The organism is Bradyrhizobium elkanii USDA 76, assembly GCF_023278185.1.
Classification (GTDB): Bacteria; Pseudomonadota; Alphaproteobacteria; order Rhizobiales; family Xanthobacteraceae; genus Bradyrhizobium; species Bradyrhizobium elkanii.
Genome location: NZ_CP066356.1, coordinates 6,544,262 through 6,771,923, shown reverse-complemented (window position 1 = coordinate 6,771,923; position 227,662 = coordinate 6,544,262). Strand labels below are relative to the sequence as shown.

Sequence of the window (227,662 nt, the reverse complement as noted above, 5' to 3'; positions counted from 1 at the left end):
GAGATCTATGGCCGCCATTTCTTCTGGAAGCCCGGCGCAGAGGTCGAAACCGGCACCGTCGATCACAACATCCTGGACTCCCCGGAATTTGCCGTCAGCCCGCTGTCGACCGTCTTCAGGCAGGGCGTTGAAGTCCGCGCGCGGCTCGACGATCCCGCAAGCGCCCGGTTTCCGATCGTCGTGGACCTGCAGGCCGAAGGCGTCACCGACTACATTGCCGTGCCGCTGGTCTATACCGACGGCTTCGTCAATGCCTCGAGCTGGACCACCAGGCAGCCGGGCGGCTTCACCGACGAGCAGCTCGATGCGATCCGGTCGATCGCCGTGCCATTGGCGCGCTATATCGAGATCATCACCCTGCGCCGTACCGCCTCGCTCTTGCTCGACACCTATGTCGGCAACCGGGCCGGCGAGCGCATCATGGGCGGGCAGATCCGGCGCGGCCATGCCGATACGATGGATGCCGCGATCTGGCTGTCGGACCTGCGCGGCTTCACCGCGCTGTCGGACCGCCTGCCGGCCGAGACGGTGGTGGAGATCCTCAACCTCTATTTCGATTGCCAGGTCAGCGCGATCCGCGACCATGGCGGCGAGGTGCTCAAATTCATGGGCGACGGCCTGCTCGCGGTGTTCCCGATCGACGAATATCTCGGGGACGAGGTGCAGGTCTGCTCACGCGTACTGGAAGCCGCGCGCGCGTCCCGCGCCGGCGTCGAGGCGCTGCAATTCGCCAATGGCGATGCGGTCGAACGCTTCCGTTTCGGCCTCGCGCTGCATCTCGGGCGCGTGCTCTACGGCAATATCGGCGGCGGCAACCGGCTCGACTTCACCTGCATCGGTCCGGCGGTCAATCTCGCCGCGCGGCTGGAGAAGATCGCCGGCCGTCTCGGCCGCACCGTGGTGGCCTCGGAGCGCTTCGCCGGCATCAGTGACGGCGGCTGGAGCGATCTCGGCGAGTTTCCGATCGCGGGATTTGCCAAGGCCGAGCGGGTCTACGGCCTGTACGACGAGGCGCCGGTCGCTGCTGCGAGCTAGCCGCCGCGGGCGTAAGACTGCTTCAGGCCGAAGGTCAGGATCGACAGCGTGATCCACAGCCGCAGCATGGCGAAGCTGAAGATGAAGACGACGTAGATCAGGTTCTTGAGCGGCTGGCCCACCATCGAGATTTGCCAGAAGTGCCAGATCGCGGTGCGAACCAGGCCCTGCCCGTAGCCGAGCGCAACGTTGATCACACCTAGCAGGAGTACAGCGGCGCCAAGCCAGAGCGCGTGCCGCCCAAGGTCCTTGACCGCGGCAAACAGCGCGACCCGGCCGCCATTGCTTTCCGCGTTGACGATGATCAGCAGCACCAGTGCCGCGATCGCGGCACTCCAAAATCGCCCGAGATCGGCGCCCTGATCGAACGCCATGCCATCGAGACCCCACAGCAGGTGCGGTGCAAACGACGAGAAACCGATCGCGGCAGTGGCGAGCGTCGCGATGATTATCACGAGCACGATCCGCCACAGGATCGACAGTGACAGCTTGATTTGCTCGCCCAGCGTCAATTCGCCGAGCGATGATTGGCCTCCGGCAGCCTGGATCGAGTCCCGCGCCGTGGCGAAGAAGGCGAGCAGCACGCAGACGTCGGCCAGCACCAGGGCAGGCACGATCAGGCCAGGCTTGCCGAAGCCGACGATCCGTATCGCCGTTGCCATGACGAGCCAAGGCAAAGCGGGCAGAGGGCGAAACGGTCCGAAGGAGGTTTCCGGGCGGGTCTTCCGGAGTGAAAGCTGTTGGCGCAGTGCGACGGTCATGCCGCGTTCGTGCCACGCGAACCTTAAAGCGGGGGTCGCCGCGATCGCTAAAATTCGCGGCATGGCCTGCGGCAATCTGGCGCTGGCGCGCTATTCCTCGGGTTCGGTGGTGAACAGCAGCGGATAGCCCTTGGCGCGGCCGGCGTCGGTGGCGCGCGTCGCCTTGGTCTCGGCGACGTCCCTGGTGAACACAGCGACGACGCAGACGCCGCGCTGGTGCGCGGTCAGCATCACCTTGTAGGCCTGGTCGTCGGTCATGCGGAATTCACCCTTCAGCACGGTGACGACGAATTCGCGCGGCGTGTAGTCGTCGTTGACCAGGATCACCTTGTGCAGGCGTGGCCGCTCGACCTTGGTCTTCGTCCTGGTTTTCGGCTTGACGATGGTATCTGGCATCGCACTCCCTCGCGATTGCCCCGTAAGAATACCGTCTTCCGGCGCGCCTTGGAACCGTTCCATTTGCACGGCGTCGTTGCGGCAACGGCACGGCGCGTGTCGCCGCATTCGAGACAAGCGAAGTCTGACTTGAGTGTGGACGTCTAACCTGAATGTGAAGGACAGCTGATATCTGCGCTTTTCGCCGCCTGAATTGCGTGTCACCATGACACTCATACGACGGGAGGGCCGCAATGCGCTGGTATGTCTCGATCGGAGCGGTGCTTGTCGCGGGCATGTTGGCCAGCGGCGATGTGGCCGGTGTTGCCGCGCCCGGCCCGGGAACCCAGCCCGGCCATCGCCTGGCGGAAAAGGAATCCACGCCGAGCGTCGACATCGAGTTGATCATCGCGGTCGACGTCTCCTATTCGATGGACATGGACGAGCTCGCGATCCAGCGCGAGGGCTATGCGCAGGCCATCGTTTCCAAGGATTTCCTGCAGGCGCTGAAGGCAGGTCCGAACGGCAAGATCTCGATCACCTATTTCGAATGGGCCGCCTCCAACGATCAGAAGATCATCATCCCCTGGCGGGTGATCGACGGCCCTGAATCCGCCGATGCGGTCGCCGCCGAGATCATGAAGACGCCGGTGCGCCGCGCCTCGCGCACCTCGATCTCCGGCGCGATCTATTTCGCGATCCCGATGTTCGACGAGAATCCGCATCGCGGCCTGCGCCGCGTGATCGATATTTCCGGCGACGGGCCCAACAACAACGGCACGCCGATCACGCCCGCGCGCGATGCGGCGCTGGACAAGGGCATCGTCATCAACGGCCTGCCGATCATGGTGAAGGAGCCGTCCTACTCGACGATGGATATCGAAAATCTCGACTGGTACTACGAAGACTGCGTGATCGGCGGACCGGGCTCCTTCGTGGTGACGATCAAGGATCGTGAGAAGTTCAAGGAGGCGATCCGCACCAAGCTGCTGCTCGAAGTCGCCGGCCGCACCCCGGAGCGCCCGATCATGCGGACCGCCGATAAGGAGCCGCGGGTCAATTGCCTGATCGGCGAGAAGATCTGGCAGGATCGCTGGGGGCGGTAGCGATCATGTCGATCTCGTAGACGGTTCTAACTCACCCTACAGATCTTCTGGAGGTCACTCTCCAGCACGCGCAGCATCTGCAACGTGGCGGCGTGCTCGGCCGCGCCGATCTGCCGCCAGACCTCAGTGGCACGGCCAGCGAGGTCGCGAACCGTCACCGGAAAATTCGCGGCCTGCGCCAGCGCGCCCTTTTCGTTGATCAGATACGCCCCGTTCAGCGCAAACAGCACCTGCGCGATGCAGGCCAACGCGCGATAGGCGCAGCCGGCGATATGCGTGCTGTCGCCGCGCGGCACGGCGAGCTCGGCATTCTCGATGCTGAACAGCACTTCCCATTGAAAGCGCCGCACCAACGCGGCGCCATCCCGATAGTAGAGGCCGATATCGGTGTCGGAGGCATCATGCGCCGTGCCGCGCGCCCGCGAGCCGCCGAGCACGATGGCGGCGACGCCCGGTACGGCGGCGAGAACGGGAATGATGCGCGCGAGCAGCGGATCGTCGGACATGGAGCGCGGACTATAGCGGGACTGCCCGCGCTCAGCGATAGTCGCAGCGTCCCGTCAGCGCGCGAACCGCGCCACCAGCTCGACATGCGCCGTGTGGCGGAACTGGTCGACCGGCGTGACGGCTGCGATCTTGTAGCCGCCGTCGATCAGGATCTTCGCGTCGCGCGCAAACGTTGCGGCGTTGCAGGACACCGCGACGATCACCGGCACCTTGCTCGCCGCCAGCTGGGTGACCTGCGCCTGCGCGCCCTGCCGCGGCGGATCGAACACGACGGCGTCATAGTCGCGCAACTCCTGCGGCATCAGGGGGCGGCGGAACAGGTCGCGCGCCTCGGCCTTGAGTGGCTTCAGCCCCGGCGTCGTTTGCGCGGCCTTCTGCAGCGCCGTGATGGCGCCGGCATCGCTGTCGAAGGCCGCGATCCGCGCCTTCTCCGCGAGGCGCAGCGCGAAGGGACCGACGCCGCAAAACAGGTCGGCGATATGCTTGGCGCGTCCGCAATGCTCGCGAACCAGCGCTGCCAGCGTGTCCTCGCCCTTGACGGTCGCCTGCAGGAACGAGCCGGGCGGCAGCACGACCATCGCCTTTCCGATCGCAATCTCCGGGGAGCCGCGCTGCAGCACCAGTTCGCCATGGCGTGTCAGCCGCGCCAGCCGGTGCTTTTCCGCGACGCGCGACAAAGTGGTGATCAGGCTGGTGGGCAGCGCGCCGGAGCCCCGCACGTCGATGTCGAGGCCATTGACGGTTGCGGTCACCTGGATGTCGAGCGGCTTGCCGATCACGATCAGTGGCTCGGCTGTGGCCCAGGCTGCCTCGAGCGCACCGTCGAGCGCAGGATCGAGGATCGGGCAGCGATCGACCGGGATGATGTCGTGAGAACCTGCCGCGGCGTAGCCGACCTTGAGGACCTCATGGGTGCCCATGCGCCCGTGCAGCGTGATGCGGCGACGGCCCGCGCCATGGGCATCGATCAGCGGTGTGACGTCCGCCGCAATCTTCGCCTGCGCCAGCGTCTCGACCACGATGTTGCGCTTCCAGGCATGGTAGCCTTCGTCGTTCCAGTGCTGGATCGCGCAGCCGCCGCAGACGCCGAAGTGCGGACAGAACGGCGCGATGCGCTCGGGGCTTTGGCGCGTGACCCGCAGCAGTCGCCGCCGGTCGGGATGGTTGCCCGGGACGTCGTCGACCTCGACCGTTTCGCCGGCCAGCGCATAAGGCACGAAGATCGGTTGCGATCCCTCGATCGCGACGCCGTCGCCACGGTGGCCGACATGGTCGATGGTCAGAAGTTCAGCCACGGCGCGCGCCGAGGAAGAATTCGATATTGCCGTCGCCGCCCGGGATCGAGGACGGGAACACCTGAATGTCGGTGCAGCCCTGCGAGGCGGCAAAGGCGGCGATATCGTCGCAGATTTCCTGGTGCACCATCGCGTTGCGGATGACGCCGCGCTTGGAGTGTTTGCGCGCCGCCTCGAATTGCGGCTTGATCAGCGCCAAAAGATGCATCGGGGCGGCCGCCAGCGACAGCGCCACCGGCAGCACGAGCTTCAGCGAGATGAAGCTGACGTCGATCACCACGATGTCGGGCCGCGCCGGCAGGCGCTTGCCCTCGAAGCTCCTGATGTCGGTTGCCTCCATGGAGACGATCTTCGGATGTCCTTGCAGCGAGGGATGCAGCTGGCCGTGGCCGACATCGATGGCGAACACGAGGCTTGCGCCGTTGGCGAGCAGCACTTCGGTAAAGCCGCCGGTCGAGGCGCCGACATCGAGGCAGACATGGCCCTCGACGTCGATCGGATAGTGCTCGAGCGCGCCGGCGAGCTTGACGCCGCCGCGCGAGACATAGGGATGCGCCGGCTCGGCCGAGAGGGCCGCGCCCGGTGCGACGATCTCGGACGCCTTCACGATCTGCTTGCCGTCGGCGGTGACGAGGCCGGCGTCGATGGCGGCGCGCGCCCGCGCCCGGCTTTCGAACAGGCCGCGTTCCACCAGCAGCACGTCGATGCGCTTGCCGGCGGATGCGTTGTTGTCGTTGTCGCCCGCTCTGGTCACTTCGCCGCCTGCCGGCGCTGCGCGGCAGCGAGCCGCACGCAGGCCTCGAAGGAGGTGAGGTCGTGCCAGAGGTCGGCCGACGACTCGCGCGGGGTCACCAGCGGGCTGCCGTGCAGGTCGAGCGCGTGCATCATCATCAGATTGTCCGGTAATCCAAACTCTTCCACCGTCAGCCCCTCCGCATCGATCAGGCGTCCGTCGGATGCCGGCACGACCTGACTGAGCCGCGCCACGCGATTGGCGTAGGACGTGGGATCGTTGGAATAGGCGAGGCACAGTTTGCCGCGTCCCGCCATGTAGCCGAGTTCGTAAACCGTGCCTGCGTCGGCACTGGGGCCGCGAAACGGCGTCAAGTTGGCGATGATGGCGTCGGCGGACTCCATCATCGCCTCGTTGCTCTTGAAGATGGCGAGCGAGGCGCCGGCGGCGGTGGGATCGATGCTGCTGTCGAGCGGATACAGCCCGGTCAGCCCGTGATAGGCGCAAACCTCCGCCTTACGGCGGCCGATCTCCACGGCATCCGGCAGGAACACGTCAGGACCTGCCAGATAGATCTTCATGGACGTGCCGGGGCTAGTGCGTTTTCGAGCGAGAACCCGGAGCTTCGGTTCTGATCCAATCAGAACCGAAAATGCGCCAGTGAGCGCCGCCCGTAGCGATTAGGCGAGCTTGACGGTCTCGGTCTTGTAGTCCTTGCCGAGGGTCTCGAACACCTTGGCAACGATGCTCTTGGCGTCGAGACCGGCGCGGGCATACATCGCCGCCGGCGTGTCGTGGTCGAGGAACACGTCGGGCAGGATCATCGAGCGGAACTTGAGCATGCCGCTGTCGAGCATGGCGTTGTCCGACAGGAACTGCATGACATGCGAGCCGAAGCCGCCGATCGAGCCTTCCTCGATCGTGATCAGGATCTCGTGGTCGCGGGCGAGCTTCATGATCATCTCTTCGTCGAGCGGCTTCATGAAGCGCGCGTCGGCGATCGTGGCGGAGAGGCCGTGGGCGGCGAGCTCGTCGGCCGCCTTCTCGCACTCGGCGAGACGGGTGCCGAACGAAAGCAGCGCGACCTTCTTGCCCTCGCGGATGATGCGGCCCTTGCCGACTTCCAGGGCAACGCCGACTTCAGGCATCTCGATGCCGCGGCCTTCGCCGCGCGGATAGCGCAGCGCGCTCGGACGATCGTTGATCGCAACCTGCGTCGCCACCATGTGGACCAGTTCCGCCTCGTCGGCGGCGGCCATGATCACCATGTTCGGCAGACAGCCGAGATAAGCATTGTCGAACGAACCCGCGTGCGTCGCGCCGTCGGCGCCGACCAGGCCGGCGCGGTCGATCGCGAAGCGGACCGGAAGGCTCTGGATCGCGACGTCATGGACCACCTGGTCATAGCCGCGCTGCAGGAAGGTCGAGTAGATCGCGCAGAACGGCTTGTAGCCTTCGGTGGCGAGGCCGGCGGCGAAGGTGACCGCGTGCTGTTCGGCAATGCCGACGTCGAAGGTGCGGTCCGGGAACGCCTTGTTGAAGATGTCGACGCCGGTGCCCGACGGCATTGCCGCGGTGATGGCGACGATCCTATCGTCCTTCTCGGCTTCCTTGACGAGGCTCTGGCCGAACACATTCTGGTAGGCCGGCGCATTCGGCTTGGCCTTGGCCTGGGTGCCGGTCGCGACGTCGAACTTGACCACGGCGTGGTACTTGTCGGCGGAGGCTTCGGCGGGACCGTAGCCCTTGCCCTTCTGGGTCACGACGTGAACCAGGATCGGGCCGGTCTCCATGTCGCGGACGTTCTTCAGCACCGGCAGCAGATGGTCGAGATTGTGACCGTCGATCGGGCCGACATAGTAGAAGCCGAGCTCTTCGAACAGCGTGCCGCCGTCCATCATGAAGCCGCGCGAATATTCCTCGACGCGGTTGGCGCGGTTGGCGAGGATCTTGGGCAGGCGCTTGTTGATCTGCTTGGCGGCCTCGCGCAGCGAGCGGTAGGTCTTGCCGGAGTAGAGGCGCGACAGATAGGCGCTCATCGCGCCGACCGGCGGGGCGATCGACATGTCGTTGTCGTTGAGGATCACGATCAGGCGCGAGTTCATCGCGCCGGCGTTGTTCATCGCCTCATAGGCCATGCCCGCCGACATCGCGCCGTCACCGATCACGGCGATAACGTTGTTCTTGCCGCCGGAGAGGTCGCGCGCCACGGCCATGCCGAGGCCGGCCGAAATCGAGGTCGAGGAGTGCGCGGCGCCGAACGGATCGTAGTCGCTCTCGGTGCGCTTGGTGAAGCCGGAGAGGCCGCCGCCGGTGCGCAGCGTGCGGATGCGGTCGCGGCGTCCGGTCAGGATCTTGTGCGGATAGGCCTGGTGGCCGACGTCCCAGATCAGGCGGTCGCGCGGGGTGTCGAAGATGTAGTGGATGGCGGTCGTCAGTTCGACCACGCCGAGGCCGGCGCCGAAATGGCCGCCGGTCACCGACACCGCGTCGATGGTTTCCTGGCGGAGCTCGTCGGCAACCTGCCGCACCTGCTCGACCTTCAGCTTGCGCAGGTCATCCGGCGTGTGAATAGTGTCAAGAAGCGGCGTCTTACTAAATGTGGTCACAGCGAATTTCCAATTTTTGCCTGTCGGAACGAACCGCCCGACGCGAGATGGGATGGCGCGCACACCGCGCAGCGAATGCCAGACACTGGGTGCCGCCCCGGCAGGCCGGTGCCTGATTGTAAGCCTAGATTCACTCCGGATTGGACCACGTGATATGCATCACCTTGGTCGCTCTTCACCCGTCCCGGTTCAGTTTTATCGAACCATTTGAGATGCTTGCCGCCCGAAAAGTTCGGGCCGCCCGCCACCTTCAAATGCCCATAGAACTGGAAGCATTACACCAAAGCTGTAGCCAAAGCCAACCCGATAGGGGGTGCAGGGTTCCTATGCGCTGTCTTGAAAAACCTAGACTTTTCAATGCCTGGGCCGGAGCCGGGTTCCAATAACGCCCATTTTAGCGGCAGCCGGCCGGTACGGAGCGGGCTGATTCGCGCGCCGCGCCGATCGCCGCGGTCACTCCGCGGCGTGATGGATTGCTGGAAATAAACAGCAACAATTGCCCGCCGGGGCGGGCATTCAGTCGCATGACTGTGGGGGCTGGCGCCCGGAGCCTACTCCGTTTCGATGGAATCGGAGCGGGGCTCTACTGCACGTCGAGCGGCTCGGTCCCGGTCGGCTGGCCCGAGGCGTCGGTGGTGATCTTGTCGACGCGGGCTTCGGCCTGGCGCAGCAATTCCTCGCAGCGCCGCTTCAGCGCCTCGCCGCGCTCGTAGATCGCGACCGATTCCTCAAGCGGGACCTTGCCGTCCTCGAGCCGCTTGACGATCGTTTCGAGTTCCTCGATCGCGCGTTCAAAGGAGAGCTTCTTCACGTCGGCTTGGGTATTGTCGGCCATTCTTTGCGTTCCCGATTGCGTGGATCAGATCGCAACCTGATCTTGTCGTCCAAACATGACCTGTCGCAGGCCATGCTCGCCCCGGCGCAGAATCAATCGAATTTTTGCGGGCGTATTGTGGCGGGGATTTACCCGCCCATCAATGCGCTGACGTGAGATGCCACCGACTCTTTCAGGCCCTGCAGGTCGTAGCCGCCTTCCAGGACGGAGACGACGCGGCCGCCGGCGCTCCTGTCGGCGAGATCCATCAGCTTGCGCGTGACCCAGCCGAAATCCTCGCCCGTCAGGTTGATCGAGGCCAAGGGATCGCGGTGATGCGCGTCGAACCCCGCCGAGATGACGACGAGTTCGGGAGAGAACTTCTCGAGCTGCGGCAGGATCAGATTCTCGAAAGCCGAGCGGAACTTGGCGCCGCCGTCGCCGGGCGCCAGCGGCGCGTTGACGACGGTGTCATGCTCGCCGCGCTCGCCGGCGGCCCCGGTGCCGGGGAACAGCGGCATCTGGTGCGTCGAGCAATACATCACGGTCGGGTCGGCCCAGAAGATATCCTGCGTGCCGTTGCCGTGATGGACGTCGAAATCGATGATCGCGGCGCGCTTGATGCCGTATTTGCGCTGCGCGTGGCGTGCGGCGATCGCGGCGTTGTCGAAGAAGCAGAAGCCCATCGGCGTCGACTTCTCGGCGTGGTGCCCGGGCGGGCGCACCGCGACGAAGGCGCTTTGATGCTTGCCCTCCATCACCGCATCGGTGGCGGCCACCGCGCCGCCGACGCCGCGCATCACGGCTTCCCAGGTGCCCGGCGACATCGAGGTGTCGCCGTCGATATAGATCATGCCCGAGGTCGGCGCGATGTGGCGGAGTTCGCTGACATAGTGCTCGCCGTGACAGAGCAGCACGGTATCGAGGTCGCCTTCCGGCGCGGAATCGCGCACCAGCGCCTTGAAGCGATCCTCGCCGAGCACCTCGGCGACCGCCCGCAGCCGGTCGGGGCGTTCGGGATGTCCGGGAGGGGTCAGGTGGTCGAGACAGGCGGAATGCGTCAGAAGCAGTGTCATGCAAATTCCCGGCGCAATCGATGCGCGTGCGAGGACGCATGATCCGGAAAAGTGCGCAGCGGTTTTCCGAACAAGATCATGCAAGAGCAGGCCCTAATCTAGGCCGTTAGCGGCGTTCCGGAAAGGGCCGCGTGCCATGACGAAGACGAGTTTGCGGCTCAGTTGATCCGCTCGATCCGCTTGCCTGCCGTCGGGCCCACCGGGCTGTTGGCCTTGAAGTAGGCGTAGAGTGCATCGACGTCGTAGATGCCGAACTGCTGCGCGGTTCCTTGCTTGAACACCGTGAAGCCGTCGCCGCCCTCGGCGAGATAATTGTTCACCGTGACGCGGTAGCTCGCGGCCAGGTCGATCGGTTTGCCGTCCAGCGACATCCGTGCGGCGATGATGCGCGCGCCGTCGCCCTTGCTCGCATCCCACGCATAGGAGAACCCCTTCGAGACCTGGAGGGCGCGCGGCCGCTTCGGATCGGCCCATTGCTGCTCCAGCGCGTCCTTGAGCTGCTTGCCGGTCAGCGTCATCGTCACGAGCTGGTTGCGGAACGGCTGGCTGGCGAAGATATCCGCGTAGGTCACCGCGCCGTCCTCGCGCTTGACGATGTCGGTGCGCACGCCGCCGGGATTGGTGAAGGCGATCACCGCGCCGCCATTCGGCTCAGCGCTGGTTGCAAGCAGCTGTGCATCGGCGACGATGTCGCCAAGCGGGCTCTCGCCTGTCTCGCTCGGTGTGCGCGACAATGTTTCGGTGACCGAGCCTGCGGCGCGGCTTGCGATCGGTGCGGCCAGCCGGTCGTAGGATTCCAGCAGCGCGCTCTGCTCGGGGTCCTTGGCGGTGCCGGCGATCCGCACGATGGTGTTGGCGGCCCTGGCGCTGATCACGTCATGGCTGTTCGGATCGAGCTGAAGATCGATCGCGGTGACCAGGGTGCCGTATTTGTCGCCGGAGGTGACGAGCCGCCCGTCGATCTCGCAGACATAGGCCTGGTGGGTGTGGCCGGAGACCACGACGTCGACCGCGCGATCGAACTTCTTGACGATGTCGACGATCGGCCCGGAGATCCCTGGACATTCATTATAGTCGCCGGTCGGAAAGCCGCCTTCGTGGATCAGCACCACGATCGCCTCGACGCCCTTCGCCTTCAGCTCGGGGACCAGCGCATTGACGGTCTCGGCCTCGTCGCGGAAATCGAGGCTCGCGACGCCGGCCGGCGACACCAGGTTCGGGGTGTTCTTCAGCGTCAGCCCGATGAAGGCCACTGGAATGCCGTCGAACTGCTTGATCTCGTAGGGCGGAAACACCGGCTTGCCGGTCGCCTTGTCGATCGTAGAGGCGGCGAGATAGCGGAATTTGGCCCCGGTGAACGAGTGCGGCCCCTGGCATTTGTCGACCGGATGGCAGCCGCCATTCTGCATCCGCAGCAGCTCGTCCTTGCCCTCGTCGAATTCGTGATTGCCGACCGAGGAGATCGCAAGCCCCATCAGCGAGAGCGACTCGATGGTCGGCTCGTCGTGAAACATCGCCGACAGGAACGGGCTCGCGCCGATCAGGTCGCCGGCCGCAACGAAGATGTTGTTCTTGTGGCTCTCGCGCAGCTGCTTGACGACGGTGGCCATCCGCTCGGCGCCGCCGGCGGGCTCCATGATCTTCCTGGTCGCATCATTGGGATCGGTGATGCGGATGCCGCCCGGCGGCGGCCGCAGATAGCCGTGGAAATCGTTGATCGCGAGAATGCGCAAGTCGACCGGCTCCGCGGCCTGCGCCAGGCAGGGGCTTGCTGCGACCAGTCCGAACGCGCAGGCCGCGGCGAGAGGGGAAAGGCGGGGCTGTCTCATGACCTGTCCATGGAGCACGGGATCATGGCGCCGCGCCACTACAATTTTGCGACGCTTCGTTTCAATCCTTCGGGCGAGCCATGAATGCCTTGAACGCCTCGACTGCTTCCGTGGAGCGCATCCGTTCGCTGAACAGATGGTTCTCCTGCTCGATGCGGCGGGTGACGTCCTCCGGCGGCAGCCGGATCAGGCGCCGCGAGATTGCCACAGCCTCGGCCGGCAGCGCGCAGATCTCGCGCGCCACCTTGTGCGCCTCCACCTCGGCATGCCCCGGCGCCACCACGGTGTTGACGAAGCCGGCGACGCGGGCGTCGTCGGCCGACATGGTGCGGCCGATCACCAGCATCGCGAAAGCGCGCTGGTGGCCCATCATGCGCGGCATCAACAGGCTTGAGGCGCCTTCCGGCACCAGGCCGAAATTGGAGAACGGCGTCGAGAACAGCGCGGTCTTGCTGGCGAGGACATAGTCGCAGTGAAACAACATCGTGGTGCCGATGCCCATCGCGACGCCGTCGACGGCGGCGATGATCGGCTTCACATTGTGGGCCAGCGAATACAGGAACTTGACGAGGTCGGAGGCCGGCGGCGTCTCGCCGGTCGAGGTGCCCTGCGCGAGCAGGTCCTCGATGTCGTTGCCCGCGGTGAACACGCCGGAGCCGCCGGTGATGATCAGGCAGCGGATCTTCGGATTGTTCTGCGCCTTGTCGATCGCGTCGCTGATCGCGCGAAACATCTCCTGGGTGATCGCGTTCTTCTTCTCGGGCCTGCGCAGCCGGATCACGCGCGTGGCGGCTTCGTCGGTTACTATGACATGCGCGGTCATCGAGCGGTCCCAGGGTCGGCCGGCATCGTCGCCGGTGGAGGTCGTACCGCCATCCTACATGATTGGGTGCAAGCCCCAAGAGCTCCAGCGTGTTCCGGGCCGCTTTTCCCTGTGGGCGAGCATGAAAACGGCGCAATGCAGCTAACCGGAATTTCGCGATTCCGGGCAGGGGACGTTGGTCGTAGGCCGGACCTGTACGACGATGCGGCCGCGCAGGCCGGCCGCGCCTGATGGTGCTGCTGCCTCCCAGGAGCGGCTCAGGAGCGGCCGCGGCGCTCGCGACGAGTTTAACTTCCCCGCGAGAAACATTCCGCCGTTCGCGGCATTCTCCCTTTGCTGACAGGCCGAGCAGACCTCGACACGTCGTTGTCGTTGGTTCCGCGTCCGGCTGACTTGAGGAGAGCGGCGGCATGCAGATCTCCGGACGTTTGGAACTATCGCGGCGCCATCTGTTGATTGTTGGAGCTGCCTCGCTTGCGGCGTCGTCGATCGCGACGCCTCCGCCTGCGGCCGCCCAAGCTGCCCCGACCGGAGCGCCCGTGATGACGAGAGTATCCTTCGACGTGAACGGCGAAACCCACCAGCTCGAGCTCGACACCAGGACCACGCTGCTCGATGCCCTGCGCGAGCACCTGCATCTGACCGGCACGAAGAAGGGCTGCGATCATGGCCAATGCGGCGCCTGCACCGTGCTCGTCGACGGGCGGCGGATCAATTCCTGCCTGACGCTCGCCGTGATGCATCAGGGCGACGAGATCACGACGATCGAGGGGCTCGGTACGCCGGACGGCCTGCATCCGCTGCAGGCGGCGTTCGTCGAGCATGACGGCTATCAATGCGGTTATTGCACGCCGGGCCAGATCTGCTCGGCGGTCGCCGTGCTTGCCGAGGTCAAGGCCGGGATCCCGAGCCATGTCACGGCGGATCTGAATGCGCCGCTGCGACTGACCAATGCCGAGCTCCGCGAGCGCATGAGCGGCAATATCTGCCGCTGCGGCGCCTATTCCAACATCGCCGAGGCGATCAGCGAGGTCGCCGGGAGGAGCGCATGAGATCATTCAGCTATGAGCGCGCCGCCTCGCCGGGCGCGGCGGCCGCAGCGGCCGCCGGCACCGCGAACGCCAAGTTCATCGCCGGCGGCACCAATCTGCTCGACCTGATGAAGCTCGAGATCGAGACGCCGGCGCATCTGATCGACGTCAACGACCTGGCGCTCGACCGCATCGAGGAGACCGCGGACGGCGGCCTGCGGATCGGCGCGCTGGTGCGCAACACCGATCTCGCCGCCGATATACGCGTGCGGCGCGACTATGGCGTGCTGTCGCGCGCGCTGCTCGCCGGTGCTTCCGGCCAGTTGCGCAACAAGGCGACGACCGCGGGCAATCTGCTGCAGCGGACGCGCTGTCCTTATTTCTACGACACCAATCTGCCCTGCAACAAGCGCAAGCCCGGCAGCGGCTGCGCCGCGATCGGTGGCTTCAGCCGCCAGCATGCGGTGGTCGGGGTGAGCGATGCCTGCATCGCGACCCATCCGAGCGACATGGCGGTGGCGATGCGCGCGCTCGACGCGACCGTGGAGACGGTGCGGCCCGACGGCACCACGCGCAGCATCCCGATCGCCGAGTTGCATCGTCTGCCCGGCGACAGCCCCGAGATTGAAACCAGCCTGGAGCCGGGCGAACTGATCACCGCGGTGGTGCTGCCGAAACCGGTCGGCGGCGCGCAGGCCTATCGCAAGGTGCGCGACCGTGCCTCTTATGCCTTTGCGCTGGTCTCGGTTGCCGCGATCGTGCAGCGCGACGGCACCGGCCGCGTCGCGCTCGGCGGCGTGGCGCACAAACCGTGGCGCGTCGAGGCGGCGGAGGCGGAATTGCCTGCTGGCGCCAAGGCCGTCACCGCGCGCCTCTTCGCCGATGCGAAGCCGACCAAGGACAATGCGTACAAGCTGCCGCTCGCCGAGCGAACGCTGGCGGCGGTGCTGCGCGAGGCCAGAGCTTGAGATGAGGGCCTGACATCATGCGTTTTGAACATCCCGCCACCTTCAATCCGATCGACCAGCTCAAGGTGATCGGCCACCCGACCAGCCGGATCGAGGGGCCGCTCAAGACCACCGGCACCGCGCCTTACGCCTATGAGCGCCACGACGTTGCGGCCAACCAGGCTTATGGCTACGTGGTCGGATCGGCGATCGGCAAAGGGCGGATCGGTTCGATCGATCTCGAGGCGGCGAAGGCTGCGCCCGGCGTGCTCGCCGTCGTCACAGCGGACAATGCCGGCAAGCTCGGCAAGGGCGAGCGCAATGCGGCGCCGCTGCTCGGCGGGCCCGAGATCGCGCATTATCACCAGGCTGTCGCGATCGTCGTCGCCGGGACCTTCGAGCAGGCGCGGGCCGCGGCGCAACTGGTCCGGATCGACTACGTCAAGGGCGACGGCAAGTTCGATCTCGCCGCGGAGCGGGACAAGGGCATCACGCCGCACCCGTCATTCGGCGGCCCGGCCGACACCGCCGTCGGAGATTTCGCCTCCGCCTTCGCTGCTGCGCCGGTGCAGGTCGACTCCACCTACACGACGCCCGATCAGGGTCACGCGATGATGGAGCCGCATGCTTCGATCGCGGCCTGGGACGGCGACAAGCTCACGGTCTGGACTTCCAACCAGATGATCGCCTGGGGCGCCGAGGACATGGCGAAGACGCTCGGCATCCCCAAGGAGAACGTCCGTCTGGTGTCGCCCTATATCGGCGGCGGCTTCGGCGGCAAGCTGTTCCTGCGCGCCGAGGTGCTGCTCGCCGCGCTCGGCGCCCGTGCGGCCGGCCGTCCGGTCAAGGTCGCGCTGCAACGTCCGCTGATGTTCAACAACACGACGCACCGTCCGGCGACGATCCAGCGCATCCGCATCGGCGCCGAGCGCGACGGCAAGATCACCGCGATCGGCCACGAAAGCTGGTCCGGCAACGTCAGGGACGGCGAGCCCGAGATGGCGGTGAGCCAGACGCGGCTGCTCTATGCCGGCGCCAGCCGGATGACGGCGACGCGGCTTGCGGCGCTCGATCTGCCGGAGGGCAATGCGATGCGCGCGCCCGGAGAAGCCTCCGGCATGATGGCGCTCGAGATCGCGATCGACGAGCTCGCCGACAAGCTCGGCATCGACCCGGTGGCGCTGCGCATCAGCAATGACACCCAGGTCGACCCCGAGCATCCGGAGCGGCACTTCTCGCAGCGGCAATTGGTGCAGTGCTTGAGCGATGGCGCGGCGCGGTTCGGCTGGGACAAGCGCAACCCGAAACCCGGCGAGGTCCGCGACGGACGCTGGCTGGTCGGGATGGGCGTCGCCGCGGCGTTCCGCAACAATCTCGTGACCAAATCGGCGGCCCGCGTTCGTCTCGACCAGAACGGCATCGTGACCGTCGAGACCGACATGACCGACATCGGCACCGGCTCCTACACCATCATCGCGCAGACCGCCGCCGAGATGATGGGCGTGCCGCTCGAGAAGGTCACGGTGCGGCTCGGCGATTCCGACTTTCCGGTGTCCTGCGGCTCGGGCGGCCAGTGGGGCGGCAACAATTCCACTGCCGGTGTCTATGCAGCCTGCACCAAGCTGCGCGAGACCATTGCGCAGAAGCTCGGCTTCAATTCCGAGGAGGCGGTGTTTGCCGACGGCGTGGTCCGCTCCGGCAATCGCAGCGTGCCGCTGGCGCAGGCCGCCGGCGGCGGCGACCTCGTGGCGGAGGATGCCATCGAATATGGCGATCTCGCGAAAACCTACCAGCAGTCGACCTTCGGCGCGCATTTCGTCGAGGTCGGCGTCGATGCCGACACGGCGGAGATCCGGGTGCGGCGGATGCTTGCGGTCTGCGCGGCGGGCCGCATCCTCAATCCGAAGGCGGCGCGCAGCCAGGTGATCGGCGCGATGACCATGGGCGTCGGCGCTGCGCTGATGGAGGACCTCGTGGTCGACAAGCGTCACGGCCTGTTCATCAATCACGACCTTGCGGCCTATGAGGTGCCGGTCCATGCCGACATCCCGCATCAGGAGATGATCTTCCTCGACGAGACCGACCCGATGTCGTCGCCGATGAAGGCCAAGGGCGTCGCTGAGCTCGGCATCTGCGGCGTCGCCGCCGCGGTCGCCAATGCGGTCCACAACGCGACCGGCATTCGCGTGCGCGACTATCCGATCACACTCGACAAGCTGCTCGCGGAGATGCCGGTCTAAAGCGCGACGAGATTAGGTCGAATCGTCATCGCGCTCAGAAAACCGCTTCGCACTTTCCGGATCGTGCTCTAGCCGCGCCCGACGAACGAGCCGATGCCCCGGCCGATCGCAGCGCCGTGCTGAAACAGCGCGCCGAGGTGATCGCCGGGCACCGACATCGCATCGAGGCCGTTCTCTGCGGCGAAGCGCTGCATCGGCGCATGCGGTCCGTCGTCCTGCCCGTTCCACAGCAGCACAGGCACGCGCGAGGACAGCACCGCGTCCTTGGCGCCGTCGACCTGGCCGAGCGCATTGAAGCAGGCGCGCACGCCGCCTTCGAGATCCGGCGTCACCCATTCGGCAAGCTCCGGCACGGTGCGACGGGCAAAGGTGATGAAGGCGCCGTAGGTCAGCGGGCCGGCATTGCCGCGGGGCAGTCCAGTGAGAAAGTCCCAGCCGCCGATCGCCAACGACGCCAGCCGCGCCGGGAAAAACCGGGCGACGCCGACCGCGACCCACCCGCCCATCGAGTGTCCCACCACATGGGCGCGCTCGCCGCCGAGATCGTCGATCACGGCGACGATGTCGCCGGCGCGCTGCGCCTGATTATAGAGTGCCGGATCGGCGGGCTTGTCGCTCAGGCCATGTCCGAGCGAATCGACGCAGGCGACACGAAAGCGATCGGCAAGCGCGTCGACCACGCCGCATTGCTTCCAGCTCGCGGCGTCAAGCAAGAGGCCGTGCTGCAGCACGATCAGCGGCCCGGATCCCTCGACGGTGTAATGGATGCGCTGGCCCCGGTGATTGGCGAATGGCATTGATAGAGTTCCCCATGTTTCACCGACAGGTGAGCGTGGCAGCGCCCGGATTCAAGCCCTCGTTCCGGAACGGGAACCGTCCCGCACCGCCCGATCGCGGGCGGAACCTCGCCTTCAGCCGCCCCACACGGTGGCTTCGCTCCAGCCGAGATCCCTGAACTCGGCCGCCCGGAGCGGCGCTTCGCCGGCGGCGAAGAATTCGTCGAGCTGCGGCGGCTTCACTGTGGTCTCCGAGAGCATCGCGTGGGCCTGGCCGCGATGATGGATCTCGTGCTGAAACAGATGCATCAAGAGGCGGTCGCGTCGCTCGGTCTGCACCGAGGTGTCGCGGTTGACCTTCACGATGTCCTCGAGCCGCTCAGGCGTCAGCGCATCGCAGTGCACGATCAGCCGCTGATCGATCGCGCGCTGGGCGTCTTTCAGCTGCGCCACCGACGGGTAGGGCACCTCGTTCGCCCAGGCCTTCGGGCCGAGCCAGCCGCCTTCGAGCGCGTCGATATAAAACAGGTCGATGACATGAATGTGGTTCAGCGTCGCCTGCAGGCTCGGGAAGAACCCGGTCCGCGCGGCGGCGAACTCCGCCTGGCTGAGACCTGCGCAGGCCGTGAGCAGGCGATGATTGGCCCAGGCATTGTTGTACGCAAAAGCGCGAAAAGTCTGAACGAGGCCTGCTTGCATATCGGTCCTCACTGGATTGACTGTTTCAGCCGGGCTCGGCGGCCAGCCGGCCGATCCACGACAGCGATCGTGGTGCTTGCGTTGCTGACTTGATCCTCGCATAGCTAATCCATCGTGGTGCACTTCATCCGAGGACGGCAGCAGATGCAACTGGCAAAGAACGTGATCGACGTCGGCCTTTCCTCCAACGATCTCGAGCCGATGCTGCGGTTCTGGCAGCAGGATGCCGGACTTCGCTTCGATCACGTGCAGCCGATCCGCCGCGGGCAGAAGCAGTACCGGCACGACGCGCAAGGTTCGGTCATCAAGCTCAACCATCATGTCGAACCGCTGCCGGATGCGGCGCCGAGCGGCTATCGCGAACTGATCATTGCGCGCGCGGGCGTCGAAACGCCGCAACACATGCACGATCCCGACGGCAACCGGGTTTGCCTGGTTGCGCCCGGACATGACGGCATCACCCAGATCGCCGTCGCGATGGCGGTGCGCAACCTCGCCGCGCATCGCAGGTTCTACGGCGATATCCTCGGCTTCACCGAGCAATCATGGTCGGGCGGTCCGGCGTTCCGCCTCGGCGACAGCCTGATCCTGCTCGAGGAAGATGCTGCCGCGACGGTCGATCCGATCCGGCAGGCGCGCGGCTGGCGCTACATCACGCTGCAGGTCGCCGATATCGACGCCGTGCATGATGGGCTGCGCGCCAAGGGCGTGCGGGAAGGCCTTGCGCCGGTGACGCTCGGCGAGGTCGCACGGATCTCCATGATCCTCGATCCCGATGGCAACTGGATCGAACTGTCTCGTCGCGCATCGATCGTTGGGAGCCTGTCCAACCGCTAGGCAGCAAATTTTCTGCCCGCCCGCGCGGCGCCGATGATATGATCCCGCGAATGCATCCAATTTGATGATCGCTTTATGCAGTCGATTTTCGGGCCGCGGCGGGTTCATCGATCGATCTTGCCAGCGGCTGTCGGCTCGGCTTGCCTGCTGCTGTTTGTCCCCGTTGCAAGCGCTCAACCTCTCAGCAATCCAGCGGTGACGCCCGTCGCGCAGCGCGCAGAGCCGGCGCAGACAGAAACATCGCAAACGGAAACGTCTCGTCCGGATAGCAACGCCGGAGTGCGCAACGCTGAGGCCGATCGGTCGGCGTCCGATCAGCAATCGTCATCCGTTCCGTCGCCGGCGCCGACACCTTTGCGTCCAAAGCTCGACGGGCCGCAGCAATACTGCAAGGCGTTAGAGGAGGCTGCGTTAGAGAACGGCTTGCCGCCGGATTTCTTCGTCCGGCTGATCTGGCAGGAAAGCAATTTCGATCCCAATTCCGTCAGTTCGGCCGGTGCCCAGGGGATCGCCCAGTTCATGCCCGGTACGGCGCGGTGGCGCGGTCTGGTCGACCCGTTCGAGCCATTGCCTGCCTTGCAGGAATCGGCGCGCTGGCTCCGCGAACTGCGCGCGCAATTCGGCAATCTCGGCCTTGCGGCGGCCGCCTATAATGGTGGTCCGCGGCGTGTTCAGGATTGGTTGGCGGGACGCGGAAACCTGCCGGGCGAAACACGCGCCTATGTCAGGATCATCACGGGCAAGTCTGCCGAAGAATGGGCGCAGGGTTCGCTCGAGGACCGGGTCCACACCGACGCGGCCATGGCCTGCGGCGACATCGTGCGCGGCATGCTCGTTCGGGCGCTTCCCGCGGGCCCAAGAGAGTTCGGGACAATCGCACAGCAAGCTGCGTGGGGACCCTGGGGACTTCAATTGGCCGGCGGCCCGTCGCAATCGAGGGTCCTCGCCGACTACCAGCAACTTCAGAAACGATTTGCATCCGTGCTCGGCGATCGCGCACCGCTCGTTCTGAGATCGCGCATGGCCGGACCAGGCTCGGCCACCTGGTATCTGCTCCGGGTCGCCGAGACGACCCGTGAGCGGGCTAACCAGCTGTGCGCCCGATTGGAGGCAGTCGGCGGGCGCTGCCTGGTGTTTCGGAATTAGGTGGCGCGACGTTGCAGGTCGCCTGCGATCGACGGCGTGATCAGGCTAATTGGCGACAGAGCCCTCGACCGCAAATGTGTGGTACCTGGCGTATTTCTCGCCGACGGCCCGAACTTGCACGTAGGCTGGATCGTGTCGCCAGGCCCAAAGCGCGTCCATGCTCGGATACATATAGATGACGACGCGCTTGGGTGGATTTCCATCGACGGCAACGACCTGCGAACCGGTTGCCGCAGCGCCTGCAGCCGCAATCAGCTTTCCGCCATGTGCCTTGATGATCTCCTTCGCCTGCGGGAGATAGTCCCTCGCATAACCATCGGGATCGGTGACCTCGATTTGGCCGATCAGATAGGCGGGCGGCCTGGCTTCGCCGTGCAGTGCTTCGCTGCCAAGCGCGCCGATCGCGGTACAACCCAACATGACCAGAGCCATCCTGCCTCCAGAATTCATGGGAGCCTCCTCCGCTGCCGTGCCGGTGCCGCAAGCCGCAGCCTGACAGGACTTTCCACGAGGCTTCGAAATACGTCCAATACATATATTTTCTCAAATCTTATGCTCGAATGGTATAAGCGGGCATGAACCTCCAACAGGCCCTCACGTTCCTGACGGTGGCCGAGCTCGGCACCGTTTCAAAGGCTGCATTGCAGTTGCGTGTCGCCCAACCGGCCTTGTCCAGGCAAATCATCGGTCTCGAACGGGAGCTCGGCTTGCAGCTCTTCGATCGCGTCGGGCGCCGGCTTCTATTGACTGGCGAAGGCGAGCAGTTGATTGCGGGCTGCCGTCTGCTGCTCAACAGCGTCAATTCGCTGAAGCAGCAGGCTCAGTTGCTCCGTCAAGGAGATACCGGGGTCCTGAGGATCGCTGGCTCGCCGCAACACATCGAGAGCGTGCTGTCAGAATTTCTCCACCGGTACGCGGAGCGATATCCCGGGGTCGAGATCAGGATCAGGGAGGGGACAGGTAGCGAGATATTGGCGATGCTCGAACGCGGGGAAGTTCATCTCGGCCAAAATCTACTGCATGCCGTCAGACTGAATGAGCAGCACTTCGGCAGCCTTCCGCTTGGATCCGTGCAGTTACTGGCTGCTTGCCATCCGTCGATGCCGCTTGGTCCTCGTCGCACGATCGAGATCGCTGACCTCGCCGAACTTCCGTTGCTGCTGCTGGACAGCGGGTTCGGATTTCGGCGTGCTTTCGATGCGGCAAGCCGTATGGCGGGGCTGAAACCCAAGATCATGTTCGAGAGTCGCAGTCCGCACACCTTGCTGGCGCTCGCCGAGGCGGGACACGGCGTCGCGATCGTTCCCTCCCAGCTTCAGTGCTGGCGCTACGAACTAAGAATTGTCGGTCTCACGCACAGGCGCCGTGTGTTGCAGGAGCCCCTGACCATCTCATGGGACAAGCGGCGTCCGTTGCCTCGTTTCGCGACCGACTACTGTGCAATGCTGGCAGCGCATATGCGGAAGACGTTTCCGATCACGCGCCCCACGGAGCCGGCTGTAGCAAAAGCAAGCGTTCGGTCCCGCGCAAGGCGAGTTCCACGCAAGGCGAAAAGTCCGAGTGGTTGAATATTGCGATTTGTGCCCGCGTCATCAATCACTGAGTTCCCCGCCGGCGTACGCCCTTACGCGAAGCATGGTTCGGTTTATCGGAACGACAGCTCGGTGTAATTCCGCTCATCCGATCGACGACGCTTCTGAGCTTGTCCTAGCGGATTAAGTGTGTATGCTTGCAGCGTTCGATTTGCCGTTGTGCCTTGTTGAATGGTCAAAGCGGCCCTTTTCCAAAGAACATCGTCGGTTGAAGGATGATGCGGAACCAAGCGCGAATTCACGTGCGTCCGCTTTGGAGAAGACAAATGCCTACAGGTACTGTGAAGTGGTTCAACGGCCAGAAGGGCTTCGGTTTCATTCAGCCCGATGATGGCACGAATGACGTGTTCGTTCACATCAGCGCTGTCGAGCGGGCCGGACTTGGCGGTCTCGCCGAGGGCCAGAAGCTGTCGTTCGAACTCAAGATAGACAAGATGCGTGGCAAGACCAGCGCCGAAGATCTTCGGCTGGCTTGAATCGATCTGTCATTCCACGGATGTACTGGGATGACAGCCGCGGCCCGCTCGATCCTCTGATGGGTTGAGCGGGTCTCGCTGCTTTTCAAAGGGCTCATTCGCTCATGGCCAAGAAGCCGGAAGAACTTTCTGCCGAGCGCCTGGCCAAGGCCCAGCGCCAGCGGCTTGCCGCCGAGGCCGGCGCGCAGGCAATCGCTGAGGTCGAGCGCGACGCGATCGCCGTGCGCAAGAACATGGTGCGTCTGCGGGCTCTCCGTGAAGCGCGTGACGCCGAGGCGGCCGCGCAGGCTGGCCCTGCACCATCAGCGCCTGCAGCCAAGAGGACCAAACGGATCAAGCGCATCGTGCGCTGAGCTGCGCACTCCCCGCATCCTCGATCACGTCGCTGAAGCTGCCCTGTTTTTTGACCGCCACGCTGGGATCGCTATGGGAAGCAGCGTGGACTGGTCATGACTCTCCGGGGCGACTCTCGCCGTCTGCATCGAACTTCGTCGCCACATTTCGCAAGGTCGGCAGGAACGATCGAGAGCCGGGCCATATTATCATGGCGATGAAGTACTATTTCGATCTCCGTGACGGTTGCGGCTTGGCCCTCGACGAGGAAGGTCTGGTGCTGTCCGATCTCGCGGCGGTTCAAGAAGAAGCCGCGCGTGCTTTGGCTGACATGGTTCGCGATTCCGTTCGCGGTCACAATTTCGATCAGATTGCGATCGAAGTCCGGGACGACGACGGGCCCGTGCTTGAAGTGCGGATTGCATGGCGCATTCGCCGGTCAAATTCCTGAGTTTGGTTGCGCGCCGACGCCCTAGCACCTTGTGATGCCCAGACTGAGACTGACCTGAAACAGCGGCCCTTCGTCCGTGCGGACCTCGAACGCCAGCAGCCTTTGCTTGTCCAAAGACGGGTTGTCTTTGGCTATGCTAAGCAGTGACTGCATCGCTTCGTGCGCGGCAGTTTCCTCGTCGCGTAGCTCGATGCCCTGTTTGTCGGCATAGAGTTGCTCGCCGTTGCGGATATCGAAATAGAAGCGGGTTGCCATCTTCGGCTCCCTTTTGTGGCGGGAGCTGCCCAGGCTCTCAGGTGCCGGCGCTCAATAGTCATCCGGCAGCGCCGTACTCTGCGCCTGTTGGAGCGAATTTGCTACGCGGCAACGATGGAGATTTTTGGGGAACCGCTTTTCGCGTTCGCGGTCAAGCCGCCGTCGCCGTTCAGCCATGATCTCGCCGTGGCTGAACCGTCGGATATAATTCTCACGATCTGCGATCGCGTCTTGCATAGCTGAGATAAGTGCATAGGTGTGGTGGATCGACTGGCCTTGAGCCTTGTAGATCGGTCCCGCAGGACCTTTTTCCAAAGACATCGTCGGATGAAAGCGAGGACGCGTGCTGGTAGCACCGCGGCTGAAGCTTCCGCGACGTTGTCGGTCGGCTGCCGTTCCACGGATGTACTGGAATGGCAGTGCGGCCCGCTCTGTCACTGATAGAGCGGGCTCTTGTTCATTCAATGTGCGTTGTACCGCGAGAGAGGTAATCCGTTGCAAGTTCTTGTCAGGGACAACAACATCGACCAAGCGCTTCGAGTTCTAAAGAAGAGGTTGCAGCGCGAAGGCGTATTTAGAGAGATGAAGCGCCGCAGATCGTTCGAAAAGCCATCGGAAAAAAGGGCTCGAGAGAAATCCGAGGCCGTGCGGCGAGCCCGCAAGCTTGCCCGCAAGCAAGCGATACGGGATGGATTGATCGCGGCGCCTCCGCGGAAACCCAAATTCCCGGCGTCCAAACCTTCGGCGCCAAGGCAATCACCACAATCGCCACAGCAAGCAGGCGGCACACGGGAGACCTAGCCCGTACCGATCCTGCTGGAAGGATCGTGCAAGATGACGCGGCGAACTTATCGAGGCAACGGATGCCTCCAGGAACGCATCTCCGATGAGATCTGTCGTCGGCGAGCCGTGGATCGGGATGTTCGATCGCGGCACGACGACCGACGGCGACGTGCGCAAAACCTGGCCGGAACGACCATTAACGCAATGGCGGATCATGCCGCCAGCCAGTTCGATCAGGCCGCTCGCAAGCGTGACTTGCTCGACGGCCCCGAGGAGTTTCGCGCGTTTCGCGCGTTTCGCGCGGACCGCTGACAGACGTATGATTCGGCGGTAGACGCAAAATTCGATGTCGTCCCGGGCAAGCGAAGCGCGACCCGGGACCCATAACCACAAATGCCGATTGGTTTGCAAAGCTGGAGCCACAGCTCGTTTTAAAACGGAACGCTGTGGTTGTGGGTCCCTGCTTTCGCAGGGACGACAGTTGTGATGAGGCACGTCGTGTGCATCAAACGTGCGAGAAGGACCCTTGGCGAGCACAGCGCTTTGGGCCCTCTCACTTCGCAATGACGGTGGAAAGTATCTTACCCCGCCAGCACCGCATCCGCGCCGGTCACCGCCTCGGCGCTTTCGGTCACGGTCTTTTCCAGCGACGGCGCCTGCACGGCGATGTTCTCGGCGAAGAAACGCGCCAGTGCGACGTAGCGCTGCGGCTCGGCTTCGCCGTTCGCCTTGGCGGCCAGCGCCTCGCCGGCGAGCATGCAGCCGCCGAGCGTTGCGGCGAACAGCCGCAGATAGGGCGTTGCGCCGGCGAGTGCCTCGTTCGGCGCTGAGGCGAGGCGCTCGAGCAGCCATCTGCTGGTGCGCTCCAGCGCAGCGTGCGCGTCGCGCAGCTTGGTGCCCGTGGTGCCGAACGCCGGATCGTTGGAGGTCTCGACCTGCTTGATGACGGCAGCGAGCTCGTCGAGCAGCGCCCACACCGAGGCGCCGCCATTGGCGCCGAGCTTGCGGGTGACGAGGTCGATCGACTGGATGCCGTTGGTGCCTTCATAGATCGAGGTGATGCGGGCATCGCGGTAATGCTGCGCGGCGCCGGTCTCCTCGATGAAGCCCATGCCGCCATGGACCTGCACGCCGAGATAGGCGACCTCGTTGCCGATGTCGGTGGAGAACGCTTTCGCGATCGGGGTCAGCAGCGCGCCGCGCGCCGCAGCGTCAGCGCGCACCTTGGCGTCCTTGGCGCGCACCGAAACGTCGAGCGCGACCGCGGTGGCGTAGCAGATCGTGCGCGCCGCCGCCGTCATGCTGCGCATCTGCATCAGCATGCGCTTGACGTCGGGATGCACGATGATCGGATCCATCCCGTCGCTCTTGTGGCCGATAGCTTTCCCTTGCCGACGCTCCTGCGCATAGGCCAGCGCCTGCTGATAGGCGCGGTCGGCAATGCCGACGCCTTCGAGGCCGACGCCGAGGCGGGCCTGGTTCATCATCGTGAACATGCAGCGCATGCCCTGGTTTTCCTCGCCGATCAGATAACCGATCGCGCCACCCTTATCACCCATCGTCATGGTGCAGGTCGGCGAGGCGTGCATGCCGAGCTTGTGCTCGACGCCAGAGGCATGGATGTCGTTGCGCGCGCCGAGCGAGCCGTCGACGTTGACCAGGAATTTCGGAACCAGGAACAGCGAGATTCCCTTGGTGCCCGAGGGCGCATCGGGCAATCGCGCAAGCACGAAATGCACGATGTTGTCGGTCATGTCGTGCTCGCCATAGGTGATGAAGATCTTGGTGCCCTTGAGGCGGTAGGTGCCGTCATCCGCGCGTTCGGCGCGGGTGCGCAGCGCGCCGACGTCGGAGCCGGCATTGGGCTCGGTGAGCTGCATCGTGCCGGTCCACTCGCCGGTGACGAGCTTCTCGAGATAGGTCTTCTTCAGCTCGGCGCTGCCATGGGCATCGAGCGCCTCGATCGCCGACAGCGTCAGCAGCGGGCAGAGGCCGAAGGCGACATTCGACGCGCTCCAGATCTCGGTGCAGGCGGCGTTGACCGCGAGCGGCAGGCCCTGGCCGCCGAACGCTTCCGGCCCCGACACCGCGTTCCAGCCCGCGGCGGTCCAGCGCTGATAGGCGTCGGGCCAGCCCGGCGCGGTCGTCACCTTGCCGTTGTCGAGCTTGATGCCGTGCTCGTCGCCGACACGATTCAACGGCGCCAGCACATCGGAGGCGAACTTGCCGGCTTCTTCCAGCACCGCAGCGGTGATGTCGCCGTCGAAATCGCCGTAGTGGCCCGCCTCCACGGCGGCAGCTAGCCCCGCACCGTGATTGAGGGACAGCAGGATATCGTTGATCGGCGCACGGTAGGTCATGGCGTTACTCCCGACGAGGCGTTTGCGAATTGTCATCCCACGAAACAAGCGGCCCCTCAACTGGCCGAGCGGACATCGCGCGGTCTGTTTCGGCCACCGCGGCGTCGCCCTATAATGAGAGTACCGCCATCATCCTGCGGCTTTCGCGCCTTTTCGACCGCCGCCCTGTTGAAATGGCGGGACTCACCCTATAGACCGACGTGGCCTTCGATCGGCGCGTTGGGGCGTAGCCAAGCGGTAAGGCAGCGGATTTTGATTCCGCCATTCGGAGGTTCGATCCCTCCCGCCCCAGCCAATGAACAAGCCATTGATTTCGATAGACGAATCGATTTTTCCAGCCGGCCCCCCGCCGCCATTTCGGGCGGATTGGGCCGGCCAGCTAGAAATCGGTGCCGCTTTCGTTTCCATGGCGGCGGGCGACAAGCCCCGAGTCGCCCGGAGATCCAGGTCAACGGGCGATGACTCACGACACAACGACGGATCTGACGTGGCGAATACCAAGAAGGCCCGCGCTGCTGCTGGCGCGAAGAAGAAAAGCAAGGGATCGGCGCGTTCCCCAATCTCGTCTTCCTCACCGCTCGGCATGCTGGCGCTCCATCTTCTCGAGCAATGGAAGAAGTCCGGGCGGGACGGCGTCGTTTTCCTTGCGGAAAGCGAGAACAGGGCCGAGCGCCTCGGCAGCGTGCTGCATTCGCTCGATCCCTCGCTCGAGGTGCTGGTGTTCCCGCGGCTGAACACCTTGCCCTTTGACGGGCTGGAGCCGTCACGAGAGATCGCCGGCAGGCGCAGTTCGGTGTTGAGGCGCCTCGCCAGGAGCAAGAAGCCGGTCTTCCTGGTGTCGACGGCGGAGGCGATCATGGAGCGGTTGCCGTTGCCCGCGAGCTCAGCGCGCCTCAGCATCAGCTTGAAGGTGGGCGCGGGCTACTCCGAGCAGGAACTCAAGGATCGTCTGGAAGCTCTGGGATACGATCTCGACGAAGAGGCGGATTATCCCGGCAGCGCTCTCTTCCACGGAATGACGTTCGAGGTATTTCCGGCGGGCGCGCTGGGGCCGTTCAGAATTGAGCATTCCGGTGGCGTGATCCGCAGAATCGCAGGTGTCGATCCGGACGAGCACGACGTCGTGTTCGACGCGGAGGAACTGCACATCGACCCGATGTCCGAACGGATCGCGTTGGAAGGCAAGCGGGTCCAGCGGGCGGCGCTGCCGGATTATTGCCAGCGCGCGCACTGGATCGCGGACGCAGGGGTTTCGGGCCACGCCGATAGCTGGCTGAGCACGATCAAGGAGGCGGCCGGCCGCAGGGAGGCGGAGCGCGAGTATCTGGGGCCCGCTGACTGGAAACGGCTGGCCAAACGGATGAGCTCGCTGCCTCGAAAGGCGGCCTTCATCGCCACGCCCGACTTCTCGAAGGTCGCCTCGTCGCGGAAAGCTCTTCGCGCATTTGTCGCCGACACGCAGCGCAGCGGATCGCGGCTGCTCTTTGTCGCGGCGGTCGAGGACGATCTGCGCGCGATGGAGCGAATGAGCGGGATCAAGGCGGAGCGCTTCGCCGACTGGAACGAGGCGGCGAAAGGGCGGGGCGGCGAAGGCGGGCTGTTGGCCGACTTCGACACCGGCTTCATCGGCTCAGGGCGCAAGCCGCTCGTCGTCGTGACGGCGACCGACGTGCTCGGCAGCAGGGCGCATCATCCGCAGCCCATGGCCAGAGCATGGAGTTCGGCTTTCGATCATCCCGACGTGCCGGAGCGCGGCGCGGTCGTCGTGCATCTGCAGCGCGGGCTGGCCGTGCTCGATGGCTTGCAGACCCTCGATATGGGGAAGGGATCGTCGCGCGAGATGATCAGGCTGGCCTTTGCGGGGGATGATGCCGTCCTCGTTCCGCCGGCCGATCTTGCGCTGATCTGGCCGTATGCCGCGGAGCTCGGCAAGCTGGCACTGGACAGGGCCGATGGCAGTACGTGGTGGACGCGCCGTACCAAGGCGGAGCAGGAAATTCAAACGGCCGCCAAGGCGCTTGCCAAACACATCGCGCAACGGCGCCGCCGGCGCGCGCCCAAGCTGGTCGCTCCCGGTCCCGCATATGAGCGGTTCGTCGCGCGCTTTCCCTATTTCACGACAGTCGACCAGGCGAAGGCAATTCGCGACGTCCTGGATGATCTTGCGTCCGGTCATCCGATGGATCGGGTCGTCTGCGGCGACGTCGGATTTGGCAAGACCGAGGTGGCCTTGCGCGCGGCGGCGGCCGTTGCGTTGTCGGGCAAGCAGGTTGCCGTCGTCGTGCCGACGACTGTTCTGGCAAGGCAGCACGTCGCAACCTTCCGCAAACGGTTTGCTCCGCTCGGGATCGAAGTGGGAAGCCTGTCGCGGGCGACGTCGTCTCCGGAGATTAAGGAGACCAAGGAAGGCCTGCGAAGCGGAAAAATGAAGGTCGTGGTCGGCACGCAGGCGATCGCATCGAAGGACGTGAAGTTCGCCAAGCTGAGCCTGATCATTGTCGACGAGGAACAGCACTTCGGCGCAGCCGAGAAGGCGAAGCTTTCAGGGCTGGCGAAGGGCGCCCATACGCTGTGGATGAGTGCCACGCCGATCCCGCGCACGCTTGCGGCGGGCCTTGCAGGATTCAGGGAGCTTAGCGTGATCGCATCCCCGCCCGTTCATCGGCTTCCGGTCGCGACCAAGATCGCTCCGCTCTCGGACGCTGCCATTGCCGCCGCATTGCTGCGCGAGCAGCGACGTCACGGGCAAAGCTTCCTGATCTGTCCGCGCATCCAGGATCTGGATCCGATGCTGGCGCGCGTGCAGTCGATGGCCCCGGAGCTCCGCATCGTCTGCCTGCACGGCAAGCTACCCGCCGACGAACTGGACGATCGAATGATGAGTTTCGTCGAAGGCGAGGCGGACGTTCTGCTGGCGACCAACATCGTCGAAAGCGGTCTCGACATCCCGAGGGCGAACACCATCGTGGTCTGCTGGCCGGAAAAGTTCGGTCTGGCACAGCTCCATCAACTGAGAGGCCGGGTGGGACGCGGCGGGACACGCGCCTTCGCATACATGCTGACCGAATCCAGTTCGGAACAATCCGGAAAGCGTTTGGCCGTTCTGGAGGAGTTCAGCAGACCGGGCGCCGGTTTCGCGATCAGCGAGCGGGATCTCGACCTCAGAGGCGCCGGGGATCTGCTTTCGGAACGACAATCCGGCCACGTGCAGGTGTTCGGGCCGGTGCTGTACAGCCACCTTCTGAAACAAGCCTCGGAGAAGACCAACGACCGGTCCGCCGATCTGTGGGTGCCCGATCTCAACCTGCCGCTCGCGGATTTGCTGCCCAGGAGCTATGTGCAATCGGAATCCGTGCGGCTTGAAATCTACGGCCGTGCCGCGAGATGCTGGAGCGAGGACGATCTGGAAGATCTCGAGGAAGAGACCTCGCGCCGCTTCGGCAGGCTGCCGTCGGCGGGTCGGGATTTCTTCGCCGCGGCGAGGCTCAGGATCGATTGCAAGCGGCGCGGGATCGTGAGGCTCGACGTCGGGCCGGAGGCGGTCGCGGCGACGTTCCTCCCCGGACGGCTGCCCAAATCTAAGGCACGATCGCTCGAGCGCGACGGCGATCGCGTTTTCTATTCGGACAACATACACGAGCCGCCTTTCGAGCGGATCGATGATCTCCTGGATATTCTGGATGAGTGAGTACGGTGTTGCTCCGGCGCCTCGTTGCGCTTAACCGCGTCCTTCGACCGATTGAATGCATTGCGTTCCCTGATGCGGAACGTCACGTTGGGCCACTCGACTCCTGTCAAATGCGTGCCGCGCGCCTGCATCGCGCGCAGTAAAGATATTTCAGCGCGCGGGGGCTCAGGAGAACAAATCGACCGATCGTGCGCGCTGACATCCCAGTGACATGTAGCCTCGTTACTGGACACATTGCGGTGGTTTGGCCGCCGTCTTTTGGCCTGCTCTGCGCAAATCGGAATGCCCCCTTCCAGGCGCGAGTCGGCGGTATCCGGAGCGGGCTATCCTGTTCAGATACCGTTGTTTTTGAGCCGAAATCTCCCGGCTGGAGGCCGGAATCAGCGGCGTCGAAACGGGCATTGGCTTTCGCTTTCTCCGTAGGACTACCCGTTTTGCGCACCGTTCCGCGCGGTGTTGCCCAACCTTGTGCCCGATAACGGTAACTGGAATATTCATATTGTATTTCAATAACTTGCCGAAGTGTCGCAGTTCAAATGCCCGTGATATTTGTGCAACATTTGCCCGAAAACAGCCGCAACTCGCCGCAAACCGAGCGGTCTTTTGTTGCGTGATCGGGGGCCTTCTGTCTCATATGGAACTACGACGGAGGGGGGCATCCCGAGGTCGTCCCGTTCTAGGTGGTTCGCTTAAGTCCCTCGCGTTCATGCGGGTGTGTCCGAAGGCGCGAAGCGACTAAGCGGGGATTTAAGGGACAAGGGAACCAACCTGAGGGTGTTCTACCCGGCGGATCCGGAACCTTCCCTGAGATAGAGCAACTTGGAGGTTTAACATGAAGATGGTTAAGAGCCTTATCCTCGGCTCGGCGGCGGCTCTCGTCGCGGTCGGCGGAGCTCAGGCGGCCGATCTTCCCGTCAAGGCCAAAGCGGTCGAGTACGTGAAGGTTTGCTCCCTGTATGGTCCCGGATTCTACTACATCCCGGGCACCGACACCTGTATAAAGCTGGGCGGCTACCTGCGCGTCGACGTTCTGGCGAACACCAACTCGGACCACACCGGCAACACCTCGGGTGCTGGTGGTGCGAACAACCGCTTCACCAACGGCTACACTTGGCGTTCGCGTGAAGACCTGAACATCGATACGCGCACCGCGACCGAATACGGCGTGGTCCGCACCTTCTTCGATGCGACGTTCTCCTGGACGACGGACAACTACGCTGGTCAGGGCAACGGCGCGACCGTCTATTCGCCGATCGGCACTGTTCAGGCTCCGAACAACGCCAGCTCTGGCGCAGTTGCTGGCGGTACGGTCGGCGTCTACTACGCCTTCATCCAGTTCGCGGGCTTCACCATCGGTAAGGCGGTCTCGCAGTTCTCGGCTCCGTGGGCCAACTACCCGGGCAACAGCTACGACGGTCTCGTCGGCGGCGGCGGCACGATCACTGGTGTGAACCAGTTCACCTACACCGCACAGTTCGGCAACGGCGTGTCGCTGTCTCTGTCGGCTCAGGATCAGACCCAGTATTATCAGGCTGGTGTGGCCAACCTCGGTGCTCCCGCAACCTTCGGCGTTGTCGGTAACACCAACACGTTCGGCCTCAGCGACTACGCTGGCACGATCGCTCCGGATCTCGTCGCGATGCTGCGCGTCGACCAGGCCTGGGGTCTGTTCCAGGCATCGTTCGCCGCGCATAACAACCACGCGGCCTACTACGGCGGCACCGAGTTGACCGGTCATCCGGACGACAAGTGGGGCTGGGCTGGTCAGTTGGCTCTGTCGATCAAGAACATCCCGACCGGACCTGGCGACACCATCAACTTGCAGGGCGTCTACACCAACGGTGCCACGCGCTACAACATCCAGGACCTCGCCGGCTCGGCGGGTGCGAACACCATCTTCGGCGGCACCAACGTTCCGGGTGCCTACCAGAGCATCGGCTTCGGCCTCGCGCCGGACTCGATTTTCGTGACCGGCGGTCAGCAGCAGCTGATCACGACCTACGGCTTCCGCGGTGCCTACGTGCACAACTGGAACCCGAACTGGAACACCAGCATCTACGGTGCCTGGGCCCAGGTTAACTACAACGGTACGGCCAAGAGCTACCTCTGCGGCCCGACCGGCACTGGCGTGGGTGGTTCGCTCAGCAACTTCTTTAGTGCCGCTTCCAACCTGACGTCCTGCAACCCCGACTACAGCATCGCGCAGATCGGTACGCAGACCCAGTGGACCCCGGTGAAGAACCTGACCTTCTCGGCCGACTTCACCTACACCCGTCTGGACCAGAGCTTTGCCGGTACGCTCACTTTCCCCGGCGCTGCAGGGATCGGCAAGCCGGCCGCTGTGTACGAGCTGAAGGACCAGAACACCTACATGTTGCTGCTCCGCGCTCAGCGCAACTGGTAATACCGGTTGATCTGATTGCGATCTAACAGGGCCCCCGGCGCCAAAACGCCGGGGGTTTTGCTTTGTCATGCCGGTTCTGGCGCGTCACGCGGCGAGCATGTCGCGCACCATCGGCACCACCTTGCTGCCGTAGAGCTCGATGCTCTTCATCAGCTTGTCGTGCGGCAGCGGGCCCGCCGAGTATTTCAGCTGGAAGCGCGCCGCGCCGAGCGCCTTGACGGTCGCCGCGATCTTGCGGGCAACGGTTTCCGGCGCGCCGACATAAAGCGAGCCGTGCTCGGCCTCAGACACGAACTCGTCGCGGCCCATCGGCGGCCAGCCGCGCTCCTTGCCTATACGGTCGCGCATGACCTTGTAGTCCGGCCACAGCTCCTCGCGTGCCTGCGCGTCGGTCTCGGCGACATAGCCCGGCGAGTGCACGCCGATCGGCTTCGGTTCGCGGCCGAACTGCTGGTAGGCGCGCTGGTGCAGGTCGACATAGGGTGCGAAGCGTTTGGGATCGCCGCCGATGATGGCAAGCATCAGCGGCAGGTCGTAATGCGCCGCGCGAACCACCGACTCGGGACTGCCGCCGACGCCGATCCAGGTCTTTAGCCGGCCATGCTCGACCGGCGGATAGACCGACTGGCTCTTGAGCGGTGGCCGCAGCTTGCCTTGCCAGGTCACCGGCTCCTGCTTCAGCAGTTCGGTGAACAGGTCGAGCTTCTCCTCGAACAGCTCGTTGTATTGCCTGAGGTCGAAGCCGAACAGCGGGAACGACTCGGTGAAGGAGCCGCGGCCGAGGATCACCTCGGCGCGGCCGTTCGAGACCGCGTCGACGGTGGCAAAGCGCTGGAAGACGCGGATCGGGTCGTCCGAGCTCAGCACAGTTACCGCCGAGCCGAGGCGGATGTTTTCGGTGCGCGCGGCGATTGCCGCCAGCACGGTCTCGGGCGTGGAGATCGCAAAATCGGCGCGGTGGTGCTCGCCGAGCCCGATGAAATCGATCCCGAGCTGATCGGCCAGCACCGCTTCGTCAACGACGTTGCGGATCACCTGGGCATGCGGCAGCGGCACGAGGGCGGCGTCGTTGGTGACGTCGCCAAACGTATCAAGCCCGAATTCGACGGAGGTCGTCATAGTCAGTCCGGTTGTCGGCGTGGCGGAGCATCCGCCACGGGCCACCCATCGCACGCAGGCCGAAAGGTCGGGTTGCTGCGGATCGATCCGCAAGCCTGCGCTGTGGAGCCTTGGGTTGGAGATACCTTCGAGCTATTGCCGGTTCAGGGCGCCGGCAAGGTCACGCCGCGAAACTCAGCGTTTCCAGGCCCGCTTGGGAGCAGCCTGCGGCAATCAGCCCGGGACCACCAGGAAGCCGGCGCGCGGGAAATGCACCACCACCTCGCCGACGCGCTCATCCGACCGGCGGATCGCAATGTGTTGCGCCGACAGCGAGACGATCTCGCCGTGCACCGGGATCTTGCCGTAGTCATCCGGCATCACGGCAACGACGTCGCCGGGCTTGCGACCGTTCGGGTCCGTGGGGTCGCCGAACACAGGCGACTGCGGCCGCGCCTTCGCCGCGATCTCGAGCGCGGCGGCCGACGACATCTCGGTGCGCGTACCGTGGCCGATGGTGCGGACGCGCTCCTCCCATGCCGCAGCGCGCGGAAAGGACTTCATGATCTCATCCATCGTCGCGAGACTCTGCCGCGCGTACCACACGTTCATGTAGGCGCTGACGTCCGCGAGGCTGAACTCGCCGAACAGCCACGGCCGGCCGTCGCCGAGTTGCGCCTCGATCCAGTCGACATTGGCGCGGAACTGGTCACGCATCTGCGGCAGCGCCGCGGTCATGGCGGCGACGTCGAATTTGCCGCCGCGAAACTTCTCGCGATCCTCGATGAAATCCCGCGGGACCTTGTCGCCGATGAAGCCGAACACGAGGCTGACCGTGTTCTGAAAGAACGGCCGGTCGGTCCACATGCCGAGCGCCCAGGGCATGCCGGCATTGCCCGCCGGAAACAGCGTCGGCGTCGGATAGCGCCGTTCCAGCTCGCGGATGATGATCTGGGTGTCACAATAGATGTCCGAGCCGATCTGCATCGTCGGCGTGCGGCGATAGCCGCCGGTCATCGGCACCAGGTCCGGCCGCGGCATGATCCGGGAGATCCGCACCGAGTTCCAGGCGAGCTTCTTGAATCCGAAGATGATGCGGATCTTCTCCGAGAACGGCGATTGATCGAAATGATGCAGGATCGGCGTGGGCTGCGACATGGCCTTCTCCCGGGACAGGGTGCGATCTCTACGGACCTCGTCGCATAAGCTGACAAGATTCCGGCAGATCGCAACCTATATTCATCGGCGAGAAGGGCGGCGCAGCGCGCTCAGAACTGCTCCGCCCACGGCCGCAGGTCGAGCTCCAGCGTCCAGGCGCTGCGATGCTGGTGATGCAGCACCCAATAGGCGTCGGCGATGGCCGCGATGTTGAGCATGCCATCCGGTCCGCGCTCATCCTTCAATTGCGGACGCATGCTCAGCAGGCGGTCGCCCTCGATACCGCCATCGACCACGACATGGCCGACATGGATGCCCTGCGGCCCGAATTCCCGTGCCACGCTCTGCGCCAGCGCGCGCAGCGCGGCCTTGGCGGCGGCGAACGGCGAGTAGTTGGCCTTGCCGCGCAGCGAGCCGCTGGCACCGGTGAACACCAGCGTGCCGCCGCCGCGCGCAAGCAAAGCGGGGATCGCGGCCTGTGCGAGCTGGAAACCGCCGAGCGCATGTTCGCGCCAGTGTTCCTCGAAGCGCTGCTCGCTGACCTTCAGAAACGGCGCCGGCCGGTTGGAGCCTGCATTGTGCACGGCCATCGCGAGCGGTGCGAGCCTCTCGGCCGCCTCGACGAAGCGCGCGACATCGGCCGCCCTGGAGGCGTCGCCGACCACGTGCGCGACCGTCGCGCCGCTTGCGGCCAGCTCGGCCGCCGTCGCGGCGAGCTTGTCGGCGTTGCGTCCGGCGATCGCGACGGGATAGCCGCCGGCGGCAAAGCGACGCGCAATCGCGGCGCCGAGGCCGTTCGACGCGCCGACGCCGGCGATGAGCACGCTTCCTTGCACGGCGGTCGGCTCGAGGGCGGATCGGTCGTTCATGGCTCACTCCATCAAGGTGCCCGCGGCGCGGGCGAAATCATTCGTCGGATGCCATCGCGACGATGGCATCGCGCACCGTGCGCAGAACGGCATCGGACCGCTTCTGGTCGGTGAGGACACGCGAGATCGCCAGCGCCCCGACCATCGCACTCACGGCGACGATTGCCCGGCTGTCGTCATCGTCGCCGAACGTCTCGGCGACCTTGGCGATGAAGGATTCGATGTGCGGTTCCATCACCGCGCGGCACTGTGCGTCGGCGCGGCCGACATCCGAGATCAGCGCGCCGATCGCGCAGCCCGACTTGGGCGCGTCGCGATGGGCGCGGCTGAGATAGCTCCGCGCCAGTGTGTTGATGTTGACCGGCTTGTCGGGATCGCGCGCCGCGTGAGCCGATGCTTCGCCCGCATTCAGCGCCTGTTCGAGCGCCGCGGCGATCAGGTCGGAACGTGAGGCGAAGTGCCCATAGAAACCGCCATGGGTCAGCTTCACCTGCTGCATCAGGCCGCCGATGCTGAGCGCGTCGAGGCCCTTGCCGCGGATCTGTGTCGCAGCCTCGTTCAGAATACGCTCACGGCTCCTGGCCTTGTCGGCCTGGGAATGGCCCATCTCGGTTAGCCCCTGTTTGACTCTCTTTCTGGATTATGACCATCATGCATATGAATGACAACCATCATCCAGAAATTATCCAGTCACAAAGCAGGGAGGAACAGATGTCCGGCAGCGCGAGCGAAGGGCGGGTCCGCCACGAGCGGCACGACCGCATCCTCAAGATCGTCATCGACAATCCCGCGAAGAAGAACGCCTTCAGTCCGGAGATGATGACTGAGCTGTCCGACGCGCTGACGCTGCTCGACAATGACGACGGCCTCTGGGTCGGCGTGCTCTGCGCCGCCGGCGGCAGTTTCACCGCGGGTCTCGACATGCCGAAATTCTTCGGTCCGACGGCGACGCGCAAGCCGCTGCCGGAGGGCAACGTCGATCCCTTCGGATTGTCGAAGCGCTGCCGGAAGCCGATCGTCACGGCGGTGCAGGGTATCGTGTTCACCGTCGGCATCGAGATGATGCTGGCAGGCGATATCGTGATCGCCGCGGACGACAGCCGCTTCTGCCAGATGGAAGCCAGGCGCGGCATCGCGCCGCTGGCGGGCGCGCATTTCCGCTATATCAGCCGCGCCGGGTGGGGCGATGCGATGTATCACCTGTTGCTGTGCGACGAGTTCACCGCCGCCGAGGCGCATCGGATCGGCCTCGTGCAGGAAGTCGTGCCGGCGGGCCAGCAGGTCGAGCGCGCGATGGCGCTCGCGGAGATCATCGCGCGCAATGCGCCGCTGGGAATCCAGGTGACCAAGGAGGCGGGCCGCAAGTTCATCGAAGCCGGCGAGCAGGCGGCAATCGCGATCATTCCGCAGATCCGCGAACGCGTGCTCAACACATCAGATGCGGCCGAGGGCATCAAGTCGTTCGTGGAGCGCCGCGCGGCTGTGTTTCAGGGACGCTAGTTGCGTTCACGATACGTGCCCGGATTGCGGTTGTGACAATGTTGTCGCAGCCGCATCAATTTCAATCACGACGATCGTGCGACGACTCTTGTCGAGATTCGTCGAATCAGGGAGATTCGAGCCATTCATTAAATTCTGTTTCGTCCTGCTTTCACTCAAGCGTCCGGTATGGATTCCCATGACAAACGCACGAGTAATAGTTGTCGGAAATAACAAGGGCGGCTCCGGCAAGTCGACAATTGCCATGCACGTCGCCGTCGCGCTGATCAAGGCGGGTCAGCGTGTCGCCACCATCGATCTCGACAACAAACAGAAGTCGCTGACGCACTATGTCGAGAACCGGCGGGACTGGGCGCGGGAAACCTCGCTGGATCTCGGCATTCCCGCGCATATGTGCTTCGAAACGGTGAGCGGCAGGAGCAGCGAGGTCGAGACGCTCGGGCGCAGCGCGCTTGCCGAGATCGTCGAGCGGCTCGGCCGGTCGCACGATTTCGTCGTCATCGACTGTCCCGGCCACGACACCTATCTGACGACGTTCACGCATTCGCTGGCGAACACGCTGATCACGCCGCTGAACGACAGCTTCCTCGATTTCGACGTGCTCGGCACCGTCGATCCGAACGACTTCAAGGTGACCGGCATCAGCCATTATTCGAAGATGGTGGAGGAGGCGCGGCGCGAGCGCAGCGCACACGACCAGCCGGCATTCGAGTGGGTGGTGCTGCGCAACCGTCTCTCCATGCTCGGTTCACGCAACAAGCGCTTGGTCGGCGAAGCCTTGAGCGAATTGGCCAAGACGCTGAATTTCCGCATGGTCGATGGCCTGGCCGAACGCGTGATCTTCCGCGAATTCTATCCGCGCGGACTGACCGCGATCGACGACGTCAGCCAGCTCGCACTCGGTGGTCGGCCGACCATGTCGCATGTCACCGCACGGCTCGAGATGGAGCGGCTGATGACCGCCATCATGCTCGGCCATCTTGTGGCGCGCCCGGCGGAGACCTCCGACGCCAGCCGCGACGCGGCGTAGGGCGCCGCCGGATCGTTACCGGCAGTTGGCGTTGTCCGCATTGGCAACGGTCAGGAACGTGATCGTTGCGGGAGCAAAGACGATCACTCCCGCCGCTGTGGCATCACCGCTCAGAGCGGGAAGCTGGTCGGAAGCGCCAAGCGCGAGCGTGCTGCCATTGAGCTGAACGTTGCCATCGGCGGGCGTTGCACTCGCCAACGTGTAGCGTTGCGAGGCGGCCGACAGCGTGAGCTTGCGCCGCATCCGCCGATCGTTGTTGATCACGAGCAGGGCCACTCCACCCGGCACGTCACGTGCGCAATGCGCGTAGACATGGAAGCCGGGATGTTCGCCGACGCCGGCATCGAGCACGGTGGTTCCCAGCAGCCGCCGCCACAGCAGTGCGGCCCAGTAGTTCGGCCGCGGCAGATGGGTTTTTTCGTCGAGCAGCCCGTAGTCGCTCGCGGCAAGGGTGTTGTGCATGACAACCTGAACGCCGGCCTTGGCGAGCCGCCCGAGTTGATCGAGGTAGCGGAACGTATCGGTGAAGGTCGCGGCCCAGCGGTTGCCGCCGCATGCGGTCTCCGCGGTCTCGGTCAGCCAGATCGGCTTGCCCGGCGCAAGCCGGTCGCGCAGCGCCTGATAGAAGGCGAGGGTCTTGCCGGTTCGCGCCAGCCATTGGTCCGACAATGCCTGGTTCGCCGTGCGATCGCCGCCGCATCGCGCCGAGAGCGCGCCGTAATGATGGTAGGAGACGATATCGACGCCGGCTGCCGAGACCGCGAAACGCGCGTGTGCGTCCGTGCCGGTGCCGATCATGCCCGGGCCAAGGATCGTCACGTCGGGTGCGGTGTCCTTCACGAATGCGCGGAAGGTTGCAAAATCTCGGCCGTAGGCTGCGGCGTCGTAGCGGTCGGGGGCGCCGCCGATCGCCGGCAGATCGGGCTCGTTCATGAACTCGGTTGCGGCGATCTGGCCGCCGGTCGATTTTGTGAAAGCGAGAAGCTGTCGGGCCTGTTCGGAGGTCCACCGCCCCTCGGCGTCACGCGTGCCAGTGCTGATCGCAAAGGATGTGACGATGGGCGCGTCGACGGCGTGCGAGAAGTCGATCACGTCCCGCCACTGCTGTCGCGTCAGTGTGCCCTTGAATCCGGTCTGCGGCGCAGTGGGTGGCGTCTCGGCATTCGCAAAGAACGTGCTGTTGGCCCAGGTCCCGCTCACACGAAGGTATGCGGGTGAGAGCGCGGCGGCGAGCTTGCGCAGTCTGCCATCGTGCAGGTCGATCGGGGCGCGAGCTGCGAACCGCTCCGTTTCTGCACGCCGACGCGCGGCGGCGGTTGCATAAGGCTTCCAGAACCGTCCGCCGGTCACCTCGACCATCTCGATGTTGTAGGACTGGAAGCGCGGGCCGATCAGCCCGACGCGCGGCATGGTCGCGACATCAAGCGTCAGTTCTGCCGCGGTCGCCTTCGTGCTGACGAAGGCCGCAATCGCCAGGACAACGACGCGTGCGAGGCGTCGACGAGCAAGAACACAGTGGACGCGCATGAGGGCTTCGTGGCGTTCTGAATGGCGCTTCCTCTCAGAATGCCGCCGAGGCTGCTCTGAATCAACGCGGCAGCAGATCTTGCGGCTCGTTCGCGATGCGATCCCACAGCGCGCGGATCATGTCCTTCATGACCAGCGCGTCCTGCCAGCGGTCGGACAGTTCCCTGCCGTCAGGTCCGGTGATGGCATAGGGCGGAGGACCGAGCTCGCACAGGAAGGTCAGGGTCGCGTCCGGTCCGGCGCGCTTGCGCCATGAACGGATGGCGTAGTCCCACCAGCCCATGAACAGCGACACCCAGCCCTGGTGCTGCGGAAAGCCGAGCGAGATCTGCACCTGCTCGCGGCTCGCGATGCGGCCATGGAGGCCCCAGGCATTGTCGAGGATGCGATGGATCATCGCGTGGTTGACGTCGTCGACCGGCCAGGCGAATTCGCGGCCGACCAGGTAATGCGAGAGATCGGCGGTGAGCCGCAGATCGGGAAAGCAGTCGAGCAAATCGAGCATGAAGAACAGGTCGGTCGTCATGCGGTCGCGATGGGTCTCGACATGCACGGCGACGCCGGCCTCCGCGGCAAGCTGCCGCCAGCCTTCGAGCAGGGGAATGCAATCTGCGAGCCGGCGCGGTCGAACGTCCGGCTGCAAATTGACATGATCGGCGCCGAGCCGGGCGACCAGCTCGAGCACCGGTTTCAGGTCGTCGACCGTTCTCGGGTAGCATTGCGCCTGCCAGATCATGCCATGCGCGCGAAGGAAGCTCGTCACCTCGCGCGCGAAGGCGGGATCGATGAAGCGCACGCCGGCGCCGTCAAACCCGGCATCGCGGATCATCGCGAGCTGGGTATGCAGCGGCCATTCGCCCTCATCGGCCAGCCGCCGCTCCATCGCCCAGAGCGACTGCAGGACACGCAGCTGCTGCGCCACCGATCAGGCCCGCGCCGGGATCGCCGTGGACAGCTCGGCCTGTTCGCTCGCGTCGGCGGCGATGTTCTCCTGGTAGGTCTCGGGCCCGATCCAGATCGCAATCACGGTGCAGGCCGACAGGAACATCGCGTAGCAGGCGACCGGCCACCAGGTGCCATAGGCTGCCACCAGGGCGGTGGCGACGAACGGCGCCGGACCGCCCGACAGCAGCGAGCCGAGCTCGCGCGCGAAGGCAAAGCCGGCGAAGCGGCGTTGCGGCGGGAACAGCTCGGCGAAATACGCCGCCTGCGGCCCGAACATCGCCGCCGTCACCACGGCGCGCGCCAGAATGAAGGCGAGCGCGATCATGATCCATTCCCTGGTGCCGACCATCCAGAAGAACGGGAAGGCGAGCGCCACGCCGGCGAGCGCGCCGAACATGTAGACCGGCCGCCGTCCGATCCGGTCGGACAAGGCCGCAAAGCCGAGAATCGCGAACAGCTCGACCGTGAATGCCAGCATCAAGGCGCTGAGCGCCTCCGCCTTCGGCACGCCGAGCGTGGTGATCACGTAGCTGAGGCCAAACACCGGAAAGAAATAGCCGAGCCCGTTCTCGGCCATGCGGGCGCCGAGCACGACGAAGAAGTTGCGCGGGTGCCGGCGCAACGCTTCCATCGCCGGATTGCTCTCGACCTTGCCGCGCGCGACCACCGCCTCGGTGTAGACCGGCGTCTCGGTGATGCGCATGCGGACGAAGATGCCGACCACGATCAGGAGGAAGCTCGCCAGGAAGGGCAGCCGCCAGCCCCAGCTCATCAAATCCTCGCGCGGCAGCATGGTCACCAGCGCGAAGGCGCCGGCGGCGAGCAGATTGCCGACGGAGACGCCGAGTGGCGCGAAGCCGCCCCAGAAGCCGCGATGTTTCGGCGGCGCGTTCTCGACCAGGTAGATCACCGCACCGCCATATTCGGCGCCGGCGCCGAGGCCCTGGATCACGCGCATCGCGACCAGGAGGATCGGCGCCCAGATCCCGATCTGCCCATAAGTAGGCAGGAAGCCGATCGCGGTGGTGCCGATGCCGATCATCAGGAGTGTGGAGACCAGCACCGGCTTGCGGCCATAGCGATCGCCGAGGATGCCGAATAACAGGCCGCCGAACGGCCGCACCACGAAGCCGACGCCGAAGGTCAGGAACGACAACAGCGTGCCGACCACCGGATCGCTCTTCGGAAAGAACAGCTCGCCGAACACCAGCGCCGCTGCGGTGCCGTAGAGGAAGAAGTCGTACCATTCGAGCGCGGAGCCGATGCTTGCGGCCAGGATCACACGCAGGCGCGATGTGCGAGCGCCATCTCTTGCCATCTCGGTCATTCGTTTCCCCGTATTTTGATTTTTATGGTCGTTTGATCGGGCATGATCTCCACGTTTGTCGCGAGGGATCACGCTCGTGAAAGCAGCAATGCCCGCGGCCTGGCCGCGGGCATTGTCTCAGTTCTCAGGCGGCGCGCGTGAAGTAGGATTTCTTCGACGCCGATTGTGTCTCGTAGATCGATCCCTGCCGTTTCGCCGGCGGCAGTGGCATGCGCACCGGTACATCGGTGAGCCGCGGTGCGACCACCGGCGGGCCCGCCAGCAGGCGGCTGTTGAACTCGTCGAAATCCTTCACGCCCGTCAGCGGCCAGGCGTCGCTGGCGGCGACTTCATAGAGCAGGAGGTTGCGCGGCCGGTTCGACGTGTTGGTCGCCGAGCCGTGCAGCGCGCGCACGTGATGGAACGACATGCTGCCGGCCTTGCCCATGCATGGCACCGCGCGCTTGATGTCGTCCGCGATCTGGTCCGGATCGATCAGGCCGGCGAAGTGGCCGTCCTCGCCGTGATGGTCCCACATCGTGGCGCCGGTGTGCGACCCGGGCGTCACCAGCATCGGACCGTTCTCGATATCGCAATCGTCGAGCAGCACGCCGATCGCGAGGATGTCGTCATTGGTGTGCGGATAGAACGCCCAGTCCTGATGCCACTCGACCGGCGAGCCGTATTGCGCCGACTTCATGTTGAGCTTGGAGCCGTGCAGGCGAAGCCCGGGGCCGATCAGCTTGGTGAGGATCGAGATCACGGCCGGGCTGCGCACGATTTCGTCGAAGATCGGGTGCACCTTGTGCGGCGCCTTGATGCGGCGGACGCGCGGATTGTCAGGCGAATGGCCCGGCTCGAGGTCGTAGACGTCGGTGTGCTCGCTCACAGCGGCGGCGCCGGCCACCAGCTCCGCGAGGACCGTGCGCACCTTGCCTAAGGTCTCCTGGTTGAGCACCTCGGGGACCACGATCACCCCGTCGCGCTTGTAGGCCTGGGCCTGTTCGTCCGAAATCATCCCATTTCTCCCTTTTTGTTCCATGTTAGCGCTAACATGAGCTAATGCTAGCGCTAACATCGTGGCTTGGCAACCCGGAATCGGGCAGGCTCCAGACCATGAGCTCCGAACTGACCGCCCCCGGGACCGCCCCGGCCGGTGCCGCGCCCACCCTTTCAGAGGTGGCCAAGCGCGCCGGCGTCTCCTCGATCACGGTGAGCCGGGTGGTGCGGATGCCCGACCTGGTTGCCCCGGAGACCCGGGCGCGGGTCGAGCGGGCGATGCGCGACCTCGGCTATGTCCCGAACCTGGTGGCGGGCGCGCTGGCGAGCGCGCGGACCAATTCGGTCGGCGTGCTGGTGCCGACCATCGCCAACGCGATCTTCGCCGACACGGTGCAGGGCCTGTCCGACAAGCTCGAGCCGCTCGGCTTCTCCGTGATCCTGGCGCAGTCGCGCTATGACGCGGCGCGCGAGGACCGCATGCTGGCGGCGCTGCTGTCGCGGCGGCCCGAGGCGATCATCATGGTCGGCTCGCCGGCGACCGAGGAGGGCAGCCGCCTGCTGCGCAATGCGCGCATTCCGATCGTCGAGACCTGGGATCTGCCGGCAAACCCGATCGACGCGGTCGCGGGCTTCGACAATTACAAGGCCGGTGTCGCCGTCGCGAGGCATCTGGTCGCGCAGGGCCGCAAGCAGCTCGCCTTCATCGGCGGCGACGATCCGCGCGGAACGCGCCGCTGGTTCGGCTTCAGGGACGAGGCACTGGCCAGCGGCCTTGCCGAGCCGCGCCGGTTGATCCTGGACCGCAAGGATTCCGGCAGCGTGGCGGCGCATGCACGGCTGCCCGATGTCGACGCGGTGTTCGCCGCCAACGATGCGCATGCGATCGGCTTCATGTCCGGGCTGCGCAAGGCCGGGCTGCTGCGCGACGGGCCTGCATCGGCGCAACCGGTCGCCGTCATCGGGCTTGGCGATCTGGAAATGGGCCAGTTGATCTCGCCGACCCTGAGCACGATCAGCGTGCATGGCGACGCGATCGGCCGCACCGCGGCGACGCTGACGCTGGAGCGCGGCGGCGAGCGCCGCGTCGATCTCGGCTTCGAACTGGTGCTGCGCGACAGCGGCTAGCGCGGCTCCGCCAACGGTGCGCGCGGAGGTGCTCGTTTCTTTCCGTGCCTTCACCTTGCCGCGACCCCGGAGTCGACCGCCTCGAGCAAGCTCACCAGGCCACGCAGGATGGCGATCGGCGAAGGCGGGCAACCCGGAATGTGGAGATCGACCGGAACAACCGCGGAGACTCCGCCAACCACCGCGTAGCTGCCGGCGAAGCATCCGCCATCCCTTGCGCAGTCGCCCGCAGCGACGACCCATTTGGGATCCGGCGTCGCAAGGTATGTGCGCTCCAGCGCCTCGCGCATGTTCTTCGTGACCGGACCCGTGACCAGCAGCACGTCGGCGTGGCGGGGCGAGGCGACGAACCGGATTCCAAACCGTTCGACGTCGTAATACGCATTGCTCAACGCGTGAATTTCCAGCTCGCATCCGTTGCAGGAGCCTGCATCAACCTCGCGGATCGAGAGGCTGCGGCCGAGGCGTCGTCGTGCGCTGCCGCCGACCATGGCCGCGAGCTCCGCGAGCGCAGTGTCGTCCGGGCGCGGCGCCTGTTCCGTCAATGGCTGGCGAAACAGGCTCTGGAACAGAAGTTTGCGCATCGCCTCAAGCCCTCAGAGATCCTGCCCGGAATAGGAGCAGTTGAACGACTTATTGCAGAGCGGGAAGTCCGCCACGATGTTGCCTTCGATGGCCGCCTCGAGCAGCGGCCACTGAAACCACGACGGATCGCGCAGATGGCATCGCTCGATCCGATCGCCGTTCAGGCGCAGCCAGGCCAGGATGTCGCCGCGAAAACCTTCGACGAGGGCCATGCCTTCGCAAGGCTCTGCCGTATTGTGCAGTGGCACTTTCACCGGGCCGGCCTCGAGGCCAATGAGGATCTGGTACGCCAGCGCAAGACTCTGCTCAACCTCGCGGATCCGGATCCAGACCCGGGCGTTGACGTCGCCGTCGCCGAGGACGGGGACTTCGAAGCGAAGGCCATCATAGGGGAGATAGCCGGGCCTGCGTCGGGCGTCATGGTCGCGGCCGCTCGCACGCCCGACATAGCCACCGGCGGCGAATTGCTTTGCGAGCGCGGGGGGCACGATGCCGGTGCTGACGGTGCGGTCCTGCAACGAGGCGGTGTTGTCATAGAGCTCGACCAGCGCAGGGAAATGCCGGCGGATCCGGTCGAGTACGGCCCGGATTGCGTCGGCTCCATCGCCGGCGATATCGCGCGCGACGCCGCCGGGAACGACGAGGTCGCGCATCAGGCGGTGGCCGAATGCTGCGTCGGCCGCGCGCAGCACGGATTCGCGCAGCACGGCGCAATGCGCCTGCATCAGCGCAAATGACGCATCGTTGCAGATCGCGCCGATGTCGCCGAGATGGTTGGCCAGCCGCTCGAGCTCGGCCATCAGTGCGCGCAGCAACAGCGCGCGCGGCGGCACCGCAATCCGCTGCGCGGCCTCGACGGCTTGCGCGAATGCCAGCCCATAGGCGACCGTGCTGTCGCCGGAGACCCGGCCGGCAAGCCGCGCGGCCTGCTCGATCGTGCTGCCTGTCATCAGCCCTTCGACACCTTTGTGGGTGTAGCCGAGCCGCTGCTCGAGGCGGACCACCGTCTCTCCGCTCGCGGTAAAGCGGAAATGCCCGGGCTCGATGATGCCGGCATGCACCGGACCGACTGCGATCTGATGCAGGCTGTCCCCCTCGGCCGGGAGGAATTGATAGGGCGCTGCGTCCGCCGATGCATCGCGACGTTCGCCGAGCGGGAAGCGCGTTTGCCAACGACCATGATCGAGCCAGGGGCGGGGATCCGGTGTGCCTGTGGCCTGCAATCCGAACAGGTCGTGGAGGGTGCGCTCCAATCGAAGCGCCGGCGGATGATAGGCCGCGACCGACGGGAATTGGCGATCGGGACAATCCAGGCTGATCACGCCGATATCGGACGTGCGGTCGTCGAGGATGGCCATGTGCACGCGCGACGGTTCACCCCACAGCCCGAGCAGGCTGAGGCCGCTATCCGCAAGCGCGTGAGCGGCGGCGCGCCAGGTATCGCCGTCGACCACGGCGCGCGGCCATGGATGATGCCGTTCGATCCTGTGGTCCGCTCGGATCAGATCGATCAACCTTGGCATGTCCCGTTCTCCCTCGCGCTAACCGAGCAGGTGGGCGACGTGCTGGAACCAGACGACCAGCGGTCCCGGAAGATAGATGCCCGCAGTCAGCACCAGCGCGAAATGCGCGAACATCGGCAAATAGGACGCATCCGCCGGCGCGGCATTGCCGCGCGGCTCGCCGAACGCAAGGCTGGTCAGGCGCAGGATCAGCGCGCCGAAGGCGAGCAGCAGGCCGAACACCAGCGGGATGGCGAGCAGCGGCTGGCGCGCGAAGGTGGAGCTGACGATGAGAAATTCGCTCATGAAGATACCGAGCGGCGGCAGGCCGGCGATCGCGACCACGCCGATCACGAGACTCCAGCCGAGTGCCGGATGCGACTCGGTCAGGCCGCGAATGTTGGCGATCCGCTGCGTGCCCTTCACCTGCGCAATGTGGCCGACCGCGTAGAAGATTCCCGACTTGGTGAGGCTGTGCATCACCATGTGGAGCAGGCCGGCAAAGTTGGCGAGCGGGCCACCCATGCCGAACGCAAACACGATGATGCCCATATGCTCAATCGACGAGTAGGCGAACAGCCGCTTGATGTCGCGGCGGCGGTAGAGCATGAAAGCCGCGAACAGCAGCGAGGTCAGCCCCATCGTCACCATCAGCGGCCCGGGCGATATCGCATCCGGATTGGCGGCGAGCAGGATCTTGAAGCGGAGCACCGCGTAGAGCGCGACGTTGAGCAGCAGGCCGGAAAGCACGGCGGAGATCGGGGTCGGGCCCTCGGCATGTGCATCCGGAAGCCAGGCGTGCAGCGGCGCCAGGCCGACCTTGGTGCCGTATCCGAGCAGCAGGAAGATGAAGGCGACGTTGAGCAATGCCGGATCGAACGTCGCCGCACGGCTGATCAGCACCGTCCACACCATGGCGTCCTGCCCCTCGCCGACCACCGGCAGCGCGGCCATGTACACCAGGATCGTGCCGAACAGCGCCAGCGCGATGCCGACGCTGCCGAGGATGAAATACTTCCAGGCCGCTTCCAGCGCCGCATGGGTCCGGTAGATGCCGACCATCAGCACGGTGGTGAGCGTAGCGACCTCGACCGCGACCCAGATCAGGCCGATATTGTTCGACACGAATGCGAGGTTCATGCCGAACATCATCACCTGATACATGGCATGGTAGAATCGCAGATAGCCCGGCGTCAGCCGTCCGGTTTCGAGCTCATGGGCGATATAGCTTGCGCTGAACACGCTCGTCGTGAATCCCACGAAGGTGTTGAGCACGATGAAGACGATGTTGAGATCGTCGATCAGCAGGTACTGGCCGGGTTGCGGGCGCTCGACCACGAGCAGCGAAAGCGCCGCCAGCAAGGTGCCGAGACTGGCCACGATATTGAGGCCCGCGGTCAAGCGGTAGCCGGGCAGCGCGGCCAGCACCGCCGCGGCGGTGATCGGTATCAACAGAACCCAGGTGACGGCATCCGACGCGGCAGTCATCGGCGCTCCCCCCTGAATTCATCGAGCGCGCCGACGTCGACGGTGTCGAACCGCTCGCGAATGCGGAACAGGAACACGCCGATCACGATGAATGCGATCAGGATCGAGAAGGCGACGCTGATCTCCACGACGAGCGGCATGCCCTTGGCGCCGGTCGCGGCCAGCACCAGGCCGTTTTCCAGCGACATGAAGCCGACGACCTGGCTGACGGCGTTGCGCCGCGTCACCATGACGAGCAATCCCAGCAGCACCACCGACAGCGCGAAGGCGAGGTCTTCCCGCGCCAGCGGATCGGCCGCGCCGGTGACGCGCAGCATCAGCACCATGGACAGCGCGACGAGCCCCATGCCCGCAAGCATGGTCGGGCCGATGCTCACCGCGGTCTCGATATCGCGATGAATGCCGAGCTGCTTGATGATCCGATGCAACGCCACCGGGATGACGATCGCCTTGAAGACCAGTGCGATGGCTGCGGTGACGTAGAGATGCGGCGCATTCTGGATGAAGGCCTGCCAGGCGACGGAAGCTGCGAGCACCACGGCATGAAGTGCGAAGATGTTCAGCAGCGCATACAGGCGGTCCTGGTACAGCATCATGAAGCTGATCAGCACGAGCCCGCCGGCGAGCAGATGGGCGATGTCGAAGGCGAGGTTGTGCATCAGAAGCCCCGTGACACGAACCGAAGCAGCGTGCCGAGCAGGCCGAGCATCAGCGCCGCGCCGAGGAATTCGGGGACGCGGAACACCCGCATCTTGGCCGTCGCGGTCTCGAACACGGCAAGAAGGAAGCTCGCGATCGCAAGCTTGAGGATGTAGACAGCGACGCTGACGAGATAGGACAGCGGGCCCGCACCTTCCGTGGTGATCTGCCACGGGAAGAACACGCAGATGATCAGCGAGATGTAGAGCAGCAGCTTGAGGAAGGCGCCGAACTCGATCATGGCGAGGTGACGCCCGGAATATTCGAGGATCATCGCCTCGTGCACCATGGTCAGCTCCAGATGCGTCGCCGGGTTGTCGACCGGGATGCGCGCGTTTTCGGCGAGCGCCACCATGATGAGGGCGATCATCGCCATGCCGAGCGAGACGCGCAGTCCGACTTCCGACGACGCCATGAAGGTCGCGACCGTCGACAGCTGGGTCGAGCCGGCAATCAGCGCGACGCAGAACACCATCAACAGCATGGCCGGCTCGGCGAGCGCGGCAATCATCACCTCGCGGCTGGAGCCGATGCCGCCGAAGCTGGTGCCGACGTCCATGCCGGCAAGCGCGAGGAAGAAGCGCGCACTGCCGAGCAGGGCGACGATCGCGATCAGGTCGGCGCTCCAGTTGAATTGCAGGCCGGTCGCAAAGGTCGGGACCAGCGCCGCCGCGACCCAGATGGCCGCGAATGTCACATAGGGCGTGACGCGAAACAGCCAGGACGCGTTTTCGGCGAGCACGACCTCCTTGCGCAGCAGCCGCAGCAGATCGCGGTAGGGCTGGAAGATCGACGGCCCTTTCCGGCGCAACAGCCGCGCCTTGATCTTGCGCACGACGCCGGTCAGGAGCGGCGCGAGCAGCAGCACAAGCGCCATCTGGCCGAGCTGAACGAGAATGTCCGAGATCACGACCATATCGCGAGCGCCAGCAGCAATGTGACGAGGGTTGCGAACACCAGGCTGAGGTAGCGGCGGATGGTCAGGAACTGGAGCTGGTTCAGCCGATCGGCGAAAAACCACACGAGTTCAGTCACGGGTGTGTAGAGCCGCTCCCAGACCAGGTCGTGCATATCGACCCTGAGGCGGGCCGGCCGCAGTTCGCCCGGCGCGGGCATGTCGACATGCTCGCGGGCCTGGAAAACCAGCGTGCCGAACACGCGGCGGATCGGCTGCACAAAGCTCACGCCGGAATACTGCGCCGCCGGTGTCGGGTCGGAGAAGCCGCAACCCCAGGCCGGTCCGCGCCGGATCGCGCGCGACGCAAAGCGATGGATAAAGTACACCGCGAGCGACGCCGCGGCGGTGATGAAAGCAAAGACGAGCAATCCGTTGTAGGAACTGCGGCTCTCCGCAATCGGCACGATCGAGAGCCAGGGATCTTCCGCCTGAAGCGGCATCCGGTGGCCGATCACGGCCTGCGCGACGGGCGAAAGCGCGTCGATCACCAGGCCGGGCAGAATGCCGGCGAGGAAACAGAGCACGGCGAGGCTGAACATCGCGGCGAGCGAATAGCGATCGACCTCGGCGGCGGCTTCCGCGGCCCGGCTCCGCGCGCGGCCGAGAAATGTGATTCCGAAAGCCTTGACAAAGCATGCGGCGGCAAGCGCCGCGGCCAGCGCCAGCAAGGCGCCGACCGCGGGCACCATGATCTTCAGCAGCCATTGCGGCAGGTCGGGGCTCTGCAGGACGGCCTGGAACATCAGCCATTCCGACACGAACCCGTTGAACGGCGGCAGCGCCGAGATCGCGACGCAGCCGACCAGAAAGACGAAGCTCGTGAGCGGCATGCGGTGGATCAGGCCGCCCAGCTTCTCCATGTCGCGTTCGCCGGTCGACGTCAGCACCGCGCCGGCTCCGAAGAACAGCAGGCTCTTGAAGAACGAATGGTTCAGCACGTGGAACAATGCGGCCGTCAAGGCGAGGGCGGCCGCGAGGCCGAGGCCGTTCGCCTGAAATGCCAGCGCAAGGCCGAGGCTTGCGAAGATGACGCCGATGTTCTCGATCGTGCTGTAGGCGAGCAGGCGCTTGAGATCCTTCTCCATCAGCGCATAGAGGATCCCCATGACGGCGGTGGCGCCGCCGAGGATGAGAACCACGACACCCGCCGACCAGCTTGGCGGCCCGAGCAGATCGAACACGACCCGGATGAATCCGTAGATCGCGACCTTGGTCATCACGCCGCTCATCAGCGCCGAAACATGGCTCGGCGCGGCCGGATGAGCCAGCGGCAGCCACACGTGCAGCGGGATCAGGCCGGCTTTCGACCCGGCGCCGAGCAGCATCAGCGCGAGCACCAATGCGGCCTCGGACGGGGTGTGCCGGGCGGCGCGGATGGCCGCAAAGCTGTAGCTGCCGCCGGCTCCCGCCAGCAGGCCGAAGGCAAGCAACAGAGCCAGCGTCCCGAAGCTTGCCATCACGAGATAGACGTAGCCTGCGCGGGCATTGTCTGCGTCACGGTGATGCGCCATGACGAGCGCCCACGAGACGAGCGACATGAATTCCCAGCACAAGAGGTAGGTGAACGCATCGTCGGCGAGCACGACGAGATTCATCCCTGCCAGGAACGCCGGGAAAAACGGAAGGATGCGCTGCGGCGCGGATTCGTGACTGCCGTAACCGAGGCCATAAAGACTTGCGGCCGCACCGCCGAGATTGACCACGACGAGAAAGAATGCGGCGAGCGCGTCAAGGCGGAAATGCGATCCCAGCCAGGGCAACCCGATCGGCAGAGCCAGTTCCGTCGCGCCGGTACCGGAGATGAGCGAAATCACGGCCCCGGCCAGCGCGATCAATGAAATCGCGAAAGTCGCGCCGTAGACGATGGATGTCGATTGGCGCGATCTGCTCGTTGCAATCGCGAGAGCGGTCGTTCCCAGCAGGGCGGCTACACACCAGATCTGCTGAGTGACCGCCGGGATCATGTCCGCACCTTCGGTGAGCCTGATCCGGCCTTCAATCGCACCCCGCGGCCGCCGCCGCTGCTGATGGCGCCCTCATTGATGACCTCGACGCCGGCTGTGCCGAGCGCGTCGATCAGTTTCACGAGCGAGTCGACGTTGCCGCGAATGGTGCCTTCGCTCGTCTCCATCCGCTGGATGGTCGGCACCGAAAGTCCGGACAGCTCGGCGAGCTGCCGTTGGTCGATGCCAAGCAAGGCTCTGGCAGCTCGTAGCTGCGCCGCGGTGATCATCGATTGATGGCCGTCGATGTGAGGAGTCGGGTCTATTTGAATGTCATTTATGCACATCAAGTAATGATGGCACAAGGGCAATAAGTGATGTTTTATACATCATTTATGGGCGTGGTCATTGACGCGAGCCGCATCCGCCGCGTCGACGAAGTTGCGCTGACGCGCGCTCAGCTGGAGATTTTTCGATAGACCGCCGCGGCGTGGCGCAGCAGCCGGCTCTTGCGCTTCCGCTCGTGGACGCGCTGGTGCTTGGCCTTGCGCTCGTGGGCGCGCTGCGCGGGTGCATCGACGCTCTCGAGCAGCCCGCGACGCACCTCGTCATCGTTCAATTCGCCGAGCAGTTGCTGTCCCTTGCGCAGGTGCTTCAGGATGATCCGCCATGACGCGTATTCGTCCGGGGGCAAGCCGCCCTCCGAGAACTCGATCGCGTAGCGCAGCCGTTTGCTGGCGAGACGGACGCGGTGCCGCTTGTTCTTGCCCATCCCTTGCAGCCCGCGGCTCTTCTGGCACAGCTTGCCATGCCACCGCGCCAGCCGGCGCGCGTGAAAGACCGACACCGGCACCGCGCGCCGTTGCGCGGCACGGGGATCCTGCCGCGTGGTCCAGGGGCCGCTGCCGACCCAGTCCCACATGCCATCGAACCACTGCCAGTAGCGGTCGCTTTGCAACGCCTCCCTGAGGGCGTCGAACGCATCGGTTCGCGCCGTCTGGAGCATGCGTTCTTCGGGCAAGCCCTTGCTGTTCTCGATCGCGACGTCGAGGTCGCGCGTTGCGCCGAGATGTGCGCTCAGCCATTTCAGTTCGGATTTCAGTCGCGTCCACTCGCTATCCGCCACCATCGGGCCGTAGAACGCGATCGCGGCTTTCAGCCGTGTCAGTGCAATGCGGGTCTGATGGAGCGCGGCCGGATCGCCGGAACTCAAGGCCTCGTGATTGGTCGCGACTTCTTCGAGGCATTCGGACAGGATCAGGCGAAAGGCGGTCTCGCAACGCATGGCTTCGCTGAGATGGCGTGCCCGCTTCGGGCGGACAACGCGCTCCCTGTCCGGACTTGCCGCTAACGTCATGACACTCTCGTGACCCCGCTAGGGCCGCAACGCGGCTCCCGGATGCAAAGACTTCCCGTTTGATCGACGTCGATCAAGGGTTTTCTGCCGAGCTGCAGCGCAACGATCGGGCGGCGGGATCAAAATGTCGCAGTTGCGCCGATGGGAAGGGCTTGTTCCGGCGCGAGCGCGTGCTGTTTGGGTGAGTGCGGGGTTCTGAGGCCGCCGAACGCAATGACGGCTCCCCGCCAATGGCCGGATATTTCGTGCACGAAATATCTTGATATTTCGCGTACGAAATATATAACGGCGCTATGAAAGCGGAACACCGGCTGATCTTTCTTCTGACCGTGGCCTATCGCCGGTTGCAGCGCGCCATCGATCAGGAGACGGCCGCCCACGATCTGACCTCGGCTCAGGCCGGCGTGCTGTTCTCTCTCGGGCGCAATGACGGCGCGCTGATCGGCGACGTCTCGCAGGCGCTCGACATCGTGCCGTCGGCGATGAGCGGGCTCGCCGACCGGATGGAGCGTGCAGGCCTCGTGAAGCGCCGGCGCGATGGCGAGGATGGGCGCAGCCAGCGGCTCTATCTGACCGCGGCGGGGCAGGAGCTCGGCAAACGTGCCGCAACGCGGACGAGGGTGATCAACAACCGCCTGATGGACGGGTTCTCGGACGCTGAAATCGACGTGGTGGCGCGTTGGCTGACCAGCCTGCAAGACAAGTTTCCGAAAGACAAGGACAGCTAGAGCGTCTTCAAGCGAAGTGGGTACCGGTTCGCGTGAAGAAGGCGCGTCAAACAGAAAGCAAGCAACAGGAGTGCGGCATGAGTGAAGTGGTCGTAGCGCTGGACGGCGGTGTGCTCACCGTGACGATGGCGCGCCCGGACAAGAAGAATGCGATCACCAATGCGATGTATGGCGCGATGGCCGACGCGCTCGAGCGCGCGGAGGGCGATTCCGCGATCCGCGCCGTGCTGCTGCAGGGCGACGGCGACAGCTTTACCGCAGGCAACGATCTCGCCGACTTCGCGGCAGTGTCGCGCGGCGTGCAGGGCGAGCGCCACGTGACGCGCTTCCTCGCCGCCCTGGCCAAGGCGACGCGGCCGCTGGTTGCCGCCGTGCAGGGCAATGCGGTCGGCATCGGCACCACCATGCTGCTGCATTGCGACCTCGTCTACCTCGCGCCGACCGCGCGGCTGATCACGCCGTTCGTCAATCTGGCGCTGGTGCCGGAGGCGGCTTCGACCTATCTGCTGCCGCAGCGCATCGGCTATGCGCGGGCCTATGCGATGTTCGCGCTCGGCGAACCGGTCGAGGCGGAGACTGCGGTCTCGATCGGCCTCGCCAACGCGGTCGTGCCGCTTGCGGAGCTACGCGCCAAGGCACGCGCGGCGGCGGACGCGCTGGCAAAGCGGCCGTTCGGCTCGCTTCAGCACACCAAGGCGCTGATGCGCGACCCCGCCAGGATCAGCGCGCAAATGGCGCGCGAGGGTGAAATCTTCCAGGAACGGCTGATGAGCGCGGAAGCACGCGAGGCCTTTGCCGCCTTTGCCGAGCGCCGCCAGCCCGATTTCTCCAAGATTGCCGGCTAGGCCCGGAGCGTGGGCCGCCACGCAAGGGCGGCCCCCTTGCTTTGGGGTTGACGGCTTCGCCGGCTTCGAACATCTGCTGTCGGGGCATGGCGCAACCCGGCGAGGCGAGGCATGAGCGACAGTCACACGCTGCGCGGCGACGGAATCGCCGCGACCATTTTGGCGCAGGGCGCCGAATTGTCGTCGCTCGGAAATGCCGACGGGACCGAACTGTTGTGGCAGGCCGGCCCGCAATGGCCGCGCCATGCGCCCATCCTGTTCCCGATCGTCGGCCGATTGAAGAACGATGCGCTGCGCCACAACGGCAAGACCTATCCGATGACGCAGCACGGCTTCGGGCGGGATCGCCGCTTTGCCTGGGTGGAGCAGGGGCCGCGATCCTGCAAGCTCGCGCTCACCGACGATGCTGAGACGCGTGCGCGCTATCCCTTCGCGTTCAGGCTCGAGGTCACCTATAGCGTTGATGGCGCCGATCTCGATGTCGCCTTCGACATCGTCAACACCGGCGCCGAGACGCTGCCGGCCTCGCTCGGCGGTCATCCCGCCTTCAACTGGCCGCTGCTTCCGCGGCTGCGGAAGGAGGCCTACGTGCTGACCTTCGAGAAGGATGAGCCGGCGCCGATCCGGCGGCTGACGGGAGGACTGATGCGGCCGCAGGCCGCGCCGAGTCCGATCAAGGGCAGGGTGCTCGCATTGTCGGAGCAGTTGTTCGACGACGACGCCATGATCCTCGATCAGGTTGCGAGCGCATCGGTTCGCTTTGCTGCTGCGCAGGGGCCTGCGATCGAGGTGTCGTGGCGCGGCTTTCGCGAACTTGGCATCTGGTCGAAGCTCGGCGGCGCAGCGTTCCTCTGCATCGAGCCGTGGCACGGCTTTGCCAGCCCGGTCGAATTCGACGGCGAGTTCGCCGGCAAGCCCGGCCTCATGCACATCGCGCCGGGCGCGCGGCGGTCACTGGGCTATCGCATTCGCGTGAGCTGACGAAGCACAGGTCAATGGGCGCGGGGGCTGAGCGCACTGGTGATCGCGCCGACCGATGGCGGGTTCTCGTTCGCCCAGGCCTCATGCGCGGCCAGGTCGCGGTAATGCTCGGCCATGCGCAGCAGCCGCTCGCGGATGCCGGCATCTTCCTCGCCCTTGGCCTGATCGGTCAATTGTGCGGCGCGTTCGAGAAGCGTTTTCGGATCGATCACGGCAGGCTCCAAATCCGGTTTTCGCCAAGCGGACAACTGCTGCAGGCAAGCACAGTTCCTGGCATGGTTTGATGACGGCGCATTCAGAGCTGGAACACGCCGAGTCCCGCCATCACATCGCGCTTGGTGCGCTCGGTGATCTCCCGGGCTTTCAAGGTTCCGCGCCTGATCACGTCAGCGACATGGTCGCGATTGGCCGCCAGCTCGGCGCGCCGGGTCCGGATCGGTGCGATCAGGGCTTGCAGGATGTCCTCCAGCCGCCGCTTGACGGCTGCGTCGCCGAGACCGCCGCGCCGATAGCGCGCCTTCAATTCCTCGACGGCGTGCTGATCGTCATCGAACGCGTCGAGATAGCTGAAGACGACATTGCCCTCGATCTTGCCGGGGTCGGCGACGCGCAGATGATCGGGATCGGTGAACATCGCACGCACCGCTGCCGAGATGTCCCCGGGCGAGGCCGAGAAAGCGATCGCATTGCCGGCGGACTTGCTCATCTTGGCGCGCCCGTCGACGCCCGGCAGCCGTCCCGCGCGCGGTATGACGGCCACCGCCTCCTGCAGGATCGCACGGCCGGCGAGTGCGTTGACGCGCCTGATGATCTCGTTGGTCTGCTCGATCAGGGGAGCCTGGTCCTCGCCGACCGGCACGACGGTGGCCCGAAACGCGGTGATGTCGGCGGCCTGCGCCACCGGGTAGCACAGGAAGCCCGCCGGGATGTCGCGTCCGAATCCGCGGGCACGGATCTCGTCCTTGATGGTGGGATTGCGCTCCAGCCGCGCGACGGTGACGAGGTTGAGATAGAGCATCGACAATTCCGCGAGCGCCGGCAGCTGCGACTGCAGGCAGATCGAGGTTCGTTCGGGATCGATGCCGACGGCGAGATAATCCAACGCGACCTCGATGACGTTGCCGCGGACCTTGCCGATGTCGTGCGCGTTGTCGGTCAGCGCCTGCATGTCGGCGAGCAGCAGGAACTGCTCGTGACTGTCCTGAAACGCGAGGCGGCTTCGAAGCGAGCCGACGTAATGGCCGAGATGCAGCGGCCCGGTGGTGCGGTCGCCGGTGAGGATGATCGGTTTGGTCACGGCTTGTCTCCATTCGGTTGAATGGGGACACCGCATGCGGGCCGGATAAGGTGAAAGAAAAAGGCCGCCCTATGCGGCGGCCCCGAAATGCATGAACGCGTTCGGCCCGCCTGTCAGTCGGCGAGCCACCAGAGATTGGCGATCAGGATCGAGCGGTTCATGGCGTGAGGCCTAAGGCAATCCAGCGATCCGGTCAAGACGGCGTAGCCAAGGTGCGTACTCTTAGAGTCGGTTGCTGCGAGCCGGCCACCTGATGTCTGCTTCTCCCCAACAGCGGTGTGGGAGCGGACATCGCGGCACCTCGCCTTCGGGCCAGGAGCGGAAATAGCCGAGTGCCCGGCGTTCATGGATTCGGAGTAGCCAAGGTCGATACCGAAACGCTCCTTTATTGCGCGCACTGGACCGACGCGCCGATGCGGTGCGCGTCGGTCAGCGGTGTACTGCGCTCGATTCGGCGACCTGACGGCTGTCGTTGCGCAGCCTGCCGGCGAGCTCTGTAAGTGAGCTTTCCGCTGGTTGCGCGTGGGGTGCCGGGTCAAGATTATCGATACCGGTCGCCACTACCGAGACGCGGACGATACCCTCCAGGCTTTCATCAAACGATGCGCCAATGATGATGTTGGCGTCCTGGTCGGCCTCGTCGCGAATGCGGGTAGCAGCTTCGTCGACCTCGAATAACATCAGGTCCTTGCCGCCAGTGATGGAAATGATGAGGCCGCTGGCACGCTTGATCGAGGGGTCCTCGATCAATGGATTTGAAATCGCGGCTACGGCGGCGGTGACCACGCGGTTTGCGCCGGAAGCCTCGCCTCTGCCCATCATGGCCTTGCCCTTCTCCCGCATGACGGCGAGAACGTCGGCAAAATCGAGGTTGATCAGACCTTCCTTGACTATGAGGTCGCTGATGCAGGCCACACCCGAATAAAGCACCTGATCGGCCAACACGAAAGCATTGGAGAACGTGGTCTTTTCGTTAGCCACCCGGAATAGGTTCTGGTTTGGGATGATCAGCAGAGTATCTACCACCTTAAGTAGTTCCGCGATGCCGGCCTCGGCAAGGCGCATGCGGCGCTGGCCCTCGAAGTGGAACGGCTTGGTGACTACACCGATGGTGAGAATGCCAAGCTCTCGCGCGGTCTTGGCGATAATCGGCGCTGCGCCGGTGCCCGTACCGCCGCCCATGCCGGCAGTAACGAACACCATGTGTGCGCCGGTCAAAGAATCGCGGATCGCGTCGATCGTCTCTTCGGCTGCGGCGCGCCCCACTTCAGGATGCGAGCCAGCGCCGAGACCTTCCGTCACCCGCGTGCCCATCTGGATGAGTCGCTCGGCCTTCGACATGGTAAGCGCCTGTGCATCGGTATTGGCGACGATGAAGTCGACGCCTTGCAGCCCGGCGGCGATCATGTTGTTGACTGCATTGCCACCGGCACCGCCGACCCCAAACACGGTAATGCGCGCCTTCATCTCGCAAATATCGGTCATTCTTGCCTCACAATTGCTCTACCGAGCTGGGGAATGAGAGCTATACACCAGGATTTTGCTCCTAAAGTGAGCGCGGCAAGCGCAGTCGCTTAGCAAGCGACGAGCGGCCACTGGCGAGATTTTCAGGCGCGCACCTGGCGCGGCATATGTCAGCGTCTTGGCGGACACTGGCTGTTCCTGGAACGAACCGAGCGGCAATCGGCTGATGATGACCAGGCTATGAGGTTAGGCTAGGCCGCGATGGTTAACGAATTCCTAACGGGCGAGCAGCGGTCATAATTCCGCGCCGCCGCAGTGTCCGATTTGGGCCCGAAACTGGACATCAACAGGACGATGGCAAAGTCATGGTCGCTTGTCGGCGGCCATAGCCCGATGCACTTTTTCGCTTTGCCTTGATCGCGGCTTCAATCTTGATCCATCCCGGCAATGACGCCAAGAAACCAGCCGCTGAAGAAAGAGGCGCTAAGCATCATGAGATTGGCCTTTGCGGACAGACCAAGCTCATCTTGAAGATGATCAAATCCGATCAGAACCAGCAGCGTGCAAATTAGAGCGCAGAATGCGGGCCAAAGCGCCCGCCGCCGCGCTGCGAGCCGCTGGGCCGGGGCAGCCCCCCGAGAGTTTCGTGATAGAATCCAGGCCCGACGGAACGATACCTCGAAACTCAAGACGACCACGATCAGACAGGCGGCCAGGAAGTACATGGAAATAATCCTTCGTGCCTGAAGGGTTTATCGGCTCGTTCCAAAGAAAGACTTGCCGAGCAGATCGAAGTTTATCAATTGCGATATTGGTTCCGTAACTGAGCTCGATGCGCACAAGGTCCGCATTGGGTCAAAAGGCGTCCATGGCGGCCAGAATAGGCCAGGTCCGCTCCGTACCATTGAGCCGACATTGTGCTGGTTAAAGCGATCTTCGGCTGCGGGCCAAGCCCCGGCTCATGCGATGCACACAACAGGAGACGGGGATTCGTTCATGCGGCGGGTGCTTCCGAGGCGGTCTGTTTGATCATGTTGCTGCCAGGACGCGATTGGGCGTCACCAAGTCCGCGTTGAACCGTCATCAATCCAGCGGGGACTAACCATTCAGCGCGGCTGGTCCAACCGCAAGCGGGACAAGACCGCGAAGCCGCCGCAGCCGAATGCCTTATATGGACCCTCTCCATGTCCGACACCCATGTCCGCGATCCCTCGTGGAAAACCGATTTAATCTGGCACTATTTCCACACCGTCACGACGGCGGCCAAGGCACCCGCCGCCTATCGCAAGTTCTACAGCAATCAGGACGCCGGCGACGAATTGGACAGCCGCCATCGTGTCTATGAAATGCTGGTGGATGAACAGCTGCACACCCTTCCCACCCTGGCGGCGACCGCTGACGCGTCGATGCAAAACTACAAGAAGAGCAAGCTGCCGTGGAACCAGAACAATGACGGTTTCCTCAAGGCAGTGAACAATGAATATTGGTGCGGTTCGATCATCAAGATCGTGTTTGTCCGCTATATGGGCTGGAAAATGGCCGAACCGACCGCGCGCGACCAGGTGAGCGCGGGCCGCGATCCCGGCAAAGCGGTGGACTGGACAATCAAGAATCTCGAAAACAAGGTGCCGGTGCGGGCCTCCCTCGGCGGCGCCCATTATGTGGGCATCGTCGGCCACCGTACATCGGGAGCCGACGGCAAGATCATCGAGTTTCTGTGCCTCGACCCATGGGCCTATGGCATCGACGGGGGCAATCGGGACATGAAATACGCCGGTACAAAGACCGCCTTTCTCGGGATCAGCAAACGCGACGGCGCGATATGGACCTACAGCAATAAGGCCGTCGCCTTCGTCGAACGGCCATCCTAGAGCGTTTTCGAGCGAAGTGGACACCGGTTCGCGTGAAGAAAACGCGTCAAAACAAGAATCTAGAGCCCCGTTCCGAGTCCATCGGAACGGGAAAAGCTCTAGGAAATCATATCCGGCCGGCGGCGCCGGAACGTCGGTCAGGACCCGGACGCAGACGTTCCGATAATGTGCGACCAGTCTCTATGCGCTCCGCCTGACCTCAGCAATGATGAGGCTTTCAAGCTCCTTGACGGCTTCTTCTTCAGTAACGCCGCTAACGAGCGCCACTTCTCCGGACAGGCGTTCGACTGCCGCAGCGTACAGCTGTCGTTCGCTGTAGCTCTGCTCGGAATTGACCGCGGGCCGATAGAGATCGCGCATGACCTCCGCGATAGCGACAATATTGCCCGAATTGATCTTGCTTTCGTATTCTTGAGCAAGCCGCGACCAATTACCCCGCGCCTTGTGCGGCGCCTGCCCCAGGATTCGTCGCATGTGCTCGATGGAAACGGGATCGGACAGTCGACGCATTCCGGCGTTTGCCGCCTTCCTCGTCGGAACGCGTAGCGTCATCTTGCTCTTCGCGAAATAGACGACAAAGAACTCGAGGCAAGCCCCCGCCACTGTCTGTTCCTCAATCGCTACAATTTGGCCGACGCCATGCGCAGGGTATACGATCAAGTCCGTTGCCCTGAATCCAAAGCGTGTCTCGCCGTCCTGGCCCTCATTCGCTTTGTCGGCGGAGGTCGCTGATGCTGAATGTGTGCGGTTCGAATAACTCGATCTGGTCTGATTATAGAAATTCATTTCGCGACAAGCTCCATGGCTTCCGGAATTGGCTCATGGCAATTCCAGCTCTGATCAATCACGCGTCTGAAACAAACTGCCGGGCTGGAAATGATTCATGTTGCCCGATCTGATCCCCAACAAATAAGCCGCGAGCGCGTGGGCCGCCACGAGAATGACGCCTCCAATGTCCATTCCCTTCGATCGCTGTGGCTTCTTGGCAACGTGTTCCCACTCGGCGAAATCAATCGTTCCGTGCCGATGAAACGAACATTTGCCAAACCCAGGCGACGGGACACCGGAGCAATCGGTGGAACCGGCAGGGATGCACACGTCTGCGACGCGCGATGACAAGCTCGCCGCGAGCTACCTTGCCCTCGTTCATGGCGCATCGATCAGGCTATGGCTGCGCGCTCCGATGTCCGCTTCCGGAGAATAAGCGGACATCGCGAAGCCACGTTGAAATCGGTCGAGAATGACCAATGGAGACACTGAAGGCTCGCTTCGACAGGCAACTCCGGCTCGCGCGCGACCAAAGCAATTCAGTCTTCCGAGCGCAGGGCCGCTTCGATGCGCTGGATCAGCCGCTCCCGCAGCGAAGGCACCGCGTTGCCGAGAACGGCGAAGGTGCGGACGACCGGCAAATACGGCTCCATTGCCGCCGTTAGCTCCGCGAGAGATATGCCGGCCAGCCGAGCATATTCGGATTGCGCCGCCGCATTGATCGCGCGCGGCCGCTCCGGATTGTCGGCGACTTCCGGCCCGAGCTCCGACAGGATCACGTGCAAGAACCCAAGCTCGAGGACGGCGGGCCCGCGCATCGCGCTGACCCAGTCGACCAGCTTTGGGCCTTCCGCTGTCATGATCACGTTACCGGGGCTCAGGTCGGTATGGCAAAGCCCGTCGCCCGGCGGCAAGCGATCGATCAGCGCGAGGATTTCAGTGGCGATGTGCTTCGGGAGCTTGCCGTCGTCGTGCCCCAACTGAACCTCCATATACTCGCGCATGGAGAGGACCTCCGGCGGCCGGGGCGTCTTGTGAATGGACAAGGCAAGAGCCGCGACGATCGCGCCGGCCTGTTCGAACGTCACCGCGCCGGTTCGGGTTAGCTGCAGCAGGGTCGGTCCGTCGAGGCGCTGCAGCACGATGCCGAAGCGCCCGTCCAGGGTCACCTCGCCGAACACCTCGGGCACCGGAACGCCGACGGCGTGGACGGCACGGATCATGCGCACCTCGAACCAGGGCATCCGCCGCGGCAAGCCGGGCTTGAACAGTTTGACGACTTGCCCCGGTGCCCAGGCGTAGGCTTCGGAGTAGGCGCCTTCACCGATCTTTTCCCCCAGCGATCCCTGCATCTTTAGCCCCCGTGTTGCTGTGACCCTCACCCTATGGTCACTCGTCATAGGCGGTGCGAAGCGACGCCGTTCTTGGAACGGCTATGGCCGGGCATGCCGCCTTCGCTGAAGCTTCGGCGGCCGAGCGAGGATGTTGGCCCGGCGTAGCCTCGTAAACGGGATGACCGAGAGCAATCACCCCGCCGCGCGCAGGGCCGCCTCGACGCGCTGGATCAGCCGCTCCCGCATGTCAGGCATGGCCCCGCCGAGCAAGAGGAAGACGCGGACGATCGGCAAATAGGGCTGCATCGCCGCCGTCAGCGCCGCAGGGGCTATGCCGGCCAGCCGCGCATACTCCGCCTGCAGAACCGAATTGACCGTGGCCCGCTCCGGATCGTCGGCGTATTCCGGATCAAGCTCGGCAATCAGGACATGGCACTGTGCAATCTCGTAGGCGGCGGGCGCACGAGCCGCGCCGAGCCAGTCGATCAGTCTCGGACCCTGCGCCGTCATGATCACGTTGCCGGGGTGAAGATCGGAATGGCACAGCACGTCATCGGGCGCGAGGTGCTCGATCAGCGCGAGGACGCCGGTGGTGATGCGCTCCGGAAGCACGCTGCCGCCGAACCGCAATCTGGCGTCCATCGCCTCGCGCAGCGAGAGTGCGTCCGGCGGCGGTCGCGTCTTGTGAACGGCAAGGCAGAGCGTCGCAAGGATTGCGCCCGCTTGTTCACGCGTGATGGCGCCGGTGCGCGTAGCCTGCGTCAGGGTCGGCCCATCGAACCGCGGCAGCACGATGCCAAAGCGGCCGTCCAGGGCGACTTCGCCGAGCACCTCCGGCGCCGGGCCGCCGGCGGCGAAGACCGCACGGGTCATTTGCGTCTGGTGCTGGACGACCCACTGCGGGATACCCGGCTTGGACAACTTGACGACCTGACCGGGCGCCCAGGCGTGGACGTCAGCGAAGACGCCCTGGCCGATCTTCTCTCCCAGCGATCCCCGCATGCCCGTTCTCCGCCGTGCAGAGGAAACTCCGGCGGCGAGCAAAAAGGAACCCCTCCAGTCGCGGCCGCCGGACACTATGATCGCGTTTCAACCTGCAGAGACCTTCGTCCACTCCGCTAAATGCTGCTTAGTCCGGTTGCGGCCCAAAACCGACATGCCGTAGTCACCCAGCGATGTCCGGTTTTAGGGGTAGAGCCGGCATGGCGGATTCATGAGTCCGCCTAGTTGAACGCCATGCCGCCGCTCATCGCGATGGTCTGTCCGGTCATGTAGGGATTATTGACCAGCAGCATCACGGCCTGCGCGACCTCCTCGGCGGTGCCGAAACGGCCCATCGGAATGCGGCTGACCAGCTCGCTCTGTCCCCTCATCATGTCGGTCTCGATCAGCGAGGGCGCGACGGCGTTGACGGTGATGCCCTCCTTGACGAGGCGCGCAGCGTAGCCGCGGGTCATGCCCTCCATGGCCGCCTTCGATGCATTGTAATGCGGCCCGATCGAGCCGGCGCCGCGCGCGGCGCCGGAGGAGATGTTGACGATGCGGCCCCATTTCCGGGTGCGCATCATCGGCAGCACCGCCTGCGTGCAGAGAAACGCCGATTTGAGATTGACCGTGATGGTGCGGTCGAAGTCCTCTTCGGTGAGGTCGTCGACACCCCTGACGATGGCGATGCCGGCATTGTTGACGAGGATGTCGACCGGGCCGAGCTCGGATTTGGCGCGCTCGACCAGCGTGGCGACGGCGGCCGCTTCCGAGACGTCGGCGGCGATCGCGACGGCGCGGCCACCGGCGGCGGTGATGCCCTTCGCCAGCGTCTCCGCCGCGGCCGAGCGCTCGCGATAATTGATGGCGACGGCGGCGCCGGCATCCGCCAGCATCTTGACGATCGCCGCACCAATGCCGCGCGATCCGCCGGTCACCAGCGCCACATGTCCGTGCAGACTGCTTGTTGTCATCTGGTCACCCTGTTCGACGTATGCTCGCAGGCTCGCAAACGAGAAGGCGCGGCGCAACGCAACTCTGCTCAAATCTGCGTTGCGGGGGGCGCCGAGTGGCGAAAAACCGGCTTCTTGGGCCGGAATCGGCCTTGCGTCCGGCCCGGGCCGGCGGCAATGGTTGGGGCATCACTTCTTGGCCCACCCACGAGAGATCGATGAGCAAACTGATTGTCCGCGCCGGCGAGTTCACCTTTGACGCCCGTTTCGAGGAGCAGCTGGCGCCGAAGACGGTCGCCGCGTTCCGCAAGGCGATGCCGTTCGAGAGCCAGGCGATCCACGTGCGCTGGAGCGGCGAGGGCGTCTGGATGCCGCTCGGCGATCTCGACTTCGGCGTGTCCTACGAGAACCACACCAGCTATCCGGCGCCGGGCCAGATCATCCTCTATCCCGGTGGCATCAGTGAGACCGAGATCCTGCTCGCCTATGGCGGCGTGCATTTCGCCAGCAAGATGGGCCAGCTCGCCGGCAATCATTTCATCACGCTGACCTCGGGGCTGGAGAACCTCACCGCGTTCGGCAAGACCGTGTTGTGGAAGGGCGCGCAGAATATCCGCTTCGAGGAAATCTGATGTGACCGAGGCCCGCTATCCGCGCGACCTCCGCGGCTACGGCCGCAATCCGCCCGATCCGAAATGGCCCGACGCGGCGCGCATCGCCGTGCAATTCGTGGTCAATTTCGAGGAGGGCGGCGAGAACAACGTCCTGCACGGTGATCGCGCCTCGGAAGCGTTTCTGTCCGACGTGCTCGGCGCGCAGCCCTGGGTCGGCCAGCGTCACGCCAATATCGAAACGATGTTCGAATATGGCTCGCGCGCCGGCTTCTGGCGGCTGTGGCGGATCTTCACCGCGCGGAAGCTGCCGGCCACGGTGTTCGGCGTCGCGATGGCGCTGAAGCGCAATCCGGACGTCGTCGCCGCGATGCAGGAGGCGGGCTGGGACATCGCGAGCCACAGCCTGCGCTGGGTCGAGCACAAGGATATGTCGGAGGACGAGGAGCGTGAGGAGATCGCCCGCGCCATCGCCGTCCACACCGAAGCCACCGGCGCGCGGCCGCTCGGCTGGTACACCGGCCGCTCCTCGATCAACACGATGCGGCTTTTGATGGAGGCGGGCGGCTTGCGCTATCTCTGCGATTCCTATGCCGACGATCTGCCGTACTGGATCAAGGCAGCCGGCACCGAGCCGCATCTCGTGATTCCCTATACGCTGGATGCCAACGACATGCGCTTCATCAACGCGCAGGGCTTTGGCGGCGGCGAGGAGTTCTACACCTATTTGAAAGACAGTTTCGACGTGCTCTACGCCGAAGGAGCGACGTCACCGAAGATGATGTCGATCGGCCTGCATTGCCGTGTGGTCGGGCGTCCCGGCCGCGCCGCCGCGCTGATGCGCTTTCTCGACTACATCCAGAAGCACGAGCACGTCTGGGTGCCGACGCGGCTTGCGATCGCCGAGCATTGGCATGCCAATCTGAAGCATCTCGCCGCGGAAGCGTTCGAGATCGCCTAGTTTGGCGTTGATATGACGCGGAGCGCTGATAAACCGGCCTCGTCGTTGCAATGGCGGGATTTTGCCGGGATCGCGCGCCACAAACTCCGGTGTCGTCCCTGCGAAAGCAGGGACCCATACGCCGCGGCGGATGTAGTGGACGGGATTCGTCGTTCCAGCGCTGCACAACAATCAGCATTCGTGGTTATGGGTCCCTGCTTTCGCAGGGACGACATCTTCGTGTGGCCAGAGCTGTTTGTCATTGCGAGCGAAGCAATGACGCGGATGGTCAGTGCCCCGCCATGTGCCGGCCGATCTCGGTGAGGTCGGCCTCGCTGGCGCGGGCCTCGTGGACGAAGGCGCCGTGGAACATCACGACCAGCCGGTCCGACAATTCCAGCAGCTCGTCGAGGTCCTCGCTGACCAACAGCACCGCCGCGCCGCGGTTGCGGGCGGCCATGATCTCGGCGTGGATCTGCGCCACCGCCGCGAAGTCGAGCCCGAAGCACGGATTGGCGGCGATCAGCACCTCGACGTCGCCCGAGAGCTCGCGCGCCAGCACCGCGCGCTGCACATTGCCGCCCGACAGTGCCGCGATCGGCGTCTCCGGCGTGCGGGTCTTGATCTTGTAGCGGTTGATCTTGCGCTCGGCGTCGTTGCGGAAGGCGGCACGGTTCAGCCACCAGCCGCCGCGCGCGAACGGGGCGCGATCGAACTCGCGGAATGCGATGTTGTCGGCGACGCTCATGCCGCCGACGCAGGCGTTCTTCAGCGGCTCTTCCGGCAACAGCGACATCCTGTGGCGCCGCATCTCCGCGCGGCTCGCCGCATAGGTCTCGCCCTGGACGCGGATCACGCCGCTCTCGGCCTCGCGCTGGCCGGCCAGGACCTCGACGAGCTGGCGCTGGCCGTTGCCGGACACGCCGGCGATGCCGACGATCTCGCCGCTCTTCACGGTCAGCGACACGCCGTGCACGGCGATCGCGCCGGCATCGTCGAGCGCGGTGAGCTTGTCGAGCTCGAGCCGCGGCGCGCCGGTCTCGCCGGTGCGCGGCGGTTGCACCGTCAGCTGTTCGGCGCCGATCATGGTGCGGGCCATCTCGTCCGGCGTCAGGTCGGCGACCCGGCCGCTGCCGGCAAGCTTGCCGCGACGCAGGATGGTCACCTCGTCGGCAAAGGCCATCACCTCGCGGAACTTGTGCGTGATCATCAGGATGGTGAGCTCGCCCGCGACCACCATCGCGCGCAGCATGCCGAGCACCTCATCGGCTTCGCCCGGCGTCAGCACCGAGGTCGGCTCGTCCAGGATCAGGAAGCGCCGCTTCAGGTACAGCTGCTTGAGGATCTCGCATTTCTGCCGTTCGCCGGCGGAGATGTCGGCGACCTTTGCGTCGAGCGGCACCTTGAACGGCATCCGCGCCAGGAAGGCATCGAGCTCCTTCTTCTCCTTGCGCCAGTCGACCATCGCAGGCACGTCGTCGCGCGCCAGCACCAGATTCTCGGCGACCGTCATCGCCGGCACCAGCGTGAAATGCTGGTAGACCATGCCGAGCCCGAGCGCATGCGCGTCCTTCGGATTGGCGATGGCCTGCTGGCGGCCACCGACCAGGATGTCGCCTTCGGTGGCGTGGTAATAGCCCATGATGCATTTCACCAGCGTGCTCTTGCCCGCGCCGTTCTCGCCGAGCAGCGCGTGGAACGAGCCTGGACGCACCTTGAGCTCGACATTGTCGAGCGCTGTGAAATCGCCGAACCGCATGGTCATGGCGATGGCGTCGACGCCGAACGCGCCTGACGGTGCGGGCGGCTCGCCGATGATCACGACAGCGCCCCGATCAGGTCGGCGGATCTGGTCACTGCGCCGAACACGCCGCCCTGCATCTTGATCATCTTCACCGCGTGGTCGTGGTTGCTCTTGTCGGTCGCGCCGCAGCAATCCTCGACCAGCACGCATTCGAAGCCGCGGTCGTTGGCCTCGCGCATCGTGGTGTGCACGCAGACATCGGTGGTGATGCCGGTCAGCACGATGTTCTCGATGCCGCGCAGCCGCAGCATCAGCTCGAGGTCGGTGGCACAGAACGAGCCTTTGCCGGGCTTGTCGATAACGGGCTCGCCCGGCAGCGGCGCGAGGTCCGGAATGATCTCCCAGCCGGGCTCGCCGCGCACCAGGATCCGGCCGCAGGGGCCGGGATCGCCGATCCCGGCGCCGATCTGGCGCGAGCGCCAGCGCTTGTTGGCGGGCAGGTCGGCCAGATCGGGCCGATGCCCCTCGCGGGTGTGGATGATGTGAAAGCCCTGCGCGCGCATCACCGCGAGCAGCTTCCTGATCGGCTCGATCGGCGCCCGGGTCAGCGAGAGGTCGTAGCCCATCTTGTCGACATAGCCGCCGACGCCGCAGAAATCCGTCTGCATGTCGATGATGATGAGCGCGGTATTCTCTGGCCGCAGGTCGCCGTTGTAGGGCCAGGCGTAGGGCTCGGATTTGACGAAGCGCTCGGGCATGGAATGATCTCGCGGTCTATCGGGTGATGGACAATTCGGCGGGCGCGCCGGTCAGCGTGCGCTTCGGCGAGCAGGTGATGATCATGATCGCCAGCGTCAGGATGTAGGGCGCGGCGTTGAAGAGGTGATAGCCGGAGGTGATGCCGACCGATTGCAGCGCCGGGCCCAGCGCGGCGGCGCCGCCGAACGCGAGCGACGCCCACAGGCAGAGCATCGGGTCCCAGCGCGCGAAGATGACAAGTGCGACCGCAGTGATGCCCTGTCCGGAGGAGAGGCCTTCATTCCAGCTGCCGGGATAGAACAGCGACAGGAATGAGCCGCCGATGCCGGCGAGGAAACCGCCGACCATGGTGGCGCGCAGCCGGATCAGCAGCACCGAATGACCCATCGCGCGCGCCGCATCGGCGCTCTCGCCGGCGGTGCGGATCAACAGGCCCCAGCGCGTGGTCCTGAACGCCCAGTAGAGCAGCGGCGCGATCGCGACGCCGATCAGGAACAGCACGTTGATGCGCAGCGCCGCGCGCACCTGTGGGATGTCGCTCCACCAGCCGAAATCGATCGCCGGCAGCCTTGCCGCCGTCGGCTCGATCAGCGGCTTGCCGAGGAAGAACGCGAGGCCGGTGCCGAGCAGCATCAAGGCGATGCCGACCGCGATGTCGTTGACCCGCGGCAGCGAGCAGATCCCGGCATGCAGCGCGCCGAACAGGGCGCCGGTGATGCCGGCCGCGAGCACGCCTAACCACGGCGAGCCGGAGAGATAGGAGATGCCGTAGGCGCTCATCGCGCCCATCACCAGCGTGCCCTCGAGGCCGAGATTGATGCGGCCGCTTCGCTCGGTGATGCATTCGCCGAGGCTGACGAACAGGAACGGCGTCGAGACGCGGATGGCGCCGCCGAACACGGCGAGCGGGACGGTCCACAGCCCGAGCGATGCATCCGCCATGTCAGGCCTTTCCCTTCAGGAAGCCGAGGCGCCCGTAGAGCGCATCGCTCGCCAGCACGAACACGAAGATGATGCCTTGCAGCACCAGCACGGACGCATCGGGCAGGCCGAGCCGCCGCTGCAGCAGGCCGCCGGAGGCCGAGATGCCGCCGAGCAGGATCGCCACCGGAATGATCGCCAGCGGATTCTGCCGCGCCAGGAACGCGACCAGGATGCCGGTGAAGCCGTAGCCCGCCGCGAGGTTGGCGTTGGTGCGGCCCTGCACCGCCGCGACCTCGATCATGCCGGCAAGCCCGGCGCAGCTGCCGGCGAGGAAGCAGACGGTCAGGATCAGCTTGCCGACACTGAGGCCGACGATCTTGGCGGCGCGGATGTTGCCGCCGGCGACGCGCGCGGCGAAGCCGAAGGTGGTGTGATAGATCAGGATGTAGGCGGCAACGGCCGCGACGAGGCCGAACACCAGGCCCCAATGCACGTCGGTGCCGGGAATGGTGCCGATCATGTTGGCGGCGCCGATCTCGCGCGTCGACGGCTTGTTGAGGCTCGCCGGATCGCGCATCGGGCCCTCGACCAGATGATTGAGGATTGCAAGCGCGATATAGACCAGCAGCAGGCTCGAGATCGTCTCGTTGACCCCGCGATATTGCCGCAGGCCGCCCGACAGCGTGATCCAGAGGCCGCCGCCGATCATGCCCGCGATCACCATCGCGATCTGCACCACGATCGGCGCCGCGCCCTGCAGCGCCAGCGCCGCCGCGGTCGCCGACAGCGCGCCGATCAACAGCGCGCCTTCGCCGCCGATGATCACCATGCCGAGCTGTGCCGGCAGCGCCGTGCACAGCGCGGTCAGGATCAGTGGCGCGGCGCGGGTCAGCGTGTTCTGCCAGGAGAAGGCGGTGCCGAACGCGCCGTAATACATGTAGAAATACAGATCGAGCGGGTTCTTGCCGTACAGCGCGACAAAACCGCCGAACACCGCGAGCGCGCCGACCAGCGCCGCGCCCGGGATCAGGATATATTCGATGCGCGCGCCGTGGCGCTGGAGGAATCCGGGATCGGCGGCCGGAGCGATGCCGGCCGCCTCCACCGATTCCGCCGCCTCGGTCGTCACGCGGTGGCTCCGATCACGCCCTCGACGAGATAGTCCATCTTCTCGAGTTCGGGATCCTGCTGGCCGCGATCGGTGCCGGAAGCGATCACCGTCTTGCCCTTGTTGTCGACGAGCGGGCCCTTGAAGATGGTGTATTCGCCGGCGATGATCTTGGCCTTGACGTCGTCGGCATGCTTGCGCGCCTCGGCCGAGACCATCTCGCCATAGGGCGACACCTTGACGATCTCTTCCTTGAGGCCGCCGCGATAGAAGTTCGGGATCGCTTCGCCCGCGGTGATCATCTTGACGAATTTCGGGTAAAGCGCCTCCCAATTCCACTCGGCGCCGGTGAGATAGGCCTTCGGCGCCAGCGGCGACTGGTTGACGTGATAGCCGCATACGAAGGCGCCGCGGCGCGCGGCGTTCTCGACCATCGTCTTCGGTCCGTCGACATGGCAGGTCAGCACGTCGACGCCCTGGTCGATCAGGCTGTTGGTCGCCTCGGCTTCCTTGACCGGCATCGACCAGTCGCCGGTGAAGATCACCTGCGTGGTCGCCTTCGGATTGGCGAGCCGGGCGCCGAGCGTGAACGCGTTGATGTTGCGCAGCACCTGCGGGATCGGCTTGGCGGCGACGAAGCCGAGCTTGCCGCTCTTGGTCGAATAGCCGGCGACGATGCCGGAGATGTACTGCGCCTCGTCGATATAGCCGAAATAGCTGCCGGCGTTCTTCGGGTCCTTGTCGGACCACAGGCCGCCGCAATGCTCGAAATGCAGTTTTGGAAACTTGCCCGCCATCTTGAGGACGTGCGGGTTGTAGTAACCGAACGAGGTCGGGAACATGAGCGTGGCGCCGTCGAGATTGATCATGGACTCGATGGTCTTCTCGACGGCATCGGTCTCCGGCACCTTTTCTTCCTCGACGACCTTGATGCCGGAAAGCTTCTTCACCGCCGCGGCTCCTTGCGCGTGCGCCTGGTTGTAGCCGTAGTCGTCGCGCGACCCGACATAGATGAAGCCGACCGTGGTTTCGGCTGCCGCCGCGCCGCGAATGCCGAGCGTGCTGCCAAGCGCCAATGCCGCGCTTCCCTGCAACAAATGCCTTCTTGAAATCCTGCCAAAATCCATCGCCTGCTCCCTCCGGCGGGTCAGGCCCGCCTGTCCTTGTCGCAGCCGCCCGACGGCGGAGCTTGGGGGAAGTGTCGCAAGCTTCATGCCAGAGCATGTTTGGCGATCATTGCGCCGTAAGCGGTTGAATTCGAACGGAAACGGTGAACGACCTGATAGGCTTCGGAAGTCGATCGGGATCGTTCTGCCTATTTTATGAGCGATCAATCGTCGTTGTATGCAATGCCGTTAAGCAGTCGCTAACCGGTGGCGGGCCGATGCGAGCGTCGTCCGGGGTCGGCGCCCGGAGCGTCATTTGCCGGCTGGTGAATCGGATCGGGCCTGCTACGAGTGAGACCGGCTCGGGTGCCGGGTTGGACTGATGGGAAACAGCATGAGCGAGACAAAACCGTCCCCTCTTGGCGGCGAGATCGTGGCGCGGATCGATCAGCTCGCGACGATCTCCGAGACGCCGGAGCATCTGGCGCGAGTCTTCCTCACCGACGAGCATCGCAAGGCGGCCGATCTCATCCTGTCCTGGATGCGCGAGGCCGGCATGAGCGCGCATCTCGATGCCATCGGCAATGTCTGCGGCCGCTATGAGGGCGAGCGGCCGGGCCTGCCGGCGCTGATGCTCGGCTCGCATTACGACACGGTGCGCGACGCCGGCAGATGGGACGGCCCGCTCGGCGTCATCACCGCAATCGCCTGCGTCGCCGATCTGGACCGGCGCGGCAAGCGGCTGCCGTTCGCGATCGAGGTCGTGGGCTTTGCGGACGAGGAGGGCGTGCGCTTCGCCTCGACCCTGCTCGGCAGCCGCGCGGTCGCCGGCACCTTCGACGAGAGCGTGCTCAACACGCGCGACCGCGCCGGCACGTCGATGCGCGACGCGTTGATCCAGTTCGGCCTCGATCCCGCTCATATCGGCAAGGCAGCGCGCGCCCGCCGCGAGCTGCTCGGCTATGTCGAGCTGCACATCGAGCAGGGCCCCGTGCTGGAAGAGAAGGCGCTGCCGGTCGGCGTCGTCACCGCGATTTCGGGCGCGACCCGGCTGGCCGCCAGTCTCACCGGCGTCGCCGGCCACGCCGGCACGGTGCCGATGCCGCTGCGGCGCGATGCGTTGGCCGGCGCTGCCGAATGCATCGTTGCGATCGAGCAGTTTTGCAGGTCCGACGAGCAAGGCCTCGTCGGCACCGTCGGCTATGTCAACGCGATGCCGGGCGCCACCAATGTGATTCCGGGCAAGGTGTCCTTCACCATGGACATCCGCTCGCAGAACGACATGCATCGCAAGCGCGCCGTCGCCGACACCGTGCGGCAGATCGAGGCGATCGCAAAACGCCGCGAGCTCGCGTTGCAGATCGACGTCACCCACGAGAACCGCAGCGTGCCCTGCGCTCCGTGGCTCAAGTCCCAGATCGCCGAGGCCGTCGCGGCCGAGGGCCATGCCGCGTTCGAGCTGCCGAGCGGGGCCGGGCATGACGGCATGGCGATGGTCGACGTCGCCGATATCGGCATGATCTTCGTGCGCTGCCGCGGCGGCATCAGCCACAATCCGGCCGAGCATGTCGAGCTCGCCGATGCCGACACCGGCGCGCGGGTGCTGCTGCGCTTTGTCGAGAATTTTCGTCCGCACGTTGCAGTGAATAGCTAAAATTGCGCGCTTCGCAGGCCTTCGCTGAGGAGCGCTTGCTGTCCACGTTGCGTCAGCACGCCGCAGGCACCGGTCCAGGGGCCGCTGTCGGCCCCGACCCGTGCCGAATCCGCACAGACCAGACCGCCGTTTCCGGCTCAGCTGGCCTATTGCGGGCCGGGCGTGAAGCGCTAGACTTGGTGCAACGGGGGGTAGTGGACATGAGGTCGTCCGTCGTCCAGGACGTTCAGTTCCCAAAGCAACCGGCGCTGCAGCTGATCTATGACACTGCGCCGATCGGTCTTGCCTACCTCTCTCCCGATTGCCGTTACCTTCAGATCAACCAGCGTCTCACCGAGATCTGCGGCATTTCGGTCGAAGGTCACCTCGGGCGTACGGTGCACGATTGCGTGCCCGCACTGGCTTCGGCGGTCGAAGGTATCGTTCGGTCGATCATGGAGACCGGAGAGCCCGTGACCGACGTGGAGGTTTACGGCCAGCGCCCCGGCCACAATGACGAGCGATGCTGGATCACGCATTGGCATCCGCAGCGCGAACCGAACGGGAGCATCGTCGGCGTCAACGTTGCGGCCGAAGAGATCACCGATCGCAAGCGCAGCGAACGCGAGATCCGCGCCGCGCGCGATGCAGCCGAGAAGGCCCTGCACCATCTGCAGGAGACCCAGGCGTCGCTGATCGAGGCGGAAAAGCTCGCGGCGCTGGGCCGGCTGGTGGCCGGCGTCGCGCACGAGATCAACAGTCCGGTCGGCACCAGTCTCACCGTCGCCTCGGTGCTGGAGCAGAAATGCGCCGACTTCGCTGCCGAGGCCGCGCGCGGCAAGCTGAAGCGCTCCAGCCTGAGCGATTTCATCGAGGTCGTCGAAAGCGCCTCGTCGCTGCTCGTCGGCAACCTCAAGCGCGCGGCGGACCTGGTGCAATCGTTCAAGCAGGTGGCGGTGGATCGCAGCTATTTCGACCGCAGCCAGTTCGATCTCGGCGCGGTGACCGAGCAGGTTCTCTCGAACCTGCGTCCGGCCTTGCCGAAGAACAACCTGGCGCTCGAGGTCGACTGCCCGCCCGGTCTTGCCATGAACGGCTATCCCGGCCCCTACGGCCAGGTGCTGACCAACCTGTTCGTCAATTCGGTGGCGCACGCGTTTCCGGATGGCAAGGGCGGCATCATCACGATCCGGCTGCGCGCGTCAGGCGCGGACCAGGTCGAGATCCTGTTCGCCGACAACGGTTGCGGGATGGACGACGACGTGCTGCGGCAGGCCTTCGATCCCTTCTTCACCACGCGCCGCGACATCGGCCGCATCGGGCTCGGTCTCCACATCGTTCATAACATCGTCACCAACCGGCTGGGCGGAGAGCTCCATCTCGACAGTGCGCCGGGCATGGGGACACGCATGCGGATCACGCTGCCACGCGTGGCGCCGCAGCGCGTGACCGATAGTTGATGGCTGAAGGGGACGCCGAGAAGGAAATGCTCCCCGGCTTTCAGACCGGAAAACGTCATTCCAAGTAACCGCCGCAAAAGGCATTCCACGACCCTTGCTTCCGCCCCCGTCGTCGCGACATTCTCAGGGTATTCCTGATGGTTACGACGATGAGCCAATCCGCATTCGATCCCTTCGGCGAGCCGGTCCCCGCGGTCGATCCTTCGATCGCGAGCGAGGGCGTGTCGAAATGGCTGAAGACCGCGGGCACCAGCGTGTTCTGGGTGCTGGTGGTCGGCATCGTGCTGGCAAGGGCCGTCTATTTCGAGCCCGGCGTGTTCAGCTTCGAGCATGCCGTTGCCTGGGCGCAGGGTCTGTTCGCCGCGCTCTAGCCGCCGGCATCGGCGGCGCCGTCTTCGTGCCCTTTGTCTCCCGAATGATCCCCTCGAACGCCACCGCCGCCGGCACGTCCAGCCGGCCGGGCGATTTCAGTTGCCAGAGCGTGCGCTCGATATGGACGCCCTTGATCGGGATCACCTTCAGCTTTCCGAGCTTCACCTGATCGTCGATCGTCGCGATCGACACGATGGCGACGCCGACACCTGATGCCACCGCCTGCTTGATCGCCTCGGTGCTGCCGATCTCGAGCGTCCGCTGCGGCTCGACGCGGTGGGCGGCCAGCGCCTGCGCGACCACCTCGCGCGTGCCTGAGCCGGGTTCCCGCACGATCAGGATCTCGTCATTCAACGACCGGATGTCGATCGGCCCCTGGACCGCCGCGAAGCGATGATCCGGACCGGCGATCAGCGCCATCACGTCGGTACGCCAGGCTTCGCTGATCAAATTCTCGTCCTCGACCGGGCCCTCGACCAGCGCGATCTCGATCTCGTGTCCCAGCATCAGCGCGGCGATATCGCTGGTGTTGGCGCTGACGACGTGCAGATCGATGCCGGGAAAGGCGCGGTGGAACACGCCGAGATATTCCGGGATCATGTAGGTCGCGATCGTGGTACTGGCGCCGATCCGCAGCGAGCCGCTGTCGAGGTTGCGCAGCGCCTGCAGTTCGTCCTCGGCGGCGCGTTCGGCCGCGAACAGCGTCTCGGCATGCCGCGCCAGCGCCGCGCCCTCCCGGGTCGGCCGCACCCCCTTCGGCGTGCGGTCGAGCAGCCGGCAGCCGACCTGCAGCTCGAAATCCCGCACGCCCTTGGAGATCGCGGGCTGGCTGATGTGCAGGAGGTCGGCGGCGCGGGAGAAACTTCCGGTTCTCGCCACGGCCGCGAACAGGCGGAGCAGATGCAGGTTGAGGGACATAACTTCTCTCTATCGGGGCAGTCCGAAAATATATTAGCCAAGAGGTGCGCCTTGGCGCATAAAATCTTCTACGAAAAGAGGATTTTGTGCCGGAACAAGAACAAGACCAGGGGCAGAAGCAGGGGGCGCTGAGGCGCATATTCCAGCTCATTCCGGGGATTCTGCTCTGCGGGGTCGTCACCGTCATCTCGCTCGGCATCCAGGCCGCCGAGGAGCGCGTTTTCGACCACCCCTATATCGAGGCTCTCGTCGTCGCGATCCTGCTCGGCATGGCGGTGCGCACCGCCTGGGAGCCGTCGGCGCGCTGGCGCTCGGGCATTGCCTTCAGCGCCAAGCAGCTGCTCGAGGTCGCGGTGACGCTGCTCGGCGCCTCCATCAGCTTTGCCGCGATCGTGGCCTCGGGCGGGCTGCTGATCGGTGCCATCGCCGTGACCGTCGTGATCATGCTGGCGGTGAGCTATGGCCTCAGCCGGATGCTCGGGCTCAAGACCAAACTCGCGATCCTGATCGCCTGCGGCAACTCGATCTGCGGCAACTCGGCGATCGCGGCGGTGGCGCCGGTGATCGAGGCCGACGGCGACGACATCGCCTCGTCGATCTCGTTCACCGCCATTCTCGGCGTGCTGATGGTGCTCGGCCTGCCGCTGCTGATTCCGCTGCTCAAGCTGACGGCGACGCAATACGGCATCCTCGCCGGCCTCACGGTCTACGCCGTGCCGCAGGTGCTGGCGGCGACCGTGCCGGCCGGCATCGTCTCGACCCAGATCGGCACGCTGGTCAAGCTGGTGCGGGTGTTGATGCTGGGCCCGATCGTGATCGGCCTCTCGCTGCTGGTGGCGCGGCGGCGCAAGGCCGGCGCCGCCAGGGAGGGCACTTCAAAGGCCGCCTCGATCAGCCCGTTCAAGCTGGTGCCCTGGTTCATCATCGGCTTCCTGGTGCTGGCCGCGCTGCGCTCGTTCCAGCTCGTGCCCGACATCGCGATCGCGCCGGTGACCAAGACGGCGGCGATCCTCACCGTCGTCTCGATGGCCGCGCTCGGGCTCGGCGTCGATGTCCGCGTGCTCTCGACCGTCGGCGGCCGGGTGACTGCGGCCGTCACGCTGTCGCTGCTGCTGCTGCTGGGCTTGAGCATCGGCCTCGTGCACTTCTTCAAGTAGAGCATGATCCGGAAAAGTGTGGAGCGGTTTTCCGAAGAGATCATGCTCACATCAAAGGGCCGGCTACTCGGCGGCCTTCGCGGTCTTGCCGAACATCCGTGTCGGTGCGGCAAAGCCGCAGGACGTGCCGTCGGTGATCTTGACCTGATCTTCCCACGGCAGGCGGAAGCGGCCGGACACCATGTCCTGCATGAACGTGTAGGGGCAATCCATCGCGCCGCCCTTCACCGCGACATAGCCGCGGTGCCAGAGCTGATAGATGTTGTTCTCGACGCCCCAGTTGATCCGCGCCTCGCGCACGAGGTCGGGCCGCACCTCGGCGGTGATGATCTCGTCGGCCCGTCCCGTGGTGCCGTGCGCGATGATGCTGCCGTCGAAATTGACGATCATGCCTTCGCCCATCGAGTCGAACGACCCGTCCGAGCCGCACATGCAGACATTGGCCGTCACCATCAGGTTCTGGAACGCGTTGGCCTGGTTGGTGAAGCGCCAGCTGTCGCGGATCGGCGCGGTGTAGCCTGCGGTGCGGATCATGATCTCCGCGCCCTTGTAGGCGCATTCCCGCGCCATTTCCGGGAACATGCCGTCATGGCAGATGATCAGCGCGATCTTGGCGCCTTTCGGTCCGTCGATCACGGGAATGCCGATGTCGCCGGGCTCCCACGGCTCGACCGGAATCCAGGGATGGAATTTGCGGTAGTAGAGCTTGATATCGCCGCGATCGTCGATGATCAGCCCTGAATTATAGGGGTTGCCATGCGGGTTGAACTCCATGATGGAGAAGCAGCCCCAGATCTTGTTCTCGATGCAGGCCCGCTTGAAAGCCGCGATTTCAGGCCCGTCGAGCCGGCACATGATCTCCGGATTGGTATCCATCGAGAGGCCGTGCAGCGAATATTCGGGGAACACGACGAGGTCCATGGTTCCGAGGTTGCGCCGCGCCTTGCCGACCATCCATACGATGCGCTCCGTCTGCCGTGCCAGGTCGGACCTTGTCGCAACCACAGGCAACTGCAGCTGCACCAGTCCGATCACCACGCCGTTGGGTGATTTGTTGAGACCGCCAAGTCCATTCATGCCTGTCCTCCCGCCTGTTTGAAATGGGCTGTCATGTCGTGAACGATGATCTTCGTTCGGTCGGGCTCCCGTCTGGCTCTCAGCTAGCAACGATCATGCCAGCAAGATCGCAGAACGCGCAAATGCAGCGTACGGTCACATGCTGATCGGGATCGCCGCGATGCGCCGCATCATTGCGCAATGGCACGCGGTTTGCTTAATCAAACGCGGGTTTTCTCGCATTCGGGGCATGCGTCATGGCGAATTCAAGCGGGACGATCGCGGCGGAGCCGGCGCCGATCACGCTCGACTGGAGCAAGACCGCGCTCGTCATCATCGACATGCAGCGCGACTTCATGGAGCGAGGGGGCTTCGGCGAGACGCTCGGCAATGACGTCAGCCGGCTTGCCCGCGCGGTGAAGCCGATCGCAGCGGTGCTCGCGGCCGCGCGCGACGCCGGCTTGCTCGTGGTCCATACCCGGGAGGGCCATCTGCCCGACCTCTCCGACGCGCCGCCCGCGAAGCTCGAGCGCGGCGCGCCTCGCTTGCGGATCGGCGATCCCGGACCGATGGGACGGATCCTGATCCGCGGCGAGGCGGGGCACGACATCATTCCCGAGCTCTATCCGCAGGGCAGCGAGATCGTGATCGACAAGCCCGGCAAGGGCGCGTTCTACGCCACCGAATTCGGCGACGTCCTGCAGAAATACGGCATCGAGAATCTCCTGGTCTGCGGCGTCACTACCGAAGTCTGCGTCAACACCACGGTGCGCGAGGCCAACGACCGCGGCTACCGCTGCGTCGTGATCTCCGACGGCTGCGCGTCCTACTTCCCGGAATTCCACGAGATGGGCCTGAAGATGATCAAGGCCCAGGGCGGTATTTTCGGCTGGGTCACCGATTCAGCCGCGGTGCTGGAGGCGCTCGCTGCGTAGAGTGAGATGAGATTGGGACGCGGACTCATCAACGCGCAGCCATAGCCGGATCGAAGCGCCTAGCCCTTCGCGGCGGGTACGGGCGGCACCGGCAGAATGATTTCGGACGCGATCTTCCAGTCCTTTCCGACGCGAAGCCAATTGATGATCATTAGAAACGGCTTGGCCGTTCCATCCTGTCCCGCATAAGAGACCGTGATGTTCATCGGCACGTAGGACTCGGCGACGTCGCGCGTCAGGCCGACAACCTTGAGCTTCGAATAATCCGGCTCGAGCACGACGGGACCGGAGCTGCCGATATCATGCAGCTTTTGATCAATTGCCTCGTTGCCGGCGGTGAAGTGCAAGTGGTTCCGCAGACCGAAGAGATCAGGGACCGCAGGCGGAGTAGCCGCGGAAAGGCCCGAAATAATCCGCCGGCGCAGAGTACAGCCATGTTCAGGCGACGACTTCGATGACTCCCATCATGCCTTTGTCTTCGTGATCGACAGCATGACAGTGGTAGACGAACCGACCGACGATCACGGGGTCGGTGAACGGTATGACGACCTTGAGCACGCCGGGCCGCTGATCCGTTGCAGGCGGGACCGAAAAGGTGTCGCGCAAACTATCATCGCTCCAGGAAACGCCGCCAACCTCCGTCACCAGGAAGGCTGTCTGGTGAATGTGGAAGCTGTGATACTGTTGATCCGTGTTGACTACCGTCCACTCTTCTGTCTCGCCGAGCTTGACGGTTTGGTCGGTGCGCGCCTCGTCGACGACGCGGTCGTCGATCATGAACAGCTTGCGGTCTGCGGTTCGCGAATAAACCAGCGTCCGGCGTCGTGCGATCGGCGCGGCGCGAACCTCCTCGATCCATTGCGGCCCGGTGACTCGCTGACGCAGGATTTCATCTTCGAGCTTCGCACTCGATGACGAACCACTTGAGCTTATGACTGCCAATTGCAGTACCGGTTCGGGCGGCCGCCAGGCCTCGTTTTGGAAAGCAATGGTTCGCATCGGATATTCGCCTGCCGGCGGTCCGACCGCAATGGCGTCGATCCGCTCGCCGGGACCAATGAAAAATTCAGTCGTCTTGTGCGGCTGCGATAACGCGTGGCCGTCGGTCGCCACGACGTAGAGCGGCATGCCCTCGACGCGGAATTTGAAGAACTCCGAGGCTCCTATGTGCGCGATACGCCAGAATTGAATTTCACCGGAGCGCATGGCGACGGCCGGATTGATCTGACCATTGATCGAAACCAGTTCGCTTTCGTCGTCAAGCTTGACGTGCTTGATCAGGAAAAGCCGTTCCGGCAATCCGCGCAACAGCGGGAAAAGCTGCTCGATCCCGTCGACGATCAGAGCGCCCGACAGACCGCCAAGGATTTGATCATTGACGAAGCCGTGCGCATGGGGGTGATACCAGAACATGCCCGGACCTTGCCTGCCGGACGCCGGGATACGCACCTGGTATTGGAAGGTGTCATCGGGCTGAACGTGGACGAATACGTTGTCGCTGTTGCCTTGTGGCGACACGCTCATTCCGTGAAAATGTAAGTTCGACGGGGTGCCGGCCCCGGTACAGACAGGGCCGACATAGCCGGGACGATCGAGCCCGGAGGTCAGATTGTTGCGGAGAGTGATGCGTAACGTATCGCCCAGCCGCGCTCGCAATGTCGGCGGCACATAAGCGCCATTGTAGAGCAGGCCGGTAAACGCGCGATCGGCGAGCTGCACCGGTCCGGGAGCCGCCGTCATCGTCAAATCAAGCATGCCGTTAGCGCTGCGCGTTTCAGGCGGCTGGATCAGCGGCTCGGGCGTTGGCGCATTGGGCTGCGAGCGCGCTCGGGCCGTCGTCGTCGATGGGCCAAGCGACGGCAAACTTCCGGCGGCGGCCGTCCCGCCGACGAAGCGACTTGCGGCCTTGATGAACGAGCGGCGGTCTAGCGTTGAGGACTGGCGCATTGCATCCTCCATCACAGGCGCTCGGTTACCGGCAGGCGATATTAAAAACCCTGGAGCCGCGACCGAGCCGGATTTGCGGGTGGGATGCCCACGCTACTACTTGTTTCAGCCTTTTGCACCGGCGGCCCACCGCGATGAGCCCCAAAGTACGTCCCAGGCCGATAGCTCGGACTTCTGCTCATGGCCCATCTGCGACCTCGGGGGATGTCCGCTCTTTAGCCGCTGTCGGTGGGTGACCGGACATCAGTCGGCCGGCAGTTTAATGAGCACATGCCTGAGCTGCAGTCGCGAAGAAGGCGCGTTCGCTCATCCCCCTGCGACGTGGAAGCGTCAGTTTCAGACGCCTACGAATGCCATATGCGACAGCCTTGGGGTGACAGGCTGAGGAGCCTGCCAGAGGCGGGCGTCTCGAAGGATGGCCGCAGGGACGCTTCTCGCCAGATTTTTCCCAAATGCGATAGCCTTGGGGTGACAGGGATGCTTGCGCAATTTCGGAATATTAGAAGACTATCTCTGAGTTGCCCGACATGTCAAGCTGTTTGGTCGAACGCGGGCCGCCGCCGGCTCCTTTGCATGGGGTTGTTTTCGATATTTTGGGTAGCGCCCCTGCAACGGCCCTAGCCACCCTTCACCGCACCCGCCGTCAGCCCCGCCACGATCTGCCGCTGCGCCATCACGGTGAGCAGCAGCACCGGCGCCGTCACGATCAATGCGGCGGCGGCAAGCGGGCCCCAGCTCAGCTGGTCGAACGAGATCATGTTGTAGACCGCGACCGGCAGCGTGCGCGTCTCGCGCCCGGCCAGCACGATGCCGAACACGAAATTGTTCCAGGAGAAGATCACCGCGAGGATGAAGGCGACCGCGAGCCCGGGCTTGGCGATCGGCAGCGCGACATGGCGGAACACCTGCCAGCGCGTGGCGCCGTCGATCAGCGCGGCTTCCTCCAGCTCCGGCGGCGTGGTCTCGAAATAGCCGATCATGATCCAGATCACGATCGGCACCGTGACGACGAGGTGGATGATGATCTGCGGCACCAGCGTGCCGAGCAGGCCGAGCCACTGGAACAGCAGGAACAGCGGGATCAGATACGACAGGCCGGGCGTGATGCGCGCGATCAGGATCACGATCGCCGATTTATGCGCGGCCATCCGCGCGATGCCGTAGCCGGCGGGCACGCCGACCAGCATCGCAAGGCCCGTGGCGCAGCCGGTGACCACAAGGCTGTTGCTGAAATAGGTCAGGAAGCGGTTGGAGGCGAACACGTCGGCATAGTTCTTCCAGGCGATATGCTCCGGAAAGAACACCGGCGGGTAGGAGGCGTTGTCGATCTCGAATTTGAGCGACAGCGAGGCCATCCAGAGGAAGAACAGGATCGCCGGCGAGACGATGACGAACACCGACAGCCACAGCCCGATCCGCCCGAGAATCTGACGCGGATTCATGCCTCGCCCCCGAGCTCAGATGTCCACAGCAGGCGCTTGCGCAGGTAGAGCAGCAGCGCCGCCAGCGCCACGATCAGGAGGAAGAACACCACCGCGATCGCCGAGCCGTAGCCGAGGTCGTAATAGACGAAGGCAACGCTGTAGAGATAGACGTTGATGGTCTCCGACGCCGAGCCCGGTCCGCCCTGCGTGATCGCGAAGATGATGTCGAAGCTTTTCACCGCGTCGATCATGCGGATCATGCCGGCGATGAACAGGAACGGCATGATCAAGGGCAGCGTGATGAAGCGGAACACCTGCCAGAAGTTGGCGCCGTCGATCTGTGCGCTCTCATAGGGTTCGGTCGGGATCGCGGCGAGGCCGCCGAGCACGATCAGCATCACCAGCGGCGTCCATTGCCAGGTCTCGACCAGCACCAGCGAGGGGATCACCGTCGCGGGGTTGAACACCCAGAGCTGCGGCGGCAGGCCCACCAGCGACAGCACATAGTTGAGCACGCCAAGCTGCGGGTGGAACATCATGGTCCACACCAGCGCGATCGCCACCGGGGTCGCCATCATCGGCATGATGAAGATGCCGCGCAGGAAGCCACGCGCAGCAAATTTCTGGTGGAACACCACCGCCGCCAGCGTGCCGAACACCAGCGGCAGCACGACCGACAGCGCGGTGTAGGACAGCGTGTGCCCGACCGCCTCGACGAAGCGCGGATCGGTCGGCAGCCGCAAATAGTTGGCGAGCCCGACGAAGACGGTCGGCGAGCCGACCTTCCATTCCTGTAGGCTCATCCAGATCGTGAACACCCACGGAAAGATGATCACCGCCAGCACCACGACGAGCGCCGGGATCACGAACGGCCAATAGGACGGCGGACGCCATTCACGCGCCGGCGCAACGTCTCCAGAGCCTGCGGCTCTGGACTCTTGCTTGGACGCGTTTTCTGCACGCGAACCGGTACCCACTTCGCTTGAAAACGCTTTGCTGGCCGCCGCCGGCTCGGTCTGTGTCACCAGGCTCACGCTTTTTCGCTACGCTCCAGGATGGGGCGGAATTGCTCGTGCGCCTTCTTCAGCTCGGTGGCGGGATCGGCGCCCGACAGCGTCGCGGTCAGCGCCGCGCCGACGATGTCGCGGAATTCGGCGACCGGGATGATGACGGGCAGACCGAGCTTCGAGATCTTGGCGGAATCAACCACCGACTGCAGCCATTCCTTGGTCTTCACCCCTTTGGCGACCTCGGCATCGTCGACGATGGAGTTGCGGAACGGCACGCCGCCGCCGGCCTGCAGCAGGCGCGCGCCCTGGCCCCGCGAGACCACCCATTGGCAGAGCAAATAGGCGGCTTCCTTGTTCTTGCTCGCCGCGGCGATGCCGACGCCGTCGCCATAGGTCGAGGAGAACTTGCCCTTGGGACCGGCGGGCACCAGCGTGTAGCCGACCTTGCCGACGACGCGCGAGGCGGCGGGATCTTCCAGCGGCGGCGCCCAGCCGTCGGCGTCGATCCACATCGCGGACCTGCCTTGCGTGAAGGACGCCATCGACTCCATCCAGTTGAAGCCGGCGACGCCGGGAGGCGCGCATTTCGTCAGCAGCCGCTGATAGAGCTTGGTGGCCTCGATCGCCTCGGGGCCGTCGGTCAGGATGTTGCCCTTGGCATCAAGGAATTCGCCGCCATAGTTCAGATAGAAGTTGGTCCACATCGCCATGTTGGCGTTGCGCAGGCCGCGGCCGACGAAGCCGTAGATGCCTTCCTTCGGATCGGTCAGCTTCTCGGCCGCGATTGCCATCTCCTCCAGCGTCTTCGGGACCTCGACGCCCTTCTTCTGGAACAGCTCCTTGTTGTAGTAGAGGATGAAATAGTCCACCGACCACGGCAGCGACAGCATCTGGCCCTTGTCGTTGCGCGCATATTGCAGCCCGGCCGCCGAGAAATCGCTCTCGACGAGGTCCAGCGGCGTCATGCTCGGATCCTTCAGGTAGCCCGACATGTCGGCGAGCCAGCCGGCCTTCTCGAACTGCCGCTTCTGCACGTGATAGCTCAGATGCACGACGTCGAAGCTCGGCTTGCCGGAAGACAGCTCGATCACGCATTTCTGGCGCTGCTGCTGCTCGGGGATCTGCTCCGACTCGACCTTGATGCCGGTGAGCTCGGTAAATTCCTTGATGTATTTTTGCAGATTGTCGCCGCGCGGCCCTTTGGCGAGGATCACCTCGAGCGTGGTGCCGGAATATTTCTTCCAGTTGACGTCGGCGCGGGCCGGAAATCCAGTCAATCCAACCGCGCCGGCGGCGGCGGTGCCGGCCAGCATCTGCCGGCGCGAGATCAGGTGATGCGACATGTTTCTCTCCCTGGACGGTTCTTGTTTGGGAGAGATACTAGCGCCTCAACTTTCTGTGCCTAGTCCCACATGCGCGGCGCCGTTGCATAACGCTGCGCCGCGCATGGTATGGCAGCTATGCCTTGACGAAAGCGAGCAGGGTGCCGTTGCCGGAAGCCGGCGGCACGGTGATGCTGTTGCCGCTCTTCACGCCGGCCGAGCCCAGCGCCTTCTCGGTCGCGGCAAGATCGGCCGCGATCACGAGGCCGGCGCCGCCGCGATCGGGCAGGCCGTCCAGCGACACGCCGGGATAGCGCTTGCCAAGCTGATCCCTGGTCAGGAACACGAAGTCGGCGCGGGCGCCGCCGGACGGTACTGCAACCGCACCGTCGGCGTTGTTCCTGACGGCGACGTCGATCATCTTTGAGAGATGTGCGGCATCGGCGGCGGGATCGGGCGAGACGATCAGCACCTGCTTGAGGCGTTTTGCCCCATTGGCGTGCGCCATCAATTCGGGAATCCACACCGTCTCGCGAGTCTTGTGCTGGCAGGCGAAGATGCGGACGCCGCCGGGCGCCTCCGCGGTCGGCCACTGGAAGGTGCGGAATTTCGCCGCGGAGACCGTGCCATCAGGCAAGGTCACCGGGCGCTCGAAATCGGTCGGCCCGATCGGCGCATAGCCGCGCGCGCGAATCTCCTCGGCGCCGGCGGCGGAATCCACCGCGGTGAACGCGATGCGTTCGATGCCTTCGCCGCGCTTCTCGAGGAAGGCGCGCGCCGGCGCGTTGTGTTCGGTCGGCGTCAGCACGCCGAGCAATTCCATGTAGTCGGGGTCGAACATGATGGTGTAATTGCCCGATCCCATATGCGCGCTATGGGTGCCGCGCGGCGACACGGTGAAGCCGAGCCGCTTGTAGTTCTCGGCGGCCTTGTCGAGGTCCTTCACCATGACCACGGCGTGATCGATTCCGATGACGTTCTTGAGTGTCACTTGTTGTCTTCCCGGCTGGAATAGGAGAGTAGAATTAGCTAACCAGAATGACCGGGCGCCCGCAAGGAAGGATCATGATGAACAGCAATGCCGTGCGCTGGCCCAATTCGCTCTGGGCGGCAGTGACGCCGTCCGGCCCTGATTGTCCTGAACTGACCGGCGCGCAGCAGGCCGATGTCGTGATCATCGGCGGCGGCTTCACGGGTCTATCGACCGCACTGCATCTGCGCGAGGCCAATGTCGACGTCGCAATCGTCGAGGCCGCCGAGCCGGGCTGGGGCGCCTCGGGGCGCAACAACGGCCAGGTGATCCCGACGCTGTCGCGTCCCGATCCCGATGACATCATCGCAAGGCACGGCGCGGCCGGCGAGCGCTTTGTCGCGATGCTGCGCGACAGTGCCGCTGATCTGTTCGACGTCGTCAGGCGCTACAACATCGAGGCCGAGCAGGAGCAGGCCGGCTGGGTGCAGCCGGTGCACTCGCCGGGCCGCATCAAGATCGCGGAACGGCGGGTGCAGCAATGGTCGAAATTCGGCGCGCCGGTCGAATTGCTGTCGCGCGATCAGACCCGGGACATGCTCGGCTCGGATGCCTGGTACGGCGGCTTTTGGAACAGGACCGGCGGTCACGTCAATCCGCTGGCGCTGGCGCGCGGCCTTGCGCGCACCGTGCTCGGCCTCGGCGCGCGAATCTATGCACGCTCGCCTGCGACGAGTTTCGAGCGCCGCGGGGATCGCTGGGTGGTGAGGACGGAAAAGGGTGAGATCTCCGGTCGCGCGCTGGTGGTCGCGACCAACGCCTATAGCGGCGAGTTCGCGAAGTCGCTGGTGCCTGACATCGCAACCGAGGTGATGCCGGTGCTGTCCTGGCAGATGGCGACGCAGCCGCTCTCGGACAACGTGCGCAAGACCATCATTCCCGCCCGGCAGGCGATGTCGGACACCCATGGCGAGCTGTATTTTGCGCGCTACGACGCCCGCAACCGCCTCGTCACCGGCGGTGCCGTGCTCGGTCCGGGCGACAAGACCGGGCGGCTGAAGGCACGGGTGACCGAGCGGTTGCAGCGCCTGTGGCCGCAGATCGGCGACGTCTCCTTCGACTATGTCTGGAACGGCTATGTCGGGATGACCGCGGATTTCCTGCCGCGCATGCACCGGCTGGGTCCCAACGCCTATGGCTGGACCGGCTGCAATGGCCGCGCGGTCGCGTTGACGATCCCGCTCGGCCGCGAATTGGCGCGCGCGGTCCAGGGCGTGCCGGAAAGCGAACTGGCGCTGCCGTTCTCCGAGCCGGTGCAGTACATGGCCCACGGATTGCTGCGCAAGCTCGCGCCCTGGATGCTGGTGCTCTATCGGCGCCGCGACGCGCAGGAGCTGGTCAAGGGCGATCGTTTCGAGTTGCTGCGATGGGCCGAGTATTTCCTCGCCTCGCGCCGTTCACGATAAGCGCGGAGCAACGTCGCGCCACGCACGCGAGATAAGGGGCATGGAGGGGCAAGCCGCCCGAGGTGGGGACTGGTCGGAGAACGTCGCTGGAAGAGTGGGGGCGCAAGCAGGTTCGGCCGGGTGCCGCGATCACGAGGATTCCGCCGTTGGCGGATAGCGTTGTGGAAACCCCGACGCGACGCAGGCGTTATTGCCAGATAGCAACCCTGGGAGGTGGGCATGGCGAGGAAGCGCATTGGTATTCTCACGGGAGGCGGTGACGTCCCCGGCCTTAACGCGGTGATCAAGAGCGTGACTTATCGCGGCAGCGAGGACGACATCGAGGTTGTCGGTCTCCGCCGAGGCTGGGAGGCCCTCACGCACCTGAACCTCGACGACCCGTCGAGCAAGTCCCATTACATCATCCCGCTGAACCGCGAAAACACGCGCGTCATCGACCGGCGCGGCGGCACCGTGCTGCACTCGAGCCGCACCAATCCCTCCAAAATGAAGAAGTTGCCCGATCATCTGGCGGGCCGCGACTTTCCGGTTTCGCAGAGCACCAAGGGTGGCATCGCAACCACGACGTGGGACCTCACCAACGAGGTGCTCGCGAACCTCGCGGGGCTCGGTATCGAACATCTGATCGCCATCGGCGGCGACGATACTCTCAACTACGCGGACAAGCTCAACAGGCGAGGCGCCAAGATCATTGCCATCCCGAAGACGATGGACAACGACGTGCGCAACACCGAATACTGCATCGGCTTCTCGACCGCGATCACCCGTGCCAGCGATGCCATCCAGCGCCAGCGCACCACCGTCGGCTCGCACGAGCGAATCGGCATTTTCCGCGTCTTTGGTCGCGATGCCGGCTTTACGGCACTCTATACCGCATACGCAACCTCGATCCGATGCGCCATACCGGAGTACAAGGTCGATCTCGACAAGCTGATCCAGCTTCTCCTCGATGACAAGCACGGCAACCCGAGCAACTACGCGCTGATCGCGCTCAGCGAGGGCGCCGAGTGGGAAGGCTACAAGGTGCAGGAATTCGGCGAGCCTGACGCCTACGGTCACCGCAGGAAGGCGAGCGTGGCCGAAGCGTTCGCGGACGAGATCAAGCGGCGCACCGGCGAGGAGACCATCGTCTCTGACCTCACCTACGACCTGCGGTCAGGCGATCCGGACTTCATCGACAAGCTTGTGGCGCTGACGTTCGGCAACATGGCCTACGATGCGATCCTGGAAGGCAAAACCGGCCTCATGTCGGCACTGGTCGAGGGCCGCTACGACCTCGTTCCGATCCCCGACGCCAAGCTCGGGCCACGCAAATTGGACGTCGCAAGCGCTTACAACACCGAGCGCTACCGTCCTCTCTATTCCAACAAGCGGGGCCTGCCGATCTTTCTCAACCGCGCTTCATAGGGCGGGTGGTAACCCCATCGAGCATCACGAGTTATTCCAGATGCGTCGATAGCCCGTATCGACACGCGGTGACGGAGGGGCCATAGTTCCGCAAGAAATTTGCGCAGGGAACCTGTCGCACCACACGACGTTCTTTTCGCAAATGAGCGCGCCGTCGCCCCCCGGCGCAGCGAGCGCCGAGGCGAAGGCGCTGCGCTGCGGTCGGAGGGATGCTCATGAAACTCACCATTTCGGTCATCAAGGCTGACATTGGCTCCGTTGGGGGCCACACGAAACCATCTGCGCGCATGATGGCGGCGGTCGAAGGGGAGGTCGCGAAAGCGATCGACAACGGTCTCCTGATCGACGGTTTCGTGCGCCATACCGGCGACGATATTGCGATCATCATGACGCACACGCGGGGCGAAGGAAGCTCCGAAGTCCACCAATTCGCCTGGAAGACGTTTCTCGCGGCCACTGCGGTTGCGAAGACCTCCGGGCTCTACGGCGCCGGCCAGGATCTTCTCGTCGACGCCCCTTCCGGAAACGTTCGCGGCGCGGGCCCGGCCGTCGCCGAACTCAGCTTCGACCACAGCCTCTCGGGCGCGAGACCCGCGGAGTCCTTCATGGTGTTCGCCGCGGACAAATGCGGCCCCGGCGCCTACAACCTGCCGCTCTATCTGGCTTTTGCCGATCCCATGTATTGCGCCGGGCTGATGCTGCCCCCGATGATCAAGGGCTTCCGTTTCCATATCATCGATATGGACAACACGGCCGGCGACAGCGTGATCGAACTCGATGCGCCCGCGGACGGCTACCACATTGCGGCGCTGCTTCGCGACAACGAGCGCTTCGGCATTGATCGCATCGTCTCGAAAACCTATGGCGAGGTCGCCGTCGCCGTTTCGGCGCAGCGCCTTCACTCCATCGCAGGCAAGTACACCGGCAAGGATGATCCGGTCGCGGTCGTCAGGAACCAGGGCATTTTCGCGGCGCCCGAAGAAATCATCTCGCCCTTCGCCAAGGCGCACTTCGTGGGCGGCGACGCGCGCGGCTCGCATGTGATGCCGCTCATGCCGGTGCCGCTCAACACCCCGGTGACGGGGATGTACTGCCTGCCGATCGTTTCCTGCGTCGGCTTCTCGATCGACCGGGACGGGAAGTTCTCGGAGTCCTACACCGATTTCTTTGACAACCTTGCGTGGGACGAGGTCCGCCAGCGCGCGCAGCGCAAGGCGATCGAGATGCGCAGCCAGGGCTGGTCCGGCGCTGCGATGCTGCCCTATTCAGAGCTGGAATATGGCGGCTTCCGCGACACGGTATCCGGATTGCTGAAGCGCTTCCGGCTGCGCGAGGAGCCCAAGCCACAAGCGGCGGAGTAGGCCGCGCGTGCCCGGCTACATAGTTGCGGTGCCGTGCTCGCGCGCGAACGCGCCGCCGGGGATCGCCGACAGCAGGTCCTGCGTGTAGGGGTGCTGCGGCTTGCCGAACACCTCGGCGGTCAGCCCCTGCTCGACCACGGCGCCGTCCTTCATCACAGCGACGAGATCGCAGATCTGGGCGGCGACGCGCAGATCGTGGGTGATGAAGATGATCGAGAGGCCAAGCTGCTGGCGCAGCCCGGCGAGCAGCTTCAAGACCTGCGCCTGCACCGAGACGTCGAGCGCCGAGACCGGCTCGTCGGCGACCAGCACGTCCGGCTTCAACGCCAGTGCCCGGGCGAGCCCGATGCGCTGCCGTTGGCCGCCGGAGAATTCGTGCGGATAGCGATCCCCGGCGGACGGATCGAGCCCGACCAGCTCGAACAGCTTTCGCGCTTCCGCAATCGCGGTGGCATGGTCGGTGCCGTGCACGATCGGTCCCTGCGCCACCAGCTCGGCCGCCTTGCGGCGCGGATTGAGCGAGGCGAACGGATCCTGGAACACCATCTGGAAGTGGCGGGTCTCGCGCCTGATAGCGTCGCGGCCGAGCTTTGCCCAGTCCTTGCCGTCGAGCACGATCGAGCCGGTGTCGGGATCGATCAGCCGCACGATGCAGCGCGCGAGGGTTGATTTGCCCGAACCGGATTCGCCGACGATGCCGAGCGTCGCGCCGCGCGGCAGGTGCAGCGAGACGTTCCTGACGGCTTCCGTGATCCGCGCGCCGCGGCCGAGGAAGCCGCCGGTGCGGTAGGTCTTGGAGACGCCGTCGATGGTCAGGATGTCCTTGCCGGACAGGATGCGCGGCGGCGGCGCCTTCAGCGGGGGTACGGCCGCAATCAGTTGTTTCGTGTAGGCATGCTGCGGATCGTTCAGCACCTTGTCGGCCGCACCTTGCTCGACGATCGCGCCGTGCTGCATCACCACGACGCGGTCGGCGATCTCGGCGACCACGCCGAAATCATGCGTGATGAACAGCACCGCGGTCTTCTTGCGCTGCTGCAAGTCGCGGATCAGCTTCAGGATCTGTGCCTGCGTCGTGACGTCGAGCGCGGTGGTCGGCTCGTCCGCGATCAGGAGCTTCGGGTCGAGCGCCAGCGCCATCGCGATCATCGCGCGCTGGCGCTGGCCGCCGGACAGCTCGTGTGGGTAGGCCTTTGCGGCAGCCCTGGAATCGGGGATGCGGACGTCCTCGAGCAGCGCCAGCACGCGCGCATTGATCTCGGCCTTCGAGAGAGCGGTGTGGATCGCAAACATCTCGCCGATCTGATCGCCGATGGTGCGCAGCGGATTGAGCGCGGTCATCGGTTCCTGGAAGATCATCGCAATCCCGGCGCCGCGCACATCGCGCATTTCGGCGCTGTCGGCGGCGCAGAGGTCGCGGCCGTCGAACATCATCCGGCCCCGTTCGATCGTCAACTCGTTCGGCAGCAGCCGCATGATGGCGTTCGCCATCATCGACTTGCCGGAGCCGGACTCGCCGACCACGCAAAGAATTTCGTTCGACGCAATCGACAACGAGACGTCGGACAGCGCATGCGGCCGGTCGGCGCCTTTGGGCAGGCGCACCGTCAGCCCATCGAGCGAAAGGACCGTCTCGCTCATCGGCTCTTCAGCCTCGGATTGAGCGCGTCGTTGAGGCCCTGGCCGACCAGCGACACAGCGAGCACGGTGACGAGGATCGCAATGCCGGGGATCGCCGAGACGTACCACTGCACCCGGAGCACGTCGCGGCCGAGCCCGATCAGATTGCCCCAGGAGGCGACGTTGGGATCGGACAGCCTCAGGAAGGCGAGCGCGCTTTCCAGCAGGATCGCGACCGCCATCACCACGCTGGCGTAGACGATCACGGGCGGCAGCGCGTTGGGCAGGATCTCGCCGAGGATGAGCTGGACGTCCTTCATGCCGAGTGTCTTGCCCGCCTGCACGAATTCGCGGTTGCGCAGCGACAGGAACTCGGCGCGGGTCAGCCGCGCCGGCGCCGGCCAGGACACCACGCCGACCGCGATCGTGACCGTCGTTAGCGTCGAGCCGAACACCGCGACCAGGACCAGCAGCAGCACGAAATTCGGCAGGGTCTGGAACGCCTCGGTGATCCGCATCAGGACATTGTCGACCCAGCCGCCGTAATAGCCGGCGAAGGCGCCGACCAGGATGCCGATCAGGATCGCGATCACGGTGGCGACGCCGCCGATCAGGAGCGAGATCCGCGCGCCGTAGAAGATCTGGGCGGCGATGTCGCGTCCGGAATTGTCGGTGCCGAGCAGGAAGCGCGGGTTGGAGAACGGCCAGATCAGCGGCCGGCCGGCAAGGGCGAGCGGATCGCGCGGATAGAGGAGACCCGCGCTGATCGCCATCGCGATGACAAGCAGCAGCAGGATCAGGCCGATCACCGCGGCCGGGCTACGGAAATAGCGTTTCACGGCATCCATCGTCAGCCCTCCGCCGCGATGCGCGGATCGAGCCGCGCGTAGAGCAGATCGACGACGAAGTTCACGGATATGACAAGCAGCGCGGACACGAAGACGATGCCGAGCAGGGTGTTGAGGTCGCGCTGCACCACGGATTCATAGGCAAGGCGGCCAAGGCCGGGCAGTGAGAACACGCTCTCCACCACGACCGAGCCGCCGAGCATGGTGCCGGCCTGCAATCCGATCAGCGTCACCATCGGCAGAAGCGCGTTGCGCAGCACATGGCGGGTGATGACGTGGGTCTCGTCCAGCCCCTTGGCGCGGGCGGTGCGGACGAAATCGAGGTTCAAGACCTCCAGCATCGAGGCGCGCATGATGCGCAAATAGATCGCGAGGAAGATCAGCCCCAGCGTCAGCGTCGGCAGCACCAGATGGGCCGCGATATCCAGCACGCGCCAGATTCCGGTCTGGACGTTGCCGATATCCTCGAAGCCGCCCGGCGGCAGCCATTGCAGATAGACCGAGAACACCACGATCGCCATCAGCCCGAACCAGAACGAGGGCGTGGCGTAGATGATCAGGCCGAGGGTGGAGATCATCGTGTCCGGCCAGCGGTTGACGCCGCGCGCGGCGATCACGCCGAACACGAGGCCAAAGAAGAACGCAAATGACAGCGACGCCGTCATCAGCAGGATGGTCGGCGGCAGCCGTTCCAGGATCACGGTCGCCACCGGCTTGCCGTAGATCGAGGAGAAGCCGAGGTCGAGCCGGACCAGGTGCCACAGATAGTTGCCGAGCTGCGCCGGAACCGAGAGGTTCAGCCCGTAGAATTTGCGCAGCGCCTCGGCGGTCGCGGCGTCACCGCCGCCCATCTGCGCCATCAGCGCATCGACGGTGTCGCCCGGCGCGAGCTGCAGCAGCAGGAACACGCCGATCAGGATCAGGAACAGGGTCGGGATCGAGGCGGCGAGCCGCCGCCCCGCAAGGCTCAGGATACGCATGCCTTATTGTGGCCGATAAGGAGTTGGAGCGCGACGACTTTCGTCGCGCCATTTCGATCTGTTCGTCAAGACACTGATTTCAACGCGCCAGTCCGCGCCGGCCAATTCCTCATCCTGAGGAGCTTGCGGAGCAAGCGTCTCGAAGGATGAGGCCACCACCGGGGCCTCATGGTTCGAGACGCGCTTCGCGCTCCTCACCATGAGGTTGAGCCACGCCTCATGCACTCAGCCAAAGATCGTGCCAGCTCGTCGAGCCCCAGCGCGGCGTGTTGGAGTGGTTGCGCGCCTTGGCGGTGATCACGGTGACGAAGATCTGCTCGATCGGCATCCAGACCGGCAGCTCGGTGTTCACCTCCTTGACGAAATCGGCATAGAGCGCCTTGCGCTTGGCAGGATCGACTTCGGTGGCGGCATCGTCGATGGTCTTGTCGACGGTCTTGTCCTCCCAGCCCCACTGGTTGGTCCACGGCGCGCCCTTGGGCTGGCCGGAGCGGTACCACACCGTGGTCGAGACTGCGGGGTCGTTGCGATACTGGTGCCAGCCGGTCGCGAGATCGAAGGCGTGCTCGTCATAGACCTGCTTGAGGAAGCCGCCGCCGTCGTTGCGCACGATGTCGACCTGGATGCCGACTTCTCCCAGCGACTGCTGGATGAAGGTCGACCACAGCGAGATGTCCTCGCCCCACGGCGCCGGCAGGAGCTTCAGCGAGAAGCGGTTGCCGCCGGAGGCCTTGAAGCCGGCCTCGTCGAGCAGCGCGATCGCCTTGGCCTTGTCATAGGGATATTGCGGCGTGTTCGGCCCGGGGTAGAAGTCGGTCGAGGTCGAGGGGATCGGGCCGGTGCCGAGCTTGGCGAAATCGCCCAAAAAATTCTCGATGAAGAACGGCACGTTGATCGCGTGCGCGATGGCGCGGCGGACCCTGATGTCGGCCAGTTCCTTGCGGCGGAAGTTGAACTCGATGGTGTTGGTGCGGGCGTTGCCCTCATTGCCCTTGGTCTGGACGATGAAGCGCTTGTCCTTGCCGAGCCGCGCCATGTCCGAGATCGTCAGGCCCGAGAACGGGCTGTAATGCAACTCGCCGGCCTCCATCTGGGCGGCCGCGGCGGCGCGGTCGGTGATCACCTTCCAGACGATGCGGTCGAGATAGGGCGCGTTCGGCCGCCAATAGTCCGGGTTGCGGTCGGCGATGATGTATTGCCCGCGCTCGTATTTGACGAATTTGAACGGACCGGTGCCGACCGGCGCCAGATTGGTCGGGTTCTGCCTGATGTCGCCGCTCTCATAGAGATGCTTGGCGGAGACATAGCCGAGGTCGGGCAGGGCCCTGAGCAACAGGTTCAGCGGCATCGGCCGCTCGTAGCGGAAGATCGCGGTCTGCGGATCGGGCGTATCGACCGATGTGAGGAACAGCTGCAGGGTCGACCCGTAGTTGAGGATCTTCTTCCACATGTTCATCGCGGTGAAGGCGACGTCCTCCGAGGTGAACGGCTTGCCGTCGTGCCAGGTGATGCCCTTGCGCAGCTTGAAGGTGACGGTCTTGCCGTCCGGCGTCGCCTCCCAGCTCTCGGCGAGCACGCCGACCGGCTGGCCGTTGGCGTCGAGGTCGACCAGGTTCTCCTGGATCTTGCCGCCGATGATGTAGACGCCGGTCGAGGCCTGGATGCTGGGATTGAGCTGGCGCTGCTCGGCGCCGTAATGGACGTTGAACACGCCGCCCTTGCGCGGGGTTTCCTGCGCGAAGGCCCGCATCGGATTGATGACATTGGCCGCAATCGCGGCCGAGGTCAGAAGGGCCGTGCGGCGGTTGATCTCGAGGCGGCTCAAATCCATACGCGGGTCTCCAGCACATACATAAAGGCTTGCATCCGGCGGCCAGCCGATCGGTCGTGGCCACGCTTCGCCGATGTTACCTTGGATTGGGAACCCGAGTCATTTTCTAATGCCTCGGTCTTTTGGAGGATCGTTTCCAAAACCTGAAGTGGCCTGCCGCAGCGCTTCGCAACCCGGATTGCGCGCTGCATTGTCGCACTTGGGGCCGCGCGGGATGCGCCTGGTGATTCTCTCGAGGGGGCGTTTTCGGGAGCGCCGAAGCCGCGCAAACCCTGTAAATTCAGGGGTCGGAAGCGACTTGACTGGAAAAAACACTGGAAAAACCCCTGATTCGGGGGCTGTCCACAGCGATATTGCTGTGGGGAGTGCAGAAAACACTGTTTTTCTCGGCGTTTTCCGCCATATCGTGCCCACTCCAGAATCAATGGAGCAACCATGGCTACCCAACTGTCGAAGTCGCAAGTGATCGAGAAGATCGCGACCACCACCGAACTCTCCAAGCGCGACGTCAAGAACGTTTTGGACTCGCTCGTCGATGTCGGCCACAAGGAGCTGAAGAAGAACGGGGTGTTCCTCGTCCCCGGCTTCGCGAAGTTCGTTGTGGTCAAGAAGCCTGCGACCAAGGCGCGCAAGGGCACCAACCCCTTCACCGGCGAAGAGATGATGTTCAAGGCCAAGCCGGCCCGGAAGATCGTCCGCGCACGGCCGGTCAAGGCCGCCAAGGACGCGGTTTAAGATGAGAGGCCTCCGGTGACGGAGGCCTTTTGCTTTTGAGCCGTCGCTTCCTGCCGTTGGTTGCCCGCTTGAGCGTTTTCGAGCGCAGTGGACACCGGTTCGCGTGAAGAAAACGCGCCAAAGCAGAATCTGGAGCTCCGGTCCGGGTTGAACCGGGACCGGGGCTCTAGACCACCGGCGACCGGCCACCATCGACATTGATGGCGGTGCCGGTGATGTAGGAGCCTTGCTCCGAGGCCAGGAAGCAGGCGAGGTTGGCGAACTCCTCCGCTGTGCCGATGCGGCCGAGCGGCGTGCCCTTGGCAAGGCCCTTGGCGAATTCCCCGAAATCCGTGCTCGGCGCCTGGGCAGCATGCCGCTTGACCCACTGATCGCTCATGATCAGGCCGACCAGCAGCGCATTCACCAGGATGTTGTGCTCGCCGCCTTCATTGGCCATCACCTTGGTCAGGGCCATGCCGGCCGCGCGCGACACCGAGGTCGGCGCGGAATTGCCGGCCGGCGCCTTGGCGAAGGTGTTGAGCACGTTGATGATGCGGCCCCATCTGCGCTGCTTCATGCCCGGCCACACCAGCCGGCTGAAGCGGATCGCGGCGAACAGTTTCAGGTCGAGGTCCTCCTGCCAGGCCTCGTCGCTGATGCTCTCGAACGCCAGCGTGCGCGCGGTGCCGGCGTTGTTGACGAGAACGTCGATCTTGCCGAGATCGGCGACGATCTGGTCGTGGGCCTTGGTGATGTCGGCGGCCTTCGCGACGTCGCAGACGTAATCGCGCACCACGAGGCCATCCTTGGCGAGCGCTTCGCGCGCGGCTGTGAGATCGGCGGCGCCGCGGGCGAGGATCGCGACCTTGGCACCGGATTCGGCAAACCGCCGCGCCACCGCGATCCCGATGCCCTTGCTGCCGCCGGTGACCACCGCGACGCGGTCCTTCATTGATAGTTGCATGTTGCTCTCCCTGTTGTCGTTGCGGACGGCGTCAAAGAAATTCTGCCGCACCGATGCTGCGTGAAAGGCTTGAACCGGAAATCGCCCATCTTTGAAATTGCTGCGGTCAGCAAAATCAAACACGCTTGCCCTCTCCAATACTGTCTTTCGAGGGGGAAAGCGAGCATGCGAAACTGGCTGGGTCGAAGTCTTGCGCTGGCGGTGGCCGGCTTGCTTCTGGGCTGGAGCGCGCTTCCGTCCGCGCAGGCGAGAGACAAGGTCTTTCGCATCGCGTTCCAGAAGGGCGGCGGCAATCTGATCTTCCTCAAGGAGCGCGGTATCCTTGAGCAGAAACTGGCGCCGCTGGGCTGGACGGTGAGCTGGAACGAATTTCAGGCCGGCCCGCAGCTGCTCGAATCCCTGAATATCGGCGCGGCCGACTTCGGTCCGGTGGGCGAGGCGCCGCCGATCTTCGCGCAGGCCGCCGGCGCCAACATCGTCTATGCCGGCTACGAGCCCGCGTCGCCGCGAAACGAGGCGATCATCGTGCCGAAGGACAGCCCGATCAAGACGATTCCCGATCTGCGGAAGAAGCGCGTCGCGTTGAACAAGGGATCGAACGTCAATTATTTCCTGGTGCGCGCGCTGGAAGCCAACGGTTTGACCTATCAGGATATCGAGCCGGTCTACCTTGCCCCGGCGGATGCACGCGCGGCGTTCGAACGCCGCGCGGTCGACGCCTGGGTGATCTGGGATCCCTACTATGCCGCGGCGGAAATCGGCCTCGGCGCGCGCAGCATTGCGGACGCGAGCGGCCTGGCAGCCAATGTATCCTTCTACATCGCATCGCGGCCGATCGCCGAAGAGAATCCGAAGGTGCTGACGACCGTGCTGACGGCGATCGACGAGATCGATCTATGGATCAGGGACAATCGCAAGCAGTACGCGGCCGAACTCAGTCCGAAGATCGGTCTGCCCGCCGACATCATTGAGCACTCGGTCAATCGCGCCGAGCTCGGCGCCCGGCGCGTGGACGCTTCGGTGCTTGCGGAGCAGCAGAAGATTGCCGATGTCTTCACCCGCCTCAAGCTGATCCCGAAGGCGATCAACGTATTCGATGCCGAATGGAAGACGGAGTAAGGGGCGGCATTCCTTGAGCAGGGACCCCAGCGCGCTCCCCAGCAAGGGCGCTTGCTAGGAAACGCCGGTCTCATCGGGCAACTCGGCGACAAGGAAGCGATCAGAGCCGTCGGCAAATTCATCGGCGACGTCGCGATACAGCTTGGCTTCCTCGGGGGTGGCCGCACGGATATCGGCGGGCTCGCATGCCTGCGATGGCCGGCCGTGTCGACGATGAAACGCCTCGAAGGCCGCGGCGAGCCATGGCGTCCGCAGCAATTGCCGGGCCTGCGCAAGGCTCGCAGCCTCAAACGCGAACGCCGCATGCTGGCGTGTCTCGATCACAAAAACCGTTCGTTGCCTGATTGCCATTATGCGTATCGGGAGCTCTAGAGCGAAAGCATCACCAGCAGCGTCATGCAGGCAAGATGCGCTGCGACAATCAGTGCGAGATGGAGCGGACCGGACATCGGATGTCTCCATTGTGGTGAGCGGCTTGATGCTCGTTAGGTGGGCACTGCCCGCCTAGGCTCCCTCCCCCTGAAAGGGGGAGGGCGGGGTGGGGGTTTGCCCTCCACGGATGCTGGCGTTCGCGGAGGCAGGATCCCCGCCCGGTTTGCTGCGCAAGCCGACCTCCCCTTTGCAAGGGGAGGTGAAGAACCGCCGCTAGTTCAAGCTCGCGCTTGCCGTAAAGCTGCGATCGACGGCTTTGCCGACGTCGAGCGTCTTGCCGAGAATGCCGTAGCGCGTGGCGCGATCGGAGGCGGCCTGCACCTCCTTGACCACGCCCTCGTCGATCGCGATCGGGCTCGTCTTCTGCGCGGTGTAGGCGGCGAGCAGCACATCTTCCGGCAGCTTGGTCAGCTCGGCCGTGTTCCTGGCATACTCGGCGAGATGGTCGAGCGACCACAGCCGCGCCTTGTTGAGCCGCTGCACCAGGTCCTGCACCGCGGCGCGCTTGGTCGCGATGGCGTTGTCGGAAGCGACGATGAAGGTGATGGTCGGCGTCAGCCCTTCGCCGTCGGCGACGACGCGCGCCTTGTCCTTCAGCGTGGCGTAGGAAATGTAAGGCTCCCACACCGCCCAGGCGTCGATCGAGCCGGCGAGCAGCGCGATCTTGGCGTCGACCGGGCCGAGCGGGGCGAAGGTCGCGTCCTCGATCCTGCTGCCGGCCTTTTCCAGCGTCGCATTGATCAGGAACTGGCCCCAACCGCCCCGCGTGCCGGCAAGGCGCTTGCCCTTCAGATCGGCCGCCGTCTTGATCGGCGAATCTCCGCGCACCAGGATTGCCTGGGTCCGCGCATCGGAGCGCGTGCCGCCGATTGCCTTGATCGGCGCGCCCGACGCATAGACGGTGAGGAAGGACAGGTCGCCGGTGTAGCCGACGTCGAGCGCGCCGGCGTTGATCGCCTCCAGGATCGGGGCCGCGGCCGGAAATTCCGACCACTCGATCTTGTAGGGCAGGTCCTTGGCGAGGCCGGAAATCTCCAGCAGCGAGCGGTTGCCGCCCTTCTGGTCGCCGACGCGCAGCACGATCGCGTCAGCCGCGAGTGCCGCAGCCGACGTCGACAGCGTGATCACGGCTGTGATCAGCGCGGCCGCCGTGCGGCGGGTGAAAGTATAGGGAGAACCCGAACGGGTCAGTTTGCGCATTTGAAGTTTCTTTCTGATTCATTTGCTGCGCGGCGGAACGCGCGGCAGCGTTCGATCAAGTCTATGAGCAAGCCGTTCGCCGTCAACGAAACGGAAATCTGAATTCGCCGGCTGCGCGGCAAGGATGATCTCGTCAGGCATGCCGTGCGTAGAAGACATCGCGCATGCGACCGCAAAACGCTCAAATTTGATGCAGTCGCGGTGATCGCGCCGCGTCTCCATGTGGGACGATCGTGAAAATCCTTTCATCGCCGCGCGATGCGATCGTGGAGAGTTCGGCTGTGGCGTCGACAACATTCGAAATTCCATTTCATTGACGATGAACTTGTCGCGCCGCATCATTTGCACGTTGCTTTGAGTGCAATCGCGCCGGAGAAATCCGCTTTTTTCTGAAACCATGAGCTTCGAACGACGGGGCGCGCAGACACGCTTTGCGCGCGGGGCGGAGCCTTGCCGAAATGCAGGAGTGATGATGTCGAGAGATAACAAGAAGACGGTGATGGATCGCCGCACATTGCTGCGTGCCGGCGCCGCCGCGGCCCTTGCCGCGCCGATCGGGGCGTATAGTGCGCAGGCCTTCGCGCCGCGGGCGATCACGCCGGCGATCGACTTCTCCGAATTTCCGATCTGCAAGACCGCGTCCGATGCGCCGGTTTTGACCGGCGCGCCGCGCAAGCTGAAGCTGTCCTGGAACGCCGGCGCGGTCTGCCTTGCGCCGCTGCCGGTCGCGATCGACCACGGCTTCTTCCAGAAGCAGAATCTCGACGTCGAGCTGGTCAACTATTCGGGCTCGACCGACCAGCTGCTGGAGGCGATCGCCACCGGCAAGAGCGACGCCGGTCTCGGCATGGCGCTGCGCTGGCTGAAGCCGCTGGAACAGGGCTTTGACGTCAAGATCGCCGCCGGCACCCATGGCGGCTGCATGCGCGTCCTGACCCGCACCAATTCCGGGGTCGACAAGCTCGCCGATCTCAAGGGCAAGATCGTCGCGGTCGGCGATCTCGCCGGTCCCGACAAGAACTTCTTCTCGATCCAGCTCGCCAAGCTCGGCATCGACCCGATCAAGGACGTCGACTGGCGCGCCTATCCCGGCAATCTGCTCAACGTCGCGGTCGAGAAGGGCGAGGTGCAGGCCTTCCTGTCGTCGGACCCGCTGGCCTATCTCTGGTTGAAGGATGCGCAATACAAGGAGGTCGCCTCCAACCTCGACGGCGAATACCGCGACAAGAGCTGCTGCATCGTCGGCCTGCGCGGCAGTTTGGTACGGGAAGAGCCGCAAGTCGCGCGCGCCATCACCCAGGCGCTGCTCGATGCGGCGATGTTCACCTCGCAGAACCCGGACAAGGCGGCGAAATCGTTCCAGCCCTATGCGCCGAAGGCGGCGAGCCTCGCTGATCTCGAGGCAATGGCACGCTACCACACGCATCACCATCATCCGACCGGCGAGGTGCTCAAGCGCGAGCTGAAGGGCTACGCCGACGACCTCAAGACGGTGCAGGTGTTCAAGCAGAGCACCGACACGGCCAAATTCGCGGAGCGGATCTATGTCGACGTATTCAGTGTCTGACACGACGGCCGCGGCCGCGCCACGCGCGGCGGTCACGTTCTCGGACCTTTCCGGCAGTTACGGTGTCGGCCTTGCGGCGAGCCTCGTCTGGCTCGCCTTTGGCCTCTCATGCCTCTATTGGCCCGATGTCGGCGACTGGTCGCGAACCGGATCGCTCGGCATCGGCGCGATCGTCATCGCCGCCTTCATCCTGTTCGGCACATTCAGCGCGGATTATCTCGGCGGCGCCGGACAGGCGTTGCGCAAGCGCGCGCCGTGGCTGGTGGCGTTCGGCGCCTTCGTGACGTTGTGGGAGGCCGCCACCGCGAAATTTGCCTGGCTGCCGCTGCCGTTCTTCCCGCCGCCGCAGTCGATCCTCGAAGTCTATACCGACGATCTGCCAAAACTGCTCGACAGCGTGTTCGCCTCGATCAAGCTGCAGCTCGGCGGCTACCTCATCGGCGCAACCGTCGGCTTTATCACCGGCGTCTCGATCGGCTGGTCGCAGAAGATCGGTTACTGGGTGCATCCGGTGCTGCGCTTCATCGGTCCGCTGCCGGCCACCGCCTGGCTGCCGATCGCCTTCTTCACCTTTCCGTCGAGCTGGAGCGCCTCGACCTTTCTGATCGCGCTCGCCACCGGCTTTCCGGTGACGGTGCTGACCTGGTCGGGGGTGGCGAGCGTCAGCAGCGCCTATTACGACGTTGCGCGCACGCTCGGCGCGAAGCCATCGTTCCTGGTGCTGAAGGTCGCAATCCCCGCCGCGCTGCCGCATGTGTTCGTCGGCCTGTTCATGGGGCTCGGCTCGTCCTTTGCGGTGCTCGTCGTCGCCGAGATGATCGGCGTCAAGGCCGGGCTCGGCTGGTACCTGCAATGGGCGCAGGGCTGGGCGGCCTATGCCAACATGTATGCGGCGCTGATCGTGATGTCGCTGCTCTGCTCCGGTGCGATCACGCTTTTGTTCCGCACCCGCGACCGCCTGCTGGTCTGGCAGAAGGGCGTCGTCAAATGGTAGTGCAGTCCGCCGCCGAAGCAATCACCTATCCTGCGGTCGGCGCCGAGCTCGATGTCGAAGGCGTCAGCCACGCTTTCGATATCGATGGCGCCACGCTGCCGGTGCTCGACAATGTCAATCTCTCGATCGCGCCGGGCGAGTTCGTGGCGCTGCTCGGCCCGTCCGGCTGCGGCAAGTCGACCCTGCTGCGGCTGGTCGCGGGGCTGGAAAAGCCGCGCGCGGGCACGCTGCGCGAGGATGAAGTCCGCATCGCCGGCCCGCATCCGTCGCGCGTGGTCGTGTTCCAGGATCCGACGCTGTTTCCGTGGCGCACGGTGTGGGACAATGTCGCGCTTGGCCTCGAAGCGCAGGGCATCCTGAAGGCGCAGCGCCACCGCGTCGATGACGTCATCGAGCTGGTCGGCCTGTTCTCGTTCCGCAATGCCTATCCGCACCAGCTGTCCGGCGGCATGGCGCAGCGCGTGGCGCTGGCGCGCGCGCTGGTCAATGATCCGAAGATCCTGGTGCTCGACGAGCCGCTCGGCAAGCTCGACTCGCTGACGCGGATAGCGATGCAGGCCGAGCTCGTCGCGCTGTGGCAGCGCAAGGGCTTCACCACGCTATTGGTCACCCACGACGTCGAGGAGGCGCTGGTGCTTGCCAACCGCGTCATCGTGCTCTCCGATCGGCCGGCGCGGATCAAGGCCGATATCGCCGTCGCCCGGCCGTATCCGCGGCATCGCGGCGATCCTTATCTCGCCGAACTGCGCAAGCAGATCCTCGGCCTGCTCGGACTGGAGGCGACATGGTGACATCTGCGGCGAGGGAGCTGCCGCCGGCAAATGCGCCGGAGCACATCGCGCGCGCGTTGCGGCTCGCCGAGGTGTTTGCCGCGCGTGCGCCGGCGCACGACCGCGACGCCAGCTTTCCCTTCGAGAATTTCGCCGATCTGTCGCGCGAAGGTTTGCTGGCGCTGACCGTGCCGGCAGCGCTCGGCGGCGGCGGAGCAGGCGCCAGCGACGCCATCCGCGTGCTCGGCATCATCGGCAAGGCCGATCCGTCGACCGCGCTGGTGCTGTCGATGCACTACATCCAGCATCTGGTGATGGCGCGCAGCACGCGCTGGCCGGCACGTCTGTCGCGCAAGCTCGCCAAGGAAACGGTCGAGGGCGTGGCGCTGATCAACGCATTGCGCGTCGAGCCCGAACTCGGCTCGCCCGCGCGCGGCGGCCTGCCGGCCACGACGGCGCGCCGCACCGAGACCGGCTGGCGGCTGACCGGCAAGAAGATCTATTCGACCGGCGCGCCGATCCTGAAATGGTATTCGGTCTGGGCGAAGACCGACGAGCCGGAGACCCGTGTCGGCTTGTTTCTGGTTCCGGCAGGGTTGCCGGGAACGCGGATCGAGGAAACCTGGGATCATCTCGGCCTGCGCGCCAGCGGCAGCCACACCGTGATCTTCGACGACGTGGTGTTTCCGCTGGATTACGAGATCGACGTCCGCAGGCCCGACGAGTGGAAGGTTCCTGACGTCACCCAGGCGACCGTGCATGCGATCTTCGTCGCCGCGATCTATGACGGCATCGCCCGCGCCGCCCGCGACTGGCTGGTCACATTCCTGAAGGAGCGGGTGCCCGCCAATCTCGGCGCGCCGCTCGCGACCTTGCCGCGGATGCAGGAGGTCGTCGGCGCGATCGAGGCGCGGCTCGCGGTCAATGCCCGCCTGATCGACAGCTTCGCCGCCGATTTCGATAACGGCTTCCAGCTGTCCGCGATCGAGTCTAACATCATCAAGCTGACGGTGACCAATAACGCCGCGGCAGTGGTGGAGGATGCCTTGTCGCTGACCAGCAATCACGGCCTGTCGCGCACCAATCCGCTGGAGCGGCATTATCGGGACGTGCTGTGCGGCCGCGTCCATACCCCGCAAGACGATGCCACCCGTGTCTCCGCCGGACGCTCCGCGCTGGGCGTCTGAAAACAATAGCCAACAACAACGGAGTAGTCAGTCATGCCGGTCGAGTTCATCGGCTTCATCACCAACAACAATGCCTCCGAGACCATCGTCCGCGCCGGCCCGGTGCTCGATCCGCCCTATATCGAGACGGTGGCCAAGGCCCATGAGCTCGCCGGCTTCGATCGCGCGCTGCTGGCGTTCCACTCGACCACGCCGGATGCGTTGCAGGTCGCGCAGCATGTCCTGACCATCACCAAGCAGCTCAAGGTGATGATCGCGCAGCGCCCGGGCTTCACCGCGCCGACGCTGCTGGCGCGCCAGCTCGCGACGCTGGATCAATTCTATGGCGGCCGCGTCTCGCTGCACGTCATCACCGGCGGCAATGCCATCGAGCTGCGCCAGGACGGCAACACGCTCGACGACAAGGACGAGCGCTACGCCCGCACCAGCGAATTCCTCGACGTGGTGCGGCTGGAATGGACCAGCGAGAAGCCGTTCAACTACAGCGGCAAGTATTACAACGTCGAGAACGGCTTCTCGCAGGTGAAGCCGTTGCAGAAGGGCGGCATCTACACCTTCGTCGGCGGCGGCTCGGACGCCGCGGTCGAGGTCGCCGGCAAGCACGCCGATACTTTCGCGCTGTGGGGCGAGTCCTACGCGCAGGTGCGCGACGTCACCGCGCGGGTGCGCGCGGCAGCGGCCGGGCACGGAAGGCCGACGCCGCGCTTCAGCCTGTCGGTGCGGCCGATCCTCGCCGACACCGAGGAGAAGGCGTGGGCGAAGGCGGAACATATCCTCGAGCGCGCCACCGCGCTGCAGGACCAGACCGGCTATCGCCGTCCCAACCACGCCACCGACGGCGCCAAGCGGCTGCTGGCGCTCGCCGATCAGGGCACGCGCATCGACAAGCGGCTGTGGACCGAGATCGCCAAACTGACAGGCGCCAACAGCAACACCACGGCGCTGGTCGGCACGCCCGAGCAGGTCGCCGAGGTATTCGGCGATTATTACGATCTCGGCGTCAGCCACTTCCTGATCCGCGGCTTCGATCCGCTGGTCGATGCGATCGATTATGGCCGGGCGTTGATACCGCTGACCCGCAAGCTGATCGACGCGCGCGACCAGCAGCGGGGGATTGCCGCCGAATGATCCGTCTCATTGTTGCGGCAGCGCTCGCGCTCGCCGCCGTCGATGGCGCCGCCGCGCAGACCACATTGCGCGTCGGCGACCAGAAGGGCAATTCGCAGGCCGTGATGGAAGCGGCCGGTGTGCTCAAGGACGTCCCCTACAGGATCGAGTGGAAGGAGTTCGCCGCGGCGGCGCCGCTGCTGGAGGCGCTCGGGGCGGGCGCGATCGACACCGGCCTGGTCGGCGACGCCCCGTTCACCTTTGCGGCCGCCGCCAAAATTCCGGTCAAGGCGATCGCGGCGGTGCGGCAGTCGCGCGACGGGCTCGCGGTCGTGGTGCCGGAGAATTCCGCGATCAAGAGCTTCGACGATTTGCGCGGCAAGAAGATCGCGACCGGCCGCGGCTCGATCGGCCATCAGCTGATCCTGGCGGCGCTGGAATCGAAGGGCTGGCAGGCGAGCGACGTGCAGATCGTTTTTCTCGCGCCGTCGGACGCCAAGGTCGCCTACACGCAAGGCGCGGTCGACGCCTGGTCGACCTGGGAACCCTATGTCAGCCAGGAAGAGGTGCTGTTCAAGTCGCGCCGCGTCATCACGGCCGACGGTATCACGCCCGGCCTCGGCTTCCAGGTCGCAACGCCCGATGCGATCAAGGACAAGCGCGCCGAGCTCGAGGATTTCGTGCGCCGCCTCGCGGCCGCGCGTGCCTGGTCGCAGAACAATGTCGAGGGCTACGCCGCGACCTGGGGCAGGCTGATGAACATCCCGCCCGCGGTGCCGCTGAACTGGCTGACGCGGGCCAAGATCCGCATCGCGCCGATCGACGACGGCGTGGTGGCCGACGAGCAGAAGACCATCGACCTCTACGACCGCTGGGGCCTGATCAGGCAGAAGATCAACGCCGCCGACATCGTCGACCGGTCGTTTGGCGCGGCCGTGGAGAAGGGCGCGGGGCTGTAGGCATTGCGCGTGATCACGCGCAACATGCGACGGACCCTTTCCCGTCAACCTGAGGAGCCGCGAAGCGGCGTCTCGAAGGGTCGACGGCCACGAGCGGGGCCACGCATCCTTCGAGGCTCGCTGCGCTCGCACCTCAGGATGACGTGGAGCAATGTCTTCCGCCGTTTCGCTACGCACCCACTCCCCGTGAGCAGATGCCTCCGCTAACGAACCCGTGATCTCAAAAACATCCATTCGTCCGCAGGCTGCCGCGCGGCAAGGATTTTCCCCGTTTGGCACATTCCAAAACCGCAACGTTGCTATTTTCGCCGCGGCCTTGCCACTGCGCCCGGCGCCGCCAAGATCAAAGGCACGAACAATCGAGTCCGGGAGATCACCATGGGCCTTCAACAAACTCGCATCGAGTCGCTGCCGTTTGTGACCGCTGAACTGAATTATCTCGCGCCGACGCCGGGCAAGCCCCGGACCTACGCCTTCGATCCGCCGCCCGGCGAGCCCAAATCCACCGCGCTGCCCGAAGCCCACAACGTTCCGATTTTTGACGGGCGGCTGATATCAGACAGCTTCTCGCTCGACCGCGAGGGCTTTGCGCTGGTCAAGCATCCGACCAGCGTCAAGGACTATTACGACGACAACGAAGTCCGCAACGTCTACTACCCCGCCGTCGAAGCCTTCCTGAAGGCGACGCTGAAGGCGGATCGTGTTTTCATCTTCGACCACACCGTGCGCAAGCGCGTCGAGGGTGCAGCGGATATTCGCGGCGGCGGACCGCGCCAGCCCGCGACCCGCGTCCATGTCGACCAGACTGCCGCCTCGGGCCGCAACCGGGTATTCGAGCACCTGCCCGACGACGCCGAGCAACTCGTCAAGGGCCGCGTCCAGGTGATCAATCTGTGGCGCCCGATCCGCGGTCCGTTGCGCGACTCACCGCTTGCGATGGCCGACGGCACGACAGTGGCGCCGGAGGATCTGATTGCCTCCGACCTGATCTATCCGAACCGCAGCGGCGAGACCTATTCGGTGAAGTACAATCCGAACCACCGCTGGTTCTACATTCCCGAGGTGACGCCGGACGAGGCGATCCTGCTGAAATGCTACGATTCGGCGACCGACGGCCGCACGCGGTTCGGGCCGCACACGGCGTTTGTCGATCCCACCACGCCCGCGGACGCCGCGCCGCGCGAGAGCATCGAGCTGCGTACGCTGGTGTTCCACAAGCAGTAGGACGAAGAACGTTACCGCGTCATAGGTGCGCTCCCTCTCCCGCTTGCGGGGAGGGTCGGGGTGGGGGCTCTCGCCGCGAGTCGTATCGTGGAGAGAGCCCCCACCCGGATCGCATCTGACGATGCGATCCGGCCTCCCCCGCAAGCGGGAGAGGCGAAGACGATGGGCGCGAAATCGCGCTGCCCCTCAAACTTGGCACCATCCGCCCAATAATGTTACGCCCGTCGCCAAACCGCTCGGGGAAGAGGCGATTCGTGGACGGCGTGGTGACGAAGGAAGAGGCGGGGATCGGGTTCCGCGCCCTGGTGCTTGCACTTCTGGCATTGGCCTCCGGCCACATGCTGTCGACGCTGCTGCGGACCATCCCGGCGATCAGCCTCGATCTGATGGCGTCGGATTTCGGCACCTCGCCGCAGGCGCTGGCGAGCCTCACCTCGATCTATCATTTCTCTTTTGCCGCCTCGCAAATCCCGGTCGGCGCTGCGATGGATCGCTTCGGCGTGCGGCCGGTGTCGCTGAGCCTGCTCGCCGGGACCGTGATCGGAACGCTGGTCTCGGCGCTCGCCACGGGGCCCGCGAGCTTCGTGCTAGGCCAGCTGATGCTCGGCGTCGCCACATCGGGCATGCTGATGTGCCCGATGACGCTCGCGGCCAAGCAGATGTCGGCGGCGAAGTTCGGCCTGTGGTCCGGTCTGATCCTCTCGATCGGCAATATCGGCATGCTGCTGTCGGCAAGCCCGCTGGCCTTCGTGGTCGATCAGTTCGGCTGGCGCGCCGGTTTCTGGGTTTCGGCCGGCTTCGGCATTGTGGTGCTGATCGCGGTGTTCGCGCTGGTGCCGCGGCAGCCCGCCGCGCACGCGGATGATTCCTCGCCGCTGCACCAGATGGCCGAGGTGCTCCGGCTCGGCATGTCACGTGGCCTGCGCGGCCTGATCGCGCTGTCGCTGGTGTCGCTCGGCGCGTCGCTGACCTTGCGCGGCTTGTGGGGCGGGCCGTGGCTGATGGACGAGAAAGGGCTGAGCCGGATCGAGGCCGGCAATGTGCTCGGCCTGTTCACGCTGGCGATGATCGTCGGCCCGGCCTGCATCGGCGCGTTCGATCGCAAGTTCGGGCACCGCCGCGCCATGGTGGCGGTGACGCACGCCATCGCCGCGCTGCTGCTCGTCCTGATGGCGGCCGGTGCACCGCATTTCCCGGTCTCGAACCTGTTCGGCGTCGCCGTGATGCCGACGCAATATGACCTGGCGCTGTTGATCCTGATCGGGCTCGCGACGTCGGCGCAGCCGCTGATCTACGGCATGACGCGGCAGCTCGTCGCCGCCCAGAACACCGGCAAGGCGCTGTCGTCGGTCAACCTCGCGTTCTTCCTCGGCGCGGCGCTGCTGCAATCGAGCACCGCCGGCGTCGCCGCGCTGTTCGGGTTGCCCGCGGTGCTGCTGTTCATCGCCGGCGCGCTGGTGATCGGGATCGTGCTGTTCCTGATTTACACCAGGCCCTAAAGCGCGATGAGATTGGGTTGAATCGTCATCGCGCCTTAGCTCTTTGTTTGAGCATGATCTTTTCGTAAAACCGCTTCGCACTTTTCCGGATCATGCTTTAGCGCGCCGTTCCGATCAGATCGTCTGCGCCTGCTTGCGAATCTCGTTGGCAAGCGGCTTCAGCTGTTCGGCCGCGCCCGGTCCCACGAGACTGTAGCCCGTGCCGCCGTCGGCCCAGGAGAAAACCGCGATATCGTCCCCCGAATGAGCGGCCATCGGCGCGTTCTGGTCCGACGTCATCGGACGGGTGAGGACGACAAGCCGGTCCCCCCGGTCATCGTCGTACATGAACATGGCCGCAGGACCATGTGCGGTCGGCACTACCCGTCCGCCCATCAAACGATATCCCGACCTGGTGAGATCCGGCAGCTTGACCGGTTGACGCAACCTGCTGGAGACCCATTGCACAAGCTCGGTGCTGTCACGCAGCTCCACCGGCCTTGTGTGATCGGAGGCGTACACCTTGTAGGAATCGCTTGCCTCCTCAGCGAGCGCTGCGAGCCCGCCGGCTGGCGCAAGCGTTGCGCCACGGATCATCCATCCGCCGAGGCCACCGATCGAGAGCATCAGCATCGCCGCGATGGCCCAGCGCAACGACGAAGGACGACGGCGCGGGCTCTCGATCATCCTGGCGAGGTTGAGCCGCGGCGGCAGCGGCTCCTCGGCGATCGGCAGCAGCGCCGATCGCAAAAGATTACGCTCATCGGAGTAGGCGGCGATGCGTTTGGCCACGTCCGGATGCTTGTCCAGATAGGCTCGGACTTCGGCCTCGCGTTCCGGTTCGAGCGCGCGATCGACATAGGCGTGCAGATCGTCTTCTGTAATGGGTCGGTTGCTCATGTCTTGTTCCGCAATTGCACGACATTATGATCCAGGTCGCCGGGCGTCCCTTCCAGTTCGTGATGCAGCCGCTCGCGGGCGCGCGCGAGGCGTGACATCACCGTGCCAATGGGCACGCCAAGCACCTTCGCGGCATCGGCGTAGGACAAATCCTCGACGCCGATGAGCAGCAGGACTGCGCGCTGGTCATGCGGAAGCTTGGCAAGCTTCGCCATGACGTCGCGATACATGACCTTGTGCTCCTGCGCCGCTTCCTGGCCGAACGAACCCTCGTTGGTTTCGTCGATCGCGACATGAACGCCGCGCACCGTTGCTCGGCGAAACTGGTTGATGGCGAGATTATGCAGGATCGCGAACAGCCACGGGCGCGGATTGTCCGACCGCCGCTGCTCCCAGTGGATGACGGCGCGTTCCAGGCAATCCTGCACCAGGTCGTCGGCCGCCGCGTGGTCGCGGACCAGGGCCCGCGCATACCGCCGCAAGGCGGGTATCAGCGGCTCGACCAGGTGCAGCATGTCGCTCATGGCGCTTGTACCTGCACGACCGCGCCGAGTTTCGCCGGTTCGCCGGATGCGATGACGAGGTAGCGCCGCTCGGTCCTGGCCGCGCTCTGCACGATCTGCCGGATCGGGCCGGCCGCGTTGACGATCGCGGAGCCGGCCGGATTGGTCATGAAGGCTGCCAGCGGCTCCACCATGCCGCCGCCGTCGGCGTGTTCGGCCAATCCCAGCACGTAGCGCTGCTTCGGCTCGAGCCCGGTCACGGAAGCCTGCAGCACCTGGATCAGCCCCTGATCGAACAGCGAGACGCTGGTCGGCGGCTTCTCGCCCTTGGCTTCCTTTTTCGGTGCGAGCGCGAGGTGAGCGGCCTGGCCGGCGACGCCGAGACCTTGCAGGTTCTGGCGGTCATCCGGATTTGGTGCGGCGTTCGGCACATACGCGATAGCCTGCGGCGCCTGGCCGATCGGGATGTTGGCGATCACCTTGTTGGTCGCGGTGTCGATCGCGGCCAGCGCGTCGGCATTTTCGAGACCGACATAGATCCGCGTGCCGTCGCCGGACGGCCAGACGCCGTGCGGCAGATTGCCGACGGGGATGGTCGCGACTTGCGAGAAATCATCGGTTCGAAACACCTTGACCTCGTTGGTGCCGCCGATGGTCACATAGGCGAAGGTCCCCTTTGAGGTCCTGGCGAAATTGACGTGGTTGGTGATCGGGCCGGTGTCGATGGTCTTGATCGGGTTGAACGGCGGCTTGGCGTTGAACACCTGCGTCCGGCCGACATCCTTCAGCGTGAACCACACCTGGTCGCCATCCGGGGTCGCCGCGATGTTCGGGCAGAACGGGCTCTCCTGCTTCACTTTCGCAACGATCTGATGGTCTGCGACCGACACCACGTCAGTCTCCGGATTGAACGACGAACAGATGTAGCCGTACTTGCCGTCGGGCGAGAAGATCTGCATGCCGGGTCCCGCGGGCACCTCGATGCGCGTCGTTTCCTTGAAGCTCTGCGCGTCGATGACCGAGATGTAGTTCTCGCCGCGCACGGTGACCCAGACTTCCTTGCCGTCGGGCGTGAAGAACGCCTCGTGCGGCGACCGCCCGATATAGGTGACGTGCTTGACCGAGCTGGTCGCCGTGTCGATGAAGCTCACCGAGTTCGAGCCGATCGAGACCACGGCGAGCGTGCGGTGGTCGGGCGAATAGCCCATGCCGTGGACCAGCACCTGGCCCTTGTAGAGCGGACTGAAATTGCCCGGCTGCGGGTCGCCGAGCCGGATCACGCCGAGCAGCTTGTTGTCGACCGGGTCGGTGACCGACACCGTGTTCGAGAACTGCTCGGCGGCGTAGACGCGGTCGTGATGGCTGATCGGAATGTCGGGCGCAGATGCAGCGCCCGGCGCCTGGCCGGCGAAGGCGGAACTCGACATCGCCAGCACGGTCGTGGCCAGCAGGCTTTTCAGGATATGACGGTTCATCGCTCCAAACTCCTAGTTCTTCATTCCGTGGGACATGTTCATATGATCGTGAGCGGCGGCGGGCGCCGGGCCCGGCTGCGTCGGGGCGGGCGCGGACGCCGTGACCGGATCGCCGATCGCGAGCTTCATGGCGTCGATCTCCTGCCGTTGCTCGACGATGATTTCCTGCGCGATCCGGCGCAGCTGCTCGTTCTTGCCGTAGCGGAGTTCGATCACCGCCATGTCGATCGCGCCTTGATGATGCGGCGCCATCATCGCGACGAAGTCGCGATCGATATCGCCGCTCGGCTTGGCCGCCATGTCGTTCATCATCTTGGTCATCGCCGCATCGTTTTCGGCGAGGAAGGCGCTCTCTTCGGCCGTCTGTGCGCTCTGGGCCGGATGATGGTCGTCATGCGCGAACGCAGCCGCGGCGGCGACGGCGAGCAGCGCAGCCGCGGCGAGCGGCGCGAGGCCGGGTCTGAGGAATCGAGGAAGCATTGCGTCACCCTGGGAGTTGTCGGGGAAGCCCGAGCGGTCCGGCCTCGGCATTGGGCCTCGGGGCCGGCTTGCATGGGTGGGACGCAGCAGCGCGAGTTCTATTCCGTCGCCAGGTCGCTTCCTGTCGATCACGACTTGCTGATCGACGGAATGGTCCGGTCCGGCCGAACCGGCCCGATTTGCGAACGGCGAGCCGCTGGCTATAAGAGGAAATCCGGTCCCGATCGACCGGTTCCCGGTCCTCTCTGCGCAATCCCATGCGCCCACAAGGGCAAAAATGTCCGCCAAGATCGATCCGATCACCCGCTCCGTCGTCCAGCACCGCCTGTCGTCGATCGTGAAGGAGATGGGCGAAGCGATGCTTCGCACTTCCTATTCGCAGATCCTCAATTCCAGCCGCGATTTTTCGCTGGCGATTTGCGACACCAACGGGCGGCTGATCGCGCAGGCCGACCACATTCCGGTTCATGTCGGCGCCTTGCCCTGGGCGACGCTCGCGGTCGAGGAGCGCTTCAAGGATGTCGCGCCCGGCGACGTCATCCTGCTCAACGATCCCTATCAGGGCGGCAGCCATCTGCCCGATCTCACCGCCTTTGTGCCGGTATTCGACGGGGGAAAAAGGCTGCTCTGGACCATCGTGCGCGCGCATCAGAGCGACATCGGCGGCGCCACCCACGGCGCCTACAATCCGGCCGCCACCGAGATCTATCAGGAAGGCATTCGCATTCCGCCGATCAAGCTCTACGAGGCCGGCAAGCCGCGCGAGGACCTGCTCGATCTGCTGGCTTTGAACATCCGCAACCCCCGTGAATTCCGCGGCGACCTCGCGGCGATGCTCGGAGCCGCGCATCTCGGTGAACGCCGCGTCTCCAAACTGTTCAGCGAGTTCGGCGCGGAGACGGTCGAAGCCGCGATCGAGGCGATCTTGGACGCGACCGAGCAGCAGGCCCGCGCCGTGGTGTCCGCCTGGAAGGACGGCGTATTCTACGGCGAGGCGCTGCTCGACGATGACGGCCACGGCCGCACCGACATCAAGATCGCCGCCAAGGTGACGAAGAAGGGCAGTGACATCGAGGTCGATCTCACCGGCTCCGATCCGCAGTCGACCAGCTTCGTCAATTCCTCACATGCCAACATGCAGGCCGCGGTCGCGATGGCCTTCGCCTATCTGATCGACGCCGACATTCCCAAGAACACCGGCGCGCTGCGGCCGCTGAAAGTGGTGGCGAAGCAGGGCACGATCGTCTGGGCCGATCCCGGCCGTCCCGTCACCTTGTGCACCAGCCATCCCTCCAACGAGATCGTCGAAGCCATCATCAAGGCGATGTCGGCGTCCTGTCCGGATCGCGTGATGGGCGGGTGGGGCCGCAGATTCCGCATCGCGATCCAGGGCGAGGACCCGCGCAACGGACGGAATTTCATCTGGCACATGTTCCAGGCTCGGCCCGGCGGCGGCGCATCGCCGGGCGGCGACGGCTATTCGTCGATCGGCGAATGGCACTCGGTCGGCGGGCTCAAATTCGGCAGCATCGAGGTTGCCGAAGTGCGCTTCCCCCTGCATTTCCGCCAGCACGAATTCCGGCCGGACTCCGGCGGCGACGGCCAGCATCGCGGCGGGCTCGGCGTGGCGCTCGACATGGTGCTGGAGACGCAGAAGCCGGCCAAGGGCAACACCGCCGGCGACGGTGCGCGCCATGGTCCCTGCGGCATGCTCGGCGGCAAAGACGGCAAGCCGCACCACTACCGGCTGCTCTCGGAAGGACGCGAGCCGCGCGTCCTGAAGACGAAAGAAGTCGGCATCGAGCTGCGCCCCGGCGACTGCCTCGAGATCCGCTCCTCCGGCGGCGGCGGCTGGGGGCCACCCGAGAAGCGCTCCGCGGAAGCGCGGGCGCGCGATCTTGCGCAAGGTTTGGTTTCGAAAGCGGTGTAGAGCAGCGATGTATACGATTGGGGTCGACGTCGGCGGCACTTACACCGACCTGGTTGCAACTGACAAAACCGGGCGCACGGTTTTTGCGAAATCGCCGTCCACGCCGGCCGATCAGTCGATCGGCGTCATGGCGGGACTGGAAGAGCTGGCGCGCCGGCTCGGCGTGACGCGCACGGCGATGCTCGCCGCGACCGATCGCCTGGTGCACGGCACGACGGTTGCGACCAATGCGCTGCTCGAGCGCAAGGGCGCGAGGGTTGCGCTCTTGACCACCGAGGGACACCGCGATGTCGTCGAGATGCGCGAAGGGCTGAAGCCGGATCGCTACGATCTGCGCACGCCGCCGCCGGAGCCGCTGGTGCCGCGCGAGCGCCGCTTTGGCGTGCGCGAGCGGCTGAAGGCCGACGGCAGCGCCGCGGTCGCGCTCGATGCCACAGCGCTCGGCGATGTCATCGCCGAGGTGAAACGCTCGGGTGCGAATTCGGTCGCGGTCTGCTTCCTGCACGCCTATCTCAACCCGGCGCATGAGCTTGCCGCCGCCGAGCAGCTCGCCAAGGAGCTGCCCGACGTCAGCGTGTCGCGTTCGAGCGACGTGCTGCCGCAGATCAAGGAATATGAGCGCGTCTCGACCACGATCGTGAACGCCTATGTCGCGCCGACGGTGCGGCGCTATCTCACCAATCTGGAGCGCAGCCTCGCGGAAGCCGGCTTTGCGGGCTCGCTGTTCGTCGTGCTGTCGCATGGCGGCATGGCGCCGGTGGAGGAAGCCTCGCGGCTCGCCGCGGGCACGGTGCTGTCGGGGCCGGCCGGCGGCATCTCCGGCAGCCGCCGCTGCGCGGATCTTCTCGGAATTCCCGATCTCGTGCCGTTCGACATGGGCGGCACCTCGACCGACATCTCGCTGATCGCAGATGGCCAGGCCTCGCTGTCGGCGGACGGCATGCTCGCCGGCCAGCGCATTGCGCTGCGCAGCCTCGATATCGCCAGCATCGCCGCCGGCGGCGGCTCGATTGCGAGCGTCGACGGCGGCCGCACGCTGCGGGTCGGGCCGGAGAGCGCGGGCTCGGTGCCGGGGCCGGCCTGCTACGGCAATGGCGGCACGGCCGCCACCATCACCGATGCCAATGTCGTGCTCGGCTATCTCGATGCCGCGGCCTTCATGGGCGGTGCGCGGCCGCTCGACCGTGCGGCGTCGGAAGCGGCGGTGGACCGGATCGCCGCAGCGCTCGAGCTGTCGCGGATCGAGGCTGCCGCCGGCATCTACAAGATGATCAATCTGAAGATGGCCGACGGCATCCGTCTGATGACGCTGCGCCGCGGCGTCGATCCCCGCAAATTCGCGCTGCTCAGCTTCGGCGGCGCCGCCGGCATGCACGCCGCCGAAGTCGCGCGCGAACTCGAGATCAAGCGCATCATCGTGCCGACGGTCGCATCCGTCCTATCGGCCTGGGGCATGCTGACCAGCGATCTGCGCTACGAGGTCAGCCGCACCCATTACGGCACGGGCCGGATTTCCGCCGATGAGGTGAGGGCGCTGTTCGCCGGGCTGGAGGCGCAGGCCGCCGGCCGGCTGCGCGACTGGTTCAAGGGCGACATCGCCATCGAGCGCTCGGCCGAGATGCGCTATGGCGAGCAGGTGTTCGAGATCGACGTCCCGCTCGGCGAGCTCGATCTCGGCGCCGCCGACCTGGTGGCGCAGATCGAGGAGCGCTTCCATCGCCGCCACGAGGAGCTCTACACCTATGCCTCGCGCGGCCAGGAGGTGGTGTTCGTCAACGCCCGCGTCGCCGCGGTCGGCAAGGTGGCGCGCGGCAGCAGTGATGCCGGAAAGGCCAGCTCGGCTGCGCCCTGCGCGCCGCGCGGCAAGCGGCAGGCCTGGTTCGGTGCATGGCGCGAGGTGCCGGTCTACGCGCTCGACGATCTCAAGCCAGGTCAAGCGCTGGCCGGTCCTGCGATCATTGAGGCCGAAACCACGACCGTCCTGGTCGACAGCGGCGACCGCGTCGCCGTCAACCCGCTCGGCTGGCTCGACATAACACTGCGCTGATCGCCATGCGGGAACTGCGCTCCCTCTCCCGCTTGCGGGGGAGGGCTATCGCATGTGCGCTCGATCCCTCCACAGACTCGTCATGCCCGGCCTTGTGCCGGGCATCCACGTCTTGGTTTCCGCGCGAAAAAGACGTGGATGGCCGGGACAAGCCCGGCCATGACGATGTGGAAATAGCGCCGCCAAGCTTTTCGCTGCCATATGCGATTGCCCTGCGCTTGCGGGGGGTGAAAGAAGGCCTGCCTCCGCCATCAACATTTCATTTTTCCGGCATTGGCTTGGGCGATAAACTCCGCTCGCTCGGGAGGAGCGCCGGCCAGCCGCCGGCGTTTGTGGCGATGTTGATGCAAACAAAAAGACAAACTGCGCTTTCGATATCCCTCGTCCTCGCAGCTGTCCTCGCGGCGGCGCCGTTGCGCGCGCAGCAGGCGCAGACGGCGGCCGGCAACGAGATCCGCATCGGCAACGTCATGCCCTACACCGGGCCGCTGGCCGCGTTCGCGACCATCGGGCGGGCGGAGGCGGCCTATTTCGACATGGTCAACGAGCATGGCGGCATCAACGGCCGCAAGGTCAGGTTCGTCTCGGTCGATGACAGCTCCAATCCGAAGACCGCGATGGAGCAGACCCGCGATCTCGTCGAGAAGCAGGACGTGCTGTTGATGTTCGGCTCGTTCGGCACACCGAGCAATCTCGCGGTCCGGAAGTACCTCAACGAGAACAAGGTGCCGCAGCTGTTCGTCGCCTCCGGCGACGAGGCGTGGGCGCATCCTGTGACTTTTCCCTGGACCATGGGCTGGCAGCCGACCTTCCGCGCCGAGGGGCGGATCTACGCCAATTACATCCAGGCGGCCTATCCCTCGCGCAAGATCGCGGTGCTCTGGCAGAACGATCAGTTCGGCCGCGACCTGTTCAAGGGATTGCAGGAAGGGCTCGGCGACACCGCCGGCATGATCGTCGCCGATCTCGCCTTCGACGCATCGGAGACCGCGATCCAGAACCAGATCGGAATTTTGAAGAACTCCGGCGCCGACATTCTGGTGTTCGACGGCGCGCCGGCGATCGCGGCGCGCGCGATCCGCGTCGCCGCCGACCTCGACTGGCATCCGGTGTTCATCCTCGACAACGCGTCGGCCTCGATCGCCAGCGCGCTGCGGCCGGCGGGCCTGCAGAATTCGCTGGGCGTGATCTCGACCTCGTTCCTCAAGGATGCCGGCGATGCGTCCTGGAAGGACGATCCGCAGATCAAGGCGTGGCTCGCCTTCATGGACAAGTATTATCCTGACGGCGACAAGGACGACATCTACGCCGTGTTCGGCTACGCCGCTGCGGATACGCTGATGCAGGTGCTGCGTCAGTGCGGCGACGATTTGTCGCGCGAGAACATCATGCGGCAGGCCGCGTCGCTGAAGGACTACCAGAGCCCGATCGCGCTGCCCGGGATCGTGATCAACACCGGACCGAAGGACTTCCGCCCGATCAAGCAGATGCGGCTGGTGCAGTTCGACGGCAATGCCTGGCAGCCGATCGGCGACGTGATCGACAGCGCGTTCACGGCAGTGCGCGAGGATAATTGAGGTTGGCGGTACACGGCCAACTCCATCACCGTCACCCTGAGGAGGGCGCGCAGCGGCCGTCTCGAAGGGCGAACGGCCCGACTGTGGCCGTGCATCCTTCGAGACGCGGCGAAGGCGCCGCTCCTCAGGATGACGGGTCTGGCAGTTTGACCGCCTACTTCTTCAACCCGTAATTCAACAGCCCGCCCTTGTTCTTCGGCGGGTGCGCGCGCAGGCCTTCCTCGTTCGGCTCGGTGCCCCAGCCCGGACGATCCGGGATCACGAGATTGCCGTCGACGAATTCAGGCACGTGGGTGAACAGCTCGTGGTCCCAGGCCAGCCGATCGATGTCGGTCTCCATGATGCGCAGGTTCGGCACCGCGGCGCAGAAATGCGCGTTCATCATGGTGCAGAGGTGGCCGTAGAAATTATGCGGCGCGACGTTGACTTCGAAATGCTCGGCGGCGGCGGCGATCTTCATCGATTGCCAGACCCCGTTCCACGGCGTGTCGATGATCGCGACGTCCATCGCTTGCTCGGTGAAATAGGGCAGGAATTCGCGCAGGCCCAGCAGCGTCTCGCAGGACGAGATCGGGTGCGGGCTCTGGCGGCGGATATAGCCGAGCGCCTGCGGGTTGAAGGTGTCGATCTCGACCCAGAACATGTCCATCTTCTCGATGGCGCGCAGGATTTTCAGATAGCCCTCGGTCTTGGCGTTGAAGTTGAGGTCGAGCAAAAGATCGACATCCGGCCCTGCGCCGTCGCGGATCGCCTCCAGATGCATGCACAGATTGCGCAGCACAGTGCGGTCGATGTTGATCTCGGGCTGGAACGGCGAGCCGAAGCCGGGGCGCCAGCCTTGCGGCTTGCCGTCGGTGTAGACGAAGATGTTGGTCTTCATCGCCGTGAATTTCTTCTCGCGCACCTCGGCCCCGATCGCCTTGACGCCGTCGAGATCGGTGATGGCCGGCTTGTACCAGTCGGGATGATTGATGCGCCAGGTCGCGCAATGCGACCAGTAGACCCGCACGCGGTCGCGGATCTTGCCGCCGAGCAGGTCGTAGCAGGGCACGCCGAGCGCCTTGGCCTTGACGTCGAGCAGCGCGTTCTCGATCGCGCCTAGCGCCAGCGCCACCACGCCGCCGGCGGCAGGGCGCGTCGCGGCGAACAGCTCGGCATAGATCCGCTCGTGCTCGAACGCGTTCTTGCCGACCACCCGCGCCGACAGCCGCTCGATCGCCGCCGTCACGCCGGGCGCGCCGAAGCCCTCGTCATATTCGCTCCAGCCGACCAGCCCGTCCGTCGTCGTCACCTTGACGAAGTGATAATTCCGCCACCCGGCATCGCAGGCGAGCGTTTCGACGCTTTTGATTGTGGTGGATTTGCTCATGGTTTCCTGCCCGGCTGTTTGTTGGTGTTGAGGACGTTCAACAACGGATCGGCGAGGGCGTCAATTCGCGCCAGGGCAAGGCGACAATGCGTATTGGCAAGGCGGCACTCGCCTCTTCTTTCACCGTCACCCTGAGGAGCGCGCTCTTGCGCGCGTCTCGAAGGGCGACGGCCCGGCTCCTTCCGCGCGGATCTCATGGGGCCGTGCATCCTTCGAGGCTCGCAAGAGCTCGCACCTCAGGATGACGGGGAGGGAGTGTTCGGGTCTACGGCCGGAACAGCGTCGGGCGCTGGCGTTCGAAGGTCTTGCGGCCGCGCTTGAAGCCCATCAGCACGTCGGGCAGTTCGGCGATCGCGTTGGTTCCGCTGTCGGCATCGAGCACGACGATGTCGGCGGGATTGCCGACCGCGATGCCGTAATCCTTGAGGTTCATTAGCCGTGCCGGCAGGTCGGTGACGAGATCGAGGCAGGCATCGAACTCGCCGATCCCGGCATGCGCCGCATTGGCGTAGAGATTGGCCATCCGCAGCAGCGATGCATCGCCGAACGGCGTGAACGGATTCTGCACATTGTTGGTCGCGACCGAGCACAGCACGCCATCGGCGACGAGCCGGTGCGCGGCGGTCAGCCCGCGCGGCGCGTTGTGGGTGGCGTCGCGTCCCATCAGATAGAGATCGGTCGCCGGCAGCACGGTGACCGCGACGCCGGCCTCGGCGAGCCGAGCGCCGGCTTTCTTCAACCGATCAGGCGGCAGCGCGGAGAGTTTGGTGGCGTGCCCGATCGCGACGCGCCCGTGATAGTTGCGCCGTTCGGTCTGCCGGCAGACCTCCTCCATGTGCCACCAGGAGGGATCGAGGTCGAAATCGAGATGGAGGTCGACATCGACGTCGAACTCCTGCGCGAGGTCGAAGATGCGCGCGATATGCGCGTTCGGGTCGCTGTCGACATAGGGGCAGCCGCCGACCGCCTCTGCACCGTCGTTGAGCGCCGCGACCAAGAGCGCGTCGGCGCCGGGATCGTTGATCAGGCCCTCCTGCGGGAAGACACAAAGCGAGAGGTCGAGCGCCCAGGCATAGTCGCGTTTCAAGGCCTTTACCGCCTCGAAGCCGCGCAGCCCGATCCGCGGGTCGATCTCGACATGCGTCCGCATCCGCGTGGTGCCCGCCGTGATCGCGCGCTCGATCACTTTTGAGCCGCGCGCATAGACATCCTCGACCGTGAAGTCGCGCTTCATCGCCGACACCGCGCGGATCGCCTCGCTGAGGCTGGCGTGATCGTGGCCGCAGCGGCCGAGCAGGCAGGCCTTGTCGAGATGGATATGGGTGTCGACGAAGCCGGGCAACGCCAGCCGGCCGTTGAGGTCGACTTCGACCGCCTCGCACACGAGGCGCGGCGCGATCGCGGCGATCCTGCCGCCGGCGATGCCGATATCGACCGCGGCGGCGGAGCTGCGCGTCACGGCATTGCGGAAGACAAGGTCAAAGGCAGGTGTCGCGATCATCGGCGAGCAAACATCAGGATGGTTTCAGCCTAGCGGAGGGGTGGGGATCCGGCAGCACCAGATTGTGTGCAGTTCTATGGTTCGATTGTCTAAAAAATATGCATACACTTTGGCGGCCAGATTGTAGAGTCCTGATTATCTCCGGAGGCCCCCATGTCCGCACCAGCCAAAGCCGATGCCCGCCCGATGTCCGACGCAGAGATCGTCGAGGCCTATTTGACGGCGTCGATGATTCCCGATCCGGATGCGGCCGCGGCCTATATGAAGCCGGGCACGGTGATCACCTTCACCGGCGGGCGCGAATTCGACCATCCGCGCGGGCCGACTGCCTTCAATGCGAAGCGCTATCGCTGGGTGAAGAAGAAGATGGATCGCTTCGATGTCTGCCCTGGCACGGACGAGACCGTCGTCTACAGCGTCGGGACGCTCTACGGCGAATGGACCGACGGCACGCCGTTCGAAGGCAACCGCTATGTCGACCGCTTCGTGGTGCGGGGCGGGCAGATCGTCAAGATGGACGTCTGGAACGACAGCGCCGAGCGGATTTTGGTGCGGCGGGGGATCGAGGCGTAGGGGAAGCAACCTTGTATCCCCGTCATCCTTAGGAGCGCGTAGCGCGTCTCGAAGGATGCACGGCCCGACCGGTGGCCGTCGATCCTTCGAGACGGCCGCGTTGCGGCCTCCTCAGGATGACGGTGATGGAGCGTCAGCGCCGCGCCGCCTTCGGCAGCTTCACCACCTTTTCGCCGGTTGCCTCGTCGGCATAGGGTGCCAGAATATCCAGCAGATCGCGCCCGCGCTGCGGGCTCGGCGCGACCAGCGCACGGTTCGCCACGGAATCCAGATGGCTGTGCATCAGCCCCATCACCTTGTCGACGTCGCCTTTCGCCAGCGCGGCGATGATCGCGCGGTGCTCGTTGATCGCGCATTCCGACGAATGCGGCCGGCTGTACAGCGACAGTGTCAGGCAGCAGCGGTAGGCGACCTCGCTGACATAGCGCACCAGGATCGGGCTGTTCGTCATGTGAGCAAGCAGGATGTGGAATTCGGTGGCGAGCCGGATCGACACCGCATCGGTGCCGTCGCGGGCGCGATCCTCGGCGTCGACGTGGGCGGTGAGCTCGGCGATCTGCGCCTTGGTCAGCTTGCCGGCGAGCTGCCGCACCACCAGCCGCTCGAGCTCGATGCGGATATCGAAGGCATCGCGCGCCTCCTGCCAGCTCGGCGTCGCCACCACGGCAATGCGGTTGCGGCGCAGCTCGACCAGGCCTTCCCCCGCCAATTGCCCGAGCGCATGCCGTGCGATGGTGCGGCTGACGCCGAAGCGCTCGCCGAGCGAATCCTCGGGCAGCTTGGCGCCGGGCTCCAGCGCCTGCTCGATGATCGCGCGCCGCAGCGCGCGGCAGATCACGCTGACCTTGTCTGACGATTCAGCCGTCTTGCTGCTGTCGGCGCGCCCCGCCATTGCCGCGAATCCCTCTCGAAGGTGCTTCGAACGCCTCTTTATCATACCGCCAAAGCAATCGGGCGCTCGAATTGCATGCAGTTTGAGCCACGGATTGCCCAAAAGGAATCCGGCCTTTGAAGCGCGGAACGCGCGATCTCCTTGATTTTCCACGCGGCCGCCGCTGGCATCCGGCTTGCATGCACTTTGCTCGTGATGCGCATGCAACCAAACTCCGAATTTGCCGGCGAACCGATGGCCGCCGGATCCGCGCCGACCGCGATCGAGCTGTCGGACGCCTCCGTCACGTTCGGCCGGGGCGCCCGCGCCGTGCCGGCACTGTCGACAACCACGCTGCGGATCGCCGATGGCGAGTTCGTCGCGCTGGTCGGCCCGTCCGGCTGCGGCAAGTCCACCATCCTGCGGCTGGTTTCCGGCCTGGCGCGGCCGACCACCGGCGTCGTCATCGTCGGCGGCCGCGAGGTCGCGGCGCGCGCGATGCGGGTCGGCATGGCGTTCCAGAACCCGACCATGCTGCCGTGGATGACGATCGAAAAGAACATCATGCTGCCGCTGAAGATCGTCGAGCCGTTCCGCTCGCAATTCCGCAAGCTGCGCAAGACCGAGTTCCGCGACAAGGCCAATGCGCTGCTCGAGCAGGTCGGGCTGAAGGGCTTTGGCGGCCGCTATCCCTGGCAGCTCTCCGGCGGCATGCTCCAGCGTGCCAATCTGTGCCGCGCGCTGATCCACGAGCCGCGCATGCTGCTGCTCGACGAGCCGTTCGGCGCGCTCGACCAGTTCACCCGCGAGGAGCTGTGGGGAATCCTTCAGCAGCTCTGGATGACCCACAGGCCGACCGTGCTGCTGGTCACCCATGATCTGCGCGAGGCCGGCTTCCTCGCCAGCCGCATCTGCGTGATGAGCGCGCGGCCCGGCCGCATCCTCGACGACTCCAGGGTCGATTTCGCCCGTCCGCGTACCGTGGCGATGACCTTCGAGCCCGACTTCATCGCGCTCAACCAGAAGCTCCGCGCCTTCATTGTCGATGCGCGCACCGCCGCGCGAGAAGGAGCCTGACCATGTCCGCGTCAGATATCAGGCAGAAGGCCTGGTCCGCGGCGCTGATCGTGCTGTTCTTCGTCGCCTGGGAGCTGTTCTGCCTGGTGACGGGGATGTCGGACCTCGTGCTGCCGCGGCCGTCGCAGATCTTCGTCACGCTGTTCGATAAACTCCCGATCCTGTGGCCGCACATCGTGCAGACCCTGGTCACCACCATGATCGGCTTCGTGCTCGGCGTGGCGCTCGGCGTCGCGCTCGGTGCCGTGATCGGGGTGTCAAAAACCGCCTACGACACCTGTTATCCGCTGCTGGTCGGCTTCTCGTCGATCCCGAAGGTCGCCGTGGTGCCGATCTTCGTGTTGTGGTTCGGCTCCGGCACCGTGCCGGCGGTGTTGACCTCGCTGTCGATCTGCTTCTTCCCGATCGTCGTCAACATCGCCACCGGTCTTGCCACCACCGAGCCCGAGCTCGAGGATGTGCTGAAGGCACTCGGCGCCAGCAAGTTCGACATCCTCTGGAATGTCGGCCTGCCCAGGACGATGCCGTTCTTCTTCGCCTCGCTGAAGGTCGCGGTCTCCTACGCCTTTGTCGGCGCGGTGCTGTCGGAAACCGTCGCCTCGAACCGCGGCATCGGCAACGTCATGATGACCGCGTCCTCCAATTTCAACGTGCCGCTGGTGTTCGCCGGGCTGTTCGTGCTCGCCGGCCTCGGCGTCGCACTCTACGTCCTGTTCTCGCTGATCGAGGGTCAGGTCACCGGCTGGGCGACACGCAAGGACAATGTCATCGCCACTTGAGACACTTCGTCGACCGTCAAGCAATGAAGCTTAAGGAGATCTCGATGCTGAGAAAAGTAAGCGCCGCGCTGTTGGGATTGGCCCTGATCGCCGGTCCCGCGCGCGCCGAGGACACCACCATCAAGTTCACGCTGGGCTGGAAGACGCAAGGCTCGGACGCCGCGTTCTTCTACGCCAAGGACAACGGCTACTTCAAGGAAGAGGGCCTCAACGTCGTGATCGACCAGGGCGAGGGCTCCGGCGCGACCGTGACGCGCATCATGTCGGGCGCCTATGACGCCGGCTTCGGCGACGTCAACGCGATCATCCAGAACGCCGCGACCAAGCCGCAGGATGCGCCCGTCATGGTCTACATGATGTGGAACCAGCCGCCATTCGCGATCGTCGCCAAGAACTCGAGCGGCATCAAGACGATCAAGGATTTCGAGGGCCACACGCTCGGCGGCGCGCAAGGCACGCCGACCACGCGGCTATTGCCGGTGTTCGTGCACAAGAACGGGCTCGATGGCGAGAAGATCAAGGTCTCCAACATGGCGCCGAATCTGCAGGAGCCGATGCTGATCAAGGGCGACATCGACGCCGCGCTGGTGTTCAACATCACGAGCTATTTCAACCTGGTGCTGAACCGCCAGGACCCCGACAAGGACTTCAAATGGTTCTCGTTCGGCGATTACGGGCTCGACCTCTATTCCAACGGCGTGATGGTCTCGCGCAAGCTGATCGCGTCGAACCCGAAGGCGGTGGCCGGCCTCGTCCGCGCCATCAACAGGGGCGCGATCGCGGTCGCCAAGGACCAGAACGCGGCCATGAAGGCGGCGCTGAACTACGACAATCTGATCAATGTCGATGTCGAGAAGCGCCGGCTGCAATATTCCTTCGAGAAGCTGATCGTCTCGCCGGAGATGAAGGACATCGGCATCGGCGACGTCAGGGACGACCGCATGGCCCGCGCCATCGGCTTCATCGTCGAAGGCTACCAGCTCGCCCGCACGCCGGCCCCGGCCGAAGTGTTCTCGCGGGAATTCCTGCCGCCGCGCGCAGAGAGGGAGTTGGTGTATACGGCGAATTGATTGAGCGAGGCCGAGCTCCGGCCGCATCGGAGGTTTGCTCCCTCTCCCGCTTGCGGGGGAGGGCCGGGGTGGGGGCTCTATCCACGAGTCGTATTGTGGTGAGAGCCCCCACCCGGATCGCATCTCCGATGCGATCCGACCTCCCCCGCAAGCGGGAGAGGTGAAGCAGGCCGTAATGAGAGGGATGACCATGACAGCAGACGTCACGGCAACCCGTCTGTTCTGCGGTGCTGACCACGGCATCCGCAACGACGTCGTGCTCCGTCACGTCGACGGCGTCATCACCGATATCTCCGAAGCCGCGAGCCCGGCGAAGGGCCCGCGTTCCTTCATCCTCCCCGCTTTCGTCAACGCCCACGACCACGCCCGTCCGCGCGCGTCGAGCTTCGGCGCGATCGGCATGCCGCTGGAGAGCTGGATCCTGCGCACGGTGGTCGGCACGCCGGTCGATCCCTATCTCTCCGCGGCTTCGGCGTTTGCCCGCGCAGCGCAGGCCGGCTGCGCCGCGATGATGGTGCACTACACGAGGCCGAGCGGCACCATGCCGCTGGTCGAGGAGGCCAGGGCGATCGCGCGCGCCGCCGCCGATGTCGGCATCCGCATCGCCTTTGCGATCGCCGTGCGCGACCAGAACCCGATCGTCTATGGCGACAGCGAAGCGGTGCTGTCAGACCTTCCGGCCCACGACCGCAAGACGATCGAACAGCTGTTCGTTCGCACCCCGATGTCGCCGCAGGCCTATATCGAGCTGACCGACGCCATCGCGGCGGCGATCGGCGGGCCGAAAGTCGACGTCCAGCTTGGGCCGGCCGGGGTGCAGTGGTGCTCGAAGCCACTGCTGCAGGCGGTCGCGGAGAACTCGGCGCAGACCGGCCGCCGCATTCACATGCATCTGCTCGAGACGATCTACCAGCGCGCCTGGGCCGACCGGCATTTTCCCGGCGGCATCGTCCGCTATCTCCGCGACATCGGCTTCCTCTCGGAGCGGCTGACGCTCGCGCATTGCATCCACGCCCGGCCCGACGAGCTCGAGATGATCGCGGCGTCGGGCGCGCGCATCGTCACCAATTTCTCCTCCAACCTCCACCTGCGCTCAGGACACGCACCAATCGCGGCGGCGCATAGCTGCGGCTGCGGGATTGCGGTCGGCGTCGATGGCCTTGCGCTCGACGAGGATGACGACGTGCTGCGCGAGATGCGGCTGGTGCAGATGATGCACGGTGGCCTCGGCTTCAAGCGCACCTGGACAGCTCAGGAGTTCTTCGCGCTCGCGATCCGCAACGGCCGCCGTGCCACCGGCGCGCCCGGAGCCGGCGAGCTCGCGGTCGGTGCGCCGGCCGATTTCGTCGGCATCGATCTCGACCGCCTCGAGCGTGATCAGATTCTCGATGCCGATCCGCTCGACCTCCTGTTCGCACGCGGCAATGCGTCGCTGATCTCAGAGCTTGTGGTCGATGGTCGCACCGTCGCCAAGGCCGGCCGGTGCCTCGGTGTTGACTTTCCCGCCATTGAGCAGGAACTGCGTAACATCGCCGGTGCGAGCGATGCCACATACGCGCATGTCTTGCGCGCATGGCCGCGATTGTCGAACTCAGTGCAACACTGGTTCGAAGCGCAACTCACCTGCAATTAGCTGCACAAGCCTCGCTTCGCGCTGAGCAGCAATTTCGGTCATACGCTCGCTAATTCCGTCAAGCGGAAGAAAATTCCACTTGCATCACACAGTCGGCGCGGCTTCAAGTTCACCCAACAAGAAAACTGAATCAGCCGCTGTCACCGGCTGGTCATGTGTCGCGAGGAAGCCTGATGGGCGCGTTGTCGCATCTGCGGATTGTCGAGATCGGAAGTGCTGCGGCGACGAGCTATTGCGCGCGGCTGTTTGCCGATTTCGGCGCCGATGTGCAGAAGGTCGAGCCGCCGCAGGGCGATCCGCTTCGCCGCACCGCGCCGCTGACGCCCAAAGGCCAGAGCGCGTGGTTTGCGTTCCTCAACTTCAACAAGTCGAGTGTCGTGCTCGACAAGCGCGACGTCTCGCGCCTGCGCGAGCTGATTGTCGGCTGCGACATCCTGCTCGACGGGCGCGGCATTGCTGCGGCGGATTGTCCCGAGATCGACCTCGACGCGATCAGGCGGGATCATCCCGGCCTGATCCATCTCGACCTCGCCTGGTTCGGCGATCGCGGTCCCTACGCCAATTTCGCGGCGACCGACTCCACGATCCGCGCGCTGACCGGACTGGTGAAGCTGGTCGGTCCGGAGCAGGGGCCGCCGATGCACGCGCCGGATTTCCAGATCGGCATCCTGGGCGGGCTGTGGGGTTTCATCGCCGCCGCATCGTCGGTGCTCGGGCGCATGCAGGACGGGCGCGGGCGCGCAAACCATCTCAGCCTGTTCGAGGCCAGCATCGCCGTCACCGAATACATCATGTTCGAGGCGTTCCAGCGCGGCGATATCATGCGGCGGATCGGCGTCAACCGGTTCTGGCCGACCTTTCCGGTCGGCATCTACGAGACCAGGCAGGGCTGGCTCGGCGTCACCACGGTGACCCCGGCGCAGTGGCGCGCGTTCTGCGAGATGCTCGGGCTCAACGAACTGCGCGACGATCCGACGCTGGTGATGGGTGTCGACCGGCTGCGCCATGTCGCCGAGATCGAAGGCAGGATCTTGCCAAAGCTGAAGCAGCGCACCGCGCAGGAGTGGTTCGCGGAAGGGCTCAAGCGCAAGATTCCGATCGTGCCGGTGCCGGAGGTAGCGGATCTGATCGCCGATGAGGAGAAGCGTGCGCGTGGCGCCATCGTCCCGATCACCGTCGGTGACGAGACCGGCTTTTCCGCCGGCACGATGCAGCGGCTGACCGCAACGCCGCCGCTGCGCGGCGGCCGGGTGCCTGATCTCGGCGAGCAGCAGGCGAGGCGCGAGGCTGCGCCGCGCGTGCCGGTGCCCAGGCCCGCGGCAGCCGATCGCTTGCCGCTCGAGGGCATCCGCGTCGTCGACTTTTCGATGGGCTGGGCCGGGCCGATCTGCACCCGCACGCTCGCCGATCTCGGCGCCGACGTCATCAAGATCGAGGCGACCCAGTATCCGGACTGGTGGCGTGGCGTCGATCGCCGCCCGGCCTATGTGCTGGAGCAGATGTACGAGAAGTCGGTGCGCTACTGCATCATGAACCGCAACAAGCGCGGCATCACGCTCGATCTGACCCGGCCGAGGGGGTTTGAATTGGCGAAGCGCCTGCTCGCCGATGCCGACCTCGTGGTCGACAATTATTCGGTCGAGGTGCTGCCCAAGCTCGGCCTCGGCTACGACGTGCTGAGCAAGATCAATCCAAAGCTGGTGATGATGTCGATGTCGGCGTTCGGCGCCGGCAGCGTGCATCGCGACTGCCGCGCCTACGGCTCGACCCTGGAGCAGGGCTCCGGCCTGCCCAGCGTGGTCGGCGATCCCGATGGTCCGCCCGTCATGAGCCATACCGCGTTCGGCGACGCCGTCGGCGGGCTCAACGGCGCGGCCGCGGTGCTGACTGCGCTGATCCATGCCAAACTGACGGGGCAGGGGCAGTTCATCGATCTGGCGCAGATCGAATGCATGATGCCGTTCGCCGCGCCCTGGATCGTCGCGCATTCGACCAGTGGCAAGCCGCCGACCAAATACGGCAACCGCCATCCCGATTTCGTGCCGCATGGCTGCTTTCGCTGCGCCGGAGAGGACAACTGGATCGTCGTCGCGGTGTCCGACGACGCGATGTGGCCAAAGCTCGCGCGGCTGCTCGGCCGCGAGGATTGGGCGGCGGACGAGACGCTCAAGACGGCCGCGGGCCGCCGCGCCATCGAGGCCGAGATCGAGGCTGCGATCATGGCCTGGACCGCGGCGCGCGATGCCGATGTGGCGATGATCGCGCTGCAATCTGCCGGCGTTGCCTCCGGCGTCGCGCGGCTGCCGATCGATCTCCTGGAGGATCCGCAACTCCACGCCCGCGGCTTCATCCAGCAGGTCGACCGCGCGTTCATCGGACGACATCCGCAGCCGTCGATGCCGTTTCGCGAGAGCGATGCGCCATTTGCCATTCGTTCAGTGCCGCCGACGCTCGGCGAGCATAACCGCGCGATTCTTGGCGGCATGCTCGGGCTCTCCGACGCCGAGCTCGATGAGCTCAGCCGCGAGGGCATCATCGGCACCGAGATGCTGATGGAGGAGCAGCTGGTGAAAGAAAAGAAGCGGGCGGCGGGCTGATGGAGGCAGGCCAACCGGCACAGCGCAGGGCGGAGGGTGCGCGCGACGGCGCGCGGCCGCTGCTGTCCGTGCGCGGGCTCGGCATCCGCTTCAAGACCGCGCAGGGCGTCTGGCAGGCGACGCGCCGCATCGACTTCGATATCGCGCCCGGAGAGCGCGTCGGCATCGTCGGCGAGAGCGGCTGCGGCAAGACCATCACCGGCCTGTCGATCCTGCGGCTGTTGCCGGGCAATTTTGCCGGCCTCGACGGCAAGATCCTGTTCGACGGCGTCGATCTCGCCTCCTGCAGCGCGCGGCAGATGCGCGCGATCCGGGGCAAGCGGATCGCGATGATCTTCCAGGAGCCGATGAGCGCGCTCGACCCGGTGTTCACCGTCGGCCACCAGATCGCCGAGACGCTGCGCGTCCATACCGATGTTTCCCATGAGGAGGCGCGCGCCAAAACGCTGGAGATGCTCCGCCGCGTCGGCATCGCCTCGCCCGAGCGGCGGATCGACGACTATCCGCACCAGCTCTCCGGCGGCATGCGCCAGCGCGTGATGATCGCCGCGAGCCTGATCTGCGGGCCGCAGCTCCTGATCGCGGACGAGCCGACCACCGCGCTCGACGTCACCGTGCAGGCGCAGATCCTCGAGCTGCTGCGCGACATCAGCGAGACCTCGAAGACCGCACTGATGCTGATCACCCACGATCTCGGCGTCGTCGCCGAGACCTGCACGCGGATGATCACGATGTATGCCGGCGAGGTGATCGAGGACGCCACGGTCGACGAGGCGCTGGTGCGGCCGTTGCATCCCTATACGTCGGGACTGCTACGCTCGCTGCCGCATTTGAGCCCGCGCCACGGCCGCCTGCCGTCGATCCCGGGCCGGGTGCCGTCGATCGCGGAGATGCCGGCCGGCTGCCGCTTTCGGGCCCGCTGTGCGCATGCGGCGAAAGGCTGCGAGGCCGAGCAGAAGCTGCAGGACGCCGGCGGCGGCAGAAGAGTGCGCTGCTGGCGCTTTGCCGAGCTCAATCTGCCGGGCGCGCTGCATCCGTCCGGCGCGCCGGCGGCTGCAAAGGTCGCGACGCAATGACCACAGCCGGTGCCGAGCCCCGCCGCGACGCCATCGTTTCGGTGCGCGACCTTCAGGTCCGCTTTCAGACCTCGGACCGCCGCGCCACCGTGAAGGCGGTCGACGGCGTCAATTTCGACGTCCGCCGCGGCGAGACCTTCGGCATCATCGGAGAATCCGGATCGGGCAAGACCACGATCGGCCGCGCGCTGGTGTTCCTGCTCAATCCCAGCGCCGGCGCCATCCTGCATGACGGCGTCGATCCAACGGCACTGCGACGCCGGGAGTTTCAAAACCATCGCCGCGACTACCAGATCATCTTCCAGGACCCGAACGCCGCGCTGAATCCGCGCATGACCATTCTGGCCTCGGTGCTGGAGCCGCTGGAGCTCGCAGGTGTCGGCAACCGTGCCGAGCGCGAGCGGCAGGCGCGGGAGGCGCTGGAGCGCGTCGGCCTGCCGCAGGAGTTCGGCGCGCGCTACCCGCATCAGCTGTCGGGCGGCCAGAAGCAGCGCGTCGTGATCGCCCGCGCGCTGACGCTGAAACCCAAACTGATCGTCTGCGACGAGGTGGTGGCCGCGCTCGACATGTCGATCCGCGGCGACGTGCTCAATTTGTTTGCCGATCTGCAGCGCGACCTCGGGCTGACCTATGTCTTCATCACCCATGATCTCGCCGTGGTCTCGCATATCAGCGAGCGCGTCGCGGTGATGTATCTCGGCCAGTTCGTCGAGCTCGGGCCGACCGAGGAGGTTGCCGAGCGGCCGCTGCATCCCTACACGATCGCGCTGCTGTCGGCCGAGCCGCGGCCGCTGCCGTCCACGATGCGCCAGGAGAGCCGCATCGTCTTGCAGGGCGAGGTGCCGAGCCCGATCGATCCGCCGTCGGGCTGCCGCTTCCGCACCCGCTGCCCGCATGCGCAGCCGCTCTGCACCGACCGCGTGCCGGAGTGGCGCGAGCTGAAGCCCGATCACTGGGTGGCCTGCCATTTCGCTGATCGCCCGAATTTTTCGCCGAGTTAGCGCGCGATGAGATCAGTTCGAATAGTGACCCGAAGGAACTGCACTCCCTCCCCCGCAAGCGGGAGAGGTGCAGCCAGTCTGCCGCCAAGCCGATTCAAATTGACGCCCTGGGATAATGGAGGACCTGCCATGACGATGACGACACGACGCGAGGTTATGGCGCTGATCTCGGGCGCACTGGCCAGCACCACGCTCGGCGGCCGCGCCTTCGCGGAAGGCCCGCCGAAGAAGGGCGGCACCTTGCGCATCTCGGCGCCGGCCAATCCGTCGAGCCTCGATCCTGCAACCGGCGGCGCCGGCTCCGACCACGCCTTCCTGTTCACGATGTACGACACGCTGACCGAATGGGAGTTCGATACGCTGAAGCCGAAGCCCGGCCTTGCCGAAAGCTGGAAGTTCACCGACCCCACCACGCTGGTGCTCAACATTCGCGCCGGCATCACCTTCCATGACGGCACGCCGCTCGATGCGGAAGCCGTCAGGTTCAATCTCGAGCGCAACCGCAGCGATGCGAAGTCGAACATCAAGGCCGATCTGCTCTCGGTCGCCGCGGTCGAGGTCACCGGCCCGCAGCAGGTGACGTTGAAGCTGAAGACACCCGATACCGCGCTGCCCGGGATTCTTTCCGACCGCGCCGGCATGATGGTGTCGCCGACGGCGCTGAAGGCGGCCGAGGGCGGTATCGTGACGCGCAAGCCGGTCGGCGCCGGCGCCTATTCGTTCGTCAGCTGGGCCGACGGCGAGAAGATCGTGGTCAAGCGCAACGAGAAATACTGGAAGCCGGAGCGGCCGCTTCCCGACGCCATCGAGATATCGATCATTCCCGAGCTCACCACCGGCGCCCGCTCGGTCACCGCCGGGCAGAACGATCTGATCTACCAGCTGCCGCCGCGGCAGAAGGTGATCATCGAGCGCGCCTCCAGCGTCAAGGTGGTGCACGGCCCGACGCTCTATGTGCTTCAGATCTTCCTCAACTGGGCCAAGCCGCCGTTCGACAATCTCAAGGTCCGCCAGGCGCTGAACTTCGCGATCGACCGCGAATCCTTCGTCAAGGCCGCGCTCGCCGGTCTCGCCGAGCCGGCCTACATGAATTTGCCGAAGGCGCATTGGGCCTATGATGCCGAGGTCGCAAAGCTCTATCCCTATGATCCCGACCGAGCGCGCAAGCTGCTCGCCGAGGCCGGCTTCAAGGAGGGCACCCCAATCGAGCTCGGCGGCTATCCGGACCAGGATTCGGTGCAGCGTCAGGAGATCCTGATCGAGCAATTGCGCAAGGCCGGCATCGGCGTGCGGTTCGTCAACGCCCCGATCGCGGAGGCTTCCGCCGCCTTCTTCGGCGCGGAGAAGAAGGGCGCCGGCCTGCTCTCGGCCTGGACCGGGCGGCCCGATCCGAGCCTGACCTACTCGCTGATGTTCACCAAGGACGCCTACTACAATGCCGGCCGCGCGCCAGTGCCGGGCGAACTCGAGGCCGCGATCAAGGAATCGCGTGCGTCTGAGGATATCGAGGTCAGGCGCAAGGCGTTCTCCACCGTGCAGCGGCTGGTGATGGAGAATGCCTTCGTGGTGCCGCTCGCGTTCCAGTTCGAGCTGGTCGCGATGAACAAGAAGGTGCAGGGCTATCGGCCGAACCTGCTCGGCAAGCCGAAATACGACGACGTCTGGCTCGGGAGTTAGGCGATGGCGCGACGGTCACCGGTCAAGGTCGTCGGCAGCCGCCTCGTGCAGGCGCTGCCCGTGGTCCTGCTCGCGACCTTCATGGTGTTCGCGCTGCTCAAGCTGGTGCCCGGCGACATCGCCGTGACACTGGCGGGCGACAACGCGACCGACGCGCGGATCACCGAGATCAGGAAGATCTACGGCCTCGACCGCCCGTTCCTGGTGCAATACGGCGCCTGGCTGGGCAATGTCGCGCAGGGCGATCTCTCGCAATCGCTACTCACCGGCGAGAAGGTCGCGGACTCGATCGGGCGTGCGTTTCCGAACACGCTGCTGATCGTCGTGATCGCGCTGGCGCTGGCGCTGGTCACGGGCATCCCGATGGGCGTGATGGCCGCGATCCAGCCGAACGGCTGGGTCGACAAGCTGATCAGCATGCTGGCGTCGCTCGGCGTCGCGGTGCCCGGCTTCTGGCTCGCGATGATCCTGGTGGCGGAATTCTCGTTGAAGCTGAACTGGCTGCCGGCGACCGGCGCGAAATCCTTCAGCGCCTCGCCGGTCGATGCGATCAGGCATGCGCTGCTGCCGGGCATCGCGATCGCGGCCTACGGCATGGCCGAGGTCGCGCGCCAGCTGCGCGGCGCGCTGCTGGAGGTGTTGTCGTCGCAATATGTCCGCACCCTGCATGCCAAGGGGCTGTCGATGTCGCGCATCCTCTGGCAGCACGGCCTGAAGAATGTGGGCGTCAATCTGCTCACCATCGTCAGCCTGTTGGTCAACCGCATGCTGGCGGCGACCGTGGTGATCGAGGCGGTGTTCGCGATTCCCGGCCTGGGCAGCCTGATCGTGCGCGGCGCGATCCAGCGCGATTTCCCGATCGTGCAGGGCGTCGTCTTCACCATGGTGGTGGTTGTCATCGCGGTGAACCTGGTCACCGATTTGCTGTGCGCCGCGGTCGATCCGAGGATCGAGCAATGACCGAGGTGGCGCTCGCTCCCCTGAAGGCACCGGCGCGGCCGACGCGGCTGCGGCGATTTGCGCGCTGGCTCGCCGGCGACCTCAGGGCCGGGCTGTCGATCCTGGTGCTTGTGGTGCTCGTCGTGGTCGCAATCGGCGCGCCCTGGATCGCGCCCTATGCGCCGACCGCGCAGGACGTCAACAACATGCTGGCGCCGCCGGGGCCGGCCCATCTGCTCGGCACCGACGATCTCGGCCGCGACATCTTCTCGCGTTTGATCTACGGCGCGCCGGCCACCGTCTATGCCAGCCTGCTTGCGGTCGGCGTCGCGGTCCTGATCGGGCTGCCGGTCGGCCTCATCGCCGGCTATTTCGGCGGTTGGATCGACGACATCATCAGCCGCATCATCGACACCTTCCTGTCGTTCCCCGCCATCGTGCTGGCGATCGCGGTCACCGGCGCGCTCGGCATCGGGCTCACCAACGGCATGATCGCGGTCGGCATCACGATGTTTCCGGCGCTGGCGCGCATCGTCCGCGCCCGCACGCTGATCGTGCGGCAGGAGCTCTATGTCGATGCCTCCAGAGGCTTCGGCGCGCCGACCTGGCATGTGCTGTGGCGCCACGTGCTGCCGAACACGCTGCAACCGGTCATCGTGCAGGTGACGCTCTTGCTCGCCGCCGCGCTGCTGGCAGAGGCCAGCCTGTCGTTCCTCGGCCTCGGCATCCAGCCGCCGGACCCGAGCTGGGGCGCCATGCTGGCGCGCGCCTATCAATACATGGAAATCGCCCCGGAGCAGATGTATGCGCCGGGCCTTGCCATTCTCGTCGTCTCCCTGGCGTTCAATGCGCTCGGGGAGTCCTTGCGTGTCGTGCTCGATCCGACCATGAAGGATCGCTAGAGCATGATCCGGAAAAGTGGGTACCGGTTTTCCCGCGCGACAAACGCGAAGCGTTTGCGCGGAGATCATGCTCAAACAAAAGAGCCTTTGGTGAAATTGTGATGTCGTTCAAGAAATTGCTGATTGCCAATCGCGGTGAGATCGCGATCCGGATTGCCCGTGCCGCTGCCGACAGCGGCATCGCGACCGTCGCGATCCATCCCGCCGACGATGCCGCCTCGCTGCATGTCCGATCCGCCGACGCAAGCCACGGGATTCCGGGCCACGGCGCCCGGGCCTATCTCGACATCGAGGCCGTCATCGCGGCGGCCAAGGCCACGGGTTGCGATGCGCTGCATCCGGGCTACGGCTTCCTCAGCGAGAACACGCAGCTCGCGCGGCGCTGTGCCGAGGAGAGGATCACCTTCGTCGGCCCGTCGCCGGAGGCGCTCGATCTGTTCGGCGACAAGGCCAAGGCAAAGGCGCTGGCGAAGAAATGCGGCGTCCCGATCATTGCCGGCACTTCGGGCGCGACCAGTCTCGACGAGGCAAAGGCGTTCTTCGCCGAACTCGGCGCCGGCGCCGCCGTGATGATCAAGGCGATCGCCGGCGGCGGCGGGCGCGGCATGCGCCTGGTCGAGGATGCCGCCAAGCTCGACGAGGCCTATGCGCGCTGCCAGTCGGAGGCCAAGGCGGCGTTCGGCAGCGATGCGGTCTATGTCGAGCGGCTGATCCGCAAGGCGCGCCATGTCGAGGTGCAGATCATCGGTGACCGCCATGGCGCCATCAGCCATCTCTGGGAGCGCGAATGCACCATCCAGCGCCGCAACCAGAAGCTCATCGAGGTGGCGCCGAGCCCGTCGCTGAGCGAGGGAATGCGCGCGCGCATCATCGAGGCGGCGAAGCAGCTCGCGTCCGCCGCACGCTACGACAATCTCGGCACGTTCGAATTCCTGGTCGATGACGAAGCCGGGGAGAGCGAGGGGGCGTTTGCCTTCATCGAGGCCAATCCGCGGCTCCAGGTCGAGCACACCGTCACCGAGGAGGTGCTCGGCATCGACCTCGTGCGTTCGCAGCTCGCGGTCGCCGCCGGCGCCACGCTGGTCTCGCTCGGCCTCGCCCAATCAGCGGTACCGCTGCCGCGCGGCTATGCGATGCAGCTTCGCGTCAACATGGAGGTGATGGACGAGAAGGGAGTGACAAAACCGACCGGCGGCACGCTCAGTGTGTTCGACCTGCCGTCCGGCCCCGGCGTTCGCGTCGATACCTTCGGCTATTCCGGCTACCGGACCTCTGCCGCGTTCGACTCGCTGCTGGCAAAAGTCATCGTGCATTCGCCGAGCCCAAAATGGACCGACGTGGTGCACAAGGCATCGCGCGCCTTGCGTGAATTCCGCATCGGCGGCGTCGCCACCAACATCCCGTTCCTCGGCGCGATCCTGGCGCATCAGAGTTTTGGACGGAACAAGATCAGCACCAACTTCATCGATACCCATGTGGCGGCGCTGGTCGGCGCGGCGCAGGAGCATGCCGCGCCGCTGCTCGAGGTGAGCGAGGCGGCTGCGGCCAAACCTGCCACTATCGAAGCTGCACCCGAAGGATCGCTTCCGGTGCCCGCGCCGCTGCAGGGCACCATCGTGGCGATCGAGGTCGCGGAGGGCGATCTGGTTCGGCCCGGCCAGCAGATCGCGGTGCTGGAATCGATGAAGATGGAGCATCTCGTCACCGCGCCGCATGGCGGCCGGGTGACCAGGATCGCGGGCGGCATCGGCGTCACGTTGATGCATGGCGAGCCGATCCTGTTCTTTGAGCCTGCCGAGGTCGACGGCCAGCACGCGGCGGAGGAGGCAGTGATCGATCTCGATCACATCCGGCCTGATCTCGCTGAGCTGATCGCGCGCAAGGCGATCACGCTGGACGAGAACCGCCCGGCCTCGGTCGAGCGTCGCCGCAAGACCAACCAGCGCACCGCGCGCGAGAACATCGCGCAGTTGGTCGATGAGGGCTCGTTCGTCGAATACGGCTCGCTTGCGATCGCGGCGCAGCGCCGCCGCCGCAAGGTCGAGGACCTCATCAAGAACACGCCGGCCGACGGGCTGATCGCCGGCGTCGCCACCGTCAACGCCAGGGATTTCGGCGCCGACGGCGCGCGCTGCATGGTGATCTCCTACGACTACACCGTGCTCGCCGGCACCCAGGGCCATATGAACCACAAGAAGATCGACCGCATGCTCGGCCTCGCCGAGCAGTGGCGCATGCCGCTGGTGTTCTACGCCGAGGGCGGCGGCGGCCGTCCCGGCGATACCGACCGGCTCGGCATGACCGGCCTTGACGGCCCGTCCTTCGTGCAGTTCGCAAAGCTCTCCGGGCTGGTGCCCGTGGTCGGCGTGGTCTCCGGCTATTGCTTCGCCGGCAATGCCGCGATGCTCGGCGTCTGCGACGTGATCATCGCGACCAAAAACGCCTCGATCGGCATGGGCGGCCCGGCGATGATCGAGGGCGGCGGGCTCGGCGTCTACCATCCGGCCGAGGTCGGCCCGGTCTCGTTCCAGTCGCCGAACGGCGTAATCGACATCCTGGTCGAGGACGAGGAAGAGGCGACCACGGTCGCGCAGAAATATCTGTCCTACTTCCAGGGCGCCGTGCAGGACTGGAAGGCGCCGGACCAGCGGCTGCTGCGCCGCGCGATCCCGGAAAATCGCCTGCGGGTCTACGATATCCGCAACGTCATCGACCTGATCGCCGACGAGGGCTCGGTGCTGGAGATACGCAGGGATTTCGGCGTCGGCATGATCACGGCCTTCATCCGCATCGAGGGCAAGCCGTTCGGCCTGATCGCCAACAATCCAAAGCATCTCGGCGGCGCGATCGATGCGCCGGCCGGCGACAAGGCCGCGCGCTTCATGCAGCTGTGCGATGCCTTCGACATCCCGATCGTCTCGCTCTGCGACACACCGGGCTTCATGGTCGGCCCCGAGGCCGAGAAGACCGCGATCGTGCGTCATGTCGCGCGGATGTTCGTCACCGGCGCGAGTATCACGGTGCCGCTGTTCGGCATCGTGCTGCGCAAGGGCTATGGTCTCGGCGCGCAATCGATGATCGGCGGCGGCTTCCACGCCTCGTTCTTCACGGTGGCGTGGCCGACCGGCGAGTTCGGCGGCATGGGCCTCGAAGGCTATGTCCGCCTCGGCTTCCGCAAGGAGATGGAGGCGATCGAGGATCCGGTCGAGCGCGAGAAGTATTTCCAGACCAAGGTCGCCGAGCTCTACGCCAACGGCAAGGCGGTCTCGATCGCCTCGGTGCTCGAGATCGACGAAGTGATCGATCCCGCCGACACCAGGCACTGGATCATGGCCGGCCTCCGCTCGGTGCCGAAGCCCGAGCCGCGGACCCACCGCAAGCGGCCGTGCATCGATGCGTGGTAAGGTGACGGCGCAACACACTCTGTGTCGTCCCGGCGAAAGCCGGGACGACGGCGGTGGGTGTGGCTCGCGCTTCGCCTCAATACGCACGTTAGCCCAACCTCAACTCCACATACCCCTTCGCCGCCACCTCGTCGCATCGCGCGCGATACGCCGGGGCGCTGCCGCTGTAGCGGGCGACGATGCGGGTCTGCTTGCCCTCGACATTGCGGTTGATGCCGGTCATCCAGGAATCGACCTCGTTGGAGAGCAGGCCTGTGCCGAGCGCCTTGACATGCTCGGTCCAGTCGGCGGTGCCCTCGGGCGTGGCATCGAGGAAGGTCAGGCCTTTCGCTTTCGCGAAGCGGATCAGCCCGGTGACCCAGTCGACGCTGTATTCGATGCTGCGCGGGATGTTGCCGAGCGCGGTGTGCGGGCCCATCAGCATCATCATGTTGGGGAAGCCGTCGACCATCAGCCCGAGATAGGTCGCGGGGCCGTGCGTCCATTTCTCCTTCAGCCGCGCACCGTGCGCGCCGCGGAAATCGATCTTGTCGAAGCTGCCTGTGATGGCATCGAAGCCGGTGGCGTAGATGATGATGTCGAAGGCGTAGTCCTTGTCGGTGGTCCGGATGCCCTCGGGCGTGATCCGCTCGATCGGCGTCTCCTTGATGTCGACGAGCTCGACATTGTCGCGGTTGTAGACCTCGTAATAGAAGGTCTCGAGTGGCAGCCGCCGCGTGCCGAAGCCGTGGTTCTTCGGGATCAGCATCTCCGCGACCTTGGGATCCCTGACGCGCTCGCGGATCTTGCGCGCGACGAAATCGCTGATCGTGGCATTCGCCGCGCGGTCGATCAGGATATCCTTGAAATTGCCCTGCCAGATGCCGAAGCCGCGCTCGCCATAGAGCTTCTCGTAGAACGCCTCGCGCTCCGCCTCGCTCACCTCGAACGCGCCGCGGGGATCGGGCGTATGCACGAAGCAGGCGAAGGTCTCCTTGCAGCGCGCGAAGATCTCGGGATAGCCGGCCTTGATCCTGGCTTGCGTCTCGGCGTCGATCTTGCCGTTGTGCAGCGGCGCCGCCCAGTTGGCGGTGCGCTGGAACACGGTGAGATGCCCGACCTCGCCGGCGATCGTCTGGATGGTCTGGATGCCGGTCGCGCCGGTGCCGATCACGGCGACGCGCTTGCCGGTGAAATCCACCTTCTGCTTCGGCCAGCGCGCGGTGTGGAACGATTGGCCCCTGAAATCGTCGCGGCCCTCGATGCGCGGCAGGGTAGGGGTCGACAACGGACCGATCGCGGTGATCAGGAAGCGGCAGGCGTACCGCGCGCCGCTCTCCAGCGTGATCCGCCAGCTTCGCGTGTCGTCCTGGTAGATCGCTGATGTGACGCGGCTCTCGAACTGGATGTCGCGGCGCAGGTCGAACTTGTCGGCGACATAATTGCAGTAGCGCAAGGTCTCGGGCTGGCCGGCGAAATGCTCCGACCACTCCCATTCCTCTAGCAGCTCCTTCGAGAACGAGTAGCCGTAGGAATAGCTTTCGGAATCGAAGCGCGCGCCGGGATAGCGGTTCCAGTACCAGGTGCCGCCGACGCCGGTGCCGGCCTCGAACACGCGCGCGCTAAGACCGAGCTCGCGCAGCCGGTAGAGCTGGTACATGCCGGACAGGCCGGCGCCGATGATGATGACGTCGTAGTCCAGCGCAGCCGTCTGGGCGGTGTTGTCCTGGCGCAATTCGGCCACCTGTCGTTGCTCCCTGATGGATTGATTGCCGGCAAGGCTAGCCGGTCTTCCCGCTGCCGACAAACATCGAACAGCGGGGCAGCTATCGGGATTTGCCGGGTGCGTGGGCCCGCGCGCATTCCGCGCGGCGGTCTGTCCGCCCCGTGGCTTTACTCGGCCGCGGGATTCCCTCTATCGTCGGCCCGACACAACGATCGCCCGCCAAGCGGCGACGGAACCTAACGGGAGTGAAGCGATGGGAGAGGCGCTGCGCAGGCCGACGTCGACAGACGTCAGCAATCCCCGGCTTTATCAGGACGACACCTGGCGGCCGCTGTTCGCGCAGCTCCGCCGCGACAATCCCGTGCATTATTGCGAGGCGTCGGCCTACGGCCCGTACTGGTCGGTGACGCGCTACGACGACATCTTCGCGGTCGAGCTGGATCACCAGAACTATTCGTCGGCCTCCGAGCTCGGCGGTATCCAGGTCGCGGACCAGCCGAAGGGGCAGGAGCGGCCGAGCTTCATCCGCATGGACCCGCCCGGCCACACCGCGCAGCGTCGCACGGTGGCGCCGATCGTGGCGCCGTCGAACCTTGCCAATTTCGACACCCTGATCCGCAAGCGCACCTCGGCCGTGCTCGACGCGTTGCCGCGCAACGAGACCTTCGACTGGGCCGAGCGGGTCTCGGTCGACCTCACCAACATGATGCTGGCGACGCTGTTCGATTTCCCCTCCGAAGACCGCGCCAAGCTGACCTGGTGGTCGGATGTCGCGATCGCCAACGTCGAATCCCCCGACGCGGTGGTGCATTCGGAGGCTGAACGCACCGCCGAACTGGTCAAGATGGGAGAATATTTCCGCAAGCTGTGGGACGCGCGGATCGATGCGCCGCCGACTTTCGATTTGATCTCGATGCTGGCGCATTCGGACGCGACGCGGAATCTGGAGCCGCGCGAGTTCATCGGCACGATCGGGCTCCTGATCGTCGGCGGCAACGACACCACGCGCAATTCGATGTCGGCCGGGCTGATGGCGCTGTGCGAGAACCCGGAGCAGTTCGAGCTGGTCCGCGCCAGGCCGGAGCTGATCCCGAACCTGGTCTCCGAGACCATCCGCTACCACACGCCGGTGCTGCACATGCGCCGCACCGCACGCAACGATGTCGAGCTTGCCGGCCGCCGGATCAAGAAGGGCGACAAGGTCGTGATGTGGTACATCTCCGGCAACCGCGACGAGGACAAGATCGAGCGCGCCGACGAATTCATCATCGACCGCGCCAAGCCGCGCCAGCATCTCGCCTTCGGCGCCGGCGTCCACCGCTGCGTCGGCGACCGCCTCGCCGAGCAGCAGCTGCGCATCCTCTGGGAGGAGGTTCTGGCGCGCGATCTGCGTTTTGAGATGATGGGCCCGCCGCAAAGGCTCTATTCCAATTTCATTCGCGGTATACGAAGCTTGCCGGTGAGAATCGTCAATTGAGCTGCATTATCCCGTCATTGTTATCGCTCCTCGCAATGACGAAAGAAGAGACTTCAAGGAACAAGAATGAAGAACGATCCCGTTGACGTCCTGATCATCGGCGCCGGCGCCTCCGGCGCCGCGGTGGCCTGGAGCCTCGCCGATACCAAGATGCATATCCTCTGCCTCGATCAGGGCGGCTGGATGAATCCGGCCGAATATCCGAGCACCGGGCGCGACTGGGAGGCGAAGTTCTACGGCGAGTGGTCGTCCAGCCCGAACGTCCGCCGCCGGCCCGAGGACTACCCGATCAACGACGACAATTCGCCGATCAAGGTCGTCAACTTCAACGCCGTCGGCGGCTCGACGGTGATTTACACCGCGCACTGGCCGCGGCTGCATCCGTCCGACTTCAAGGTGAAGACGCTCGACGGCGTCGCCGACGACTGGCCGATCGACTACGACGCGCTCACCCCGTTCTTCGAGGAGAACGATCGGATGATGGGCGTCTCGGGCCTGTCGGGCGATCCGCTGTCGCCGCTGAGCCACCCGCCGATGCCGCAGCAGCCGCTCGGGCTATCGGGCCCCTTGATCGGCAAGGCCATGAACAAGCTCGGCTGGCACTGGTGGCCGTCGGACACGACGGTGGCGACGATGGACTACGAGGGCAGGGCGCGCTGCATCAATCTCGGCCACTGCACGCCGGCCTGCGCGCAGGGTGCCAAGGCCTCGACCGACATCACCTACTGGCCGCACGCGGTCCGCGCCGGGGTCGAGCTCAAGACCCATTGCCGGGTGCGCGAGATCCTGACCAATGAGCACGGCATGGCCTCCGGCGCCGTCTATTACGACAAGGACGGCGTCGAGCAGTTTCAGCCGGCCGAAGTCGTCATCATCGCCTGCAACGGTGTCGGCACGCCGCGGCTGCTGCTCAATTCGGCGTCAGGCAAATTCCCGAATGGCCTCGCCAATTCGTCGGGCCTGGTCGGCAAGAACCTGATGTTCCACCCCTATGCGCAGATCTACGGCTTCGTGAAGGAGCCGACCGACAGCAACCGCGCGCCGCCGACCTGCCTGTGGAGCAAGGAGTTCTACGACACCGATCTGTCGCGCGGCTTCGTCCGCGGCTACGGCATCCAGTTCGGCCGCGGCGCCGGGCCGGTGTTCGAGGCGGTCGCGAGCGAGCAGAAGGGCATCCTGCCCTGGGGCAAGGATCATCACCGCGTGTTCCGCAAGCTCAACGGCCATCGTCTCGCGGTATCGGCGATCTGCGAGGATCTGCCGGAGGAGCACAACCGCGTCACGCTCGATCCCGTGCTGAAGGACAGCCACGGCATCCCCGCGCCGAAGATCGACTACACGATCAGCGCGAACAGCCGGAAGATGATGGATCACGGGCTGGCGCGTGGCCGGGAGATTCTCGAGGCCGCCGGCGCCAGCGACATCTGCATCAACGATCCGATCCCGTGGGGCGGCTGGCATCTGCTCGGCACCGCGCGGATGGGCACCGATCCGGCGCGCTCCGTGGTCAACGAATGGGGCCGCTCGCACGACGTGAAGAACCTCTTCATCGTCGACGGCAGCATCTTCGTCACCTCGGGCGGGGTGAACCCGACCTCCACCATCCAGGCCCTTGCGCTCTACATCGCCGACCAGATGAAGCAGCGCCTCGCCAATCTGTTCGACTGAGACCGCCAGAGACCGACATGTCCGATAGCAATCAACTGACCGCAGCCCAGCGCGCCGATCTGCGCACCGTCGCCGCGATGATCGTTCCCGCAAGCGACGAGTACAAGGTGCCGGGGGCGGACGATGCCGCGATCCAGGCCGACATGCTGGCGACGCTCGGCCGCGACACTGCGCTGGTCGCCCAGGCGCTGGATCATCTGGCTGATCTCGCGGGCAAGCCGCTCGCCGAGCTCGACGATGCCAGGCGCGATGCGGTGGCGCGGGAGTTTCGTAGCCATGGCGGCGCTGCCGCGGCAACGCTCGTCCGCGTGGTGCTGCAATGCTACTACCGCGACGACCGCGTGCTGCGCTCGCTCGGCCTCGAGCTGCGCGCGCCATTCCCGAAAGGCCATGTGCTGCCGGAGGGCGACTGGTCGCTGCTCGATCCGGTCAGGGAGCGTGGCGGGGTGTTGCGGCGGGCGACCTAGCCGATTGGGCAGGTATGGGCGGGCCGGGGGCGTAACCACTTGCGGCGGCAGGAACCGGTCACCATCTGAGGGGACCAAAGGACTCTCGCCATGCTGGATTTTACCTCAGATTCCGCCGCTGACGCGCCGTCAGCGGCGACGGCCGATGCTGCCCGGGATAACGACCGGGCGTTGCTGGATGCCTATTCCAATGCCGTGATCGACGTCACCGACCGCGTCGGCCCCGCCGTGGTCCGGGTCGAAACCGGACCGAAAGTGCGCAACGCGCGCGAGCGCGGCGGGCTCGGCTCGGGCATCGTGATCTCACCAGACGGCTTCGTGCTGACCAACAGCCATGTGGTCGGATCGTCGAAGGAGATCCGCCTGCGCGACACCGAGGGCTTCGTCACCGACGCCCATGTGCTCGGCGTCGATCCCGACACCGATCTCGCCTTGCTGCGGGCCGACGGCGCGCGCGATCTGCCCTATGCCTCGCTCGGCAACTCCAAGACCTTGCGGCGCGGCCAGCTCGTGGTCGCGATCGGCAATCCGCTCGGCTTCGAATCGACGGTCACCGCCGGCGTGGTCTCGGCGCTGGGACGCTCGATCCGCTCGGTGAGCGGGCGGACCATCGAGGACGTGATCCAGACCGACGCCGCGCTCAACCCCGGCAATTCCGGCGGGCCGCTGGTGTCGTCGAAGGGCGAGGTGATCGGCATCAACACCGCGATCATCAACGGCGCGCAGGGCATCTGCTTTGCGGTCGCCAGCAACACCGCGCAGTTCGTGCTGTCGGAGATCATCCGCCACGGCTATGTCCGCCGCGCCTATATCGGCGTCGCCGGCCAGACCGCGCCGGTGCCGCGGCGGCATGCGGTGCTGGCCGGCGTCGAGAACAAGATGGGCGCGCTCCTGATGCAGATCGAGCCGGACAGCCCGGCCGCGCGCGCCGCGCTGCTGCCGGGCGACGTCGTGATCAGGCTCGACGGCATCGAGATCAACGGTGTCGACGACCTGATCCGCGCGCTCGATCACAGCCGGATCGACCGCACCCTGTCGATGGACGTGCTCCGCCTCGGCCGCCTCCGCGCGATCGAGATCCACCCGATCGGGCGGAAGCCCGCGAAGCAGTGAGCGTGCGCGCTATCCGCGCGCGAGCTGCGCCCTCTCCCCTTGTGGGAGAGGGTGGCGAAATCGAGCGGAGCGAGGTGAAGCCGGGTGAGGGGTCTCTCTCCGCGGAGACAAACCCCTCATTCGTCGCGGATTGCATCCGCGCCACCTTCGACTGCCTGCGTGGTCGTGCTCGTAACCGTTCTTGGCTACGCGATCCGCGTGGACCTCGGCGTGTACTCATAAACCTGCAAAATGTCGGGTCTTGGAGGCGAAGCGGGACTCTTGTGCTCGTCCTGCGGTTTACTGGTTGTGGGTCCGAAGCTGAAGGTCCATTCGTCCGTCAGCAGGTCAGCTCCATTTGGGCAGAGCGGACGCGGCCCCGTTTGGCTGCCATGAGGCGGCTTTTGACCAAAACCGACATCCCGCTAGAAGCTTGATCCTCGTCAAAAATGCTCACATCAGATGAGCTTAGAAGAGGCGAACCTCACAGAAGTTGCGGGAGGTCCCGATGTCGCACTTCGTCATTTGCTTCATGAAAGATGTGCTCGGCGAGAACGGTCGGCAGGCCGAGATTTGCCAGAGGATCCTTGAGATCGACGCTCCGACTGAGGGGGAGGCCGAGGAGATCGCCAAGAAGAGATTCTGCGAAGCGGAAAGGCTTTGCGAATGGTCGCTGCATGCCGACCGTATTCAGGTCAAGTCTGCTGACTTTCCGTCGTAGAGCGGGGCGCAGAGCTTCAGGACTTGCCGGGCTGTCCTCCAGCCACACGGTTGGTGGCTTGGTCTGCTCTCTGGCGGGAGCACCGTAGTCATACGGCTGCGCTCCGGCGCGCCGCAGCGCTAACCTTGGAACCTCTTCCGTCAAGGTAGTTGCCCAAGCACATGCCTACGCAGGACGTTGAACGATACCGGCAGAAAGCTGCCGAATGTGAAGACGAGGCGGCCAAGGCCACGTCCGCGAGCGCGAAGGAAGCTTGGCTGCAGGCTGCCGAGGAATGGAGGAAACTCGCACGAGCGGCAGAGGAAAAGCCGGCCGGTGCTAAAGCCGTGTCCAATCCTGCGTTGCAAAGCACTGGTCACGATCCGTCATGATCAAGAGATAGCAAGTAGCCCGCATGAGCGAAGCGATATGCGGGATTGATCTTGCGCGTTGCATGTCGACCCCGGATGTCGCTTCGCTCATGCGGGCTACGCTTGCTGGGGCGATCAAGGTTGCCGAGCGCACTCTGAAGGAGGAGAAGTCACGAAGTCAGGCTGCGCATGGCGACTAGCATCAGCGCCGCACGCAGCTCGGCCGCTTTGCGCCACAGGTTCGGATTGCCCTGCCATGACGGCGGTTCGCCCTGGTCACGATGCCCCCGGATCCTGAAAGCTGCTGCCGATCCACCGCGACGAAGTCAATCGCGAGAATGGCGGGGTCGACATCTCGGCGCGGCGGGTTATCGTTCCCGCACTGGAGGTCATCAAGCAAGCGAGGGCAATTGCGACTACGCCTTCACGGGTCGCTCGGTAACTCGATCGCTCCCGTAGTTCGCCGGCTGGACCCAACGACCTACGCAGGTTTCCCTAACGTGGTCGCCCGGGATAGCCTGCCCGGCAAAACCGGGCAGAAGGGGCCACGTTTCATCCCCGAGACGTTACGTGCGTTCAATCCAGCGGCCTCTTCAGCGGCTGCCGGGTTTTGCCTGCGGGTTCTGGCAAGTGCTCTTCGTACCACCGCAACGAGGCGGCCGCATAACCTTCCATGTGCGGAGTCCACTTCAGCGCGTTGCATCGCGCCCAGTCTCACGCGGCGCGTTCACGCGCGATCTGGTCGGTGGATCGGTCACCGCTCTTGATGTGGCCCAGCTCATGCATCGCGACCGCATAGGTAATCTCCGACGCAATGCGCGGCGTTCGAATGAACTCCAGCTCACCGCTCAGCGCAAGCGCCTGCAATGGATTGTCGCACCATTGGACATCGACCTCTTCGTCGGCGCACAACTTCAGGAAATGCCTTTTGAGATCGGTGATGACCATATTGGCCTTAACATTAAGTGGCGGATTGGCAGCGCAACGCAGCGGTCACGCGACAAGTATGCCCGAGATATTCCAGTCGGATTCGCGAGCTTCTCGCGCAAACCGCAAGACCGCCCTGCAGGCCGGGCATTGATACGTGTTGCCGGTTGGCCCGGCGGCAATCAGTTCTCGTTCTACATCGCACGCCACGCATCTAGGCGGACCCAATTGTTGCAGCCTCTCCGGTAAGAAGATTAGCATCGCGGTTCTCCAAAGGCCTGGTGAGGCGCGTCGGCACGCAGCCGCTCGCAACAGAACTGGAGTAATTTTTGGACCGCCTCTTGTGCCGCAAGGGCATCCGCCTCGGCGCGAGCCGTCGGGTCGGCAAGACCATTTCGCAAACATTTGATTTTGTTGAAATGAACCTGACCATCCGCTGTTCTGCTCTCGACAAACTTCAGTTGGTCCGGATGGTGGCTCTGCTTGTCGAGTTGAAAGCGCAGCGGTCTGACGATAACGGTTCGCCTTACAGGATCGACATCGCTGTCGGCCAAGAGATCAAGAAAATGATCGATATTCGCGCGAGCTATGTACCTGTCCATCACGCTACCTGACGCAACATAATTGCTAGTTTTGTGGAGAAACTAGCGAACCTCCTTGCTCGACTTCGTTGCGCTAGCGCAAACAAAACTGAAGAATGCTGCAGGTGAGATCGGTCTGCAACTGCACGGCGGCCAAGCCATTGCTGAGACCAGAGAAGGAAGAGGCCGCCAGCGAGGCGGCCTCTTTCGGGCGACTGCTAGTAAGGGGGTTATCCCAACAGCCGCCCTTGTTGCGCTCCAAATCCGGGCCCCGCCCCGCGCGGCAACCCATTCCGCAACCGAACGAACCCTAATGATCCCTTCCACCTCATTCGTTGCGCTACATCAAATGCCGTGGGATTACGGGACCGCATTTGGTCTATGTGGATACGATCGTCGAGCCGACTCCTCCGAAGGGCTGACACGCTGCTCCATGATCGCGTCGTTCGAGCAGCCGTCTTAGATTGATCCAAGTCAGAACCTCAGCGCGTGCTCGGCCGTAGCCTTTCACGTCATCGCGAGAACTGGAGGCGAGCCATGCAAGTTCCAACGATAGGTGATGTGTTTCTTGTGACGATGATCACAGCTGTGGTCATGCTGATCGAGATCGGGGTTTTCGTAAGTCTTGGGCTGGTCTGAGCCGTCGCCGCGATATCCACGGTCGATTTTACTCCATCGGCGCGCGGTTACTCTCACGCCAACGCCGCAAAACAATGACGGTTCGATTTATAGCTGGGGCAACCCGATCAGAAAATTCGGCTCGTTTGCGTAGGGAATTTCCCGGAGCGAAACCGATTCGCCTGTGCCAGCTTCTTGCCTGTTCACCAGCCCGTGGCAAACCCTGTGTTCCCCGCACCGACGATCGCCGGACCTCGCCAGAGCGTCCTCATAGCCTACGTATACATACGTAGTTCCACGGGCCGTCAGCCTGTCACATATTGATGGCATGGCTCGCCCGATCATGTTCAAGTGTCCAAGTACCGGCATGAATGTCCAGCATTGGCTCGCCGCTCCGGCCGATACGTCGGAGCGCATGTACCAATCAGTGGTGTGCGCAGCCTGTGCAAAACTGCATCTTCTCGATAGCTCGACTGGCAAGTTGCTGGGCGAAGCGACGAATCCGCTTTCTGGATAGAGAGTTGAGCATGCAGCGCTTTGTCGAGAAGCAGAACATCGCCCGCTCCGAGCGCCTGCTGTTTGAGCAATTCCGCGAGAAATCGCACGTTATCATTCGCGAGCAGTTGTTGGTGTCGAAACGCAGGCTCTTGCTTGATCTCGGTCAACAAATGAGGGGAAGGCGCTGGTAGATGGAGGCGTGCGTTTACCCCAAACCCAAACGCATCCCCAAGTGAGCCGCCAAGGAGCCCCTTGGCGGCTCTTTTTTCGGTCGTCTGGTACGGTAAACGCAACAACGCCGCCGAAGTGTTCCGGTGGCGTTTGGTGGATGATCATTAATTAGCCCGGCCATGGCCGGTTGCATAAGTTGGCCGCCCCCGTCGATACGCAGTCCGGGTATCTGCCGCTGCTTACCGAGGCACCGGAATGCGATCCATTTGGCGTGATCGCTGTTCACCACCAGTATGGCCACCGCCACGGGATCACGACCTCGTTCGTTCATGAACGACTTGTGCCTTCCGCGTCCGGGCTTCAGCACCTGATGTCCCGAGGTTACACAGCACCAGGGCCGCTCCGAGAGTGCATGCGACGGTCATCATCTTCATCATGCATCGGCCTCCTAGCCTGAGAGTGCAAAAGGACTCAACGCAAGGCAATTCGCTCTTCGCGACGGACGCTTACGCTGTCGGGCTGAGCATTTGCGGTATTTCTGAATAATAGAAGGTATCGCTGAGTTGCCCGACATGTCAAGTTGCCTGTCCGAGGGCCGGCGGCCCTGCTCCTTTGCATGGGGTTGTTTTCGATATTTTGGGTGGTGGCGGCAACGGGCACTTCGAATGTGAAAGCATCGGAGCTGGTTGAGGGGGCTCTCTCCGCGGAGACAGACCCCTCATCCGGCGTGGACTGCGCATAGCCGATGCGGCATCGGCGTCCCGCAAGGACGGCGGCCCCGTGGGCCGCCTGCGGCCACTTTCTCCCGCATCCGCCTTTGCCAAGGCTACGGCGGACATGAGGGGAGAAGGGAAGGAGGAGTTCGCGGCGCCCCTACTGCAGCGCCGCCAGCAGCTCGTCGGGCTGCTCGACCATCATCATATGGCCGGCGCCCGGCAGCACCACGGTGCGGGCGTTCGGCGTCGCCGCGGCGAGTGTCTTGCCGGCCTTGGCCGGGGTCATCATGTCGCGCTCGCCGAGGATGAAGGTCGCGGGCACCTTGACCGCGGCAGCCGCCGTGAGCGCGTTCTGGTAGGCGTTGCAGGCATTGAGGTCGTTGTACAGCACGCCCGGCTTCGCCTCCTGCAGCACCCGCTGCGCGCCCTGATGCATCCACAGGCCCGGCGCGAGGCTGCCGCCGAGCTCGGCCTTGAAGCCGAGGCCCCAGATCGAGACCATGTCGATCGCGGAGACATCATTGGCTTCGGCGGCCTTCAAGAGATCGGGGCCGACCGTCATGGTCGCGGCGGTGCCGATCAGCGCGAGGCCGGAGACCTTGTCAGGATGCCGCGCCGAGGCCTCGATCGCGATCAGCGAGCCCATCGAATGGCCGATCAGCCGCGCCTTCGATGCGCCGGCCGCCGTGATCAGCGCCGCGATCCAGTCGGCCATTTCGGCGATGGTCGGGAGTGGCTTGCCGGCGGAGCGGCCGTGGCCGGGCAGATCGGGCGCCAGCACGGAGTAGCCGTGATGGGCGAACCAGCGGCTGTGCAGCGCCCAGGTCGAGGAATCGAAGCCGGCGCCGTGGATCATCACGACAGCCGGCAGCGACGGGTCGAACGGCCTGCCGCCGGTCGCGATGAAGGTGTCTGATCCGTTCACGGAAAGCTGCATGGCCCTAAGTCCTTTGCGAGGCGCGCAGCGCCTGGCCGAGATCGTCGATGATGTCCTGCGCGGTTTCGATGCCGACCGACAGCCGCACCAGCTCCTCGCCGATGCCGGCCGCTTTGAGTTGCTCGGCATCCATCTGCTGGTGCGTGGTGCTGGCGGGATGGATCACCAGCGTCTTGGCATCGCCGACATTGGCGAGATGGCTGATCAGCTTGAGGGACTCGATGAACTTCTTGCCGGCGGCGCGGCCGCCCTTGATGCCGAAGCTGACGATCGAGCCGGCGCCGCGCGGCAACAGCTTCTTGGCGAGCGCGTAATCCGGATGCGTCTCCAGCGAGGGATGCAGCACCCAGTCGACCGCCTTGTTCGCGGCGAGGGCGTCCAGCACCGGATGGGTGTTGCTGACGTGGCGGTCCATGCGGACGCCGAGCGTCTCGATGCCCTGCAGCAGCTGGAAGGCGTTGGTCGGCGACAGGCAGGCGCCGAAATCGCGCAGGCCCTCGGTGCGGGCGCGCATGATGAAGGCGGCCTTGCCGAACTGCTCGTCGAAGACGATGCCGTGATAGCCGGCATAGGGTTCGGTGAGCTGCGGGAATTTGCCGGAGGCGCGCCAGTCGAACCGTCCGCCGTCGACGATCACGCCGCCGATCGCGATGCCGTGGCCGCCCATCCACTTGGTCGCGGAGTTCATCGCGATATCGGCACCGAGCTCGATCGGCTGGCTGAGATAGGGCGTCGCGAAGGTGTTGTCGATCAACAGCGGGATCTTCGCGTCATGCGCGATTTGAGCAACCGCAGGGATATCGAGCACCTCGAGGCCGGGATTGCCGATGGTCTCGCCGATCACGAGCCGCGTATTCGGCTTGATCGCGGCACGGAATTCGTCGAGCGCACGCGGCTTCACGAAGGTCGTGGTGATGCCGAACCGCGGCAGCGTGTGCGCCAGCAAATTGATGGTGCCGCCATAGAGCGAGGCGGAGGCGACGATGTGGTCGCCGGCATTGAGCAGGGTTGCGATCGCAAGATGCATCGCGGCCATGCCGCTGGCGGTGCAGATCGCCCCGACGCCGCATTCGAGCGCGGCGATCCGTTCCTCCAGAACCGCAGTCGTCGGGTTCGAGATGCGGGTATAGATGTGGCCGGCGCGCTCGAGGTTGAACAGCGCCGCGGCGTGGTCGGCGTCCTGGAACACGTAGGACGTGGTCTGATAGATCGGAACCGCGCGCGCGCCGGTCGCGGGATCGGGGCGCTGGCCGGCGTGCAGGCTCAGGGTTTCGAAGGCAGGCGGCTTGGGTGCGGGCATGGGAAGCTCGTCAGGTCAGTCGATCAGAGTGATCGGTGCGTTGATTTAAACGTGAACTGCGGTGCGAACGCGGCCGACATTGCCGAACACGCGCAGATAGCGCTCGACCTCGGACGGGATGCCGGTCGCCTTCTCCGGATTGTCGGAGAGCTTGACGGCCGGTCGGCCGTCGACCGACGTCACCTTGCAGACGATCGAGATCGGGTCGAGCTCGGCGGTGCCGTCCGGCGCGCAGCCGACGAAATCGTTGGTGAGGTTGGTGCCCCAGCCGAAGCTGACGCGGACGCGTCCCTTGAAATGGTGGAAGGTCTCCTCGATCGAGCCGACATCCATCGCGTCGGAGAACACCAGCAGCTTCTCCTTGGGATCGCGGCCCTTCTGCTTCCACCATTTGATGATCTCTTCGCCGGCCGTGATCGGCGGCGCGCTGTCGGGTCGAAAGCCGGTCCAGTCGGCGACCCAGTCCGGCGCGTCGCGCAGGAACGGCTTGGTGCCGAAGGCGTCGGGCAGCGCGATCAAGAGGTTGCCGCCATAGGTGTGGCGCCATTGATCGAGGATGCGATAGGGCGCCCAGCGCAGCGCCTCGTCGTCGTTGGCGAGCGCGGCGGCGACCATCGGCAGCTCGTGCGCGTTGGTGCCGATCGCCTCGAGATCGTTGTCCATCGCGAGCAGCACGTTCGACGTTCCGGTGAAGGACGGGCCGAGGCCTTCCTTCACCGCCTCGACGCACCAGCGCTGCCAGAGGAAGCCATGGCGGCGGCGTGTGCCGAAATCGGACAGCCGCAAGCCGTCCAGCTTGCGCAGCCGCTCGACCTTGGCCCACAGCTTGGCCTTGGCGCGGGCGTAGAGCACGTCGAGCGCGAAGCGGCCGTAGGTCTTGGTCGCCGCGCGCGAGCGCAGCTCGTTGAGGATCGCAAGCGCCGGGATCTCCCACATCGTGGTGTGGGTCCACGGCCCGTGGAAATGCAGCTCGTACTGGCCATCGACCTTGTTCAGCTCGTATTCGGGCAGCCGGAAGGTCGAGAGCCAGTTGATGAAATCGGGCGAGAACATCTGGGTCTTGCCGTAGAACGTGTTGCCGGCGAGCCAGATCAGCTCTTTCTTGGTGAAGCGGATGGTGCGTGCGTGGTCGAGCTGGGCGCGCAGCTCGGCCTCGTCGATGACCTCGGCGAGCCGGATATGGGTCGAGCGGTTGATCACCGAAAAGGTCGTGCGGGTGTCCGGATAGCATTCCCGGATCATCTGCTGCATCAACAGCTTGTAGAAATCGGTGTCCAGCAGGCTGCGCACGATCGGGTCGAGCCGCCAGCCGTGGTTATAGGTCCGGGTCGCGATATCTGTCACGGTCATGCGGGAACCTTAGCCTGCCGGGCGCCGCCCGCCCAGTGGGTATCGGGCGGAACATGGCAGGTCAGCGCGCTATGGTCTGCCGTATACGGCCGACCGTGGCGGCGACATCGGTCCAGGCCGGCTTGTCAGGGGCAAATTGCCGCCGCAGGAAGGTGACGAGCTCGGCGATCTGGCCGTCGCTCATGCTGTCCTTGAAGGCCGGCATGTAGCCCAGATCGGTCACGGCCGGCTTGGCGATGCCGTGCAGGATCACCTGGATCAGATTGTCGGGCGCGTCGCTGTGCAGATTGCTGTTGAGCGCCAGCGAGGGCCGGCTGCCGAACAGCGGCAGGCCGCCTACCTCATGGCAGACCGCGCAGGCGCCTTGATAGATCCGCGCCCCGGCGGAGGCCGCGGTGGTGACGACGGTGCCGGCTTCGAGCTTCGCTGCCAAGGCATCGTGGGCCGGCCGATCAGCGGTCTGGTTGAACGAGGCGAGATAGATCGCCATCGCGCGGATGTCCTGGTCGGGCAGCGCGGCGAGCTCCTGCACGACCGGCGCCATCGGCCCTGCGGCGACGCCGTGCAGGCGGGACTCACCGGTGCGCAGATAAGCGTAGAGCTCGTCCTCGCTCCAGGGGATCGGCGCCTTCGACAGCGACGTCAGCGCCGGCGCCTCCCAGCCCTCGGCGAAGCCGCCGGCGAGATAGGCCGCTTGCCGCTCGGCGCCGAGCGTATTGCGCGGCGAGTGGCAGGCGCTGCAATGGCCGAGACCCTCGATCAGATAGGCGCCGCGATTCCATATCGTTGACTTCGATGGATCGGGCTGGAATGCCTGCGCCTGATGGAACAGCGCATTCCATCCGGCGAGCAGCGGCCGCAGATTGAACGGAAAGGCCAGCGCGTTGGCCGGCGTCTCGGCGCGCACCGGCGCCTGTGCCATCAGATAGGCATAGAGCGCCTGCAGGTCGGCATCATCGGTCCTGGCGAAGTGCCTGTACGGGAACGCCGGATAGAGATGGTGTCCGTCGCGATGAATGCCCTCGCGCATCGCACGCTCGAAGGCAGGATAGGACCAGGCGCCGATGCCGGTGTCGACATCGGGCGTGATGTTGGTGGTGTGGATGGTGCCGAACGGCGTCTCGAGCGGTCGGCCGCCGGCGTTCACGACGCCATGCTCCGACGTGTGGCAAACCGCGCAAGCGCCGAGTGCCGCAAGCTCCTTGCCGCGCGCGATCGTCGCGGCGGAATACACCGAGGCATCGGGCCGGGCGATCGGCGCGATCGCGCGCCACGGCAGCACGGCCGCGCCGATGCCGATCGCCGCTGCGCAGAGTGCGGCGATGCCGGCGAGCACGCCGCCGCGCTTTGCAAACGGATTCTTCCATCTGTTGAGGCTGGCCGTCTGCGCAGGCGGTGGGAGCGGCGCGGGCGCGGCCGGTTGCTCGCCGCGCAATCCCTTCAAAATGCGCTCCGGCGTGAACGGCAATTCGCGGAAGCGGACGCCGGTCGCGTCATAGATCGCGTTGGCGATCGCGGCGGCGCTCGGCACCGAAGCGGACTCGCCGACGCCGAGCGGCGGCTGGTCCTGCCGCGGCAGCATCAGCACATCGATCTTGGGCAGCTCAGGGAATTTGATGATGGGGTAGGCCCCCCATTCCCGCGCCGTCACCGCGCCGCGCTCGAAGGACACTTCCTCCATCAGCGCGCGGCTGGTCGACTGGATCACATTGCCTTCGATCTGGTGCCGCACGCCCTCCGGATTGATCATCAATCCGGAATCCTGGCCGGCGACGACGCGCGTCACGCTGACATCGCCGGTCGCCTTGTTGACGGCGACGTCGGCGATCCACGCCGACCATGCCGCGCCGTAACCGGGAAACTTGCTGTGCACGTAGAGCGCATAGGCAAAGCCACGGCCGCGCACGATGTCGCCGTCCGCCTCGGGCTCTTTCCACACCGGGCGCGGCGTCCAGCCGGCGCGCTCGGCAACGGCGTTGACGAGATCGATCGCGCGCTTGTCCCTGAGATAGCGCAGCCGGTATTCGATCGGATCGACCCCGGCCTCCGCCGCGAGCTCGTCGATATAGGATTCATGCGCAAAGGTGTTCGGCAGCGCCGAGACGCCGCGAAACCAGGACGCGCGCACGATCGGCGGCATGTCGTTGGCGACGACGCGCATATTCTCGTAGTCGTAGGGCGGGATCGCGGTGCGGTCGCCCATCTCGAACACCGCCGCTTCAGGCGCGATCCGCCCGGTGAGCAGCAGCGCCAACGTCGGCGCGCCGTTCGAGGGATAGCGCGTGGCAAAATCGTAACCGGCGACGCTGCCGTCGGCGTTGAGCCCGCCATTGACGTCCATCAGCTGCGCGGTGCCCTTCGGCTCCCAGGCATGTTCCTGCTCGCGGGTCAGCTGCACGCGCACCGGGCGGCCGACCGCGCGCGACAGCAGCAGCGCATCGGCGGAGACATCGTCGGCGCAGTTGCGGCCGTAGCAGCCGGCCGCCTCCATCCGGATCACGTCGATCTCGGACTCGGGCCGCTGGATCAGCAGCGCGAGGTCGCCGCGCAGGATGTGCGGGTTCTGCGTGCCGGACCAGACCCGGATCGCGCCCTCGCTGTAATCGGCGACCGCGCAGGACGGGCCGATCGACCCGTGCATCTGGTACGGCCAGAGATAGGTCCGCTGCATCGGCTTGGCGGCCGCCTTGAGCGCGGCGTCGACGTCGCCCTTGTCGATCAGCTGGCGCGGCGTCGCGGGATTGGCACGCAGCGCCTTCTCGATGTCGGCAAGATCGGTCAGTGCCGGTCCCGGCTTCCAGCTCACCGCGAGCTGCGCGGCAGCCTTGATCGCATTCTCCTCGCGCTCGGCGACGACGCCGACGAAATCGCCGATCCGCACCACCGCAACGAGGCCGGGGATATCGCGCACCGAGGCTTCATCGACCGCGATCAGGCTGGTGCCGACGAACGGGCCGGCATCGACGCCGGCGTAAGGCGGGCGGACCACCCGGCCATGCAGCATGCCGGGCACGCGCACATCGTGGACATAGACGAGCTCGCCGGTCGCCTTCGCCGGCACGTCGACGCGCGGCACGGACTTGCCGACCACGGAATAGGCACTCACGGCCTTGACCGGAACCTCATCGGCAAGATCGAGCCGGATGATCTCGTCCGCGATCAGTTCGCCATAGGTGATGCTGCGGTTGTCGTGGCCGCGGATCAGGCCGTCCTCGATCTTGAGGCTACTCGCCGGCAGCTCAAGCCGCTCGGCCGCGCGTGCGAGCAAGAAGTGTCGCGCTTGGGCGGCGGCCTTGCGCAGCGGAACGGCCGTGATCTGGATGGTCTCGCTCGCGATGGTCGGGCCCTGGTTCGGCACCACGGCGGTGTCGCCGAGGATCACGACGATGCGGGCAAAGGAGACGTCGAGCTCTTCGGCAACGATCTGTGCGAGCGCGGTGCGGATGCCGGTGCCGAGATCGACATGGCCGTTATAGGCGTTGACCGTGCCGTCGGCGGTGATGGTGATGAAGGTCTCCAACGCGCCTTCCGCGCCGAGCACCGCAGGGCGGACGACCGACAGCGAGCCGCGCTGGCGTTGCTCGGGAGCCCGTGCGTCGACCATCAATCGCGCGCCTCGAGCGCGTGGCCGGCCGCGCGCATCGCCGCGCGGATGATCTCGATATGGGCGCCGCAACGGCAGAGATTGTAGCGCAGCGCTTCCATCACCTCATGCTCGGACGGATTTGGATTGCGCGTCAGCAAGGCCTTGGTGGTGATAATCATGCCGTTGAGGCAATAGCCGCACTGCGCGGCCTGTTCGCGGATGAAGGCATCCTGCACCGGATCGGGATGCTCGCGGCTGCCGAGGCCTTCGAGCGTGACGATGTTGCGGCCGGCGCAGCCCTCGATCGGAATTACGCAGGCGCGCGCGGCGACGCCGTCGATCAGCACCGCGCAGGCGCCGCACTCGCCGAGCCCGCAGCCATATTTCGGTCCGTTCAATTCGAGGTCGTTGCGCAGCACGTAAAGCAATGCGGTGTCGGGAGCAGCGTCGACATCATGATTCCTGCCGTTCACGGTCAGGCGCATTGCCCCGGTTCTCCCTTGATGTTTGCGCTGCAACGTCAGCGTCAGATCGCCGGCGAGGATAACGTTTGTATACAAACGTGCAAGCGGCGGCATGCCGCGCTGCAGCGCGTGCCCGCTTTATGAACAGGGTGCGCAAGCGAATGGCAGGGTTTGATCGCAAAGCCCGCTTGACAGGCTTGAGACCTGCGCGCAGGATCATTCGTATACGAACGATATGCATGGGAGGCGGAAGGGCAGTATGATCGACCGCCGCCACAAGTCCAGGCTTGGTCACGATGGCTGACACAATGACCGTCGCCGCCGGCGACAAGATCCGCTGCGATGCCTGTCCGGTGATGTGCTACATCAAGCCGGGTGCGGCCGGCGCCTGCGACCGCTATGCCAATCATGACGGCACGCTGGTGCGCGTCGATCCGCATGTCGTGCTGGAGCGCACCGTGTCGCATGGCGGCAAGCTGGTTCCGTTCCAGGTGAGCGGCGACTGGGACGGCAAGATCGTCCGCCAGCCCGAACTGTTCGTCACGGCGATCGGCGCCGGAACCACCTATCCGGACTACAAGCCCGCGCCCTTCATCGTGTCGTCGGAAGTCGACGGCGTCGACATGGTCACCGTGGTGACCGAAGGCATTTTCTCGTATTGCGGCGTCAAGGTGAAGATCGACACCGACCGCTATCTCGGCCCGGAAACCGCGACCGTGCGCGCGGATGGCGAGGCTGTCGGCCATGTCACGACCAGCGAATACGGTTCGCAGATGCTCTCGCTCGGCGGCGTGCATCATCTGACCGGCGGCTCCAAGAAGGAAGGCCGCGTCACCTGCGACACGCTGATGGGTCTCTCCAACTGCAAGGCGGTGGAGCTGACCATCGACGGTGGCGCCACCGTGGTGGTGCAGGCGGGCAAGCCGCCGATCGTCAATGGCGTGGCGGAAGAGCGGATGCGGGTCGGCTGCGGCTCGGCGACGATAGGCATGTTCGCCAAGCAGTGGCACGGTAAGGTCGATGAGGTGGTGGTGGTCGACGACCACATCACCGGCGTGCTCAGCGAACACCAGGCCGGCAAGCTGCTCGATATCGCCGACACCGGCATCAAGATGAAGGGGCGGCGCTCGACGCCGGGCCGCTATTTCCAGGTCGCCGATCCTGGCACCGGGTGGGGCGGCACCAACATCTCCGATCCGCTGTCGATCCTCGGTCCCTTCAATGCGAAGGAGGCGCGGCCCGGGCTCACCATGCTGATGGTCTCGACCACCGGCGAACATGCTTCCTATTACGTGCTGGATCAGGCGTTGAAGCCGGTCGAGACCGAGATGCCCGCGGACCTCAAGTTCTCGGTCGAGCGCATCCAGGAGAATTGCGAGCCGGCGCTGTGCACCGTGCTGTTCATGGGCGGCGCGGGCGGATCGCTGCGCGCCGGCGTCACCGACAATCCGGTGCGGCTGACGCGCTCGGTGAAGGACGCACTGACGCGGGTGACCAGCGGCGGCGCGCCGGTCTATGTCTGGCCCGGTGGCGGCATCACCTTCATGGTCGATGTTACGCAGATGCCGGCCGGCGCGTTCGGCTATGTGCCGACGCCTGCGCTGGTGGCGCCGATCGAGTTCACGATGCGGCTGTCGGACTATGCGGCGCTCGGCGGCCACATGGACTACGTCCGGCCGCTGTCATCGCTGCGCGACAGCGCAGAGGTCCGGCCGATGCCATTTCTTCCCGGGCGGCGCGCATGATCAGAGCGTTTTCCAGCGAAGTGGATACCGGTTCGCGCAAAGAAAACGCGTCAAAACAAGAATCTGGAGCCCCGTTCCGATTCCATCGGAACGGAAAGGGCTCGAGGCTCCCGCAAATCGCGCTTCTTCCTGACGGCAAGCGGCTGCATTTGCAGGACGGTCCCATCGATCTGGTCATCGAGGCCAAGGGCAGGGACGAGGACGTGAGCGCCGCCTATCAGGCGGCGGCGGAACGCTTCACCGGATTGCTCGATGAGCTCTGCGCGGAACTTGCCGAGCTGCGCACTGCGGCCGATCCAGAGCGCTGCGCGCTGAAAGGCGTGGTCGCGCGGCGCATGCATGCGGCGGTCGCGCCGTTTGCCGCCGATTGCTTCATCACGCCGATGGCAGCGGTCGCGGGCTCGGTCGCCGAGGAAATTTTGGGCGCGATGCTTGAGGCCGCGCCGCTCGACCGCGCCTATGTCAACAATGGTGGTGACATTGCCCTGCATCTTAGCGACGGCGAACAGTTCACGGTCGGCCTGATGGATCGGCCGGACCGCCATGGCGTGATGCGCGCCATGACCGTCGATGCCGACATGCCGGTCCGCGGCATCGCGACCAGCGGCCGCCATGGCCGCAGCTTCTCGCTCGGCATTGCCGATGCCGTCACCGTGTTGGCGCGGACGGCGTCGCAGGCGGATGCCGCCGCGACCGTGATCGCCAATGCGGTCGATTTGCCCGACCATCCCGCGATCCTGCGTGTTCCGGCGAGCGAGCTGCAGCCGGACAGCGATCTCGGCGCACGGCTGGTGACGCGCGATGTCGGGCCGCTGGCGGAACATGAGATCGAGCAGGCGCTCGAAGCGGGGTCGGCGCGGGCGCGCGACCTCCTGATGCCGGGATTGATCGAGGGCGCGGCATTGCGTCTACTGGGCGAAACGCGAATTGTCGGTGCAACTGGGATAGGCGCGTCGGCGTCCCACGCGTTGCAGGGACAAACGACAGAACACATGCTGCGGGCATGACCGGGAGCGAGGCAAGATGAGCGCCGTCATTCGCAAGATCGTCACCGTGGTCGAGGAGACCCATCTGGAGATGGGCAAGACCATTGCACCGCCGACCCGGCGCGCCGCCGCGATCGCCGTGATCGAGAACCCCTTTGCCGGTCGCTATGTCGAGGATCTGTCGCCGCTGATCGCGATCGGAGAGGAACTCGGCGAATTGCTGTCCAAGCGGGCCGTCGCCGCGCTCGGCATCGACGGTGCCAAGGCGCACAGCTACGGCAAGGCCGCCGCGGTCGGCGAGAATGGCGAGCTGGAGCATGCGGCGGCGATCCTGCATCCGAAGATGGGCGCGCCGGTGCGCAAGGTGCTGTCGAAGGGCGCGGCGCTGATCCCGTCGTCGAAGAAGCGCTCGGGCCCCGGCACCACGCTGGATATTCCGCTCGGGCACAAGGACGCGGCTTTCGTGCGCAGCCATTTCGACGGCATGGAAGTGCAGATCAACGACGCGCCGCGGGCCAACGAGATCATGGTCGCGGTCGCGGTAACCGACAGTGGACGGCCGCTGCCGCGCGTCGGCGGGCTGACGGTCGGCGAGATCAAGGGTGAAGACGGATTGCGATAATCTCTTTGAAGAAAAACTGGAGGACGGGATGCGTGGTTATTTCGTAGGGGCGGGATTGGCGATCGCGGTCGCGACCATGGCAACGAGTGCCATGACGACGCAGGCCTTGGCGCAGAGCGAAATCAAGATCGGCGAGATCAACAGTTACTCGCTGCTGCCGGCGTTCACCGAGCCCTATCGCAAGGGCTGGCAGCTCGCGGTGGAAGAGATCAACGCGGCGGGCGGCATCAACGGCAAGAAGCTCGTGGTCGTTTCCAAGGACGATGGCGGCAAGCCGGCGGATGCGCAGACCGCGGCGAACGAGCTGGTGTCGAGCGAGAACGTCGCGATGCTCACGGGCACGTTCCTCTCCAATATCGGCCTTGCCGTCTCCGACTTCGCCAATCAGAAGAAGGTGTTCTTCCTTGCGGCCGAACCTTTGACCGATGCGATCACGTGGTCGAAGGGCAATCGCTACACGTTCCGCCTGCGGCCGTCGAACTACATGCAGGCCGCGATGCTGGTGGAAGAAGCCGCGAAACTGCCCGCAAAGCGCTGGGCGACGATCGCGCCGAACTATGAATACGGCCAGTCGGCGGTCGCGGTGTTCAAGAAGCTGATGTCGGCAAAGCGGCCGGACATCCAGTGGGTCGACGAGCAATGGCCGCCGCAGGGCAAGATCGACGCCGGCCCGGTGGTGCAGGCGGTTGCCGCGGCGAACCCGGAAGCGATCCTCAACGTCACCTTCGGCGCCGACCTCGTCAAGCTCGTGCGCGAAGGCAACACCCGCGGCCTGTTCAAGGGCCGCACGGTGGTGAGCTTCCTGACCGGCGAGCCGGAATATCTCGATCCGCTCAAGGACGAGACGCCGGAGGGCTGGATCGTCACCGGCTATCCCTGGTACGCGATCAAGACGCCTGAGCATGACGCGTTCCTGAAGGCCTACCAGGGCAAGTACAACGACTATCCGCGGCTCGGCTCGATCGTCGGCTACCAGACCATCAAGGCGGCGGCGGCGATCCTCGCCAAGGCCGGCTCGAGCGATCCGGAGAAGCTGATCGCGGCGGCGGAGGGCATCTCGATGCCGTCGCCGTTCGGCGAGATCACCTTCCGCAAGATCGATCACCAGTCGACGCTCGGCGCCTTCACCGGCAAGACCGCGCTGAAGGACGGCAAGGGCATCATGGTCGACACCGCCTATCGCAAGGGCTCGGACTATCTGCCCAGCGATGCCGAGATCGAGAAGCTGCGGCCGAAGGATTGAGGTTGCGAATATAGCGGGGCCTCGTGGTTCGAGACGCGCGGCGTTGCCGCGCTCCTCACCATGAGGGTCTCGCTCCTCATCCTGAGGAGGCGCGGAGCGCCGTCTCGAAGGATGAGGCCCTGTTGCAAGTTCACGTTGAAGCGGACCGCCCATGGCTTTCTATGTCGTCCAGTTCCTGACCGGTCTTGCCAGCGCGGCGTCGCTGTTCCTGGTCGCTTCAGGTCTGTCGATCATCTTCGGCGTGACGCGGATCGTGAATTTCGCGCATGGCGCGTTCTACATGCTCGGCGCCTATGTCGCCTTCACGCTCACCGAGCGCTTTTCCGGGGCGCTCGGCTTCTGGGGCGGCATCGTCGTTGCCGCGCTGGCGGTTGCCGCGATCGGCGTGCTGGTTGAGATGGTGCTGCTGCGCCGGATCTATCACTCGCCGGAGCTGTTCCAATTGCTCGCCACCTTCGGCCTGACGCTGATGGTCGAGGACCTCGTGGTGCTGATCTGGGGGCCGGACGATCTGGTCGGCCGCCGCGCGCCGGGCTTCAAGGGCGCGATCGATTTCTTTGGCCAGAATATTCCAAGCTACGACCTGTTCCTGATCGTGCTCGGGCCGGTCGTGCTCGGCGTGCTCTGGCTGCTGTTCCAGCGTACCCGCTGGGGCGTGCTGGTGCGCGCGGCGACGCAGGACCGCGACATGGTCGCGGCGCTCGGCGTCAATCAGAAATGGCTGTTCACCAGCGTGTTCGCGCTCGGCGTCTTCCTCGCCGCGCTCGGCGGCGCGCTGCAGATTCCGCGCGATGCGGTCAACCACGCGATGGATTTGCGCGTCATCGTCGAGGTCTTCGTCGTGGTCGTGATCGGCGGCCTCGGCAGCATCATCGGTGCGTTCGTCGCGGCGGTGCTGGTGTCGGAGCTCAACGCCTTCGGCATCCTGATCTTCCCGAAAATCTCCATCATCCTGGTGTTCCTGGTGATGGCGGTGGTGCTGATCGTCCGGCCGTGGGGGCTGTTCGGCAAGCCGGAGGCGCCGGCACGGCGCACGCCTGGTCTCACCGTCAATCCGTGGCGGCCGCTGACGATGAACGAGCGGTTCGCCGCGATCGCCGTGCTCGTCTTCGCCGCCGCGCTGCCTTTCGTCGCCGGCAATTACGTGCTCACGGTGGGCTCGGAAATCGCGATCTTCGTGATCTTCGCGGTCAGCCTGCACTTCCTGATGTCGGTCGGCGGGCTCGCCTCGTTCGGCCACGCCGCCTATTTCGGCCTCGGCGCCTATGGCGTGGCGCTGCTCGCCAAGATGGCCGGCTTGCCGATGATCGCCTGCCTGCTGCTCGGGCCGCTGCTCGGGCTCGCCGGCGCCGCCGTATTCGGCTTCTTCGCCGTGCAGCTCTCCGGGGTCTATTTCGCGATGCTGACCCTGGCCTTTGCCCAGATCGTCTGGTCGATCGCGTTCCAATGGGTGTCGGTCACCGGCGGCGACAACGGCATCCTCGGCGTCTGGCCGGAAAAGTGGGCGGCGAGCCCGTCGCATTTCTACTGGCTGTCGCTCGGCATCGCCGCGCTCGCGGTCGTGATCCTCCGCATCATCGTGTTCTCGCCGTTCGGCTTCGCGCTGCGCGCGACGCGCGATTCGCCGCTGCGCAGCGAAGCCATCGGCATCGACGGCAAGCGCATCCAGTGGACCGCCTTCGTGATCGCGGGCACGGTCGCCGGCCTTGCCGGCGCGCTGTTCGCCTATCTCAAGGGCAGTGTGTTTCCCGACAATATGGGCATTTCGCTGTCGGTCGATGCGCTGGTCATGGTGTTGCTCGGCGGCGTCGAGACGGTGTCGGGCGCGGTGGTCGGCGCCATCGTCTACAAGGCGCTCAACATCTGGCTGGTCAGCCAGACCGATTGGTCAAAACTCGTGCTCGGCGGCTTCGTCGTGCTGATCGTGGTCGCATTCCCGAAGGGCATTGTCGGCACGCTGGAAGCCTTCATGCATCGCCGGCGCAAGTCCTCGTCGTCGGTATCGCCCTTGCTGACCTCCCGCATCGAGAGCGCCGAATGAGCATGGTTCCCACATTGCTGTCGGTCGAGGGGCTGACCAAATCCTATGGCGGCGTGCATGCCGTGCGCGGCGTCTCCTTCGAGCTGCGCGCCGGCGAGATTCTGGCGCTGATCGGGCCGAACGGCGCGGGAAAAAGCACCTGCTTCGACATGCTCAACGGCCAGAACATTCCCGACAGCGGCCGCATCCGCGTGCTGGGCGCGGAGACCACCGGCAAGAAGCCGCGCGTGATCTGGCGCATGGGCGTCGGCCGCACCTTCCAGATCGCGGCGACATTTCCCACCATGACGGTGCGCGAAAACGTGCAGGTCGCGCTGGTCTCGCATGGCGGGCAATTGTTCAACCTGTGGGCCTCGACCGCGCGGCACGCCCGCGACGAGGCCGGACGGCTGCTCGATCTGGTCGGCATGGGCGCTTATGCGGAGCGGCCGTGCGGCGAGCTCGCCTATGGCGACGTCAAGCGGCTCGAGCTCGCGATCGCGCTCGCCAACCAGCCAAAATTGCTCTTGATGGACGAGCCGACCGCCGGCATGGCGCCGCGCGAGCGCGTCGAGCTGATGCGGCTGACGGCGCGGATCGCGCGCGAGCAGTCGATCGGCGTGCTGTTCACCGAGCACGACATGGACGTGGTGTTCGAGCATGCCGACCGCATCCTGGTGCTGAACCGCGGTAGCCTGATCGCCGAAGGTTCGCCCGAAGAGGTCCGCGGCAACGCCCAGGTGCGCGCGATCTATCTCGGCGAAGGCCTCGTCTATGACGCCCGGCACCGCGAGGGAGCATCGGCATGAAGCTGACGGTAAAGGATCTCAACAGCTTCTACGGCCCGGCGCATATCCTGTTCGACATCGCGCTCGAGGTCGGCGAGGGCGAGGTGGTGGCACTGCTCGGGCGCAACGGCGCCGGCAAATCGACCACGTTCCGCTCCATCGTCGGCCTGGTCGAGAACCGCTCCGGCCGCGTGATGTTCGAAGGCCGGGACGTCTCCGATTTGCCGACGCATGCGATCGTGCGCGGCGGTCTCGGCTATGTGCCGGAGGAACGGCGCATCTTCACGGATCTGACGGTCGAGGAGAATCTCGAGGTCGGCCGCCAGCCGAAGCGGCCGGGCGCGCCGCAATGGGACCGCGAAAAACTGTTCAAGCTGTTCCCGAACCTCGGCGAGATGCGCGGCCGGCCCGGCGGGCGCATGAGCGGCGGCGAGCAGCAGATGCTGACGATCGCGCGCACGCTGATGGGCAATCCGTCGCTGGTGCTGCTCGACGAGCCCTCGGAGGGGCTGTCGCCGAAAATCGTCGAGCAGATGGTCGATGCGATCCTGGCGATGAAGAAAGAGGGCGTCAGCATCGTCGTCTCCGAGCAGAATCTGCATTTCGCCCGGCTGATCTCGGATCGCGCCTACATCATCGAGCGCGGCCGGATCTGTTTTGGCGGCACCATGGCGGAACTCGATGCGCGTCCGGATATCCGCGACGCGCATCTGTCGCTGTAAAGGGCGGGGTGGACGATGGCGAGGAGTGCTGCGCAGAAGCGAAGTGTCAAGGCGACCAAGCCGGGATACGTGCTGGACGAGCAGATCGGCTTCATCCTGCGCCAGGTGTCGCAGCGTCACGCCGTGATCTTCGCCCGCGAGATCGGCATCAATCTGACGCCGACGCAGTGGGCGGCGCTGTCGAAGCTGTCGGAGGTCGGCGCCTGCTCGCAGAACCAGCTCGGGCGGCTGACCTCGATGGACGTTGCGACCATCAAGGGCGTGATCGATCGCCTGACCGCGCGCGGCCTGACCGAGACCGCGCCGGATCCCGACGACGGCCGCCGCCTGCTGGTGAGCCTGACGCGCGCCGGCCAGCAGATGGCCGACAAGGCCGCGCCCAACGCGCTGGTGATCTCCAGGGAGACGCTGGCGCCGCTGGACGCCAAGGAGCGCGAGACGCTGATCGCGCTGCTCGGCAAGCTTCGCTGACACAATCTATCGCCGTCACCCCTGAGGAGCCGCGCGGAGCGCGGCGTCTCGAAGGGGCGACGGCCCGGCTGTCCGCCGCGGGCCGTTCAGCGACAACGGCGAAGCTGTCGTGCGGGGGAGGGGACGGGTCATGTCCCGCGCTCGTCGGCGGGCATCGCGTCCGCACTACGATTCCAGGCCAAGCACCAGCGCGACGGCGCCGACCAGCACCAGGCTGAGGGCCCAAACCGTGTCCAGGTTGAACCAGCTCCGCGATACGAATTTGAGGCCGAGATAGCGGTAGACCAGCCACGCCAGGCATCCGCCGGCGGCGATCATCGCGCCGGCATGGACCATCGAGACCAGCACGGCCATCGTGAGGCTGGTATCGATCAGGCTGTTGGCAGCCGCATGGCCTTGGTCCGCTTCAGCCTCGCGGCACAGCCCGAGATAGATCGGCACCAGCATCAGCGCCGCGCCATGGGCGATCGCGACCGCAAAGGACCACAAAGCGAGTTGCGTCGGCGGTATCCGCGCCAGGGCCCGCGGATGGCGCCGGTCGATCAGTCGATAGACACCGAACAAGATGACGAGCAGGCTGGCGCCGATCCGGATCGTGCGCTGCCATTCGACCAGCGTGATCAGCAGCGCGAAGGGAAGGATCACCAGCAGCATCGCCAGCAAATGACCGATCGCCAGCGGGCCAAGCGCGGCGAGCAGCGCGCGCGAACTCCGCTGCATCAATCCCGCAGAAACGGCGAGCGGCCAGCCCATGCCCGGGTTGATCCCGTGGTAGAGGCCGCTCGCAATCACCGCCAGCCAGAGCCAGGCCGGAGTCCAGTCGGCCGGGCTCATGTCAGGGCCTTTTCCGTTCCGATCGAATCGGAACGGGCTCTGGATTCTTGTTTTGACGCGTCTTCTTCACGCGAACCGGTACCCACTTCGCTCGAAACCGCTCTAGACCGACGGATAGCAGAAGGAGTCGGTGGAGCAGTCACCGCCATCGAGCCGGATCTGGTGCGCCCGGTAACCGTCGGGGAAGCTGACCCAATAATCCTTCGCCAGTTCGAGGCCGCCGCCCGGGCTTGCATTCGCCATCACCTCGGCGCCGGGAATGCCTTGCGGATAGAACTGGTTGTCCCAGGTCGAGTAGAGCGAATTGGTCCAGTAGACCCGCTTGCCGTCGCGGCTGATCTCGACCATCTGCGGCCCGCCGGCAAAAGCCTGTCCGTTCGGGTGTGGCGCGCGATGAACGATGCCGCCGATGCGGACCGATCCGGCGAGCTTCGGCTTGCGCGGATCGCTGACGTCGTATTGGCGCATCTCGCCGGTGCCCCAGCAGGCGACGTAGAGAAACTTGTCATCCATCGACAAGTCGATGTCGGTCACCAGCGGAGGTACGGCGCCGAAGCCCTGCAGCAGCGGCGGCAGCTGGTCTTTCGATGCAGGCTCGGGTGGGATCGTCACCGTCTTCTCGATGTGAAACTTGCCGCCCTCGCGCCACCAGGTCCAGATCGAACCCTCGAGGTTCGTGGTATCGACCACGACGCCAACGAAGCCGTGTTCGCGAACCGGATCGTGCGCCGGACGCACCTCCAGCGCCATTTGATGATTGGCGCCGAGGTCGATGGTCTGGACATTGCGTCGGGCGCGCAGGTCCCAGAAATGCAGCCGATGGCCGTATTTGTTCGACAGCAGGTCTTCCGGCACGATGCCGTTCTCGAACTGCGGCGGCAAGGCCCACTCGCTGCTCACCATGTAGTCGCGCGGCAGGTTCCACCAGAAATCATAATGCTTGGTCTGCGGGCCACGATCGATCTCCCACCGGCCGAGCACCTCGAATGTCTCGCAGTCCATGATGAAGATGCCGGGCGGCCCGTCGGTGCCGTCCTTGCCGCTCCCGCCGAGCGTGCTGACATAGATGCCGTCCGGCCCGCAGTGGATGGTGTGCGGTCGCGAGTAGCCGGTCTTCTTGAAGATCTCCTCGGGCTCGATGATCTTGTGGATCTTCGCTTGCGTCGGGTCCGGCTTGGTGTCGACGATATAGATCCGGGACGATCGCATGCCGGGGATGATGAGATAGCGACGCTCGAGGAAGGCGTGTCCGGCCAGCGGCGACAGCGCCGACGAGCAGGCGTTCCAGCCGAAATGGTGGAACTCGTCGCCCTTGTTGGGCATCGTCAACGTATGGACGATCTTGCTGTAGGTCGGCGAGCCGGGCTTGACGTCGATCACCGCGAGTGCGTCCGGCTTTGAAAAATCCGGACTGAGCAGCACGGTGTAGGCAAAGCTTTCGGCCGGCGCTTCCATCGCGAGCTTCGGCGACGCGTGGAACGTAGGATCTGGCCTCATCGTCATCGGCTGCCTCCTGATTGCCTGGTGCAGATCAACACGGCATGGCGGCACGCAGCAGCAAGAACTATTCCGGATCGAAAAATGCCTCTTGCGAGTGCCGCCGGCTAAGGTTCGCTTGCGCTCAGGATACACCGCAATGGCGACAGGTGAAAACAAGGTTCGGTTACGCAGGCGGCGCGGCAAAGCCGCGCGCCGCCTGCGCGCGATCTGGCAGCCCACTCAAGGGGTTGAGCAACCGATCCAGCACTATCACCCTGGGAGCAAGTGAATGTATGACTCACGAGTGGCACCAAACCCTCAGTGTCGTCCCGGCGCAGGCCGGGACCCAAAATCACCGAAGGGGATTGTTATGCAGCGCTGGAGCCACAGCCGTTCTCAACAATCTGACCCTGTGGTCATGGGTCCCGGCCTGCGCCGGGACGACACCGGATATGTTGCACCGCTGTTCACCCCGTCACCCCCGCGCAACGGCTTTGGTGCACCTCACTTCGCCACCACCTCCGGCACCTTGCCCGCGGGCGGCGTGTTGCGGCTGCGCTGGGTGCGGACGATACCGTCGATGATGGTCATGCCGATGCCCGGGAGATCGCCGAGCCGGACGCTCTCCAGGATGTTCTTGCCCGGCGAATGCTGCGCCTTGTCCATCAGCACGAAATCGGCCGAGCGGCCGACCTCGATCAGGCCGCAATCGAGCTCGCGCATCCGCGCGGTGTTGCCGGTCGCAAGGCAGAACGCCAGCTCGGCCGGGAGCTCGCCGAGCGAGGACAACAGCGAGACCATCCGCAAGATGCCGAGTGGCTGCACGCCGGAGCCGGCGGGTGCGTCGGTGCCGAGGATGACGCGGTGCAGATCGCCCATCTCGCGCGCGGTGCGCAGCGTGAACAGCGCCGAGCGCTCGTTGCCGTTATGCACCAGCTCGAGCCCGCGCTTGCAGCCCTCGCAGATGCAGCGGATCTGGTCGTCGGGCAGGGCGGTGTGGCCGCCATTGATGTGGCCAACGACGTCGGTGTCGGCTTCCAGCACCACGTCCTTGTCGATCAGGCCGGAGCCCGGGATCGACGGGCCGCCGGTGTGGATCGTGCTTTGAATGCCGTATTTGCGCGCCCAGCCGACCATCTTGCGCGCGGTCGGTCCATCCTTGACGCCGCCGAGCCCGACCTCGCCAAGCAGCTTGACGCCGGCGGCGGCCATTTCCTTGAAATCGTCCTCCACCATCTCGCATTCGATCACGGGCGCACCGGCATGCACCTTCACGCCGCCCGGACGCAGCGTCCAGAACGCGCGTTGCGCGAAGATCGCCATCGCCTTCAACCCGACGACGTCGCGCGGACGCCCGGGCATGTGCACCTCGCCGGCGGAGATCATGGTGGTGACGCCGCCATGCAGATAGCTGTCGATCCAGTTGATCTGGTTCTGCCGCGGCGTCCAGTCGCCGGCCACCGGGTGAACGTGGCTATCGATCAGGCCGGGCGCGACCGTGGTGCCATTGGCATCGACGATGGTGGTGGCGCCTTCGGTGTCGACGTCCTTGAGGCGGCCGATCGCGGTGATCTTGCCGTTCTCGGCGACGATGGTGTCGGCATCCAGGATCGGCTTTTCCAGGGCTCCCGACAGCAACAGCCCGATATTGCGGATCACCAGCTTGCTCGGACCGGTCGCCTGGGGTGCATCGTGCGCCATGGTTTTTCCTTTTGGTTCAATGCCTTCGCCGGCCATTGTGCCCGTGGCTTGACGGCCGGATCAAGCTGGATTATTCATTTGTATACGAACGATCGTGTACAAATGAGTTTGCCGCCAATCCGGCCCGCGCGTCAAGGAAACTGACGATGAGCAATTTCAACCAGGAAAGCGTCCTCAGCGTTCACCACTGGACCGACACGCTGTTCTCCTTCAAAACCACGCGCAATCCGTCGTTCCGCTTCCGCAACGGCGAGTTCACCATGATCGGGCTCAAGGTCGGCGAGAAGCCGCTGCTGCGGGCCTACAGCGTCGCCAGCGCGAATTACGAGGACACGCTGGAGTTCTTCTCGATCAAGGTTCCGGACGGCCCGCTGACCTCGCGCCTCCAGCACCTCAAGGAAGGCGACGAGATCATCGTCAGCCGCAAGGCGACCGGCACGCTCGTCATCGACAACCTCGAGGACGGCCGCAACCTCTATCTGGTCGGCACCGGCACCGGCCTCGCGCCGTTCCTCAGCGTGATCAAGGATCCCGAGACCTACGACCGCTTCGAGAAGGTCGTGCTGCTGCACGGCTGCCGCCGCGTCAAGGAACTCGCCTATGGCGAGATGATCACCGAGAAGCTGCCGCAGGACGAACTGATCGGCGAATTGGTGCGCGACCAGCTGATCTACTACCCGACCGTGACGCGCGATCCGTTCCGCAACCGCGGCCGCATCACCGACCTCATCACCTCGGGCAAGCTGTTCACCGACATCGGCCTGCCGGCGCTCGATGCCGCGCATGACCGCGTCATGATCTGCGGCTCGCCCGCGCTGGTCGCCGATACCCGCACGCTGCTGAACGGCCGCGGCTTCGTCGAAGGCAATCACGGCGAGCCCGCGCAGTTCGTGGTCGAGAAGGCGTTCGCCGAGCGCTGACCGCTACGCAGTAACTCCGTCTCCTCACCCTGAGGAGCTTGCGCAGCAAGCGTCTCGAAGGGCGAGGCCCGACTGGGGCCTCATGGTTCGAGACGCTTTCGCGCTCCTCACCATGAGGGTTGGCGCTAGGGCCTGACCGCCGGCGTCTCGACCGGCATGCCGCGCGCCCGCGTCATCAGATAGAGCTCGAGCTCGACCAGCTCGGGCGAACCATAATCATAAGCCTGCGCGCGGATGCCGGTGATGCACGCGCGCAGCCGCCGCTGCAGCGATCCGAGCGCCTGCCATTCCAGCCGGTACAGCGGATAGCCGGTCGGCTGGCCTTGCGTGATCGCGCTGCCCGCGAGCTTCTTGTCCCAGTTATCATCGTGGCAGTTGGTGCAGCCGAGATTGAGCTGGCCCTGCCGTTGCATGAACAACGCGTGGCCATGCTCGACGAACGGCGCGAGCTCCGGATCGTCGCCGGCCGTAATCGGCATGCCGCGCGATTGCCGTGCGACATAGGCGGTCAGCGCCAGCAGCTCGCGGCTTTCATAGGCGAAGGGCGAGGCCTGCTGGTGGTTGGTCCGGCAGAGGTTGATCCGTCCCTCGAGGTCGACCGGCTTTTGCAGCGCCTTGTCGAAGGCCGGATAGTGCGCCGCGACACCCTTCATGCTGGCGCTCGCGTCGTTGTGGCAGTCGGCGCAGGCCATGTTTGCGGTGCCGGCCTTGCGCGTCCACAGCGCCTCGCCGTCGAGCACGGACAGCATGCCGGGATTGGCGGTGTCCTCGTCCTGCATCACCTTGCTGTCCGGGCTCATGAAACTGTAGCCCGAGCGGCGCTGGACCAGCGGGATCTCGGTCGCGAGGGCCGCGCCCGCCATCGCCGTCAGCAGCGCGATGCAGACCGCAATCCTCATTCGACCGTGATCGAAGCCTGCGCGGTCTCCGAAAATCCCTTGTCGCCGATCCACTCGAATTCGAACTTGCCGCTCTCGGTCACCGTGGTGAAGAAGGTGATGAACGGATTGGCCGCGATCGCAGGATAAAGATCGGCACGGAACACCTCCTCGCCGTTGAAACGGCAAGTGAAGCTCGTGATGATGTCGCGCGGCACCACATTGCCCGAAGCGGTGTGGCGATAGCCGGTCTCCATGATATGCGACATCAGCGTCTTGATCTCGATGATACTGCCGCGCTTGGCCTGGGCCGGAACATTGATCAGGGCCGAGGGCATCAGATCGCCTCCTCGGTGCAGGCGGCGAGCGTCACCACGACGTCGGCGGTGGCCGACCAGAACGTGTCGTCGGAGAGCCGCGCGATGGCGGTGACCTTCTGGCTGTCGGCGAGGCGGATGCGGGTCGACACCTGGGCGCGTCCAGCGCGCGGTCCGAGATAGAAATTACCGATGTTCGGCTGCGGGTTCTTCTCGTTGAAGACATGGATGCTCTTCACATACTCGTCCGCCGTCATCGGGCTCGTGACGCTGACCGTCATCGGCACCGTGTTGCCGTTCTCGACCAGCGGCGGGATGTCGAGCTTGACCTTGCCGGTATGCACATTGGCCTCGCCGACGACATTGCGGATCGCGGCCGACAGCATCGCCGGCGTTGCGTCGGCCGGGTGCACGATCACCAGCGCGGCGGCGCCGCCAGTGAGAGTCAGGAATGTGCGGCGTGTGGTGTTATCGGAATTCGCCATCGCTTGTCCTAGTTCCTTAGCGTGACCAGATACGCCACGATATCCTCGATCTGCTCCGCCGACAGGATCGGCTTGCCGCGCCATGAGGTGCCGACCCGCGCGAGCCCGTCGACGCGATAGTAGGACGGCATGATCGTCGCCGCATTGAGATGCGACGCATCGACCAGGCGGAGCCGCAACTGTCCCTCCGACCAGCGGCTGCCGCTGCCGGCGAGGTTTGGCGCAAGGTCGCCCTGGAACGCCTGCTCGGGAAATGGGCCGCTGTGACAGAGGATGCAAGTGGAGGAACGCTCGACGATCAGCGCGCGGCCGCGCGCGACATCGCCCTTGGTTCCCGTCAGCGAGGCTGGAATCGCATCGCCCGCGACGGTGTAGGGCCGTAGCTCCTCGGCGTTTGCGGGCCAGCAGGCGGCGAACAGTCCGGCGGCGAGAAGCATTGTGCGGGTGAGGCTAGCCAAAGGCCTCTCCCGTGATCCTCTTGAACCAGCCGAACGCTTGGTCAGCTTCTTGCTGGCGCGCCTCGCGCGGCGCGTCGACCGGGCTCGTGGTGACCTCGGCCTCGGCGTACTGATCTTCCTTGGGCCGATAGATGCCCTTCAGCGAGAAGGCGTAGCCGGGAGCGACCGTGTTGTAGCAGGCGCCATCGAGCCGCGGCGTCTCCGGCGCCTTGCCCGCCAGGGAGTTGACGATCGCGGCCGCGCAGGCGCGGCCTTGGGCCGCCGCGGCGGAGGCGGATTTCGGGATGCCGCCGGCGATCGCGGCATCTCCGATGACGTGGATGTTGGGAACGAGCTTTGAAGCAAAGGTAACGGGATCGATCGGGCACCAGCCGGTGTGGTCGGCGGCTCCGGCGATGTCGGCAATGCGGCCGGCTCTTTGCGGCGGGATCACATTGGCGACCGCGGCGGTGTAGTTGCCGAAGTCGGTGACGATCTCATTCGTCGCCGGATCGACCGACGTCACCCGTCCGCCCTGCGACAGCGCAATCCGTTCGATCATGCCGGGATAGAGCTCCGTCCAGGCCTTCTCGAACAGCTTCTGCTGCGAGTAATTGTCCTTGGCGTCGAGCACCAGGATTTTCGACTTCGGCTTGTTCGCCTTCAGATAATGCGCGATCAGGCTGGCGCGCTCGTAAGGCGCGGGCGGACAGCGCAGCGGCGCAGCCGGCACCGCGATCACGACGAGGCCGCCATCGTCCATGGCTTCAAGCTGCCTGCGCAGCAGCATGGTTTGCTCGCCGGCCTTCCAGGCGTGCGGCATCTTTTCGGCCGCCGCCTCGTCATAGCCGGAGAGGGCGTCGAAGCGCATGTCGATGCCGGGGGCCAGCACCAGCCGGTCATAGGACAGCGTTGTCCCGTCAGCGAGCGCGATGCTGCGCGCCTGGGCATCGACCTTCGTCGCCGCCTGCGCGGCGACCGTGATGCCGTCGGCCGCAACCTTGTCATAGGTGAATTGCTGCGCGGCAAGCTCGCGCAGACCCGCGATCACCTCGTTGCTGAACGGGCAGGCGGTGAAAGTCCTGTTCGGCTCGATCAGCGTGACCTGGAGCTTTGTGTCGAGCCGCCGCAGCGCCCGCGCGCAGGCCGCGCCGCCGAAGCCGCCGCCGATCACCGCGATGCGCGGCGCCGCCTGCGCTAGCGCCGGACGCGCCAGGGCGGCCGCTGCGACGGCAGCGGCGCCACGGATCACATCCCTGCGCGTCTGATGACGCGTGACGGCCATGCACGAGAATCCGAAAAAAGGAAGCGGCGGCCGGTTGCGGCCGCCGCTTCGGGTTTGATCAGGCGAAGCTGATGTTCTGGTTGCGCAGCGGGAAGCTGCGGATGCGCTTGCCCGTCGCGGCGAAATAGGCGTTCAGCACCGCCGGTGCCGCGACGCCGATGGTCGGCTCGCCGACGCCGCCCCAGAACCCGCCGCTCGGTACCATCACCGCTTCCACCTTCGGCATCTCGTTGATGCGCATCGAGTTGTAGGTGTCGAAATTGGTCTGCTCGATGCGGCCGTCCTTCACGGTGCAGCCGCCGTAGAACAGCGCGCTGAGGCCGTAGACGAAGGAGCCCGCGATCTGCCGTTCCACCTGCGCCGGATTGACGACATAGCCGGGGTCGGTGGAGGCGACGATGCGATGCACCTTGATCTTGCTGCCGTCGGTCACCGAGATCTCGGCGGCGCCGGCAACATAGCTGCCATAGCCCATCACCTGCGCGATGCCGCGATAGACGCCCTGCGGTGCCGGCGTGCCCCAGCCGATCTTCTCGGCCACGGCGTTGAGCACAGCGAGATGCTTGGGGTGCTTGCCCATCAGCTTGCGGCGGAATTCGAGTGGGTCCTGGCCGACGGATAGCGCCAGCTCGTCCATGAAGCATTCCATGTAGATCGCGTTGTGATTGACGTTGACGCCGCGCCAGAAGCCCGGCGGGACGTGCGGGTTGCGCATCGAATGCTCGACCAGCAGGTTCGGTACCGAGTAGCCGATCGCGGCCTCGCCGGCTTGCGCGACGCCCTGGAACGCGGCGGGGTCCATGCCGTTCTGCAATGCTTCCGGGCGCACCGAGAACAGGATGGATTGGCCCGACAGCCGGTAATGCAGCGCGACCAAATTGTTGTCGGCATCGAACGCGCCGGTCAGCTTGCACTGCGTGATCGGGTGATACTTGCCGTGCTGCATGTCCTCTTCGCGCGACCACAACAGCTTGATCGGCGTGCCCGGCATCTGCTTGGCGATCGCCACCGCCTGCCGCACATAGTCGGTCATGCCGCGCCGGCCGAAGCCGCCGCCAAGCATCAGCTTGTGCACGTCGACCTTCTCCGCCGGCAGGCCGGAGGCCTCGAGCGCCGCGGCGAAGGCCGCCTCGCCATTTTGCGTGCCGCACCACACCTCGCATTTGTCAGGCGTGTAGAGCACGGTGGCGTTCATCGGCTCCATCGTGGCGTGGTTCTGGTAAGGATAGTTGTAGACCGCCTCGACCTTCTTGGCAGCAGCAGCGATCGCCGCCTTGGCATCGCCGTTCTGGTTGCCGATGTAGGCCGGCTGCGCATTGTCGAGACCTTCGGCGAGCCATGTCGCGATCGTCTCGCTGGAGACCTTGGCGTTGGGGCCTTCGTCCCAGACGATCGGCAGCGCATCCAGCGCGGTCTTGGCGTGCCACCAGGTGTCGGCGACGACGGCAACGGCGCTGTCGCCGACCTGCACCACCTTCTTGACGCCCTTCATGCCGGCGATCTTGGCTTCGTCAAAGCTCTTCACCTTGCCGCCGAACACCGGGCAATCCTTGATCGCGGCATTCAGCATGCCCGGCAGCTTGACGTCGATGCCGTAGACCATCTTGCCGGTGGTCTTGTCTGATGTGTCGAGCCGCTTCAGGCCCTTGCCGGCGATAGTCCAGTCCTTCGGGTCCTTCAGCTTGACGTCGGCCGGCGGCTCGAGCTTGGCTGCGGCTTCCGCGACCTTGCCGTAGGTCGTCGTCTTGCCCGAGGCCGTGTGGGTGATGACGCTGTTGGCGGCCTTGCATTCCGAGGCCGGCACCTTCCACTCGTTGGCTGCCGCCTGGACCAGCATCACGCGCGCGGTGGCGCCGCCCCTGCGGACATAGTCCTGCGAGGTGCGGATGCCGCGGCTGCCACCGGTCGAGAAATCGCCCCAGGCGCGCTTGCGGGCGACGCTCTGGCCGGGCGTCGGATATTCTGTCGTGACCTTCGACCAGTCGCATTCCAGTTCTTCAGCGACGAGCTGGGCGAGGCCGGTCAGCGTGCCCTGGCCCATCTCGGAGCGGGCGATGCGGATCACCACGGTGTCGTCGGGCCGGATCACGACCCAGGCGTTGACCTCGGGGGCGCCGTCGGCTGCGCGCACCACGGCGGGGCCGCCGAACGGCAGATCGAGGCCGAGCGCGAGGCCGGCGCCGGCGGTTGCGGTGCCGATCACAAAGGCGCGGCGATTCAGTTTTGGCATGACGTGCTGGTTCATCGCTGCGTCCTTATGCGTTCGCGGCAGCATGGATCGCCTCGCGCACCTGCTGGAAGGTGCCGCAGCGGCAGATATTGGTGATGGCGTCGTTGATGTCGTCGTCGGTCGGCTTCGGATTGTCCTTCAAGAGCGCCGCGACGGCCATGATCATGCCGCTCTGGCAATAGCCGCATTGCGGCACGTCGCTGGCGATCCAGGCGAGCTGCACCTTGTGCATCACGCCGCCCGCCGCGAGACCCTCGATCGTGGTGATCTCCTTGCCGGCCGCCTCGCTCACCGTGACGCCGCAGGAGCGCATTGCGACGCCGTCGATATGCACGGTGCAGGCGCCGCATTGGGCGATGCCGCAGCCGTATTTGGTCCCTGTCAGTCCGACGTTCTCTCTGATAGCCCACAACAGTGGCGTGTCGTCCTCGACGTCTACTGTGATTGTCTTGCCGTTGATTTTGAGGTTTGCCATCGCGATCCCCTGAATGGTCCGATCCTCCGACCGGACTGCGGGGCGATGTTGGCCTTGAAACTGGAACGGTTCAAATCAAGAAAATGCGCTCGCAGCGCGAAAGAAAGTTGATGCTGTGGTGTTTGGCCGCGGACTGTGCGCGCCGCATACCTGTCATGACTTTTGCGGCGAAGCGACCGCGAGGCGCAGGAAGCTCATGACGCTGCCGAGCGCGGCAAATCCGGCACCCAGCGCCAGCGCCACGGTCGCGCCCTCACGATCGGCCAGCGCGAAGCAGAGCGCGGCGAGGGCGGCGCCGGTGGTCTGCCCGGTCAGCCGCGCGGTCGCGACGATGCCACTCGCGCTGCCGCTGCGATGCGACGGCGCGCTCGACATGATCGCCTTCATGTTCGGGGTCTGGAAGAAGCCGAAGCCGATGCCGCAGATCATCGTGCGCCAGACGATGTTGGCGACGCTGGGCTCGGCCGGCAGGGTCGCGAGCAGCACCATGCCAAGTCCGAGCAGCAGCATGCCGATGCCGCCGAGGATGCCGGCCGGATAGCGGTCCGACAGCCGGCCGTCGATCGGCGCCATGAAGGCGACCACCAGCGGCCAGGGCGTCATGAAGAAGCCGGTCTCGACCTGCGAGCGGTGCAATATGTCCTCGAAGTAGAACGGCAGCGATACGAAGGCGAGGCCCTGCACAGCGAATGAGCAGACGGCGGTCGCGGCGGACAGCGCGAAGATCGGCCGCCGGAACAGGTCGATCGGCAGCATCGGCGCCGGATGATCGGCATGCCGCCGGGTCAGGATCCAGCCGATCACCAGCGCGCCGACCAGCTCGGCGATGACGAGCGCCGGCGCAGCCTTGTGCGCGGCGCTGCCGATGCCGATGATGAAGAGGCCGAGACAGGCGCAGGCCAGCGCTGCGCCGGTGAAATCGAAAGCGTGGGTGGCGCGCGGCGTCGTCGGCAGCGTCTTCATGCCGATCAGCAACGCGACGACGCCGAAGGGAATGTTGACGGCGAACAGCCAGGGCCATGGGCCGAGCGCGAGGATTCCAGAGGCGATGGTCGGCCCCAGCGTAAAGGCGGTCGCGACCACCAGCGCATTGTGGCCGAAGCCGCGGCCGTGCATCCGGCTCGGATAGACGAAGCGCACCAGCGCGGTGTTGACGCTCATCAGGCCGCTGGCGCCGAGCCCTTGCAGGGTGCGCGCAACCAGCAGGCTCGGCAGCGACCACGCCAGCGCACAGCCGAGTGACGCCAATGTGAACAGCAGCAGGCCGCCGAGATAGATTCGCTGATGGCCGACGATCTCGCCGAGCGCGCCGAGCGGCAGCAGCGTCGCGACCAGCGCGATCTGATAGACGTTGACGACCCAGACCACTTCCGCAGGGCTGACATGCAGATCGCTCGCGATCGCCGGCAGCGCGATATTGGCGATCGCGGTATCGAGCGAGGCCATCGCCAGCGCCGTGAAGATCGCGGCCACCGCCCAGCGTCGCCGCTCCCAGGGCAACCCATCTGGCAGTCCGTCGGTGATCGCTGCCGCGGTGGTCGGGGTCTTCTCGAGCATGCCTGAAAATGTCTCCGGGACCGCCATGTACTACGCCGGCATCCCGTTCCCCAGCCGCGGCATTGCATGATGCGTATGCGAAGCGGCCTAGCCGGAAGCGTCAAAAGTCCCGCCGCGGACAGAACAGATATCCCTCGATGGCGCGCAGCACCCGGCGGCTGGCCGAAGCCTGCGAGAGGTCGTTTTGAAGCGCGTGGTCGACCATGGCGCGGCTGATCACGATCAAATCCTCGACGGCGTCATGATCGACTGGCCTTGCGATCTCACGACGATGCCGGGCCAGCAGGGCGGCGATCAGTTCCTTCAGTTCGCCGGCCGCTGACGCGCCCGATGACGCCGGGCGCAGCCGATCCTCCTCGGCCTCCAGAATGCGATTGAGCCCGGCCCGCTCGGCATGTGCCTCGAACTGGGCCCGAACGATCAGGTTGAGCGACGCCGTCAGGCTCTTGCCCTCGGATGCCGCGACCGCATCCCGGACTTTCGCCAGCAACGCGTCCTCGAACCTGCCGATCAATGCCAGCGTCAGCGCGTCCTTGTTGGGGAAGTACTGGTACACCGATCCGACGCTGATCCCGCCGCGCTCGGCCACCGCATTGGTGTTGTAGCCCTCGAGCCCGCGCGCCTCCAGAACGCGAGCCGCCGCTTCCAGAATCACCGCTACGGTTTCCCGCGAACGCTGCTGAAGCGGCTGTTTCCGGGCTTTTGTACGCCGCTTCGCCGGCATGAGGGCGTCTCCCAAAACGCGAGTTGTGGAATATGAGCAATTGCTCACATTATGACCGTGAAAGGAGAACCGATCAATGGTGACACTGCAAACGACCTCGTCCCCCGTGCTTCCCGAACACGAGGACGATCCGCACAGGTTTCATATCTTCGTCATGGTCAAGACCACGCGGCACTGGCTCGATCTGAAGACCGAGCAGCGCCTCGCCTTCCTGCATGAGGAGGTCATTCCTTTGCTCCGGCGCCGTCCGGAGCTGAAGGTGCGGTGGTTCGAGCCGGAGGCCTTCTCGACCAGGGCGACCGACGTCATGATCTGCGAGACCGATGACCTCTCGGCCTGGGCGTGGTTCTGCGACCACCTGCGCGAGACGAGGTTCTGGGACCATTACTTCGAAGTGCTCGACATCATGCCGGCGCTCGAAGGCAATTACCTTGCCTAGAATGCCGACGCCGGCCCGGATCGTTCCGGGCCGGCGTTCCGGCAGCCTGTGGCGACGCAACTGCGTTCCCATCCACATCTGTCATCGCCCGGCTCGATCGGGCGATCCATTACGCCGCGGCCCGTCGGCTCAAGCACTGGCGTCTCTGGAATACTGGATCACCCGCTTTCGCTTTCGCGGGTGATGACACCGAGTGGCTGTTTTGACATCTCGAATTGCGCCCCACCCACATCCTCGTCCCGGCGCAGGCCGGGACCAATAACCACCGATGCTGCTTGTCGGGCAATGCTGAAACGACGAGTCCCGTTCAAGACATCCGCTGCGGAGTATGGGTCCCGGCCTGCGCCGGGACGACGGCGGTGGATGCAGCGTGCGAGCGCGATCAATCGATTTCGTGTTCCCGCGGTGCGTCACAGAATCGCGCCGAAGCGACTTTCGGATAGCTTGCGTCACAGTCGCGATCGACTACCCTTGGTATACAAGCAGGCCCGGCGTCAGATCGGGCCGCAAGAGGGAACGCGCATTGCACGGACAGGCCGACCGGCGCAGCGAAGCTATGCGAAGCGCCAGCGAGGGAACTCGCCGCCGCGCGTTCACCGGTCTCTGGGTCGCGGCATTGCTGGCGATCCTGACCTTCCTGGTCATCTATCCCGTCTTCATGCTGCTGCTCGGTGCCCTCACCGACACCAATCCGGTGGTCGACGGCATCCGTCTCAGCCTGAGCCATTTGTCGATCGCCAATTTCCTCGCTGTGCTGGCCAATCCGAATGTCGCCGAAGCGCTGCTCAACACGCTGATTGCTTGCGGCGGCGGCACGGTGATCGCGGTCGCGATCGGGCTCCTGTTTTCCTGGATCGTGGTGCGCACCAACACGCCATTCAAGGGCTTCATCGCCGCGGCCAGCATCCTGCCGCTGTTCGCGCCGCCGCTGGTCGCCGGCGTGGCCTGGGCTATTCTCGGTTCGCCGAAGACCGGCTTGATCAACACGATGTTCAAGTGGATGGGCTCCGACCTGCGCGTCGATCTCTACTCGATGTGGGGCCTGGTGTTCGTGTTCGGCATCTACTATGCGCCGTACGTCTACATGTTCACCTCGTCGGCGCTGCGCAACATGGACCCGAGCCTGGAGGAGGCCGCGGAAATCTCCGGCGCGAGCCCGGTCGCGACCCTGTTCACGGTGACGTTCCCGCTGATCATGCCGGCAATCGTCTCGGGCATGCTGCTGTCGTTCATCGTGATGCTCGGCATCTACGGCATCCCGGCCGTGCTCGGGGCGCCGACCAACCTGAGCGTGCTCACCACCTACATCTTCAAGCTCACCAACTGGTCGCCGCCGCTCTACAACACCGCGGCGGCGGTCGCGATCATCCTGATGGTGGTCACGGGGCTGCTGGTCTATCTGCAGCAGAAATTGCTGAGCGGGCGCAGCTATACCACCGTCGCGGGCAAGGCGTTCCGGCCGCGCAGCCTCGATCTCGGGCCGTGGCGCTGGCTCACCTTCGCGATCGGGATCGTCTACCTCCTCATCGTCGTGGTGCTGCCGTCGCTGGCGCTGATCGTCGCGGCGTTCCGCAAGTTCATGTTCATCCGCGACGTCGCGAGCCTGTTCGACATGCGGCAATATTCGCTGACGCATTTCGAGAGCATCTTCGACAATCCGTTGACGATGCGGTCGATCTACAATGCGGTCGAGGTCGGCGTCATCACGGCTGTGGTCGGCGGCGCGCTCGCCTTTGCGATCGGCTACACCATCCATCGCACCCGCGTCAGCGGGCGCGGCGCCATCGACCTGATCTCGACCCTGCCGGTCGCGATCCCCGGGCTGGTGGTGGGCGTCGCCTATCTCTGGGCCTGGATCGGCGTGCCGGGCGGGCTCTACGGCACGATCTGGATTCTCGCGCTGGCCTTCATTGCGCGCTTCATGCCGGACACCGTGAAGGCGCTGTCGACCTCGTTCCTGCAAATCCACCGCGAGCTCGAGGAGGCCGCCTGGGTCTGCGGCAAGGGCGTGCTCGGCACCATCAGGACGATCGTTTTGCCGCTGGCGCGGCCGGGCGTGCTGGCGTCGATGACGCTGCTGTTCGTGCTGGCGATCCGCGAGCTCGGCTCGTCGCTGTTCCTCTACACCAGCAACACCATGGTGATGTCGGTGCTGCTGCTCGACTATTACGAGGGCGGCAATATCGGCAAGACCGCGGCCTTCAGCCTGGTGCAGACGCTGCTGCTCGGTGTCCTGATCGGCGGCGCCAACTGGCTGTCGCGCGGATCAGCGCAGGGCAACGTAGCGCGGACCGGATAACAACGAACAAGGGGAGGATTGCGATGGATAGACGAACCTTCACCACACTGGCCTTGGCAAGCGTGGCGGCGCTTGCATTGGTGCCTGCTGCACAGGCGCAGGAGTTCGGCTCGGCGGAGTTGATCGCGGCGGCCAAGTCCGAAGGCAAGCTCGTCTTTTACACCGCGAACTTCGCCGAGATCGAGCAGCAGGTGATCAAGGCCTTCAACAAGCGCTTTCCCGAGATCAAGGTCGAGATGGTCCGCGCGCCCGGCGGCCAGCTGATCACCCGCGTCAAGACGGAGGCCGCGGCCGGCAAGCTGATCGCCGATGTCGTCGACCATTCCGACCGCGCGCTGATGCAGCCGCTGGAAGACCTGTTCCAGGATTACGCGCCGCCGAACGCGGCCGATTACGATCCGCACGCGCTGATCTCGCCGAAATACTGGCCGCGCGCGACGATCGCCTGGTCGATCGCCTACAACACCGAGCTGGTGAAGGACCCGCCGAAATCCTGGATGGACCTGACCAAGCCGCAATATGACAAGTTGATCGGGCAGGTGTTCGCGCAGTCCGGCGGCACCACCTGGACGCGGATCATGTTCGAGCGCCAGGTGCTCGGCGAGGACTACTGGGCCAGGCAGGCGGCGACCCATCCGGTGCTGTATCCCTCCGGCGCGCCGACGGCCGATGCGCTGGTGCGCGGCGAGATCGCGATCGCGCCGCTGCTCTACAACGTGATCTACCAAAAGAAGAAGGACGGCGCGCCGATCGAGATCTTCTTTCCGCCTGAAGGTGCTCCGGTCAATCCCTACGCGACCGGGATTCCGAAGACGGCGGCTCACCCCAACGCAGCAAAGCTGTTCCTGAACTGGTGCCTGTCCAAGGAAGGACAGACCTTCATGATCAAGGAGCTCGGCAACCTCACATCCCTGAAGGCGCCGCCGGCATATCCGGAGGGGTTCGATCCAAAGGTGGTCAAGCTCTGGTATCCGAAGTTCGACGAGTATGTGAAGCTGCATGCGGCGTGGGTCGCGGACTGGGACAAGACGTTTGGCTACCGGCAATAGGCTGATGGTGCGGCGATGACGGCGACGCTCGAAGTCACCGATCTCAGGAAGCAGTTTTCGATCGGCCGTCCGGCCATCGACGGCGTCAGCTTTGGCGTGCCGGCCGGCGAGATCGTGGTGCTGCTGGGGCCGTCCGGCTGCGGCAAGACCACGACGCTGCGCTGCGTCGCCGGGCTCGAGCATCCGACCGGTGGCGAGATAAGCATTTCCGGGCGGGTGGTCTCGTCGCCGGCAAGCGGCATCCTCGTGCCGCCGCGTTCGCGCGATCTCGGCATGGTGTTCCAGTCCTATGCGGTGTGGCCGCATATGACGGTGCGGCAGAACGTGATCTATCCGCTGAAGCACCGCAAGATCGGGCGCGCCGATGCTGGCCGCATGGTCGAGGAGGCGCTGGCGCTGGTCGGACTGTCCGATTATGCCGACCGGCCGGTGGTGGCGTTGTCGGGCGGCCAGATGCAGCGCGTCGCGCTGGCGCGCAGCATGGTGTACCGGCCGCAACTCCTGCTGCTCGACGAGCCGCTGTCGAACCTCGATGCCAAACTGCGCCTGCGGCTGCGGGACGACCTTCGCGTCATCCTCAAGCAGACCGGCATGACCGCGCTCTACGTCACCCATGACCAGGCCGAGGCGGTCGTGCTTGGCGACCGGATCGGCGTGATGCGCGACGGCAAGCTGTTGCAGATGGACACGCCCGACATGATCTACAATCGTCCGGCCGATCTGTTCGTCGCCAATTTCACCGGCGCCACCAACGAGCTCGCGGGCAGGCTCGTCACATGCGACGGCCGCTATGGCGTGGTCGATTTCGGTGACGGCCGGCAAGGCGAGGTCACGCTGTGCCAGACGCTTAATCCCGACGAGAAAGTGCGGATCGCGCTGCGGCCCGAGAACATCGCGATCGGCCGCCCCGACGGCGCCAACACGTTCGCGGCAAAGGTGCTCGACCGCAGATATCAGGGCACCCAGACCGCCTACGGCATTGAGCTGTTCGGCAAACGGCTGGAAGCGATCGAACTCGGCACCGCCGCGCGCCATCAGGTCGGCGTCGAGGCACAGGTCGCGTTGCCGCGCGAATGCCTGTGGGCCTACCGCGACAGCGGGCCGGCATCGCATGACTAGTGTGACCGCGGCCGTCGTCGGTTCGCAATGAGGTGATGCAGCCCGTGCCGCCGGTTCGCCTGTTAGCCTTCCTCCACCAGCGCGCGGATGCTGCGGGCGAGTCCGAGGATGCGCGGGCCGCATTCGCGCTCGATCTGCTCGGCGCTGAAGCGGAAGGAGGGGACGCCGCAATTGACCGACAGGCATTCGCCGGTCGGCGTGCGATAGAGCGGGGCGGCGACGCCGAAGATCTCGCGCCGCCATTCGCCGAGCGAGACGGCAAAGCCGCGGTCGCGGCACAATTCCACATCGGGCAAGGTGCGCTTCTGCACGTAATCGAACTCGTCGGGGCGCTCGGCCTTGACGCGCACGACATAGGCGCCGAGCTCTTCCTCGGTGAACAGCGACAGCAGTGCGCGCCCGACCGCGGTTGGCGCCAGCGTGCTGACAAAGCCGACGTCGGGCACATGCGGCGCCGTATCCGTCGTGCGCAGCGTTTCGACATAGATGAAGTCGATGCCGAACGGCATCGCGATCGACACCGTGCCGCCGGCATAGGTCGCGAAGTCGCGCATCAGCGGACGTGCCAGCTGACGCACCTTCAGCGCGGACAACACGGGATAGGCGGCGGCGAGCGCGCCGAGGCCAAGCACGAAGCGACCCTTGGTGTCGCGCCTGAGATAGCCGAGTTGCTCGAGCGTGTAGGTCAGCCGCGACACCGTCGGCCGCGACAGGCCGGTATGCAACGCGAGTTCGGCGTTCGACAGCGAGCCCGGATGACGGCGAAACGCCGCCAGCACGTCGAGCCCATGCGCCAGGGTGGTGGCGAAGGACGGATCCGCCTGAACCTCGGCAGGGGAAGATGCTGTCATACGGAATATTGGTCTCAGGTGGCCGGATTTGTCAATATATCGGAATGAATTTGCAAATCGTGTCGATATCGGTTTATCTGCAAGGAATAAGGACAAGGAACCGGTAGAGCGAGGCGCCTTCCGATGACGATGACCGAGCAAGCCCGAGACGCAAAACCATCCGCGATCGACAAGGAGCGGCTGCGCCTGAAGTATCAGGAGGAGCGCAACAAGCGGCTGCGTCCCGATGGCAATGACCAGTATCTCCAGATCAAGGGCCAGCTCGCGCATTATCTCGACGATCCCTACACGCCGGTCGCTGAGCGCGCACCGAAGACCGATCACGTCACCTTCGCCTTCATCGGCGGCGGCTTCGCCGGGCTCGCCACCGCGGCGCGGCTGACCGAGGCCGGGATCGAGGATGTCCGCATTGTCGAGAAGGGCGGCGATTTCGGCGGCACATGGTACTGGAACCGGTATCCCGGCGCGCAGTGCGACACGGCGTCGATGGTCTACATGCCGCTGCTCGAAGAGACCGGCCACATGCCGTCCGAGAAATACGCGCATGCGCCCGAGATCCTGGCGCACTGCCAGCGGATCGGCCGGCAGTTCAATCTTTATGACAACGCGCTGTTTCACACCGAGGTGACGAGCCTCGATTGGGACGCCGCGCGATCGCGCTGGATCATCCGCACCACGCGCGGCGACGCCTTCACCGCGCAATATGTCGGCATCGGCACTGGCCCGCTGCACGTGCCGAAGCTGCCCGGCATTCCCGGCATCGAGTGCTTCAAGGGCCACTCGTTCCACACCAGCCGCTGGGATTACGACTACACCGGCGGCGATCCCAAGGGCGTGCTGATGGAGAGGCTTGCCGACAAGCGCGTCGGCATCATCGGCACCGGCGCGACCTCGGTGCAATGCATTCCGCACCTCGCGCGCGCCTGCAAGGAGCTCTACGTATTCCAGCGCACGCCGTCGTCGGTCGACGTGCGCGGCAACGGGCCGATCGATCCGGACTGGTTCGCCGAGATCGCGACCCCGGGCTGGCAACAGCGCTGGCTGGAGAATTTCACCGCCAACCAGGCCGGCGGATCGGCCGAGGAGGATCTGGTGCAGGACGGCTGGACCGACCTGTCGAAGCGGATCCGCGCCAAGATCATGCTGCTGCCGCGCGAGCAGCGAAGCGTGGAAAACATGCGGGCGGCGTTCGAGGATTCCGACTTCGAGAAGATGGAGGAAATCCGCAACCGGATCGACACCATCGTCCGCGATGCCGACACCGCCAAGAACCTCAAGGCCTGGTACGGCCAGCTCTGCAAGCGGCCGTGCTTCCACGACGCCTATCTACAGGCGTTCAACGCCCCTGGCACCCATCTGGTCGATACCGACGGCAAGGGCGTCGAGGAGATCACCGAGAACGGGATCGTCGTCGCGGGCAAGGAATATCAGCTCGATTGCATCATCTATGCGTCGGGATTCGAGGTCGGTACCGAGTACAAGCGGCGCGCGGGCTTCGATCTCACCGGCCGCGATGGCGTCAAGCTGTCGGAGCATTGGGCCGAGGGCATGCGCACCAAGCACGGCATCCACGTGCACGGCTTCCCCAACGTGTTCTTCGTGCAGCCGACCCAGGGCGCCAATCTGATCTCCAATGTGCCGCACAACCTGACCGAAGCGGCGCGCACCATCGCGCTGATGGTCGGCCATGCGCAGGACAACGGCTTCAAGGAAATCGAAGTCAGCAAGGAAGCCGAGGATCGCTGGGTCGAACTGCTGTTGACCGGCGTCGGCCGGATGATCGGCGGGCCGGATTGCACGCCCGGCTACTACAACAATGAGGGCCGTGAGCCCGGTCCCGCGGCCAAGCTCAATGTCGGGCATCCCTCGGGCGCGCTGGCCTACTTCAAATATATCGACGGCTGGCGCCGCAGCGGCCAGTTCGAGGGCGTGCAATTCCGCTGACGGAAGCGCGATCGAAACTGATGTTCGCCAAACGAGGAGTGCTTGAGTAATGACCCAGCCAACCGCAGGTGAAGCGTCGCACGAAGCACCGAAGGCGGCGTCCGCGCCGGTCATCGCCCAGCACGCGGCGACGCTGAAGGCGCTGCCCTTCGCCGACACCAGGGACTTCGACGACGCCGCGCGCGGCTTTCTCGGCACCATCGAGAACGCACGCGTCACCTCGGCCCAGGGCAGGGTGGTCTGGAGTCTGGAGCCTTACGGATTCCTGTCGGAGGAGAAGGCGCCCGCGACCGTCGATCCAAGCCTGTGGCGGCAGTCGCGGCTCAACATGCATCACGGCCTGTTCGAGGTGGTGCCGGGCGTCTACCAGGTGCGCGGCCTGGACATCGCCAACATGACGCTGATCGAGGGTGACAAGGGCGTCATCGTGGTCGACACGCTGACCTCGATCGAGGGCGCGCGCGCCGCGATGGAATTGTACTTCCGGCATCGCGGCAAGCGGCCGGTCGCCGCCGTGATCTTCACGCATACCCACACCGACCATTGGGGCGGTGCGCGCGGTGTGCTCGACGACGCCATGCTGGCGGCGGGCGTGCCGATTCTCGCGCCGAACTTCTTCATGGAGCACGCGGTCTCCGAGAACATCATCGCGGGGCCGGCGATGCTGCGCCGTGCGCAATACCAGTTCGGGCCGTTCCTCGCCAAGGGCGTGCGCGGCCACGTTGATTGCGGCCTCGGCAAGACCATGGCGGCGGGCGGCGTAGCGCTGCTGCGGCCGACCGATTTGATCATTGCGACCGGCGACAGGCGCGTGATCGACGGCGTCGAGTTCGAATTCCAGATGGCGCCGAACAGCGAGGCGCCGGCGGAGATGCATTTCTTCATCCCGCGCTACAAGCTGTTGAACCTCGCGGAGAACTGCACGCATAATTTCCACAATCTGCTGCCGTTCCGCGGCGCCGATGTGCGCGATGCGCTGGCGTGGTCGAAATATCTCGGCGAGGCGCTGCAGATGTGGGGCGGCAAGGCGGAAGCGATGTGCGGCCAGCACCACTGGCCGGTGTGGGGGCAGGCGCGGATCGACAGCATGATCCGCGAGCAGCGCGACCTCTACAAATACGCCCATGACCAGACCATCCGGCTGATGAACCACGGGCTCAACGCGGCCGAGATCGCCGAGACGATCCGGCTGCCGCAGAGTCTGGAGGGCGCCTGGCACGGCCGCGGCTATTACGGCCACATCAGGCACAATGTGAAGGCGATCTACCAGAAATATCTCGGCTGGTACGACGCCAATCCGGTCAATCTCGATCCGCTGCCGCCGGTCGAGGCCGGCAAGAAATATGTCGAGTATATGGGCGGCGCCGACGCGATCCTGACACGCGCCGCGGCGGACTTTGCCAAGGGCGAATTCCGGTTCGTGGCGCAGGCCGTCAGTCATCTCGTGTTCGCCGAGCCTGATAATCAGGCCGCGCGTTCGCTCCTCGCCGATACGTTCGAGCAGCTCGGCTACGCCGCGGAAAGCTCGACCTGGCGCAACGCCTATCTGTTCGGCGCGCAGGAGCTGCGGCAGGGCATGCCGAAGACGCCGGCGCGCTCGCCGATGCCGCGCGAGACGCTGGCTGCGCTGCGCACTGAGCAGCTCTGGGACGTACTCGGCATCCGCCTCAACGGCCCCAAAGCCGAAGGCAAGCGCATCGTGCTGAACTGGAGCTTCACCGATACCGGCGAGACCTTCGTGCTCAATCTCGAGAATTCCGCCCTGACCTACGTGAGGGGTGCGCAGGCGGCCGATGCGCAGGCCAGCTTCACGCTGGCGCGCAGCGTGCTCGACGAGGTCATCGCCAAGCTGACCACGTTCCAGGACGCCGTCGATGCCGGCAGGATCAAGGCATCCGGCGAGCCGCAGCGGCTCGGTGAATTGATGGCGCTGATGGATGAATTTCCACGGATGTTCGAGATCGTCGAGCCGAAGCGGACGGCGGTGACGTAGAGCCACGCAAGCGGAATTTACAAACCGTCACCCTGAGGAGCGCGGAACGCGCGTCTCGAAGGGTCGACGGCCCGGCTGGTGGCCGATTCATCCTTCGAGACGCGCTTCGCGCTCCCCAGGATGACGGGTTGGCGGACGATGCCTCAAATCCCGAGATATGCCGCCTGCACCTGCTTGTTGCCCGCGAGCTCCGCGCTCGAGCCCTGCATGATCACGTTGCCGCTCTCCAGCACATAGGCGCGCTGCACCAGCGACAGCGCGCGGCTGACATTCTGCTCGACCAGCAGGATCGCGGTGCCCATCTTGTGGATTTCACCGATCTTCTCGAAGGTGACGTCGGTCATCACGGGGGCCAGGCCGAGCGACGGCTCGTCGAGCATCAAGAGGCGGGGCTTCAGCATCAGCCCGCGGCCGACCGCGACCATCTGCTGCTCGCCGCCGCTCATGGTGCCGGCGAGCTGTTTCCTGCGGTCGGCGAGCCGCGGGAAGATGCTGTAGACGAGCTCCATCGTGCGGGCGCGATCGGCCTTGGCTTTCGGCGTATAGGCGCCGATCTCGAGATTCTCCTGCACCGTCATCTCCGGGAACACCTGACGGCCCTCCGGGACGTGTGCGATGCCGAGCTCGGGAATCCGGTAGGGCGGCAGCGTCGCGAGGTCGACGCCGTCGAAGGTGACCTTGCCGGCGAACAGTTTGACGAGGCCGGAGACGGCGCGCAGCGTCGTGCTCTTGCCGGCGCCATTGGCACCGAGCAGGCCGACGGCTTCGCCTTCGCCAATGGAGATGCTGACATCGGTGATGGCAGGGACCGAGCCGTAGCTGGCGCTGACGCGGGAGAGCTCAAGCATGATCGTCTCCCTGCGCCGGCGGATGCACATAGGAGCCGAGATAGGCGCGGATCACTTCCGGATTCTCCACGATCTCCTTCGGCGCGCCCTCGGCGATCTTCTGGCCGTGGTCGAGCACCACGATGTGGCGGGCCACCGCCATGATCGCGCGCATCACATGCTCGACGATCACGATGGTCAGGCCGCTGGCGGAGAGCTTCTTCACCAGCGCGACCGCCTGGTCGATCTCGGCCGGGTTGAGTCCGGCCATCACCTCATCGAGCAGCAGAATCCTGGGCTGCGTTGCCAGCGCGCGGGCCATTTCCAGCCGGCGCTGGTCGATGGTGGTGAGGTCCTTGGCCGGCGTCTGCTCTTTGGCGCCGAGGCCGACAAACTCGATCGCCTCGCGCGCCTTGTTGCGCGCGGCCGCGATATGGCGGTCGCGCAGGAACGCGCCGGTCATCACATTGGCGAGCACGGTCATCGCGCCGAACGGCTTGGCCACCTGGAAGGTGCGGGCAAGGCCGAGCGCGCAGACATCGTGCGGCCTGAGCCCCACGACCTCGTGGCCGAAGGCGACCACCGAGCCGGAATCCGGCCGGTGAAATCCGGTGATCAGGTGAAAGCTCGTGGTCTTGCCGGCGCCGTTCGGCCCGATCAGCGCGACCGTCTCGTTCTCCTGCACTGTGAAGCTGACGTCCTGCACGGCGCGCAGGCCGCCGAAGCGCTTGCTGAGACCCTTGATGACCAGTGCTTCTGCCATCGCGACGACCTCAGGCACGCGCCGGCTTGCGCCGGGCGGTGCGGTGATAGATATCGGTCGCGAACCCGATCAGCCCGGTCGGCCGCCACAGGATCACAGCCATCAGGATCAGACTGTAGACCGTGAGCTGGATGCCGCCCACCGAGCTTCCGAGCCAGCTCTGCAGCAGCGCCGACGTGGTCTCCAGCAGCACGGTGCCGATCACCGGTCCCCACAGCGTGCCGATGCCGCCGACAATCGACACCAGCGCCGCCTCGATCGAGACATTGAAGCTGAACGCGGTCGCCGGATCGATGAAGTAGATGTACTGCGTGTAGAACGTCCCCGCGAGTGCGGTCAGGAACGCGCTGATCATGTAGATGTCGCGCTTGACCTTCGGCGCGTTGACTCCGACCGCTTCGGCCGCGTCCTCATCCTCGCCGATCGCGACGAGATAGTACCCGATCCAGGATTTCTCGATTCTGTGGGTGATCCACAGCCCGACCACGAGCAGGCCGAGCACGACGTAATAGTAAGACGACTTCTCCTCGAACTGCATCATCAACGGCGCGCTGCCGAGGTTCGGGATCGTGGTGCCTTCGGCGCCCCAGGCAAAGTCGCGGAACTTGAGGAAGATCAGCATCAGCACCTGGGCGGTCGCGATGGTGGCGATGGTGAAGTAGGGGCCGCGCAGGCGGAAGCAGAGCCAGCCGATCGGCAGGCTTGCGAGCATCGCGACCACGCCGCCCGCGATCATCCCGATCCAGGGCGAGATGCCGTAGTTCACCTGCATGATGGTCGAGGTGTAGGCGCCGAGCCCGAAATAGGCGGCGTGCCCGAGCGACAGCTGCTTGGCGTAGCCGCCCATCAGGTTCCAGGCGACGCCGATGAAGGAGAACAGCAGGATGCGGATGAAGATGTCGACCGCGAACGACGAGGTGACGAGCTGGGGCAAGGCGAGCATGACGACGGCCCCGATCGCGAGCCACAGCCATTTCATGCTGCTGGACGCCTGCATCACCGGCCCCTCCTGGCGCCGAGCCCGCTCGGCCTGAAGGCAAGCGTCAGCAGCAGCATCGCGAACACCACGATCAGGCCGGAATCGGCGCCGACGAACTGGATGCCGAGCGATTCCGCGACGCCCATCATCAGACTTGCGATCAGCGCGCCCATCACATTGCCGAGCGTGCCCATCACGACGGCGACGAACGCCATCAGCACGAACACCTGGCCGACGAATGGATAGGCCGAATAGAACGGCATCAGCAGCGAGCCGGCGGCGCCCGCGAGCGCCAGCGCAGTGCCGAACGCGACCGCGAACACGCGGTTGGGATTGATCCCCATCAGCATCGCGACGTCGCGGTTCTGCGATGCGGCGCGCATGGCGCGGCCGAGATCGGTGGTGTGCAGGAATACCCACAGCAGCCCGCTCAGCGCCATCGCGACCGCGAAGGCGATCAGTTTCGCCACCGGTATGTACAGCCCGCCGATGTGCCACGCCGCATCCGAATAGGACGTGTGGACGGTGCGGTAGTTGGCGCTGAACAACATCAGCGAGAGATTGAGCAGCAACAGCGACAGCGCGAAGGTCAGGAAGATTTGCGGCATGTCGTTCGGCCCCAGCACCCTGCGGATCAGAAAATGCTGGATCAGGACGCCGGCGAGGAACAGCACCGGCATCGACACCACGAGCGAGACCAGCGGATCGATGCCGAACTGGGTGGCGAGGAAGAACGAGATATACATCCCGATCATCACGAACTCGCCCTGGGCGAAGTTGACGATCTTGACCACGCCAAAGATCAGCGTGACGCCGATGCTGACAAGCGCGTAGATGCCGCCGATAAGCAGGCCGTTGATCACGGCCTGGGCCAGTGTCTCCCACATGCGATGCGACCGCGGCTCAGGTCTTCATCAGCGGGGCGCGGGCGTCTTCCTTCGGGAAGACGCTGACGAGATCGGTGTTCTGCCACTGCACGCCGACCGGGCGGCCGTAGACGTTCTTGCCGTCCGGCCCGAACTTCACCTTGCCGCCCGGCGCCATCGCGGCGAACCCCGAGGAGACATCGAGCGTCGAGAGCGCCTCGCGCACCTTCTTGGGATCGGCGGAGGCGGCGCGCTCCAGCGCGTCGGCCAGCATGAAGGTCTGCGCGACCAGGCCGCCGGCATATTCGAACGCGAACTCGCCGGTGCGTTTCTTGAATTCGACATTCACCTTCTGCGCGTCTTCGCTGACGTCGTGGTTCCAGTGCGCGACACCCTGCAGGCCCTCGGCGGCATTGCCGACATTCTTGTAGAAGTCCGGCATCACGAAGCCGCCGGAGCCGCCGTTGATCGCGATGTTGAGCCCGACCTGCTTCACGGTACGCACGATCAGGATGAGGTCGTTGAGATAGGACAGTGAGAACAGCGTGTTGGCGCCGGAGGCCTTGACCTTGTTGATCAGCGGGCTCGCGTCGGTGAAGCCGGCCGAGTAGGGCTCGAACATCACGATCTCGACGCCTTCGCCCGACGCGAGCTCCTTCAGCCCGTTCGAGGTCGAGGTGCCGAACGCGGTGTTCTCGAAAATCACGGCGACCTTGGCCTGCTCGCTGACCAGCTTGGCCATCTGCAGCTGTGCCTTGGCGAATTGCGAAGCGCGCGCGAACGGCGTGAAGGTGTAGGTGCGCCCCTTGTTGAGCTGATCTGAGCTCGATCCGGTGATGATCGGAACCTTTGCCCGTTCGCAGACTTCGCTCGCGATCAAGGTCAGCGCGCTGGCATAGCAACCATGGATCGCCGACAGCTTGTTGCCGGTGATCAGGCGGTCGGTTTCGGTGCGCGTCACCGTGGTGTCGCTCTGCACGTCCGAGACGATGAGGTTGAGCTTGGCGCCGCCGAGCGACTTGATGCCGCCGGCCTCGTTGACCATGTCGACCGCGAGCTTGGCCGCAGCCACGCAGCCGACGCCGATCTGCGCCATGCTGCCGGTGGTCGGATAGAGCGCGCCGATGTTGATCGGATCGGCCGCCCAGCCGCGCAGCGGAACGGCGCCGAACGCGCCTGCCGCCAGCACGCCGCCGGTTTTGGCGAGGAATTTGCGGCGGTTCAGCTTCTTTGGTGAGGCTTTGGTCGCTGCGGCATTATTAATGGCCGACGGCTTGCGGTCCCCTGTCATGGCGTTCCCCCCTGCGCGATCACGGCACGGTTGCTCCGTCCGCTCGCTTATTATTTTTGCTCAAGCGGGGCGCATAAGAGCACGTAATTCGGCATTCGCAAAGGCGATATCAGCCGAACTCATGGGGAAACGTGTCGTCGCTGGTGCGTCGCAGCAATCGCGCGACGCGCGCATGCGGATTGTTTGGCTGTCTGAGAGTTGCCGCCGCACACGGCGCTATTATTGACAATCGAATGACCCGACGGACCGGCACGGATGGTGCCGGCCGGCCCGCCGGATCATTCGATCGGCCGCTGCAACTGCTACTCCGCGCTGGCCACCAGCTTGAAGCGCGGCTCGGCTTCCATCAGGCTGCGGAAGGCGGCGAGATAGTCGAGCGCCATGCGCCGCGCGGTGAAGCGGGTCTCGAACTGCTTGCGGATCGCGTCGCGATTGAGCGTTCCGAGGCGGCCGACGGAAGAGATCGCACTGATCTCGTCCTCGACGATGAAGCCGGTCAGGCCATCCTCGATGATCTCCGGCACCGAGCCGCGGTTATAGGCGATGACGGGCGTGCCGCAGGCCATCGCTTCGATCATCACGAGGCCGAACGGCTCCGGCCAGTCGATCGGAACCAGGAGCCCGATCGCGCCGCTGAGAAAATCCGGCTTCTCGCGGTCGCTGATCTCGCCGATGAACTCGACCAGCGGATTGCTGGTGATCAGCGGCTTGATCAACTCATCGTAATATTCCTGGTCGGCACGATCGACCTTGGCCGCGATCTTCAGCGGAATGCCGCAGCGGGTGGCGATCTTGATCGCGCGATCGACGCCTTTCTCCGGCGCGATGCGGCCGAGCACCGCGAGGTAGGACGGCTTCGCCGGTTGCGGCATCAGCAGATTCTCCGGCAGGCCGTGATGGATCGTGCGCACCCAATGCGCCTGCGGCACCGGCCGCCGTTGCGCGTTGGAGATCGAGATCACCGGAATCTTGGAGAAGGTGTTGAACACCGGCTGATGCTCCGGCAGGTCGAGCCGTCCGTGCAACGTGGTGACGAACGGCGTCGGCTGCCGCGCGAACAGCGACCACGGATAATAGTCGAGATGGCAGTGCAGGAAGTCGAACTCCTCGTCGTCGGCCTTCTGCCGCACGCGTTCCAGCATCACCATGTGGAGCGCATTGGGATCGCGGACCGAGCCGTCGAGCCGCAGTGCCTTCGGCCAGGTCGCATCGAGCTTCGCGGAGGTTTGAGAATCGCCACTGGCGAACAACGTCACGTCATGTCCAAGTGTTACAAGTTCTTCGGTCAGCCAGTGCACGACCCGTTCGGTGCCGCCGTAGAGCTTGGGGGGAACAGCCTCCGTCAGCGGGGCAACCTGCGCGATGCGCATCTCTCCGTCTCCTGTTTGTAATGTGGAATGAACTACCCTCAGCCCTCAGATGGCACCGACATGCCAAAGACGGGAACGTTCTCGCACGTGCGAGGTTCCTTAGATGTGGGAGATCTGCCGCTTCTTTCTTCCATCACACTGTGGTCTTGCTGATGCCATCACGCTCCAACACGGTTTTGCCTATGCCAGCGTTGCAAAATTGTTGCGCAGTGATGGCTGCATCAAGGAATCCCACCGCCGCCCTTCACGTCATCGTGCGCGAGAGCTTCGACTAAAATTTTCTCGTTCACCTTCAACAGCTTTGCAGGACGTCATGGACCATCTGTCAGGATATGCGCATCGCCCGTTTCCCTTTGTGCTGCGCTATCTGCGCCGGCGTCTGCCGTCGCATGTTGTAATTCTGTCAGCCGTTGTTGCGGCGGTTGCCTGTTCGGTAGGCACGCAATACGGCGTCAAGAATCTGGTCGATGCGTTGTCGGCGGGGCCGTCGGCCGCAAACGGCGTATGGCTGGCATTCGCTCTGCTCATGTCGCTGATTGCAGCCGACAACTTCCTGTGGCGGATCGCGAGCTGGACCGCGAGCTACACCTTTGTCAGCGTCACCGGCGATCTTCGCCGCGACATGTTCCGCCATCTCACCGGCCACGCGCCGAGCTATTTCACGGACCGGCTGCCGGGCATGCTGACCAGCCGGATCACGGCGACGTCGAACGCCGTGTTCACCGTCGAGAACATGTTCGTATGGAATGTGTTGCCGCCCTGCATCGCGACCTTCGCGGCAATCACCCTGGTTGGAACCGTCAGCGTGACAATGTCAGCAGTGCTGATCCTGATCGCGGGAACCATGGTTGTAGCCATGTTCCGCATCGCCGCCGCCGGCCGGCCGCTGCACGACGATTTCGCCAACAGGGCTGCCGCCGTGGACGGCGAAATGGTCGACGTCATCAACAACCTCCCGCTGGTGCGCGCGTTCTGCGGCCTCGGCTATGAGCACGAACGCTTCGATGCGACCGTCAATCGGGAACTCGTCGCGCGCGGCCGTTCCCTGCGCTACCTCGAGAAGCTTCGTCTCATTCACGCCGGCGTGACCGTCATTCTGACGATCGCGATGCTGGCCTGGGCGCTCAGTCTCTGGCAGCAGGGCGCGGCGACCACCGGCGACGTGGTGCTGGTGTGCACGCTCGGCATCTCGATCCTCAGCGCCACCCGCGATCTCGCGGTCGCGCTGGTCGACGTCACCCAGCATGTCGCCCGGCTGACCGAGGCGCTGGCGACGCTGCTGCAGCCGCACGAGCTGAAGGACCATCCGGAGGCCGAGGCGCTGGTGAAGAGCGGCGCCGCGATCGCCTTCAACAATGTCGCGTTCCGCTATCCCGGCGGCCTGCAGGTGTTCGAGCGCTTCAGCCTGCGCATCCAGCCCGGCCAGCGGGTCGGCCTGGTCGGCCAGTCGGGTGGTGGCAAGTCAACATTGTTTACCCTTCTGCAGCGCTTCTACGACGTCGAGCAGGGCAACATCACCGTCGACGGCCAGGACATCTCGCGCGTCACCCAGCAGAGCCTGCGCGCGGCAATCTCGGTGGTGCCGCAGGATATCTCGCTGTTCCACCGTTCGATCCTGGAGAACATCCGCTACGGCCGGCCGGACGCCACCGACGACGAGGTGCTGCGGGCGGCGATCGCAGCGCGCTGCGACTTCATCGAATCCTTGCCCGAGGGCATGAACACCATCGTCGGCGACCGCGGCGTCAAGGTCTCCGGCGGCCAGCGCCAGCGGATTGCGATCGCGCGCGCCTTCCTGAAGGACGCGCCGATCCTGCTGCTCGACGAGGCCACCGCGGCGCTCGATGCGGAATCCGAGGAGGCGATCCGCGAGGCGTTGTCGCGGCTGATGCGCGGGCGTACCGTGGTCGCGATCGCGCACCGACTCGCGACGCTGCGCAGCTTCGACCGCGTGATCGTGCTGCAGGGCGGCCGCATCGTCGAGGACGGTCCGCCCGATATTCTCGTGAAGGGAAGGGGCCCCTACCGCGACCTGGTCGCGCGCGAGATGGGCCGCCTCTCCACCAGCGCGGCCTGACCCCGCGTTCTCAAGCGTGTTCTTGCGTTCCGGTGCGTTCGTTCGAGCCGAAGTGGAGCCAAGCAAAGTCGCCAGAGGTTCAGATGGCAGCTGACGTCGTTACGCAGATCATCACCGCTCGCACCACTGAGCACGTCGCCGAATCGCCGTTCTACATTCCGATGACCGGGCCCGCGGCGCGGCCGCGGCGCTCGCTCAAGCATGACGACACCTTCATCGTGCTCGACAGCCATGGCGACATCGGCGCCTCGGCCGGCGGGCCGGACGGCCTGTTCAACGCCGACACCCGCTACCTGGCGCGGCTGGAAATGGTGCTGGAGAACGTGCAGCCGCTCCTGCTCGGCTCCAACATGCGCGACGACAATTCGGCGCTGACGGTCGACCTCACCAATTCCGACGTCTATCGCGACGACCGTCTGACCCTGCCGAAGGACACGCTGCACATCGTGCGCTCGATCTTCCTGTGGCGCGGCACGGCCTATCAGCGCATCGGCCTGCAGAATCACGGCGATCATGCCGCGAGCTTCGATCTCACGCTGCTGTTCGACAACGACTTTGCCGATCTGTTCGAGGTGCGCGGCGAGCGCCGGCCGCGGCGTGGCATCGGCTCGAGCAAACTGCTCGGCCCGACCGACGTGGTGCTGGAATATTGCGGCCTCGACGAGCAGACGCGGATCACCGCGCTGCATTTCGATCCACGGCCGACGCGGCTGTCGGTCAACGCGGCGACCTATCATTTCGATCTCGAGCCCGGGCAGGTCACGTCGCTGTTCGTCGCGGTCTCCTGCAACAAGCCGATCATGCAGAAGCCGGTGCCGTTCTTCCGTGGCCTGCTGGCGCATCGCCGCGAGATGCGGACTTCGTCGGCCGGCGCAGCCAGCGTCGAGACCTCGAACAACATCTTCAACGAGGTGCTGTGCCAGGCGATGGCCGACCTCAACATGCTGATGACCGAGACGCCGCAGGGCCGTTATCCCTATGCCGGCATTCCCTGGTATTCGACGACGTTCGGCCGCGACGGGCTGATCACCGCGCTGCAGATGCTGTGGGTCGATCCGCGGATCGCCAAGGGCGTGCTGAAGCGGCTCGCGCTGTTCCAGGCCAAGGCGGTCGATCCGCTGGCCGATGCCGCGCCGGGCAAGATCCTGCACGAGATGCGCGGCGGCGAGATGGCCGCGCTTCGCGAAGTGCCGTTCGCGCATTACTACGGCAGCGTCGATTCGACTCCGCTGTTCGTGCTGCTCGCCGGGCTCTATCTGGAGCGCACCGGCGATTTGGAGACGCTGCGCGAGCTGTGGCCCGCGGTCGAGGCCGGCTTGCAATGGATCGACGGCCCGGGCGATCCGGATCGCGACGGCTTCGTCGAATACCAGCGCGCCACCGAGCAGGGGCTTCGCAATCAAGGCTGGAAGGATTCGTTCGACGCCATCTTCCACGCCGACGGAACGCTTGCCGAGGGCAATATCGCGCTGGCGGAAGTGCAGGGCTACGTGTTTGCCGGCAAGCAGCTTGCCGCGCGCGCGGCGCGCAAACTCGGCTTTGCAGACAAGGCTGCGAAACTGGAAGCCGAGGCCGAGCAGCTGCGCGAGCGGTTCGAGGCAGCATTCTGGTGCGAGGAGCTCGGCACCTATGCGGTCGCGCTCGACGGCGCCAAGCAGCCGTGCAAGGTGCGCACGTCGAATGCCGGCCAGACGTTGTTTTCCGGCATGGTGCGGGAAGACCGCGCGCGACGGGTCGCCGCCGATCTGATGAGCCAGAAGTTCTTCTCGGGCTGGGGCATCCGCACCGTCGCTGCGGGCGAGGCGCGCTACAACCCGATGTCCTATCACGATGGCTCGATCTGGCCGCATGACAATGCGCTGATCGCGCTCGGATTTGCCCGCTACGGCCTCAAGCATTCGGTCGCGCATCTGTTCAAGGGGCTGTTCGATGCCGCGAGCTATATGGAACTGCGGCGACTGCCGGAGCTGTTCTGCGGCTTCCGCCGCGAGCGCCGGCGCGGCCCGGTGCTCTATCCCGTCGCCTGTGCACCGCAGGCCTGGGCGAGCGCGACGCCGTTCACGCTGCTGGAGGCGGCGCTCGGCCTCGAGTTCGACACCGCGCGCGGCGAGATTCGCTTGCGCGATCCGCGGCTGCCGGAATTCCTCAACGACGTGGTGCTGCGCGACCTCAGGCTCGGCGCCTCCAGCGTCGATTTGAGGCTGCGCCGCCATGGCGACGAGGTGTCGCTCGAAGTGTTGCGCACGCGCGGCCAGATCCAGGTGTCGATCGTGTTGACGCATTGAGCGTCGTCGCGCGGCATGCGTGCGCCGGGAAATCGCGGGGAGAGTAACATGCGTCCGAGGATGATGACGATGCTGGTCGCAGCGGCGCTGCTGACATGCGCGGGTGTCCGTGCCGCCGACGACGAAGCGCCGGCGCCGACACCATCGCCGCCGCCGGCCGCCCAGGCGCCGCCAGCAACTTCCACGCCGCCCGCAACTCCCGCGCCGCCAGCAGCCCAGGCAGCACCAAAGGAGCAGGCCAAGGAGCCCTCAAAGGAATCGTCCAAGGAGCCGTCGCCGCCGCCGTCGGTGACCGTGATCGGCGCGCGCGATGCGCACGGCATTCTCGGGCGCGACGTTCGCAGTTCCGCCAATGAGAACATGGGCCGTATCGTCGACGTCATCGTCGACCGCGACGGCAAGGTCCGCGCCGCGGTGATCGATTTCGGCGGCTTCCTCGGCGTCGGCAGCCGCAAGATCGTGGTCGATTGGAACGCGCTGCGTTTCGCCGGTGTTTCCAGCAAGAGCGACAGCATCACGCTGGACCTCAACAAGCAGCAGGTGAGCGCTGCGCCAGAGTACAAGGAAGATACGCCGCTGATCGTGCTGGGCGCGGCGGGAAGCCTGCATCCATGGGATTACGAACATTAGGGGGTAGAGCTGGTCGCGCGTCCGAACTCTTCTTTAGAGACGGTTGGCGACGGTCGTGGCAAGCGATCAGCCGGCAGCACTAACGTTGTGTCAATTGCCCCCGATCAACGCAGTCCCGAGGAACCGCGCACGCCGTCGCGGGAAAGCCAGCGCGGCCTCGACTGGTTCATCTTCTTCCTGGCCGACGTGCAGACCGGCTTCGGCCCGTTCGTCGCGGTCTATCTGACGACGCAGAAATGGACCCAGGTCGAGATCGGCTTCGTGCTCTCGATCGGCGGCATCATCGGCCTCTTGGGCCAGATGCCCGGCGGGGCGATCGTCGATGCGGCGCGCTCGGAGCGGGTCGTTGCGGGCTGTGCGGTGGCCGCGATCGGCGCCAGCGCGCTGGCCTACGCGCTCTGGCCGATCTTTCCCGTGGTGACGCTTGCCGCGACGCTGCACGCGCTCGCGAGCTGCGTGCTCGGTCCGGCGATCGCCGCGATCAGCCTCGGCCTGGTCGGGCCGCTTGCGATCGGCGAGCGGCTCGGCCGCAACGCGCGCTTCGCCTCGCTCGGCAGCGGCTCGGCCGCGGCACTGATGGGCGCCTGCGGCTATCTGCTCTCGAGCCGCTCGGTGTTCCTCGTCACCTTCATCCTGGCGATCCCGACACTATTGTCGCTGGCGCGGATCCGCGAGCGCGAGATCGACATCGCCCAGGCCCATGGCGAGGTGAAACGCGAGGTCCCCGACAAGCGCGCCACCAGCGTCGTCGGCCTGGTACGGCAGCGGCCGCTCTTGATCTTCGCCGGCGCGATGATGCTGTTCCAGCTCGCCAATGCCGCGATGCTGCCCTTGATGGCGGGCGTGGTGACGACACGGTCGAGCCAATGGGCGCCGGTCCTGATCGCGGCCTGCATCATTGTGCCGCAGGCGATCGTCGCGCTGTGCTCGCCGTCGGTCGGCCGCAAGGCGCAGGCCTGGGGGCGGCGGCCGCTGCTGTTGATCGCATTCGCCGCGCTGGCGATCCGCGGCCTGTTGTTCGCGACGGTGCGCGACCCCTATGTGCTGGTCATGGTGCAGATTTTCGACGGCATCACCGCGGCGATCTTCAGCGTGATGGTGCCGCTGATCGTGGCCGACGTCGCCTTCGGCAGCGGCCATTTCAACCTGGCGCAGGGCATTGTCGGCACCGCGGTCGGCATTGGCGCGTCGCTCAGCACGGTGCTGGCCGGCTATGTCAGCGACAAGCTCGGCAGCAGCACCGCCTTTATGGGCCTCGCCGGGATCGCCGCGTTCGGACTGTTCGTGGTCTGGCTGGTGATGCCGGAGACGCGGCGGACGGCATGATGGCAGGGCGCAACCGCGGCATCATTGGCCGCCACCGACCGGACCAGGGATGCGGCTACGGGTCCGTTTTGCTGCGCGGCACCCTTCCTCCTGCATGTGCCGTCATATATGAGTGAATACATAAGTGATTTGCTGCTGGAACGAGTCCGATGGTCCCCAGGAGCGAGTTCGCGCGTTGAACCGTGGCGGCGATTAATCAATCCAAAATCGCGGTCTGGTACGGATCGACGCAGCGCGGGCAGGCATTTCGACCGAGGAACGGCATGGTAAATCGAACGACGACGGCGCAGATCACCGGAGCGATGCGGCGTTGGGGACGTCCCGCCTTTGTGACTTTCGCGGCGATGGTCACAGTTGCGTCACTGACCGGTGGCGTCGCGGCGAAAGAGCAGCGTCCCTCGGCAGCCGTCGAGGCGACTGCGCCGCGCACCGCTGGCGAGCCGATCATGGCGATCGTGTCGATCAAGGCCCAGAAGGTCACGTTCTACGACGCCGAGGGCTGGATCTACCGCGCGCCGGTGTCGAGCGGCGTCAAGGGACGCGAGACGCCGGCCGGCGTCTTTGCGCTGATCGAGAAGGACAAGGATCACCACTCGACCCTCTATGACGATGCCTGGATGCCCAACATGCAGCGCATCACCTGGAACGGCATCGCGCTGCATGGCGGACCGCTGCCGGGATATGCTGCTTCGCATGGCTGCGTGCGGATGCCCTACGATTTTGCCGAGAAGCTGTTCGACAAGACCCGGATCGGGATGCGGGTGATCATTGCGCCGAACGATCCGGCGCCGGTCGATTTTACGCATCCGGCGCTGTTCGTGCCGAACGCGCAAGCCATCGCGGCTGCGCCGGCGCATGCCGAAAAGCTTACCCGCGAGGCCGCGGATGCCGCCAAGGCGGCCGACGAGGCGAAGAAGGCTTCGATAGCAGCGTCCAAGGAAGCTGCACTGTTCACGCCGGCGTCGCTGCGCAAATTGCAACAGATGAAGACCCGTGCCGACGCTGCGGTTGCGTTGGCCGACAAGACGCTCGCCGCTGCCAAGACCGATCAGGCCAAGGCGCGCGCCGAGGATTTGAAGCAGAAGGCCGTGGCCAAGGCCGCGGAAGCGACCACGCAGTTCGAGGCCGCCCAGGGCGACGCCAGGCCGAAGCTCGACGCCGCAGCCGCCGCCAAGGGCGCCGCCAAGGCGGCCGAGACCAAGAAGGCCGATACCCAGAAGGCGGCGACCGAGGCGAAGCTCGCGCTCGAGCCGGTGTCCGTCTACATCAGCCGCGCGACGCAGAAGCTTTACGTTCGGCGCAACACCCACAAGCCATGGGCTGACGGCGGCGAGGTGTTCGATTCAAGCATCGAGGTCCCCGTCACCATCCGCGATCCAGACAAGCCGATCGGCACGCATATCTACACGGCGATGGCGCGCAACGACGCGGGCGGCCTGCGCTGGACCCAGGTGACGATCGACGACGGAGACCACGCCAAGGACGCGCTCGACCGCATCACCATCCCGCAGGATGTGCTGGACCGCATCGCGCCGACCGCCGTTGCGCGCTCTTCGATCATCATCTCGGACGAGCCGCTGAGCGCCGAGACCAATTATCGCACGGAGTTCGTGGCCGTGCTGAGCAACCAGCCCCAGGGCGGTTTCATCACGCGCAAGCCGACCCGGCCCATGATGACCGACGACATGGTTGCGAGCAGGGACGAGGACGGTTTCGGCTTCTTCTATCAGCGCAGCTGGAATCCCCAGGCGCCGACCAATTATGGTAGCCCCCAATACGGCGCTCCCCAATTCGGTAGCCCCCAGATTTATGGCAATCCTCAAGCCGCCAACCCGCGCCGGCGCGGCGGCCAGTACTACTGGCAATCGCAACAGGACTGGTAGTGGGGCGCTGCCAGGGGCAGGCCGCCCATCATGGTGAGCTTCAGACGGCGGCGTGATGCCGCCGTCTGCGCTATGAACTGCCTTACGGGCGAGCTTCCAGGATCAGGTTGAACGGCGTTTCCGCGGCGCGGCGGAACCGCGAGAAGCCGCCTTGGCGTGCCACCTCGCGCAGTCTTGCCTCTCCGGCCTGCGCGCCGAGTGCGAGCCCTACCTCCTGGTCCAGCGACGCCGGCGTGCAGATCATCGTCGACGCCGCGTAGTAGACGCGCCCGATCGGATTGAGGTTGTCCTCCAGCCGGTCGCCCGCGAACGGCTCGATCAGCATACAGGTGCCGTCGTCGGCGAGGGTGGAGCGGGTGTGCTTGAGGGCACCGACCGGATCGCCCATGTCGTGCAGGCAGTCGAAGAAGCACACGAGGTCATAGCCCTTGGCCGGGAATGTCTTGGCGGAGTGCGTTTCGAAATGAACGCGGTCCGACAATCCCGCCTCCCGCGCGGACTTCCGCGCCGCCTCGATCGAGCCGTCGTGATAGTCGAAGCCGTAGAACGTTGATTTCGGGAACGCCTCCGCCATCAGTCGCGTCGAGACGCCGTGCCCGCAGCCGACGTCGGCGACGACAGCGCCTTTCTTCAGCCTGTCGACGACGCCCTCGAGCGCCGGCAGCCATTCCTGGACCAGATAGTGCTTGTAGCTGGTGCGGAAGAAGCGGGCGGTGCCGCAGAACAGGCACTCGCTGCGCCTGTTCCAGCCGACGCCCTTGCCGGTCTTGAACGCGTCGGTAATCTTTGGCTCATCGAGAAAGGTCGCGCCGACAAGGCTTCCGACGGCGCCGAGGAAGACCGGGCTGTCCTCGTCGGCAAGCGCGAGCGCCTGCTCGGGCAGCATCGAGAATTTTCCGGTTGCCTTGTCGTACTCGATGTAGCCGGAAGCCGCCTGCGCCGACAGCCACTCCTGGATGTAGCGCTCGGCCGTTCCCGTCGCCTTGGCCAGGGCTGCGGCATTCATCGGCCCGCCCTGCGCGAGAGCCCTGTAGAGCCCGAGCTTGTCGCCCAGCAGCATCAGCGAGGCATTCATCGCCGCGCCGACATCGCCGATCATCTTTCCCATGAATGAATTGAGGCGCTCTTCGTTGACGTCCATGATGTTCCTCCATCGCAATCGCGTTTGGCCAAAAGTCATCATTCGCAATTTCACGCATGCGTCGTCGTCCAGCCGTGGGGCGACGTGATCGCCTGAAAGGTTCGGTGCAATGACCCGATTGTTACTGGGCCAGTGGGATCCCACAGCCGCCGGGCTTCACAAGCCCGCGAGGCGGGCCGCCTAAGCCATCACGCGCGGCATGACCAGCCTTTTGTAGAGCGCGCCATAGCAGGCGGCCGACAGGTCCCAGCTGTAGGACTTGGCCATCGCGCTGGAGCGCATGGCATTGAGCCGGTCCTTGGCGCGGTAGGCGTCGAAGGCGCGCCTGACGCCGCCAAGGAAGGATTCCGCCGACGGCTGCGCAAACAGGAAGCCGGTCTCGCCGTCGGCGATGGTTTCCGCGAGCCCGCCGGTCTGGTGGCCGATCGGCAGCGAGCCGAAGCGCTGCGCATACATCTGGCTGAGGCCGCAGGGCTCGAAGCGCGATGGCATCAGGGTGAAATCGCTGCCGGCGAAGATCCGTCGCGCCTGCCCATCGTTGAAGCCGATGATCACGCCGATCGCATCGGGCCGGCGGCGATGCGCGGCCACCAGCGCATCCTCGATGGCGGGCTCGCCGCTGCCGGTGACGACGATCTGTCCGCCGTCCCTCACGATCTCGTCGGCGGCGGACAGCACGAGGTCGACGCCCTTCTGATGCACGAGGCGTGCGACGAGGCCAAAGATCGGCCCGCGCGAGACCGCAAGGCCGAACTGACGGCGGACATAGTCGGCGTTGGCCTGCTTGCCCTTCCAGTCGCCGGAGCCGAACGGCTGCGCGAGCTGCGCGCAGTGGCGCGGGTCCCAACTCTCGTCGATGCCGTTCAGGATGCCGGTCAGCTGGTCGGCATCGGAGCGCACGCGGAGCAGGCCTTCCAGACCGCAGCCGAGCTCCGCGGTCGTGATCTCCCTGGCATAGGTCGCGCTGACCGTGGTCAGATGCGAGGCGTAGACGAGGCCGCCCTTGAGGAAGGAGAGCTTGTCGTAGAACTCCAGCCCGTCGATGTGGAACGAGCTTTCCGGTGCGCCGATCCGCCGCAGCGAGTCCTTCGGAAACAGGCCCTGATAGGCGAGATTGTGGATGGTCAGGATCGATGGAATCCGCGCGCCGCGCCAGGCGAGGTAGGCCGGTGTGAGCGCGGCCTGCCAATCGTTGGCGTGTACGAGGTCCGCTGCCCAATTCTTGTCCAGCATCCCGGCTGCAAGTTCGGCAGCGGCCGAGGCAAAGCGGCCGAAGCGGACGTCGTTGTCGGGCCAGTCGCGGCCGGACTCATCGCCATAGGGATTGCCCGGCCTCTCGTAGAGTTGCGGGCACAGCAGCACGTAGACCGGAAGTCCGTCCCGGGTCGACGCACGCCCGAGCGCGCAGGCCGGCATCTCGGCGAGCGCTCGGCATTGCCCAACGATTTCAATATGCGTGAACTGTTCGACCACATCCCGGTAGCCGGGAAGCATGATCCTGACGTCGCTCCACGGGCGGAGCGCCCGCGGAAGGGCAGCGGAAACGGCGGCGAGCCCGCCCACGCGGACGAAATCGTCCATCTCCGTCGTGACGAATAAGACCTTCAACAAGCGCCCTCGTTCCAGCCCGTGACATGGCTATGCAAGATCGGGTCCAATCTGCCTTTGAGTAAAATGCAAGACGGCCCGCGCTCCCGGTCTGGACGAGACGCTTTCCTGCCAGGGCGGCTCACTTTAGGGTCACGCGACGCCGAACAACCAATGACGAAGGTGGAGGAAGCCTTGCCGACGACCATAGCCGCTGACGATGAGGGGAATTTGACACCGAGCTTCGACGGCCTTCGCGTGCTCGATTTTTCGACCACGATCGCCGGACCTCATTGCACGCGGATGCTCGCCGACATGGGCGCCGAGGTGATCAAGATCGAGCCCGCCGAAGGCGAGACGATGCGGACGCGGCCGCCGGTGCGCAACAATTGCTCGACGGCTTTCGGCCAGCTCAATATCGGCAAGAACAGCCTGGTGCTCGACCTGAAGTCGCCGGCCGGCGTCGAAGCCGTGCGCCGGCTGATCGCCACCGCCGACGTGCTGGTGGAGAATTTCCGTCCCGGCGTGATGCGGCGGCTGAAGCTCGATTACGCCTCGGTCCGCGACATCAATCCGAAGCTGATCTTTTGCTCGATCTCCGGCTACGGCCAGACCGGCCCGTCGGCGGAATTGCCGGCCTATGCGCCGGTGATCCATGCCGCCTCAGGCTACGAGATGGCGCATCTCGCCTATCAGCCGGGCCGCAGCCGGCCGGACTATTGCGGCATCTACCACGCCGACGTGCTGACCGGCGTCTACGCCTTCGGTGCGATCTCGGCTGCGCTCTACCAGCGCGCCGCCAGCGGCAAGGGCCAGCACATCGACGTCTCGATGCTGGAATCGATGCTGAGCCTGACCCTGAACGAGTTGCAATGGTCGCAATTCGAGGTGAAGCAAACCCAGCGTCCGATGTTCGGCCCGATCGAAACCACCGACGGCTACGTGATGGTGGCGATCGCCAGCGAGAAGACGTTCCAGAACCTGATGCAGGTGATCGGCCGTCCCGATTGGGTGTCCGATCCGCGCTTCGCCAAATATTCCGATCGACGGGACAACTGGGCGGGCCTGATGGAGGGCGTGGAGGCGTGGTCGCGCTCGGTCAGCACGCAGGCCTGCCTTGCCGCGCTCAATGAATATGGCGTGCCGTCGTCGGCCTATCGCACCGTGCGCGAGGCGCTTGCCGATCCGCAAGTCGCCCATCGCGGCGCGCTGGCCGAGGTTGCGGACGGCGGCGGCAGCTTCAAGGTGCTCAATCTGCCGTTCCGCATGTCCGGCGCTGCGGTCGGCGCACGTAAGCGGATGTCGACGCTCGGCGAGCACACGCTGTTCTATCTGAAGGAGATCGGCCTCTCCGAGGATCAGATTGCAGGCTTCGCAGCGCAACCGGCGAAGACGGCGCGTAGTTAGAGCCGGACCCGGAGGGCCGCGTTCGCGCAAAGTGGGTGCCGGTTTTCCGAAAGATCATGCTCAAACACGTAGATCAGATCACGATGCGAGCTCACGAGATCGCATCGTGATCGCCCTGCGGCTTTTCATCCGTATTACGGTCTTGTCGCGCGCGGCGATTCCGGACAATCTGCCGCCCAACAGACGACGATCCGGAACACCGGACGTCGCCCACCTGGGAGGGAGCATCGATGAAGCTGGTCGGGCGCGCGCGCGCAGTTGCGTGCATATTTCTTGTGGCGGGATTCGGTGCGACGATGTCAGCTGCACCGGCCCATGCGCAGAAGCAGGGCGGCACGCTCACCGTCGGCCAGGAACTGGACATTCCGGGCTTCGACCCGCTCAAGGTCGGCGTCTACGACACGTCGGCCAACACCGCCGCGGCCGCGATCTTCGACACGCTGATGACGCTCGACGACAAGGGCGAGCCGGCACCGAAGCTCGCGCTGTCCTGGGAGCATGCCGAGGACTTCAAGACCTGGACCATCAAGCTGCGGCCGGGCGTCAAATTCCACGACGGCACGCCGTTCAATGCGCAGGCGGTGAAGGAGAATTTCGACCGTCAGAAGGATCCGGCCAACAAGTGCCGATGCGCGTTCTACATCACCAGCATCAAGAGCGTGGACGTCATCGATGACCTCACGGTGCGCTATAATTTCAGCGACCCGTCGGTGAACTTCCCGGCGACCCAGTCGATCCAGAGCTCCAACAACGTCATGCAGTCGCCGACCGCATGGAAGACCAAAGGCGACGACTACAACCGCAACCCGGTCGGCACCGGACCCTACATCCTGAAATCCTGGACCGCCGGCGACCGCATGTTGCTGGAGAAGAATCCGGATTACTGGGACAAGGGCAAGCCCTATCTCGATCGCATCATCTTAAAGCCGCTGCCGGATGCGCAGTCGCGCTTTGCCTCGCTGCAATCGGGCGAGGCCGACATCATCTGGGACGATGAGGCCGACGCCGACAACATTATCAAGGCGCGCAAGGACACCAGTCTAACCGTGCATACCTATCAGGGCTCGGGGGCTGCAGTTGCCGCCTTCAACACCAAGGTCCCGCCGTTCGACGACGTGCGCGTGCGCCAGGCACTGGTGATGGCGCTCGATCGCACGAAGATGTCGCAAGCGATCACCAATGGCCTGGCGCGACCGGCCAGCAATCCCTATGGCGACGGCTCCTGGGTCAAGTGCAAGGATGACGGCGCGTTGCCTTACGATGTCGAAAAGGCCAAGGCGTTGATCAAGGATTACGGCAAGCCGGTCGAGTTCAAGATGCTGGTCACGGCGACGCCACGCGGCCGCACCGGTGGTCAGGTGTTGCAGCAATTCTGGAAGCGCATCGGCGCCAATATGGAGATCGAGCAGGTCGATCAGGCGACCATTCCGCCGCGCGCCTTCATGCGCCAGTTCCAGCTGACGCCCTGGCGCATCGTCGATCTCGCCGATCCCGATCCGCAGATGTACGCCAATTTCCACACCGGCAGCCCGGTGGCGCTGGCGAACTACTCCAATCCGGAGCTGGACCGGCTGCTGGAGCATGCGCGGACCACCGCCGACGTTGCCCAGCGTACCGAGGATTACTGCGCGATCAGCCGACTGATCAACAAGGAGGCGATCTGGTTCTGGACCTTCCAGAACACCTACTACGCGATCTCGAGCGCGAAGGTGAAGGGCGTGCCGAAGATGTTCAACGGGGTGCTCGACGTCTCCTACGCCTGGAAGGAATAGCCTTTCATGCTGTTCTTCGTCGCGCGCAGGCTGCTGTACCTTGTACCAGTGCTGATCGCGGTCTCGGTGCTGACCTTCGTGATCGCCTCGCTGTTGCCCGGCGATCTGGCCTACGTGATCCTCGGCGACCAGGCGACGCCCGAGAACGTTGCGGCCCTGCGTCACGACATGGGGCTCGATCAGCCGATTTGGCTGCGCTATCTCGGCTGGCTGTGGCACATCTTGCAGGGTGATTTCGGACGGTCCTTTCGCACCGGGCAGACCGTGTTGCAGGCGGTCAGCGAACGCGTCCCGATCTCGTTCGAGCTGATGATCCTGGCCGAGCTGATCGGGCTTGCGATCGGCGTGCCGCTCGCGATCGCCTGCGCGGCCAAGGCCGGCAGCGCGTTCGACCGCTTCATGACCGGCTCGGCATTCGGCATGCTGTCGGTGCCGACCTTCCTGTCCGCGATCCTGCTGATCTACCTGTTTGCGGTCGAGCTGCGCCTGCTGCCGGCGACCGGCTATGTGCCGTTCACCGAGGACCCGGTCGCCAATCTGCGCTTCATGGTGCTGCCGGCGCTGACCCTCGGACTTGCGGAATGGCCGGGCATCATGCGCGTGCTGCGCTCAGACATGATCGCGGCGCTGCAGGAGGACTATATCGCGCTCGCCAAGGCGAAGGGCCTCAAGCCGTCGCGCATCCTGTTCGTGCACGCGCTGAAGCCGTCGTCGCTGACGCTCGTCACCATCACCGGCATCAATATCGGCCGCCTGATCGGCGGCGCCGTCATCGTCGAGTCGATTTTCGCCTTGCCGGGGATCGGCCGCCTCCTGGTCGGCGCGATCTATACCCGCGATCTGATCATCCTGCAGGGCGTGGTGCTGCTGGTTGCCGCGGGCTTCGTGATCATGAACTTCGTCGTCGACATGCTCTACGCCCTTCTCGATCCGAGGATCCGCCATGGCCACGCTTGAGCTCAGCCTCGAGGAAGAGGCCGGTGCGACGCCGGTCCGGCGCCGCCGCGGGCTCGGCATGCTGTTCTGGATCGCGGTCGGCTGGATGGCGCTGGTGTTCGCGGTCGCGATCTTTGCCGACCTGCTGCCGCTGCCGAGCCCGACCGACATGGACATGCTGGAGCGGCGGGCGCCGATTTCGGCCGAGCATTGGCTCGGCACCGACGGTCTCGGCCGTGACGAGCTGTCGCGGTTGATCTATGGCGCGCGCATCTCGCTGATCGTCGGCCTCTGCGCACCGATGATCGGTGTCACCATCGGCGGCGCGCTCGGCATGCTCGCGGGCTATTTCCGCGGCCGGTTCGAATCCTTCGTGGTCGGCAGCATGGACGTGCTGCTGGCGTTCCCGCCGCTGATCCTGGCGCTTGCGGTCACCGCCTATCTCGGCCAGTCGATCTTCAATCTGACCTGCATCCTCGGCGTGCTCGGCATTCCCGCCTTCATGCGAGTGGCGCGGGCGGCGACCTTGTCGCTGGCGCGGCGCGAGTTCGTCATCGCGGCGCAGGCGCTCGGCGCCACGCATGCGCGCATCCTGCTGCGCGAGCTGCTGCCCAATGTGATGCTGCCGCTGCTCGCCTTCTTCCTGCTCGGCGTCGCCGTCACCATCGTGGTCGAGGGGTCGCTGTCGTTCCTCGGCCTCGGCGTGCCGCCGCCGATCTCGAGCTGGGGCAGCATGATCGGGGAGGGCCGTGAAAGCCTCGAGGTGGCGCCGCGGCTCGCCTTCATTCCGGCGATCGCGATGTTCCTGACCGTGCTTTCGTTCAACCTGATCGGCGATACGATGCGCGCGCTGACCGATCCCAGGCAGGGGGCGCTATGAGCCGGACGCTGCTCTCGGTCGAGAATGCGGTGGTCGACCTGCCGACGCCGCGCGGCAACCTGCGCGCGGTCGATCATGTCGATCTCGCCGTCGGCGCGGGCAGGACGCTCGGCATCGTCGGCGAGTCCGGGTGCGGCAAGACCATGCTGTCGCGCGCGATCCTGCAGCTGCTGCCCAAGAAGGCGAAACTGTCCGGCCGCGTGATGTTCGACGGACAGGATCTGACAAGGCTTTCGGCGGAGAAATTGCGCAAGCTGCGCGGCCGCTCGCTCGCGGTCGTGTTCCAGGACCCGATGACCTCGCTCAATCCGGTGCTGACCATCGGCACCCAGCTGATCGAGACCATTGTGGAACATCTTGAACTCGATCTGGCCGAGGCCCGGCAGCGCAGCATCGAACTGTTGGCGGCGGTCGGCATTCCCGCGCCCGAGCAGCGCCTGGCGCAATATCCGCACCAGCTCTCCGGCGGCATGCGCCAGCGCGTCGCGATCGCGGTGGCGCTATCCTGCGAGCCGCAGCTCCTGATCGCCGACGAGCCGACCACCGCGCTCGACGTCACGATCCAGGCCCAGATCCTCGATCTCTTGGCGCGCGAGCAGCAGCGCCGTCATATGGCGATGATCATCATCACGCATGACCTCGGCGTGGTCGCCGGCCGCACCGACGAGGTCGCGGTGATGTATGCCGGGCGCGTCGTCGAACGCGCGCCGACGCCGGCATTGTTCAAGCAGATGCGGATGCCCTACACCGAAGCGCTGCTCGCCGCACTGCCGAAGCTCGACGTCGCGCCGCATACGCCGCTGCCGGCGATTTCGGGACGGCCGCCCGACCCGACCCGGCCGCTCAAGGGCTGCTCGTTCTCGCCGCGCTGCCGCTATTCCGCGGAGCGCTGCGGCGCGGAGAAGCCGCAGCTCAGCCGGGCGGAGACGCCAGAGCATCTCTACGCCTGCTTCCATCCGATCACCGCGGGGGTCGGCGCATGATGCTGCAGGCCGCACCCGATCCGCTGATGAAGGTGGAAAACCTCGTCGTCGAATATTCGGTCGGAGGCAAGACCATCCATGCCGTCTCCGATGTCAGCCTCGAGATCGCGCGCGGCGAGACGCTGGGGCTGGTTGGCGAATCCGGCTGCGGCAAGTCCACGCTCGGCCGCGCCGTGCTGCAACTGCGCCAGGCCGTCTCCGGCAAGGTGCTGTTCGACGGGCACGATCTCACCGCCTTGAAGGGCGAGGCGCTGCGCAAGATGCGCCGGCGCGTGCAGCTGATCTTTCAGGACCCGATTGCCTCGCTCAATCCGCGGCGGCGGATCGGCGACATCGTCGCCGAGCCGCTGGTGATCGCGGGCGTCAAGGATCCCGAGGAACGGCGGCGGCGCGTCAGCGACGTGCTGTCGGCGGTCGGCCTCGATCCGGCGCTGGTGAGCGGACGCCTGCCGCATGAATTCTCCGGCGGACAATGCCAGCGCATCTGCATCGCCCGCTCGCTGGTGCTCAATCCGGAATTCGTGATCTGCGACGAGCCGGTGTCCGCGCTCGATGTCTCGATCCGCGCGCAGATCCTCAACCTGCTGGAGGAGATGAAGGCGCGCTACGGCCTGACCCTGCTGTTCATCGCCCACGATCTCGCCGTGGTGAAGGCGGTCTCAGATCGTGTCGCGGTGATGTATCTCGGCCGGCTCTGCGAGGTCGGCCTGTCGGAGCAGCTGTTTGCACGGCCGGCGCATCCCTATACCGCGCTGCTGATCGAGGCGATCCCGGTGCCGGATCCGGATGTCCGCCCGACCCAAAGCGTGCCCGTCGGCGAGCCGCCGTCGCCGATCGCGCCGCCCTCCGGCTGCCGCTTCCGCACCCGCTGCCCGCGGGCCGACGCGCGCTGCGCCAGCGAGGTGCCGGAACTGCGCGTGGTTGCGTCCGGCCAGTTCGCGGCTTGCCATCATCCCCTGATCTAAATATCCGGAGGCCGACACCGCGTTTGTCCCGGACGGGCAGGCGTGGCAAGGTCCGCCGCAAGAACAAGCTACGGGAGAACAGCGATGAAGAGTTTCCAGGTCGTCGATTTCAACGCCCCCTTGAAGGAGGTCGATCAGCCGACGCCGCAGCCGTCGGGCACGCAGGTGCTGATCAAGGTCAAGGCCGCCGGCGTCTGCCACAGCGATCTGCATATCTGGGAGGGCGGCTATGATCTCGGCCACGGCCGCAAGCCGCTGTCGCTGAAGGATCGCGGCGTCTCGCTGCCGCGCACGATGGGCCATGAGACGGTCGGCGAGATCGTGGCCTTCGGGCCCGACGTCAAGGACGCCGACAAGGGCGGCCTCAAGGTCGGCGATGTCGCGCTGGCCTATCCCTGGCTCGGCTGTGGCAAGTGCCCGACCTGTCTCGGCGGCGACGAGAACATGTGCGCGATCAAGCCGAATGCGCTCGGCGTCTATTGCGACGGCGGCTACGCCGATCACATGACGGTGCCGCATCCGAAGTATCTGCTCAACCTCAAGGGGCTCGATCCGGTCACGGCCGCGCCTTACGCCTGCTCCGGTGTTACGACCTACAGCGCGCTGAAGAAAGTCGAGAAGGACCTCGATACGCCGATCGTGATCTTCGGCGCCGGCGGCCTCGGCCTGATGGCGCTCTCGCTGTTGAAGGCGATGGGCGGCAAGGGTGCGATCGTGGTCGATATCGACGCCAGGAAACGCGAGGCGGCCGAAGCCGCCGGCGCGCTCGCGACCGTCGACGGCAAGGCGCCCGACGCGCTGGAACAGCTCGTCAAGAAGGCCGGCCAGCCGATCCGTGCCGCGATCGATCTGGTCGGCAACGCACAGACCTCGCAGCTCGGCTTCGACTGCCTGACCAAGGGCGGCAAGCTCGTGATCGTCGGCCTGTTCGGTGGTGGCGCAACCTGGGCGTTGCCGCTGATCCCGATCAAGGCGGTCACCATCCAGGGCAGCTATGTCGGCAATCTGCGCGAGACCCAGGAGCTGCTCGACCTCGTGCGGACCAAGAAGATTCCGGCGATCCCGGTCACGCCGATGCCGCTGGCAAAGGCGAACGAGGCGCTGACCAATCTGCAGAAGGGCCAGCTGGTCGGCCGCGCGGTGCTGACGCCGTAGATCGAGTCGCCGTCATTCCGGGATGGTGCGTCAGCACCAGACCCGGAATCTCGAGATTCCGGGTCTGGTGCACCGCATCGCCCCGGAATGACTGTTGTGTTCCGGAGAATCCCATGTCCGCCAACGACGCACTTCACATCGCCGTCCTCGGTGGCGACGGCATCGGCCCCGAGGTGATGGCGCCGGCGCTCGACGTGCTGCGCAGGATCGAGGCGTCGGCCGGTCTCAAATTCCGCTTCACCGAGGCGCCGGCCGGCGCGGGCCATTACAGGGAAACCGGCAAGTCGATGCCGGAGAGCACGATCCGGCTGTGCGAGGAGGCCGATGCGATCCTGCTCGGAGCCTGCGGCCTGCCGTCGGTGCGCTACCCCGACAACACCGAGATCGCGCCGCAGATCGAGTTGCGCATGATCTTCGATCTCTATGCCGGCGTGCGGCCCGCGCGATTGATCCCCGGCGTATCGAGCACGATCGTCGGCGCCGACCGGAAGGGCATCGACCTCGTCGTGATCAGGGAATCGACCGAGGGCCTGTTCGCCTCGATGGGCAAGGGCGTCGTCACCGACGGCGAGGCGCGCGAGACGATGGTGATCACGCGCCACACCTCCGAGCGGCTGTTCGAGTTTTCGTTCCGGCTCGCCGAGCGCCGCAAGGCGCGCGGCAAGGTCAATGGCGGGCTGACCTGCGTCGACAAGGCGAACGTGTTCAAGGCGTTCGCATTCTTCCGGAACATCTTCGACGAGACCGCGAAGCGTCATCCCGACGTCAGGGCTGACCACCTCTACATCGATGCGACCGCGGCTGCGCTGGTGAAGCGTCCGTGGGACTTCGACGTCATGGTGACCGAGAACATGTTCGGCGACATCCTGTCCGATCTCACCGCCGGTCTGATCGGCGGCATGGGCATGGCGCCGTCAGCCGACATCGGCGACCGCTACGCGGTGTTTCAGCCGTGTCACGGCACGGCGCCCGACATCATGGGGCAGGGCAAGGCCAATCCGACGGCGATGATCCTGTCGGCCGCGATGATGCTGGACTGGCTCGCCGACAAGCATGGACTCGAAAGCGCCGCCGAGGCCGGAGAACGGATCGAGCGCGCGGTCGACAAGGTTTACGCCGACGGCATCAAGCCGTTTGAGTTCGGCGGCAGCAACGGCACGACCGATGTCGCGAGGGCGGTGCTGGCAGCGCTCTAGCGGAAGGGTGAGGGGACCGAAGCCCCCTCGCTGATGATTAGCGATGGTGTCCGCCGTGATGTCCACCGCCGTGATGGCCACCATGATGTCCGCCGTGATGAGGGCGGTGCCCGTAATGATGCGGGCGATGGTGGAAGTGCGGACGATGATGCCATCCGTGATGGCGCGGTCCGTAGTAGCCGTATGCGCCCGGTCGCCAATAGCAGCGGCCCCAGCGATCGCAGACCTGGCGCACCTTGTCGACATTGGACGTTTCGCCCGCGATGTGACTGGCTTGCGGAAGCCCGTTGGGCATCGCGGATGCCGCGCCGGACATCAACGCTGCGCTTCCAAGCGCGGCGAGTCCAATAACGGCAAGCTTGATATTCATCGAGATCTCCTTGGTTGAAGCCTGAAAACGTTCATGCGGGCCACTTCGTTGCTGCGACAAAAAAGACTGGCTTGTGCATTTGGTTCTGGCGGCGCCGGTTCAACTGAGGAAATGCGGGAGTTGTGAGGTCGCCCGATGTGCGGGCGACAATTGGCCGCGCGACAGAATAGCGACGCATTGCGCGCGCCTGCGCTGCGCGAGATGGGCAGTCGGAGCGCGAACTGGAAAAGCGCGGCGCGCATGCGCGGCGATCTGCGCGCATGCTCACGTGGAGCGATGAGATCATGACGCGATGCTCGTCGCCGCTTCATGACCGCGCATCCGGCGCGGGGGACTGAAGCTATCCGCCTGGATCACAAAATCTTGAAAGACAGACGCGTCTCAAGAAAAAGCGCTGCCATCGGCAATGGCAGCGCTTCGACATCTCCTCGGCCCGACCGGCATGTGCGGCCGCGGCGGCCGGCGGACCGGCCGTTGCGGTGTGGTGGATCGCGTTCGCGGCGCCGCGACCCGATCCGCGCTCAGTCTTCGTTGGCGGCGATCGATTCCATCAGCGACACCAGCTGACGCTGCACCGTCTGATCCTTGATCTTGCTGTAGGCGCGCAGCAACCGGAGGCTGAACGCGCTGTCGAGGAACAGCAGGCTCTCGACTTCGCGGGCCTTGTTGTCGCCGTCGTAGAAGAAGGTGACCGGCACATCCAGCGCCGTCGCGATCTGCTGAAGGCGGGCAGCGCCGACACGGTTGACGCCTTTCTCGTACTTTTGAACCTGCTGGAAGCTGACGCCAAGCTTGTCGCCGAGTTCGGCCTGCGAGATCTTTTGCTCGACACGGCGCAGGCGAATCCGCTTGCCCAACTCAATGTCCGGCTTGCCGGCACTGCGCTGCTTCATCTTCTTTGCTGCTGATCTGTTCATTCTTGTGACCCGTCCTTCAAATCGAGAATCCCTGGCCCGGCTGGGTCAGAGACACGTTCATGATGTACCGCGTTAAGCTCGAGTGGATCGCCAGTTCGTCTGAACTACGAAATCCAGGAAGATCGCGGGATGGTATCCAACCGCAAAAGCGCATCGGAAGCACCCTAGTACCGACTCGGTCGACTACCTGAAGTCGACCGCGCCAAGGTGTCTGTCGACACCCCGCCCTCTACATTTGGCAAAATATTGACCAAACCACAACTAGCGCGAGTTTGATCGACACAGATTTTGCGTACATGCATAATAGGCGTCAATGCACAGTGCCCGTAGTTCTACGGGTCACTATATTGTACGGGCGTCGTTGCGTGGATGCAACCCCAGCTAGTGCAGCCTGAGGTCGAGAAGTGGCCGGCGAGTGCTTGACTGAATCATCCGATTTGCAAGAGTTTGACGTAAGTCCAAGTCAGGCTTTCGGAATGTTGCTGGACAATTGCCCAAAAGTTCTCGATCATCTGGAACAAATATGTGCCTACGACAAGCCGGCGAACTCTGGCGGGAGGGGCCAATGAAGCGAAAGAGGGGAAGGCCTCGACTCTACCTCGCGGCTTCGGGAGTTGAAGATATGCCGGTCGCAAACACGGAAGAACGGTTGCTGGCGCTGCTCGCAACGCTGGAGGAATGTCAGGCGTTCCTGACCGACCGGGCGAACACGGAGACGGCGCGGCTGTTGTCCCTTGCCATCCTCGAGCTTCGGATGGAGCTCCACAAGGTGACCGATTCCGAGTTGAAGGCCCTCTGTGACATGATCGCGTCGGACGAGCCCGTCCAGGAACAATCGACGACCCGGCAACTGCCGCCGTATTTGAGGCTGATCAAGTAGGTCGCGCCCCGCGTCACGCGCGGGACGCTGCTCGCTTTGGGGCGCGCGGGTCAGCCCGCAGTCACGTCAACCGCCTCGGCGCCTTCGAGCACGCGACGGGCCTTGTCGCGGTCGAGGTCACCTTCCCATGCCGCGACCACGACGGTGGCGACGCAGTTGCCGATCAAATTGCCGACTGCGCGCGCCATGCCGATGAACCAGTCGACCGAGAGCACCAGCACGAGGCCGATCGCCGGGATGCTCGGCACGGCGTTGAGTGTCGCTGCCAGGATGACGATCGCCGAGCCGGGCACGCCGTGCGCACCCTTCGAGGTGATCAACGACACGCCGAGCACCAGCATCAGATCGCCGAACGACAGCGGCGTGTTGGTCGCCTGCGCGATGAAGACGACCGCAAGCGTCAGGTAGATCGAGAAGGCGTCGAGGTTGAAGGAATAGCCGGTCGGAATCACGAGGCCGACCACCGAATCCTTGACGCCGAAACGCTCCAGCTTGCGCATCACCTGCGGAAGCACCGCGTCGGACGATGCCGTGGCGACCACGATCATCAGCTCCTCGCGCAGGTAGCCGAGGAACTTGAGGATGTTGATGCCGGCGAGCGCCATCACGGCGCCGAGCACGCCGAGCACGAAGATCGCGACCGACACGTAGAACAGCGCGACCAGCGACAGCAGCTGCTTCAGCGAACCGACGCCGTATTTGCCGACCGTATAGGCGACGGCGCCGAGCACGCCGATCGGAGCGAAGCGCACGATCAGGCCCATGGCGCGAAACAGCACGGTCGAGACCGCGTCGATGAAGGAGGAGATCTTCTCGCCCTTCTCGCCGCCGACCAGCGCCAGGCTGACGCCGAAGATGATCGCGAAGAACAACACCTGCAGCACGTCGTTGCGCGACAGCGCGTCGAACGAGGTGGTCGGGATGATGTTGAGCAGGAAGCTGCCGATGCCCTCGCCCTTCAGCTTCTGTGCGTTGCTGGCATAGTTGCCGAGCGCCTTGGCATCCAGCGTCGAGGTGTCGATGTTCATGCCGTGGCCGGGGCCGAACAGATAGGCGAGCAGCAGGCCGACCACGAGCGCGACCGTCGTCATCGCTTCGAAATAGACCAGCGCCTTGACGCCGACCCGGCCGACCTTCTTGAGGTCGCCGGCACCCGCAATGCCGTGCACGACGACGCAGAACACGATCGGCGCCACGATCATCGAGATCAGCTTCAGGAAGGCATCGCTGAAGATCTTCAACCCGATCGCGAAATCGGGCGCGGCCATGCCGATGACGATGCCGAGCAGCAGCGCGACAAGCACCTGCACGAACAGTGATGTGTAGAGCGGCTTGCGTGCAATTGTCGCTTCCGCTGCGATGGTCGACATGACTTCCCCCTGGTTCCAGCGCCGAACCCGCCCTACGTAGCAACTTGCGTGCCAAGATGTCGCAGGATCGGCCACGCCTGCCCGGTCAGCCGTCGATTTCGAGGGCGCTGGTCACGCTGTAGACGACGCCGTGGGGCAGGAAATCCACGGTGGCCTCGCCGCCGAGCTGGTCGCGGGCGCTGCGCTCGATCAGGCGGGAGCCGAAGCCGCGCTGGACCGGCGCGGTGACCGGCGGGCCGCCGGTCTCGGTCCAGATCATCCGCAGCTTCGGTCCGGGGCTCTCGTTGACGATCTCCCAGTCCAGCGTCACCGTGCCGGTGTCGTTGGACAGCGCGCCATATTTGGCGGCGTTGGTCGCCATCTCATGCAGGATCATCGACAGCACCAAAGCAAGCCGGGGCGACAGCGGTACGCGGGGTCCGAACATCTTGACCCGCTCGGACGTGTTCAAGAGATATGGCCGTAGCACGCGGCTGACCACGTCCTGGAAGTCGGAGCCCTGCCATTTGTCGGTCGAGAGCAGATTGTGCGCCTCGGCGAGCGCGCCGAGCCGCCCCTCGAACTTGTCGCGCTCGGTGCGGCTTGCGCTGCGGAAGGTCTGCGTGGCGATCGATTGCAGGATCGCCAGCGTATTCTTGACGCGGTGGTTGAGCTCCTCGATCAGCAGGTCGTGCAGCATCTCGCCGCGCGCGATCGTGGTCGCCATCCGCACCGCAAAGCCGAGCCCGACCAGCAGCAGGACGCCGCCGATCACGCTGGTGATCGCCAGCGAGCGCCACAGCGGCGCCACCAGCGAGTTCTCCGCGATGCCGGCGGCGACGGTCCAGCCGGTGACGCGCGATCGGGTGAAGCCGGTGATCAGCGCCACGCCTTCCAGCGAGACGGTCGGCAGCGTCGCCTCGCTCTGGCGGAACATCTCGGCAAACAGCGATGGCGAGGCGCGCTGGCCGATGGTCGCCTGCGGGTTTGGCACCCGCGCCAGGTTGACGCCGTCGCTGTCGAAGATCGAGATGGTCCAGTCCTGGTTGAGGCGCTGCTTCTCGATGATGGCCTGGAACACCTCGATCGGCGGGCTGAAGGAGATGTCGTAAAGCACCTCGCCGTCGCGCATCACCGGCACCTCGACCGTGATGATCAGCCGCTGCTTCACCGCGCCGAAGAACAGGTTGGAGTATTGCGGCTGCCGCGTCGTGAACACCTTCTCGAGGATCTCGAGATTGTTGCGCGGCGGCAGGCTCGCGGTGTCCGGCGTCAGCGAGGAGAACACCTGGCGTCCGGCGCGGTCCGCCACCAGCACCACGCCGTCCTTGCCGTACTGATCGATGAAGCCGACCGCGACGCGGCGGAAGTTGTCGAAGTCGCTGTTGCGCAGCGAGTTGGTCAGCGCCAGCACCTGCAGCCCGCCGGTCATGCGCTGCATTTCCGCATCGAGCAGCAGACGGATGCTGCGCGCCGTCTCCAGCACGCGCTGCGTGGCCGCCTGGCGATCCCGCTGATAATTGTGGAAGACAATCCCGACCGCGAAAATGATCAGCGGCAACATCGTTCCCGCGACCAGAAGCGCGAGACGGACTGGCAATGTCAGTTTCGGCACGATGTCCCCAGGTCGGTGCCCATTCGCTGTGAGCTTAGGGGAAGCGGGAAAAGTCCGCCAAAGGAAACAGTTGGTTATCGGAAAAGTTCCGCGGCGCCCAAAGCACGATCCGGAAAAGTGTGAAGCGGTTTTCCGAAAGGATCATGCTCGAACGAGGAGTATGCGCCGCGGAATGACGTCATGTCAGAGATTGCTCTCGGTGATCGCGGCGTAGACCATGGTGCGCAGCTCGCGGCGCAGCGGATAGGCGCTCGACGGCAGCACCTGGGTCATGAAGATCGTGATCAGCTCCTCGGCCGGGTCGATGAAGAACGATGTCGTCGCGGCGCCGCCCCAGTTGAATTCGCCCGGGCTGCCGGCGATCAGCGTCTGCGCCGGGTGCATGGTGACGGCGAAGCCGAGGCCGAAGCCGATGCCGTTATAGGCGGCTTCGGCGAACATCGAGCGCGACATCGCCGGCAGGTCGACCCCGCCGGGCAGATGGTTCGAGGTCATCAGCTTCAGCGTCTTCGGGCCGAGCAGCCTGACGCCGCCGAGCTCGCCGCCATTGAGCAGCGCCCGGCAGAAGGTCAGGTAGTCGGCCGCGGTCGAGCACAGTCCGCCGCCGCCCGAGATCAGCGAAGGCGGCGCCAGGAACGAGCTGGTGGTCGGATCGTCCTGCAGCGTCAGTGTGCCCTTGCGCTCGGCGGCGAGCGGGTTGAAGCCGCCCTGCGGATCGGCGGAATAGCAGGCGGCAAACCGATGCGCCTTGTCGGCCGGCACGAAGAAATCCGTGTCGTTCATGCCGAGCGGCTTGAAGATGCGCTCCTTCAGGAATTGCTCGAACCGCACACCTGAGATCTTGCCGACGAGATAGCCGAGCACGTCGGTCGAGACCGAGTAGTTCCAGGCTTCGCCCGGCGAGAACTCCAGGGGGATCTTCGCCAGGTCCTCGATCATGCCGTCGAGCGTGCCGGCCTTGATGACTTCGCCGATCTTCTTCTCGCGATAGGCCGCGTCGACATTGGAGCGCTGCTGGAAGCCGTAAGTGAGGCCCGAGGTGTGGCGCAAGAGGTCGACGATCTGCATCGGCCGCGTCGGTGGGCGGGTCAGGAAGGCGGGCGCGGTGCCGGCGACGAACACGCCGAGGTTCTTCCATTCCGGAATGTATTTCGCGACCGGCTCGTCGAGCGCGACCTTGCCTTCCTCGACCAGCATCATGAAGGCGACCGACGTGATCGGCTTGGTCATCGAATAGATGCGGAAGATGGTGTCGTCCTTGACCGGCACCTTGCGCTCGAGATCGGCAAAGCCCTGGACCGTGGAATGCACGATTTTGCCGCGGCGATAGATCAGGACCTGCGTGCCGGGAAAACGGCCGGCGTCGATGTAGCGGCTCTTCAGATGCGCTTCGAGGCGGTTGAGGGCAGTGGTCGACATTCCCGCGGATTCGGGCGAGGCAGGCGTGGGGGCTAGCATCAGGCGTTTCTCCGGCTTGCAAGGCAGCCTTGATAGCCGAAAAGTGTCTGCCGCACCAATCCGCTGCCGCTTACCGGCGTTGAGCTGGTGGTGTACGGTCGCCCCTGCAATCGCGCCCCCCCCAAGGGGCCCAAGGTATCTGCCAAGGTATCCGTCAAGGGAAACGCCGAGATGACCCAGTTCAACGAAACCGAGCTCACCGCCGCCGTCATCCGCAGCTTCGACCAGACACCCGATCCGCGGGCCAAGTTCCTGCTGCAAGAATTGGTGAAGTCGCTGCACGATTATGTGCGCAGGACCGATCTCACCTTCGAGGAATGGGACCACGCGATCGGCTTCCTGACCCGCACCGGGCAGAAGTGCACCGACATCCGCCAGGAGTTCATCCTGCTGTCCGACGTGCTCGGCGTGTCGATGCTGGTCGACGCGGTCAACCATCGCGATCGCGACGGCGCGACCGAGACCACCGTGCTCGGCCCGTTCTATGTCGGCGAGCACAAGGTGACGCCGCACGGCACCGACATCTCGGCAAGCCTGCCCGGCGAGCGCATGTTCGTGCAGAGCCGCGTCACCGACCTCGACGGCAAGCCGCTGGCCAATGTGCCGGTCGATGTCTGGCACGCGGACGATGACGGATTCTATGACTCGCAGAAGCCGAGCTATGCCACTGAAGGTCCGTCGTCGCGGGCGCGCTTCATCACCGATGCCGACGGCCGCTTCTTCTTCCGCACCATCGTGCCGTGCAGCTATCCGATCCCGACCGACGGCCCGGTCGGGCAGATGATCACGCAGACCAACCGTCACCCGATGCGGCCGGCGCATGTGCACTTCCTGGTCAACGCCAAGGGCCACGAGCCGCTGATCACGCATGTCTTCGTCGAGGGCGACAAATACATCGATTCCGACGTCGTGTTCGGCGTGAAGGATGAATTGATCGCCAAGGTCGAGCGGCGTACCGATCCTGTGATGCCCGATGGCCAGCAATCGGATGGGCCGTGGAGCCTGATGACCTACGAATTCCACGTGAAGCCCGGTGGTGGAATGGCGCCCACGCCGCTCGGCACCAAGGTCACCGAAGACGCCTGATCGCTCGCTGAACGCGCCTGCTCAATTCTTGTGCGTCGCACAAGAATTGAGCGAATCGCAAATTTTGGGAGCGCGCGGAAAATTCGCGCTCGCTGCGACATGTTGCGCAAGGCTTTGCACCAAAATCGATTTTTGCACTGCGGTAGGTTGGCACAAGGCTTGAATAATCATTAGCCGACGCCATTGAAGCCGTCCCTCGAGGCTACCCTATCGGATTTCTGACGCCGCCAGACTGGGGCTTCCCGGTGCACGCCCTTTTGCGCCCTGCGCGCGTCGCCACCCGAAGGAGGGCGCTCGACGCAAAGCCGCATCACCGCAACGCAACGACGCAAAGGACGACCGATGACCAAGCCCACCAACAAGCCCTCAGGCCACGCGATCAACCGTCGCCAGTTCCTGAAGGCAACCAGCGGCGCCGCCGCGCTGCTCGCCGCGGCCAAGCTCAACTTTCCCGCTGGTGCGTTCGCGCAGGGCGCCGGTCCCGAGGTGAAGGGCGCCAAGCTCGGCTTCATTGCGCTGACCGATGCCTCACCGCTGTTCGTCGCCAAGGAGAAGGGCATCTTCGCCAAATACGGCATGCCCGACGTCGAGGTGCAGAAGCAGGCCTCGTGGGGCACCACGCGCGACAATCTCGTGCTCGGCTCCGAGGGCAACGGCATCGACGGCGCGCATATCCTGACCCCGATGCCGTATCTGATCTCGGCCGGCAAGGTGACGCAGAACAATCAGCCGACGCCGATGTACATCATGGCGCGGCTCAACCTGAACGGCCAGTGCATCTCGGTCGCCAAGGAATATGCCGATCTCAAGGTCGGCATCGACACCGCGCCGTTCAAGGCGGCGCTGGAGAAGAAGAAAGCTTCCGGCAAGGCTGTGAAGGCCGCGATGACCTTCCCCGGCGGCACGCACGATCTCTGGATCCGCTACTGGCTCGCCGCCGGCGGCATCGATCCCGACAAGGATATCGAGACCATCGTGGTGCCGCCGCCGCAGATGGTGGCCAACATGAAGGTCGGCACGATGGACTGCTTCTGCGTCTGCGAACCGTGGAATCTGCAGCTGATCCATCAGGACATCGGCTATACCGCGATCACGACCGGCGAGCTCTGGGACAAGCATCCGGAGAAATCGTTCGGTCTGCGCGCCGCCTGGGTCGACAAGAATCCGAAGGCCGCGAAGGCGCTGCTGATGGCGGTGATGGAAGCCCAGCAGTGGTGCGAGAAGGCGGAGAACCGCGAGGAGGCCGCGGCGATCTGCGCCAAGCGGCAGTGGATCAACTGCCCGGTCGAGGACATCACCGACCGCATGAAGGGCAAGTTCGACTACGGCACCGGCCGCGTGGTCGAGAATTCGCCGCAGCAGATGCGGTTCTGGAGCGACAACGCCTCTTATCCCTATCAAAGCCACGACCTCTGGTTCCTCACCGAGGACATCCGCTGGGGCAAGTACGAGGCAGGCTTCGACACCAAGGCGCTGATCGCCAAGGTGAACCGTGAGGATCTCTGGAAGGAGGCCGCCAAGGAGCTTGGCGTGTCCGACATTCCAGCCTCGACCTCGCGCGGCAAGGAAACCTTCTTCGACGGCAAGGTGTTCGATCCCGCCGATCCCGCCGCCTATCTGAAGTCGTTGTCCATCAAGCGTGTTGACGTCTGATTTGAGCGAGCCGCGCGAGCAGCGCGGCTCTCCTTTTTTGACCACGGAGATTTTCGTTCAATGTCGATGCCTGCCATGAAGACTGAAGTGTCGGCGGTGGCGATCCCGCCGGCCACTGCCGCGGCGCCGGTCGTGACCATGACGCCGAAGCGCGCGCCGCGCGCCGAGGCCTACGCCAGGATGGCCAAGGAGACCGCGGCGCGCGTGGTGCCGCCGCTGATCGTGGTTGCGCTGCTGCTGGTGGTGTGGGAGCTGATCTGCCGGCGCGCCGGCTCCAGCCTGCCGCCGCCGTCGAAAGTGTTCAAGGACACCAAGGAGCTGATCCTCGATCCGTTCTTCGACAATGGCGGCATCGACAAGGGCCTGTTCTGGCATCTCTCCGCCAGCCTGCAGCGCGTCGCCTACGGCTATTCGCTCGCGGCGATCGCGGGCATCGCGCTCGGCACGCTGGTCGGACAATCGGTCTGGGCGATGCGCGGGCTCGATCCGCTGTTCCAGGTGCTGCGCACGATCCCGCCGCTCGCCTGGCTGCCGCTGTCGCTCGCCGCGTTCCGCGACGGCCAGCCCTCGGCGATTTTCGTCATCTTCATCACCTCGGTGTGGCCGATCATCATCAACACCGCGGTCGGCATCCGCAACATCCCGCAGGACTACCGCAACGTCGCGGCGGTCGTGCAGCTCAATCCGCTGGAGTTCTTCACCAAGATCATGATCCCGGCGGCCGCGCCCTACATGTTCACCGGCCTGCGCATCGGCATCGGCCTGTCCTGGCTCGCGATCGTCGCCGCGGAAATGCTGATCGGCGGCGTCGGCATCGGCTTCTTCATCTGGGACGCGTGGAATTCCTCGCATATCAGCGAGATCATCCTGGCGCTGTTCTATGTCGGCATCATCGGCTTCGTGCTCGACCGCCTGATCGCGGGGCTGGGCAAGATCGTGACCCGCGGCACGGCGGCGAACTGAGGAGGAAGTCATGCAGGCCTATCTGAAGCTCGACCACATCGACAAGATTTTTACCCGCGGCAGTGCCACCACTGAGGTGCTGAAGGACATCAACCTGACGATCGAGAAGGGCGAATACGTCTCGATCATCGGTCACTCCGGTTGCGGCAAGTCGACCCTGCTCAATATCGTCGCCGGCCTTACCGGCGCCACCAATGGCGGCGTGCTGCTGGAGAACCGCGAGGTCAATTCGCCGGGACCAGATCGGGCCGTGGTGTTCCAGAACCACAGCCTGCTGCCTTGGCTCACCGTCTACGAGAACGTCAAGCTCGGCGTCGACAAGGTGTTTGCAAGGATCAAGAGCAAGGCCGAGCGCGACGCCTGGGTGATGCACAATCTCAGTCTCGTGCAGATGGCGCATGCCAAGGACAAGCGGCCGAGCGAGATCTCGGGCGGCATGAAGCAGCGCGTCGGCATCGCGCGTGCGCTCGCGATGGAGCCGAAGGTGCTGCTGCTCGACGAGCCGTTCGGCGCACTCGACGCGCTGACCCGCGCGCATCTGCAGGATTCGGTGATGGCGCTGCACCAGAAGCTCGGCAACACCATCCTGATGATCACCCACGACGTCGACGAGGCGGTGCTGCTGTCGGACCGCATCGTCATGATGACCAACGGTCCGAGTGCGCGGATCGGCGAGGTGCTCGAGGTGCCGTTGGCGCGCCCGCGCAAGCGGCTCGAGCTCGCGACCAGCCAAGGCTACCTGAAGTGCCGGCAGCGCGTGCTCGAATTCCTCTATGAGCGCCACAGCTTCGTCGAGGCGGCGTGATGATCACGTCGACGGCAAGCGCGTTTCCGCTTTGAACCGAAACGCCGGACGGGGTTACCAATGCCCGCATTTTGAAAAATCGTTTCAGAATTCATTTCAGAACCGAGGAGAGTCGAGATGAATCCGGCCCAAATCAAGCTGGTTCAGGAAAGCTTTGGCAAGGTCGCGCCGATCTCGGAGCAAGCTGCGGTCATCTTCTACGACCGTCTGTTCGAAGTCGCGCCAGCCGTAAAGGCAATGTTTCCCGCCGACATGAAGGAGCAGCGCAGGAAGTTGATGACGACGCTCGCCGTCGTCGTCAACGGGCTGAGCAACCTCGACACGATCCTGCCGGCCGCGAGTGCACTCGCCAAGCGTCATGTCAACTATGGCGCGAGGCCCGAGCATTATCCGGTGGTCGGCGGCGCATTGCTCTGGACCTTGGAGAAGGGCCTTGGCCCCGCCTGGACGCCTGACGTCGCCGCCGCATGGACCGCGGCCTACGGCACGCTGTCGGGCTATATGATTTCCGAAGCCTACGGCGGTCCACGGGCGGCGGAGTAGGGCGGTCGTCGTCGGCGCTTCCGCTGCGAGCGGAAACTCTATCCACGTCGTTGCGAGCGAAGCGAAGCAATCCATACCTCCGCTTGCCGATAGATGGATTGCTTCGTCGCTTCAGCGCAGAACTGCTTTGCAGTTTTATCGCGAGCTCCTCGCAATGACGAAAGGATCGATCTATGGTCCACCCCGTTCCGCCAACGGGTGAACCGAAAAATGATGTTCCTGGAAACGCCGCCGAAACTGATCCCGACCGAAATCTTCTCCGCGGTTCCCGCCGAATTCCGCCGCAAGGTGACGAGCGAATGGGCCGACGCCAACCGGCCGGGTGCGGTGACGGACTGCTTCATCGAGGGACCGTCTTTCGACGCGTCAGGCAATCTCTACATCGTCGACATTCCGTTCGGCCGCATCTTCAGGATCGCGCCGGACAAGTCATGGACGCAGGTCGCCGAATATGACGGCTGGCCGAACGGGCTGAAGATCGATCCGATGGGCCGCATCCTGATCGCCGACTATCGGCACGGGCTGATGGAGCTCGATGCCAAATCGGGCGAGGTCACGCCGCTGCTGCGCTCGCGCAATTCGGAATCGTTCCGCGGCTGCAACGACCTGCACATCGCCTCGAACGGCGACATCTATTTCACCGATCAGGGCCAGACCGGACTGCACGATCCGACCGGCCGCGTCTATCGGCTGCGGGTGAGCGGCGCGCTCGACTGCCTGATCGACACCGGCATCAGCCCGAACGGCCTGGTGCTCGATCCGCACGAAGCGGTGCTGTTCGTCGCCATGACGCGCGACAATGCGGTCTGGCGCGCGCCATTCATGAAGGACGGCAGCGTCTCCAAGGTCGGCCGCTTCTGCTCGCTGTTCGGCCCGAGCGGGCCCGACGGCATGACGATGGACGCCGCCGGTCGGCTGTTCGTCGCGCACGCCTCGCTCGGCCACGTCTTCGTGTTCGCGCCGAACGGCGAGTGCATCGCGCGGATCAAGTCCTGCGCCGGGCCGAGCTGCACCAACGTCGCGATCGGCGGCGCCAACCGCGACCGTCTTTACATCACGGAATCGGTGACGGGCTCGGTGCTGGTCGCCGACATCGGCGGCCTCGGCTAGATATCTTCGTGTCTGTCGATCCTCGTCATCGCACCTGGCGCGAGTCC

At 65.1% G+C, this 227,662-nt stretch carries 202 protein-coding genes, 1 tRNA gene and 1 pseudogene (1 of these 204 only partly in view); 101 read left to right on the top strand and 103 right to left on the bottom strand.

Annotation, left to right across the window (positions count from 1 at the left end; translation table 11 throughout):
• Positions 1-1,035, top strand: partial view of an adenylate/guanylate cyclase domain-containing protein gene (locus tag JEY66_RS32490; protein WP_016844575.1) — the 3' portion only. 159 nt of this gene lie to the left of the window's left edge; only the last 1,035 of its 1,194 coding nucleotides appear in the window; the start codon falls outside the window, past its left edge; it ends in the stop codon at positions 1,033-1,035.
• Here JEY66_RS32490 and JEY66_RS32485 read toward each other — a convergent pair.
• Together JEY66_RS32485 and clpS are read right to left on the bottom strand one after the other, a co-directional pair.
• Positions 1,032-1,871, bottom strand: a complete 840-nt coding sequence (locus tag JEY66_RS32485) for a hypothetical protein (protein ID WP_240537011.1) — start codon at positions 1,869-1,871, stop codon at positions 1,032-1,034. The two genes, JEY66_RS32490 and JEY66_RS32485, sit on opposite strands and share 4 nt — an antisense overlap.
• Before the next feature lie 15 nt (positions 1,872-1,886).
• Entirely contained in the window at positions 1,887-2,192 is a 306-nt protein-coding gene (gene clpS / locus JEY66_RS32480) for an ATP-dependent Clp protease adapter ClpS (protein WP_016844573.1), read from the bottom strand.
• A gap of 233 nt (positions 2,193-2,425) precedes the next feature.
• On the opposite strand from clpS, the gene JEY66_RS32475 reads away from it, so the two are divergent.
• Positions 2,426-3,277, top strand: coding sequence for a DUF1194 domain-containing protein (locus JEY66_RS32475; RefSeq protein ID WP_016844572.1), 852 nt, complete (start codon positions 2,426-2,428; stop codon positions 3,275-3,277).
• A gap of 26 nt (positions 3,278-3,303) precedes the next feature.
• Here JEY66_RS32475 and JEY66_RS32470 read toward each other — a convergent pair whose 3' ends face one another.
• The 9 genes from JEY66_RS32470 to JEY66_RS32430 form a co-directional block, all read right to left on the bottom strand.
• A complete protein-coding gene (locus JEY66_RS32470; protein ID WP_016844571.1) occupies positions 3,304-3,783 on the bottom strand; it encodes a nucleotidyltransferase domain-containing protein in 480 nt (159 codons plus the stop codon).
• Positions 3,784-3,837: 54 nt separating this feature from the next.
• Positions 3,838-5,079, bottom strand: a complete 1,242-nt coding sequence (locus tag JEY66_RS32465; RefSeq protein ID WP_018270360.1) for a class I SAM-dependent RNA methyltransferase — start codon at positions 5,077-5,079, stop codon at positions 3,838-3,840.
• Positions 5,072-5,833 (bottom strand): TlyA family RNA methyltransferase, encoded by a 762-nt coding sequence (locus JEY66_RS32460; protein ID WP_018270361.1) that lies wholly within the window; start codon positions 5,831-5,833, stop codon positions 5,072-5,074. The genes JEY66_RS32465 and JEY66_RS32460 overlap by 8 nt, the downstream gene beginning before the upstream one ends.
• Positions 5,830-6,393: a nucleoside 2-deoxyribosyltransferase gene (locus tag JEY66_RS32455; RefSeq protein ID WP_016844567.1), complete on the bottom strand. Its 564-nt coding sequence runs from the start codon at positions 6,391-6,393 to the stop codon at positions 5,830-5,832. The genes JEY66_RS32460 and JEY66_RS32455 overlap by 4 nt, the downstream gene beginning before the upstream one ends.
• Positions 6,394-6,492: 99 nt before the next feature.
• The gene (gene dxs / locus JEY66_RS32450; protein WP_018270362.1) at positions 6,493-8,421 is read right to left on the bottom strand and encodes a 1-deoxy-D-xylulose-5-phosphate synthase; all 1,929 of its coding nucleotides are present in this window, start codon (positions 8,419-8,421) and stop codon (positions 6,493-6,495) included.
• A 583-nt stretch (positions 8,422-9,004) separates the two neighbouring features.
• Positions 9,005-9,256: an exodeoxyribonuclease VII small subunit gene (locus tag JEY66_RS32445; RefSeq protein WP_016844565.1), complete on the bottom strand. Its 252-nt coding sequence runs from the start codon at positions 9,254-9,256 to the stop codon at positions 9,005-9,007.
• 128 nt (positions 9,257-9,384) lie between these two features.
• A complete protein-coding gene (locus JEY66_RS32440) occupies positions 9,385-10,311 on the bottom strand; it encodes a histone deacetylase family protein (RefSeq protein ID WP_018270363.1) in 927 nt (308 codons plus the stop codon).
• Between the two features lie 158 nt (positions 10,312-10,469).
• Complete coding sequence (locus JEY66_RS32435; RefSeq protein ID WP_050999407.1) at positions 10,470-12,140, bottom strand: bifunctional metallophosphatase/5'-nucleotidase; 1,671 nt, start codon at positions 12,138-12,140, stop codon at positions 10,470-10,472.
• Between the two features lie 61 nt (positions 12,141-12,201).
• Positions 12,202-12,963 (bottom strand): crotonase/enoyl-CoA hydratase family protein, encoded by a 762-nt coding sequence (locus JEY66_RS32430; protein ID WP_016844562.1) that lies wholly within the window; start codon positions 12,961-12,963, stop codon positions 12,202-12,204.
• 410 nt (positions 12,964-13,373) lie between these two features.
• On the opposite strand from JEY66_RS32430, the gene paoA reads away from it, so the two are divergent.
• The 3 genes from paoA to paoC are packed head-to-tail and all read left to right on the top strand — an operon-like array spanning position 13,374 to position 17,181.
• Complete coding sequence (gene paoA / locus JEY66_RS32425; RefSeq protein WP_016844561.1) at positions 13,374-14,015, top strand: aldehyde dehydrogenase iron-sulfur subunit PaoA; 642 nt, start codon at positions 13,374-13,376, stop codon at positions 14,013-14,015.
• Positions 14,012-14,962: an FAD binding domain-containing protein gene (locus JEY66_RS32420; protein WP_018270366.1), complete on the top strand. Its 951-nt coding sequence runs from the start codon at positions 14,012-14,014 to the stop codon at positions 14,960-14,962. The genes paoA and JEY66_RS32420 overlap by 4 nt, the downstream gene beginning before the upstream one ends.
• A gap of 17 nt (positions 14,963-14,979) precedes the next feature.
• Positions 14,980-17,181: an aldehyde oxidoreductase molybdenum-binding subunit PaoC gene (paoC, locus tag JEY66_RS32415; RefSeq protein ID WP_018270367.1), complete on the top strand. Its 2,202-nt coding sequence runs from the start codon at positions 14,980-14,982 to the stop codon at positions 17,179-17,181.
• Positions 17,182-17,249: 68 nt separating this feature from the next.
• Here paoC and JEY66_RS32410 read toward each other — a convergent pair whose 3' ends face one another.
• Positions 17,250-17,978, bottom strand: a complete 729-nt coding sequence (locus JEY66_RS32410; RefSeq protein ID WP_016844544.1) for an alpha/beta fold hydrolase — start codon at positions 17,976-17,978, stop codon at positions 17,250-17,252.
• A gap of 114 nt (positions 17,979-18,092) precedes the next feature.
• Entirely contained in the window at positions 18,093-18,656 is a 564-nt protein-coding gene (locus JEY66_RS32405; protein WP_016844543.1) for a DinB family protein, read from the bottom strand.
• 144 nt (positions 18,657-18,800) lie between these two features.
• Between JEY66_RS32405 and JEY66_RS32400 the strand changes: the two genes are divergently transcribed.
• Together JEY66_RS32400 and JEY66_RS32395 are read left to right on the top strand one after the other, a co-directional pair.
• Positions 18,801-19,493, top strand: a complete 693-nt coding sequence (locus JEY66_RS32400) for a VOC family protein (RefSeq protein ID WP_016844542.1) — start codon at positions 18,801-18,803, stop codon at positions 19,491-19,493.
• A gap of 195 nt (positions 19,494-19,688) precedes the next feature.
• Positions 19,689-20,639, top strand: coding sequence for a lytic transglycosylase domain-containing protein (locus JEY66_RS32395; protein WP_038379373.1), 951 nt, complete (start codon positions 19,689-19,691; stop codon positions 20,637-20,639).
• A gap of 45 nt (positions 20,640-20,684) precedes the next feature.
• On the opposite strand, the gene JEY66_RS32390 is transcribed toward JEY66_RS32395, so the two are convergent.
• The gene (locus tag JEY66_RS32390; RefSeq protein ID WP_240537013.1) at positions 20,685-21,059 is read right to left on the bottom strand and encodes a DUF1330 domain-containing protein; all 375 of its coding nucleotides are present in this window, start codon (positions 21,057-21,059) and stop codon (positions 20,685-20,687) included.
• Between the two features lie 155 nt (positions 21,060-21,214).
• Between JEY66_RS32390 and JEY66_RS32385 the strand changes: the two genes are divergently transcribed.
• From JEY66_RS32385 to JEY66_RS45500, 4 genes are all read left to right on the top strand, one after another.
• Positions 21,215-22,207 carry a LysR family transcriptional regulator gene (locus tag JEY66_RS32385; RefSeq protein ID WP_016844539.1) on the top strand — a complete coding sequence of 331 codons (993 nt, stop codon included), beginning with the start codon at positions 21,215-21,217 and terminating at the stop codon, positions 22,205-22,207.
• 290 nt (positions 22,208-22,497) lie between these two features.
• The gene (locus JEY66_RS32380; protein WP_016844538.1) at positions 22,498-22,707 is read left to right on the top strand and encodes a cold-shock protein; all 210 of its coding nucleotides are present in this window, start codon (positions 22,498-22,500) and stop codon (positions 22,705-22,707) included.
• A gap of 104 nt (positions 22,708-22,811) precedes the next feature.
• Entirely contained in the window at positions 22,812-23,060 is a 249-nt protein-coding gene (locus tag JEY66_RS32375; protein ID WP_018270369.1) for a hypothetical protein, read from the top strand.
• 50 nt (positions 23,061-23,110) lie between these two features.
• Complete coding sequence (locus JEY66_RS45500) at positions 23,111-23,491, top strand: DUF6894 family protein (protein ID WP_370145183.1); 381 nt, start codon at positions 23,111-23,113, stop codon at positions 23,489-23,491.
• Between the two features lie 21 nt (positions 23,492-23,512).
• Here JEY66_RS45500 and JEY66_RS32365 read toward each other — a convergent pair whose 3' ends face one another.
• On the bottom strand, positions 23,513-23,746 hold the full coding sequence (locus JEY66_RS32365; protein ID WP_016844535.1) for a DUF6894 family protein: 234 nt from the start codon (positions 23,744-23,746) through the stop codon (positions 23,513-23,515).
• Positions 23,747-23,797: 51 nt separating this feature from the next.
• Positions 23,798-24,277 (bottom strand): hypothetical protein, encoded by a 480-nt coding sequence (locus tag JEY66_RS32360; protein ID WP_162136744.1) that lies wholly within the window; start codon positions 24,275-24,277, stop codon positions 23,798-23,800.
• Here JEY66_RS32360 and rpsU point away from each other — a divergent pair.
• The gene (gene rpsU, locus JEY66_RS32355; protein WP_075968627.1) at positions 24,242-24,547 is read left to right on the top strand and encodes a 30S ribosomal protein S21; all 306 of its coding nucleotides are present in this window, start codon (positions 24,242-24,244) and stop codon (positions 24,545-24,547) included. The genes JEY66_RS32360 and rpsU overlap by 36 nt on opposite strands.
• Before the next feature lie 33 nt (positions 24,548-24,580).
• On the top strand, positions 24,581-24,841 hold the full coding sequence (locus tag JEY66_RS32350) for a hypothetical protein (protein ID WP_129964902.1): 261 nt from the start codon (positions 24,581-24,583) through the stop codon (positions 24,839-24,841).
• 269 nt (positions 24,842-25,110) lie between these two features.
• Here the strand turns inward: JEY66_RS32350 and JEY66_RS32345 are convergent, their stop codons facing one another.
• Positions 25,111-26,889, bottom strand: a complete 1,779-nt coding sequence (locus JEY66_RS32345) for an acyl-CoA dehydrogenase family protein (RefSeq protein WP_016844532.1) — start codon at positions 26,887-26,889, stop codon at positions 25,111-25,113.
• 220 nt (positions 26,890-27,109) lie between these two features.
• On the opposite strand from JEY66_RS32345, the gene JEY66_RS32340 reads away from it, so the two are divergent.
• From JEY66_RS32340 to JEY66_RS32330, 3 genes are all read left to right on the top strand, one after another.
• A tRNA-Gln gene (locus tag JEY66_RS32340) sits at positions 27,110-27,184 on the top strand.
• Between the two features lie 288 nt (positions 27,185-27,472).
• Positions 27,473-30,577 (top strand): DEAD/DEAH box helicase, encoded by a 3,105-nt coding sequence (locus tag JEY66_RS32335; RefSeq protein WP_018270371.1) that lies wholly within the window; start codon positions 27,473-27,475, stop codon positions 30,575-30,577.
• An 832-nt stretch (positions 30,578-31,409) separates the two neighbouring features.
• Positions 31,410-32,981, top strand: a complete 1,572-nt coding sequence (locus JEY66_RS32330) for a porin (RefSeq protein WP_018270372.1) — start codon at positions 31,410-31,412, stop codon at positions 32,979-32,981.
• Positions 32,982-33,065: 84 nt separating this feature from the next.
• On the opposite strand, the gene JEY66_RS32325 is transcribed toward JEY66_RS32330, so the two are convergent.
• The 4 genes from JEY66_RS32325 to JEY66_RS32310 form a co-directional block, all read right to left on the bottom strand.
• Positions 33,066-34,100, bottom strand: a complete 1,035-nt coding sequence (locus JEY66_RS32325) for an LLM class flavin-dependent oxidoreductase (protein ID WP_016844528.1) — start codon at positions 34,098-34,100, stop codon at positions 33,066-33,068.
• Positions 34,101-34,313: 213 nt separating this feature from the next.
• Entirely contained in the window at positions 34,314-35,237 is a 924-nt protein-coding gene (locus JEY66_RS32320; protein ID WP_018270373.1) for a glutathione S-transferase family protein, read from the bottom strand.
• 110 nt (positions 35,238-35,347) lie between these two features.
• The gene (locus tag JEY66_RS32315) at positions 35,348-36,106 is read right to left on the bottom strand and encodes an SDR family NAD(P)-dependent oxidoreductase (RefSeq protein WP_016844526.1); all 759 of its coding nucleotides are present in this window, start codon (positions 36,104-36,106) and stop codon (positions 35,348-35,350) included.
• A gap of 37 nt (positions 36,107-36,143) precedes the next feature.
• Positions 36,144-36,713: a TetR/AcrR family transcriptional regulator gene (locus JEY66_RS32310; protein ID WP_016844525.1), complete on the bottom strand. Its 570-nt coding sequence runs from the start codon at positions 36,711-36,713 to the stop codon at positions 36,144-36,146.
• A gap of 104 nt (positions 36,714-36,817) precedes the next feature.
• On the opposite strand from JEY66_RS32310, the gene JEY66_RS32305 reads away from it, so the two are divergent.
• On the top strand, positions 36,818-37,606 hold the full coding sequence (locus JEY66_RS32305) for a crotonase/enoyl-CoA hydratase family protein (RefSeq protein ID WP_018270374.1): 789 nt from the start codon (positions 36,818-36,820) through the stop codon (positions 37,604-37,606).
• A 6-nt stretch (positions 37,607-37,612) separates the two neighbouring features.
• Here the strand turns inward: JEY66_RS32305 and JEY66_RS32300 are convergent, their stop codons facing one another.
• Positions 37,613-37,852, bottom strand: coding sequence for a hypothetical protein (locus tag JEY66_RS32300; RefSeq protein WP_162136745.1), 240 nt, complete (start codon positions 37,850-37,852; stop codon positions 37,613-37,615).
• Between JEY66_RS32300 and JEY66_RS32295 the strand changes: the two genes are divergently transcribed.
• Entirely contained in the window at positions 37,851-38,636 is a 786-nt protein-coding gene (locus tag JEY66_RS32295; RefSeq protein WP_018270375.1) for a division plane positioning ATPase MipZ, read from the top strand. The genes JEY66_RS32300 and JEY66_RS32295 overlap by 2 nt on opposite strands.
• Before the next feature lie 15 nt (positions 38,637-38,651).
• On the opposite strand, the gene JEY66_RS32290 is transcribed toward JEY66_RS32295, so the two are convergent.
• The 4 genes from JEY66_RS32290 to JEY66_RS32275 form a co-directional block, all read right to left on the bottom strand.
• Positions 38,652-40,163 carry a glycosyl hydrolase family 79 N-terminal domain-containing protein gene (locus tag JEY66_RS32290; RefSeq protein WP_016843055.1) on the bottom strand — a complete coding sequence of 504 codons (1,512 nt, stop codon included), beginning with the start codon at positions 40,161-40,163 and terminating at the stop codon, positions 38,652-38,654.
• 61 nt (positions 40,164-40,224) lie between these two features.
• The gene (locus tag JEY66_RS32285; protein ID WP_016843056.1) at positions 40,225-41,085 is read right to left on the bottom strand and encodes a sugar phosphate isomerase/epimerase family protein; all 861 of its coding nucleotides are present in this window, start codon (positions 41,083-41,085) and stop codon (positions 40,225-40,227) included.
• A 3-nt stretch (positions 41,086-41,088) separates the two neighbouring features.
• Positions 41,089-42,435, bottom strand: coding sequence for an MFS transporter (locus JEY66_RS32280; protein ID WP_018270376.1), 1,347 nt, complete (start codon positions 42,433-42,435; stop codon positions 41,089-41,091).
• A 124-nt stretch (positions 42,436-42,559) separates the two neighbouring features.
• The gene (locus JEY66_RS32275; RefSeq protein WP_016843058.1) at positions 42,560-43,432 is read right to left on the bottom strand and encodes a phytanoyl-CoA dioxygenase family protein; all 873 of its coding nucleotides are present in this window, start codon (positions 43,430-43,432) and stop codon (positions 42,560-42,562) included.
• Between the two features lie 98 nt (positions 43,433-43,530).
• Between JEY66_RS32275 and JEY66_RS32270 the strand changes: the two genes are divergently transcribed.
• On the top strand, positions 43,531-44,541 hold the full coding sequence (locus JEY66_RS32270; protein WP_018270377.1) for a LacI family DNA-binding transcriptional regulator: 1,011 nt from the start codon (positions 43,531-43,533) through the stop codon (positions 44,539-44,541).
• Between the two features lie 50 nt (positions 44,542-44,591).
• On the opposite strand, the gene JEY66_RS32265 is transcribed toward JEY66_RS32270, so the two are convergent.
• The 8 genes from JEY66_RS32265 to JEY66_RS32230 form a co-directional block, all read right to left on the bottom strand.
• Complete coding sequence (locus JEY66_RS32265) at positions 44,592-45,125, bottom strand: NADH-quinone oxidoreductase subunit B family protein (protein ID WP_018270378.1); 534 nt, start codon at positions 45,123-45,125, stop codon at positions 44,592-44,594.
• 12 nt (positions 45,126-45,137) lie between these two features.
• Positions 45,138-46,649 (bottom strand): hydrogenase large subunit, encoded by a 1,512-nt coding sequence (locus JEY66_RS32260; protein ID WP_026192444.1) that lies wholly within the window; start codon positions 46,647-46,649, stop codon positions 45,138-45,140.
• An 18-nt stretch (positions 46,650-46,667) separates the two neighbouring features.
• Positions 46,668-48,116 (bottom strand): hydrogenase 4 subunit F, encoded by a 1,449-nt coding sequence (locus JEY66_RS32255; protein WP_016843064.1) that lies wholly within the window; start codon positions 48,114-48,116, stop codon positions 46,668-46,670.
• Positions 48,113-48,775 (bottom strand): hydrogenase-4 component E, encoded by a 663-nt coding sequence (locus tag JEY66_RS32250; protein ID WP_016843065.1) that lies wholly within the window; start codon positions 48,773-48,775, stop codon positions 48,113-48,115. Before JEY66_RS32250 ends, JEY66_RS32255 begins: the two co-directional genes overlap by 4 nt.
• Positions 48,775-49,731 (bottom strand): respiratory chain complex I subunit 1 family protein, encoded by a 957-nt coding sequence (locus JEY66_RS32245; RefSeq protein ID WP_016843066.1) that lies wholly within the window; start codon positions 49,729-49,731, stop codon positions 48,775-48,777. The genes JEY66_RS32250 and JEY66_RS32245 overlap by 1 nt, the downstream gene beginning before the upstream one ends.
• Positions 49,722-51,737, bottom strand: coding sequence for a hydrogenase 4 subunit B (gene hyfB, locus JEY66_RS32240; RefSeq protein ID WP_016843067.1), 2,016 nt, complete (start codon positions 51,735-51,737; stop codon positions 49,722-49,724). Before hyfB ends, JEY66_RS32245 begins: the two co-directional genes overlap by 10 nt.
• Entirely contained in the window at positions 51,734-52,006 is a 273-nt protein-coding gene (locus JEY66_RS32235) for a helix-turn-helix domain-containing protein (RefSeq protein WP_016843068.1), read from the bottom strand. Before JEY66_RS32235 ends, hyfB begins: the two co-directional genes overlap by 4 nt.
• 167 nt (positions 52,007-52,173) lie before the next feature.
• On the bottom strand, positions 52,174-53,073 hold the full coding sequence (locus tag JEY66_RS32230; protein WP_240537027.1) for a CHAD domain-containing protein: 900 nt from the start codon (positions 53,071-53,073) through the stop codon (positions 52,174-52,176).
• A 293-nt stretch (positions 53,074-53,366) separates the two neighbouring features.
• Here JEY66_RS32230 and JEY66_RS32225 point away from each other — a divergent pair, with 293 nt between their 5' ends.
• The 3 genes from JEY66_RS32225 (at position 53,367) to JEY66_RS32215 (ending at position 55,627) form a co-directional block, all read left to right on the top strand.
• Positions 53,367-53,801, top strand: coding sequence for a MarR family winged helix-turn-helix transcriptional regulator (locus JEY66_RS32225; RefSeq protein ID WP_016843070.1), 435 nt, complete (start codon positions 53,367-53,369; stop codon positions 53,799-53,801).
• 77 nt (positions 53,802-53,878) lie between these two features.
• Complete coding sequence (locus tag JEY66_RS32220) at positions 53,879-54,646, top strand: enoyl-CoA hydratase-related protein (protein WP_018270381.1); 768 nt, start codon at positions 53,879-53,881, stop codon at positions 54,644-54,646.
• A gap of 111 nt (positions 54,647-54,757) precedes the next feature.
• Positions 54,758-55,627, top strand: a complete 870-nt coding sequence (locus JEY66_RS32215) for an aldose 1-epimerase family protein (RefSeq protein WP_016843072.1) — start codon at positions 54,758-54,760, stop codon at positions 55,625-55,627.
• Positions 55,628-55,638: 11 nt separating this feature from the next.
• Here the strand turns inward: JEY66_RS32215 and JEY66_RS32210 are convergent, their stop codons facing one another.
• From JEY66_RS32210 to JEY66_RS32195, 4 genes are all read right to left on the bottom strand, one after another.
• Entirely contained in the window at positions 55,639-55,839 is a 201-nt protein-coding gene (locus JEY66_RS32210; RefSeq protein ID WP_016843073.1) for a hypothetical protein, read from the bottom strand.
• 83 nt (positions 55,840-55,922) lie between these two features.
• On the bottom strand, positions 55,923-56,924 hold the full coding sequence (gene trpS, locus JEY66_RS32205; protein WP_016843074.1) for a tryptophan--tRNA ligase: 1,002 nt from the start codon (positions 56,922-56,924) through the stop codon (positions 55,923-55,925).
• Positions 56,925-57,353: 429 nt separating this feature from the next.
• Positions 57,354-58,409, bottom strand: coding sequence for a cell division protein FtsZ (gene ftsZ, locus JEY66_RS32200; protein WP_016843076.1), 1,056 nt, complete (start codon positions 58,407-58,409; stop codon positions 57,354-57,356).
• A gap of 404 nt (positions 58,410-58,813) precedes the next feature.
• The gene (locus JEY66_RS32195) at positions 58,814-59,113 is read right to left on the bottom strand and encodes a hypothetical protein (RefSeq protein WP_016843077.1); all 300 of its coding nucleotides are present in this window, start codon (positions 59,111-59,113) and stop codon (positions 58,814-58,816) included.
• A gap of 459 nt (positions 59,114-59,572) precedes the next feature.
• On the opposite strand from JEY66_RS32195, the gene JEY66_RS32190 reads away from it, so the two are divergent.
• A complete protein-coding gene (locus tag JEY66_RS32190; protein ID WP_016843078.1) occupies positions 59,573-60,259 on the top strand; it encodes a hypothetical protein in 687 nt (228 codons plus the stop codon).
• 180 nt (positions 60,260-60,439) lie between these two features.
• Here JEY66_RS32190 and JEY66_RS32185 read toward each other — a convergent pair whose 3' ends face one another.
• The 4 genes from JEY66_RS32185 to JEY66_RS32170 form a co-directional block, all read right to left on the bottom strand.
• Entirely contained in the window at positions 60,440-61,045 is a 606-nt protein-coding gene (locus JEY66_RS32185; RefSeq protein ID WP_016843079.1) for a CarD family transcriptional regulator, read from the bottom strand.
• A gap of 521 nt (positions 61,046-61,566) precedes the next feature.
• Complete coding sequence (locus JEY66_RS32180) at positions 61,567-62,379, bottom strand: aminoglycoside phosphotransferase family protein (protein WP_018270382.1); 813 nt, start codon at positions 62,377-62,379, stop codon at positions 61,567-61,569.
• A gap of 174 nt (positions 62,380-62,553) precedes the next feature.
• Positions 62,554-63,363, bottom strand: coding sequence for a phosphotransferase (locus JEY66_RS32175; RefSeq protein ID WP_018270383.1), 810 nt, complete (start codon positions 63,361-63,363; stop codon positions 62,554-62,556).
• Between the two features lie 221 nt (positions 63,364-63,584).
• On the bottom strand, positions 63,585-64,319 hold the full coding sequence (locus JEY66_RS32170) for an SDR family NAD(P)-dependent oxidoreductase (protein ID WP_026192445.1): 735 nt from the start codon (positions 64,317-64,319) through the stop codon (positions 63,585-63,587).
• Positions 64,320-64,516: 197 nt separating this feature from the next.
• Here JEY66_RS32170 and JEY66_RS32165 point away from each other — a divergent pair, with 197 nt between their 5' ends.
• Together JEY66_RS32165 and puuE are read left to right on the top strand one after the other, a co-directional pair.
• Positions 64,517-64,930, top strand: a complete 414-nt coding sequence (locus JEY66_RS32165; RefSeq protein ID WP_016843084.1) for a DUF3830 family protein — start codon at positions 64,517-64,519, stop codon at positions 64,928-64,930.
• Position 64,931: 1 nt separating this feature from the next.
• Positions 64,932-65,870 carry an allantoinase PuuE gene (puuE, locus tag JEY66_RS32160; protein WP_018270385.1) on the top strand — a complete coding sequence of 313 codons (939 nt, stop codon included), beginning with the start codon at positions 64,932-64,934 and terminating at the stop codon, positions 65,868-65,870.
• Between the two features lie 268 nt (positions 65,871-66,138).
• Here puuE and JEY66_RS32155 read toward each other — a convergent pair whose 3' ends face one another.
• Genes JEY66_RS32155 through JEY66_RS32135 form a run of 5 tightly spaced genes read right to left on the bottom strand, consistent with a single transcriptional unit; the run spans position 66,139 to position 71,511 of the window.
• Positions 66,139-67,671 (bottom strand): ABC transporter ATP-binding protein, encoded by a 1,533-nt coding sequence (locus JEY66_RS32155; RefSeq protein ID WP_016843086.1) that lies wholly within the window; start codon positions 67,669-67,671, stop codon positions 66,139-66,141.
• Complete coding sequence (gene biuH, locus JEY66_RS32150) at positions 67,668-68,351, bottom strand: biuret amidohydrolase (protein ID WP_018270386.1); 684 nt, start codon at positions 68,349-68,351, stop codon at positions 67,668-67,670. The genes JEY66_RS32155 and biuH overlap by 4 nt, the downstream gene beginning before the upstream one ends.
• Before the next feature lie 16 nt (positions 68,352-68,367).
• On the bottom strand, positions 68,368-69,294 hold the full coding sequence (locus JEY66_RS32145) for an ABC transporter permease (protein WP_018270387.1): 927 nt from the start codon (positions 69,292-69,294) through the stop codon (positions 68,368-68,370).
• A gap of 1 nt (position 69,295) precedes the next feature.
• Positions 69,296-70,405, bottom strand: coding sequence for an ABC transporter permease (locus JEY66_RS32140; RefSeq protein WP_018270388.1), 1,110 nt, complete (start codon positions 70,403-70,405; stop codon positions 69,296-69,298).
• Positions 70,402-71,511: a BMP family ABC transporter substrate-binding protein gene (locus JEY66_RS32135; RefSeq protein WP_026192446.1), complete on the bottom strand. Its 1,110-nt coding sequence runs from the start codon at positions 71,509-71,511 to the stop codon at positions 70,402-70,404. The genes JEY66_RS32140 and JEY66_RS32135 overlap by 4 nt, the downstream gene beginning before the upstream one ends.
• Positions 71,512-71,884: 373 nt before the next feature.
• Here JEY66_RS32135 and JEY66_RS32130 point away from each other — a divergent pair, with 373 nt between their 5' ends.
• The 3 genes from JEY66_RS32130 (at position 71,885) to JEY66_RS32120 (ending at position 74,954) form a co-directional block, all read left to right on the top strand.
• Positions 71,885-73,144, top strand: coding sequence for an allantoate amidohydrolase (locus JEY66_RS32130; protein WP_018270389.1), 1,260 nt, complete (start codon positions 71,885-71,887; stop codon positions 73,142-73,144).
• Positions 73,145-73,344: 200 nt separating this feature from the next.
• Positions 73,345-74,583 carry an ATP-binding protein gene (locus JEY66_RS32125; RefSeq protein ID WP_016843101.1) on the top strand — a complete coding sequence of 413 codons (1,239 nt, stop codon included), beginning with the start codon at positions 73,345-73,347 and terminating at the stop codon, positions 74,581-74,583.
• 149 nt (positions 74,584-74,732) lie between these two features.
• Complete coding sequence (locus JEY66_RS32120) at positions 74,733-74,954, top strand: hypothetical protein (protein WP_038377517.1); 222 nt, start codon at positions 74,733-74,735, stop codon at positions 74,952-74,954.
• Here the strand turns inward: JEY66_RS32120 and JEY66_RS32115 are convergent.
• Positions 74,902-75,873 (bottom strand): LysR family transcriptional regulator, encoded by a 972-nt coding sequence (locus JEY66_RS32115; RefSeq protein WP_018270390.1) that lies wholly within the window; start codon positions 75,871-75,873, stop codon positions 74,902-74,904. The two genes, JEY66_RS32120 and JEY66_RS32115, sit on opposite strands and share 53 nt — an antisense overlap.
• A gap of 86 nt (positions 75,874-75,959) precedes the next feature.
• Here JEY66_RS32115 and JEY66_RS32110 point away from each other — a divergent pair, with 86 nt between their 5' ends.
• Positions 75,960-77,030, top strand: a complete 1,071-nt coding sequence (locus JEY66_RS32110; protein ID WP_018270391.1) for a YeiH family protein — start codon at positions 75,960-75,962, stop codon at positions 77,028-77,030.
• Between the two features lie 63 nt (positions 77,031-77,093).
• Here JEY66_RS32110 and JEY66_RS32105 read toward each other — a convergent pair whose 3' ends face one another.
• The gene (locus JEY66_RS32105; protein WP_018270392.1) at positions 77,094-78,107 is read right to left on the bottom strand and encodes a formamidase; all 1,014 of its coding nucleotides are present in this window, start codon (positions 78,105-78,107) and stop codon (positions 77,094-77,096) included.
• A 236-nt stretch (positions 78,108-78,343) separates the two neighbouring features.
• On the opposite strand from JEY66_RS32105, the gene JEY66_RS32100 reads away from it, so the two are divergent.
• The gene (locus JEY66_RS32100; protein WP_018270393.1) at positions 78,344-79,021 is read left to right on the top strand and encodes a cysteine hydrolase family protein; all 678 of its coding nucleotides are present in this window, start codon (positions 78,344-78,346) and stop codon (positions 79,019-79,021) included.
• Between the two features lie 59 nt (positions 79,022-79,080).
• Here JEY66_RS32100 and JEY66_RS32095 read toward each other — a convergent pair.
• The 6 genes and pseudogenes from JEY66_RS32095 to JEY66_RS32070 all read right to left on the bottom strand — a co-directional run.
• Positions 79,081-79,353: pseudogene (locus JEY66_RS32095) on the bottom strand (hypothetical protein); the annotation flags it as partial.
• A 106-nt stretch (positions 79,354-79,459) separates the two neighbouring features.
• Positions 79,460-80,968, bottom strand: a complete 1,509-nt coding sequence (locus JEY66_RS32090; protein ID WP_240537032.1) for a multicopper oxidase family protein — start codon at positions 80,966-80,968, stop codon at positions 79,460-79,462.
• A 617-nt stretch (positions 80,969-81,585) separates the two neighbouring features.
• Positions 81,586-82,410, bottom strand: a complete 825-nt coding sequence (locus JEY66_RS32085) for a carbohydrate ABC transporter permease (protein WP_016843108.1) — start codon at positions 82,408-82,410, stop codon at positions 81,586-81,588.
• Entirely contained in the window at positions 82,407-83,369 is a 963-nt protein-coding gene (locus tag JEY66_RS32080; RefSeq protein ID WP_050999412.1) for a carbohydrate ABC transporter permease, read from the bottom strand. Before JEY66_RS32080 ends, JEY66_RS32085 begins: the two co-directional genes overlap by 4 nt.
• 53 nt (positions 83,370-83,422) lie before the next feature.
• Complete coding sequence (locus tag JEY66_RS32075) at positions 83,423-84,745, bottom strand: ABC transporter substrate-binding protein (RefSeq protein WP_018270396.1); 1,323 nt, start codon at positions 84,743-84,745, stop codon at positions 83,423-83,425.
• Positions 84,746-84,860: 115 nt separating this feature from the next.
• Positions 84,861-85,715, bottom strand: coding sequence for a VOC family protein (locus JEY66_RS32070; RefSeq protein ID WP_018270397.1), 855 nt, complete (start codon positions 85,713-85,715; stop codon positions 84,861-84,863).
• Between the two features lie 77 nt (positions 85,716-85,792).
• Between JEY66_RS32070 and JEY66_RS32065 the strand changes: the two genes are divergently transcribed.
• The 3 genes from JEY66_RS32065 to JEY66_RS32055 all read left to right on the top strand — a co-directional run bounded on the left by JEY66_RS32065 (position 85,793) and on the right by JEY66_RS32055 (position 89,928).
• Positions 85,793-87,160 (top strand): NAD(P)/FAD-dependent oxidoreductase, encoded by a 1,368-nt coding sequence (locus JEY66_RS32065; RefSeq protein WP_018270398.1) that lies wholly within the window; start codon positions 85,793-85,795, stop codon positions 87,158-87,160.
• A gap of 219 nt (positions 87,161-87,379) precedes the next feature.
• Positions 87,380-88,567: a 6-phosphofructokinase gene (locus JEY66_RS32060; RefSeq protein WP_026192447.1), complete on the top strand. Its 1,188-nt coding sequence runs from the start codon at positions 87,380-87,382 to the stop codon at positions 88,565-88,567.
• A 215-nt stretch (positions 88,568-88,782) separates the two neighbouring features.
• On the top strand, positions 88,783-89,928 hold the full coding sequence (locus tag JEY66_RS32055; RefSeq protein ID WP_026192448.1) for a fructose-1,6-bisphosphatase: 1,146 nt from the start codon (positions 88,783-88,785) through the stop codon (positions 89,926-89,928).
• Positions 89,929-89,943: 15 nt separating this feature from the next.
• Here the strand turns inward: JEY66_RS32055 and JEY66_RS32050 are convergent, their stop codons facing one another.
• The 4 genes from JEY66_RS32050 to JEY66_RS32035 form a co-directional block, all read right to left on the bottom strand.
• Positions 89,944-91,569 carry an ABC transporter ATP-binding protein gene (locus JEY66_RS32050; RefSeq protein ID WP_018270400.1) on the bottom strand — a complete coding sequence of 542 codons (1,626 nt, stop codon included), beginning with the start codon at positions 91,567-91,569 and terminating at the stop codon, positions 89,944-89,946.
• Positions 91,566-92,396, bottom strand: a complete 831-nt coding sequence (locus JEY66_RS32045) for an ABC transporter permease (protein ID WP_016843116.1) — start codon at positions 92,394-92,396, stop codon at positions 91,566-91,568. The genes JEY66_RS32050 and JEY66_RS32045 overlap by 4 nt, the downstream gene beginning before the upstream one ends.
• A 2-nt stretch (positions 92,397-92,398) precedes the next feature.
• Positions 92,399-93,376 (bottom strand): ABC transporter permease, encoded by a 978-nt coding sequence (locus JEY66_RS32040; RefSeq protein WP_018270401.1) that lies wholly within the window; start codon positions 93,374-93,376, stop codon positions 92,399-92,401.
• A 217-nt stretch (positions 93,377-93,593) separates the two neighbouring features.
• Complete coding sequence (locus tag JEY66_RS32035) at positions 93,594-95,207, bottom strand: ABC transporter substrate-binding protein (protein WP_016843118.1); 1,614 nt, start codon at positions 95,205-95,207, stop codon at positions 93,594-93,596.
• 435 nt (positions 95,208-95,642) lie between these two features.
• On the opposite strand from JEY66_RS32035, the gene JEY66_RS32030 reads away from it, so the two are divergent.
• A complete protein-coding gene (locus JEY66_RS32030; RefSeq protein ID WP_016843119.1) occupies positions 95,643-95,942 on the top strand; it encodes an HU family DNA-binding protein in 300 nt (99 codons plus the stop codon).
• A 166-nt stretch (positions 95,943-96,108) separates the two neighbouring features.
• On the opposite strand, the gene JEY66_RS32025 is transcribed toward JEY66_RS32030, so the two are convergent.
• Positions 96,109-96,888, bottom strand: a complete 780-nt coding sequence (locus JEY66_RS32025; protein ID WP_026192449.1) for an SDR family oxidoreductase — start codon at positions 96,886-96,888, stop codon at positions 96,109-96,111.
• A gap of 165 nt (positions 96,889-97,053) precedes the next feature.
• Here JEY66_RS32025 and JEY66_RS32020 point away from each other — a divergent pair, with 165 nt between their 5' ends.
• Positions 97,054-98,007: a sulfonate ABC transporter substrate-binding protein gene (locus tag JEY66_RS32020; RefSeq protein WP_016843121.1), complete on the top strand. Its 954-nt coding sequence runs from the start codon at positions 97,054-97,056 to the stop codon at positions 98,005-98,007.
• Between the two features lie 51 nt (positions 98,008-98,058).
• Positions 98,059-98,379, top strand: coding sequence for a hypothetical protein (locus tag JEY66_RS32015; protein ID WP_125459255.1), 321 nt, complete (start codon positions 98,059-98,061; stop codon positions 98,377-98,379).
• 273 nt (positions 98,380-98,652) lie between these two features.
• Here JEY66_RS32015 and JEY66_RS32010 read toward each other — a convergent pair whose 3' ends face one another.
• Both JEY66_RS32010 and JEY66_RS32005 read right to left on the bottom strand, forming a co-directional pair.
• Positions 98,653-99,639, bottom strand: a complete 987-nt coding sequence (locus JEY66_RS32010; RefSeq protein WP_016843123.1) for an ABC transporter substrate-binding protein — start codon at positions 99,637-99,639, stop codon at positions 98,653-98,655.
• Between the two features lie 18 nt (positions 99,640-99,657).
• Positions 99,658-100,038: a hypothetical protein gene (locus tag JEY66_RS32005; protein WP_125459256.1), complete on the bottom strand. Its 381-nt coding sequence runs from the start codon at positions 100,036-100,038 to the stop codon at positions 99,658-99,660.
• 73 nt (positions 100,039-100,111) lie between these two features.
• Here JEY66_RS32005 and JEY66_RS32000 point away from each other — a divergent pair, with 73 nt between their 5' ends.
• The 8 genes from JEY66_RS32000 (at position 100,112) to JEY66_RS31965 (ending at position 108,946) form a co-directional block, all read left to right on the top strand.
• Positions 100,112-101,206, top strand: a complete 1,095-nt coding sequence (locus tag JEY66_RS32000; protein WP_026192451.1) for an ABC transporter substrate-binding protein — start codon at positions 100,112-100,114, stop codon at positions 101,204-101,206.
• Positions 101,184-102,200: an ABC transporter permease gene (locus JEY66_RS31995; protein WP_026192452.1), complete on the top strand. Its 1,017-nt coding sequence runs from the start codon at positions 101,184-101,186 to the stop codon at positions 102,198-102,200. Before JEY66_RS32000 ends, JEY66_RS31995 begins: the two co-directional genes overlap by 23 nt.
• Positions 102,194-102,991, top strand: coding sequence for an ABC transporter ATP-binding protein (locus tag JEY66_RS31990; RefSeq protein ID WP_026192453.1), 798 nt, complete (start codon positions 102,194-102,196; stop codon positions 102,989-102,991). The genes JEY66_RS31995 and JEY66_RS31990 overlap by 7 nt, the downstream gene beginning before the upstream one ends.
• Positions 102,985-104,157: an acyl-CoA dehydrogenase family protein gene (locus tag JEY66_RS31985; protein ID WP_018270407.1), complete on the top strand. Its 1,173-nt coding sequence runs from the start codon at positions 102,985-102,987 to the stop codon at positions 104,155-104,157. Before JEY66_RS31990 ends, JEY66_RS31985 begins: the two co-directional genes overlap by 7 nt.
• 33 nt (positions 104,158-104,190) lie before the next feature.
• On the top strand, positions 104,191-105,285 hold the full coding sequence (locus JEY66_RS31980; RefSeq protein WP_018270408.1) for an LLM class flavin-dependent oxidoreductase: 1,095 nt from the start codon (positions 104,191-104,193) through the stop codon (positions 105,283-105,285).
• Complete coding sequence (locus JEY66_RS31975) at positions 105,282-106,223, top strand: ABC transporter substrate-binding protein (protein ID WP_018270409.1); 942 nt, start codon at positions 105,282-105,284, stop codon at positions 106,221-106,223. Before JEY66_RS31980 ends, JEY66_RS31975 begins: the two co-directional genes overlap by 4 nt.
• Before the next feature lie 378 nt (positions 106,224-106,601).
• Complete coding sequence (locus tag JEY66_RS31970; protein ID WP_018270410.1) at positions 106,602-107,447, top strand: CmcJ/NvfI family oxidoreductase; 846 nt, start codon at positions 106,602-106,604, stop codon at positions 107,445-107,447.
• 263 nt (positions 107,448-107,710) lie between these two features.
• Positions 107,711-108,946, top strand: coding sequence for an MFS transporter (locus tag JEY66_RS31965; RefSeq protein WP_018270411.1), 1,236 nt, complete (start codon positions 107,711-107,713; stop codon positions 108,944-108,946).
• Between the two features lie 114 nt (positions 108,947-109,060).
• Here JEY66_RS31965 and JEY66_RS31960 read toward each other — a convergent pair whose 3' ends face one another.
• From JEY66_RS31960 to JEY66_RS31945, 4 genes are read right to left on the bottom strand one after another with little or no spacing between them, the layout of a single operon-like run.
• On the bottom strand, positions 109,061-109,825 hold the full coding sequence (locus JEY66_RS31960) for an anti-sigma factor family protein (RefSeq protein WP_018270412.1): 765 nt from the start codon (positions 109,823-109,825) through the stop codon (positions 109,061-109,063).
• Entirely contained in the window at positions 109,822-110,349 is a 528-nt protein-coding gene (locus JEY66_RS31955) for an RNA polymerase sigma factor (RefSeq protein WP_016848227.1), read from the bottom strand. The genes JEY66_RS31960 and JEY66_RS31955 overlap by 4 nt, the downstream gene beginning before the upstream one ends.
• Complete coding sequence (locus tag JEY66_RS31950; protein WP_018270413.1) at positions 110,346-111,803, bottom strand: YncE family protein; 1,458 nt, start codon at positions 111,801-111,803, stop codon at positions 110,346-110,348. The genes JEY66_RS31955 and JEY66_RS31950 overlap by 4 nt, the downstream gene beginning before the upstream one ends.
• Before the next feature lie 12 nt (positions 111,804-111,815).
• Positions 111,816-112,283 (bottom strand): DUF305 domain-containing protein, encoded by a 468-nt coding sequence (locus JEY66_RS31945; protein WP_018270414.1) that lies wholly within the window; start codon positions 112,281-112,283, stop codon positions 111,816-111,818.
• A gap of 277 nt (positions 112,284-112,560) precedes the next feature.
• Here JEY66_RS31945 and JEY66_RS31940 point away from each other — a divergent pair, with 277 nt between their 5' ends.
• The 3 genes from JEY66_RS31940 (at position 112,561) to JEY66_RS31930 (ending at position 117,837) form a co-directional block, all read left to right on the top strand.
• On the top strand, positions 112,561-114,213 hold the full coding sequence (locus JEY66_RS31940; RefSeq protein WP_016848223.1) for a hydantoinase B/oxoprolinase family protein: 1,653 nt from the start codon (positions 112,561-112,563) through the stop codon (positions 114,211-114,213).
• Positions 114,214-114,220: 7 nt separating this feature from the next.
• Complete coding sequence (locus JEY66_RS31935; protein ID WP_018270415.1) at positions 114,221-116,260, top strand: hydantoinase/oxoprolinase family protein; 2,040 nt, start codon at positions 114,221-114,223, stop codon at positions 116,258-116,260.
• A gap of 344 nt (positions 116,261-116,604) precedes the next feature.
• A complete protein-coding gene (locus tag JEY66_RS31930) occupies positions 116,605-117,837 on the top strand; it encodes an ABC transporter substrate-binding protein (RefSeq protein ID WP_026192454.1) in 1,233 nt (410 codons plus the stop codon).
• A gap of 154 nt (positions 117,838-117,991) precedes the next feature.
• Here JEY66_RS31930 and JEY66_RS31925 read toward each other — a convergent pair whose 3' ends face one another.
• Positions 117,992-119,206 carry a mandelate racemase/muconate lactonizing enzyme family protein gene (locus tag JEY66_RS31925; protein ID WP_018270417.1) on the bottom strand — a complete coding sequence of 405 codons (1,215 nt, stop codon included), beginning with the start codon at positions 119,204-119,206 and terminating at the stop codon, positions 117,992-117,994.
• A gap of 265 nt (positions 119,207-119,471) precedes the next feature.
• The gene (locus JEY66_RS31920) at positions 119,472-120,707 is read right to left on the bottom strand and encodes an amidohydrolase family protein (RefSeq protein WP_018270418.1); all 1,236 of its coding nucleotides are present in this window, start codon (positions 120,705-120,707) and stop codon (positions 119,472-119,474) included.
• A 153-nt stretch (positions 120,708-120,860) separates the two neighbouring features.
• Here JEY66_RS31920 and JEY66_RS31915 point away from each other — a divergent pair, with 153 nt between their 5' ends.
• Positions 120,861-121,280 carry a nuclear transport factor 2-like protein gene (locus JEY66_RS31915; protein ID WP_018270419.1) on the top strand — a complete coding sequence of 140 codons (420 nt, stop codon included), beginning with the start codon at positions 120,861-120,863 and terminating at the stop codon, positions 121,278-121,280.
• Positions 121,281-121,413: 133 nt separating this feature from the next.
• Here the strand turns inward: JEY66_RS31915 and JEY66_RS31910 are convergent, their stop codons facing one another.
• Both JEY66_RS31910 and JEY66_RS31905 read right to left on the bottom strand, forming a co-directional pair.
• Positions 121,414-122,172, bottom strand: coding sequence for a GntR family transcriptional regulator (locus JEY66_RS31910; protein WP_018270420.1), 759 nt, complete (start codon positions 122,170-122,172; stop codon positions 121,414-121,416).
• Positions 122,173-122,213: 41 nt separating this feature from the next.
• On the bottom strand, positions 122,214-122,375 hold the full coding sequence (locus tag JEY66_RS31905) for a hypothetical protein (RefSeq protein WP_157183440.1): 162 nt from the start codon (positions 122,373-122,375) through the stop codon (positions 122,214-122,216).
• Here JEY66_RS31905 and JEY66_RS31900 point away from each other — a divergent pair.
• The 11 genes from JEY66_RS31900 (at position 122,374) to JEY66_RS31850 (ending at position 138,306) form a co-directional block, all read left to right on the top strand.
• Complete coding sequence (locus JEY66_RS31900) at positions 122,374-123,228, top strand: ABC transporter ATP-binding protein (RefSeq protein ID WP_051110143.1); 855 nt, start codon at positions 122,374-122,376, stop codon at positions 123,226-123,228. The two genes, JEY66_RS31905 and JEY66_RS31900, sit on opposite strands and share 2 nt — an antisense overlap.
• 2 nt (positions 123,229-123,230) lie before the next feature.
• Complete coding sequence (locus JEY66_RS31895; protein ID WP_018270422.1) at positions 123,231-124,007, top strand: ABC transporter permease; 777 nt, start codon at positions 123,231-123,233, stop codon at positions 124,005-124,007.
• A 44-nt stretch (positions 124,008-124,051) separates the two neighbouring features.
• Positions 124,052-125,077, top strand: coding sequence for an ABC transporter substrate-binding protein (locus tag JEY66_RS31890; RefSeq protein WP_026192455.1), 1,026 nt, complete (start codon positions 124,052-124,054; stop codon positions 125,075-125,077).
• A 184-nt stretch (positions 125,078-125,261) separates the two neighbouring features.
• Complete coding sequence (locus JEY66_RS31885; protein WP_018270424.1) at positions 125,262-126,710, top strand: amidohydrolase family protein; 1,449 nt, start codon at positions 125,262-125,264, stop codon at positions 126,708-126,710.
• A 173-nt stretch (positions 126,711-126,883) separates the two neighbouring features.
• Positions 126,884-129,307 carry a CaiB/BaiF CoA transferase family protein gene (locus JEY66_RS31880; RefSeq protein ID WP_018270425.1) on the top strand — a complete coding sequence of 808 codons (2,424 nt, stop codon included), beginning with the start codon at positions 126,884-126,886 and terminating at the stop codon, positions 129,305-129,307.
• A complete protein-coding gene (locus JEY66_RS31875; RefSeq protein ID WP_018270426.1) occupies positions 129,307-130,383 on the top strand; it encodes an ABC transporter ATP-binding protein in 1,077 nt (358 codons plus the stop codon). Before JEY66_RS31880 ends, JEY66_RS31875 begins: the two co-directional genes overlap by 1 nt.
• The gene (locus tag JEY66_RS31870; RefSeq protein WP_018270427.1) at positions 130,380-131,384 is read left to right on the top strand and encodes an ABC transporter ATP-binding protein; all 1,005 of its coding nucleotides are present in this window, start codon (positions 130,380-130,382) and stop codon (positions 131,382-131,384) included. The genes JEY66_RS31875 and JEY66_RS31870 overlap by 4 nt, the downstream gene beginning before the upstream one ends.
• 129 nt (positions 131,385-131,513) lie before the next feature.
• On the top strand, positions 131,514-133,061 hold the full coding sequence (locus JEY66_RS31865) for an ABC transporter substrate-binding protein (RefSeq protein ID WP_018270428.1): 1,548 nt from the start codon (positions 131,514-131,516) through the stop codon (positions 133,059-133,061).
• Positions 133,062-133,064: 3 nt separating this feature from the next.
• Entirely contained in the window at positions 133,065-134,021 is a 957-nt protein-coding gene (locus JEY66_RS31860; protein WP_018270429.1) for an ABC transporter permease, read from the top strand.
• Positions 134,018-134,902 (top strand): ABC transporter permease, encoded by an 885-nt coding sequence (locus tag JEY66_RS31855; protein ID WP_018270430.1) that lies wholly within the window; start codon positions 134,018-134,020, stop codon positions 134,900-134,902. The genes JEY66_RS31860 and JEY66_RS31855 overlap by 4 nt, the downstream gene beginning before the upstream one ends.
• A gap of 101 nt (positions 134,903-135,003) precedes the next feature.
• Positions 135,004-138,306, top strand: coding sequence for a carboxyl transferase domain-containing protein (locus JEY66_RS31850; RefSeq protein ID WP_018270431.1), 3,303 nt, complete (start codon positions 135,004-135,006; stop codon positions 138,304-138,306).
• Between the two features lie 88 nt (positions 138,307-138,394).
• On the opposite strand, the gene JEY66_RS31845 is transcribed toward JEY66_RS31850, so the two are convergent.
• On the bottom strand, positions 138,395-140,029 hold the full coding sequence (locus JEY66_RS31845; RefSeq protein WP_018270432.1) for a flavin-containing monooxygenase: 1,635 nt from the start codon (positions 140,027-140,029) through the stop codon (positions 138,395-138,397).
• A 235-nt stretch (positions 140,030-140,264) separates the two neighbouring features.
• Between JEY66_RS31845 and JEY66_RS31840 the strand changes: the two genes are divergently transcribed.
• The 5 genes from JEY66_RS31840 to JEY66_RS31820 all read left to right on the top strand — a co-directional run bounded on the left by JEY66_RS31840 (position 140,265) and on the right by JEY66_RS31820 (position 145,436).
• Positions 140,265-141,488, top strand: a complete 1,224-nt coding sequence (locus tag JEY66_RS31840) for a cytochrome P450 (RefSeq protein WP_018270433.1) — start codon at positions 140,265-140,267, stop codon at positions 141,486-141,488.
• Positions 141,489-141,554: 66 nt separating this feature from the next.
• Entirely contained in the window at positions 141,555-143,156 is a 1,602-nt protein-coding gene (locus JEY66_RS31835; RefSeq protein WP_018270434.1) for a GMC family oxidoreductase, read from the top strand.
• Between the two features lie 17 nt (positions 143,157-143,173).
• Complete coding sequence (locus tag JEY66_RS31830; protein ID WP_018270435.1) at positions 143,174-143,623, top strand: gluconate 2-dehydrogenase subunit 3 family protein; 450 nt, start codon at positions 143,174-143,176, stop codon at positions 143,621-143,623.
• A gap of 90 nt (positions 143,624-143,713) precedes the next feature.
• Positions 143,714-144,736, top strand: coding sequence for a S1C family serine protease (locus JEY66_RS31825; protein ID WP_018270436.1), 1,023 nt, complete (start codon positions 143,714-143,716; stop codon positions 144,734-144,736).
• A 487-nt stretch (positions 144,737-145,223) separates the two neighbouring features.
• Complete coding sequence (locus JEY66_RS31820; protein WP_016842474.1) at positions 145,224-145,436, top strand: hypothetical protein; 213 nt, start codon at positions 145,224-145,226, stop codon at positions 145,434-145,436.
• Positions 145,437-146,500: 1,064 nt separating this feature from the next.
• Here JEY66_RS31820 and JEY66_RS31815 read toward each other — a convergent pair.
• Positions 146,501-146,734 (bottom strand): hypothetical protein, encoded by a 234-nt coding sequence (locus tag JEY66_RS31815; RefSeq protein ID WP_018270439.1) that lies wholly within the window; start codon positions 146,732-146,734, stop codon positions 146,501-146,503.
• A gap of 308 nt (positions 146,735-147,042) precedes the next feature.
• Between JEY66_RS31815 and JEY66_RS31810 the strand changes: the two genes are divergently transcribed.
• Both JEY66_RS31810 and JEY66_RS31805 read left to right on the top strand, forming a co-directional pair.
• Positions 147,043-147,327, top strand: coding sequence for a hypothetical protein (locus JEY66_RS31810; RefSeq protein WP_141381940.1), 285 nt, complete (start codon positions 147,043-147,045; stop codon positions 147,325-147,327).
• Between the two features lie 1,112 nt (positions 147,328-148,439).
• A complete protein-coding gene (locus JEY66_RS31805) occupies positions 148,440-148,601 on the top strand; it encodes a hypothetical protein (protein WP_018270441.1) in 162 nt (53 codons plus the stop codon).
• A gap of 853 nt (positions 148,602-149,454) precedes the next feature.
• Here the strand turns inward: JEY66_RS31805 and JEY66_RS31800 are convergent.
• The 5 genes from JEY66_RS31800 to JEY66_RS31780 form a co-directional block, all read right to left on the bottom strand.
• Positions 149,455-150,234, bottom strand: coding sequence for an alpha/beta fold hydrolase (locus JEY66_RS31800; RefSeq protein ID WP_018270442.1), 780 nt, complete (start codon positions 150,232-150,234; stop codon positions 149,455-149,457).
• A 4-nt stretch (positions 150,235-150,238) separates the two neighbouring features.
• Positions 150,239-151,534, bottom strand: a complete 1,296-nt coding sequence (locus JEY66_RS31795; RefSeq protein ID WP_018270443.1) for an O-acetylhomoserine aminocarboxypropyltransferase — start codon at positions 151,532-151,534, stop codon at positions 150,239-150,241.
• Between the two features lie 45 nt (positions 151,535-151,579).
• Positions 151,580-152,884, bottom strand: coding sequence for a nicotinate phosphoribosyltransferase (gene pncB, locus JEY66_RS31790; RefSeq protein WP_016842460.1), 1,305 nt, complete (start codon positions 152,882-152,884; stop codon positions 151,580-151,582).
• Positions 152,885-152,945: 61 nt separating this feature from the next.
• On the bottom strand, positions 152,946-156,488 hold the full coding sequence (locus JEY66_RS31785; protein WP_018270444.1) for a molybdopterin cofactor-binding domain-containing protein: 3,543 nt from the start codon (positions 156,486-156,488) through the stop codon (positions 152,946-152,948).
• Positions 156,488-156,955, bottom strand: a complete 468-nt coding sequence (locus JEY66_RS31780) for a (2Fe-2S)-binding protein (RefSeq protein ID WP_016842458.1) — start codon at positions 156,953-156,955, stop codon at positions 156,488-156,490. Before JEY66_RS31780 ends, JEY66_RS31785 begins: the two co-directional genes overlap by 1 nt.
• A gap of 275 nt (positions 156,956-157,230) precedes the next feature.
• Here JEY66_RS31780 and JEY66_RS31775 point away from each other — a divergent pair, with 275 nt between their 5' ends.
• From JEY66_RS31775 to JEY66_RS31740, 8 genes are all read left to right on the top strand, one after another.
• The gene (locus tag JEY66_RS31775) at positions 157,231-158,679 is read left to right on the top strand and encodes a hypothetical protein (RefSeq protein ID WP_018270445.1); all 1,449 of its coding nucleotides are present in this window, start codon (positions 157,231-157,233) and stop codon (positions 158,677-158,679) included.
• Entirely contained in the window at positions 158,676-159,686 is a 1,011-nt protein-coding gene (locus tag JEY66_RS31770) for a UPF0280 family protein (RefSeq protein WP_018270446.1), read from the top strand. Before JEY66_RS31775 ends, JEY66_RS31770 begins: the two co-directional genes overlap by 4 nt.
• A 16-nt stretch (positions 159,687-159,702) precedes the next feature.
• The gene (locus tag JEY66_RS31765) at positions 159,703-160,287 is read left to right on the top strand and encodes an amino acid synthesis family protein (RefSeq protein ID WP_016842455.1); all 585 of its coding nucleotides are present in this window, start codon (positions 159,703-159,705) and stop codon (positions 160,285-160,287) included.
• Positions 160,288-160,315: 28 nt separating this feature from the next.
• Positions 160,316-161,530: an ABC transporter substrate-binding protein gene (locus tag JEY66_RS31760; protein WP_026192458.1), complete on the top strand. Its 1,215-nt coding sequence runs from the start codon at positions 160,316-160,318 to the stop codon at positions 161,528-161,530.
• Between the two features lie 151 nt (positions 161,531-161,681).
• On the top strand, positions 161,682-163,571 hold the full coding sequence (locus JEY66_RS31755; RefSeq protein ID WP_018270448.1) for an ABC transporter permease: 1,890 nt from the start codon (positions 161,682-161,684) through the stop codon (positions 163,569-163,571).
• Positions 163,568-164,359 carry an ABC transporter ATP-binding protein gene (locus tag JEY66_RS31750; RefSeq protein WP_016842451.1) on the top strand — a complete coding sequence of 264 codons (792 nt, stop codon included), beginning with the start codon at positions 163,568-163,570 and terminating at the stop codon, positions 164,357-164,359. Before JEY66_RS31755 ends, JEY66_RS31750 begins: the two co-directional genes overlap by 4 nt.
• Positions 164,356-165,060: an ABC transporter ATP-binding protein gene (locus tag JEY66_RS31745; protein WP_018270449.1), complete on the top strand. Its 705-nt coding sequence runs from the start codon at positions 164,356-164,358 to the stop codon at positions 165,058-165,060. The genes JEY66_RS31750 and JEY66_RS31745 overlap by 4 nt, the downstream gene beginning before the upstream one ends.
• Positions 165,061-165,075: 15 nt before the next feature.
• Complete coding sequence (locus JEY66_RS31740) at positions 165,076-165,531, top strand: MarR family winged helix-turn-helix transcriptional regulator (RefSeq protein ID WP_016842448.1); 456 nt, start codon at positions 165,076-165,078, stop codon at positions 165,529-165,531.
• Positions 165,532-165,696: 165 nt separating this feature from the next.
• Here the strand turns inward: JEY66_RS31740 and JEY66_RS31735 are convergent, their stop codons facing one another.
• From JEY66_RS31735 to JEY66_RS31725, 3 genes are all read right to left on the bottom strand, one after another.
• Positions 165,697-166,365: a hypothetical protein gene (locus JEY66_RS31735; RefSeq protein WP_016842447.1), complete on the bottom strand. Its 669-nt coding sequence runs from the start codon at positions 166,363-166,365 to the stop codon at positions 165,697-165,699.
• 102 nt (positions 166,366-166,467) lie between these two features.
• On the bottom strand, positions 166,468-167,868 hold the full coding sequence (locus JEY66_RS31730) for a selenium-binding protein SBP56-related protein (protein WP_016842446.1): 1,401 nt from the start codon (positions 167,866-167,868) through the stop codon (positions 166,468-166,470).
• 480 nt (positions 167,869-168,348) lie between these two features.
• Positions 168,349-169,545: an amidohydrolase family protein gene (locus tag JEY66_RS31725; RefSeq protein ID WP_016842445.1), complete on the bottom strand. Its 1,197-nt coding sequence runs from the start codon at positions 169,543-169,545 to the stop codon at positions 168,349-168,351.
• A 146-nt stretch (positions 169,546-169,691) separates the two neighbouring features.
• Between JEY66_RS31725 and JEY66_RS31720 the strand changes: the two genes are divergently transcribed.
• Positions 169,692-170,465: a ferredoxin--NADP reductase gene (locus JEY66_RS31720; RefSeq protein WP_018270450.1), complete on the top strand. Its 774-nt coding sequence runs from the start codon at positions 169,692-169,694 to the stop codon at positions 170,463-170,465.
• 125 nt (positions 170,466-170,590) lie between these two features.
• On the opposite strand, the gene soxA is transcribed toward JEY66_RS31720, so the two are convergent.
• The 9 genes from soxA to JEY66_RS31675 all read right to left on the bottom strand — a co-directional run bounded on the left by soxA (position 170,591) and on the right by JEY66_RS31675 (position 178,853).
• The gene (soxA, locus tag JEY66_RS31715) at positions 170,591-171,364 is read right to left on the bottom strand and encodes a sulfur oxidation c-type cytochrome SoxA (protein ID WP_016842443.1); all 774 of its coding nucleotides are present in this window, start codon (positions 171,362-171,364) and stop codon (positions 170,591-170,593) included.
• A complete protein-coding gene (gene soxZ / locus JEY66_RS31710) occupies positions 171,361-171,681 on the bottom strand; it encodes a thiosulfate oxidation carrier complex protein SoxZ (RefSeq protein ID WP_016842442.1) in 321 nt (106 codons plus the stop codon). The genes soxA and soxZ overlap by 4 nt, the downstream gene beginning before the upstream one ends.
• Positions 171,681-172,145 (bottom strand): SoxY-related AACIE arm protein, encoded by a 465-nt coding sequence (locus JEY66_RS31705; RefSeq protein ID WP_016842441.1) that lies wholly within the window; start codon positions 172,143-172,145, stop codon positions 171,681-171,683. Before JEY66_RS31705 ends, soxZ begins: the two co-directional genes overlap by 1 nt.
• A gap of 8 nt (positions 172,146-172,153) precedes the next feature.
• The gene (gene soxX / locus JEY66_RS31700) at positions 172,154-172,582 is read right to left on the bottom strand and encodes a sulfur oxidation c-type cytochrome SoxX (protein WP_016842440.1); all 429 of its coding nucleotides are present in this window, start codon (positions 172,580-172,582) and stop codon (positions 172,154-172,156) included.
• Positions 172,583-172,595: 13 nt separating this feature from the next.
• Positions 172,596-173,867, bottom strand: a complete 1,272-nt coding sequence (locus JEY66_RS31695) for an NAD(P)/FAD-dependent oxidoreductase (RefSeq protein WP_018270451.1) — start codon at positions 173,865-173,867, stop codon at positions 172,596-172,598.
• Between the two features lie 58 nt (positions 173,868-173,925).
• Positions 173,926-176,112 (bottom strand): xanthine dehydrogenase family protein molybdopterin-binding subunit, encoded by a 2,187-nt coding sequence (locus JEY66_RS31690; protein WP_018270452.1) that lies wholly within the window; start codon positions 176,110-176,112, stop codon positions 173,926-173,928.
• Positions 176,113-176,122: 10 nt separating this feature from the next.
• Complete coding sequence (locus JEY66_RS31685; protein WP_016846497.1) at positions 176,123-176,572, bottom strand: (2Fe-2S)-binding protein; 450 nt, start codon at positions 176,570-176,572, stop codon at positions 176,123-176,125.
• A gap of 153 nt (positions 176,573-176,725) precedes the next feature.
• The gene (locus tag JEY66_RS31680; RefSeq protein ID WP_016846498.1) at positions 176,726-178,129 is read right to left on the bottom strand and encodes an MFS transporter; all 1,404 of its coding nucleotides are present in this window, start codon (positions 178,127-178,129) and stop codon (positions 176,726-176,728) included.
• A 100-nt stretch (positions 178,130-178,229) separates the two neighbouring features.
• A complete protein-coding gene (locus JEY66_RS31675; RefSeq protein ID WP_016846499.1) occupies positions 178,230-178,853 on the bottom strand; it encodes a TetR/AcrR family transcriptional regulator in 624 nt (207 codons plus the stop codon).
• A 76-nt stretch (positions 178,854-178,929) separates the two neighbouring features.
• Here JEY66_RS31675 and JEY66_RS31670 point away from each other — a divergent pair, with 76 nt between their 5' ends.
• From JEY66_RS31670 to JEY66_RS31655, 4 genes are all read left to right on the top strand, one after another.
• Positions 178,930-179,292 carry a darcynin family protein gene (locus tag JEY66_RS31670; RefSeq protein WP_016846500.1) on the top strand — a complete coding sequence of 121 codons (363 nt, stop codon included), beginning with the start codon at positions 178,930-178,932 and terminating at the stop codon, positions 179,290-179,292.
• A 523-nt stretch (positions 179,293-179,815) separates the two neighbouring features.
• Entirely contained in the window at positions 179,816-181,591 is a 1,776-nt protein-coding gene (locus tag JEY66_RS31665; protein ID WP_248887569.1) for an ABC transporter permease, read from the top strand.
• Between the two features lie 23 nt (positions 181,592-181,614).
• Positions 181,615-182,640, top strand: coding sequence for an ABC transporter substrate-binding protein (locus JEY66_RS31660; protein WP_240537040.1), 1,026 nt, complete (start codon positions 181,615-181,617; stop codon positions 182,638-182,640).
• A 15-nt stretch (positions 182,641-182,655) separates the two neighbouring features.
• Positions 182,656-183,759, top strand: coding sequence for an ABC transporter ATP-binding protein (locus tag JEY66_RS31655; protein ID WP_016846503.1), 1,104 nt, complete (start codon positions 182,656-182,658; stop codon positions 183,757-183,759).
• A 62-nt stretch (positions 183,760-183,821) separates the two neighbouring features.
• Here the strand turns inward: JEY66_RS31655 and JEY66_RS31650 are convergent, their stop codons facing one another.
• A complete protein-coding gene (locus JEY66_RS31650) occupies positions 183,822-184,610 on the bottom strand; it encodes an IclR family transcriptional regulator (protein ID WP_018270454.1) in 789 nt (262 codons plus the stop codon).
• A 123-nt stretch (positions 184,611-184,733) separates the two neighbouring features.
• Here JEY66_RS31650 and JEY66_RS31645 point away from each other — a divergent pair, with 123 nt between their 5' ends.
• Positions 184,734-186,554 (top strand): flavin-containing monooxygenase, encoded by a 1,821-nt coding sequence (locus tag JEY66_RS31645; protein ID WP_016846504.1) that lies wholly within the window; start codon positions 184,734-184,736, stop codon positions 186,552-186,554.
• Positions 186,555-186,603: 49 nt separating this feature from the next.
• Complete coding sequence (locus JEY66_RS31640) at positions 186,604-188,547, top strand: alkyl/aryl-sulfatase (protein WP_016846505.1); 1,944 nt, start codon at positions 186,604-186,606, stop codon at positions 188,545-188,547.
• 143 nt (positions 188,548-188,690) lie between these two features.
• Here the strand turns inward: JEY66_RS31640 and JEY66_RS31635 are convergent, their stop codons facing one another.
• From JEY66_RS31635 to JEY66_RS31610, 6 genes are all read right to left on the bottom strand, one after another.
• Positions 188,691-189,395 (bottom strand): ABC transporter ATP-binding protein, encoded by a 705-nt coding sequence (locus JEY66_RS31635; RefSeq protein ID WP_194455693.1) that lies wholly within the window; start codon positions 189,393-189,395, stop codon positions 188,691-188,693.
• Positions 189,388-190,137, bottom strand: a complete 750-nt coding sequence (locus JEY66_RS31630; RefSeq protein WP_038376328.1) for an ABC transporter ATP-binding protein — start codon at positions 190,135-190,137, stop codon at positions 189,388-189,390. Before JEY66_RS31630 ends, JEY66_RS31635 begins: the two co-directional genes overlap by 8 nt.
• A gap of 10 nt (positions 190,138-190,147) precedes the next feature.
• On the bottom strand, positions 190,148-191,134 hold the full coding sequence (locus JEY66_RS31625; RefSeq protein WP_016846508.1) for a branched-chain amino acid ABC transporter permease: 987 nt from the start codon (positions 191,132-191,134) through the stop codon (positions 190,148-190,150).
• Positions 191,134-192,003: a branched-chain amino acid ABC transporter permease gene (locus tag JEY66_RS31620; protein WP_018270455.1), complete on the bottom strand. Its 870-nt coding sequence runs from the start codon at positions 192,001-192,003 to the stop codon at positions 191,134-191,136. The genes JEY66_RS31625 and JEY66_RS31620 overlap by 1 nt, the downstream gene beginning before the upstream one ends.
• Before the next feature lie 16 nt (positions 192,004-192,019).
• The gene (locus tag JEY66_RS31615) at positions 192,020-193,273 is read right to left on the bottom strand and encodes an ABC transporter substrate-binding protein (protein WP_016846510.1); all 1,254 of its coding nucleotides are present in this window, start codon (positions 193,271-193,273) and stop codon (positions 192,020-192,022) included.
• A 302-nt stretch (positions 193,274-193,575) separates the two neighbouring features.
• On the bottom strand, positions 193,576-194,643 hold the full coding sequence (locus JEY66_RS31610) for a glycosyltransferase family 4 protein (RefSeq protein ID WP_016846511.1): 1,068 nt from the start codon (positions 194,641-194,643) through the stop codon (positions 193,576-193,578).
• 313 nt (positions 194,644-194,956) lie between these two features.
• Between JEY66_RS31610 and JEY66_RS31605 the strand changes: the two genes are divergently transcribed.
• From JEY66_RS31605 to JEY66_RS31585, 5 genes are all read left to right on the top strand, one after another.
• The gene (locus JEY66_RS31605; protein WP_016846512.1) at positions 194,957-196,720 is read left to right on the top strand and encodes an ABC transporter ATP-binding protein; all 1,764 of its coding nucleotides are present in this window, start codon (positions 194,957-194,959) and stop codon (positions 196,718-196,720) included.
• An 83-nt stretch (positions 196,721-196,803) separates the two neighbouring features.
• Entirely contained in the window at positions 196,804-199,005 is a 2,202-nt protein-coding gene (locus JEY66_RS31600) for an amylo-alpha-1,6-glucosidase (protein ID WP_016846513.1), read from the top strand.
• A 60-nt stretch (positions 199,006-199,065) separates the two neighbouring features.
• Positions 199,066-199,635, top strand: a complete 570-nt coding sequence (locus tag JEY66_RS31595) for a PRC-barrel domain-containing protein (protein ID WP_016846514.1) — start codon at positions 199,066-199,068, stop codon at positions 199,633-199,635.
• An 87-nt stretch (positions 199,636-199,722) separates the two neighbouring features.
• Positions 199,723-200,961: an MFS transporter gene (locus JEY66_RS31590; protein WP_018270456.1), complete on the top strand. Its 1,239-nt coding sequence runs from the start codon at positions 199,723-199,725 to the stop codon at positions 200,959-200,961.
• Positions 200,962-201,305: 344 nt separating this feature from the next.
• Positions 201,306-202,844, top strand: coding sequence for a L,D-transpeptidase (locus JEY66_RS31585; protein ID WP_370145998.1), 1,539 nt, complete (start codon positions 201,306-201,308; stop codon positions 202,842-202,844).
• Positions 202,845-202,926: 82 nt separating this feature from the next.
• Here JEY66_RS31585 and JEY66_RS31580 read toward each other — a convergent pair whose 3' ends face one another.
• Positions 202,927-203,985, bottom strand: a complete 1,059-nt coding sequence (locus tag JEY66_RS31580; RefSeq protein WP_016846516.1) for a class I SAM-dependent methyltransferase — start codon at positions 203,983-203,985, stop codon at positions 202,927-202,929.
• A 180-nt stretch (positions 203,986-204,165) separates the two neighbouring features.
• A complete protein-coding gene (gene glgA, locus JEY66_RS31575) occupies positions 204,166-205,593 on the bottom strand; it encodes a glycogen synthase GlgA (protein WP_038379420.1) in 1,428 nt (475 codons plus the stop codon).
• A gap of 153 nt (positions 205,594-205,746) precedes the next feature.
• Here glgA and JEY66_RS31570 point away from each other — a divergent pair, with 153 nt between their 5' ends.
• From JEY66_RS31570 to JEY66_RS31535, 8 genes are all read left to right on the top strand, one after another.
• Positions 205,747-206,979: a CaiB/BaiF CoA transferase family protein gene (locus tag JEY66_RS31570; RefSeq protein ID WP_016846518.1), complete on the top strand. Its 1,233-nt coding sequence runs from the start codon at positions 205,747-205,749 to the stop codon at positions 206,977-206,979.
• 296 nt (positions 206,980-207,275) lie between these two features.
• Positions 207,276-208,751, top strand: coding sequence for an ABC transporter substrate-binding protein (locus tag JEY66_RS31565; protein ID WP_240537041.1), 1,476 nt, complete (start codon positions 207,276-207,278; stop codon positions 208,749-208,751).
• Between the two features lie 6 nt (positions 208,752-208,757).
• Complete coding sequence (locus JEY66_RS31560) at positions 208,758-209,708, top strand: ABC transporter permease (RefSeq protein WP_016846520.1); 951 nt, start codon at positions 208,758-208,760, stop codon at positions 209,706-209,708.
• A complete protein-coding gene (locus JEY66_RS31555) occupies positions 209,695-210,567 on the top strand; it encodes an ABC transporter permease (RefSeq protein ID WP_016846521.1) in 873 nt (290 codons plus the stop codon). The genes JEY66_RS31560 and JEY66_RS31555 overlap by 14 nt, the downstream gene beginning before the upstream one ends.
• Entirely contained in the window at positions 210,564-211,550 is a 987-nt protein-coding gene (locus tag JEY66_RS31550; protein ID WP_018270459.1) for an ABC transporter ATP-binding protein, read from the top strand. Before JEY66_RS31555 ends, JEY66_RS31550 begins: the two co-directional genes overlap by 4 nt.
• Positions 211,547-212,515: an ABC transporter ATP-binding protein gene (locus JEY66_RS31545; protein WP_018270460.1), complete on the top strand. Its 969-nt coding sequence runs from the start codon at positions 211,547-211,549 to the stop codon at positions 212,513-212,515. Before JEY66_RS31550 ends, JEY66_RS31545 begins: the two co-directional genes overlap by 4 nt.
• A gap of 84 nt (positions 212,516-212,599) precedes the next feature.
• Positions 212,600-213,670, top strand: coding sequence for an alcohol dehydrogenase (locus tag JEY66_RS31540; protein ID WP_016844127.1), 1,071 nt, complete (start codon positions 212,600-212,602; stop codon positions 213,668-213,670).
• A 113-nt stretch (positions 213,671-213,783) separates the two neighbouring features.
• Positions 213,784-214,866 (top strand): isocitrate/isopropylmalate dehydrogenase family protein, encoded by a 1,083-nt coding sequence (locus tag JEY66_RS31535; RefSeq protein WP_018270461.1) that lies wholly within the window; start codon positions 213,784-213,786, stop codon positions 214,864-214,866.
• Positions 214,867-214,903: 37 nt separating this feature from the next.
• Here JEY66_RS31535 and JEY66_RS31530 read toward each other — a convergent pair whose 3' ends face one another.
• Positions 214,904-215,236: a hypothetical protein gene (locus JEY66_RS31530; RefSeq protein ID WP_075968771.1), complete on the bottom strand. Its 333-nt coding sequence runs from the start codon at positions 215,234-215,236 to the stop codon at positions 214,904-214,906.
• 521 nt (positions 215,237-215,757) lie between these two features.
• Positions 215,758-216,153 (bottom strand): helix-turn-helix domain-containing protein, encoded by a 396-nt coding sequence (locus tag JEY66_RS31525; RefSeq protein ID WP_016844123.1) that lies wholly within the window; start codon positions 216,151-216,153, stop codon positions 215,758-215,760.
• 622 nt (positions 216,154-216,775) lie between these two features.
• Here JEY66_RS31525 and JEY66_RS31520 point away from each other — a divergent pair.
• Positions 216,776-217,033, top strand: coding sequence for a hypothetical protein (locus tag JEY66_RS31520; protein ID WP_018270462.1), 258 nt, complete (start codon positions 216,776-216,778; stop codon positions 217,031-217,033).
• 50 nt (positions 217,034-217,083) lie between these two features.
• Here the strand turns inward: JEY66_RS31520 and JEY66_RS31515 are convergent, their stop codons facing one another.
• The 3 genes from JEY66_RS31515 to JEY66_RS31505 form a co-directional block, all read right to left on the bottom strand.
• Complete coding sequence (locus JEY66_RS31515; protein WP_018270463.1) at positions 217,084-218,403, bottom strand: dicarboxylate/amino acid:cation symporter; 1,320 nt, start codon at positions 218,401-218,403, stop codon at positions 217,084-217,086.
• A gap of 85 nt (positions 218,404-218,488) precedes the next feature.
• Positions 218,489-219,997: a sensor histidine kinase gene (locus tag JEY66_RS31510; protein ID WP_026192464.1), complete on the bottom strand. Its 1,509-nt coding sequence runs from the start codon at positions 219,995-219,997 to the stop codon at positions 218,489-218,491.
• Between the two features lie 183 nt (positions 219,998-220,180).
• On the bottom strand, positions 220,181-221,455 hold the full coding sequence (locus JEY66_RS31505) for a serine hydrolase domain-containing protein (protein WP_026192465.1): 1,275 nt from the start codon (positions 221,453-221,455) through the stop codon (positions 220,181-220,183).
• A gap of 171 nt (positions 221,456-221,626) precedes the next feature.
• On the opposite strand from JEY66_RS31505, the gene JEY66_RS31500 reads away from it, so the two are divergent.
• From JEY66_RS31500 to JEY66_RS31475, 6 genes are all read left to right on the top strand, one after another.
• Entirely contained in the window at positions 221,627-222,541 is a 915-nt protein-coding gene (locus JEY66_RS31500) for an intradiol ring-cleavage dioxygenase (RefSeq protein WP_016844118.1), read from the top strand.
• 342 nt (positions 222,542-222,883) lie between these two features.
• Complete coding sequence (locus tag JEY66_RS31495) at positions 222,884-224,194, top strand: CmpA/NrtA family ABC transporter substrate-binding protein (protein ID WP_016844117.1); 1,311 nt, start codon at positions 222,884-222,886, stop codon at positions 224,192-224,194.
• A gap of 60 nt (positions 224,195-224,254) precedes the next feature.
• Positions 224,255-225,157, top strand: a complete 903-nt coding sequence (gene ntrB / locus JEY66_RS31490) for a nitrate ABC transporter permease (protein WP_026192466.1) — start codon at positions 224,255-224,257, stop codon at positions 225,155-225,157.
• A 10-nt stretch (positions 225,158-225,167) separates the two neighbouring features.
• Positions 225,168-225,962, top strand: a complete 795-nt coding sequence (locus JEY66_RS31485; protein ID WP_016844115.1) for an ABC transporter ATP-binding protein — start codon at positions 225,168-225,170, stop codon at positions 225,960-225,962.
• Between the two features lie 117 nt (positions 225,963-226,079).
• Positions 226,080-226,505 carry a globin family protein gene (locus tag JEY66_RS31480; RefSeq protein ID WP_016844114.1) on the top strand — a complete coding sequence of 142 codons (426 nt, stop codon included), beginning with the start codon at positions 226,080-226,082 and terminating at the stop codon, positions 226,503-226,505.
• 210 nt (positions 226,506-226,715) lie between these two features.
• Positions 226,716-227,615 carry an SMP-30/gluconolactonase/LRE family protein gene (locus JEY66_RS31475; RefSeq protein ID WP_016844113.1) on the top strand — a complete coding sequence of 300 codons (900 nt, stop codon included), beginning with the start codon at positions 226,716-226,718 and terminating at the stop codon, positions 227,613-227,615.
• Positions 227,616-227,662 lie beyond the last annotated feature (47 nt).

Excerpts from the sequence above, each read along its gene's own strand:
- clpS (WP_016844573.1), bottom strand. The coding sequence starts at position 2,192 with ATGCCAGATACCATCGTCAAGCCGAAAACCAGGACGAAGACCAAGGTC.
- JEY66_RS32475 (WP_016844572.1), top strand. The coding sequence starts at position 2,426 with ATGCGCTGGTATGTCTCGATCGGAGCGGTGCTTGTCGCGGGCATGTTG.
- JEY66_RS32470 (WP_016844571.1), bottom strand. The coding sequence starts at position 3,783 with ATGTCCGACGATCCGCTGCTCGCGCGCATCATTCCCGTTCTCGCCGCC.
- JEY66_RS32455 (WP_016844567.1), bottom strand. The coding sequence starts at position 6,393 with ATGAAGATCTATCTGGCAGGTCCTGACGTGTTCCTGCCGGATGCCGTG.
- JEY66_RS32445 (WP_016844565.1), bottom strand. The coding sequence starts at position 9,256 with ATGGCCGACAATACCCAAGCCGACGTGAAGAAGCTCTCCTTTGAACGC.
- JEY66_RS32440 (WP_018270363.1), bottom strand. The coding sequence starts at position 10,311 with ATGACACTGCTTCTGACGCATTCCGCCTGTCTCGACCACCTGACCCCT.
- JEY66_RS32435 (WP_050999407.1), bottom strand. The coding sequence starts at position 12,140 with ATGAGACAGCCCCGCCTTTCCCCTCTCGCCGCGGCCTGCGCGTTCGGA.
- JEY66_RS32430 (WP_016844562.1), bottom strand. The coding sequence starts at position 12,963 with ATGACCGCGCATGTCATAGTAACCGACGAAGCCGCCACGCGCGTGATC.
- paoA (WP_016844561.1), top strand. The coding sequence starts at position 13,374 with ATGCAGATCTCCGGACGTTTGGAACTATCGCGGCGCCATCTGTTGATT.
- JEY66_RS32420 (WP_018270366.1), top strand. The coding sequence starts at position 14,012 with ATGAGATCATTCAGCTATGAGCGCGCCGCCTCGCCGGGCGCGGCGGCC.
- paoC (WP_018270367.1), top strand. The coding sequence starts at position 14,980 with ATGCGTTTTGAACATCCCGCCACCTTCAATCCGATCGACCAGCTCAAG.
- JEY66_RS32410 (WP_016844544.1), bottom strand. The coding sequence starts at position 17,978 with ATGCCATTCGCCAATCACCGGGGCCAGCGCATCCATTACACCGTCGAG.
- JEY66_RS32405 (WP_016844543.1), bottom strand. The coding sequence starts at position 18,656 with ATGCAAGCAGGCCTCGTTCAGACTTTTCGCGCTTTTGCGTACAACAAT.
- JEY66_RS32400 (WP_016844542.1), top strand. The coding sequence starts at position 18,801 with ATGCAACTGGCAAAGAACGTGATCGACGTCGGCCTTTCCTCCAACGAT.
- JEY66_RS32390 (WP_240537013.1), bottom strand. The coding sequence starts at position 21,059 with ATGTTGGGTTGTACCGCGATCGGCGCGCTTGGCAGCGAAGCACTGCAC.
- JEY66_RS32385 (WP_016844539.1), top strand. The coding sequence starts at position 21,215 with ATGAACCTCCAACAGGCCCTCACGTTCCTGACGGTGGCCGAGCTCGGC.
- JEY66_RS32380 (WP_016844538.1), top strand. The coding sequence starts at position 22,498 with ATGCCTACAGGTACTGTGAAGTGGTTCAACGGCCAGAAGGGCTTCGGT.
- JEY66_RS32375 (WP_018270369.1), top strand. The coding sequence starts at position 22,812 with ATGGCCAAGAAGCCGGAAGAACTTTCTGCCGAGCGCCTGGCCAAGGCC.
- JEY66_RS32365 (WP_016844535.1), bottom strand. The coding sequence starts at position 23,746 with ATGGCAACCCGCTTCTATTTCGATATCCGCAACGGCGAGCAACTCTAT.
- JEY66_RS32350 (WP_129964902.1), top strand. The coding sequence starts at position 24,581 with ATGACGCGGCGAACTTATCGAGGCAACGGATGCCTCCAGGAACGCATC.
- JEY66_RS32345 (WP_016844532.1), bottom strand. The coding sequence starts at position 26,889 with ATGACCTACCGTGCGCCGATCAACGATATCCTGCTGTCCCTCAATCAC.
- JEY66_RS32335 (WP_018270371.1), top strand. The coding sequence starts at position 27,473 with ATGCTGGCGCTCCATCTTCTCGAGCAATGGAAGAAGTCCGGGCGGGAC.
- JEY66_RS32330 (WP_018270372.1), top strand. The coding sequence starts at position 31,410 with ATGAAGATGGTTAAGAGCCTTATCCTCGGCTCGGCGGCGGCTCTCGTC.
- JEY66_RS32325 (WP_016844528.1), bottom strand. The coding sequence starts at position 34,100 with ATGACGACCTCCGTCGAATTCGGGCTTGATACGTTTGGCGACGTCACC.
- JEY66_RS32320 (WP_018270373.1), bottom strand. The coding sequence starts at position 35,237 with ATGTCGCAGCCCACGCCGATCCTGCATCATTTCGATCAATCGCCGTTC.
- JEY66_RS32315 (WP_016844526.1), bottom strand. The coding sequence starts at position 36,106 with ATGAACGACCGATCCGCCCTCGAGCCGACCGCCGTGCAAGGAAGCGTG.
- JEY66_RS32310 (WP_016844525.1), bottom strand. The coding sequence starts at position 36,713 with ATGGGCCATTCCCAGGCCGACAAGGCCAGGAGCCGTGAGCGTATTCTG.
- JEY66_RS32305 (WP_018270374.1), top strand. The coding sequence starts at position 36,818 with ATGTCCGGCAGCGCGAGCGAAGGGCGGGTCCGCCACGAGCGGCACGAC.
- JEY66_RS32295 (WP_018270375.1), top strand. The coding sequence starts at position 37,851 with ATGCACGTCGCCGTCGCGCTGATCAAGGCGGGTCAGCGTGTCGCCACC.
- JEY66_RS32300 (WP_162136745.1), bottom strand. The coding sequence starts at position 37,852 with ATGGCAATTGTCGACTTGCCGGAGCCGCCCTTGTTATTTCCGACAACT.
- JEY66_RS32290 (WP_016843055.1), bottom strand. The coding sequence starts at position 40,163 with ATGCGCGTCCACTGTGTTCTTGCTCGTCGACGCCTCGCACGCGTCGTT.
- JEY66_RS32280 (WP_018270376.1), bottom strand. The coding sequence starts at position 42,435 with ATGACCGAGATGGCAAGAGATGGCGCTCGCACATCGCGCCTGCGTGTG.
- JEY66_RS32275 (WP_016843058.1), bottom strand. The coding sequence starts at position 43,432 with ATGATTTCGGACGAACAGGCCCAGGCCTACAAGCGCGACGGGGTGATC.
- JEY66_RS32270 (WP_018270377.1), top strand. The coding sequence starts at position 43,531 with ATGAGCTCCGAACTGACCGCCCCCGGGACCGCCCCGGCCGGTGCCGCG.
- JEY66_RS32265 (WP_018270378.1), bottom strand. The coding sequence starts at position 45,125 with ATGCGCAAACTTCTGTTCCAGAGCCTGTTTCGCCAGCCATTGACGGAA.
- JEY66_RS32260 (WP_026192444.1), bottom strand. The coding sequence starts at position 46,649 with ATGCCAAGGTTGATCGATCTGATCCGAGCGGACCACAGGATCGAACGG.
- JEY66_RS32255 (WP_016843064.1), bottom strand. The coding sequence starts at position 48,116 with ATGACTGCCGCGTCGGATGCCGTCACCTGGGTTCTGTTGATACCGATC.
- JEY66_RS32250 (WP_016843065.1), bottom strand. The coding sequence starts at position 48,775 with ATGCACAACCTCGCCTTCGACATCGCCCATCTGCTCGCCGGCGGGCTC.
- JEY66_RS32245 (WP_016843066.1), bottom strand. The coding sequence starts at position 49,731 with ATGGTCGTGATCTCGGACATTCTCGTTCAGCTCGGCCAGATGGCGCTT.
- hyfB (WP_016843067.1), bottom strand. The coding sequence starts at position 51,737 with ATGATCCCGGCGGTCACTCAGCAGATCTGGTGTGTAGCCGCCCTGCTG.
- JEY66_RS32235 (WP_016843068.1), bottom strand. The coding sequence starts at position 52,006 with ATGATCACCGCGGCGCAGCTACGAGCTGCCAGAGCCTTGCTTGGCATC.
- JEY66_RS32230 (WP_240537027.1), bottom strand. The coding sequence starts at position 53,073 with ATGACGTTAGCGGCAAGTCCGGACAGGGAGCGCGTTGTCCGCCCGAAG.
- JEY66_RS32225 (WP_016843070.1), top strand. The coding sequence starts at position 53,367 with ATGAAAGCGGAACACCGGCTGATCTTTCTTCTGACCGTGGCCTATCGC.
- JEY66_RS32220 (WP_018270381.1), top strand. The coding sequence starts at position 53,879 with ATGAGTGAAGTGGTCGTAGCGCTGGACGGCGGTGTGCTCACCGTGACG.
- JEY66_RS32215 (WP_016843072.1), top strand. The coding sequence starts at position 54,758 with ATGAGCGACAGTCACACGCTGCGCGGCGACGGAATCGCCGCGACCATT.
- ftsZ (WP_016843076.1), bottom strand. The coding sequence starts at position 58,409 with ATGACCGATATTTGCGAGATGAAGGCGCGCATTACCGTGTTTGGGGTC.
- JEY66_RS32195 (WP_016843077.1), bottom strand. The coding sequence starts at position 59,113 with ATGTACTTCCTGGCCGCCTGTCTGATCGTGGTCGTCTTGAGTTTCGAG.
- JEY66_RS32190 (WP_016843078.1), top strand. The coding sequence starts at position 59,573 with ATGTCCGACACCCATGTCCGCGATCCCTCGTGGAAAACCGATTTAATC.
- JEY66_RS32185 (WP_016843079.1), bottom strand. The coding sequence starts at position 61,045 with ATGAATTTCTATAATCAGACCAGATCGAGTTATTCGAACCGCACACAT.
- JEY66_RS32180 (WP_018270382.1), bottom strand. The coding sequence starts at position 62,379 with ATGCAGGGATCGCTGGGGGAAAAGATCGGTGAAGGCGCCTACTCCGAA.
- JEY66_RS32175 (WP_018270383.1), bottom strand. The coding sequence starts at position 63,363 with ATGCGGGGATCGCTGGGAGAGAAGATCGGCCAGGGCGTCTTCGCTGAC.
- JEY66_RS32170 (WP_026192445.1), bottom strand. The coding sequence starts at position 64,319 with ATGACAACAAGCAGTCTGCACGGACATGTGGCGCTGGTGACCGGCGGA.
- JEY66_RS32165 (WP_016843084.1), top strand. The coding sequence starts at position 64,517 with ATGAGCAAACTGATTGTCCGCGCCGGCGAGTTCACCTTTGACGCCCGT.
- biuH (WP_018270386.1), bottom strand. The coding sequence starts at position 68,351 with ATGCCCGAGCGCTTCGTCAAATCCGAGCCCTACGCCTGGCCCTACAAC.
- JEY66_RS32145 (WP_018270387.1), bottom strand. The coding sequence starts at position 69,294 with ATGGCGGATGCATCGCTCGGGCTGTGGACCGTCCCGCTCGCCGTGTTC.
- JEY66_RS32135 (WP_026192446.1), bottom strand. The coding sequence starts at position 71,511 with ATGGATTTTGGCAGGATTTCAAGAAGGCATTTGTTGCAGGGAAGCGCG.
- JEY66_RS32130 (WP_018270389.1), top strand. The coding sequence starts at position 71,885 with ATGAGCGAGACAAAACCGTCCCCTCTTGGCGGCGAGATCGTGGCGCGG.
- JEY66_RS32125 (WP_016843101.1), top strand. The coding sequence starts at position 73,345 with ATGAGGTCGTCCGTCGTCCAGGACGTTCAGTTCCCAAAGCAACCGGCG.
- JEY66_RS32120 (WP_038377517.1), top strand. The coding sequence starts at position 74,733 with ATGAGCCAATCCGCATTCGATCCCTTCGGCGAGCCGGTCCCCGCGGTC.
- JEY66_RS32115 (WP_018270390.1), bottom strand. The coding sequence starts at position 75,873 with ATGTCCCTCAACCTGCATCTGCTCCGCCTGTTCGCGGCCGTGGCGAGA.
- JEY66_RS32105 (WP_018270392.1), bottom strand. The coding sequence starts at position 78,107 with ATGAATGGACTTGGCGGTCTCAACAAATCACCCAACGGCGTGGTGATC.
- JEY66_RS32100 (WP_018270393.1), top strand. The coding sequence starts at position 78,344 with ATGGCGAATTCAAGCGGGACGATCGCGGCGGAGCCGGCGCCGATCACG.
- JEY66_RS32090 (WP_240537032.1), bottom strand. The coding sequence starts at position 80,968 with ATGCGCCAGTCCTCAACGCTAGACCGCCGCTCGTTCATCAAGGCCGCA.
- JEY66_RS32085 (WP_016843108.1), bottom strand. The coding sequence starts at position 82,410 with ATGAATCCGCGTCAGATTCTCGGGCGGATCGGGCTGTGGCTGTCGGTG.
- JEY66_RS32075 (WP_018270396.1), bottom strand. The coding sequence starts at position 84,745 with ATGTCGCATCACCTGATCTCGCGCCGGCAGATGCTGGCCGGCACCGCC.
- JEY66_RS32065 (WP_018270398.1), top strand. The coding sequence starts at position 85,793 with ATGAACAGCAATGCCGTGCGCTGGCCCAATTCGCTCTGGGCGGCAGTG.
- JEY66_RS32060 (WP_026192447.1), top strand. The coding sequence starts at position 87,380 with ATGGCGAGGAAGCGCATTGGTATTCTCACGGGAGGCGGTGACGTCCCC.
- JEY66_RS32055 (WP_026192448.1), top strand. The coding sequence starts at position 88,783 with ATGAAACTCACCATTTCGGTCATCAAGGCTGACATTGGCTCCGTTGGG.
- JEY66_RS32050 (WP_018270400.1), bottom strand. The coding sequence starts at position 91,569 with ATGAGCGAGACGGTCCTTTCGCTCGATGGGCTGACGGTGCGCCTGCCC.
- JEY66_RS32045 (WP_016843116.1), bottom strand. The coding sequence starts at position 92,396 with ATGGATGCCGTGAAACGCTATTTCCGTAGCCCGGCCGCGGTGATCGGC.
- JEY66_RS32040 (WP_018270401.1), bottom strand. The coding sequence starts at position 93,376 with ATGCGTATCCTGAGCCTTGCGGGGCGGCGGCTCGCCGCCTCGATCCCG.
- JEY66_RS32035 (WP_016843118.1), bottom strand. The coding sequence starts at position 95,207 with ATGGATTTGAGCCGCCTCGAGATCAACCGCCGCACGGCCCTTCTGACC.
- JEY66_RS32030 (WP_016843119.1), top strand. The coding sequence starts at position 95,643 with ATGGCTACCCAACTGTCGAAGTCGCAAGTGATCGAGAAGATCGCGACC.
- JEY66_RS32025 (WP_026192449.1), bottom strand. The coding sequence starts at position 96,888 with ATGCAACTATCAATGAAGGACCGCGTCGCGGTGGTCACCGGCGGCAGC.
- JEY66_RS32020 (WP_016843121.1), top strand. The coding sequence starts at position 97,054 with ATGCGAAACTGGCTGGGTCGAAGTCTTGCGCTGGCGGTGGCCGGCTTG.
- JEY66_RS32010 (WP_016843123.1), bottom strand. The coding sequence starts at position 99,639 with ATGCGCAAACTGACCCGTTCGGGTTCTCCCTATACTTTCACCCGCCGC.
- JEY66_RS32005 (WP_125459256.1), bottom strand. The coding sequence starts at position 100,038 with ATGGTTTCAGAAAAAAGCGGATTTCTCCGGCGCGATTGCACTCAAAGC.
- JEY66_RS32000 (WP_026192451.1), top strand. The coding sequence starts at position 100,112 with ATGTCGAGAGATAACAAGAAGACGGTGATGGATCGCCGCACATTGCTG.
- JEY66_RS31995 (WP_026192452.1), top strand. The coding sequence starts at position 101,184 with ATGTCGACGTATTCAGTGTCTGACACGACGGCCGCGGCCGCGCCACGC.
- JEY66_RS31990 (WP_026192453.1), top strand. The coding sequence starts at position 102,194 with ATGGTAGTGCAGTCCGCCGCCGAAGCAATCACCTATCCTGCGGTCGGC.
- JEY66_RS31985 (WP_018270407.1), top strand. The coding sequence starts at position 102,985 with ATGGTGACATCTGCGGCGAGGGAGCTGCCGCCGGCAAATGCGCCGGAG.
- JEY66_RS31980 (WP_018270408.1), top strand. The coding sequence starts at position 104,191 with ATGCCGGTCGAGTTCATCGGCTTCATCACCAACAACAATGCCTCCGAG.
- JEY66_RS31975 (WP_018270409.1), top strand. The coding sequence starts at position 105,282 with ATGATCCGTCTCATTGTTGCGGCAGCGCTCGCGCTCGCCGCCGTCGAT.
- JEY66_RS31970 (WP_018270410.1), top strand. The coding sequence starts at position 106,602 with ATGGGCCTTCAACAAACTCGCATCGAGTCGCTGCCGTTTGTGACCGCT.
- JEY66_RS31960 (WP_018270412.1), bottom strand. The coding sequence starts at position 109,825 with ATGAGCAACCGACCCATTACAGAAGACGATCTGCACGCCTATGTCGAT.
- JEY66_RS31955 (WP_016848227.1), bottom strand. The coding sequence starts at position 110,349 with ATGAGCGACATGCTGCACCTGGTCGAGCCGCTGATACCCGCCTTGCGG.
- JEY66_RS31950 (WP_018270413.1), bottom strand. The coding sequence starts at position 111,803 with ATGAACCGTCATATCCTGAAAAGCCTGCTGGCCACGACCGTGCTGGCG.
- JEY66_RS31945 (WP_018270414.1), bottom strand. The coding sequence starts at position 112,283 with ATGCTTCCTCGATTCCTCAGACCCGGCCTCGCGCCGCTCGCCGCGGCT.
- JEY66_RS31940 (WP_016848223.1), top strand. The coding sequence starts at position 112,561 with ATGTCCGCCAAGATCGATCCGATCACCCGCTCCGTCGTCCAGCACCGC.
- JEY66_RS31935 (WP_018270415.1), top strand. The coding sequence starts at position 114,221 with ATGTATACGATTGGGGTCGACGTCGGCGGCACTTACACCGACCTGGTT.
- JEY66_RS31930 (WP_026192454.1), top strand. The coding sequence starts at position 116,605 with ATGCAAACAAAAAGACAAACTGCGCTTTCGATATCCCTCGTCCTCGCA.
- JEY66_RS31925 (WP_018270417.1), bottom strand. The coding sequence starts at position 119,206 with ATGAGCAAATCCACCACAATCAAAAGCGTCGAAACGCTCGCCTGCGAT.
- JEY66_RS31920 (WP_018270418.1), bottom strand. The coding sequence starts at position 120,707 with ATGATCGCGACACCTGCCTTTGACCTTGTCTTCCGCAATGCCGTGACG.
- JEY66_RS31915 (WP_018270419.1), top strand. The coding sequence starts at position 120,861 with ATGTCCGCACCAGCCAAAGCCGATGCCCGCCCGATGTCCGACGCAGAG.
- JEY66_RS31910 (WP_018270420.1), bottom strand. The coding sequence starts at position 122,172 with ATGGCGGGGCGCGCCGACAGCAGCAAGACGGCTGAATCGTCAGACAAG.
- JEY66_RS31900 (WP_051110143.1), top strand. The coding sequence starts at position 122,374 with ATGCAACCAAACTCCGAATTTGCCGGCGAACCGATGGCCGCCGGATCC.
- JEY66_RS31905 (WP_157183440.1), bottom strand. The coding sequence starts at position 122,375 with ATGCGCATCACGAGCAAAGTGCATGCAAGCCGGATGCCAGCGGCGGCC.
- JEY66_RS31895 (WP_018270422.1), top strand. The coding sequence starts at position 123,231 with ATGTCCGCGTCAGATATCAGGCAGAAGGCCTGGTCCGCGGCGCTGATC.
- JEY66_RS31890 (WP_026192455.1), top strand. The coding sequence starts at position 124,052 with ATGCTGAGAAAAGTAAGCGCCGCGCTGTTGGGATTGGCCCTGATCGCC.
- JEY66_RS31885 (WP_018270424.1), top strand. The coding sequence starts at position 125,262 with ATGACCATGACAGCAGACGTCACGGCAACCCGTCTGTTCTGCGGTGCT.
- JEY66_RS31880 (WP_018270425.1), top strand. The coding sequence starts at position 126,884 with ATGGGCGCGTTGTCGCATCTGCGGATTGTCGAGATCGGAAGTGCTGCG.
- JEY66_RS31875 (WP_018270426.1), top strand. The coding sequence starts at position 129,307 with ATGGAGGCAGGCCAACCGGCACAGCGCAGGGCGGAGGGTGCGCGCGAC.
- JEY66_RS31870 (WP_018270427.1), top strand. The coding sequence starts at position 130,380 with ATGACCACAGCCGGTGCCGAGCCCCGCCGCGACGCCATCGTTTCGGTG.
- JEY66_RS31865 (WP_018270428.1), top strand. The coding sequence starts at position 131,514 with ATGACGATGACGACACGACGCGAGGTTATGGCGCTGATCTCGGGCGCA.
- JEY66_RS31860 (WP_018270429.1), top strand. The coding sequence starts at position 133,065 with ATGGCGCGACGGTCACCGGTCAAGGTCGTCGGCAGCCGCCTCGTGCAG.
- JEY66_RS31855 (WP_018270430.1), top strand. The coding sequence starts at position 134,018 with ATGACCGAGGTGGCGCTCGCTCCCCTGAAGGCACCGGCGCGGCCGACG.
- JEY66_RS31850 (WP_018270431.1), top strand. The coding sequence starts at position 135,004 with ATGTCGTTCAAGAAATTGCTGATTGCCAATCGCGGTGAGATCGCGATC.
- JEY66_RS31840 (WP_018270433.1), top strand. The coding sequence starts at position 140,265 with ATGGGAGAGGCGCTGCGCAGGCCGACGTCGACAGACGTCAGCAATCCC.
- JEY66_RS31835 (WP_018270434.1), top strand. The coding sequence starts at position 141,555 with ATGAAGAACGATCCCGTTGACGTCCTGATCATCGGCGCCGGCGCCTCC.
- JEY66_RS31830 (WP_018270435.1), top strand. The coding sequence starts at position 143,174 with ATGTCCGATAGCAATCAACTGACCGCAGCCCAGCGCGCCGATCTGCGC.
- JEY66_RS31825 (WP_018270436.1), top strand. The coding sequence starts at position 143,714 with ATGCTGGATTTTACCTCAGATTCCGCCGCTGACGCGCCGTCAGCGGCG.
- JEY66_RS31820 (WP_016842474.1), top strand. The coding sequence starts at position 145,224 with ATGTCGCACTTCGTCATTTGCTTCATGAAAGATGTGCTCGGCGAGAAC.
- JEY66_RS31815 (WP_018270439.1), bottom strand. The coding sequence starts at position 146,734 with ATGGTCATCACCGATCTCAAAAGGCATTTCCTGAAGTTGTGCGCCGAC.
- JEY66_RS31805 (WP_018270441.1), top strand. The coding sequence starts at position 148,440 with ATGCAGCGCTTTGTCGAGAAGCAGAACATCGCCCGCTCCGAGCGCCTG.
- JEY66_RS31800 (WP_018270442.1), bottom strand. The coding sequence starts at position 150,234 with ATGCAGCTTTCCGTGAACGGATCAGACACCTTCATCGCGACCGGCGGC.
- JEY66_RS31795 (WP_018270443.1), bottom strand. The coding sequence starts at position 151,534 with ATGCCCGCACCCAAGCCGCCTGCCTTCGAAACCCTGAGCCTGCACGCC.
- pncB (WP_016842460.1), bottom strand. The coding sequence starts at position 152,884 with ATGACCGTGACAGATATCGCGACCCGGACCTATAACCACGGCTGGCGG.
- JEY66_RS31785 (WP_018270444.1), bottom strand. The coding sequence starts at position 156,488 with ATGGTCGACGCACGGGCTCCCGAGCAACGCCAGCGCGGCTCGCTGTCG.
- JEY66_RS31780 (WP_016842458.1), bottom strand. The coding sequence starts at position 156,955 with ATGCGCCTGACCGTGAACGGCAGGAATCATGATGTCGACGCTGCTCCC.
- JEY66_RS31775 (WP_018270445.1), top strand. The coding sequence starts at position 157,231 with ATGGCTGACACAATGACCGTCGCCGCCGGCGACAAGATCCGCTGCGAT.
- JEY66_RS31770 (WP_018270446.1), top strand. The coding sequence starts at position 158,676 with ATGATCAGAGCGTTTTCCAGCGAAGTGGATACCGGTTCGCGCAAAGAA.
- JEY66_RS31765 (WP_016842455.1), top strand. The coding sequence starts at position 159,703 with ATGAGCGCCGTCATTCGCAAGATCGTCACCGTGGTCGAGGAGACCCAT.
- JEY66_RS31760 (WP_026192458.1), top strand. The coding sequence starts at position 160,316 with ATGCGTGGTTATTTCGTAGGGGCGGGATTGGCGATCGCGGTCGCGACC.
- JEY66_RS31755 (WP_018270448.1), top strand. The coding sequence starts at position 161,682 with ATGGCTTTCTATGTCGTCCAGTTCCTGACCGGTCTTGCCAGCGCGGCG.
- JEY66_RS31750 (WP_016842451.1), top strand. The coding sequence starts at position 163,568 with ATGAGCATGGTTCCCACATTGCTGTCGGTCGAGGGGCTGACCAAATCC.
- JEY66_RS31745 (WP_018270449.1), top strand. The coding sequence starts at position 164,356 with ATGAAGCTGACGGTAAAGGATCTCAACAGCTTCTACGGCCCGGCGCAT.
- JEY66_RS31740 (WP_016842448.1), top strand. The coding sequence starts at position 165,076 with ATGGCGAGGAGTGCTGCGCAGAAGCGAAGTGTCAAGGCGACCAAGCCG.
- JEY66_RS31735 (WP_016842447.1), bottom strand. The coding sequence starts at position 166,365 with ATGAGCCCGGCCGACTGGACTCCGGCCTGGCTCTGGCTGGCGGTGATT.
- JEY66_RS31730 (WP_016842446.1), bottom strand. The coding sequence starts at position 167,868 with ATGACGATGAGGCCAGATCCTACGTTCCACGCGTCGCCGAAGCTCGCG.
- JEY66_RS31725 (WP_016842445.1), bottom strand. The coding sequence starts at position 169,545 with ATGGCGCACGATGCACCCCAGGCGACCGGTCCGAGCAAGCTGGTGATC.
- JEY66_RS31720 (WP_018270450.1), top strand. The coding sequence starts at position 169,692 with ATGAGCAATTTCAACCAGGAAAGCGTCCTCAGCGTTCACCACTGGACC.
- soxA (WP_016842443.1), bottom strand. The coding sequence starts at position 171,364 with ATGAGGATTGCGGTCTGCATCGCGCTGCTGACGGCGATGGCGGGCGCG.
- soxZ (WP_016842442.1), bottom strand. The coding sequence starts at position 171,681 with ATGCCCTCGGCCCTGATCAATGTTCCGGCCCAGGCCAAGCGCGGCAGT.
- JEY66_RS31705 (WP_016842441.1), bottom strand. The coding sequence starts at position 172,145 with ATGGCGAATTCCGATAACACCACACGCCGCACATTCCTGACTCTCACT.
- soxX (WP_016842440.1), bottom strand. The coding sequence starts at position 172,582 with ATGCTTCTCGCCGCCGGACTGTTCGCCGCCTGCTGGCCCGCAAACGCC.
- JEY66_RS31695 (WP_018270451.1), bottom strand. The coding sequence starts at position 173,867 with ATGGCCGTCACGCGTCATCAGACGCGCAGGGATGTGATCCGTGGCGCC.
- JEY66_RS31690 (WP_018270452.1), bottom strand. The coding sequence starts at position 176,112 with ATGAACCAGCACGTCATGCCAAAACTGAATCGCCGCGCCTTTGTGATC.
- JEY66_RS31685 (WP_016846497.1), bottom strand. The coding sequence starts at position 176,572 with ATGGCAAACCTCAAAATCAACGGCAAGACAATCACAGTAGACGTCGAG.
- JEY66_RS31680 (WP_016846498.1), bottom strand. The coding sequence starts at position 178,129 with ATGCTCGAGAAGACCCCGACCACCGCGGCAGCGATCACCGACGGACTG.
- JEY66_RS31675 (WP_016846499.1), bottom strand. The coding sequence starts at position 178,853 with ATGCCGGCGAAGCGGCGTACAAAAGCCCGGAAACAGCCGCTTCAGCAG.
- JEY66_RS31670 (WP_016846500.1), top strand. The coding sequence starts at position 178,930 with ATGGTGACACTGCAAACGACCTCGTCCCCCGTGCTTCCCGAACACGAG.
- JEY66_RS31660 (WP_240537040.1), top strand. The coding sequence starts at position 181,615 with ATGGATAGACGAACCTTCACCACACTGGCCTTGGCAAGCGTGGCGGCG.
- JEY66_RS31655 (WP_016846503.1), top strand. The coding sequence starts at position 182,656 with ATGACGGCGACGCTCGAAGTCACCGATCTCAGGAAGCAGTTTTCGATC.
- JEY66_RS31650 (WP_018270454.1), bottom strand. The coding sequence starts at position 184,610 with ATGACAGCATCTTCCCCTGCCGAGGTTCAGGCGGATCCGTCCTTCGCC.
- JEY66_RS31645 (WP_016846504.1), top strand. The coding sequence starts at position 184,734 with ATGACGATGACCGAGCAAGCCCGAGACGCAAAACCATCCGCGATCGAC.
- JEY66_RS31640 (WP_016846505.1), top strand. The coding sequence starts at position 186,604 with ATGACCCAGCCAACCGCAGGTGAAGCGTCGCACGAAGCACCGAAGGCG.
- JEY66_RS31635 (WP_194455693.1), bottom strand. The coding sequence starts at position 189,395 with ATGCTTGAGCTCTCCCGCGTCAGCGCCAGCTACGGCTCGGTCCCTGCC.
- JEY66_RS31630 (WP_038376328.1), bottom strand. The coding sequence starts at position 190,137 with ATGGCAGAAGCACTGGTCATCAAGGGTCTCAGCAAGCGCTTCGGCGGC.
- JEY66_RS31625 (WP_016846508.1), bottom strand. The coding sequence starts at position 191,134 with ATGCAGGCGTCCAGCAGCATGAAATGGCTGTGGCTCGCGATCGGGGCC.
- JEY66_RS31620 (WP_018270455.1), bottom strand. The coding sequence starts at position 192,003 with ATGTGGGAGACACTGGCCCAGGCCGTGATCAACGGCCTGCTTATCGGC.
- JEY66_RS31615 (WP_016846510.1), bottom strand. The coding sequence starts at position 193,273 with ATGACAGGGGACCGCAAGCCGTCGGCCATTAATAATGCCGCAGCGACC.
- JEY66_RS31610 (WP_016846511.1), bottom strand. The coding sequence starts at position 194,643 with ATGCGCATCGCGCAGGTTGCCCCGCTGACGGAGGCTGTTCCCCCCAAG.
- JEY66_RS31605 (WP_016846512.1), top strand. The coding sequence starts at position 194,957 with ATGGACCATCTGTCAGGATATGCGCATCGCCCGTTTCCCTTTGTGCTG.
- JEY66_RS31600 (WP_016846513.1), top strand. The coding sequence starts at position 196,804 with ATGGCAGCTGACGTCGTTACGCAGATCATCACCGCTCGCACCACTGAG.
- JEY66_RS31595 (WP_016846514.1), top strand. The coding sequence starts at position 199,066 with ATGATGACGATGCTGGTCGCAGCGGCGCTGCTGACATGCGCGGGTGTC.
- JEY66_RS31585 (WP_370145998.1), top strand. The coding sequence starts at position 201,306 with ATGGTCACAGTTGCGTCACTGACCGGTGGCGTCGCGGCGAAAGAGCAG.
- JEY66_RS31580 (WP_016846516.1), bottom strand. The coding sequence starts at position 203,985 with ATGGACGTCAACGAAGAGCGCCTCAATTCATTCATGGGAAAGATGATC.
- JEY66_RS31570 (WP_016846518.1), top strand. The coding sequence starts at position 205,747 with ATGACGAAGGTGGAGGAAGCCTTGCCGACGACCATAGCCGCTGACGAT.
- JEY66_RS31565 (WP_240537041.1), top strand. The coding sequence starts at position 207,276 with ATGTCAGCTGCACCGGCCCATGCGCAGAAGCAGGGCGGCACGCTCACC.
- JEY66_RS31560 (WP_016846520.1), top strand. The coding sequence starts at position 208,758 with ATGCTGTTCTTCGTCGCGCGCAGGCTGCTGTACCTTGTACCAGTGCTG.
- JEY66_RS31555 (WP_016846521.1), top strand. The coding sequence starts at position 209,695 with ATGGCCACGCTTGAGCTCAGCCTCGAGGAAGAGGCCGGTGCGACGCCG.
- JEY66_RS31550 (WP_018270459.1), top strand. The coding sequence starts at position 210,564 with ATGAGCCGGACGCTGCTCTCGGTCGAGAATGCGGTGGTCGACCTGCCG.
- JEY66_RS31545 (WP_018270460.1), top strand. The coding sequence starts at position 211,547 with ATGATGCTGCAGGCCGCACCCGATCCGCTGATGAAGGTGGAAAACCTC.
- JEY66_RS31540 (WP_016844127.1), top strand. The coding sequence starts at position 212,600 with ATGAAGAGTTTCCAGGTCGTCGATTTCAACGCCCCCTTGAAGGAGGTC.
- JEY66_RS31535 (WP_018270461.1), top strand. The coding sequence starts at position 213,784 with ATGTCCGCCAACGACGCACTTCACATCGCCGTCCTCGGTGGCGACGGC.
- JEY66_RS31530 (WP_075968771.1), bottom strand. The coding sequence starts at position 215,236 with ATGAATATCAAGCTTGCCGTTATTGGACTCGCCGCGCTTGGAAGCGCA.
- JEY66_RS31525 (WP_016844123.1), bottom strand. The coding sequence starts at position 216,153 with ATGAACAGATCAGCAGCAAAGAAGATGAAGCAGCGCAGTGCCGGCAAG.
- JEY66_RS31520 (WP_018270462.1), top strand. The coding sequence starts at position 216,776 with ATGCCGGTCGCAAACACGGAAGAACGGTTGCTGGCGCTGCTCGCAACG.
- JEY66_RS31515 (WP_018270463.1), bottom strand. The coding sequence starts at position 218,403 with ATGTCGACCATCGCAGCGGAAGCGACAATTGCACGCAAGCCGCTCTAC.
- JEY66_RS31505 (WP_026192465.1), bottom strand. The coding sequence starts at position 221,455 with ATGCTAGCCCCCACGCCTGCCTCGCCCGAATCCGCGGGAATGTCGACC.
- JEY66_RS31500 (WP_016844118.1), top strand. The coding sequence starts at position 221,627 with ATGACCCAGTTCAACGAAACCGAGCTCACCGCCGCCGTCATCCGCAGC.
- JEY66_RS31495 (WP_016844117.1), top strand. The coding sequence starts at position 222,884 with ATGACCAAGCCCACCAACAAGCCCTCAGGCCACGCGATCAACCGTCGC.
- ntrB (WP_026192466.1), top strand. The coding sequence starts at position 224,255 with ATGTCGATGCCTGCCATGAAGACTGAAGTGTCGGCGGTGGCGATCCCG.
- JEY66_RS31485 (WP_016844115.1), top strand. The coding sequence starts at position 225,168 with ATGCAGGCCTATCTGAAGCTCGACCACATCGACAAGATTTTTACCCGC.
- JEY66_RS31480 (WP_016844114.1), top strand. The coding sequence starts at position 226,080 with ATGAATCCGGCCCAAATCAAGCTGGTTCAGGAAAGCTTTGGCAAGGTC.
- JEY66_RS31475 (WP_016844113.1), top strand. The coding sequence starts at position 226,716 with ATGATGTTCCTGGAAACGCCGCCGAAACTGATCCCGACCGAAATCTTC.